Annotated in this window: 200 protein-coding genes, 2 tRNA genes and 2 pseudogenes (1 of these 204 cut by a window edge); 109 read left to right on the top strand and 95 right to left on the bottom strand. The window is 67.6% G+C overall.

What is annotated here, in order from left to right; all coding sequences use genetic code 11:
* Positions 1 to 941 precede the first annotated feature (941 nt).
* Positions 942 to 3,083, top strand: coding sequence for an MDR family MFS transporter (locus CAM01S_RS00005; protein WP_066514245.1), 2,142 nt, complete (start codon positions 942 to 944; stop codon positions 3,081 to 3,083).
* Positions 3,084 to 3,152: 69 nt separating this feature from the next.
* Entirely contained in the window at positions 3,153 to 3,746 is a 594-nt protein-coding gene (locus tag CAM01S_RS00010; protein WP_083527699.1) for a TetR/AcrR family transcriptional regulator, read from the top strand.
* 98 nt (positions 3,747 to 3,844) lie between these two features.
* Here the strand turns inward: CAM01S_RS00010 and CAM01S_RS00015 are convergent, their stop codons facing one another.
* The 3 genes from CAM01S_RS00015 to CAM01S_RS00025 form a co-directional block, all read right to left on the bottom strand.
* Positions 3,845 to 4,792: a nucleoside hydrolase gene (locus tag CAM01S_RS00015; protein WP_066514250.1), complete on the bottom strand. Its 948-nt coding sequence runs from the start codon at positions 4,790 to 4,792 to the stop codon at positions 3,845 to 3,847.
* Positions 4,793 to 4,811: 19 nt separating this feature from the next.
* A complete protein-coding gene (locus CAM01S_RS00020; protein ID WP_066514255.1) occupies positions 4,812 to 5,357 on the bottom strand; it encodes an LOG family protein in 546 nt (181 codons plus the stop codon).
* A 67-nt stretch (positions 5,358 to 5,424) separates the two neighbouring features.
* Entirely contained in the window at positions 5,425 to 5,691 is a 267-nt protein-coding gene (locus CAM01S_RS00025) for a glutaredoxin family protein (protein ID WP_066514258.1), read from the bottom strand.
* Between the two features lie 86 nt (positions 5,692 to 5,777).
* Here CAM01S_RS00025 and CAM01S_RS00030 point away from each other — a divergent pair, with 86 nt between their 5' ends.
* On the top strand, positions 5,778 to 7,334 hold the full coding sequence (locus CAM01S_RS00030; protein ID WP_083527574.1) for a carboxylesterase/lipase family protein: 1,557 nt from the start codon (positions 5,778 to 5,780) through the stop codon (positions 7,332 to 7,334).
* 90 nt (positions 7,335 to 7,424) lie between these two features.
* Complete coding sequence (locus tag CAM01S_RS00035; protein ID WP_157071318.1) at positions 7,425 to 8,633, top strand: PrsW family intramembrane metalloprotease; 1,209 nt, start codon at positions 7,425 to 7,427, stop codon at positions 8,631 to 8,633.
* Positions 8,634 to 8,667: 34 nt separating this feature from the next.
* Here CAM01S_RS00035 and CAM01S_RS00040 read toward each other — a convergent pair whose 3' ends face one another.
* The 4 genes from CAM01S_RS00040 to CAM01S_RS00055 all read right to left on the bottom strand — a co-directional run bounded on the left by CAM01S_RS00040 (position 8,668) and on the right by CAM01S_RS00055 (position 13,362).
* Entirely contained in the window at positions 8,668 to 9,654 is a 987-nt protein-coding gene (locus CAM01S_RS00040; RefSeq protein ID WP_066514266.1) for an NAD(P)H-quinone oxidoreductase, read from the bottom strand.
* A 34-nt stretch (positions 9,655 to 9,688) separates the two neighbouring features.
* A complete protein-coding gene (locus tag CAM01S_RS00045) occupies positions 9,689 to 10,561 on the bottom strand; it encodes an aldo/keto reductase (RefSeq protein ID WP_066516526.1) in 873 nt (290 codons plus the stop codon).
* A 120-nt stretch (positions 10,562 to 10,681) separates the two neighbouring features.
* On the bottom strand, positions 10,682 to 12,478 hold the full coding sequence (locus CAM01S_RS00050; protein ID WP_066514268.1) for a gamma-glutamyltransferase family protein: 1,797 nt from the start codon (positions 12,476 to 12,478) through the stop codon (positions 10,682 to 10,684).
* 2 nt (positions 12,479 to 12,480) lie between these two features.
* Complete coding sequence (locus CAM01S_RS00055) at positions 12,481 to 13,362, bottom strand: HpcH/HpaI aldolase/citrate lyase family protein (RefSeq protein WP_066514270.1); 882 nt, start codon at positions 13,360 to 13,362, stop codon at positions 12,481 to 12,483.
* Between the two features lie 87 nt (positions 13,363 to 13,449).
* Here CAM01S_RS00055 and CAM01S_RS00060 point away from each other — a divergent pair, with 87 nt between their 5' ends.
* Together CAM01S_RS00060 and CAM01S_RS00065 are read left to right on the top strand one after the other, a co-directional pair.
* Positions 13,450 to 17,289 carry an AAA family ATPase gene (locus CAM01S_RS00060; protein WP_066514279.1) on the top strand — a complete coding sequence of 1,280 codons (3,840 nt, stop codon included), beginning with the start codon at positions 13,450 to 13,452 and terminating at the stop codon, positions 17,287 to 17,289.
* Between the two features lie 373 nt (positions 17,290 to 17,662).
* Positions 17,663 to 18,232 carry a CDP-alcohol phosphatidyltransferase family protein gene (locus CAM01S_RS00065; RefSeq protein WP_066514284.1) on the top strand — a complete coding sequence of 190 codons (570 nt, stop codon included), beginning with the start codon at positions 17,663 to 17,665 and terminating at the stop codon, positions 18,230 to 18,232.
* 87 nt (positions 18,233 to 18,319) lie between these two features.
* Here CAM01S_RS00065 and mscL read toward each other — a convergent pair whose 3' ends face one another.
* The gene (gene mscL / locus CAM01S_RS00070; RefSeq protein ID WP_066514289.1) at positions 18,320 to 18,835 is read right to left on the bottom strand and encodes a large conductance mechanosensitive channel protein MscL; all 516 of its coding nucleotides are present in this window, start codon (positions 18,833 to 18,835) and stop codon (positions 18,320 to 18,322) included.
* Positions 18,836 to 19,027: 192 nt separating this feature from the next.
* On the opposite strand from mscL, the gene CAM01S_RS15220 reads away from it, so the two are divergent.
* Positions 19,028 to 19,210 (top strand): hypothetical protein, encoded by a 183-nt coding sequence (locus CAM01S_RS15220; RefSeq protein ID WP_066514291.1) that lies wholly within the window; start codon positions 19,028 to 19,030, stop codon positions 19,208 to 19,210.
* A 62-nt stretch (positions 19,211 to 19,272) separates the two neighbouring features.
* Here the strand turns inward: CAM01S_RS15220 and CAM01S_RS15225 are convergent.
* Both CAM01S_RS15225 and CAM01S_RS00080 read right to left on the bottom strand, forming a co-directional pair.
* Positions 19,273 to 19,365, bottom strand: a pseudogene (locus CAM01S_RS15225) (FmdB family zinc ribbon protein); the annotation flags it as partial.
* A 1-nt stretch (position 19,366) separates the two neighbouring features.
* The gene (locus tag CAM01S_RS00080) at positions 19,367 to 19,951 is read right to left on the bottom strand and encodes a 5-formyltetrahydrofolate cyclo-ligase (RefSeq protein WP_066514293.1); all 585 of its coding nucleotides are present in this window, start codon (positions 19,949 to 19,951) and stop codon (positions 19,367 to 19,369) included.
* A gap of 94 nt (positions 19,952 to 20,045) precedes the next feature.
* Here CAM01S_RS00080 and galU point away from each other — a divergent pair, with 94 nt between their 5' ends.
* From galU to CAM01S_RS00100, 4 genes are all read left to right on the top strand, one after another.
* On the top strand, positions 20,046 to 20,936 hold the full coding sequence (gene galU, locus CAM01S_RS00085) for a UTP--glucose-1-phosphate uridylyltransferase GalU (RefSeq protein ID WP_066514298.1): 891 nt from the start codon (positions 20,046 to 20,048) through the stop codon (positions 20,934 to 20,936).
* An 83-nt stretch (positions 20,937 to 21,019) separates the two neighbouring features.
* The gene (locus CAM01S_RS00090; RefSeq protein ID WP_066514305.1) at positions 21,020 to 21,679 is read left to right on the top strand and encodes a GNAT family N-acetyltransferase; all 660 of its coding nucleotides are present in this window, start codon (positions 21,020 to 21,022) and stop codon (positions 21,677 to 21,679) included.
* A gap of 85 nt (positions 21,680 to 21,764) precedes the next feature.
* Complete coding sequence (locus CAM01S_RS00095) at positions 21,765 to 22,928, top strand: hypothetical protein (RefSeq protein ID WP_066514307.1); 1,164 nt, start codon at positions 21,765 to 21,767, stop codon at positions 22,926 to 22,928.
* Positions 22,929 to 22,981: 53 nt separating this feature from the next.
* Positions 22,982 to 23,057 (top strand) — tRNA-Ala (locus tag CAM01S_RS00100).
* 262 nt (positions 23,058 to 23,319) lie between these two features.
* Here the strand turns inward: CAM01S_RS00100 and CAM01S_RS00105 are convergent.
* Both CAM01S_RS00105 and CAM01S_RS00110 read right to left on the bottom strand, forming a co-directional pair.
* Positions 23,320 to 23,796, bottom strand: coding sequence for a hypothetical protein (locus tag CAM01S_RS00105; RefSeq protein ID WP_066514309.1), 477 nt, complete (start codon positions 23,794 to 23,796; stop codon positions 23,320 to 23,322).
* 192 nt (positions 23,797 to 23,988) lie between these two features.
* The gene (locus CAM01S_RS00110; RefSeq protein ID WP_083527576.1) at positions 23,989 to 25,959 is read right to left on the bottom strand and encodes a glycosyltransferase family 39 protein; all 1,971 of its coding nucleotides are present in this window, start codon (positions 25,957 to 25,959) and stop codon (positions 23,989 to 23,991) included.
* A 287-nt stretch (positions 25,960 to 26,246) separates the two neighbouring features.
* On the opposite strand from CAM01S_RS00110, the gene CAM01S_RS00115 reads away from it, so the two are divergent.
* On the top strand, positions 26,247 to 26,675 hold the full coding sequence (locus CAM01S_RS00115; protein ID WP_066516528.1) for a VOC family protein: 429 nt from the start codon (positions 26,247 to 26,249) through the stop codon (positions 26,673 to 26,675).
* Here CAM01S_RS00115 and CAM01S_RS00120 read toward each other — a convergent pair.
* Both CAM01S_RS00120 and CAM01S_RS00125 read right to left on the bottom strand, forming a co-directional pair.
* On the bottom strand, positions 26,666 to 27,889 hold the full coding sequence (locus CAM01S_RS00120) for a mannosyltransferase family protein (RefSeq protein ID WP_245631483.1): 1,224 nt from the start codon (positions 27,887 to 27,889) through the stop codon (positions 26,666 to 26,668). The genes CAM01S_RS00115 and CAM01S_RS00120 overlap by 10 nt on opposite strands.
* A complete protein-coding gene (locus CAM01S_RS00125; protein WP_066514315.1) occupies positions 27,886 to 28,347 on the bottom strand; it encodes a MaoC/PaaZ C-terminal domain-containing protein in 462 nt (153 codons plus the stop codon). Before CAM01S_RS00125 ends, CAM01S_RS00120 begins: the two co-directional genes overlap by 4 nt.
* Before the next feature lie 434 nt (positions 28,348 to 28,781).
* Here CAM01S_RS00125 and CAM01S_RS00130 point away from each other — a divergent pair, with 434 nt between their 5' ends.
* The 5 genes from CAM01S_RS00130 to CAM01S_RS00150 all read left to right on the top strand — a co-directional run bounded on the left by CAM01S_RS00130 (position 28,782) and on the right by CAM01S_RS00150 (position 36,537).
* Entirely contained in the window at positions 28,782 to 30,164 is a 1,383-nt protein-coding gene (locus CAM01S_RS00130) for a glycosyltransferase (RefSeq protein ID WP_083527577.1), read from the top strand.
* Positions 30,161 to 32,266, top strand: coding sequence for a right-handed parallel beta-helix repeat-containing protein (locus CAM01S_RS00135; RefSeq protein WP_066514322.1), 2,106 nt, complete (start codon positions 30,161 to 30,163; stop codon positions 32,264 to 32,266). The genes CAM01S_RS00130 and CAM01S_RS00135 overlap by 4 nt, the downstream gene beginning before the upstream one ends.
* Positions 32,267 to 32,271: 5 nt before the next feature.
* The gene (locus CAM01S_RS00140) at positions 32,272 to 33,387 is read left to right on the top strand and encodes a right-handed parallel beta-helix repeat-containing protein (protein ID WP_157071319.1); all 1,116 of its coding nucleotides are present in this window, start codon (positions 32,272 to 32,274) and stop codon (positions 33,385 to 33,387) included.
* Positions 33,388 to 33,586: 199 nt separating this feature from the next.
* Positions 33,587 to 35,014 carry a UDP-glucose dehydrogenase family protein gene (locus CAM01S_RS00145; RefSeq protein ID WP_066514332.1) on the top strand — a complete coding sequence of 476 codons (1,428 nt, stop codon included), beginning with the start codon at positions 33,587 to 33,589 and terminating at the stop codon, positions 35,012 to 35,014.
* 131 nt (positions 35,015 to 35,145) lie between these two features.
* The gene (locus CAM01S_RS00150; RefSeq protein WP_066514334.1) at positions 35,146 to 36,537 is read left to right on the top strand and encodes a maltokinase N-terminal cap-like domain-containing protein; all 1,392 of its coding nucleotides are present in this window, start codon (positions 35,146 to 35,148) and stop codon (positions 36,535 to 36,537) included.
* Between the two features lie 209 nt (positions 36,538 to 36,746).
* Here the strand turns inward: CAM01S_RS00150 and CAM01S_RS00155 are convergent, their stop codons facing one another.
* Together CAM01S_RS00155 and CAM01S_RS00160 are read right to left on the bottom strand one after the other, a co-directional pair.
* A complete protein-coding gene (locus CAM01S_RS00155) occupies positions 36,747 to 37,295 on the bottom strand; it encodes a DUF2510 domain-containing protein (RefSeq protein ID WP_157071320.1) in 549 nt (182 codons plus the stop codon).
* A 156-nt stretch (positions 37,296 to 37,451) separates the two neighbouring features.
* On the bottom strand, positions 37,452 to 38,504 hold the full coding sequence (locus CAM01S_RS00160) for an LLM class flavin-dependent oxidoreductase (protein WP_066514339.1): 1,053 nt from the start codon (positions 38,502 to 38,504) through the stop codon (positions 37,452 to 37,454).
* 659 nt (positions 38,505 to 39,163) lie between these two features.
* Here CAM01S_RS00160 and CAM01S_RS00165 point away from each other — a divergent pair.
* A complete protein-coding gene (locus CAM01S_RS00165) occupies positions 39,164 to 39,529 on the top strand; it encodes a TraR/DksA family transcriptional regulator (protein WP_066514342.1) in 366 nt (121 codons plus the stop codon).
* An 86-nt stretch (positions 39,530 to 39,615) separates the two neighbouring features.
* Here the strand turns inward: CAM01S_RS00165 and CAM01S_RS00170 are convergent, their stop codons facing one another.
* Positions 39,616 to 40,965, bottom strand: a complete 1,350-nt coding sequence (locus tag CAM01S_RS00170) for an MFS transporter (protein ID WP_245631484.1) — start codon at positions 40,963 to 40,965, stop codon at positions 39,616 to 39,618.
* Positions 40,966 to 41,071: 106 nt separating this feature from the next.
* Between CAM01S_RS00170 and CAM01S_RS00175 the strand changes: the two genes are divergently transcribed.
* Together CAM01S_RS00175 and CAM01S_RS00180 are read left to right on the top strand one after the other, a co-directional pair.
* The gene (locus CAM01S_RS00175; RefSeq protein WP_066514347.1) at positions 41,072 to 41,449 is read left to right on the top strand and encodes an ArsR/SmtB family transcription factor; all 378 of its coding nucleotides are present in this window, start codon (positions 41,072 to 41,074) and stop codon (positions 41,447 to 41,449) included.
* Positions 41,446 to 43,116, top strand: a complete 1,671-nt coding sequence (locus CAM01S_RS00180) for a DUF7059 domain-containing protein (RefSeq protein WP_083527579.1) — start codon at positions 41,446 to 41,448, stop codon at positions 43,114 to 43,116. The genes CAM01S_RS00175 and CAM01S_RS00180 overlap by 4 nt, the downstream gene beginning before the upstream one ends.
* A 107-nt stretch (positions 43,117 to 43,223) precedes the next feature.
* Here CAM01S_RS00180 and CAM01S_RS00185 read toward each other — a convergent pair whose 3' ends face one another.
* Together CAM01S_RS00185 and CAM01S_RS00190 are read right to left on the bottom strand one after the other, a co-directional pair.
* Positions 43,224 to 44,084 (bottom strand): NAD-dependent epimerase/dehydratase family protein, encoded by an 861-nt coding sequence (locus tag CAM01S_RS00185; protein WP_066514349.1) that lies wholly within the window; start codon positions 44,082 to 44,084, stop codon positions 43,224 to 43,226.
* Between the two features lie 628 nt (positions 44,085 to 44,712).
* Positions 44,713 to 45,756: an LLM class flavin-dependent oxidoreductase gene (locus tag CAM01S_RS00190; protein WP_066514355.1), complete on the bottom strand. Its 1,044-nt coding sequence runs from the start codon at positions 45,754 to 45,756 to the stop codon at positions 44,713 to 44,715.
* A 113-nt stretch (positions 45,757 to 45,869) separates the two neighbouring features.
* Between CAM01S_RS00190 and CAM01S_RS00195 the strand changes: the two genes are divergently transcribed.
* Positions 45,870 to 48,458 (top strand): DEAD/DEAH box helicase, encoded by a 2,589-nt coding sequence (locus CAM01S_RS00195; RefSeq protein WP_066514359.1) that lies wholly within the window; start codon positions 45,870 to 45,872, stop codon positions 48,456 to 48,458.
* Here the strand turns inward: CAM01S_RS00195 and CAM01S_RS00200 are convergent.
* Entirely contained in the window at positions 48,455 to 48,976 is a 522-nt protein-coding gene (locus CAM01S_RS00200; protein WP_066514361.1) for a ribonuclease H family protein, read from the bottom strand. The two genes, CAM01S_RS00195 and CAM01S_RS00200, sit on opposite strands and share 4 nt — an antisense overlap.
* 214 nt (positions 48,977 to 49,190) lie before the next feature.
* Between CAM01S_RS00200 and CAM01S_RS00205 the strand changes: the two genes are divergently transcribed.
* Positions 49,191 to 49,511, top strand: a complete 321-nt coding sequence (locus CAM01S_RS00205; protein WP_066514367.1) for a hypothetical protein — start codon at positions 49,191 to 49,193, stop codon at positions 49,509 to 49,511.
* Positions 49,512 to 49,566: 55 nt separating this feature from the next.
* Here CAM01S_RS00205 and CAM01S_RS15010 read toward each other — a convergent pair whose 3' ends face one another.
* The 4 genes from CAM01S_RS15010 to CAM01S_RS00225 form a co-directional block, all read right to left on the bottom strand.
* Complete coding sequence (locus tag CAM01S_RS15010) at positions 49,567 to 49,815, bottom strand: PIN domain-containing protein (protein ID WP_066514371.1); 249 nt, start codon at positions 49,813 to 49,815, stop codon at positions 49,567 to 49,569.
* A 153-nt stretch (positions 49,816 to 49,968) separates the two neighbouring features.
* Positions 49,969 to 50,175, bottom strand: coding sequence for a hypothetical protein (locus tag CAM01S_RS00215; RefSeq protein WP_066514374.1), 207 nt, complete (start codon positions 50,173 to 50,175; stop codon positions 49,969 to 49,971).
* 163 nt (positions 50,176 to 50,338) lie between these two features.
* Positions 50,339 to 51,166, bottom strand: a complete 828-nt coding sequence (locus CAM01S_RS00220) for an aldo/keto reductase (protein ID WP_066514377.1) — start codon at positions 51,164 to 51,166, stop codon at positions 50,339 to 50,341.
* Between the two features lie 3 nt (positions 51,167 to 51,169).
* Positions 51,170 to 52,375 carry an MFS transporter gene (locus CAM01S_RS00225; RefSeq protein WP_066514380.1) on the bottom strand — a complete coding sequence of 402 codons (1,206 nt, stop codon included), beginning with the start codon at positions 52,373 to 52,375 and terminating at the stop codon, positions 51,170 to 51,172.
* A 397-nt stretch (positions 52,376 to 52,772) separates the two neighbouring features.
* On the opposite strand from CAM01S_RS00225, the gene nrdH reads away from it, so the two are divergent.
* The 4 genes from nrdH (at position 52,773) to nrdF (ending at position 57,127) form a co-directional block, all read left to right on the top strand.
* Positions 52,773 to 53,006: a glutaredoxin-like protein NrdH gene (gene nrdH, locus CAM01S_RS00230; RefSeq protein WP_066514387.1), complete on the top strand. Its 234-nt coding sequence runs from the start codon at positions 52,773 to 52,775 to the stop codon at positions 53,004 to 53,006.
* A 79-nt stretch (positions 53,007 to 53,085) separates the two neighbouring features.
* The gene (gene nrdI, locus CAM01S_RS00235; RefSeq protein WP_066514393.1) at positions 53,086 to 53,502 is read left to right on the top strand and encodes a class Ib ribonucleoside-diphosphate reductase assembly flavoprotein NrdI; all 417 of its coding nucleotides are present in this window, start codon (positions 53,086 to 53,088) and stop codon (positions 53,500 to 53,502) included.
* 17 nt (positions 53,503 to 53,519) lie between these two features.
* Positions 53,520 to 55,625: a class 1b ribonucleoside-diphosphate reductase subunit alpha gene (nrdE, locus tag CAM01S_RS00240; protein WP_066514396.1), complete on the top strand. Its 2,106-nt coding sequence runs from the start codon at positions 53,520 to 53,522 to the stop codon at positions 55,623 to 55,625.
* A 527-nt stretch (positions 55,626 to 56,152) separates the two neighbouring features.
* Positions 56,153 to 57,127 carry a class 1b ribonucleoside-diphosphate reductase subunit beta gene (nrdF, locus tag CAM01S_RS00245; RefSeq protein WP_066514401.1) on the top strand — a complete coding sequence of 325 codons (975 nt, stop codon included), beginning with the start codon at positions 56,153 to 56,155 and terminating at the stop codon, positions 57,125 to 57,127.
* Between the two features lie 110 nt (positions 57,128 to 57,237).
* On the opposite strand, the gene CAM01S_RS00250 is transcribed toward nrdF, so the two are convergent.
* A complete protein-coding gene (locus CAM01S_RS00250) occupies positions 57,238 to 57,420 on the bottom strand; it encodes a hypothetical protein (protein ID WP_157071321.1) in 183 nt (60 codons plus the stop codon).
* 115 nt (positions 57,421 to 57,535) lie between these two features.
* Positions 57,536 to 58,369 carry a helix-turn-helix transcriptional regulator gene (locus CAM01S_RS00255; protein ID WP_066514411.1) on the bottom strand — a complete coding sequence of 278 codons (834 nt, stop codon included), beginning with the start codon at positions 58,367 to 58,369 and terminating at the stop codon, positions 57,536 to 57,538.
* Between the two features lie 103 nt (positions 58,370 to 58,472).
* Here CAM01S_RS00255 and CAM01S_RS00260 point away from each other — a divergent pair, with 103 nt between their 5' ends.
* Together CAM01S_RS00260 and CAM01S_RS00265 are read left to right on the top strand one after the other, a co-directional pair.
* Positions 58,473 to 59,168 carry an SDR family NAD(P)-dependent oxidoreductase gene (locus tag CAM01S_RS00260; RefSeq protein WP_066514417.1) on the top strand — a complete coding sequence of 232 codons (696 nt, stop codon included), beginning with the start codon at positions 58,473 to 58,475 and terminating at the stop codon, positions 59,166 to 59,168.
* Between the two features lie 60 nt (positions 59,169 to 59,228).
* A complete protein-coding gene (locus CAM01S_RS00265) occupies positions 59,229 to 59,870 on the top strand; it encodes a TetR/AcrR family transcriptional regulator (RefSeq protein ID WP_066514420.1) in 642 nt (213 codons plus the stop codon).
* Between the two features lie 53 nt (positions 59,871 to 59,923).
* On the opposite strand, the gene CAM01S_RS00270 is transcribed toward CAM01S_RS00265, so the two are convergent.
* Positions 59,924 to 60,724, bottom strand: coding sequence for a sugar phosphate isomerase/epimerase family protein (locus CAM01S_RS00270; protein WP_066514422.1), 801 nt, complete (start codon positions 60,722 to 60,724; stop codon positions 59,924 to 59,926).
* A 142-nt stretch (positions 60,725 to 60,866) separates the two neighbouring features.
* Between CAM01S_RS00270 and CAM01S_RS00275 the strand changes: the two genes are divergently transcribed.
* Genes CAM01S_RS00275 through CAM01S_RS00285 form a run of 3 tightly spaced genes read left to right on the top strand, consistent with a single transcriptional unit; the run spans position 60,867 to position 62,909 of the window.
* Positions 60,867 to 61,220 carry an ArsR/SmtB family transcription factor gene (locus CAM01S_RS00275; protein ID WP_066514424.1) on the top strand — a complete coding sequence of 118 codons (354 nt, stop codon included), beginning with the start codon at positions 60,867 to 60,869 and terminating at the stop codon, positions 61,218 to 61,220.
* Positions 61,217 to 62,338 carry a cation diffusion facilitator family transporter gene (locus CAM01S_RS00280; RefSeq protein WP_083527581.1) on the top strand — a complete coding sequence of 374 codons (1,122 nt, stop codon included), beginning with the start codon at positions 61,217 to 61,219 and terminating at the stop codon, positions 62,336 to 62,338. The genes CAM01S_RS00275 and CAM01S_RS00280 overlap by 4 nt, the downstream gene beginning before the upstream one ends.
* Complete coding sequence (locus CAM01S_RS00285) at positions 62,328 to 62,909, top strand: cation efflux transmembrane domain-containing protein (protein ID WP_066514427.1); 582 nt, start codon at positions 62,328 to 62,330, stop codon at positions 62,907 to 62,909. Before CAM01S_RS00280 ends, CAM01S_RS00285 begins: the two co-directional genes overlap by 11 nt.
* 89 nt (positions 62,910 to 62,998) lie before the next feature.
* Here CAM01S_RS00285 and CAM01S_RS00290 read toward each other — a convergent pair whose 3' ends face one another.
* Together CAM01S_RS00290 and CAM01S_RS00295 are read right to left on the bottom strand one after the other, a co-directional pair.
* Positions 62,999 to 63,976 (bottom strand): AraC family transcriptional regulator, encoded by a 978-nt coding sequence (locus CAM01S_RS00290; RefSeq protein WP_157071322.1) that lies wholly within the window; start codon positions 63,974 to 63,976, stop codon positions 62,999 to 63,001.
* Between the two features lie 143 nt (positions 63,977 to 64,119).
* The gene (locus CAM01S_RS00295; RefSeq protein ID WP_066514440.1) at positions 64,120 to 65,223 is read right to left on the bottom strand and encodes a helix-turn-helix domain-containing protein; all 1,104 of its coding nucleotides are present in this window, start codon (positions 65,221 to 65,223) and stop codon (positions 64,120 to 64,122) included.
* A gap of 269 nt (positions 65,224 to 65,492) precedes the next feature.
* Here CAM01S_RS00295 and CAM01S_RS00300 point away from each other — a divergent pair, with 269 nt between their 5' ends.
* The 5 genes from CAM01S_RS00300 (at position 65,493) to CAM01S_RS00320 (ending at position 70,632) form a co-directional block, all read left to right on the top strand.
* Positions 65,493 to 66,191 carry a hypothetical protein gene (locus tag CAM01S_RS00300; protein ID WP_066514444.1) on the top strand — a complete coding sequence of 233 codons (699 nt, stop codon included), beginning with the start codon at positions 65,493 to 65,495 and terminating at the stop codon, positions 66,189 to 66,191.
* Between the two features lie 179 nt (positions 66,192 to 66,370).
* Positions 66,371 to 66,751 carry a phage holin family protein gene (locus CAM01S_RS00305; protein WP_066516536.1) on the top strand — a complete coding sequence of 127 codons (381 nt, stop codon included), beginning with the start codon at positions 66,371 to 66,373 and terminating at the stop codon, positions 66,749 to 66,751.
* The gene (locus CAM01S_RS00310) at positions 66,748 to 67,341 is read left to right on the top strand and encodes a DUF3618 domain-containing protein (protein ID WP_066514447.1); all 594 of its coding nucleotides are present in this window, start codon (positions 66,748 to 66,750) and stop codon (positions 67,339 to 67,341) included. Before CAM01S_RS00305 ends, CAM01S_RS00310 begins: the two co-directional genes overlap by 4 nt.
* Positions 67,342 to 67,593: 252 nt before the next feature.
* The gene (locus tag CAM01S_RS00315; RefSeq protein ID WP_245631485.1) at positions 67,594 to 69,549 is read left to right on the top strand and encodes a potassium transporter Kup; all 1,956 of its coding nucleotides are present in this window, start codon (positions 67,594 to 67,596) and stop codon (positions 69,547 to 69,549) included.
* A 48-nt stretch (positions 69,550 to 69,597) separates the two neighbouring features.
* The gene (locus CAM01S_RS00320; RefSeq protein WP_066516540.1) at positions 69,598 to 70,632 is read left to right on the top strand and encodes a squalene cyclase; all 1,035 of its coding nucleotides are present in this window, start codon (positions 69,598 to 69,600) and stop codon (positions 70,630 to 70,632) included.
* Here CAM01S_RS00320 and CAM01S_RS00325 read toward each other — a convergent pair.
* The 4 genes from CAM01S_RS00325 to CAM01S_RS00340 form a co-directional block, all read right to left on the bottom strand.
* Positions 70,593 to 71,546: a carbohydrate ABC transporter permease gene (locus CAM01S_RS00325; RefSeq protein WP_083527583.1), complete on the bottom strand. Its 954-nt coding sequence runs from the start codon at positions 71,544 to 71,546 to the stop codon at positions 70,593 to 70,595. The two genes, CAM01S_RS00320 and CAM01S_RS00325, sit on opposite strands and share 40 nt — an antisense overlap.
* Positions 71,547 to 71,567: 21 nt before the next feature.
* Positions 71,568 to 72,524, bottom strand: a complete 957-nt coding sequence (locus tag CAM01S_RS00330) for a carbohydrate ABC transporter permease (RefSeq protein ID WP_066516547.1) — start codon at positions 72,522 to 72,524, stop codon at positions 71,568 to 71,570.
* Positions 72,525 to 72,603: 79 nt separating this feature from the next.
* Positions 72,604 to 73,911: an extracellular solute-binding protein gene (locus tag CAM01S_RS00335; protein ID WP_157071323.1), complete on the bottom strand. Its 1,308-nt coding sequence runs from the start codon at positions 73,909 to 73,911 to the stop codon at positions 72,604 to 72,606.
* 3 nt (positions 73,912 to 73,914) lie between these two features.
* Positions 73,915 to 75,870 (bottom strand): glycoside hydrolase family 127 protein, encoded by a 1,956-nt coding sequence (locus tag CAM01S_RS00340; protein WP_157071324.1) that lies wholly within the window; start codon positions 75,868 to 75,870, stop codon positions 73,915 to 73,917.
* A 275-nt stretch (positions 75,871 to 76,145) separates the two neighbouring features.
* Between CAM01S_RS00340 and CAM01S_RS00345 the strand changes: the two genes are divergently transcribed.
* A complete protein-coding gene (locus tag CAM01S_RS00345; protein ID WP_066516559.1) occupies positions 76,146 to 77,153 on the top strand; it encodes a LacI family DNA-binding transcriptional regulator in 1,008 nt (335 codons plus the stop codon).
* Between the two features lie 3 nt (positions 77,154 to 77,156).
* Here the strand turns inward: CAM01S_RS00345 and CAM01S_RS00350 are convergent, their stop codons facing one another.
* Positions 77,157 to 77,732, bottom strand: coding sequence for a TetR family transcriptional regulator (locus tag CAM01S_RS00350; protein ID WP_066514457.1), 576 nt, complete (start codon positions 77,730 to 77,732; stop codon positions 77,157 to 77,159).
* Between the two features lie 43 nt (positions 77,733 to 77,775).
* Here CAM01S_RS00350 and CAM01S_RS00355 point away from each other — a divergent pair, with 43 nt between their 5' ends.
* On the top strand, positions 77,776 to 78,732 hold the full coding sequence (locus CAM01S_RS00355) for an SDR family oxidoreductase (protein WP_245631486.1): 957 nt from the start codon (positions 77,776 to 77,778) through the stop codon (positions 78,730 to 78,732).
* 145 nt (positions 78,733 to 78,877) lie between these two features.
* Here CAM01S_RS00355 and CAM01S_RS00360 read toward each other — a convergent pair whose 3' ends face one another.
* The 8 genes from CAM01S_RS00360 to CAM01S_RS00395 all read right to left on the bottom strand — a co-directional run bounded on the left by CAM01S_RS00360 (position 78,878) and on the right by CAM01S_RS00395 (position 90,176).
* Positions 78,878 to 80,176: an NAD(P)/FAD-dependent oxidoreductase gene (locus CAM01S_RS00360; RefSeq protein WP_066514471.1), complete on the bottom strand. Its 1,299-nt coding sequence runs from the start codon at positions 80,174 to 80,176 to the stop codon at positions 78,878 to 78,880.
* 56 nt (positions 80,177 to 80,232) lie between these two features.
* The gene (locus CAM01S_RS00365; protein WP_066516561.1) at positions 80,233 to 80,781 is read right to left on the bottom strand and encodes a dihydrofolate reductase family protein; all 549 of its coding nucleotides are present in this window, start codon (positions 80,779 to 80,781) and stop codon (positions 80,233 to 80,235) included.
* 10 nt (positions 80,782 to 80,791) lie between these two features.
* The gene (locus CAM01S_RS00370; protein WP_066514474.1) at positions 80,792 to 81,562 is read right to left on the bottom strand and encodes a class I SAM-dependent methyltransferase; all 771 of its coding nucleotides are present in this window, start codon (positions 81,560 to 81,562) and stop codon (positions 80,792 to 80,794) included.
* 43 nt (positions 81,563 to 81,605) lie between these two features.
* Positions 81,606 to 81,938, bottom strand: coding sequence for a hypothetical protein (locus tag CAM01S_RS00375; protein ID WP_066514480.1), 333 nt, complete (start codon positions 81,936 to 81,938; stop codon positions 81,606 to 81,608).
* A gap of 214 nt (positions 81,939 to 82,152) precedes the next feature.
* A complete protein-coding gene (hrpA, locus tag CAM01S_RS00380; protein WP_066514482.1) occupies positions 82,153 to 86,022 on the bottom strand; it encodes an ATP-dependent RNA helicase HrpA in 3,870 nt (1,289 codons plus the stop codon).
* A gap of 289 nt (positions 86,023 to 86,311) precedes the next feature.
* Positions 86,312 to 87,409: an NAD-dependent epimerase/dehydratase family protein gene (locus CAM01S_RS00385; protein ID WP_066514488.1), complete on the bottom strand. Its 1,098-nt coding sequence runs from the start codon at positions 87,407 to 87,409 to the stop codon at positions 86,312 to 86,314.
* A complete protein-coding gene (locus tag CAM01S_RS00390; protein ID WP_066514491.1) occupies positions 87,406 to 88,248 on the bottom strand; it encodes a sulfurtransferase in 843 nt (280 codons plus the stop codon). The genes CAM01S_RS00385 and CAM01S_RS00390 overlap by 4 nt, the downstream gene beginning before the upstream one ends.
* Before the next feature lie 122 nt (positions 88,249 to 88,370).
* On the bottom strand, positions 88,371 to 90,176 hold the full coding sequence (locus CAM01S_RS00395) for a pectate lyase-like domain-containing protein (protein ID WP_217999696.1): 1,806 nt from the start codon (positions 90,174 to 90,176) through the stop codon (positions 88,371 to 88,373).
* A 190-nt stretch (positions 90,177 to 90,366) separates the two neighbouring features.
* On the opposite strand from CAM01S_RS00395, the gene CAM01S_RS00400 reads away from it, so the two are divergent.
* On the top strand, positions 90,367 to 91,146 hold the full coding sequence (locus CAM01S_RS00400) for a thioredoxin-like domain-containing protein (RefSeq protein ID WP_169795793.1): 780 nt from the start codon (positions 90,367 to 90,369) through the stop codon (positions 91,144 to 91,146).
* A 71-nt stretch (positions 91,147 to 91,217) separates the two neighbouring features.
* Here the strand turns inward: CAM01S_RS00400 and CAM01S_RS00405 are convergent, their stop codons facing one another.
* Complete coding sequence (locus CAM01S_RS00405; protein WP_066516565.1) at positions 91,218 to 92,729, bottom strand: MFS transporter; 1,512 nt, start codon at positions 92,727 to 92,729, stop codon at positions 91,218 to 91,220.
* Between the two features lie 210 nt (positions 92,730 to 92,939).
* Between CAM01S_RS00405 and CAM01S_RS00410 the strand changes: the two genes are divergently transcribed.
* A complete protein-coding gene (locus tag CAM01S_RS00410) occupies positions 92,940 to 93,611 on the top strand; it encodes a TetR/AcrR family transcriptional regulator (RefSeq protein ID WP_066514496.1) in 672 nt (223 codons plus the stop codon).
* A gap of 73 nt (positions 93,612 to 93,684) precedes the next feature.
* On the opposite strand, the gene CAM01S_RS00415 is transcribed toward CAM01S_RS00410, so the two are convergent.
* Positions 93,685 to 95,325 (bottom strand): dolichyl-phosphate-mannose--protein mannosyltransferase, encoded by a 1,641-nt coding sequence (locus CAM01S_RS00415; protein ID WP_245631487.1) that lies wholly within the window; start codon positions 95,323 to 95,325, stop codon positions 93,685 to 93,687.
* Positions 95,326 to 95,409: 84 nt separating this feature from the next.
* On the opposite strand from CAM01S_RS00415, the gene rsmI reads away from it, so the two are divergent.
* The 7 genes from rsmI to CAM01S_RS00450 all read left to right on the top strand — a co-directional run bounded on the left by rsmI (position 95,410) and on the right by CAM01S_RS00450 (position 102,963).
* Entirely contained in the window at positions 95,410 to 96,228 is an 819-nt protein-coding gene (gene rsmI, locus CAM01S_RS00420) for a 16S rRNA (cytidine(1402)-2'-O)-methyltransferase (protein ID WP_066514500.1), read from the top strand.
* Between the two features lie 97 nt (positions 96,229 to 96,325).
* Positions 96,326 to 97,912: a methionine--tRNA ligase gene (gene metG / locus CAM01S_RS00425; protein WP_066514504.1), complete on the top strand. Its 1,587-nt coding sequence runs from the start codon at positions 96,326 to 96,328 to the stop codon at positions 97,910 to 97,912.
* Positions 97,909 to 98,847 carry a TatD family hydrolase gene (locus CAM01S_RS00430; protein WP_066514506.1) on the top strand — a complete coding sequence of 313 codons (939 nt, stop codon included), beginning with the start codon at positions 97,909 to 97,911 and terminating at the stop codon, positions 98,845 to 98,847. The genes metG and CAM01S_RS00430 overlap by 4 nt, the downstream gene beginning before the upstream one ends.
* Positions 98,848 to 98,858: 11 nt before the next feature.
* On the top strand, positions 98,859 to 99,761 hold the full coding sequence (gene rsmA / locus CAM01S_RS00435) for a 16S rRNA (adenine(1518)-N(6)/adenine(1519)-N(6))-dimethyltransferase RsmA (RefSeq protein WP_066516569.1): 903 nt from the start codon (positions 98,859 to 98,861) through the stop codon (positions 99,759 to 99,761).
* A gap of 43 nt (positions 99,762 to 99,804) precedes the next feature.
* Positions 99,805 to 100,839 (top strand): ATP-grasp domain-containing protein, encoded by a 1,035-nt coding sequence (locus CAM01S_RS00440; RefSeq protein ID WP_066514510.1) that lies wholly within the window; start codon positions 99,805 to 99,807, stop codon positions 100,837 to 100,839.
* Positions 100,840 to 100,880: 41 nt separating this feature from the next.
* Complete coding sequence (locus CAM01S_RS00445) at positions 100,881 to 101,900, top strand: LLM class flavin-dependent oxidoreductase (protein ID WP_066514513.1); 1,020 nt, start codon at positions 100,881 to 100,883, stop codon at positions 101,898 to 101,900.
* A 130-nt stretch (positions 101,901 to 102,030) separates the two neighbouring features.
* Positions 102,031 to 102,963 (top strand): 4-(cytidine 5'-diphospho)-2-C-methyl-D-erythritol kinase, encoded by a 933-nt coding sequence (locus tag CAM01S_RS00450; RefSeq protein ID WP_066514516.1) that lies wholly within the window; start codon positions 102,031 to 102,033, stop codon positions 102,961 to 102,963.
* Positions 102,964 to 103,055: 92 nt separating this feature from the next.
* Here the strand turns inward: CAM01S_RS00450 and CAM01S_RS00455 are convergent, their stop codons facing one another.
* Both CAM01S_RS00455 and CAM01S_RS00460 read right to left on the bottom strand, forming a co-directional pair.
* Positions 103,056 to 103,217, bottom strand: a complete 162-nt coding sequence (locus tag CAM01S_RS00455; protein ID WP_157071325.1) for a hypothetical protein — start codon at positions 103,215 to 103,217, stop codon at positions 103,056 to 103,058.
* Between the two features lie 97 nt (positions 103,218 to 103,314).
* Positions 103,315 to 105,036 carry a glycosyltransferase family 39 protein gene (locus CAM01S_RS00460; RefSeq protein ID WP_066514522.1) on the bottom strand — a complete coding sequence of 574 codons (1,722 nt, stop codon included), beginning with the start codon at positions 105,034 to 105,036 and terminating at the stop codon, positions 103,315 to 103,317.
* A 150-nt stretch (positions 105,037 to 105,186) separates the two neighbouring features.
* Here CAM01S_RS00460 and CAM01S_RS00465 point away from each other — a divergent pair, with 150 nt between their 5' ends.
* Positions 105,187 to 107,025 carry an ABC-F family ATP-binding cassette domain-containing protein gene (locus tag CAM01S_RS00465; protein ID WP_066514526.1) on the top strand — a complete coding sequence of 613 codons (1,839 nt, stop codon included), beginning with the start codon at positions 105,187 to 105,189 and terminating at the stop codon, positions 107,023 to 107,025.
* 23 nt (positions 107,026 to 107,048) lie between these two features.
* On the opposite strand, the gene CAM01S_RS00470 is transcribed toward CAM01S_RS00465, so the two are convergent.
* On the bottom strand, positions 107,049 to 107,603 hold the full coding sequence (locus tag CAM01S_RS00470) for a MarR family winged helix-turn-helix transcriptional regulator (protein ID WP_083527587.1): 555 nt from the start codon (positions 107,601 to 107,603) through the stop codon (positions 107,049 to 107,051).
* 36 nt (positions 107,604 to 107,639) lie between these two features.
* On the opposite strand from CAM01S_RS00470, the gene CAM01S_RS00475 reads away from it, so the two are divergent.
* Positions 107,640 to 107,711, top strand: a tRNA-Gln gene (locus CAM01S_RS00475).
* A 259-nt stretch (positions 107,712 to 107,970) separates the two neighbouring features.
* Positions 107,971 to 109,255 (top strand): annotated as a pseudogene (locus CAM01S_RS00485) (IS3 family transposase).
* A 30-nt stretch (positions 109,256 to 109,285) separates the two neighbouring features.
* On the opposite strand, the gene CAM01S_RS00490 reads toward CAM01S_RS00485, so the two are convergent.
* The 5 genes from CAM01S_RS00490 to CAM01S_RS00510 form a co-directional block, all read right to left on the bottom strand.
* Positions 109,286 to 110,290 (bottom strand): LacI family DNA-binding transcriptional regulator, encoded by a 1,005-nt coding sequence (locus tag CAM01S_RS00490; protein WP_066514536.1) that lies wholly within the window; start codon positions 110,288 to 110,290, stop codon positions 109,286 to 109,288.
* Positions 110,291 to 110,370: 80 nt separating this feature from the next.
* Positions 110,371 to 111,258, bottom strand: a complete 888-nt coding sequence (locus CAM01S_RS00495; protein ID WP_066514540.1) for a carbohydrate ABC transporter permease — start codon at positions 111,256 to 111,258, stop codon at positions 110,371 to 110,373.
* A gap of 1 nt (position 111,259) precedes the next feature.
* Positions 111,260 to 112,129, bottom strand: a complete 870-nt coding sequence (locus CAM01S_RS00500; protein ID WP_066514544.1) for a carbohydrate ABC transporter permease — start codon at positions 112,127 to 112,129, stop codon at positions 111,260 to 111,262.
* Complete coding sequence (locus tag CAM01S_RS00505) at positions 112,129 to 114,144, bottom strand: glycoside hydrolase family 127 protein (protein ID WP_066514546.1); 2,016 nt, start codon at positions 114,142 to 114,144, stop codon at positions 112,129 to 112,131. Before CAM01S_RS00505 ends, CAM01S_RS00500 begins: the two co-directional genes overlap by 1 nt.
* Before the next feature lie 3 nt (positions 114,145 to 114,147).
* The gene (locus CAM01S_RS00510; protein ID WP_169795794.1) at positions 114,148 to 115,440 is read right to left on the bottom strand and encodes an ABC transporter substrate-binding protein; all 1,293 of its coding nucleotides are present in this window, start codon (positions 115,438 to 115,440) and stop codon (positions 114,148 to 114,150) included.
* Between the two features lie 427 nt (positions 115,441 to 115,867).
* Between CAM01S_RS00510 and CAM01S_RS00515 the strand changes: the two genes are divergently transcribed.
* Together CAM01S_RS00515 and CAM01S_RS00520 are read left to right on the top strand one after the other, a co-directional pair.
* Positions 115,868 to 117,973, top strand: coding sequence for a glycoside hydrolase family 31 protein (locus CAM01S_RS00515; protein ID WP_245631488.1), 2,106 nt, complete (start codon positions 115,868 to 115,870; stop codon positions 117,971 to 117,973).
* 79 nt (positions 117,974 to 118,052) lie between these two features.
* Entirely contained in the window at positions 118,053 to 119,876 is a 1,824-nt protein-coding gene (locus tag CAM01S_RS00520; protein WP_157071326.1) for a hypothetical protein, read from the top strand.
* Positions 119,877 to 119,897: 21 nt separating this feature from the next.
* Here CAM01S_RS00520 and CAM01S_RS00525 read toward each other — a convergent pair whose 3' ends face one another.
* Together CAM01S_RS00525 and CAM01S_RS00530 are read right to left on the bottom strand one after the other, a co-directional pair.
* Complete coding sequence (locus CAM01S_RS00525; RefSeq protein ID WP_217999697.1) at positions 119,898 to 120,488, bottom strand: TetR/AcrR family transcriptional regulator; 591 nt, start codon at positions 120,486 to 120,488, stop codon at positions 119,898 to 119,900.
* 66 nt (positions 120,489 to 120,554) lie between these two features.
* Positions 120,555 to 121,484: an alpha/beta hydrolase family protein gene (locus CAM01S_RS00530; protein WP_066514560.1), complete on the bottom strand. Its 930-nt coding sequence runs from the start codon at positions 121,482 to 121,484 to the stop codon at positions 120,555 to 120,557.
* Positions 121,485 to 121,614: 130 nt separating this feature from the next.
* Between CAM01S_RS00530 and CAM01S_RS00535 the strand changes: the two genes are divergently transcribed.
* Positions 121,615 to 122,220 (top strand): TetR/AcrR family transcriptional regulator, encoded by a 606-nt coding sequence (locus tag CAM01S_RS00535; protein WP_245631489.1) that lies wholly within the window; start codon positions 121,615 to 121,617, stop codon positions 122,218 to 122,220.
* Positions 122,221 to 122,258: 38 nt separating this feature from the next.
* Here CAM01S_RS00535 and CAM01S_RS00540 read toward each other — a convergent pair whose 3' ends face one another.
* Positions 122,259 to 123,263, bottom strand: coding sequence for a GlxA family transcriptional regulator (locus CAM01S_RS00540; protein ID WP_245631490.1), 1,005 nt, complete (start codon positions 123,261 to 123,263; stop codon positions 122,259 to 122,261).
* A gap of 118 nt (positions 123,264 to 123,381) precedes the next feature.
* On the opposite strand from CAM01S_RS00540, the gene CAM01S_RS00545 reads away from it, so the two are divergent.
* Complete coding sequence (locus CAM01S_RS00545) at positions 123,382 to 124,569, top strand: MFS transporter (protein WP_066514563.1); 1,188 nt, start codon at positions 123,382 to 123,384, stop codon at positions 124,567 to 124,569.
* 46 nt (positions 124,570 to 124,615) lie between these two features.
* Here CAM01S_RS00545 and CAM01S_RS00550 read toward each other — a convergent pair whose 3' ends face one another.
* Together CAM01S_RS00550 and CAM01S_RS00555 are read right to left on the bottom strand one after the other, a co-directional pair.
* Entirely contained in the window at positions 124,616 to 125,791 is a 1,176-nt protein-coding gene (locus tag CAM01S_RS00550; protein ID WP_066514565.1) for an epoxide hydrolase family protein, read from the bottom strand.
* A 158-nt stretch (positions 125,792 to 125,949) separates the two neighbouring features.
* Positions 125,950 to 126,462 carry a hypothetical protein gene (locus CAM01S_RS00555; RefSeq protein WP_066514568.1) on the bottom strand — a complete coding sequence of 171 codons (513 nt, stop codon included), beginning with the start codon at positions 126,460 to 126,462 and terminating at the stop codon, positions 125,950 to 125,952.
* A gap of 133 nt (positions 126,463 to 126,595) precedes the next feature.
* Between CAM01S_RS00555 and CAM01S_RS00560 the strand changes: the two genes are divergently transcribed.
* Complete coding sequence (locus tag CAM01S_RS00560) at positions 126,596 to 127,375, top strand: helix-turn-helix transcriptional regulator (protein WP_066514573.1); 780 nt, start codon at positions 126,596 to 126,598, stop codon at positions 127,373 to 127,375.
* A gap of 40 nt (positions 127,376 to 127,415) precedes the next feature.
* Entirely contained in the window at positions 127,416 to 128,141 is a 726-nt protein-coding gene (locus tag CAM01S_RS00565) for a GNAT family N-acetyltransferase (RefSeq protein ID WP_306306274.1), read from the top strand.
* On the opposite strand, the gene CAM01S_RS00570 is transcribed toward CAM01S_RS00565, so the two are convergent.
* The gene (locus CAM01S_RS00570) at positions 128,142 to 128,390 is read right to left on the bottom strand and encodes a hypothetical protein (protein WP_066514575.1); all 249 of its coding nucleotides are present in this window, start codon (positions 128,388 to 128,390) and stop codon (positions 128,142 to 128,144) included.
* Between the two features lie 66 nt (positions 128,391 to 128,456).
* Here CAM01S_RS00570 and CAM01S_RS00575 point away from each other — a divergent pair, with 66 nt between their 5' ends.
* Complete coding sequence (locus CAM01S_RS00575; RefSeq protein ID WP_066514577.1) at positions 128,457 to 128,894, top strand: MarR family winged helix-turn-helix transcriptional regulator; 438 nt, start codon at positions 128,457 to 128,459, stop codon at positions 128,892 to 128,894.
* Positions 128,895 to 128,991: 97 nt separating this feature from the next.
* Positions 128,992 to 130,416, top strand: a complete 1,425-nt coding sequence (locus CAM01S_RS00580; RefSeq protein WP_066514582.1) for an MATE family efflux transporter — start codon at positions 128,992 to 128,994, stop codon at positions 130,414 to 130,416.
* Between the two features lie 169 nt (positions 130,417 to 130,585).
* On the opposite strand, the gene CAM01S_RS00585 is transcribed toward CAM01S_RS00580, so the two are convergent.
* Together CAM01S_RS00585 and CAM01S_RS00590 are read right to left on the bottom strand one after the other, a co-directional pair.
* Positions 130,586 to 130,957: an ArsR/SmtB family transcription factor gene (locus CAM01S_RS00585; RefSeq protein ID WP_066514585.1), complete on the bottom strand. Its 372-nt coding sequence runs from the start codon at positions 130,955 to 130,957 to the stop codon at positions 130,586 to 130,588.
* Positions 130,954 to 132,447 (bottom strand): permease, encoded by a 1,494-nt coding sequence (locus tag CAM01S_RS00590; RefSeq protein ID WP_066514589.1) that lies wholly within the window; start codon positions 132,445 to 132,447, stop codon positions 130,954 to 130,956. Before CAM01S_RS00590 ends, CAM01S_RS00585 begins: the two co-directional genes overlap by 4 nt.
* A 115-nt stretch (positions 132,448 to 132,562) precedes the next feature.
* On the opposite strand from CAM01S_RS00590, the gene CAM01S_RS00595 reads away from it, so the two are divergent.
* Entirely contained in the window at positions 132,563 to 132,916 is a 354-nt protein-coding gene (locus CAM01S_RS00595) for a YrhK family protein (protein ID WP_083527591.1), read from the top strand.
* A 118-nt stretch (positions 132,917 to 133,034) separates the two neighbouring features.
* On the opposite strand, the gene CAM01S_RS00600 is transcribed toward CAM01S_RS00595, so the two are convergent.
* The gene (locus CAM01S_RS00600) at positions 133,035 to 133,436 is read right to left on the bottom strand and encodes an ACT domain-containing protein (RefSeq protein ID WP_066514593.1); all 402 of its coding nucleotides are present in this window, start codon (positions 133,434 to 133,436) and stop codon (positions 133,035 to 133,037) included.
* Between the two features lie 310 nt (positions 133,437 to 133,746).
* Here CAM01S_RS00600 and CAM01S_RS00605 point away from each other — a divergent pair, with 310 nt between their 5' ends.
* Together CAM01S_RS00605 and CAM01S_RS00610 are read left to right on the top strand one after the other, a co-directional pair.
* Entirely contained in the window at positions 133,747 to 134,625 is an 879-nt protein-coding gene (locus CAM01S_RS00605) for a hypothetical protein (protein WP_066514600.1), read from the top strand.
* Positions 134,622 to 134,975, top strand: a complete 354-nt coding sequence (locus CAM01S_RS00610) for a GntR family transcriptional regulator (protein WP_066514604.1) — start codon at positions 134,622 to 134,624, stop codon at positions 134,973 to 134,975. The genes CAM01S_RS00605 and CAM01S_RS00610 overlap by 4 nt, the downstream gene beginning before the upstream one ends.
* A 42-nt stretch (positions 134,976 to 135,017) precedes the next feature.
* Here CAM01S_RS00610 and CAM01S_RS00615 read toward each other — a convergent pair whose 3' ends face one another.
* Positions 135,018 to 136,430: an MFS transporter gene (locus CAM01S_RS00615; RefSeq protein ID WP_157071327.1), complete on the bottom strand. Its 1,413-nt coding sequence runs from the start codon at positions 136,428 to 136,430 to the stop codon at positions 135,018 to 135,020.
* Between the two features lie 197 nt (positions 136,431 to 136,627).
* Positions 136,628 to 137,752, bottom strand: coding sequence for a LacI family DNA-binding transcriptional regulator (locus tag CAM01S_RS00620; RefSeq protein ID WP_245631491.1), 1,125 nt, complete (start codon positions 137,750 to 137,752; stop codon positions 136,628 to 136,630).
* A 153-nt stretch (positions 137,753 to 137,905) separates the two neighbouring features.
* Here CAM01S_RS00620 and CAM01S_RS00625 point away from each other — a divergent pair, with 153 nt between their 5' ends.
* Genes CAM01S_RS00625 through CAM01S_RS00645 form a run of 5 tightly spaced genes read left to right on the top strand, consistent with a single transcriptional unit; the run spans position 137,906 to position 143,194 of the window.
* A complete protein-coding gene (locus CAM01S_RS00625) occupies positions 137,906 to 139,258 on the top strand; it encodes an ABC transporter substrate-binding protein (protein ID WP_066514610.1) in 1,353 nt (450 codons plus the stop codon).
* A complete protein-coding gene (locus CAM01S_RS00630) occupies positions 139,255 to 140,211 on the top strand; it encodes a carbohydrate ABC transporter permease (RefSeq protein WP_066514613.1) in 957 nt (318 codons plus the stop codon). Before CAM01S_RS00625 ends, CAM01S_RS00630 begins: the two co-directional genes overlap by 4 nt.
* A gap of 1 nt (position 140,212) precedes the next feature.
* Positions 140,213 to 141,109, top strand: coding sequence for a carbohydrate ABC transporter permease (locus CAM01S_RS00635; protein ID WP_066514615.1), 897 nt, complete (start codon positions 140,213 to 140,215; stop codon positions 141,107 to 141,109).
* Positions 141,109 to 142,302, top strand: coding sequence for a Gfo/Idh/MocA family protein (locus CAM01S_RS00640; protein WP_066514618.1), 1,194 nt, complete (start codon positions 141,109 to 141,111; stop codon positions 142,300 to 142,302). Before CAM01S_RS00635 ends, CAM01S_RS00640 begins: the two co-directional genes overlap by 1 nt.
* Before the next feature lie 28 nt (positions 142,303 to 142,330).
* Positions 142,331 to 143,194: a sugar phosphate isomerase/epimerase family protein gene (locus CAM01S_RS00645; protein ID WP_066514619.1), complete on the top strand. Its 864-nt coding sequence runs from the start codon at positions 142,331 to 142,333 to the stop codon at positions 143,192 to 143,194.
* Positions 143,195 to 143,264: 70 nt separating this feature from the next.
* On the opposite strand, the gene CAM01S_RS00650 is transcribed toward CAM01S_RS00645, so the two are convergent.
* Positions 143,265 to 144,533, bottom strand: a complete 1,269-nt coding sequence (locus CAM01S_RS00650; protein ID WP_066514622.1) for an NRAMP family divalent metal transporter — start codon at positions 144,531 to 144,533, stop codon at positions 143,265 to 143,267.
* Positions 144,534 to 144,627: 94 nt separating this feature from the next.
* On the opposite strand from CAM01S_RS00650, the gene CAM01S_RS00655 reads away from it, so the two are divergent.
* Both CAM01S_RS00655 and CAM01S_RS00660 read left to right on the top strand, forming a co-directional pair.
* Positions 144,628 to 145,290: an SDR family NAD(P)-dependent oxidoreductase gene (locus CAM01S_RS00655; protein ID WP_066514625.1), complete on the top strand. Its 663-nt coding sequence runs from the start codon at positions 144,628 to 144,630 to the stop codon at positions 145,288 to 145,290.
* 109 nt (positions 145,291 to 145,399) lie between these two features.
* Entirely contained in the window at positions 145,400 to 146,851 is a 1,452-nt protein-coding gene (locus tag CAM01S_RS00660) for an ArnT family glycosyltransferase (RefSeq protein WP_066514631.1), read from the top strand.
* A 28-nt stretch (positions 146,852 to 146,879) separates the two neighbouring features.
* On the opposite strand, the gene CAM01S_RS00665 is transcribed toward CAM01S_RS00660, so the two are convergent.
* Complete coding sequence (locus tag CAM01S_RS00665; protein WP_157071328.1) at positions 146,880 to 148,187, bottom strand: hypothetical protein; 1,308 nt, start codon at positions 148,185 to 148,187, stop codon at positions 146,880 to 146,882.
* A 215-nt stretch (positions 148,188 to 148,402) separates the two neighbouring features.
* On the opposite strand from CAM01S_RS00665, the gene CAM01S_RS00670 reads away from it, so the two are divergent.
* Positions 148,403 to 150,166: a cell wall-binding repeat-containing protein gene (locus tag CAM01S_RS00670; protein ID WP_169795795.1), complete on the top strand. Its 1,764-nt coding sequence runs from the start codon at positions 148,403 to 148,405 to the stop codon at positions 150,164 to 150,166.
* Here CAM01S_RS00670 and CAM01S_RS00675 read toward each other — a convergent pair whose 3' ends face one another.
* Positions 150,167 to 152,548, bottom strand: coding sequence for a cell wall-binding repeat-containing protein (locus CAM01S_RS00675; protein WP_157071329.1), 2,382 nt, complete (start codon positions 152,546 to 152,548; stop codon positions 150,167 to 150,169).
* A gap of 232 nt (positions 152,549 to 152,780) precedes the next feature.
* On the opposite strand from CAM01S_RS00675, the gene CAM01S_RS00680 reads away from it, so the two are divergent.
* The 7 genes from CAM01S_RS00680 (at position 152,781) to manD (ending at position 161,353) form a co-directional block, all read left to right on the top strand.
* Entirely contained in the window at positions 152,781 to 153,620 is an 840-nt protein-coding gene (locus tag CAM01S_RS00680) for a sugar phosphate isomerase/epimerase family protein (RefSeq protein ID WP_066516582.1), read from the top strand.
* Complete coding sequence (locus CAM01S_RS00685; RefSeq protein WP_066514656.1) at positions 153,617 to 154,621, top strand: Gfo/Idh/MocA family protein; 1,005 nt, start codon at positions 153,617 to 153,619, stop codon at positions 154,619 to 154,621. The genes CAM01S_RS00680 and CAM01S_RS00685 overlap by 4 nt, the downstream gene beginning before the upstream one ends.
* Positions 154,622 to 154,761: 140 nt before the next feature.
* Positions 154,762 to 155,934 carry a Gfo/Idh/MocA family protein gene (locus CAM01S_RS00690; RefSeq protein WP_066514660.1) on the top strand — a complete coding sequence of 391 codons (1,173 nt, stop codon included), beginning with the start codon at positions 154,762 to 154,764 and terminating at the stop codon, positions 155,932 to 155,934.
* A 27-nt stretch (positions 155,935 to 155,961) separates the two neighbouring features.
* Entirely contained in the window at positions 155,962 to 157,026 is a 1,065-nt protein-coding gene (locus tag CAM01S_RS00695; protein ID WP_066514663.1) for a LacI family DNA-binding transcriptional regulator, read from the top strand.
* 112 nt (positions 157,027 to 157,138) lie between these two features.
* Positions 157,139 to 158,560, top strand: coding sequence for a glucuronate isomerase (uxaC, locus tag CAM01S_RS00700; RefSeq protein ID WP_066514669.1), 1,422 nt, complete (start codon positions 157,139 to 157,141; stop codon positions 158,558 to 158,560).
* Positions 158,557 to 159,987, top strand: a complete 1,431-nt coding sequence (locus CAM01S_RS00705) for a mannitol dehydrogenase family protein (RefSeq protein WP_083527593.1) — start codon at positions 158,557 to 158,559, stop codon at positions 159,985 to 159,987. Before uxaC ends, CAM01S_RS00705 begins: the two co-directional genes overlap by 4 nt.
* Positions 159,988 to 160,102: 115 nt before the next feature.
* Entirely contained in the window at positions 160,103 to 161,353 is a 1,251-nt protein-coding gene (gene manD, locus CAM01S_RS00710; RefSeq protein ID WP_066514672.1) for a D-mannonate dehydratase ManD, read from the top strand.
* On the opposite strand, the gene CAM01S_RS00715 is transcribed toward manD, so the two are convergent.
* From CAM01S_RS00715 to CAM01S_RS00745, 7 genes are all read right to left on the bottom strand, one after another.
* Positions 161,285 to 162,199, bottom strand: a complete 915-nt coding sequence (locus tag CAM01S_RS00715) for a LacI family DNA-binding transcriptional regulator (protein WP_066514681.1) — start codon at positions 162,197 to 162,199, stop codon at positions 161,285 to 161,287. The two genes, manD and CAM01S_RS00715, sit on opposite strands and share 69 nt — an antisense overlap.
* Positions 162,200 to 162,214: 15 nt before the next feature.
* Positions 162,215 to 164,767, bottom strand: coding sequence for a glycoside hydrolase family 2 protein (locus tag CAM01S_RS00720; protein ID WP_066514682.1), 2,553 nt, complete (start codon positions 164,765 to 164,767; stop codon positions 162,215 to 162,217).
* 60 nt (positions 164,768 to 164,827) lie between these two features.
* Positions 164,828 to 165,640: an ABC transporter ATP-binding protein gene (locus CAM01S_RS00725; RefSeq protein ID WP_066514685.1), complete on the bottom strand. Its 813-nt coding sequence runs from the start codon at positions 165,638 to 165,640 to the stop codon at positions 164,828 to 164,830.
* Positions 165,637 to 166,563, bottom strand: coding sequence for an ABC transporter ATP-binding protein (locus tag CAM01S_RS14880; protein ID WP_066514687.1), 927 nt, complete (start codon positions 166,561 to 166,563; stop codon positions 165,637 to 165,639). Before CAM01S_RS14880 ends, CAM01S_RS00725 begins: the two co-directional genes overlap by 4 nt.
* Entirely contained in the window at positions 166,560 to 167,537 is a 978-nt protein-coding gene (locus CAM01S_RS14885) for an ABC transporter permease (RefSeq protein WP_066514689.1), read from the bottom strand. Before CAM01S_RS14885 ends, CAM01S_RS14880 begins: the two co-directional genes overlap by 4 nt.
* A 20-nt stretch (positions 167,538 to 167,557) precedes the next feature.
* A complete protein-coding gene (locus CAM01S_RS00740) occupies positions 167,558 to 168,553 on the bottom strand; it encodes an ABC transporter permease (RefSeq protein ID WP_066514691.1) in 996 nt (331 codons plus the stop codon).
* A 105-nt stretch (positions 168,554 to 168,658) separates the two neighbouring features.
* Positions 168,659 to 170,368: an ABC transporter substrate-binding protein gene (locus tag CAM01S_RS00745; RefSeq protein WP_066514697.1), complete on the bottom strand. Its 1,710-nt coding sequence runs from the start codon at positions 170,366 to 170,368 to the stop codon at positions 168,659 to 168,661.
* Positions 170,369 to 170,601: 233 nt separating this feature from the next.
* Here CAM01S_RS00745 and CAM01S_RS00750 point away from each other — a divergent pair, with 233 nt between their 5' ends.
* The 10 genes from CAM01S_RS00750 (at position 170,602) to CAM01S_RS00800 (ending at position 182,997) form a co-directional block, all read left to right on the top strand.
* Positions 170,602 to 171,762, top strand: coding sequence for an ROK family transcriptional regulator (locus CAM01S_RS00750; protein WP_169795796.1), 1,161 nt, complete (start codon positions 170,602 to 170,604; stop codon positions 171,760 to 171,762).
* Positions 171,763 to 171,819: 57 nt separating this feature from the next.
* Positions 171,820 to 172,779: an AraC family transcriptional regulator gene (locus tag CAM01S_RS00755; RefSeq protein WP_066514703.1), complete on the top strand. Its 960-nt coding sequence runs from the start codon at positions 171,820 to 171,822 to the stop codon at positions 172,777 to 172,779.
* Positions 172,776 to 173,861 (top strand): CPBP family intramembrane glutamic endopeptidase, encoded by a 1,086-nt coding sequence (locus CAM01S_RS00760; RefSeq protein ID WP_066514710.1) that lies wholly within the window; start codon positions 172,776 to 172,778, stop codon positions 173,859 to 173,861. The genes CAM01S_RS00755 and CAM01S_RS00760 overlap by 4 nt, the downstream gene beginning before the upstream one ends.
* A 184-nt stretch (positions 173,862 to 174,045) precedes the next feature.
* Positions 174,046 to 175,020, top strand: coding sequence for an acetylxylan esterase (locus CAM01S_RS00765; RefSeq protein WP_066514712.1), 975 nt, complete (start codon positions 174,046 to 174,048; stop codon positions 175,018 to 175,020).
* Between the two features lie 1,050 nt (positions 175,021 to 176,070).
* Positions 176,071 to 177,252, top strand: a complete 1,182-nt coding sequence (locus tag CAM01S_RS00775) for an ROK family transcriptional regulator (RefSeq protein WP_066514724.1) — start codon at positions 176,071 to 176,073, stop codon at positions 177,250 to 177,252.
* A 115-nt stretch (positions 177,253 to 177,367) separates the two neighbouring features.
* The gene (locus tag CAM01S_RS00780) at positions 177,368 to 178,495 is read left to right on the top strand and encodes a sugar ABC transporter substrate-binding protein (protein WP_066514734.1); all 1,128 of its coding nucleotides are present in this window, start codon (positions 177,368 to 177,370) and stop codon (positions 178,493 to 178,495) included.
* Between the two features lie 81 nt (positions 178,496 to 178,576).
* Positions 178,577 to 179,428 (top strand): ATP-binding cassette domain-containing protein, encoded by an 852-nt coding sequence (locus CAM01S_RS00785; RefSeq protein ID WP_066514736.1) that lies wholly within the window; start codon positions 178,577 to 178,579, stop codon positions 179,426 to 179,428.
* Complete coding sequence (locus CAM01S_RS00790; protein WP_066514738.1) at positions 179,425 to 180,693, top strand: sugar ABC transporter permease; 1,269 nt, start codon at positions 179,425 to 179,427, stop codon at positions 180,691 to 180,693. Before CAM01S_RS00785 ends, CAM01S_RS00790 begins: the two co-directional genes overlap by 4 nt.
* A 265-nt stretch (positions 180,694 to 180,958) precedes the next feature.
* Entirely contained in the window at positions 180,959 to 181,645 is a 687-nt protein-coding gene (locus CAM01S_RS00795; RefSeq protein ID WP_066514752.1) for a response regulator transcription factor, read from the top strand.
* Positions 181,642 to 182,997, top strand: a complete 1,356-nt coding sequence (locus CAM01S_RS00800) for a sensor histidine kinase (protein WP_066514762.1) — start codon at positions 181,642 to 181,644, stop codon at positions 182,995 to 182,997. Before CAM01S_RS00795 ends, CAM01S_RS00800 begins: the two co-directional genes overlap by 4 nt.
* 88 nt (positions 182,998 to 183,085) lie before the next feature.
* Here the strand turns inward: CAM01S_RS00800 and CAM01S_RS00805 are convergent, their stop codons facing one another.
* The gene (locus CAM01S_RS00805; RefSeq protein WP_066514778.1) at positions 183,086 to 183,988 is read right to left on the bottom strand and encodes an MIP/aquaporin family protein; all 903 of its coding nucleotides are present in this window, start codon (positions 183,986 to 183,988) and stop codon (positions 183,086 to 183,088) included.
* Positions 183,989 to 184,024: 36 nt separating this feature from the next.
* Positions 184,025 to 184,543: a hemerythrin domain-containing protein gene (locus CAM01S_RS00810; RefSeq protein ID WP_066514785.1), complete on the bottom strand. Its 519-nt coding sequence runs from the start codon at positions 184,541 to 184,543 to the stop codon at positions 184,025 to 184,027.
* A 208-nt stretch (positions 184,544 to 184,751) separates the two neighbouring features.
* Here CAM01S_RS00810 and CAM01S_RS00815 point away from each other — a divergent pair, with 208 nt between their 5' ends.
* From CAM01S_RS00815 to CAM01S_RS00830, 4 genes are all read left to right on the top strand, one after another.
* Positions 184,752 to 185,189: a MarR family winged helix-turn-helix transcriptional regulator gene (locus CAM01S_RS00815; RefSeq protein ID WP_169795797.1), complete on the top strand. Its 438-nt coding sequence runs from the start codon at positions 184,752 to 184,754 to the stop codon at positions 185,187 to 185,189.
* A complete protein-coding gene (locus CAM01S_RS00820; protein WP_245631492.1) occupies positions 185,186 to 186,970 on the top strand; it encodes an MFS transporter in 1,785 nt (594 codons plus the stop codon). The genes CAM01S_RS00815 and CAM01S_RS00820 overlap by 4 nt, the downstream gene beginning before the upstream one ends.
* Complete coding sequence (locus tag CAM01S_RS00825) at positions 186,967 to 187,536, top strand: cysteine hydrolase family protein (protein ID WP_066514794.1); 570 nt, start codon at positions 186,967 to 186,969, stop codon at positions 187,534 to 187,536. Before CAM01S_RS00820 ends, CAM01S_RS00825 begins: the two co-directional genes overlap by 4 nt.
* An 80-nt stretch (positions 187,537 to 187,616) precedes the next feature.
* On the top strand, positions 187,617 to 188,345 hold the full coding sequence (locus tag CAM01S_RS00830; protein WP_066514803.1) for a hypothetical protein: 729 nt from the start codon (positions 187,617 to 187,619) through the stop codon (positions 188,343 to 188,345).
* Positions 188,346 to 188,360: 15 nt separating this feature from the next.
* On the opposite strand, the gene CAM01S_RS00835 is transcribed toward CAM01S_RS00830, so the two are convergent.
* Entirely contained in the window at positions 188,361 to 189,077 is a 717-nt protein-coding gene (locus tag CAM01S_RS00835) for a FadR/GntR family transcriptional regulator (protein WP_157071330.1), read from the bottom strand.
* A 26-nt stretch (positions 189,078 to 189,103) separates the two neighbouring features.
* Positions 189,104 to 189,823, bottom strand: a complete 720-nt coding sequence (locus CAM01S_RS00840) for an SDR family oxidoreductase (protein ID WP_066514816.1) — start codon at positions 189,821 to 189,823, stop codon at positions 189,104 to 189,106.
* Positions 189,824 to 189,859: 36 nt separating this feature from the next.
* Here CAM01S_RS00840 and CAM01S_RS00845 point away from each other — a divergent pair, with 36 nt between their 5' ends.
* Together CAM01S_RS00845 and CAM01S_RS00850 are read left to right on the top strand one after the other, a co-directional pair.
* A complete protein-coding gene (locus CAM01S_RS00845; RefSeq protein ID WP_066514823.1) occupies positions 189,860 to 190,639 on the top strand; it encodes an SDR family NAD(P)-dependent oxidoreductase in 780 nt (259 codons plus the stop codon).
* Positions 190,640 to 190,719: 80 nt separating this feature from the next.
* Positions 190,720 to 191,790, top strand: a complete 1,071-nt coding sequence (locus CAM01S_RS00850) for a YeiH family protein (RefSeq protein ID WP_066514827.1) — start codon at positions 190,720 to 190,722, stop codon at positions 191,788 to 191,790.
* Between the two features lie 45 nt (positions 191,791 to 191,835).
* Here the strand turns inward: CAM01S_RS00850 and CAM01S_RS00855 are convergent, their stop codons facing one another.
* From CAM01S_RS00855 to CAM01S_RS00880, 6 genes are all read right to left on the bottom strand, one after another.
* Complete coding sequence (locus CAM01S_RS00855; RefSeq protein ID WP_066514830.1) at positions 191,836 to 192,735, bottom strand: LysR family transcriptional regulator; 900 nt, start codon at positions 192,733 to 192,735, stop codon at positions 191,836 to 191,838.
* Between the two features lie 19 nt (positions 192,736 to 192,754).
* On the bottom strand, positions 192,755 to 193,345 hold the full coding sequence (locus CAM01S_RS14480) for a DUF5666 domain-containing protein (protein WP_066514834.1): 591 nt from the start codon (positions 193,343 to 193,345) through the stop codon (positions 192,755 to 192,757).
* Positions 193,346 to 193,393: 48 nt separating this feature from the next.
* On the bottom strand, positions 193,394 to 194,596 hold the full coding sequence (locus CAM01S_RS00865) for an ABC transporter permease (RefSeq protein WP_066514844.1): 1,203 nt from the start codon (positions 194,594 to 194,596) through the stop codon (positions 193,394 to 193,396).
* On the bottom strand, positions 194,583 to 195,341 hold the full coding sequence (locus tag CAM01S_RS00870; RefSeq protein WP_083527596.1) for an ABC transporter ATP-binding protein: 759 nt from the start codon (positions 195,339 to 195,341) through the stop codon (positions 194,583 to 194,585). Before CAM01S_RS00870 ends, CAM01S_RS00865 begins: the two co-directional genes overlap by 14 nt.
* Positions 195,338 to 196,789, bottom strand: coding sequence for an efflux RND transporter periplasmic adaptor subunit (locus tag CAM01S_RS00875; protein WP_066514846.1), 1,452 nt, complete (start codon positions 196,787 to 196,789; stop codon positions 195,338 to 195,340). The genes CAM01S_RS00870 and CAM01S_RS00875 overlap by 4 nt, the downstream gene beginning before the upstream one ends.
* Before the next feature lie 114 nt (positions 196,790 to 196,903).
* Entirely contained in the window at positions 196,904 to 197,521 is a 618-nt protein-coding gene (locus CAM01S_RS00880) for a L,D-transpeptidase (RefSeq protein ID WP_066514848.1), read from the bottom strand.
* A 229-nt stretch (positions 197,522 to 197,750) separates the two neighbouring features.
* On the opposite strand from CAM01S_RS00880, the gene CAM01S_RS00885 reads away from it, so the two are divergent.
* From CAM01S_RS00885 to CAM01S_RS00905, 5 genes are all read left to right on the top strand, one after another.
* A complete protein-coding gene (locus CAM01S_RS00885) occupies positions 197,751 to 198,782 on the top strand; it encodes an SDR family oxidoreductase (protein ID WP_245631493.1) in 1,032 nt (343 codons plus the stop codon).
* A gap of 26 nt (positions 198,783 to 198,808) precedes the next feature.
* Positions 198,809 to 199,576 carry an MIP/aquaporin family protein gene (locus CAM01S_RS00890; RefSeq protein ID WP_066514849.1) on the top strand — a complete coding sequence of 256 codons (768 nt, stop codon included), beginning with the start codon at positions 198,809 to 198,811 and terminating at the stop codon, positions 199,574 to 199,576.
* Between the two features lie 48 nt (positions 199,577 to 199,624).
* Positions 199,625 to 200,350: a phosphatase PAP2 family protein gene (locus CAM01S_RS00895; protein WP_157071331.1), complete on the top strand. Its 726-nt coding sequence runs from the start codon at positions 199,625 to 199,627 to the stop codon at positions 200,348 to 200,350.
* 151 nt (positions 200,351 to 200,501) lie between these two features.
* A complete protein-coding gene (locus CAM01S_RS00900; protein WP_066514853.1) occupies positions 200,502 to 202,334 on the top strand; it encodes a glycoside hydrolase family 15 protein in 1,833 nt (610 codons plus the stop codon).
* A gap of 2 nt (positions 202,335 to 202,336) precedes the next feature.
* Positions 202,337 to 202,813 (top strand): MarR family winged helix-turn-helix transcriptional regulator, encoded by a 477-nt coding sequence (locus CAM01S_RS00905; RefSeq protein WP_066514856.1) that lies wholly within the window; start codon positions 202,337 to 202,339, stop codon positions 202,811 to 202,813.
* Positions 202,814 to 202,840: 27 nt separating this feature from the next.
* Here the strand turns inward: CAM01S_RS00905 and CAM01S_RS00910 are convergent, their stop codons facing one another.
* The 4 genes from CAM01S_RS00910 to CAM01S_RS00925 form a co-directional block, all read right to left on the bottom strand.
* Positions 202,841 to 203,365 (bottom strand): GNAT family N-acetyltransferase, encoded by a 525-nt coding sequence (locus CAM01S_RS00910; protein WP_066514862.1) that lies wholly within the window; start codon positions 203,363 to 203,365, stop codon positions 202,841 to 202,843.
* A 121-nt stretch (positions 203,366 to 203,486) separates the two neighbouring features.
* On the bottom strand, positions 203,487 to 205,253 hold the full coding sequence (locus tag CAM01S_RS00915) for a phospholipase C (protein WP_174520396.1): 1,767 nt from the start codon (positions 205,251 to 205,253) through the stop codon (positions 203,487 to 203,489).
* A 94-nt stretch (positions 205,254 to 205,347) separates the two neighbouring features.
* Positions 205,348 to 207,036, bottom strand: coding sequence for a monocarboxylate uptake permease MctP (gene mctP, locus CAM01S_RS00920; RefSeq protein WP_066514866.1), 1,689 nt, complete (start codon positions 207,034 to 207,036; stop codon positions 205,348 to 205,350).
* Positions 207,033 to 207,374, bottom strand: coding sequence for a DUF3311 domain-containing protein (locus CAM01S_RS00925; RefSeq protein WP_083527602.1), 342 nt, complete (start codon positions 207,372 to 207,374; stop codon positions 207,033 to 207,035). Before CAM01S_RS00925 ends, mctP begins: the two co-directional genes overlap by 4 nt.
* 218 nt (positions 207,375 to 207,592) lie before the next feature.
* Here CAM01S_RS00925 and CAM01S_RS00930 point away from each other — a divergent pair, with 218 nt between their 5' ends.
* The 5 genes from CAM01S_RS00930 to CAM01S_RS00950 all read left to right on the top strand — a co-directional run bounded on the left by CAM01S_RS00930 (position 207,593) and on the right by CAM01S_RS00950 (position 211,436).
* Entirely contained in the window at positions 207,593 to 209,017 is a 1,425-nt protein-coding gene (locus CAM01S_RS00930; protein ID WP_083527708.1) for an MDR family MFS transporter, read from the top strand.
* Between the two features lie 192 nt (positions 209,018 to 209,209).
* A complete protein-coding gene (locus CAM01S_RS00935) occupies positions 209,210 to 210,493 on the top strand; it encodes an NRAMP family divalent metal transporter (RefSeq protein ID WP_066514873.1) in 1,284 nt (427 codons plus the stop codon).
* The gene (locus CAM01S_RS00940) at positions 210,480 to 210,929 is read left to right on the top strand and encodes a hypothetical protein (protein WP_157071332.1); all 450 of its coding nucleotides are present in this window, start codon (positions 210,480 to 210,482) and stop codon (positions 210,927 to 210,929) included. Before CAM01S_RS00935 ends, CAM01S_RS00940 begins: the two co-directional genes overlap by 14 nt.
* Positions 210,926 to 211,189 carry a PRC-barrel domain-containing protein gene (locus CAM01S_RS00945; RefSeq protein ID WP_066514880.1) on the top strand — a complete coding sequence of 88 codons (264 nt, stop codon included), beginning with the start codon at positions 210,926 to 210,928 and terminating at the stop codon, positions 211,187 to 211,189. Before CAM01S_RS00940 ends, CAM01S_RS00945 begins: the two co-directional genes overlap by 4 nt.
* A complete protein-coding gene (locus CAM01S_RS00950; RefSeq protein ID WP_066514881.1) occupies positions 211,182 to 211,436 on the top strand; it encodes a hypothetical protein in 255 nt (84 codons plus the stop codon). Before CAM01S_RS00945 ends, CAM01S_RS00950 begins: the two co-directional genes overlap by 8 nt.
* An 80-nt stretch (positions 211,437 to 211,516) precedes the next feature.
* Here CAM01S_RS00950 and CAM01S_RS00955 read toward each other — a convergent pair whose 3' ends face one another.
* The 3 genes from CAM01S_RS00955 to CAM01S_RS00965 are packed head-to-tail and all read right to left on the bottom strand — an operon-like array spanning position 211,517 to position 214,410.
* Positions 211,517 to 212,629 (bottom strand): ABC transporter substrate-binding protein, encoded by a 1,113-nt coding sequence (locus CAM01S_RS00955; RefSeq protein ID WP_217999698.1) that lies wholly within the window; start codon positions 212,627 to 212,629, stop codon positions 211,517 to 211,519.
* 33 nt (positions 212,630 to 212,662) lie between these two features.
* On the bottom strand, positions 212,663 to 213,535 hold the full coding sequence (locus tag CAM01S_RS00960; protein ID WP_066514884.1) for an ABC transporter permease: 873 nt from the start codon (positions 213,533 to 213,535) through the stop codon (positions 212,663 to 212,665).
* On the bottom strand, positions 213,532 to 214,410 hold the full coding sequence (locus CAM01S_RS00965) for an ABC transporter ATP-binding protein (protein WP_083527604.1): 879 nt from the start codon (positions 214,408 to 214,410) through the stop codon (positions 213,532 to 213,534). Before CAM01S_RS00965 ends, CAM01S_RS00960 begins: the two co-directional genes overlap by 4 nt.
* Before the next feature lie 152 nt (positions 214,411 to 214,562).
* On the opposite strand from CAM01S_RS00965, the gene CAM01S_RS00970 reads away from it, so the two are divergent.
* The 3 genes from CAM01S_RS00970 (at position 214,563) to CAM01S_RS14220 (ending at position 217,712) form a co-directional block, all read left to right on the top strand.
* Positions 214,563 to 216,194 carry a sensor histidine kinase gene (locus tag CAM01S_RS00970; protein ID WP_217999699.1) on the top strand — a complete coding sequence of 544 codons (1,632 nt, stop codon included), beginning with the start codon at positions 214,563 to 214,565 and terminating at the stop codon, positions 216,192 to 216,194.
* Entirely contained in the window at positions 216,191 to 216,874 is a 684-nt protein-coding gene (locus CAM01S_RS00975) for a response regulator (protein WP_217999700.1), read from the top strand. The genes CAM01S_RS00970 and CAM01S_RS00975 overlap by 4 nt, the downstream gene beginning before the upstream one ends.
* A gap of 82 nt (positions 216,875 to 216,956) precedes the next feature.
* On the top strand, positions 216,957 to 217,712 hold the full coding sequence (locus CAM01S_RS14220) for an FkbM family methyltransferase (protein ID WP_083527605.1): 756 nt from the start codon (positions 216,957 to 216,959) through the stop codon (positions 217,710 to 217,712).
* 17 nt (positions 217,713 to 217,729) lie between these two features.
* Here CAM01S_RS14220 and CAM01S_RS00980 read toward each other — a convergent pair whose 3' ends face one another.
* Together CAM01S_RS00980 and CAM01S_RS14225 are read right to left on the bottom strand one after the other, a co-directional pair.
* On the bottom strand, positions 217,730 to 219,007 hold the full coding sequence (locus CAM01S_RS00980) for a glycosyltransferase 87 family protein (protein ID WP_066514893.1): 1,278 nt from the start codon (positions 219,005 to 219,007) through the stop codon (positions 217,730 to 217,732).
* A gap of 111 nt (positions 219,008 to 219,118) precedes the next feature.
* Positions 219,119 to 220,873 carry an ArnT family glycosyltransferase gene (locus CAM01S_RS14225; protein WP_083527606.1) on the bottom strand — a complete coding sequence of 585 codons (1,755 nt, stop codon included), beginning with the start codon at positions 220,871 to 220,873 and terminating at the stop codon, positions 219,119 to 219,121.
* Positions 220,874 to 221,025: 152 nt separating this feature from the next.
* Here CAM01S_RS14225 and CAM01S_RS00995 point away from each other — a divergent pair, with 152 nt between their 5' ends.
* Together CAM01S_RS00995 and CAM01S_RS01000 are read left to right on the top strand one after the other, a co-directional pair.
* Complete coding sequence (locus CAM01S_RS00995; protein ID WP_066514903.1) at positions 221,026 to 221,991, top strand: NAD-dependent epimerase/dehydratase family protein; 966 nt, start codon at positions 221,026 to 221,028, stop codon at positions 221,989 to 221,991.
* Positions 221,988 to 224,033: a glycosyltransferase family 4 protein gene (locus tag CAM01S_RS01000; protein WP_066514906.1), complete on the top strand. Its 2,046-nt coding sequence runs from the start codon at positions 221,988 to 221,990 to the stop codon at positions 224,031 to 224,033. The genes CAM01S_RS00995 and CAM01S_RS01000 overlap by 4 nt, the downstream gene beginning before the upstream one ends.
* Positions 224,034 to 224,049: 16 nt before the next feature.
* On the opposite strand, the gene CAM01S_RS01005 is transcribed toward CAM01S_RS01000, so the two are convergent.
* The 3 genes from CAM01S_RS01005 to CAM01S_RS01015 all read right to left on the bottom strand — a co-directional run bounded on the left by CAM01S_RS01005 (position 224,050) and on the right by CAM01S_RS01015 (position 228,094).
* Entirely contained in the window at positions 224,050 to 225,333 is a 1,284-nt protein-coding gene (locus CAM01S_RS01005) for an ABC transporter ATP-binding protein (RefSeq protein WP_066514909.1), read from the bottom strand.
* A gap of 105 nt (positions 225,334 to 225,438) precedes the next feature.
* On the bottom strand, positions 225,439 to 226,980 hold the full coding sequence (gene arfA, locus CAM01S_RS01010; RefSeq protein WP_066514911.1) for an arabinosylfuranosidase ArfA: 1,542 nt from the start codon (positions 226,978 to 226,980) through the stop codon (positions 225,439 to 225,441).
* Between the two features lie 100 nt (positions 226,981 to 227,080).
* Positions 227,081 to 228,094, bottom strand: a complete 1,014-nt coding sequence (locus CAM01S_RS01015; protein WP_066514913.1) for a LacI family DNA-binding transcriptional regulator — start codon at positions 228,092 to 228,094, stop codon at positions 227,081 to 227,083.
* 304 nt (positions 228,095 to 228,398) lie between these two features.
* Between CAM01S_RS01015 and CAM01S_RS01020 the strand changes: the two genes are divergently transcribed.
* Positions 228,399 to 229,739 carry an extracellular solute-binding protein gene (locus CAM01S_RS01020; RefSeq protein WP_217999701.1) on the top strand — a complete coding sequence of 447 codons (1,341 nt, stop codon included), beginning with the start codon at positions 228,399 to 228,401 and terminating at the stop codon, positions 229,737 to 229,739.
* Between the two features lie 34 nt (positions 229,740 to 229,773).
* Positions 229,774 to 230,686, top strand: partial view of a carbohydrate ABC transporter permease gene (locus CAM01S_RS01025; RefSeq protein WP_245631494.1) — the 5' portion only. The gene runs 44 nt beyond the window's last position; the window shows 913 of its 957 coding nt (coding positions 1-913); it begins with the start codon at positions 229,774 to 229,776; its stop codon lies beyond the right edge, outside the window.

A 230,686-nucleotide genomic window follows, 5' to 3' on the forward strand; every position in this document is an offset into this window, starting at 1 on the left:
GGGGCCCGGGGCGGGGCCGGGGCGGGCCCGGGGCGGGGCCGGGGGTCGAGGCCGGGGCGGGGCTGGGACTGGACCGGGTCCAGGGCCGGGGCGGACGGGAGGCGCGGCGCCAGTCCGGTGTCGTGCCTCCCGTTCGTGTGCTGGTCCGTGCTGTGCCTCCGGCTCGTGTGCTGGTTCGTACCAATGCGGGGACGCGCCGCTAAGGTTCGCCCGGGTAGCAACTTCTTGCACGCGACGCGGCCCGCTGCTCAAGAACCTGAGTGGCGGTGGAAACTGAGCCGCGTGCCGGTGGGCTGCTGGTTCGGAGTGGAAGCGGCGACGCGCCGCTCAGGGCCGCCGGGCGCCGCTGGTTGTAGGGATGCGGCGACGCGCCGCTCAGGTTCGCCGGGGTGACAACTTCTTGCGTGGAACACGGTCCAGTGCGGAAGAAGCTGTGGGCCGGCGAAAACTGAGCTGCGCGTCGAGGCGACGGTGGTTCGGTGGGAAAGAGGCGACGCGCCGCTCCGGTTCGCCGGGGTGACAACTTCTTGCGTGCAACACGGTCCGCTGCGCAAGAAGCTGCTTTCCGGTGGAACGTGAGCCGCGTGTCGGCGTTGCGCCGCCCCCGCGCTGTGCTGCGCCGCGCTGAGCTGAGCTGAGCTGAGCTGAGCTGCGCTGCGTTGTGCCGCGCTGTGCCGGGCTGCGCCTCGGGGCGCCGATCAGCGCTCGCCACAGCTGTAGAAGCGTGGGGCGATACCCGCGGAGCCGGCGAGAGGGCCGGAGTGGTGCGCGTGTCAACAGCACGCAGCCGGAGGGCGGCTGCTTCAGAACCGGCAAGTTTGCACTGGCGGAATAAGTGCGAGCGATGTAAAGTTGCAGAGCCTGCAAGGTTGGATGCCCGGATCGGGCTCCCTTGCCAGCCACAAGCCCCACTGAACGAACCACACGTCACGAGGAATCGCATGTCAACAGCAACCGCACCCGTCGAGGTGCAGCGGCCTTCGGCGCCCGTCGCCGACGGCGGCCCGAGCAAGCCGGTGATGACGCACCGGCAGATCATGCTCGTCATCTACGGACTGATGGCGGGCATGTTCCTGTCATCACTCGACCAGACCATCGTCGGCACCGCCATCCGCACCATCGGCGACGATCTGCACGGTCTGAACCAGCAGGCCTGGGTCACCACGGCCTACCTGATCACCTCGACGATCGCGACGCCGATCTACGGCAAGCTCTCCGACCTGTTCGGCCGTCGCCCGCTGTACATCTTCGGCATCTCGGTGTTCATCGTCGGCTCGCTGATGTCGAGCTTCTCCACCTCGATGATCATGCTCGCCGGCTTCCGCGCGTTCCAGGGCATCGGTGCTGGCGCCCTGATGTCGCTGCCGCTCGCGATCATGGGCGACATCCTCGCTCCGCGTGAGCGGGCGAAGTACCAGGGGTACTTCCTCGCAACCTTCGGGATCTCATCGGTCGTCGGTCCCCTCGTCGGTGGTCTGTTCGCCGGCGCGAACCAGATTCTCTTCATCACCGGCTGGCGCTGGGTCTTCCTCGTCAACGTGCCGATCGGCATCATCGCGCTGCTCATGGTCATCGCCTTCCTGCACCTGCCGAAGTTCGGTGCAGCCCACGCACGCCCGCGCATCGACTGGTGGGGTGCCACCGCCGTCATCGTGACACTGGTCCCGCTGCTGCTCGTCGCCGAGCAGGGTCGCACCTGGGGTTGGGGCTCAGCGGCGTCGATCGCGAGCTACGCCGTCGGCGCTGCCGGACTCGTCGGGTTCATCATCATCGAGACGGTGATGAAGGACGACGCGATCATCCCGTTGAAGCTCTTCCGGTCCGGCACCTTCTCGATGGCGACCGTCCTCGGGTTCCTCGTCGGGTTCGCCATGTTCGGTGCGATGCTGACAATCCCGCTGTACCTGCAGATCGTCACCGGCCTGACCCCGACCGAGTCCGGGTTTGCGACACTGCCGATGATCGGCGGACTGATGATCGCCTCCATCGTGTCCGGCCAGATCGTCTCCCGCACGGGCAAGTACCGGATCTTCCCGATCACTGGTACCGCCTTCACGGCAGCCGGCTACGTCGTGCTGACCTTCATGACGGTCGACAAGCCGCTCTGGTTCATGATGATCGGCATGTTCGGGATCGGCCTCGGTCTTGGACAGCTCATGCAGAGCCTCGTGCTCGCTACGCAGGCAGCGGTCGCACCGAAGGACATGGGTGTCGCGACGAGCTCGTCGACCTTCTTCCGTCAGATCGGCGGAACGATGGGAACCGCGGTCCTGCTGTCCGTGCTGTTCTCGCTCATGCCGACGAACATCCTGCACGCCACCGCGAACCAGGCGAACCTCACGAACGCGCTCGACGCTGCGCTCAACCCGACCGTCGCCTCCGCTCCGCAGAATAGGGCGGTCATGAAGCAGCTGTGGTCGCCGGTGGTGGCGCCGCTCGAGCAGGGAATCCAGACCAAGCTCGACCAGGCGACTTCGCAGGTGACGTCCGGAGTGACCAGCGCCGTCACGAAGCAGGTCACCGCGGCAGTCGACGCGAAGGTGACGGCCGGACAGATCCCGGCTGCCGCAGCACCGTCGATCATCCAGCAGCAGGTCGCCGCCGCGACGCCGAACGCCACCGCGAGCGCGTTGCAGCAAGCAGCTGCTAAGGCGCACGCAACGGTTGCCAACGGCAAGCTGACGGTCGACTGGTCCAACACCTCGGAGCGCACCTACTGGGTGAAGCAGCTCGTGCCGACGGTGTCGAAGAAGGTCGCCGACCAGAAGGCGTCCGGAACCTCCAACACCAGCGACACGTCGTTCCTGAACGGCGCAGACGCGCGGCTCACCCGCCCGTTCATGGTCGGCTTCAACACGTCGGCGGTGAGCATCTACTGGGTCGGGCTCGGCGTGATCCTGCTCGCGTTCGTCCTCACCTGGTTCTTCAAGACGCCGCCGCTCCGTCGCCAGTCGGCGCTGCAAGAGCAGGCCGACCGCGCCGGAACCGCCGACGATCTGGAGGCCGAGGCTGTGTCCGCCGCAACCACCATGGGTTCGCCCACGGCGCCGGCCACCGGGTCGGTGGAGGTTCGGGGGGCCTGATCAATCGAGGGCGCGTCCGCCGCACGACGTGTGCCGGACGCGCCCTCGGCACAGGATCGCAACACGAGCATGACAACCACAACACCCGAAGACACCGCAAGCGCCGCCCACGATGGCGCGTCGCTCCGCGAACGCAAGAAGCAGCAGACGTGGCAGTCGATTCATCAGGCTGCCGTCGCGCTGGTCACTGAGCACGGCGTCGCCGGCGTCACGGTCGAAGCCATCTGCGCGGCCGCCGACGTCTCGCCGCGCACGTTCTTCAACTACTTCCCATCGAAGTCGGCAGCAGCGCTCGGACTCCCGGCGACGGTTCTGCCCGACACCTGCCTGGCGCAGTTCCGGTCCGCAGACGGCAACGTCGTCGACGACGTCTGCGATCTCCTCGCCTACAGCTTTCCGCTCCCGAACGACCGTGCGGCAGTCAAGGCGATGGTGCATGACCGCCCCGAGCTCGCCCCGGCGATGATGCAGTGGATGGGGGAGCTCCGGAGCGGACTCGTCGCCCTGGTCGCCGAGCGTGCTGGTGAAGAGCGGGCACGGCTCGCCGTTGCGCTGGTCTTTGCCGCGTTCGGCGAGATCATGCACAGCGGTGAGGACACGCGCAGTCGCGATGACATTGCGGCGGCGCTTCGCTCGACGGTCGCCGCGATTCGCGCCGTCTGACGCCCGGGCCGTCGCACCCGAGCGCTGGCGCTCGGTCCGCCGAGGGACACCCGAGCTGGCGCGCTGCCAGCCGGGGGCACTCCGGAGTTGCCGCGCGGTCAGTCGAGGGACAGCAGACGTTCCAAGAGGGTGGGGGCGAATGGCTCGTCAACCGCGAGCACCCATCGCGCTTCTCCCGAATACGCTTTCGGGTCCGGGTGGTAGCTGCCGCGGAGATCGGCGATCGTCTGACCCCGCCCCGGTCCGTCCGTCGTGTCGACCACAGTCCGCACCTGGAATGCCCGGGTGGCGATCGCCTCACCGGTGAGAATGCCGGCTGCCAGGGGATCGTGCAGCGCCGCCGATGGGCGCCCGAACGGGCCGGAGTAGAAGTCGAAATACTGCGCGAGGAGTTCCCCGAGGACCTGCGCGGGGCGACGGTCGGAGGCGAGCAGCGCCTCCAGATCGGCGGCTTCGAATCGCTGATGCATCGTCGCGTCGAGGGGGACCATCGTGAGATCCCATGCCGCGTCGAGGACACGCGCCGCCGCTTCGGGGTCTCCGAAGATGTTGGCTTCCGCCGCGGGCGTGATATTGCCGGGCGCGAGTGCAGCACCACCCATCACGACGACGTCGTGCACGAGGGAGGGCAGCGTCGGCTCCAGGTCGAGCGCGAGCGCGAGGTTCGTCAGCGGTCCGATCGCGAGAATGCGCACCTGACCCGGGTTCGACCGCGCAAGGGCGACGAGCTCTTCTGCCGCCGAGCCGCGAGCGGTCGTCGTGCCGGTGGTGTCGAGCGCGACGCCGCCGATGCCGTTGTCGCCATGGACGTGTGGGGCCCCGCCGTGAAACGGCCGGGACAGGAAGTCGTGCGCCCCGGTCGCGACCGGAATGTCCGGCCGGCCGAAGAGTCGCAGGAGGCCGCGCGCATTCACCGCTGCGGTTGCCGCATCGGTGTTCCCGCTGACGCTGCCGACGAGTGCGAGGTCGACGTCCGGGTGAGCAATCAGGTAGCCGAGGGCGAGCGCATCGTCGATTCCGGGGTCGCAGTCGAGGTAGAGCAACACCGGGACAGCGTATCGACGCTCAGAAGGCAGCGAAGAACGCCAGTACCTCGTCGAGTGTCGACGCGAAGCGCACGCGGTCGGCGACGTCCGGACGGAGGAATCCCTGCGCGACCATCGTCGTGACCATGTCGCGGAGGGGCGTCCAATAGCCGAGTTCGTCGAGGAAGGCGCACGGCTTGTCGTGGATCCCGAGTTGCGACCACGTCCACTGCTCCGCGATCTCCTCGAGCGTGCCGATGCCGCCGGGAAGGGCGATGAACGCATCCGCGAGGTCCGCCATCATCGCCTTCCGGCGATGCATGTCCGGAACGACATGGAACTCGGTGAGCCCGCGATGCTCGACCTCACGATCCGCGAGGGTTCGGGGCATGACCCCGACGACGCTGCCACCTGCTGCGAGGGCCGCGTCCGCAACCGCTCCCATGAGGCCGACGGTCCCGCCGCCGTAGACGACGCGAATGCCGCGCGACCCGAGTGCGGCTCCGAGGCGCCGCGCCGCATCGGCGTAGCGTGCGTCCGAACCATCGGAGGACCCGCAGAAGACCGCAACGCTCGTGACTCGCATGGAGTCCATCCTGGCGGAGGCGATCCGAGCCTCCGGTGAATGGTCGCGCCGAACCGGCGCGCGCCGATCAGACGAGGCCGGCGGACTCCAGCTCGCTCTGCAGCTCCGCGTCCGACGGTTCGACGAAATGCTTGCCGTTCGGCAGGACCACGACCGGGATGTTCTTGCGGCCCGAGATCGCTTCGGCTCGGGAGGCTGCGGTCGGCTCCGCCTCAACGTCGACGTAGTCGTAGGCCACGCCCAAGCTGTCGAGCAGCGCTTTCGAACGGCGGCAGTCGCGGCACCAGTCCGCGCCGAACATCGTGATCTGGTCGAAGGTCTCGTTGTCGCTCATGTCCGAATCGTACGTTGGCGTGGCCGCCGCTATTCCCGGGCGCCTGGGGGCTGTGGATGCGCGCACGACGGGCGTAGCGTCGAAGGGTGACCAGCACGCTTTCCGTGACCGATGCGCTCACCGTCACCACCGCCTCCGGATCGGTGCGCGGCGCGGTGCGAGCCGGGATCCGGCGCTGGATGGGGATCCCGTACGCCGCAGCGCCGGTGGGGCAGCTCCGGTGGCACGCGCCGCAGCCCGTCGAGCCATGGCGCGGCGTCCGCGCTGCGACTGAACCCGGCGCTGCATGCCCGCAGCAGCCGCATCCGTTCACCGGCGGAATCTCGACGCGCTTCGCCCAGTCGGAAGACTGCCTGACGCTGAACGTCTTCAGCCCGTTCGACGCAGACCGTCTGCCCGTGCTCGTATTCATTCACGGCGGCGCGTACCGCTCCGGCGCCTCCGGGATCCCGGAGTACGACGGCACCGCGCTCGCCCGGCGCGGTGTCGTGGTCGTCACGCTCTCGTACCGGCTCGGTGTCTTCGGATCGATGGATCTTCGCGCGCTGAACGGCGACGGGATCGCGTTCGACGCGAACTGCACGCTTCGCGACCAGGTGGCAGCGCTGCAGTGGGTCCGGGATGCGATTGCGGGCTTCGGCGGCGACCCGGGCAGGGTCACGATCGTTGGTGAATCCTCCGGGGGCAACGCGATCACGACACTGCTGGCGACGCCATCCGCACGGGGGCTGTTTCAGGCAGCGATCGCGCAGAGCCCGCATCCGCAGACTGCGCACCGCGCCGAGAAGAAGGCTCCGCACGCCGAGATGCTCGCCGAACGGCTCGGTGTCGACCGACGCCACGCGGCGCGGGAGATGCTTCGCGTTCCGGCGTCGCGCCTCCTGACGGTGGCGGCGGCGCTGGACCGGGACATCACGGCCGAGTCGCCCCTGGTCGCCGCGTTCTCGCCAACGATCGACGGCGACGTGCTGCCGGAGCACCCGCTCATCGCGCTCCGCAACGGACGGGCAGCGTCGGTTCCCCTCATCATCGGCACGAACCGCGACGAGTACTCACTGTTCGAACACGGTCGCGCGCCGGTCATCCCGAATACGGAGGCACGTGTCCGCCAGCTCGTCGAGGGCACCGACCCAGCAGCCTGGGCCCGCATCCGCGTGCTGTACGGCGAGCGCGCCGGCGGAGGAGCGGCCCGAGTGGCGGACGCTCGTCGCGCGTGGAGCATCGCGGGCGGCGACGGCGTGTTCCGTGTGCCGTCAATCGAGGTCGCGGACGCCCACGCCGAGGCCGGCAACCCGACGTGGATGTATCGGTACGACCATGCGTCGCCGACGCTGCGTCTCACCGGACTCGGAGCAGCGCACGGCACGGAGCTGCCGTACCTCTTCGGGACGTTCGGCACCCCGGTCGGCCGGCTCGTGGCCGGTGCTGACGCGGCGCGGGTTCGCCGTCGCATCGGCAACGTGCTGCAGGGCTCATGGACGGGATTCGTCCGCGACGGGGTTCCCGCGCACCGCGGATGGGAATGGCCGCGCTACGAGACCGACCGTCGGCGAACGCTCGCCATCGAGACCGTGAGTCGCGTCCTCGACGATCCGGATCGGGAGGCGCGGCTCGCCTGGTCGGGCGTCCTCTACGATTACTGACGTCCCGTTGAGCGTTTCCTTATGGAATCCTTGGCGATGTTCGGGTGCTTGCCCAGAACCGTCCGACGCTTCGGCGAGCACGATGGTTGCATGACTGCTGCGACTGCTGACCTCGTCGACGAGGACCGGCCCCTCGAGCACGCGCACCATCGCCACGGCTGGTGGTGGAAGACGCTGCTCGTCGGCTTGGCGCTCTGGATCGTGACGATCGTCGTCACCGTTCTGACGCTGAACACGAACCTCGTGCCGACGATCATCCTGATCGGCTCGTTCCTCGTCCCATTCACGGTGGTGCTGTTCGTCATCGAGCGTGTCACGGGCACGGTCAGCACGATGCAGCTCGTCGTCGCGTTCTTCGTCGGCGGCATCCTCGGCGTGCTCGGCGCGTCACTGCTCGAGTCGGACCTTCGTCCGAGCGCATTCGTCTACGTGCTCGTGGGATTCGTCGAGGAGTTCGTCAAGGGCGTCCTGCTGCTGATCGTCGGCTGGCGCGTCCGGCCGAAGAATGCGCGCCAAGGAGCCCTGCTGGGCGCGACGGTCGGCGCGGGCTTCGCTGCGTTCGAGTCAGCCGGCTACGCCTTCAACGCGGCGATCACGACCCGCGGGATCGATCTCTACTCGCTGCTGCAGACCGAGGTGATCCGGGCCGTCTTGGCGCCCGTGGGTCACGTGCTGTGGACGGCGATCCTCGGGGCGGTGCTCTTCGGGGTCGCATCGGGTAGCCGTCGCTTCCGGTTCTCCTGGATGCCCGTGATCGCCTATGTGGGCGTCGCACTGCTGCACGGGCTGTGGGATTCGACGAGCGGGATCGCGGCGGCGCTCGCGTTCATCTTCACCGGCACGACGCCCTTCGAGCTGGCGCATGGGCTCATCTCGCAGTCCGCGGCGGCAACCGTGAACTCCCTTGCGACCGCGCTCTATGTGATCGGCCTTGTGATCGTGTCGCTCATCGGCGTCGCGGTCCTGATCTGGGTCCTCGTGCACTACGCACGGAAGCGTCGACGACTGCAGGCCGCACAAGGAGCGCCATGGGCGGGTGCACCGCAGTGGGCGGGGCAGCAGCAGTATGGGCAGCAGCAGCAGTACGGGCAGCAGCCGCAGCAGTACGGGCAGCACCACGGCCAGCCGCAGCAGTACGGCCAGCACGAGTACGCCCAGCCGCAGCAGTACGACCAGCAGCAGCACGGCCACCACCAGCAGTATGGCCAGCACGGCTCAGCCCAGCAGCAGGCACAACCGGACCGCCCGCAGGAGCAGAACGGCTGGGACGGCACGCCGACGCCAGGCGCGGACCGATAATCGGCCCCCGGGCGTCGGCCTCCCAGCCTGCCCGTCAGGGCTGCAGCAGCACCTTGCCGATCGCCCCTCCGGCGGCGATGCGCCGATGCGCATCAGCAGCATCGGCGAGGGGCAGGACGCTGTCGATGACCGGCGAGACCTGACCAGCGGCCACCATCGGCCACACGTTGTAGCGGACCGCCTCGACGATCGCGGCCTTCTCCGCCGCTGGACGCGCGCGGAGCGTCGTCGCCGTGATGCTCGCCCGCTTGCGCATGAGGAGACCGAGTTCGAGCGGCGCATCAGGCACATCGCCCACCGACCCGAGCACAATCAGGTGCCCGTTCGGGGCGAGCGCTTCGATGTTCCGGTGGAGGTATGCGGGCCCGACGATGTCCATGACGACATCGACGCCGCGGCCGTCGGTGAGCTCCCGGACGCGCTCCACGAAGTCGTCCTGGCGGTGATTGATGACCGTCTCGGCACCGAAGCGGGCGGCGGCCTCCGCCTTCGCATCGCTCCCGACGGTCGCGATGACGTGTGCGCCGAGCGCGGTCGCCCACTGGACGGCGTGCGAACCCATGCCGCTCGTCCCGCCGTGCACGAGCAGCGTCTCGCCGGGCCGGAGTCGGGCGATCATGCCGACGTTGGAGAACACGGTGCAGGCTGCTTCGGGAAGGCCGGCCGCCTCGACCAGATCGACGCTGCCCGGTACGGGCAGCACCTGTGCGGCGGGTACGGCGACGCGCTCGGCGTATCCGCCGCCGGTGAGCAGCGCGCAGACCCGATCGCCGATCGCCCACCCGCTTCCGGCCAGTCCGGCGCCGATGCCGGCAACGGTCCCGGAGCATTCGAGGCCGAGAATCGGGCTCGCGCCCGGAGGCACGGGGTAGCGTCCGCGACGCTGCATCAGGTCTGCGTTGTTGACGCCGGCCGCCGCGACGTCGATCAGCAGCTCGCCGGGGCCCGGAACCGGGTCGGGGATATCGCTGATGACGAGGACGTCCTCGTCGCCGGGAGCGTCGAAGGTGATGGCACGCATGCACCGACGCTACGCCGCGACGGCCGACGGATGATTACTCCGCGTGCACCGCGTCGAGGCGCTCGATCTCCTCGGGACGCAGCTTGACGGTTGCGGCCGTCACCGAGTCGAGGATCGACTGCGGACGCGATGCGCCCGGGATCGGGATGACGACGTCGCTCTTCGCGAGCTCCCACGCGAGTGCGACGACCTGCGGCGAGACGCCGTGGTCGCGACCAACGCGCGCGAACTCCTCGAACGTGGAACCGAGATCAGCCGCCGAGGAGATGCCGCCGAGCGGGCTCCACGGCAGGAACGCGATGTTCATCTCGTCGCAGAGTACGAGCTCCTCTTCGCTCGAGCGGAACTTCGGCGAGAACTGGTTCTGCACGGACACCAGGCGCCCGCCGAGAATCTCGTTCGCCTCGCGGATCTGGTCCACGTTCGCGTTCGAGATGCCCGCCATCTTGATGACACCCTCGTCGAGCAGTTCGACGAGCGCGCCGATCGAGTCGGCGTAGGGGACCTTCGGGTCCGGGCGGTGGTACTGGTACAGGTCGATCGCGTCGACGCCGAGGCGCTTCGCGGACGCCTTCGCCGCCTCCTTCAGGTATGCCGGGTCGCCGTTCTGCGCCCACGGGCCGGGCTCCGGGCGCAGGTGACCGCCCTTGGTCGCGACGATCACGCCGGACGTGTCGCCCTTGTACTCGCGGATCGCCTTGGCGATGAGGAGTTCGTTGTGGCCGACCTCGTCGTGGGCGGCCAGATGGTATGCGTCGGCGGTGTCGATAAGGGTGACCCCGGCCTCCAGTGCGGCGTGGATGGTGGCGATCGACTGTCGCTCGTCCTTGCGACCTTCGATCGACATCGGCATGCCGCCGAGACCGATTGCACTGACCGACACGTCTCCGATGACTCGTTGCTTCATGGCACCAGCATGCTCCACCGCGCGAGTGAGCGCTCTCTCACGGCACCATGTTTCCATCGCGACGCGCGGCGCAGGCCGCAGCGCTGAGCGACACCCCGGCAGCAGGCGATTGGGAGCGGGTCAGCGCCCCGCGGCGTACCCCTGCGCGCCCCGCGAGTTCGCGGCCGCTCCCACCACGCCCGTCGCCGGATCACGGGTGACCGCCGAGAGGCGACCGAGCGTCCAACCGCCGGCGCGCGTGATCACGTGACCACGTGCCTCCAGAGCGGCGATCACGGCATCACCGAGCCGATCCTCGACGACCAGACCACCCGGCTCCCAGGTCCGGGGCCAGAACGACCCCGGGAACGAGGTCGTGTGCAGCGCCGGCGCGTCGATCGCCTCCTGCGGCGAGTAGCCGCCCACGATCGTGCGGAGCAGGTAGAGCAGCTGCCACTGATCCTGCTGATCGCCGCCGGGCGAGCCGAGCGCCGACACGGGCACACCGTCGCGCAGCACCAGCGTCGGCGTCAGCGTGGTGCGCGGCCGCTTGCCCGGCGTCAGCGTCGACGCCGTACCCGGCTCGAGCCAGGTCATCTGGAGGCGCGTACCAAGACAGAAGCCGAGCTCGGGGATCGTCGGCGACGACTGCAGCCAGCCGCCGGACGGCGTCGCGGCGATCATGTTGCCCCAGCGGTCCACGACGTCGATGTGGCAGGTGTCCCCGCGCGTCACACCGTCGCGGTTCACGGTCGGCTCACCGACGCCCACCGCCGGTTCCGCCGACGGCGGCGCGTACGAGGTACGGAGCGGCGGCAGCGCGGCCGGCCCGTCCCCGACGTGGCCCGGCCGGAACGCGTGCGAAGCCGCGTCGGCGATGAGCGCTCGCCGCGCGGCGATGTAGGCCGGATCGAGGAGCGCGTCGAGCGGCACCGCATGGTCGCCGAAATACGCCTCGCGGTCGGCGAGCGAGAGCTTCTGCGCCTCGGTGATGGTGTGCGCGCCGAGCTCCGTCGATGGATCGAGATGGTCGTCGTCGAAGCCGTCGAGGATCGCGAGCGACTCCAGAAGCGCCGGGCCCTGCCCCCACGCGCCGGTCTTCGCGATCACGTGTCCGCGGAACGTGATGGTGGCGGCCGCCTCGTACGTCGCGCGGAACGCCCGCATGTCCTCCGCGGTGATGACGCCCGCGTGGTCGGTGCCGGACGCGTGGCGATGCGGATCGCGGACGAACCGCTCGATGGCCTCGGCCACGAATCCGCCGGCCCATTCCTCGCGTGCCGCGTCGATCGCAGCGACCCGATCGTCGAGGCCGTCGCCGGCCGCGACAAGACGCTCCAGCACTGCGGCGTAGCGCTCGTTCTTGACGACCTCGCCGGCGACGGGAACCCGGCCCTCTGGGAGCCACCGCTCGCTCGATGACGGCCAGTGGTCGCGGAACAGCCGCTCGACCTGACCGATCGTCGCCGCGACGCGCGGGGCGATCGGGTGACCATCGCGGGCGAGGTCGATCGCGTACCGGAGCACGTCGGCGAGACGCCAGGTGCCGTGATCGCGGAGCAGGAGGAGCCAGGCGTCCACCGCGCCGGGCACGGCCGCTGCCAGCGCACCAGCGCCCGGGACGAGCTCGAGCCCTTCCGCCCGGTAATGCTCGACGGTCGCACCGGCCGGCGCTGGGCCCTGGCCCACGAGCACGGTCGGGGTCGGGTCGTCCGCGGTCGCGAACACCGCGGTCATGTCGCCGCCCGGACCGTTGAGGTGCGGTTCGACGACGTGGAGGGCGAACGCGCCGGCAACCGCGGCATCGAAGGCGTTGCCGCCGCGCTCGAGGACGGACTGCGCGGCCGCTGTCGCAAGCCAGTGCGTGCTGGCACTCATGCCGAACGTGCCGGCGAGGTCGGGGCGGGTGAGATCTGCGGGGGGTGGGGTGAACGTCATGATCAGCGCGGCGTCACACCGAAGGCCTCGGCGAGGCGCTGGATCTTCTGCGCCCGCCCGAGTCGCGGCAGGTCCGAGCCGTCGCGGATCACGCGGCCTCGGGCCTCGAAGTCGTCGAGGAAGTCCTGCGCCCAGGCGACATCCGTCGGGGTGGGGGAGATGACCTCGTTGATGACCGGCAGCTGCTCGACGTCCAGGCAGAGCTTGCCCGTCAGGCCGAGGGAGACGGCGACCTGCGACTGCTCGCGGAGGATCGGGTGCGACGTTCCCACGGTCGGGCCATCGATCGGACCCGGCAGCCGGCCGACGCGAGAAGCCACGACGAGTCGCGAGCGCGGATACGCCATGGCGAGCGTGTCCGCGCTGGTGCCGGTGTCGCGTCGGTAGTCGCCCGAGCCGAAGGCGAGCCGGAATGCGCCCTGTGCTTTCGCGATCGACGTCGCCTCTTCGACGCCGACCGCCGACTCGACGAGCGCGATGACGGGGGTGTGCCCGCCCAGCCGGTGCCAGGTGTCGGTGACCTGTGCTGCGGCCTCCGTCTTGGCGAGCATCACGCCCCGGAGGCCGGGGAGGCCACGGAGCTCCTCGACGTCGTCCGCCCAGAAGTCGGTCGTGACGTCGTTGATCCGCACCCACGCCTCACCGCCGCCGGCGAGCCACGCGGCGACATCCGTTCGTGCGGCGGGCTTCAGCTTCGGGTCGACCGCGTCCTCGATGTCGAGGATGACCTGGTCGGCACGCGACCGTGCGGCTCGATCGAAGCCGTCCGACGCCGTGCCGGAGACGAGGAGCCACGAGCGTGAGATCTCCGCCGGCACCTCCGGGCGCGTCCGTTTGGCGGGAACGGTGGACTCCGTCTGAGCGGTGCGGTCGTCGATGGCCATGCCTCGTTGGTATCACACCGACGGCCGATGTCCCGAAACAACGGGTCATTGCCGGTTTGGCTTTGTGAAGCCGCCTACAGTATCGGTGTGTGGCGCGCCGACAGGATCTCAGACCGCGGGGGCGACGGAAACGATGACGTCCCCTCGGGTGCTGTCGCGCGCGAGTCGAACGATGCAGCGACGGGGCCGGGGAACAACCCGGACGACGGCGACCTGACGCAGGCGTTCGCGCCGCTGCCGGAGCCGCAGGTCACCGCACCGCACCAGCTGAGCCTCGGAGACCCGCGGCTCGTCGCCGGTAACGCGGCGGAGCCGGTCTGGGAGAACTGGCGCGCGCAGCTCGCCGGGGTCGGGGGCACGAGCCCGCTGATCCACTTCAGCGATCACCCCGCGGCACGCATCGAGCTCTCGACCACCCACCCGGGCGGTCTGGCGCAGTTCATCACCGGCAAGACCACACTGCTGTCGAGCCTCATCCGCGATGATGTCGCGCTGCGCGCCGCCCGCGTCGCCGCCGGCAACGTCGAAGAGAAGGGAACGGAGCTCGCCACCGTCCGCGGCATCGACGCGGTCAAGCTCGGGATCGGCATCGCCGACTGGGCGCACGCCGACGTCACGTATCGCGGCCCGGTGCTGCTCCGACCACTCGCGATCCGGAGGCACGGCCGCGATTTCGAGGTCCGCCTCCTCGGGGAGCCGATCCTGAACCCGGGCCTGGCCGACGCACTGCGGCAGCAGTTCGGGATCACCCTCGACGCCCAGGCGTTCGTCGCACTCGCGCAGCAGGACGGCTCGTTCACGCCGAACCCGGTCATCGATCGTCTGCGCGGACTGACCGCACACCTGGAGCACTTCTCGGTTCACCCACGGCTCGTCGTCTCCACGTTCGCCGAGGTCGCCACCGCGATGGTGGACGACACGACGAGTCTCGCGCACCCGATCCTCGACGCGCTCGCCGGCAACCCGAGCGCCAAGTGGCAGGTCGAGCAGTCGTATCGGCCGGTCGAGCAGACGCCCTCCGACGAGCGCAGCCCCGATACGGACACGCTCCTCCTCGACGCGGACGATGAGCAGGAGAACGTGATCGCACAGATCACCGCCGGCAATTCGATCGTCGTGAAGACACTGCCGGGGACCGGCGGCACGCAGACCATCGTCAATGCGATCGGCGGACTCGTCGCCGCGAACAAGCGGGTGCTCGTCGTCAGTCCGCGTCGGGCAACGCTCCGCGGCATCGCCGCGCGGTTCGCCGACGTGCATCTTCCCGGCGTCGCCGTCACGCCGGCGTCCCTCCGACGGGACCTCATCCGCGCCATCACGCGGAACGAGAAAGCGACGAAACCGAGCCTCCGCGAAGTCGACGACGCACTCGTCCGGCTGCGCAAAGTCCTGCTCGACTACCGCGGCGCGCTCCGGCGCACGGACGGCGACTTCGGCGTCTCCGTCCTCGACTGCCTGATCGAACTGTCCCGGCTGTCGCTGCTCCCGACGCCGCCGTCGACGACGGCGCGCCTGTCGCGGCAGTCCGTGATGTCGATGGTCGACGGCCGCGCTCGCGTCGCCGAGACGATGGTGAGCGCCGCCAACCTCGGCGAGTTCAAGTACGGACCGGACGACTCGCCCTGGTACGGCGCGAAGTTCGCGTCGAGCAGCGCCGCCCAGCGCACCCACCAGATCGCGAAGGACCTGCACGCCCAGGCGCTGCCGACGCTGCTCGACCGTGCGAACGACCTCATCGGCTCGACCCGCATGCGCGCGTTCCAGACCATCAACGAGCTCGGTGTGTTCCTCCGCCTCCTCACCGAGATCCGGGACACGCTCGACCGGTTCCTGCCCGTCGTGTTTGACCGTTCCGTGTCGGAGCTCGTCGCAGCGACGGCCCCGCGCGGGGAGGGCGCGCCGATGTCGGCGACGAACCGCCGCCGACTCCGCAAGCTCGCGCGCGAGTACGTCCGGCCGGGCGTGCACGTGTCGGATCTGCACGAGGCGCTGACGCGGGTGCAGCAGCAGCGAACCGCGTGGCAGCAATACGTGTCGGCCGGCGTGCAGCCCGAGGTGCCGAGCGGCATCGGCGACGTGCAGGTGCTCTTCTCGAACGTGGTCGAGGACCTCCGCCGTCTCGACGAGCCGCTCGGACGCCACGGCAGCGCCGAACTCGCCAACCTGCCCGTCGCGGACCTCACAGCGTTCATCGCGTCCCTCGCCGCGGAGTCGGATGTCCTGCACAACCTGCAGGAGCGGACGGAACTGATGACGACCCTCCGGGATCTGCAGCTCGAGCCGCTCATCACGGATCTCGCGAACCGTCACGTCCCGGACACGCAGGTCGCCGCCGAGCTCGAGCTGGCGTGGTGGCAATCCGCGCTCGAGATCATGCTCGAGTCGGATCGTGCACTGCTCGGCGCGAACACCGACATGCTCGACCGCGTGGAGGCCGATTTCCGGCTCGTCGACGATGCCCATGCGGCCGGAGTGTCGCAGGGTCTCGCGTGGCAGCTTGCGGAGAACTGGAACGTCGGCCTCGTCGACTGGCCGGAAGAAGCCACTGGCCTGAAGACGCAGCTGAAAGACGGGGCGATCTCGTCCCGCCTGCTGCAGGATTCCGCGCCGCACCTCTCGCGATCGATCGCGCCGGTGTGGCTCGCCTCGCCGTATGAGATCGCCGATGTGACCGACACGATGCCGTTCGACACGGTGTTCCTCGTCGACGCCGGTGCGGTCACGATCGCGGAATCCGTCGGCGCGATCCGTCGGGCGCGGCAGACCGTCGTCTTCGGCGATCCGGTCACCCAGACGCCGTCGCCGTTCCGGATCGCCGTCGATCCGGCACACCGCTCGCTCGACGTCGATGAGCAGACCCTCGACGCGCTGCATGCCGATTCGGCGCTCGCCCGGCTCTCGACCCTGCTGCCGACGCTGTCGCTGACCCGCTCGTACCGCGCTGGCGGCGAGGACCTTGCCGAACTCGTCAATCGGCGCTTCTACGGCGGTCGGATCGAGTCGCTGCCGTGGGCCGGTTCGTTCCTCGGGCACGGATCGATCGCACTCGACTACGTCGCCGACGGCAAGGCAGTGCCCGACCCTGACTCCGGTGCGGTGGAGAGCGTCGACGCCGAGGTCGATCGCGTCGTGCGGCTCGTCCTGGAGCATGCGCGCACCCGGCCGACCGAATCGCTCATGGTGATCACGGCCTCCGCGAAGCACGCGGTCCGCGTGGAACAGGCCGTGCTGACCGCTGTGCAGGGGCGGAAGGACTTGACCGAGTTCGTCATCGGCGATCGAAACGAGCCGTTCATCGTCGCGACGCTCGAACAGTCGGTTGCGCAGTCCCGTGACCGGGTGATCTTCTCGATCGGCTACGGCCGCACCCCGCACGGTCGAGTCCTCCGCGACTTCGGTCCGCTCGGCAAGCCGGGCGGGGAGCGCCTGCTCGCGATCGCGATGACCCGCGCTCGTCGTTCGATGGTGATCGTCACGTGCTTCCAGCCCGCCGACATCGAAGCGGAACGGATGGGTCACGGCACGGTTGCGCTGGCGGAGATCCTCGCCGAGGTGCGCGCACGCACGGCGATGGAGTATCTGCCGGACGACAGCGACCCGCTGCTCGTCGACCTCGCTCGACGGCTCGAGATGCGCGGCATCCCGGTTGCGCTCGGGCACCGTGGCAAGCTCGGCCTCGTCGCGGCACACGGTGGCGTGTGCGTCACCATCGAGACGGACGCTTCCTTGACCAAGGGATCGCTCCGGGAATCGTTGCGCCTTCGGCCCGAAGTGCTTCGCCGACTCGGCTGGCATTACGTACGGGTGCACGCGTTCCAGCTGTTCGCCGACCCGGACCGGGTCGCGAACACGGTGGCGCAGGTGCTCGGCGTGGAGCGCGGGGCGACGCAGGAGATCTCGATCCCGCCGGTGCCCGCACGCCGCTGATGGTCGGGTTTGACTCATGACCGGTCGCCGCGCGCACCGGGATGCCGGACCGGTCACGCCGACCAGCGATCACCTGGTCGGGTCGTGGACACCCGAAGCGGACCCGCCCGAGCGGACGGCCGATGGCGACGGCGTGGATCCGGATGGCGCTGCTGGTTCGGAATCCGCGCCTCCGGGCCGATCCCGAACGGGAGGCGCGAATCGCCCCCGCCGGCGCGTCACCACCCAGCCCGCCCCCGGCACCGACCCACACCCCGAGCCCGAGGTCCGGCGGCACAGCGCGGGCGAGAACGACGAACGTCTGCGGCGTGATCGACCACCCCACTGGGGGTGATCGGAGGCGACACGGGGCGGCATCGCTAGGGTTGGCGGCATGAGCGAGCCCTGGCGGTGGCGGACCTGGCCGAACCTGATCACCCTGATCCGGTTCCTGCTGATCCCGACGTTCGTCGTGCTCGCGGTCACCGGCCATCACGGCTGGGCACTCATCACGCTGATCGTGCTCGGCGTCTCGGACTGGGCAGACGGCTTCCTCGCCCGCCGGTTCCATCAGGAGTCGCGGGTCGGCAAAGCGCTCGACCCGGTCGCCGACCGGCTGTCGATCATCGCGATCGTGCTCTCGCTCGTGTTGATCGGGCTGCTGCCGTGGATCGTGGTCGCGATCGTCGTCGTGGTGGATCTCGTCCTCGTGATCATGGCCGCCGCACTCTTCCACGGTGGCCCGGACCTCGACGTGTCCTGGGTGGGGAAGCTCCGCTCCGCGTTGCTCTTCGTCGGACTCCCGGTGCTGCTGTTCTCGGCGACCGCGATCGCGGAGCCACTGCCGTGGATTCGGTCGGTCGCGATCGTGCTCGTCTGGCTCGGAACGGTCGGGCACGTCATCGCCGGGGCGCAATACGCCGTCGGCATGGTGGAGAAGCGCCGGAGGGTGCGCGCCGCGTAGCAGTGACGACGGCGGTGACCGTGTGCGTGTCAGAGCGTCGTGGTCAGGGAAGCCGTGGTCTGGGGTGTCCCGTTCAGGGCATCCTGGTCACAGCTTCGTGGTGCCGGGGATACCCGGCCCTTCCGGTGCATCGGTCGGCGGCGCGGCGTGCGCGCCGGCCCCACTTGCGCGGGCTCCGACGGGTGCACCGTCTGCTTGCGCGCGGAGCAGGTCGCGGATCTCGATGAGCAACTCGACGTCGGTCGGAGGCACGTCCTTCGGCGGCTGCTCGTCGTCCTTCTTGATACGGGCGAAGCTCGCCTTGATCAGGTGGTTCACCGGAAGCACCAGTGCGAAGTACACGACCGCCGCGATGATGATGAAGTTGATCAGGGCGCCAAGAACGGCGCCGAACAGGAGCTTCGCCTGGCCGCCCGACGCGGTGGGGATCGCGACGATGAGCGACTTATTCAGCGCCGAGGCGTTGAAGATCGCGCCGATGAGCGGGTTGATGATGTTCGTCACGATCGCGGTCACGATGGCGGTGAACGCAGCTCCGATCACGACCGCGACCGCAAGGTCGATGACGTTCCCCCGGAGCAGGAATTCGCGGAACCCCTTCATGTGGATCCTTTCGAGCGAGCAGGACGAGCGGACCACCCAGGCTGCACTGCCCTGGACGCGATCACCATAGCCGGATTCCGCGCAGATGCGCGAGGTGCGCGCCGGTCGTGCGGAGGGAGCCGTCCGAATGACGGCGTTGGAGGCGGCTGGAACCGTTACGAGCCGGAGGAGCTTGACGAACCGGCCCCGCTGGTGGCCGGAGCGCTCGACGGCGCCGAACTCGCGCCTCCGGAGCTGGACGATCCAGACCCGCTCGTGCTGCTCGTGCTCGAGCCGTCCGACCCGGTGCCGCCGTTCGACGAGCCCGCGCCCCCGCTCGACGATCCGGACGCGCTGCCCGAGCTGCCGTTCGACGAGCGCGAGTCAGTGCGGTAAAAGCCGGATCCGTTGAAGGTGACGCCGACCGGGCTGAAGACCTTGCGGAGGGTGCCTCCACAGGTGGGGCATTCGGTCAGGGCTGCGTCGGTGAAGGACTGCTTGATGTCGAACGCGGTGCCGCACTCGGTGCAGCGATAGGAGTAGGTGGGCACGTCAGCTCCGGAACGTGAGAATGCGCGTGGGCGTGATGATGCCGTCGACGGGTTGGTCGTGGCGTTCGCGCGGAACCTCGTCGAGGTATTCCGCGTCGAAGATCACAGCATAAACGGGCGGACGCTTGGCCATTGATCCGAGCGTCTTGTCGTAGTAGCCGCGCCCCCAACCCATCCGGATGCCGTGCTGGTCGACCGCGGCGGCCGGGGTGAGGATGACGTCGACGTCGCCGAGGGCGAGTGGGGACAGGACCTCGCCGACGACCTCCGGCATGCCGGCGAGTCCTTGCCGTTCGGTCGCGCCGTCGCCCACGGCCCAGTCGAGCAGGCCGTCCTCACGTGTGATCGGCAGGAGTGTGCGGATCTTGTGCGCGAACGCCCAGTTGAGGAACGGCCGGACGTTCGGCTCGTCGTTCGACGACAGGTACGCGGACATCGAGCGGATGGCGCGCTCTTCGACGAATCGCTCGAGCGTGGCGGTGAGCTGCGCCGTCAGGGTCTCGCGCTCGGTCGACGTGTGATTCCGCCGCCGTTGTCGGAGTTCGGCGCGCAGGGCCCGCTTCGCGTTCCCGGGGTCGGGGATCATGCGTCGATCGTAGTGTGATGCGCGCCGCGGGTCGCTGCGCGCGGATCGGAGCGGCAGGGACTCGCGGAACAGCCGTTTCCGGTAGCGTCGCCGTATGGGTTTTCAGATTTCCAAAGCCGTGATCCCTGCGGCCGGCCTCGGCACTCGATTCCTGCCTGCGACGAAGGCGATGCCGAAGGAGATGCTCCCGGTCGTGGACAAGCCCGCCATCCAATACGTCGTGGAAGAAGCGGTCGACGCGGGCCTGCACGACGTGCTGATGATTACCGGGCGCAATAAGAATGCGCTTGAAAACCATTTCGACCACGTGTCCGAGCTCGAGGAGACCCTGCGCAAGAAGGGTGACCACGACAAGCTCAAGAAGGTCAACCAGTCGACGGACCTCGCCGACATGCACTACGTCCGTCAGGGCGATCCGCTGGGCCTCGGGCATGCGGTGCTCCGCGCGCGGATGCATGTTGGGCGTGAGCCGTTCGCGGTGCTCCTCGGTGACGACATCATCGATGCTCGCGACCCGCTGCTCAAGCGGATGATCGAGGTCCAGGGGGAGCGGAACGCCACGGTCGTCGCACTCCTCGAGGTTCCCGAGTCGCAGACCCACATGTATGGGATCGCGACCGTCGAGCCGACGGATGTCGAGGATGTCGTGAAGATCACGGGTCTCGTCGAGAAGCCCCCGGCGGGGGAAGCCCCGTCGAACCTCGCGATCATCGGCCGGTACGTGATCCGCCCCGAGGTGTTCGACGTGCTCGAGAAGCAGGAGCCCGGGAAGGGCGGCGAGATCCAGCTCACCGACGCGCTCATGAAGATGGCAGGCGCGGAAGAGTGGACCGGCGGGGTGTACGGCGTCGTGTTCCGTGGACGCCGCTACGACACCGGTGACAAACTCGACTACATCAAGGCGATCGTTCAGCTCGCCTCCGACCGCGACGATCTCGGGCCGGACCTCCGGGCCTGGCTGACCGAGTTCGTCGCGGACGAGTAACGCAGCACAAGATCTTCGGGGCGCACGGTCGGATCGCACCCCGATCGTCCGCCCTCCTCGTCAGGGCGCCTCCGGAGGTTCCCATGACAGTCGTCCCGACGCTGACGTATGGGCGGATCACGATCCGCCCATTGCGTCTGCGGGATGCGCGCGATCTCGACTTCGCGCTCACCTCGAACCGGGGATGGCTGCGCACATGGGAGGCAACGAGTCCGTCTGGTCATGCCTCCACCGACGTCCGGGGAAGCATTCGCGCGCTGCAGGCCAACGCGAGGTCCGGGCTCGGGCTGCCATTCGCCATGGAACTCGACGGCCGGTTCGTGGGCCAATTGAACGTCTCGGGCATCACCTATGGGTCGCTCGCGAGCGCATCGATCGGGTATTGGGTGGTGCAGAGCGCGGCCGGTAACAACGTCACTCCGACCGCCGTCGCGCTCGCGGTGGATTACTGCTTTCGAACCGTCGGTATCCACCGGATCGAGATTTGTATTCGCCCCGAGAACGCGCCGTCATTGCGAGTGGTCGAGAAACTCGGGTTCCGATACGAAGGATTGCGGCGCCGCTACATCCACATCAACGGGGACTGGCGCGACCACTTCTGTTTCGCGCTCGTCGCGGAAGAGGTCCGGGAGGGGGTTCTCGACCGCTGGGTGAAGGGCGCAGTGCCGCCCGGTGCCGGTTCCGTCCCGGAGTGGGCGCGGGCCGAGGCTGCGCAACGGATACTCCCGGGCCGCCCGGGCTGATCCTGGCCGGGAATCTTCCCGATCCGGGGGCAACACGCTCCCCGCAATCACCGTCTGTCACTCGCGTCGCCCATACCGTGTTCGCATGGGAATCGGGTCCTGGAGCGGCGGCATCGTTCTGCTGATCGCAGCCGTGCTCTGGGTGGTCTATCTGATGCCCGCGTGGCATGCGCGGCGGCAGTATCTCGCCACCGAACGCAATGCCATTCGCCTCCAGCAGACCCTTCGAATCCTCGCCGAGACCGCAGAGCTGCCGGACGAGGTCCGCGTCGAGCTGAACGCGAAATCGCTCGCCGAGGCTCGACGCGTCGCGGCCAGCGAAGAAGCCCGCCGCCGTGCGATCGTCCGCGCGCAAGAGGCCGCTCGTCAGCGCGAGATCACCCGCCGGTTGGCCGAGCAGGCGCCCGAGCTGGCTCGCGTCTCGGCGGCGCCCGCGCTGAGCACCATTCGGATGCGACGCTCGCGGCTCGGCGCGACCGGACTCGGTGTCATCGGTCTCACGCTCGCCATCGTCACCCTTGTCGCCGCTCCCGGGCTCTGGCTCCTCTGGGTAGCCGGACTGATCGCGCTCGCCGGCTCCACGGTGGTGCTCGCGCAGCTGAGCGCGGTCGCCCGGGCGCGCCGCGCTCGCCAGGTGACGGCGCTGACGGAGGCTCGACGTGCCTCCAGGCCGACGCCGCGCACTCGCGCAACCACCGCGACGGCCGACGACGCAACACGGACTGCGCCCGAGCGCACCGACGCGTCGGCGAGCCGCGCGTGGACCCCGACGCAGCTGCCGAAGCCGATCTACATGACCACACCCGATGTCGTCGCCGAGACCGAGTCGTCGGCGGTCCTTGCCGCACGTCTCCGTGAACGGGTCGCTGCAGCGGCCACGGAGGCTGCCGCTGCCGCGGACGCCGCTGCCGCCGCCGAGCGTGCCGAACGGGCCGCCATGGAGGCTGCAGCCGCGGACCCGACGCTGGCTCGCGTCGTCCGCATGCCAGCCCGCGAGAGCGAAGAGCCCGTCGTGAGTGCGGCGACCGCCGAGCGTGGCGACGTGCCCGGCGCTGGTGCACCGTCGGCGGGTGCTGCGCGGCTCGAGGAGCGGCTCGGCCTTCGCGCTGCCGCGGCGCCGGCGCGTCCCGACAGCACCCCTCTCGGCACCCCGAGCCCCTTCGCAGGCATGGGTGTGATCGACGAAGATGCCTACGAGCGCCCCGACCTGGATGCGGTTCTGCGGCGTCGCCGGCAGCGCGCCGTCTGACCTCCGCCGATTTCGTTCGCCCGGCACCGCGGTGCTAGGGTTGTCAGGCACTTGGGGCTATGGCGCAGTTGGTAGCGCGTCTCGTTCGCAATGAGAAGGTCAGGGGTTCGAATCCCCTTAGCTCCACCACACTCCCGGGTACAGACGCGATCTCGTCGTCAAACATGGGGATCGTTGACCCCGCTCGGTCCGTGTGCGTGTGCTGAGGTAGCCGTAGGCGGCCACGGATTCGCGACGCAATCAATGTCGCGTCGCGTGCAACGCCGAAAATTTGCGCAGCGTTGCAGGGTGACAGCGCCGGCCGCTTGTGCGAAAGAGACGGCCGAGGGCCAGTGCTGGCGTGCACCGATCCTCGGCCGTTTCGCGTCGTTGGGCTCAGACCTGCGAGGCGCTACCGGTTGTCCCAGCTGCTCTGGAACGAAGTTGAGCAGCGCGGGTCCGAGCCGGACTTGTCGAAGATGAACTGGATCTCGCCTCGCGAGGAGTTGCCCGCAGTCCAGAGGTCCAGGGTGTGCCAATTGCCGTCTTGAATCATCCGATCCGGTGACTTGGCGGAGTTTCCGCCGACGAAGAGGTTGATGTTGGCCTTATTGCCGCCCTGCTGCCCGTTGTGCTTTTGGATCCGGTATCGAAGAACGCTTCCGGTGGTCGTCGAACCGTCGGAGGCAGGTGATGACACGCGCAGTTCAGCGGTGCCCGTGAAGTTGCCCGCTGAGCAGGAGACGGTCCGGTCCACGTACCTGGGCGTGGCGCCCGCGGATGTCGTTGACGCGGCGGCGACCGTTCCTGCCCCGAGTACTCCCGCCACCAGTGGAACGAGGGCCGCCGTTGCGAGGGCTGCGCGTACGGCCTTCGGCTTCTGAACCATCAGAACTCCTATCGTATGTGAAATATCGCATACATGATCGCATAGGCGTGGTTGGGAGCAAAATCGGGTCGTCGGTGCACGACGTCTCGCGCTGTGGCGCGGCGGTTTTCGGCGTCCGTGGCGCCATTGCCGGGCCAACCCAACGGCCGCCGGTCTGGAGCGCGGCCGGCTGCTGATTGCGGACGGCCTCGCCTACTGGCAGTCGTACAGCCGGTCCGGCACGAGGTATGCCCCGCTGGCCGCGCCCGTCGATGCCGCGCCGCCGTACGTGCTCGCTGGCACGATCGTGCACGTGGCTCGCACCCACGACTGAATTGCCTTGAGGTTCGCGCTCGCGGTGCTGTTCTTCGATCCGGCACCGGTGAGGAGGACGAACCGGAGTTGATGATGCTGGACGAGGCTGACGATCTGCGCCTTCGTCGGCGACGGCACGCGAGAGGTGTAGCCGCCGATCGGCAGGACGCGCCGTCCGCCATGCATGATGAGCGGCGCCGCGCTGCGCCACGTGTCGGTGGCGAGCGCGCTCGCCATACCCACACTGTGCGCGGATGCGTACGCGAACATCGCCGCCTCCACCGCTGCGGTCCGCGGCCGTGCTCGGTTCGATGCGAGCCCCACGCCGTAGTACGTGTTGGCGGCCTGAATCTCTTCGGCAGCCTGCTTCGGCGCCGGACCCGCGTAGGCGTCGTTCGCCGACCCCGCGTACGCCGGGTCGATCGTGGAGGCCGACCACACCATGGGCGCTAGGAGCGCTCCCACAATCGCCGCGGTGGCAGCGGCTGCCGGCCACTGCCTCCAGTCGCGCAACGGGCGACGACTCGCGCGAGTCAGGAGCAGGATTCCCGCGCCGAACCCGAGCACCGCGACCGGCAGTACCAGCCAGCCGGCGAACGTTCCGTAGTGCGCGATGAGGAAGAGCATCCAGGCGGTCTGCACGATCACCGTGATCGGGAGCGCGAACCGCATCTTCGATGCCGGGTGCTGCGTGTACTGGTACAGGAGCACGACACCGATCGCGGTGAGCGACGCGAGCGGGAACGCCATGCTCGCCAGGTAGGCGGTGTGCGGCAGGCTCATCACACTGAGCACGGCGCCGAACACCACGAACATGGAGCAGCTGAGCAGGACGCCGATCCGCAGCCCCGCGTCATGGCCGAAGGTCGACCAGTGCCGCGCGAGCGCGATGATGCCGAGCACGAGTCCGGCTGCGGCGAGCGGGTAGAACCAGCCGATCTGTGTCGCGTACTGGGGCAGGAACAGCTTCAACGGTGTGTGGCCGATGATCCCGCCGACGAGACCGACGGTGGACGCTGGTCCGGTGGGGTCGCTGCGGAGCGCACCGGGCCACCAGTTCTGCAGGAACCGGTTCACGCCGTTGTATCCGAGGACCATCGTGAACATGCTGTCGTTCGTCGTCCCATCGACGAACGGCCGACGCCCGATCGGGAACCATTGGATGAGCGTCATCCACGAGAACGACGTCGCGATCACCACGATGGCGGCTCCGGCCAGCGCTACCAGCCGGCGACGCATTGACACGGAGGCGACCCACACGTACACGACGGCGAGTGGCGGCAGCAGCAGCCACGCTTGCAGCATCTTCGCCTGAAACCCGAGGCCCACGAACGCGGCCGACAGCAGCAGCGGCCAGATTCGTCCCGAGTCAATCGATCGCTGCCATGCCAGCACCGCAAGGACCGTGAACATGGTCAGCATGCCGTCTTCCATCGGGTGCGAGAACGTGGAGACGAGCAGCGGCGTCAGCGCCATCGAGAGCGCGGCGATCAGGCCGCCGACGTCGCCCATCCAACGGCGGACGATCACGAAGACGGCGACGATTGTCACGAGGCCTTCGAGCATCTGGGGGATCGCGAGCGCCCACGGCGAGAACCCGAACAGTCGTGCTGACACGGCCTGCGGGACGAGGAAGCCGGACAGCTTGTCGAGCGTGATCGTCGCCTGGGGGTCGAACGAGCCGAAGAACAGCGCGCGCCAACTCGTCGACATGCTTTTCACCGCGGTCGCGTAGAAGTCGGAGTAGCCGCTGCTCATGCTGACGAATGTGCAGAGGACCGCCCACGCGGCCAGAACGAGGACCAACGACCACAGCACCCACTGCGGGATATCCCGCAATCGGTCACGAATTGGTAAACGTTGGCGCATCGACGCTCATCTTGGCATCATCCGACCTCCCTGTGCTCAGCGGACGACGCGAACGGGGATGGGCGACTGCGACGACGCTCAGGCGCCGAGAGTCGGTGGCTCTCCGGGTGGAATGGTCGACGAGGGGGCGCGAACGTGCAATGCACCGTCCGGTGCTGGCCCGCCGACGCTGCGAGAACTGCGGAATCCGTGCGGAGCGCGTCCCCTCGTACCGCGCGACAATGGGCGGCGACGGCGTCGATCAGTCGCCCGAGCAGACGCATCGCACACGGCGGAAGGAGTCGACGATGTCGATCGCATTGACCCCCTATTTGGGGTTTCGAGACAACGCCCGTGAGGCGCTCGAGTTCTATCATTCGGTGCTCGGCGGCGAGCTCACCCTCACGACATTCGCCGACGGCGGCATGGAGGTCGGCGAGGGCGAGGGTGCGAAGATCATGCACGGGCAACTCACCGCGACGAACGGACTCATGCTGATGGGAGCCGACACCCCGAGCAGCATGCGGCTCGCCGACGAGAGCAACATCACCGTGTCGCTGAGCGGCGACGACGAAGCGACGCTCACCGGTTACTGGGAACGCCTCAGCGAGGGGGCGACCGTGCTCGACCCGCTGCGCCAGGCGCCCTGGGGCGATCAGTTCGGCATGCTCCGCGACCGGTTCGGCACCGCCTGGCTCGTCAACATCAGCGCCAACCGCGCCGACGATCAGGGATAGCCGAGGAACCAGAGCAGCACGATCGCAACCGGCTGCAGGACGAGCCCAACGGCGAGCCACAGCACGGCACGTCGTCGCGAGCCGACGAAGACGTCGGATCCGAGCGCCGGCGCCATGGGCATTAGCAGTCGCGGCAGACTCTGCTGCGGCAGGAACACGGCGACGAGGTACAGGCCGTAGGCGCACACGAATGCCCACGGGCCGAGGCCGATCCGCCGAACTTCGCGGCGGGCGAAGAACCAGCCCCCCGCCGCAAGGATCGCGAGCACGAGCGCGATCCCGCCCACTCCGAGCCACCGGCCGGCGAACAGGAACCATGGCGCGAACGGATGGAATGACACCCGTCCAACAAACCCCGTCCACCACGACAGTTCCGTGTCGAGGTACGCCGACGGCACTCCCGTGACGGCGCCTGCGATCAGTGGCCACGCCAGGCCGGCGGCCGCCACAACCAGCCCAGCGATGACGACCGCGACGCGGCGGTCCCAGCCGAACCTCGGGCCGCCGCGGGACGCGCGCACCCACCGCACCACCAGCTCGACCGCGAGGGCGACGGCGAGCGCAAGCACACCCGGTCGCGTGAACGCGGCGACCACCCCGAGGGCGGCGACAAGCCAGTACCGCTGTCGCGTCAGCGCCAGGAGCGCCGCGAACACGAGCAGCAGAAACATGCTCTCCGCATAGGACACCTGCAACAGGAACCCCATCGGACCGAACACGAACAGTGCGGTCGCTCGCCGCGCACGGGTGGAGCAACCCGTCGTCGCGACGAGGCGATACAGCATGATCGCGGCTCCGGCCCCGCAGAGCGTCGCGACGATGACACCGGCAAGCCAGAACGACGCGCCGGTCAGCATCACCGCTCGCACGACCGCCGGGAACACGGGGAGGAACGCCCACGGATTGGGGAGCACGGTTCCGGCTGCATCCCGTGGCAGTCGGGTCGGATACCCGTGTTCCGCGATCGTGCGATAGAACGACGCATCCCACGACCCGGAGAACGTCAGGAACGACGGATCACTTCGATGGCTTGCAAACGACCAGCCGGCGGCGGTGGCGATGCCGAACATCAGTGCGAGCAAGGTCGTGCTCACGATGCGGGACGCGACCCAGAGCGTCAGGGGAGCGGCCCAGCGGCTGTGACGGGCCTCCAGTGCGATCCGAACGAACCGGAGGCGCGCGGAGCGTCGACGAGATGGGGTTGCGGTGCTCACGGCTCCAGGATCGCGGCGTCGCGGGTCAGCACCATGAGGTCCATGCGGCCCTGCTGGACGACCTCGCCGCGCTGGTTGCGCAGGGTCACGAGGCGTTCGACGATGCCCGTGCGGCCGGAGCTGGTGCGCCGAGTGGACAGGATCTCGACGGTGCAGGTCACGGTGTCGCCGATGAACACGGGTGCGGTAAACCGCCACGCGTCGATGCCGAGAAGCGCGACCGCCGACCCCTCGAACACGCCGGTGCGTGCGATGAGTCCGAGGCAGAGCGACGCACCGAGCATGCCGTGCACGATGCGCTGACCAAAGCGAGTACCCCTCGCGAATTCCGCGTCGGTATGCACCTGGTTGTTGTCGTTGGTCCACGCCGCGAACGACATGACGTCCGCTTCGGTGATGGTGCGGCCAGGGGTGGTGAACACCTGCCCGGCGTCGAGATCCTCGAGGTAGTGCGGCACTCCGCAAGTCTCGCATGCGGTGCGGCCACGCTTGCGTGATCCCGCACGATGCACCGTGTCCCCCTTGTGGGTGACTTCTCAGGGTGATTACCGTCGCCCCATCGACATCGGTTGTTCCCTCGGGACGATTCGAAGTCGACGCACCGCAGCTCCTCCAGTACCCACTGCAGGTCGTTTCACCCCCGCGCCGCCTCGACGGCGCTGTACCCAACTCGGGCAGCATCCGCCTGCGCTCGCTGCCCGCGCACGTCCCGATGAACCCGCGTTCGGACGTGCTCCCTCGCAGTGCATCGCCCTGCCGTCGTGGCCGCACGCCTCCTCGGCTCCGCTCTGCCTGCACGCGTTCCCGCTCGTCAAGAACAGTCCCTGCTCGACAAGAACAGCCCCTGCTCGTCCAGCCCAACTGAGGACCCGAACTCATGTACCCACTGGAAATGCTTCCCGCGACCCTGGCGCACGCCGTACCCGCGGCGGTCGGCGCGCTGCAGCTCGCCGCCGCCCACGCGGCTCCGACCCACAACGCGCTCCAGACGATCTTCAACGAGGTCACCTCGCTCGGTCATCAGGCGCTCCGCTACCTGACGATCGGCCTCGCCGGCATCATCGTTTGGTCGCTGTGGCTCTACCGCGTGATCCTCTCGGCGATCGCCAAGCCCGTCGTCAACGACTTCCGCACGACCACATCGGTCGTCGTGCCCTCCTACCACGAGGATCCCGACATCCTGCTCCGCTGCCTCGAGAGCTGGCGGTCGCAGCATCCGGACGAGATCATCATCGTGCTCGACGTCGCGGACGTCGACGCCTACCAGCGCATCGTCGCGATCGGCGATCCGACCGTCAAGCCGGTGCTGTTCCACCACGTCGGCAAGCGGAGCGCCCTCGGACAGGGCATCCGCATGGCGCGCTACGACACCGTCGTGCTCGTCGACTCGGACACGTCGTGGGAGCCCGGCCTCCTCGAGGCGGTGCAGATGCCCTTCATCGACCCGGCGGTCGGCGGCGTCGGGACGCAGCAGAACGTCTATCAGCGCAACTCGAGCCTCTGGCGGATGATCGCCGACTGGCTGGTGAACCTCCGCTACTACAACTACGTCCCGGCCATGGGGCGTGCCGGTGCGGTGCCCTGCCTCTCCGGTCGGACCGCCGCGTACCGGCGTACCGCGATCCTGCCGGTGCTCGACAACCTCGAGAACGAGTTCTTCATGGGGCGCCGGTGCATCGCCGGCGATGACGGGAGGCTCACCTGGCTGGTCCTTGCCTCCGGCTTCAAGACCGTGCACCAGTCGAACGCGAAAGCGCTCTCGATGTTCCCCGCGAGCATGCGAGCGTTCTTCAAGCAGCGCCTCCGCTGGAGCCGCAACTCCTATCGGACCTATCTGACGGCGATCGCGAAGGGCTGGGTGTGGCGGGTGCCGTTCGTCACCAAGATCACCGTGCTCCAGATCATCCTCACGCCGCTCACCATGGGCATCACGATCTGGTACCTCGTGTTCAGCCGGCTCGAGATCAGCGTCGTCGGCGCCTGGTTCGTCCTCGCCTGGCTGCTCGTCGGTCGTATGATCCGCGGGCTCAGCGACCTGAAGCGCCACCCGCTCGACTTCTTCATCCTGCCGATCCTGGCCCTCGTCGTGATCGTGATCGCGCTGCCGATCAAGGTGTACGCGTTCCTCACGATGAACAAGCAGGGTTGGCTCACCCGGCACGCCGACCGCATCGGCGGTGACGGCCAGACCGCCAGCACCCTCCTTCCACCCGCGCCGCCGGCTCCCGTCCGCGAAGCGCCCATCCTCACCAACGACGAGGCGGTGACAGCATGACCACCACGACCCGAGCCTCCGGAGGAGGCGCCCGCCGCGCGACCCGTGTCCTCGCTGCGACGATCGCGATCGCCACGGCTGCAGCGCTCGCCGTGCTCATCCCGGCCAGCGCCCAGGCAGCGACCGCACCCACACCCGTCACCGGCACGAACGCGGCCGGCCAGCAGGTGATCACCGGGCGCCCCTACCCCGGCAGCCCGAACAAGGAGGCCAAGCTCGTCGACGCCGAGATGCAGCGCATGTACTCGATCCGCGCGATCAGCTCTGCGGCCAGGTGGAGCGGCGCGAACACGGCGGTGCCGTTCCGGTTGAAGATCGGCAACTCGTTCACGCTTGTGCTCGTCGCCCGCCAGGCGCCGTACACCGTGCAGGATCTGCTCTCGCTCGCGCCGTCGTCGTTCGTGCAGATGCCGGACCACTCCTATCTGCTGAGCGAGGACGTCTTCGTCGCGGCGGGCGCGACGCTGCAGCTGTCCAATCCGGACGGCATGCACATCCATCTGCAGAGCAACCCGTCGGGGTTCACGAGCATCGTGACTGAGCAGGGGAACCTGCAGGTCGTCGGGTCGGCGAAAGCGCCCGTCGTCCTCGACGCGTGGGATCCGCAGACCGGCAAGGTCGACACGGACACGAGTGACGGTCGCTCCTACGTCAGCGTCAACGGCGGCCTTGCCACGTTCAAGTACGCATCCTTCCGGAACCTCGGGTTCTGGAGCGGCGTGACCGGCGGCGTGACCCTGTCGCGCACGAAGATGTCCGCCGCGGACATGCTCGTCGCCCGCGGCAACAGTGCCGGCGCCGGCAAGACGCCGCTGCAGAACTTCGGCGCGACCCTCCTGCCGGCCGGGGTGCCGAACACTCCAGCGAACTCGTCGGTCGATCCGTCGAGCACCGGCGGCTACAGCTACGTGTCCGCACTCATCCAGCACTCGTCGTTCGTCGGGAACGCCTACGGGCTCTTCCTCACCGGAGCCGACGGCGTCACGATCTCGAACAGCTCGATCCGCGACTCGCTGATCGACGGGCTGGTCCTGCACCGCTACGTGACGAACAGCACGATCAGCAGCGTCACGTCCACCGGCAACGCCATCGACGGGGTCGACATGACCCGCGCCTCCACCGGCATCGTGTTCAACGAGGTCACCGCGAACGAGAACGGCCGGAACGGGATCACGATCAATGGCACGCCCCTCGCCAGCGGCCCGAACGCCACCGGAACCCCGGTCAACACCTACGGCAACAACACCGTCACCGACAGCACGGCCAACGACAACGCGCGCTACGGCATCGAGGTGATGGGTGGCCAGAACGTGCGCATCACCGGCAACGAGGTGCGCGGCGACCTGTCCGGCATCGTCGTGACCAACGCGGCGACGAACGTGACGATCCGCAACAACACCATCGACACGATGCAGAAGAACGGCATCTCGATGATCACGAACTCCACCGGGATCACCGTGGCGGACAACGTGATCACGAAGGCCCGGATCGGCGTGTACGGCCGCAATGCCTCCGCGACGATCGCGCGCAACAAGCTGAGCGGGATCTCGCTGCACGGCGTCGTCCTGCTCGGGACCGCGCAGGGCGCGCTCGTCGAGAACAACACGATCGCCGGACGAGGCCCGAGCGCGGTCGACATCGGCCGCGCACAGGGCGCCAAGCAGACCTTCAACACGGTCGACCAGTGGGTCTCCACGAAGCCGCTGCTCGTCACGATCCGGTCGATTTTCCAGCCGCTGACCGTGATGTGGCTGATCCTGCTGCTCGTTGTCCTCATCGCAGCCATCGGTGGGATCCGTCGCCGTCGCCGCGGTGCCGTCCGTGCCCACCCGTACGCGGCGCTCGCCCCGCTCTCCTCCTACACGAAGGGTGTGGTCGACCCCGAGACGCTCGGACTCCCCCCGGCGCCCTACCGGCTCGCGGAACGAGCGGCCGCGCAGGAGCCCGCGCCGACCGAGTCCGCGGTGGTACCAGCCGCCATGTCCGACGCTGCGGCGAACGGCTCGGAGCGCGACACCGAACGGGAGGCTGCCCAACCGTCGCCGGTAGGCCTCCGATTCGATGACGGGCCGGCCGGCGCGATCCCCGCGATGGGAGTGTGATCCGCATGGCTCACGCGATCAGCACCGTCCGCACGCCCCTCATCGCCGCGATCGCCGGGCTCGTGATCGGTGGACTCGTCGTCAGCTCCGTCTGGCTCGCCGTCGCCCTGCGCGGCCCGGGCGGCGGACACCACCCGGTCGCTGCACCGGTCGACCGACCGACAGCGACCGCGACGCCGAGTCCGAGCACGGCGGGCGGGGCGGCGCTCGCCGGCCCCACTCCGGCCGCATGCGCACACCCCACCGCCACGGTGACCACCGCGAAGGCGCTTGAGAAAGCCCTGGCTGCTGTGCACGCGGGCAGCGTGATCGCGATCGCTTCCGGAACATACAGCGGCAAGTTCGTCGGCTCGGGCAGTGGCACCGCTCAGAACCCCATTGCACTCTGCGGGGCGAGCGGCGTCGTCCTCGACGGCGGCGGCGTGCACTCCGGCTACGCCCTCCACATTCAGGACGGCTCGAACTGGGTCGTCTACGGCGTCCACGTGCAGAACGCGCAGAAGGGCATCGTCTTCGACACGGTCAGCCACTCCCTGATCGACAGCGTGACGGTCACCGACATCGGCGACGAGGGGATCCACCTCCGCAAAGGATCGACCTACGACACGATCAGCCACAGCTCGGTGAGCGGAACCGGCACCTACAAGCCGCAGTTCGGTGAGGGCATCTACGTCGGATCGTCGAAGAACAACTGGTGCTCCTTGACCAACTGTCAACCAGACCGGAGCGATCACAACCTGATCACCGGGAACACGATCTTCGACACCGGCGCCGAGAACATCGACATCAAGGAGGGCACCACCGCCGGAACGATCTCCGACAACTCCTTGAACGGCACCGGGATGCAGGGCAAGAACAGCGCGACCTCGTGGGTGAACGTCAAGGGGAACAACTGGACGATCACCGGAAACCACGGCGTGCACTCCATCAAGGACGGGTTCTCCACACACCAACTCCTGAACGGATGGGGCACCGACAACACGTTCTCGGACAACACCGTGCAACTCGACAACAGCACGGGCGTCGCGTTCGCGCTCAGGCCGGTCCTCGGCAACGTCGTCGACTGCAACAACACCGTGATCGGCTCGAACGAGCTGAGTACGACCAAGTGCACCGGCTGAGGCGTAGCGCTCCAGCCCGCACCCGCACCCCTTCACCCGTGCTGCTCCACTCCGAACCGCACCACTCGCACCGCTTCACCCCGCACCGCTTCACGCACTCCGCACCCGCACCGCTTCCAGACCGGTGACCGCCGCGAGCGAACCCGAACCGAACGCGACCGTCACCATTCCATACCGCTGACCCGAAAGCGAGACCACCATGTCCGACCAGATCCGCCCCGCGGCGGCGACCCTGCCGCCCATCGCCGAACACCCCCGCCTCACCGTCATCGGAACCGGCTATCTCGGCGCCACCCACGCCGTGTCGATGGCCGTCCTCGGGTACGAGGTCCTCGGCGTCGACGTCGATCCCGCCAAAATCGACGCGCTGCTCGCCGGCCGTGTTCCGTTTCATGAGCCGGGCCTCCCGGAAAAACTCGCGGAGGCGCTCGCGAGCGGCCGGCTCCACTTCACGACGAGCTTCGACGAGGCCGCGCGCTTCGGCGACGTCCATTTCATCTGCGTCGGAACACCCCAACAGCGGAACTCGAACGCGGCCGATCTGCGATTCGTCGACTCGGCCGTCACCGAACTCGCCCGTCGGATCGACCGCAAGGCACTGATCGTCGGCAAGTCGACGGTGCCGATCGGAACCGCGCAGCGGCTCACGACCCTCGTGCACGAGGTGTCCCCGGCAGGCGCGGACATCGAGCTGGCGTGGAACCCGGAGTTCCTGCGCGAAGGGTGGGCGGTTGAGGACACCCTGCACCCCGACCGGCTCGTCTTCGGCGTCGCCTCGGCATGGGCGGAGGCGCAGCTGCGCGCGGCGTTCCGGCCCATCCTCGACGACGGCACACCGCTTGTCGTCGTCGACCTGGCGACGGCGGAACTCGTCAAGGTCGCGGCGAACTCGTTCCTCGCGACGAAGATCTCGTTCATCAACGCGATGGCCGAGGTGTGCGAGGCGACCGGCGCGGACGTCAACCTGCTCGCGTCCGCGCTCGCATACGACTCGCGAATCGGGGGTCGGTTCCTGAAGCCCGGGCTCGGGTTCGGCGGCGGCTGCTTGCCGAAGGACATCCGCGCGTTCACCGCACGAGCGGAGGAGCTCGGTGTGGGGAACGCCGTGCAGTTCCTCCGCGAGGTCGACGGGATCAACCTGCGCCGACGCACCCGCACCGTGGATCTGGTGCGGGAGCTCGCCGGCGGAACGCTCGAGGGGAAGCGGATCGCCGCGCTCGGGGCGACGTTCAAGCCGAATTCAGACGACATCCGTGATGCACCTGCGCTCGACGTGGCGCACATGCTGCACGGAGAGGGGGCGATCGTGTCCGTCTACGATCCCGCGGGAATGGAGAATGCGCGGCGGGTGCGGCCTGACCTGCACTACGCGCCCTCCATCGCTGCGGCCGTGATGGACGCCGATGTCGTGGTGCTGCTCACCGAATGGCAGCAGTTCCGCGACGCAAACCCGCGCGATCTGGGAACGCTCGTCCGCGAGCGCAAGGTCGTCGACGGGCGTCACGCTCTCGACGCGGATCGCTACCGCGCCGCAGGCTGGGAGTACCGCGCACTGGGTCGCCCGACGCATTCGCGAACGGTCGAACTGTCCGTGGACGCGCGGGACGCTGCGCTGCAATCAGCCTGAACGACGTGACGTGCGGGGCTCCGATGATGGGTACGTCGGAGTCCCGCTCTCGTCGGTCGAGTGGTGGACTCGATCGCGTCCCCATTGTGCTCCTCAGGCCCTGACGGGACTCGCCGTGTACCGTCCGCAGCATGAGCGAGGCCGCCGTTCCCCACGACACCACTCCTGGCCGCGTCGGGCCGATCACCGATGCCACGGTCGCCGGATGGATGGCGCGGCAGCGCTGGTACGCCGCCAAGGGACTCGATCCGCAGCTGCGTCTCATCGCCCGCGTTGACGTGCCGCTCGGTGACGTGCTCATCAGCACCCGCTTCGTCATCGACGACGCGCCGTCCGAGCCCGTCCTCTACCAGGTGCCGCTCACGCAGCGGACCGCACCGATCCCCGGGCTCGAACATGCGCTCGTCGCCTCGGATGGGCGCCGCTGGCTGTATGACGGCCCGCACGACACCGCGTACGCGCGGTGGCTTCTCGACGCCATGAGCGAGGCAGCCGTCATCGATGGCTCCGACGCGGTGATCGCGGGTCGGAACCTCGTCGCCCCAGGCGAGTTGACCGATGCTCGCGTCCTGCGCGGCGAGCAGTCGAACACGTCCATCATCTGCGATGTGCAAGACGGCCCGGTTGACCAGGTCATCGTGAAGGTGTTCCGCGTGCTGCACCATGGCGACAACCCCGACGTCACCACCCAGGCGGCGCTCTCCACCGGAGGCTCGCGTCGCGTCCCTGCGTCGTTCGGCTCCCTGCGTGGCACGTGGCCGGACGTCGGGAGGCTCGAGGGCACCGCCCACGGACACCTCGCGTTCGCGCAGGAGTTCCTCCCCGGACTCGAGGACGCGTGGCGCGTCGCCCTCAGGGCGGCGAGCGAGGGGGTGTCGTTCGCGGACCGGGCGCGCGAGCTCGGACTCGCCGTCGCGGAGGTGCACCGCGTTCTGGCGGAGCAGCTGCCGACACGGCAGGCGAACGACGCGGTCATCGACGAGGTGGTCGCCTCGATGCGCACCCGTCTCGAGACGGCTGCGCGCGACGTTCCCGCAATCGCGCGGCATGCGGAAGCGATCCGTTCGATCCAGGAGCGGACACGTTCGCTCGTGTGGCCCGTGTTCCAGCGGATCCACGGTGACCTGCACCTGGGGCAGGCGCTCGACGCGCCCGGCCGCGGCTGGGTGCTGCTCGACTTCGAAGGAGAACCGCTTCGGCCGATGCCGGAACGCTCGCGGCCGGACGTCACGCTCCGCGATGTCGCGGGCATGCTCCGCTCGTTCGACTACGTCGCTGGTGCGCTGGCGCACGCCGACCCGCCGGTGCAGACGGGAAGCTGGGCGCACGATGCGCGTCACGCGTTCGTCGACGGCTACATCGAGGGCATCGGTGTCGATGTGCGCGCGCAGCGGGCGCTGCTCGACGCGTTCGAACTCGACAAGGCCGTCTACGAGGCGGTGTACGAATCGCGGAACCGGCCGGACTGGCTCGAGATCCCGGTCCGCGCGGTCGAGCGACTCGTCGCCCGCTCGGCGATGTAGGAACGCGCTCGGGGCAGCCTCCGCGATGAGGCGCGCCATCGGGCAGCCTCCGCGATGAGGCGCGCCGTCGGGCTAGCCCCGCGATGTGGGTACGCCCTCGGGTTAGCCCCGCGATGAGGTGCGCCGTCGGGCTCGCCCCGCGAGCGCAGAGCGCAGCAGCGCTCCCCGAACCGTCAGCGACGGCGCGTGAGGAGGGTGATCGACGCCCTCTACAGGGCGAGAAGCGGCGTGGTTCCGTGTACCGCGACGAGTGCCTCGGAGGCCGCGAGCACGAACGCCGACAGCGCCAGACTGCGAGAGACCATGCGCCAGCGACCGGTCGCGTGCGGGTAGATCAGGCCGATCACGGCGAGCACGGCCGCGCCACCGGCGACCGCTCCATACGGGTCGAATACGACCGCCGCGACCGCGAGCATCACCGCGCACCAGGAGAACACCGACAGTCGACGGGGAGGCGCGTCCCACGTCCGCCAATCACCGTTATTGCCGTTCGCCGACCAGTCATCGGCGGCTGCGATGGTGCCTGCGGCGCTCGCCCTTGCGCCGGTGGCCGAGACTCCGCGCCGGCCGGTGTCCGAAGCGGCGGATCCCGCGAACGTGACGGAGAAGGCGGGGGTGTGGTGGGCCTCCGTGACGGAGACGACGGTGTCGCGTGCCGGCGCCGCCTGCGTTGCCTCGCTCCAGGTGCGGCCGTCCCACCAGCGCAGACGGTCGGCGTTCTGCGGGTCGGGGAACCATCCCGCTTCCGGCAACGTCACGACGACTTCTCCCTGTGGGTGATGGTGCACATGGTGCTGAAGTGCACGATCGACCCTACGGGCGCTCGAGATGCTCTTCCAGCCCCAGGTCGAGTGTCAGCACTATGGGGGACCGGCGTGTCGGACGGTGGGGCGCGCGTGGGTGTGGTAATCGCGCTACTGAACCACGGCCTCCGGGTCGACGGAGCGAGCGGCGTCGATCTCGGCGAACACATCGCGAACGCCGGCCAGCAGGCGTGCGTTGAAGTCGACGCCGAGCTGGTTCGGCACCGTGACGAGGACGGTGTCCGCGGCGGCAGCCGCAGCATCCGCGCGGAGCTCCTCCACGAGGCGTTCGGGCTCGCCGATGTAGCTGCGCCCGAATCGTGCGAGCCCGCCGTCGAGGTAGCCGACCTGATCCTGCCCCTCCACCTGCGCGCGAACGCCGAAGTAGTGCCGCGACTCGTCATCGACGATCGGGATAATGCTGCGCGACACGGACACGCGGGGCGTCCGCTCCCAGCCCATCTCAGACCAGCGCTCGCGGAAGCGGCGGATCTGCTCCGCCTGCAGCTCGTCGAACGGAACGCCGGTGTCTTCGGTGAGCAGTGTCGACGACATCAGGTTCATGCCCTGCTCCGCCGTCCATTCGGCGGTCGCCCGTGTTCCGGCGCCCCACCAGATCCGGTCGGGCAGCGTCTCGCTCAGCGGGAAGATCGGGAGGCCGCCCTCCTGCCCGGTCATCTGCGGGTTCGCGTTCGCCATCGGTTCGCCGGCGATCGCCCGTCGGAAGATTGCGGTGTGCAGGCGCGCCATGTCGGCGTCGGTCTGATCGTCGGCCGGCACGTGCCCGAACGACTCGTAGCCGGCAAGTGCGGTCTCGGGCGACCCCCGGCTCACACCGAGCTGGAGGCGCCCACCGGCAATGAGGTCGGTCGCTGCCGCTTCCTCCGCCATATAGAGCGGATTCTCGTAGCGCATGTCGATGACGCCCGTGCCGATCTCGATCCGGCTCGTGCGAGCGGCGATGGCGGAGAGCAGTGGGAACGGCGCAGCCTGCTGCGGCGCGAAGTGGTGCACCCGGAAATAGGCGCCGCCGACGCCGATCTCTTCGGCGGCGACCGCGAGATCCACCGCCTGGAGGAGCGCGTCGCTCGCGGATCGGACGCGTGAACCCGGCACGTTCCGCCAGTGCCCGAAGGAGAGGAAGCCGATCGTCGTCATGATCATGCGAACGTATCGAAGCGGGCGGGCATTCCGTGCGGGCGGCGCGCAGATGGGACTTCGGGGCGCGGGGCGCGGTTTCTGCTGCGGCGCCGCTTCCGCTGCGGGCGCCGCTTCTGCTCCGGCGCGCGGCTCAGGTTCCGCCGGAGGTCAGGTTCTTGCTGTGCGGCGCGTGTTGTCGGCAGGAAGTTGTGGTGCCGGCGACTGTGCGCGGCGCGTCGCGCGGCCCAAGCTGCGCTGCCACGCGCCCCGCGCGCCGCGCACGGCGCACGGCGCGTCGCGGTGCGTACGCCCGGTCGCGGTCGCGGTCGCGGTCGCGCTGCGCGCGCGGCCCGCAGCCCCGCGTCGGCGCGCGGCTCAGGTTCCGCCGGGAGTCAGGTTCTTGCTGTGCGGCGCGTGTTGTCGGCAGGAAGTTGTGGTGCGGGCGACGGTGCGCGGCGCGTCGCGGGGTGTACGGCCCGTCGCGGCTGCGCTGCGCGCGCGGTTGCGCCCCGCCACGGCCCGGAGCCCCGGTGCGGCGCGCGGCTCAGGTCCCGCCGGGAGTCAGGTTCTTGCTGTGCGGGCGTGTTGTCGGCAGGAAGTTGTGGTGCGGGCGGCCGCGCACGGCGCGTCACTCGGCCCCACGCTGCCGCCGGAAACGCAGCGACGCGGCATACGGTTGCCCGATGACCAGCCAGGAGGCTCGCTCAGCGGACCCGTTCGACCCCCGTTCCGCTCTCGACGCGGAGCTCGCACGAACACGAACGCTGCTCGCGGAGGTCGAGCGCTCCATGCAGGACGTCAGCGATGCTCGCGATGGTGCGAACAGCGACGACGAGCACGATCCCGAGGGTGCGACGCTGGCGTGGGAGCGGGGAACGCTCGGTGCCATTCGCCGGGACGCGCTCGATCGGCTCGCACTCATCGCCGCGGCGCTGGAACGCCTCGACAAAGGAACCTATGGGCGGTGTGCGGTCGGCGGCGAGCCGATTCCCGAGGCGCGGCTCGAGGCCATCCCGTGGGCATCCTCCTGCGTCGCCCACGCGCGGTGACCACGCGTGCCCGACGCGGACCCGCCTCCAGTCCTGTCCAGCAACTCGGCTGGGCGGTGGAAGGTGCGGTGATTGGGCGTCGCGGCTCAGTCGACGACGTGGACGCTGCCGGTCGCGGTGCAGAGCACCGACGGTGCCGCGGCGGAACGCTCACGCTCCGCACGCTGGCGCTCGGCACGCTGCGAGCCCACGGACGGCTCCGCAGTCCCGCGCTCGCCACTCTCGCGGCGGGCGGCCGATTCCTCGACCGCCGCGGTGCGCGGGACCGACTGCAGGACGAGCGCGATCACCGCGGCGAGCACGACGAACGCGCCGTACCCGACGATGACGGGAACGAGACCGACGGACGGCTCCAGCATGCCGGCGACGACCGCGGGCAGACCGAAGGCGACGTAGCTCAGCGTGTACATGCTCGAGAGCAGGCCGGCTCGGTCGGTTGGTGACGCGGTCGCAACGAGGAGCCGCAGTGCCGCCTGGAACCCAGCTCCGAAGCCGACTCCGGCAACGGCGGTCCCGACGATGAATCCGGGGAGGATCGCGGTGACGGTGAATGCGACGGTGAGCACCGGGCCGGCGATGAGGGCGACGAGACCGATGAGGACGCCGACCCGCGCGTCGGAGCGCGCGATGACGAGACCGGTGGCGGCGCCGACCCCGGTGAAGAGCGCGATCAGTGCGCCAGCGGCGAAGTGGTCGGTGACGTGGAACACCGCGCCGAGCACGCTCGGGATGAGTGACAGGTAGAGGCCGCCGAGCGCCCAGCTTGCGACCAAGGCACCTGCGACATCGCGGAACAGCGTGCGGGATGCGCGTGGCACCGAGATCGTCGGCACGAGCGACCGGAGGGCGCCGGGACGGCGCTCGACCCGCTCCGGAATGGCGACGAGCGCGACGATCCCGAGCAGGAGGAGCGCCCCGTAGGCGATGTAGACGAGTTGCTCCGGCGCAGGCCCCCATTGCACGAGCGCGCCGCTCGACAGTGCACCCACCGCCAGGGCGATCGGAGGCACGGCGCCGTTCAGGACGCCGGCAAGCGCTGGTGCGCGCTCCAGCGAGTGGTCGAGCAGCGCCGCGCCGAGCGTGCCGATCACGACGCCGACGGCGAGACCCTGCACGATGCGCGCGATGATCAATGACGCGACACCGGTGGCGCCCGCGAACAGCACCATCGACACGAGGATCCCGGCGAGCCCGACAGCGAGCACCGGCTTCCGGCCGATGTAGTCGGACACCGATCCGGCGGTGAGCAGGCTGGCGAGGAGACCGCCGACGTAGATCGCGAACACGCCCGTCAAGAGGAGCGGCGTCAGGTGCCACTGCGCGGCGTATACGGGGTAGAGCGGCGAGGGGACGGCTGACGACGCCATCGAGATGAGGATCATGGCGGCGATGATCCAGAACGCTGCGACCGACCTGGCTGACTGTTGCATGATCATCCCTCCGCCTCCTGTACGACAATGTTCGTACTGGACTCCTTTGTACCGGACCTCGCTAGTTCGACGCAAGTCGTACTGATGAGCGAACAGTGATACCGTCCCGTGCATGCCCACAACGCCGCACGGGCTCGAACTGCTGCCGCAACCATCCGTCGACGAGCTCGAACTCCCCGTGATCTTCGATGCGCTCGCCGACCCGCTCAGACTTGCGATCCTCCATCGACTCCTCGTCGATGCTGCGGGAGCCGAGCAGTCCTGCACCTGGGTGGGGCTGAACCGACCGAAGTCCACCCAGACGCACCACTTCCGCGTCCTCCGCGAGGCCGGTCTCCTCGAGCAGCGCCTCGACGGGCTCGAGCGGCGCACCCGCGTGCGCGTCGAGGACATCGAGGCGAGGTTCCCCGGTCTCCTCGGGCTCGTCCTCGACTGGTCCGTCCCGACCGGCGTCCTGGTCGCCGAGCCGCCAGCGCCGGTGCAGGCGTGACCGCACCGCTTCCGCCGATCCGAAGCGGAGGCGCGTTCCTGGCTGCCCTTGCCGCCGACTTCGCTGCCGCGGAATTCACAGTGTCCGGGCTCGACGCCCTGTGGGGTGCTGTTGCCGCGGCCGCCCTTTTCCGCGGAGACCGGGTTCCTGCACGGCGCGCCCTCGATCAGGTGACGGGAAGCGGGACTCGCGCCGGGCGAGCGGCTGACGGGGCAGTGGACGAGCCTCCTGCCTGGCGAGCGGCCGATGGGGCGGAGGACGAGTCTCGCGCACGGCGTGCGACGCTGGCCCGGTGTTTCGTGCTCGGGCTGCCGGTCGAACGCGCAGCGCTCGCGCGTGCGATTCCGACCGCCGGTGTGGATGCCGCGATCGAGGCAGGTCTGCTTCGCACGCCCGACACGCAACTCGCCAATGACGATGACCGACTCGTGCCGCTCGTCGACCTGCGCCCCTACGACTTCGTCGACGACCTCGGTCCTGGCAGCTTCTGGATCCTCTCCGACCTCGGCGAACTCGCTGTCGGCGGGGCGCTCGGCGAGCAGCACGTGCTCGGCATCGGTGGCGCGTCCACCACGCTCGCGGGACTCATGCTGCCGACGCGGGTCCGCTCCGTGCTCGATCTCGGCACCGGTTGCGGAATCCAGGCGCTGCACGCTCGCCGCTTTGCGGAACGGGTGGTCGCAACGGACATCTCGGCGCGAGCGCTCGACATCGCGCGGTTCAACGCCGCCCTGAACGGTGTCGACGGGATCGAGTTCCGCTCCGGGTCGCTGTTCGAGCCGGTGGTTGGCGAGCGATTCGACCGTATCGTGTCGAATCCGCCGTTCGTGATCACGCCGCGACGCGCCGATGTGCCGGCGTACGAGTACCGCGACGGCGGCATGGTCGGCGACGCGCTCGTCGAGCGGGTGATCCGCGGCATTCCCGAGCACCTCGAGCCCGGTGGTACCGCCCAGCTCCTCGGCAATTGGGAGTACCGCGTCGGCGTCGACGGTCTCGCACGCGTCGAAGGCTGGGTCGTGGACTCGGATCTCGACGTCTGGGTGATCGAGCGTGAGCGCCAGGACCCGCCGACCTACGCCGAGACCTGGGTGCGCGACGGCGGCACGAGGCCGGGCACGCCCGAGTACGAACCCCTCGTCGACGCGTGGCTCGATGACTTCGCGACGCGATCCGTGACGGAGGTGGGGTTCGGGTACGTCGTGCTGCGGGCCTCCCACCCGGACGCGATCCCCGATCGCTCAGGAGGCGCGAGTCGCCTCCGCCGGTTCGAGCAGCGCCCCGACGCGCTCGGCTCCGTTCCCGTCGGCCTCGGCCCCGTGGTCGCACGTGTCCTCGACGCCGTCACTTGGCTGCGGAGCGTCGATGATGCGGCGCTCCTTCGCGCGCACCTCCGCGTCGCGGGGGATGTGACGGAGGAGCGGCATTACTGGCCCGGAAACGACGACCCGACCGTCATCACGCTCGTCCAGGGCGGCGGCTTCGGACGGCGCGTCGACGCCGGAACCGCGCTCGCCGCGTGCGTGGGCGCGTGCGACGGTGAGCTCTCCCTCGCCGCGATCATCGGGGCGATCGCGCAGCTCACCGCGGTCGACGAGGCCGCACTCGTGGCGGAACTCCTGCCACAAGTGCGGTCGCTCGTGACCGACGGGCTGTTGCTGTCCTGAATCGGGAGCGCTGCTCTCCTGAATCGGGACTGTTGCTCTCCTGAGGGCGGATCGCGATGAGCGGCCGTAGCGCCAGGAGTGATCAGCGACCGTAGCGCCAGGAGCGATCAGCGGCCGTCGCGCCAGGAGTACTGCGGGGCGTAGCCGAGGAGTTCCCGAGCCTTCTCGCTCGACAGCAGCGAGCTCACTCCATCGATCTCCGAGCGGCGCTCGATGTCGGGGATGTACCGTTCGACGAACTCGATGGTCGGCGCCTCCATCACCGTGTCGGGGCTCGCGATGATGAACGCCTCGAAGCCCGTGAGGTCGCTCTCGACGGCCTTCCGCACGGCCTGCGCGCCGTCCCGGGAGTCGATGTAGGACCACAGGTTGAACGACTTCTTCTCGGGGTCGCGGTCCCATGGGAACCCGTCGTAGTCGGCCACGTCCATGACGTTGGAGAACCGGAGGCCGATCATCTTCAGCGACGGATCCCACCGGGTGAAGTGGCGAGCCATCTCCTCTTCGACGGCTTTGCCGAGCGAGTACGACGACTGCGGGCGCACGGCGAACTCCTCGTCCACCGGGATGTATGGCGGATGGAACTCGCCCATGGGGATCCCGAGCAGGGTCTCGCTGGAGGCCCACACCACGTTCTTGATACCCGCCGCCCGCGCCGCATGGAACACGTTGATCGACGACGTCACGTTGTTCGTGATGAGCGCGACATCCGGCACCTGTCCGGGAGCGGGGACCGCCGCGAGATGCACCACGGCATCGACGTGGTCGTACCGGTCGTCGACGCCGATCAGGCAGTTGAGCACCTGGCCGTAGTCGGTCAGATCGGTGCGAATGAACACGGCTTCTGCGGGTGCGTCGGGCGAGGGCACACGGTCCAGGTTGACGACGTCGTACCCGTGTTCGACGAACTCCCGAACCACTGCGCGGCCCAACTTGCCGCTGCCCCCGGTCACTACGACTCGCGTCATTTGCATCCTCCTCGACGAACTGACGTGCGCGCTCACTCGAGGCGCACGGTTCCTATCCTGCCGCCGTCCGCGGCTCGATGCTCGGTTCTCGGACACTCGGCGAACAGCGCCCGTCATCGGATAGCGGCACGGGCGGTGCGTGGCTAGGCTCGGATCGCGCTGATCCGGCTGGTTACCGTGCGGCGCACGCATCGAACAAACGATTCCCGAAGCGCGCCACGGTCTCCTGATCCGGCCGGAGGTGCCTCGTAATCGGGTGCGTCCGGTGCGCCCCGTCGGCCTGTCCCGCTGGGGCGCACCCCCTTTCAACGGCCCGGGTGTGGCTGCGGCCGGCAACAGCTTCACTGGCCCGAGTCTGACCGCGGCCTGCACACCGAGCGATCTGTTCGTTGCCGGGGCGTTCCGAGGCATTCCGCCCGACGCGGGCAGCCGCCTGCGCACAGCGGACCGCCCTACGTCCGCATCTGCGCGCGGGGTGAGAGCATGATCTCGTCATCGGGTCGGAATCAGGGATCCGATGGCGTCGCTGGCGGGGGTCGGAGCGTGTCGGGCGCTTCGGCTCCCGCTCTGCGACTTCGCCTTCAACGCGATCGTTGGTGACCGTTGAGCGCCCCCGCGAGCACCCCCGTCAGTGCGCGGGCACCCACCCGAGTTGCGGCGCGATCTGCTCGGCGACGACGGTGAGGATTCTGCGGTGCGACGCCGCGTCGCCGTTCGCCGGCAGGGTGATGACGAGCGCGTCCGCGGCGGACACCGCCGGATCGGCGGCGAGTGCTTCGGCGATGGCGTCCGGTGCGCCGGAGAGGACCTTCTGGAAGCGGAACGGCGGCGTTCCGGACAGTGGACGACCCTCGTCGTCCATCCCGGCCGCGTAGGACGTCAGGAACTCCTCATGCGTCGCCCGATCGCGATCGTTGAGCAGGGGAACGACGATGCGACCGACCGCGACAACCGGACCCTGATGCTCGCCGGGCGCGGCGGTGGCGGTGCCGGGCCTCCAATGCTCGCGGTACGCCGCGATCTGCGCCGCCTGCGCGTCCGCGAACGGGGCGCCCGTGTCCTCCGTGTTCAGTGTCGACAGATGCAGCCGGAGTCCGCGCTCAGCGGTTCGCACGGCCGTCCCCATGCTGCCGCCGCCCCACCAGACCCGACCGAGAAGGCCCGGGCTCGCAGGTTGCAGTGTCAGGGCCGCGTCAGCCGGAATGCTCTCGTACCCGGAGCCGCTCGACCCGAGCTGTTCGCCGCGGAGCGCCCGCAGGAGCGATTCCGTGCGCACATCTGCTTCGTCGCGGAACGATCGCTCCACCGCGCCGAAGATCGGGTCGAGGATCGGGCCGTATCCCGGGATCCCCGAGGAGATGCCGAGCTCGACACGGCCGCCGCTCAGCAGGTCCACGGTGCTCGCATCCTCCGCGAGCCGGACCGGGTCCTCGTATCGCATACCGAGCACGGCGGTGCCGAAGTGAATTCGCTCGGTGCGCTGCGCGGCCGCCGCGAAGAACGTCATGGGGCTGGTCAGGAACGGCTCGAAATGGCGGCCCCGCACCCATCCCGTCCCGTATCCGAGATCCTCCGCGTGAGCGAACAGTCGCAACCCGTCCTCGAGGGCATCGGCAGCACCGGCCGGCCCGCCATGGTTGGGAACGAACGACAGGAACCCGAGCTCGCGCACGACGCAAGCCTACGCGCGGAGGTGAGTCGGGCCTCCCGATCGATGCGCCTGCCGCTCGCACCGGGCGGCACCTGTGCGGGAGGCTCGACACGGTCCGGGAGAATGGGGTCACCATGTCGGATTCCAGCGCGACCGCGTCCCTCCTGCCCGCGCTTCCGGAGGGCGACGGCGCCGCCGACCCTGATGCCGTGTATGGGGCGTTCGCCGACTGGGCCGCCTCGACGGGTCGCCCGCTGTATCCGGCGCAGGACGAAGCCGTCATCGAGTTCGTCTCCGGTGCGAATGTGATCCTCTCGACGCCGACGGGCACCGGCAAGTCGCTGGTCGCTGCGGCGGCGCACTTCGCGGGACTCGCCGAGGGGCGGCGCAGTTACTACACCGCACCGATCAAGGCCCTGGTGTCGGAGAAGTTCTTTCAGCTGGTGGACCTCTTCGGACCGGAGAACGTCGGCATGGTCACCGGTGACTCCAGCGTCAACGGGGACGCCCCGATCGTGTGCTGCACGGCGGAGATCCTCGCGAACCTCGCGCTCCGGGAGGGTGCGGACGCGGACGTCGACATCGTCATCATGGATGAGTTCCACTTCTACGGCGAGCCGGACCGCGGCTGGGCGTGGCAGGTGCCGCTCATCGTGCTCGAGCGGGCGCAGTTCCTGCTCATGTCCGCGACGCTCGGCGACGTCACGACGATCGCCGACGACCTGTCGCGTCGAACGGGCCGGGCGACCGCGCTCGTGACCGGTGTGTCCCGTCCGGTCCCGCTGTCCTACGAATACGTCGAGACGCCGGTGCAGGAGACCGTCGAACGGCTGCTGGAAGAGGGCAAGGCGCCCGTGTACATCGTGCATTTCGCACAGGCCGCAGCGCTCGAACGCGCGCAGTCGCTGACATCGGTGCGGGTCGCTTCCCGCGAGCGCCGGGACGAGATCGCGGGAGCCATCGGCGGCTTCCGCTTCAGCGCGGGGTTCGGACAGACCCTGTCGCGGCTGCTTCGCGCCGGTATCGGGGTGCACCACGCGGGCATGCTGCCGAAGTACCGTCGGCTCGTCGAACAGCTGGCGCAGCGCGGCCTGCTCCCCGTCATCTGCGGCACCGACACGCTCGGCGTCGGCATCAACGTTCCGATTCGGAGCGTGCTCCTCACGGGGCTCACGAAGTTCGACGGCACCCGCATGCGCCAGCTGAGCGCCCGCGAGTTTCACCAGATTGCGGGCCGCGCCGGCCGGGCCGGGTTCGACACCGAGGGCGACGTGCTCGCCGAAGCGCCCGAGCATGAGATCGAGAATGCGCGCGCGCTCGCGAAGGCCGGCGACGACGCGAAGAAGCGATCGAAGGTGAAGCGCAAGAAGGCGCCCGACGGCTTCGTGTCCTGGGGGCTTGGCTCGTTCGAGCGGCTGCAGGGCGCGGAGCCGGAGCCGCTGACGTCCCGCATGCGGATCACGCACGCGATGGTCCTCTCGGTGGTCGCCCGCGGCGGCGATGCGTTCAGCGCGGTGCGGTCGCTCGTGTTCGACAACCACGAACCGTGGTCGCGGCAGCTCACATTGGCGAAGCGCGCACTCGAGATCACTCGCACGCTCCTCACCGCAGGTGTGATCGAACGCATCCCCGGAGCGAACGGCGAGCCAGCCCGCTTGCGTGTCACCGTCGACCTGCAGCCGAACTTTGCGCTGAATCAACCGCTGTCGCCGTTCGCGCTCGCCGCGTTCGAGTTGCTCGATCCGGAGTCGCCGACGTTCGCGCTCGACATGGTGTCGATCGTCGAGTCGACGTTGGACGATCCGCGCGCGATCCTCGGCGCACAGCAGTTCAAGGAGCGCGGCGAAGCGGTCGCGCGCATGAAGCAGGAGGGGATCGAGTACGACGAGCGCATGGAGCTGCTCGAGGAGGTGACGCATCCGCGGCCCCTCGCCGAGCTGCTCGAGGCGGCGTACGAGGCGTACGCGGCGGAGCAGCCGTGGGTGCTCGATTTCGCACTGTCGCCGAAGGCGGTGGTGCGTGACATGTTCGAGCGGGCGCAGACCTTCGGCGACTTCGTCCGGTTCTATGGGCTGACTCGCTCGGAGGGGCTGGTCCTCCGATACCTGTCGGATGCGTATCGGGCGATGCGGCAGACGATTCCGTCGGAGATGCGCACGCCCGAACTCGACGACATCATCGAGTGGCTCGGCGAGCTGGTTCGGCAGGTCGACTCGTCCTTGGTTGACGAATGGGAGGCCCTGGTCAGCCCGCATCTCGTGCTCGATGCCCACGCGTCGGACGACGCCGAGGTCGCGGCACCTGCTCCGGCTCGCCTGACCGGGAACGTGCGTGCGTTCCGCGTGCTGGTTCGCAATGCGCTGTTTCGTCGGGTGCAGCTCGCGGCCCTGGACGATGTGGGGGCGCTCGGCGAGTTGGACGCGCAGCACGGCTTTGATCACCGGGCGTGGGACGCGATGCTCGAGGAGTACTACGCGGAGCATGATGCGATCGCGACCGATGCCGATGCACGGTCGATGCGGTTCGTGGTGCTCGACGAGCGGCCTGCGGCGGCGGATCGCGTGTGGCGGGTGCGGCAGATCTTCTCGGACCCGGAGGGGGATCACGACTTCGGGTTCAGCGCGGTGGTCGATCTCGATGCGTCCGACGAACTCGGGGAGGCTGTGGTCCGGGTGACCGAGATCGGCCGGTTCGACGGATGGACGGACGTCGAGGTCGACTAGAACAGGGTGGCCGGCGACACTGGCTCCGGGAGCGGCGACGGCTCGGTCACCGTGACACCGGGCCAGCCCGGGCCGTGCGGCACCGGCGTGCGTTGCTGGTAGGCGGTTGCCGCCGCGCGGGCGCGTGCGTCGGCGGCCTCGTTCATCTCGTGGCCGACGTGCCCACGGACCCATTCGAACGTCACGGTTCGCCCCTGCAGTTCGGCGTCGAGCTCCTTGATGATCTCGACGTTGAGGACGGGCTTCCCGTCCGCTTTCCGCCAGCCTTTCCGTTTCCAACCGGCGAGCCACGTGGTGCACGCATTGATCGCGTACTGGCTGTCGCACAGGATGTGGAGCGGCTCGCCGGTGTCTTTCGTCGCTCGGAGCAGCTGAAGAACTGCGGTCAGCTCGCCCTGGTTGTTCGTGGCACTCGGCCAGCCTCCAGCCGCCCAACGATCATCGTCGACGTACCAGGCCCAGCCGGCCGGCCCTGGGTTTCCAAGCGCGGATCCGTCAGCGGCGGCGGTGATCGTCACGGGGAACTCCTCGATGCGGTGGGCGGTGCGGGGTCAACGGTAGCTGACGGGGGAGGCCGAGCCGGGCCCCCCAAGCGTGTTCGGGGACGCAGCCGATCACCGCGCGGATGTGGGGGAGCACACATCGGGGGCGGTCTAGCGTCGGCGGCGCCTGATCGATCCGACTGATCCGGGCGCCTGATCGATCCGACTGATCCGACCGAGGAGAACCCCGATGGCAGACGACGACGCGCAGACCCACTACCGGGGGGTCGCGAAGATGGTGCACCACGTCGAGAACGATGAGCAGGTGCCCGACGGAGAGCGCCGCGCCGCGGACACCGCCTACACGCCGAGCAGCGAGCGCGAGACCGAGGTGCTGCAGGACCCGGAACGCGATTCCGAGGCGCTGCGCGCTGACGATGTCGACCCCGACCAAGTCAAGGTCGTGCCCGGCACCGGCGGCGTGGATGACGTCGGGGACGTGGATGTCGACCCGAAGGACCTTCACCTGCCATGGCAGGACGGCGCGGACGACGAGCCCGGCGCGGAGTGAGCCCCGGGCGGCCGGCTTCTGAGGGTCGCCGTGCGCGGCGCCTCGTCGGCCGAATTCAGGCGGCCGGAAGGTGCAGGTGCCGGAGCTCCGGGGTCACCTGCGCGATCGAGACGAAGTCGCGGTCCGCGCTCACCACGACGGAGCGGTTCGCGATCGCGTAGGCCGCGATCAAGATGTCGACGGGTCCCGCGTCTCTCAAATGGCCGCTGTTCCATAGCTGACTCTGTATCGCGAGCACCTCGTCGTTTCGTGGCATGCTCCGCAAGCTCGACGTGCGCGCGAATCTCGTGCTCGAGTCGATCATGGGCTTGAGCGTTCCGTGCAGAGTGGCAATATTCGAGGACCTGCGGAGGGCAGGTCACGATCACGTGGTGCGTTGTGATCTCTTCGAGTTGGCGGCGCACAGCATGCGATTGAAGCGCCCGCGCCCAGACGGAGTGGTCGACGAGAAATGCGGTCATGGCTGCGCGTACTCTGGCTCGTCCTGAATGTGTTGCAGGACGTCCAGCACGCGGCGGGCGGTCTCCGGTTGCTTCCGAATGGCAATCAGCGTGCGCAGCGCATATCGGAAGAGGTCGCCGTCGTCGGCAATGCGCGTGAGGTGCCGCGCCTCAGCCAACCGGTCGGATTCGACGTCAACCGTGACGGGGGTTATCGAAGTCATAGGGTTCCTTTCGCGCTGCCAGTATTTTATACTTCAGCAAGGTGAACCTAGGTCTCGTGACTCACGGTGGAGAACCAGACTCCGGCCAGCCTTGTGGTGAGCGCGACCCGGGCGCGTGTGACACGAACACCCCTACGGCCCCTGGCTCACCGCCCGCTCACGGCTAGTGCACCTGATCGGGGTGGGACCCCGTCCGCGTCCCGTTCTCGAGCGTGGCGATGGCCGCTCGGTCGTCCTCGTCGAGCTCGAAGCCTGCGATCGCGATGTTCGACGCAATCCGCTCCGGGGTCACTGACTTCGGGAGTGCCACGACACCTGCGTCGATGTTCCAGCGCACCAGTACCTGCGCGACGGACACACCATGCTTGCGGGCGATCACGCCGAGCGCGGGCTCGTCGATCAGGCGGCCGCGTCCGAGCGGCGACCAGGCTTCTGTGACGATGCCGTGCGCCGCGTGAAACTCCAGGAGATCGGCCTGCGGCAGCCACGGATGCCGCTCGACCTGATTGACGACGGGCACCGCACCGGTCTCGCCGATGATCCGTTCAAGGTGGGGGATCTGGAAGTTCGAAACGCCGACGCTGGTAGCGCGGCCGTCCGCCTGGAGCTCGACGAGTGCCCGCCACGTCTCGACATAGCGGTCGTTGGCCGCAGCGGGCCAGTGGATCAGGTACAGGTCGACCCGGTCGAGCCCAAGTCGTCCGAGCGATGCGTCGAACGCTCGCATGGTCTGCTCGCGCCCGTGGTTGGTGTTCCACACCTTCGTCGTGATGAACAGATCATCGCGAGCAATACCGGCGGCGCGGATCGCCCGACCCACACCGGCCTCGTTTCTGTACATCTCGGCCGTGTCGAGATGCCGGTATCCGGAGCGAAGGGCGGTCGCGACGGAGCGTTCGGCGTCCGCGTCGTCGACCTTGTACACGCCGAACCCGACTGCCGGGATACGAGCGCCGTCACGCAGGACGAACTCGGTCTGATCGGGACGCATCGCTCAGCTCGCGATCGTGACGGGCTCGGTGTCGGGTATCGGACTGGCGTCGCGGCCGCGCAGGTCGGGCAGCCATCGGCGCGCGAAGAGCGGCAGCACCGTGCCGAGCAGCACGGCGAAGGCGCCGACTCCGAGGCCGCCGACCCCGCCGTGTGCGTCGATGAGGAATCCGGCGGCAGCGGAGCCGAGTGCCGCTCCGATGAGCTGTCCGGTTCCCATCCAGCCGTACGCCTCCGCGGTGTCCGAGAACTTCACGGTCGCTGACACCGATCCGAACATGACTGCCAGCGCGGGCGCGATCCCAGCTCCAGCGATGAGCAGCGTGAGGCAGAGCCACCAGAACGACGTGCTGATCACCGATAGGCCCAGGCCGATGAACACGATGAGCATTCGTGTCCACAGGGTGCCCGGCGAGATCGGGCGGTGCCCGAAGGCGAGACCGCCCGCCAATGATCCGAGCGCGAAGACCGCGAGGACGATCCCGGCATTCGGACTGCCGTTGCCGAAGACGCTGGTGACACCGGCCTCCACTGCGGCGCAGCCGCTGATGAGCAGGAAGCCGGTCAGGGTGGCGACGATGACGGAAGGGCGTCGGAGCACCGTGCCGAACGCGCGCTTGGACCGCGGGATGCGCACCCGGCCGAGCTCGGGCGAGGCGATGAACCAGGTTCCGCCGATGAGCAGGAACGCGAGTGCGACGCAGATCGCTTGGACCGTCCCGATCTGCGTGGCGACGAAGGTGGTGATCACTGGCCCGACCACCCAGATGAGCTCCTGCGCAGACGCGTCGAGCGAGAACAGCGGTGTCAACTGGGTGGACGTGACCATCTTCGGATAGATGGTTCGCACGGCAGGCTGGACGGGAGGCACGGCGAGCCCGCCGACGAAGCCCACCGCCATGTAGAGCCAAACCGGCATGATGACGAACGCGATCACTGACATGCTCGCGAACGCCACGATGCTCGTGAGGATCAGGACCGGGCGCATGCCCCAGCTGCCCATCCATCGGCTCGTCAGCGGGCCGGCGATCGCCTGGCCGATGCTGGACGCGGCGAGAACGAGGCCGGCTGCACCATATGAGTGGGCGACGTGCTCGACGCGCAGCAGGTAGGCGAGCGAGAGCATGCCGAACGGGAACCGCGCGGTCAGCTGCGCCGCAATGACGCGGGCGACCCCGTGGGTCCGCAGCAGGCTTCCGTACGCGCTCACGCCTCCGAGTGTACGGACCGGACGGTGGTCGCCCCGGCCCAGGCGGCGCGCTGTGGACGGGACGTTGAGAAGCGGCGCGCGTGGTGCCTCCCGAACGGGGGAGGGGCACGATCTGCCCGTCGAAGCGACACGCCGAGCATGCGAATCCCACACCCTGTGGACGGGGATCTCCACCGGTGTGCAGAGATGTCGGTGGCGGCCTCGAGAATGGCGGAAAACCGGGCTTCGAGCACCGCATCGGGAATGCACAGGCTGTGCATTGCGTTGTGGAGAACTACAAGCGTGTAACACTTTCTCTTGTGGTCCGTCGCGGCGTCGGGCACAAGATGTAGTATCGACTCCACCGCAGCGGGGTCTGTGTCAGACCGGCTCCGGACCGTCTCGAATAGGGGAGAACATGGCCGTCACCGTTTACACCAAGCCGTCTTGCGTGCAGTGCACCGCGACGTATCGAGCGCTCGACAACAAGGGCATCGAATACGAAGTGCACGACGTCTCCACGGACGAGGCCGCGCTTGAGCACGTCAAGAGCCTCGGCTACCTGCAGGCCCCCGTCGTCGTGACCGACGACGACCACTGGTCGGGCTTCCGTCCGGACAAGATCGCCGCGCTCAGCGCCGAGCTCGCGTGATCTGGTCGGCCGCCTCGACGGGGAACCGAGGCGGCCGACACTCCCCACCGCTGTCGACGGTCTGACGGAGGAGAGCGCCATGAGCGAACTCATCTACTTCTCGAGCGTGTCGGAGAACACTGCTCGGTTCGTCGAGAAGCTCGGTCGACCGGCACAGCGAATCCCGCTCTATCCGAGCGAGGAGCAGCTGCATGCCGAACGGCCGTATGTCCTGGTCCTGCCGACCTACGGCGGCGGCAACGGCCATGGAGCCGTTCCCAAGCAGGTCATCAAATTCCTCAACGACGAACACAACCGCGCGCTCATCCGCGGCGTGATCGTCGGTGGCAACACCAACTTCGGCGAGGCCTACGGGCTCGCCGGCGACATCGTGGCCCAGAAGTGCCACGTGCCGGTTCTCTACCGTTTCGAACTCTTCGGAACGCCTGACGACGTGCAGGCGGTCAACTCAGGATTGGATGCATTTTGGACGCAGCAGTTGCAGACGTCGATCTGACGTCGCCGACGACGGGCATGGACTACCACGCCCTGAACGCGATGCTCAATCTGTACGACGCCGACGGCAAGATCCAGTTCGACAAAGACCGTGAGGCCGCGAAGCAGTACTTCCTGCAGCACGTCAACCAGAACACGGTCTTCTTCCACAACCTGCAGGAGCGGCTCGACTACCTGGTCGAGAACCACTACTACGAGCAAGCGGTCATCGACCAGTACTCGATCGAGTTCATCCAGAAGCTCAACGACCTCGCCTACTCCAAGAAGTTCCGGTTCCAGACCTTCCTCGGCGCGTTCAAGTACTACACGAGCTACACGCTGAAGACGTTCGACGGCAAGCGCTACCTCGAGCGCTTCGAGGACCGGGTCGTCATGACCGCGCTCGGGCTTGCGCAGGGCGACGAAGACCTCGCGATCAACCTGGTCGAGGAGATCATCGGCGGCCGCTTCCAGCCGGCCACGCCGACGTTCCTCAACACGGGCAAGGCGCAGCGCGGCGAGCTCGTCTCCTGCTTTCTGCTCCGCATCGAAGACAACATGGAGTCGATCTCGCGCGGCATCAACTCCTCGCTGCAGTTGTCGAAGCGCGGCGGCGGCGTCGCGCTCCTCCTGTCGAACATCCGCGAGTCCGGCGCGCCGATCAAGCAGATCGAGAACCAGTCGAGCGGCATCATCCCGGTGATGAAGCTCCTGGAAGACAGCTTCTCGTACGCGAACCAGCTCGGTGCGCGCCAGGGAGCCGGCGCGGTGTATCTGTCAGCGCACCACCCGGACATCATGCGGTTCCTCGACACGAAGCGTGAGAACGCCGACGAGAAGATCCGCATCAAGACGCTGTCGCTCGGTGTCGTCGTGCCGGACATCACGTTCGAACTCGCCAAGAACAACGAGGACATGTACCTGTTCTCGCCGTACGACGTGGAGCGCGTCTACGGTGTGCCGTTCGGCGACATCTCCATCTCCGAGAAGTACCGCGAGATGGTCGACGACTCGCGCATCAAGAAGACGAAGATCAAGGCGCGCGACTTCTTCCAGACGATCGCGGAGATCCAGTTCGAGTCCGGCTACCCGTACATCGTGTTCGAGGACACGGTGAACAAGGCGAACCCGATCAAGGGCCGCATCAACATGTCGAACCTGTGCTCGGAGATCCTGCAGGTCAACACCCCGACGACCTACAACGAGGACCTGTCGTACAACACGATCGGTAAGGACATCTCCTGCAACCTCGGGTCCCTGAACATCGCCCTCACGATGGACTCGCCCGACTTCGGCAAGACGATCGAGACCGCGATCCGTGGACTCACCGCGGTGTCGCAGATGTCGCACATCTCGTCGGTCCGCTCGATCGAGGACGGCAACGACAAGTCGCACGCGATCGGTCTCGGTCAGATGAACCTGCACGGGTATCTCGCCCGGGAGCGCGTGCACTACGGGTCGGACGAAGGCATCGACTTCACGAACATCTACTTCTACACGGTGCTGTACCACGCGCTCCGGGCCTCGAACCTCATTGCCATCGAGCAGGGTGAGACGTTCGACGGCTTCCGTGACTCGAAGTACGCCACGGGCGAGTTCTTCGACAAGTACACGGACCAGGAGTGGGCGCCGGCCACTGAGCGTGTCCGCGAGCTCTTCGCGACCGCGAACGTGGCGATCCCGACGCAGGAGGACTGGAAGGCACTCAAGGCCTCCGTCCAGGAGCACGGCATCTACAACCAGAACCTGCAGGCCGTCCCGCCGACCGGCTCGATCTCGTACATCAACCACTCGACCTCATCGATCCACCCGATCGCGTCGAAGATCGAGATCCGCAAGGAAGGCAAGCTCGGCCGCGTCTACTACCCGGCGCCGTTCATGACGAACGACAACCTCGAGTACTACGCGGACGCGTACGAGATCGGCCCGGAGAAGATCATCGACACCTACGCTGCCGCGACGCAGCACGTCGACCAGGGGCTGTCGCTGACACTGTTCTTCAAGGACACCGCGACCACGCGCGACATCAACAAGGCGCAGATCTACGCGTGGCGCAAGGGCATCAAGACGATCTACTACATCCGTCTCCGTCAGCTCGCGCTGGAGGGCACGGAGGTCGAAGGCTGCGTCTCCTGCATGCTCTGACGCCTTCGGTCGCTCATGCGAATGCCTTGACTGGAGAGCCGTGACAAGCCCGTCGCGAGCCTCCGGCCACACAAGTCCATACAGAGTTCAAGACCAGGTCTGTGAAGACCTGGTCTTGAACAAGCCCCTAGCAGGGACTCCAACTTGTCGGCTGGAGCGTCCACTGTACACGAGTCGAACCGTCCCACCCGGGGCGGGCTCTCGGGGCTGTGAGGCCTCGAGAGGAGGTGAATGACCGTGGCACGCACCGTGAACAGGAGCGCCTCAAGTGGGCGCTTCGTCTCTAACGCTGCTGCTGCGCGCTGGCCGTCAAAGACGACCACGGAGCGCGTCGGTAGCGGGACCGGAAACTCTCGCTCGGTGAACCGCTCCGCTTCGACGGGTCGCTTTGTGACCCAGCGAGCCGCTGACGGCAACCCCGGCGGCACCATCCAGCAGCGCGTCTGACGCTGCAGCTGGGCGAGCGGAACCCTCCGCTCGCCCAGCACCGCCACCATCACACGTAAAAGAACCACGAAGGACATGCGTTGGTCGACCATCTGAAGCTCATCGACTCGGTCCAGGCCATCAACTGGAACCGCATCCAGGATGAGAAAGACGTCGAGGTGTGGAACCGCCTCACCGGGAACTTCTGGCTGCCCGAAAAGGTGCCGCTGTCGAACGACGTGCAGTCGTGGAACACGCTGACGCCGGACGAGCAGAAGCTCACGATGCGCGTGTTCACCGGGCTGACGCTGCTCGACACGATCCAGGGCACCGTTGGCGCCGTTTCGCTGATCCCGGACGCGCTGACGCCGCATGAAGAGGCGGTGTACACGAACATCGCGTTCATGGAGTCGGTCCACGCGAAGTCGTACTCGTCGATCTTCTCGACGCTGGCGTCGACGCCGGAGATCGACGAGGCCTTCCGCTGGTCCGTGGAGAACGTGAACCTGCAGAAGAAGGCCGCGATCGTCATGGACTACTACCAGGGCGACGCGCCGCTGAAGCGGAAGGTCGCCTCGACCCTGCTCGAGTCGTTCCTGTTCTATTCGGGCTTCTACCTGCCGATGCACTGGTCATCGCGTGCGAAGCTCACGAACACGGCCGACCTGATCCGCCTGATCATCCGCGACGAGGCGGTGCACGGCTACTACATCGGGTACAAGTATCAGAAGGGTCTGGAACTCGTCACCGAAGCGGAGCGCCAGGAGCTCAAGGACTACACGTTCTCGCTGCTCTTCGAGCTGTACGACAACGAGGTGCAGTACACGCAGGACCTCTATGACGGCGTCGGGCTGACCGAGGACGTCAAGAAGTTCCTGCACTACAACGCGAACAAGGCCCTCATGAACCTCGGCTACGAGCCGATGTTCCCGAAGAACATCACCGACGTGAACCCGGCGATCCTGTCCGCCCTCTCGCCGAACGCGGATGAGAACCACGACTTCTTCTCGGGGTCCGGCTCGTCATACGTGATCGGGAAGGCCGTGAACACGGAGGACGAGGACTGGGACTTCTGAACCAGGTCTGAATTGAAGAACGCCCCGCTGGCTTCGGCTGGCGGGGCGTTCTTCGCGGGTGCAGCAGCGCTTCGCCGTCGGGACGCGTTTTGCGCAGGTTGCCGCTTGTGTCATCGCCGCCGCTGTCGCAGCGTGATCGCGATGCCGAGGTAGGCGCACGCGAGCAAAAGGCCAGACGACGACGCGATGATCGCCAGGACGTGGTGCGGGCCGTTGACGAGCAAAGCCCACAGGGCCGTCCCGCCGGTGATGAACAGAGCAGCGCCAACCACCGCTGCCGGAACGCTGAGCACGAGCCGCTGCGCCCGCAAGGCTGCGCTGACGGCGTTGGTGAACAGGAGAACGGTCCCTTCCTCGACTCATCCAAATGGGGAATGTAGAATACCACGACCATTGAGTCGCGCACGGTCACGCGAGTGCGGTCGAACCGACCGTCCTGAGCAGGTCCATCTTCGACGCGTCTTCGGTCCCGGGTTCGGCGGTCTGCGTCACGATGTGCACGCCTGACCCCTCGACGGTGAGGACGTCGCAGTCGACGGTGATCAGGCCGACGACGGGATGATCGATGATCTTGCGCTCCGTTCGGTGATGCGCGGCCTCCACCGCGGACCACCGTTTCGCGAACGCGGGACTCCGCTTGGTGAGATCGTGCACCAGCGCGGCGAGCTGCTCGTCCTTGGGGTACTGGATGGTCGCGGTCCGGACATCGGACACGATCGCCCGCTCGAACCGCTCGGTCTCTGCGGCGTCCGGTACGAGCCGCGAAATGCCGAGGACGAAATGGCGCCACAGGAGATTGCCGTCTCGCCCTGGCGGGAACGCATCGTGCAGGGACACGAACGCGTCATTCGCACTGAGCATCGACCAGTCGGCGGCGAACACGCCGATCGCGACATCAGGGAGTCGCGCGATGAGCCGCTGCACGCTCGCAGGCACCTGCGTGGGGACTTGCGTGGGCGATGGCACCGGCACCCCGGCCGCGATATGGAGCTGATCGCGTTCGTCGTCCGAGAGCTGCAGGGTCCGAGCGAGCGCTGTCACGACCTGCTGTGACGGACGTTCGGCGCGGCCTTGCTCGAGCCGGACGAGGTAGTCCACCGAGATGCCGGCGAGCATCGCCAGCTCTTCTCGTCGAATCCCAGCGGCCCGACGGCCCGGTCCGGCGGGGAGGCCCACCGCCGCCGGGTGGAGACGGTCGCGCCACGCACGGAGGAGCGTCGCGAGATCGCCGTGATGAACCATATGAGCATTCTCGCGCGCTCGGGGTCAGCCTTCCTGGTACTCGGAGTCCCATGGACAGTGGGAGCTGACCGTGGCGGCCCCGGTGGGGACGAGGGTGGTGGGCATGACAACAACTCTGATCACCGGCGGAAACAAGGGACTCGGCTACGAGGCGGCGCGGCGGCTGCGCGACCTCGGACATTCGATCGTGATCGGATCGCGCGATGCGTCGCGGGGTGCCGACGCAGCGAAGTCGCTCGAGGTCGACTGGGTGCAGTTGGACGTGACCTCCGATGCATCCGTCGCCGCCGCAGCCGACGCATTCCGCGATCGCTGGGGTGCGCTCGACGTGCTCGTGAACAACGCGGGCATCGCAGGACCGCGGGTGGACGTCGCGGATGTGGACGGGCCGATGTTCGCAGCGATCCTCGACACGAACAGCGTCAGTGTGGTGCGCATGACGCACGCGTTCCTGCCCTTGCTCCGCGAATCGGCGTCGCCCGTCATCGTGAACGTGGCGAGCGGCCTCGGCTCTTTCGCGATGCGTCACGACCCGAACGTGCTGGAGTCCAAGATTCCGACGCTCGCCTACAGTGCGAGCAAGGCCGCCATGACGATGCTCACCACGATCTACGCGCAGTTCCTGCCAGACCTTCGCATCAATGTGGTCGACCCGGGCTACACGGCCACTGATCTCAACGGGAACAGCGGACATCAGACGGTCGAGGAAGGGACCGACGCGATCGTCGCCATGGCCACGATCGGGAAGGACGGGCCGACGGGCGAGTTCCACAACCGCTTCGGGATCGTCGGCTGGTGAGCTGAGCGGGCGTGGGAGCGGGGGAGCCGCGCCGCCCGGCGTCCCTCTAGGCTCATCGACATGACAGCGGACGGCGAAGAGTGGAGCGCCGACCGGGAGCGGCGGCCCCGCGGCCCCTACGCCAAGAGCGCGGAGCGACGGCAGCAGATCATCGACAAGGCGATCGAGATCTTCGCCCGGGACGGGGTCGACGCCGGCTCGCTCCGTTCGGTTGCGGCCGCGATCGGTGTGTCGCACGCGGCACTGCGGCATTACTTCCCAACCCGGGAGGCGCTCCTCATCGCCGTCTACGAAGCCCACGAAGTACGCACCGATGAGACCATCGACGCGTGGTTGGGGGAGGATGACTCGCCGCTTCCTGCGATGCGAGCCAGCGCCTCCAGGAATAGGTCGGTGCCTGGCCTCGTGCAGCTTTATGCCTCGCTCACGGCGGCTGCCGTCCAAACCGGGAATCCCGGGACGCGAGCCTTCATCCGCGAGCGGTTCACGAGCCTCCGGAAGCAGATCGCCCAGCGCGTCGAGCGCGCCCAGGAGCACGATCACATGATCGGCGACGCCGATCCGGCCGAGGTCGCGTCGCTCATCATCGCGGCCGCGGACGGCCTGCAGATTCAGTGGCTCATCGACCCTGACTCGGTCGCAGTGGAACGCGGCCTGGCGCTGCTCGAGCGGCTCCTGGAATCGCCTCCCGACCGAGCGTGAGATGCGTGAGCGGGGTCGGACCGACCGGCCCGACCCCGCGCACCCAGCACGAACTACTTGTCGTTCTCGCGCAGCCAGGCGAGCGATTCCGCGATGCCTTCGAACACGTCGCCCTTGTACGCGTCGAACTCCACGACGCGGAGCGCCTGGGGTGCGGCTGCGAGGATCGCGGCCACGTCGACGTCGCCCTGGCCAGCGGGCGTCTGATTCTCGAACGCCGCCTTGAGTGCGTCGGGGACGACCAGAGCGCTCTCGCTCGACGGGAGGGCCGTGGCGATGTCACCGGTCACCCTTCCGTCCTTCACGTGGATCGCAACGACGCGGTCGCCGAGCGCGCGGAGCACGGCCGGCGCGTCTGCGCCCCCGACCGTCGCCCAGAAGGTGTCGACCTCGAGCACGACCTCAGGCGCGAGTCGCTCGACGAACAGGTCGTAGACCGGGCGCCCGTCGACCTTGTTCACGAACTCCCACTGGTGGTTGTGGTATCCGAACCGAAGGCCGTGGCCGGCTGCCTTCACGGTCAGCTCGTTGACTCGGTCAGCCAGCCATGCCGCGTCCGCAGCGGTCTGCCACCGGTCGGTCGGAATGAACGGGTCGATGACGGTCTGCATCCCGAGTTCCGTCGCCGCCGCGAAGATCGCGTCCGGATCGGTCGCGTCGATGACCGCCGCATGCCCGGATGGCGCAGCGACGCCGTTCTCCCGCAGCGCCTGTGCGAGTTCGGCGGTGTTCGTCTGGAACGCGTAGGGCTCCACGTTCTCGTAGCCGATCTCGCGCACCCGCGCGATCGTGCCGGCGACGTCGTCCGACATCGCATCGCGCACGGTATACAGCTGGACGGAGGGAGTGGTCATCGAAGCTCCTTTGGTTCTGGTGGCGTCACGCGGTCCTTGGCGCGCGGACGACCCAATCGGCACGACGCTACTCGATAAATCACCCACCGTGTGGTTTTCGTGACGGCGTGCGCTCGCGCGTCGGCGGAGTCATAATCTTCGTGTGGGCGAAGATACGCAGGTTTGTTCCCTCGGTCCGGATTCGGAGTACGTCGAGCTGGCGGTCGAGGTGTTCGCGATGCTTGCCGACCCGACCCGGGTTCGGATCATCCTCGCGCTGCGAAGCTCGGGGGAGATGTCCGTGAACCACCTCGCCGATGTCGTCGACAAGAGCCCGACGGCGGTCTCGCAGCACCTCGCGAAGCTGCGGCTCTCGCGCATGGTCCAGCCCCGCCGTGTCGGCACCACCGTCTTCTATCGCCTCACTGACGAGCACGCGTCGGAACTCGTCGCCCAGGCCGTCCTTCAGGCTGAGCACGTCATCGGGGCGACGCACCACCACCAGGAGTCCCATTGACCGAGCACGACGCAGCAGGGCACGCGGAGCACGGGCACGACCACCCGTACGACCACGACCACGACCACCCGCACGCGCACGACCACGGGCAGGGGTACGACCACGAGCACCCGCACCCGCACCCGCACCCGCACGACCACGGGCACAGCCACCCGCACGGGAGCGTCAAGGGGTTCCTGTACGACCTGTTCGTCCCGCACACGCACGACGCTGCAGATTCGATCGACGACGCGATGGAGGCGTCCGCCGCGGGAATTCGGGCCGTCAAGATCAGCATGATCGTGCTGCTTGCCACGACCATCCTGCAGTTCGCGCTCGTCCTCGTCACCGGCTCGGTCGCACTGCTCGCGGACACCATCCACAACTTCGCCGACGCGCTCACCGCGGTGCCGCTATGGATCGCGTTCGCGCTCGGGCGCCGAGCCGCCACGCGGCGCTACACCTACGGGTATGGCCGCGCGGAAGACCTCGCCGGCATGTTCATCGTCATCGTCGTCGCGCTGTCCGCCGTGGTTGCCGGCTGGGAGGCGGTCAGTCGCTTCGTCCATCCGCGCGCGATCGAGAATCCTTGGCTCTTGGTCCTCGCCGGTCTCATCGGCTTCGCGGGGAACGAGTTGGTCGCGATCTACCGGATCCGAGTGGGCCGCAAGGTCGGGTCGGCTGCGCTCGTGGCAGACGGGGTGCACGCGCGGCTCGACGGCTTCACGTCGCTGTCGGTCGTGCTCGGAGCTGTCGGGGTTCTCCTCGGATTCCCGCTCGCCGACCCCATCATCGGTCTCCTCATCGCCGTGTCGATCATGCTGTTGCTCTGGGGCACGGTGAAGTCGATCGGGGCGCGGCTGATGGACGCGGTCGAGCCGGACCTGGTCGATCGCGCGACCCACGTGCTTGAGCACGTGCCCGGCGTCGAGCGTGTCCAGGCAATCCGCCTGCGCTGGTCTGGTCATCGTCTGACGGGCTCGGCCGAGCTTGCGGTCTCCGCGCACCACCTGGACGAGGCGACCCGCATTGCCGCGACGGCGTCCGCTCGAGCTCGGGCCGCCCTCCGGACCGTGGACGAGTTCACGGTGACACCCGTGCCCGCAGCGATACCGGAGCATCATCATCATGACCACTGAGAGCGCTCACCGCGCACTTCGATTCGGGTTCCTCCTCGAATGGATCACGCTCGGCTGGAACGTCATCGGCGTCGTGATTCTCGCCGTCCTCGCGATCGCCTCCGCATCGACTGCGCTCGCCGGGTTCGGCCTTGATTCGCTCATCGAGATCGGTGCGAGCACGGTGGTGCTCTGGGAGCTCTCCGGAAGCGGTGAGGCGCGTCAGCGTCGCGCGCTGCGACTCATCGGCATCGCGTTCCTTGCCCTCGCGGCCTACCTGCTCGTGCAGTCAGCGGTCGCGCTGCTTACGGTCCACCGACCGGGCGGCAGCATCGGTGGGATCGCCTGGACGGCGGTCACCGCGATTGTGATGTTCACGCTTGCCGCCCTCAAGGGCCGTACCGGGCGCGCGCTCGGAAACCCGGTGCTGCAGACGGAAGGGCACGTGACCTTCATCGATGGGCTGCTCGCCGTCGCTGTCCTCGTCGGGGTCGTCCTCGACACGGCGTTCGGCTGGTGGTGGGCGGATCCGCTCGCAGGCCTCGTGATCGTGTACTACGCGATTCGGGAAGCGGCGGAGATCTTCCGGTAGGAACCGGGCGCGGCCGAGAAGCCGTGCGTCGGCGCGCCGCCTCGGCTCACGGCGCGGCGCCTGGGCTCACGGCGCGGCGCCGCCTCCGATCACCGACGCCGTCGGAGCGTCTCGCTCGGATACTCCCCGAATTGCCGCGCGTACGTGCCCGAGAAGCGGCCCATGTGGGTGAAGCCCCATGCCCGCGCGATCTCGCCGACGGACGTCAGCGCGGGTTCGCTCGCGAAGAGCGCTTCGCGTACCCGCTCGAGGCGGATCTGCTGCAGGTAGGTCATCGGGCTCATGTCGAGCGTGCGCTGGAACGCCTGCTGAACCGCACGAACGCTGAGCCCGACGGTTTCCGCGAGGATGCCGACCGTGATCGGCTCGTGGGCATGCTGGTGCAGGAACTCGACCATCGCGCGGACTTTGGCGTTCTTCGCCGAGAGCAGCACCGGCGGCAGGGAGTCGACGCGCGGCGGGTACATCGCGAGGAAGGCCTGTGCGACCTCGCGCTTGGCTTCGTGCCACAGGAGGGATTCACTGCCTGCGCTCTGCAACACTTTGGAGGCGCGTCCAACGGCCGACCGCCATGTCGCGATCGCCTCGGGGCCGGGCGTCGCAGTGTGGTCGAACGGCAGTGCTCGCTGCATGTCCCAGCGCTCGCCGGCGACCTCCATCACGAGGTCGCGATTCATGTGCACGATTCGCTGGTCCCAGTCGTGATACTCCATGTCGAACCGCCGTTCGACGGGAAACAGCCGCGGAATTCCGGGTGCCATTCGAAATTCGTCCCGACCGACATCGACGCGCGCGCCGCCCTTATCGATCCACTGCACCACGAATTCGCCTTCGACGGCCACATCGCCGCGCAGATATCCGCTCATTTGTGAGCGGCGAAAACTCACGTCCTCGTCGCCGAAACCGGCATATCGGAACCAGTAGTCGCCCTCGCTCGACGACGAGTACCACTCTTTGCCCGCGTAGAGTCCCGCGAGCGAACTGATCGCTGCGTCCGGATCGGTCCCGGAGACAGCGACACGAAGCAGGCGCGACGGAGTGGTCGACAGAGCCTCTCGATCGTTCATCACCACGTCCTCTCGGTCGTCCGCCCTCGTCCCCACGTGGACAACCAAGGCGACGCTACGCGGTCACCGACGCGAAAGGAGCCCAGTCGCCAGGAAACGCACTTTCTCGATCTGGGATCACAGGGCGTATTTCGAATATCTGGCTAGATGAACGTTGTTGAATCGGCAAGGATATTGTGCCTCTGCTGGGCCCGGAGCGTCTCGGATGGATGTTCTCCGAATGTTTCGAAATAGGCGCCGGAGAACCGACCCATGTGATTGAAACCCCAGGCGGATGCCGTGTCGCGCACGGAGGTCGTCGGCCCTGCCAGGCGGAGCGCCCATCGCACCTTTTGCAGCCGGATGGTCCGCAGGTAGGAGAGCGGCGTCGTCTGCTCGTGCGACAGGAACGTCTGTTGCAGCGTTCGAACCGAGATGCCCGCGACGGCGGCCACTTCGGCAACCGCGATGGAGCGCGTGCAGTTCAGGTGCAGGAAGACCTTCGCCCGGTCGAGGGGAGTTCCCACGACCTCTGCATCGGCGCTCGGTGTCCAGGCGAACGCATCGAGAATGCGGTCGGCGAGCGTTCGATCAAGCGCCTGACGGTCCAGCGGATCCGTAGTGGGGCTGCTCAGGCGTGGCGCGACGCCGGAGAGCGCACATCGCAGCGCCGTGAAGTGGTCGTCGCCGTTCGGTCCGAGGAAGGCGATGCCGGTCACCGGATGGCCGACGCGGCTTCCCGCCACCGCCTCCAGATAGTCCGCATTGACGTGGATAGCGTGTGTCAGACCCGGAGGGGCGAGCAGCTCGAACCCGATCGTCGAGGGGTACGCCGTGGGGATGCCCGGCAGCATGACGGTCGCTTCGTTGCATCCGGTGGACATGCGGACACCGCCCTCCGGCGACCATCCGAACATGTATTGACGACTCGGCGAGATGATTCCCGATCGAGCGGCGTTCACCTCGATCGTCCGAAGCGACAGCCGGTCGTCACCGACAATGCGAAAGCGGAATTCGAATGGCCGATCCTTCGCCGGTTCGAACCTGATGCGGCGCGCATGAAACTGATGCCGATAGGTGAGCTCGGCGATCTCGATATCCGAACTCTGCAGGGTCTCGGCGCGGACGTAGTCCTCGCGGACGCCGACAACCCGGTCGTGCGCGGGCTGTTCCTGATGCTGTGCTTGCGGGTCGAGAAGGGAAGCCCGCTCGGACGACCCCATGGGTTGGGTGCAGTCGTCCGCGTGGGCGCGCGGGAACGCGGTCATGGTGGTGCTCCTGATCACAATCCCGCAACGGATTCGCGCTGCCGGGATCGATCTCAGTATCTGGGCAGGGAAAACCCGATGTCCAACGCGACAGGCGTCGCCGGTCAGGAGTGCGCAGAGTGGATACCGGTTCGCTCCGAGCAGTGGAACGTCGCGCCCGCTTCGCTCAGCGGACCTTCCTGTGATGGGTCGACGACGCTCTCAGAGCACGGTTGACCCTCACCGACGGCAGGTGCGCTGTCGGTACTTCCGAGAAAGGGAGGACCACGATGACCGACTACCTACCGGGAAACGACTCGTTGCCATCCGAGACCCCACTCCATGACAGGACGGTTGCCCGCGAGGAGGGCTACGAGGTACAGCCCGGAGTTGCACTGCCATCATGGGCAGCGCCGACCCAAGACGAACGTGCCTCGGACGGCGAACGTGCTTCGGATGACGACGGGCCCAGCCGGAGCGATGCCGCGAAGGACGCGGCGCGCCACGTCGCCGGAGATGCCGGGGACGCCGGGCAGCGCGTCGGCGCCAGCGCGAAGGAACAGGCGTCGAACGTCGCGAGTCAGGCAACCGACCACGCCAAGCAGATGCTCGGCGAGGCCGGCGACGCACTGCGCGAGCAGGCGGGCGAGCAGCAGCAGCGCGCAGCGGGCGGCCTCCGGTCGATCAGCGAGCAGCTCCACCAGATGGCCGAGGGCGCATCGGAGCAAACGGTGGCGTCACGGATCGTCCGAGACCTCTCGAGCCGTACTGGATCTGCGGCTGCCTACCTCGAGGGGCGCGATCCCGGATCGCTGGTCAGCGAGGTCAAGGCGTTCGCGGCGCGCCGACCAGGAACCTTCATCGCGATCGCCGCGGGCGCGGGCATCCTCGCCGGGCGTCTCACAAAGGCCCTCACCAGCGAGGCGCGGCATGAACATCAGGACTCGGATGGCGACAGCTCCGAGATCGACAACGGAGGGCGACCATGAGCTTCACGACTCCCGGCTCCTTCGACGGCGCCTCCCCCGAGAGCCGTCCGGGCCTTGGTGAACCGCTGGGAGGCGCGTCACGCTACCCCCGCGCGACCGGCGGCGCTTCCGCCGGCGCCAGGGCTGGGTCGCTCGGCGACACGCCAGAGGAGCGCGCGGCGACGACACCGCTCGGCGAGTTGCTGACCGACGTCTCGCGGGACCTGTCGAATCTGTTTCGGCAAGAGGTCGCGCTCGCGAAGGCGGAACTCACCGAGTCCGCAAAGAAAGCAGGCAAGGGTGCTGGCATGTTCGGGGGCGCTGGAGTCACCGGCTACTTCGCACTGTTGTTCATCTCGATCGCTGCGTGGTGGGGACTCGGCTATCTCGTCGGCAACGCCTGGTCGGCGCTCATCATCGCCGTCATTTACGGCATCGTCGCGCTCATCCTCGTCAGGCGAGGCCGCGACGAACTCCGCGAGATGAAGGGCGCGCCGCGAACGGCGGAGACCCTGAAAGAGGTCCCGCCGACGCTCAAACCGCATACATCAACCACCTCGAGCCCCGGGAGGACCCGATGAGCACGCCCGACGAAATCCGCACCCAGATCGAACACACCCGCGGCGACCTTGGCGCTGATGTCGATGCACTCGCCGACAAAGTCAGCCCTTCCGCGATCGCGCATCGGCAATCCGAACGTGTGAAGAGTCGCCTGCAATCGGTTCGCGAATCGGTCATGGGCGCAGCGACCGACGTGCGTGACAACCTGCATTCGAACGCAACCAGCGCGTCAGACTCAGCCTCCGGCATGGCGGGGGCCGTGAGCGACACAGCGGGCCGCGCGGTCCAGAAGGCGAAGGGCAACGCGCTTGCCGTGGGGTTGATCGCGTTCGGGGCCGGCTGGCTCGCGTCCTCCCTGCTGCCCGCCTCCGAGAAGGAGGAACAGCTCGCCGCGGATTTGAAAGCGGAGGCCGCGCCCCTCGTCGATCAGGCGAAGGCCGCTGCCAAGAACGTCGGTCAGGACCTCGGCGAGAGCGCCAAAGGTCACGTCCAAGACCTCACTGCCACCGCGCAGGCTGCGTCGCAGGAGGTTGCATGTGATGCGCGCGACGCCGCCGCCGACGTTCGAGGAAGCGCGCTGACCGCGGCTGACGACGTGCGCAACACGTAAGCCCAAGCGCAGAGAGCACGCGTCGCGATGCGTGATCTCGCGGATCGCGGTGCGTGACCGTGAACGGCAGGAATGCGGGACTCGCATTCCTGCCGTTCGTGCACGAGTGGAGATCGGCACCTGCGCGTGCGGTGGGTGCGCCGGTTCTGTCATGCCGATCAGGTGTACGCAACGAGATGAGGCAGTTCGCGGAGAAAGTGGCAGGATGTTCCGCGGCCATCTCCCTGGATGGTGAAGGACGGAGTATCCAGCGTGACCGAAACGCAGACCCCGGCACCGGCCGCAACCGCGGCGGAGGCGCCCGAGGAGCACGAAGGACACGGCAACACCGGCGCAGCAGCGCTCGCGCTCGCCGCACTCGGTGTCGTATTCGGCGACATCGGAACGAGTCCGCTCTATGCACTCCGAACGGTGTTCACGATCGACAACGGCGTCGTCAAGAACACCCCGGAGGACGTGTATGGCGTCATCTCGGTCATGTTCTGGAGCGTCACGATCGTGGTTTCGATCAAATACGTGACGGTTCTCATGCGTGCCGACAACAACGGCGAGGGCGGCGTGATGGCGCTGGCCGCGCTCGCCCGACGGCTGTACTCGAAGCGGACCGGGAAAGCCGCGATCTTCCTGGTCATTGGAATCGTCGGTGTCTCGCTCTTCTACGGCGACTCGGTCATCACGCCGGCCATCAGTGTGCTCTCGGCGGTCGAGGGTCTTGGGACAGCGTTGCCGTCGATCGGCCACCTAGTCGTTCCGATCGCAGCGGTCATTCTGATCATGCTCTTTCTCGTCCAGCGGTTCGGGACCGGGAAGGTCGGCAATCTCTTCGGCCCGGTGATGCTCCTCTGGTTCGCCGTGCTCGCTGCAGCCGGAATCCCGTGGATCATTCGGCGTCCGGAGGTGCTGCAAGGCCTGTCTCCGACGTGGGCTGTCGCCTTCGTGATCTCGCATCCGGGAACCACGTTCGTTGCAATGGGGGCCGTTGTCCTCGTAATCACCGGTGCCGAAGCGCTCTACGCGGACATGGGCCATTTCGGCCGCACCGCGATCCGGCGCGCGTGGTTCTTCGTCGTCTTCCCGGGCCTCCTCATCAACTACCTCGGCCAGGCGGCCATCGTTCTCGAGCAGCCCAACGGCCGGTCCGACCCGTTCTTCCTCATGCTGCCGTCATGGGCGCAGTTGCCGATGGTCGTCCTCGCGACCGCCGCGACCGTCATCGCAAGTCAGGCGGTGATCTCCGGCGCGTTCTCGCTGACGCGACAGGCAGTGCAGCTCGGACTCCTCCCGCCGCTGACCGTCCACCAGACATCGAAGCGCGAGGGCGGGCAGATCTACCTGCCCGCCGTGAACCTCCTGCTGTTCATCGGCGTCATGGCGATCATGCTGGCGTTCCGATCGTCGGCAAGCCTCGCGACCGCATACGGCGTCTCGGTCACAGGAGCCCTGGTGACCGACAGCCTGCTCCTCCTGCTCGTCGTCAAGCCGCTCTGGGAGTGGCGGATGTGGAAGATCGTCCTCGCCGCGGTTGTGTTCGGCGGCCTCGAACTGGTCTTCCTCAGCGCGAACCTGTCGAAGATCATCCACGGCGGTTGGGTCCCGCTGCTCATCGCCCTCGCGGTGATCACCATGATGACGACATGGCGGCGCGGGCGCCAGCTCGTCACCGAAGAGCGGCAGGTCAAAGAAGGCTCCCTTCGCGACTTCATCGCGAAGGTCAACGCGAAGCAGGTGCCGCGGGTCGACGGCGTCGCCGTGTTCCCGCATCCGAACAAGGAGACCACGCCGCTGGCGCTGCGCGCGAACGTCGAGCACAACCGCGTGATGCACCACCGCGTGATCATCGTCTCCGTGGTCACCGGCAACGTCCCGCACGTGCCGGCCCGGAAGTCGTTCACCCGCGACGACCTGGGGTTCGCGGACGATGGTGTCGAGCACCTGACGGTCAAGTTCGGGTTCTCCGACGACCAGAACCTGCCGCAGGCGCTGCACGCCGCGTGCCGGATGGGGGTCATCGATGTCACGCCGGCCCAGCTGCGGGACGCCTCCTATTTCGTGTCTCGCGGATCGCTGCGATCGTCCACGAAGCCCGGGATGCTGCGCTGGCGCAAACGGCTCTTCATCGGCCTTGCCCACAATGCGGCTGACCCGAGCGAGCGGTTCGGGCTTCCGCGCCGGAACACGGTCACGATGGGCAGCGACATCGAGATCTGACCGGCGGCGGCGCCTGTCGTCTGGTCGCGGTAGCGTCCGGTCATGGTCATGACATCGAGGGCGGCGCTCGTCGACTGGCTCCGCACCGACGCTGACCCGGCGTTGCTCTGGCAGGTCGAGCGCGATCTCGAGCATCGCCCGGACGAGGTCTGGCAGCGGACACGCTCGCGGGTCGCGACCGAAGGGTTCGGTGCCCGCCTCCTCGCCCTGCAGGACCCGGACGGGCAGTGGGCGGGGGGCGCCTACTTCCCGCGGGAACCAGCTGAGTACCCCGACGCTCACGGCGACCCCACAGCGCCGCCCTCGCAGCCGTGGACGGCGACGACATGGTCGCTCAACGCGCTTCGGGAGTGGGGCATGCCTGCCGATTCCCTGACCGATACGGCGGCCCGCCTCGCAGCCAACAGCCGCTGGGAGTACGACGATCTGCCCTACTGGGGCGGGGAGGTCGACTGCTGCATCAACGCGTTCACCCTCGCCAACGGCGCGTGGCTCGGTGCGGATGTCAGCACCCTCGTGCACTGGATCTCGGACCATCGTCTCGCCGACGGTGGCTGGAACTGCGAGTGGGTCGAGGGGGCGACGGTGTCCTCGTTCCACTCCACGCTCAACGTCGTGCAGGGGATCCTGACCTACCAACAGCTGAGCGGTGACCATGCCCTCGATGCAGACCGCGCCGCCGGCGAGGAGTACCTGCTGGAACGCGGACTCATGCGGCGACGCACGACAGGGGCGCTCGTCGGGCCATGGGTGACCTGGTATGCCTACCCGTTCCGCTGGACGTACAGCGTGATTCGCGCGCTCGACCATTTCCGAGCGGCGGCGCTCGCCGACGGCACCGCACCAGACCCGCGCCTCCAGGAGGCCGTGGATACGCTCCGTGCGGCCCGTCGGCCGGACGGCACGTGGCTCCAAGAGCGCGTACTCCCGGGCGCGGTCTGGTTCGACGTCGACGTGGCCGAGGGGGAGCCCTCGCGGTGGCTCACGCTGATCGGCACGCGCGTGCTCGACTGGTGGGACGCCGAGCACGGCGCACCGATGGATCAGCCCTTGAGCGCGCCTGAGGACAATCCGGCGACGTAGAAACGCTGCAGGCCGACGTAGAGGGCGATGCAGGGGATCATGGCGATCACCGAACCCGCCACGAGCACGCCGTAGGACACCTGTCCGTACGTGCCCGTCTGCAGGTTGAGCAGCGCGACCGGCAGCGTGTACAGCGAGTCCTTCGTCAGGAACGTGAGTGCTCCGAGGAACTCCGTCCACGACGCGAGGAACGCGTAGAGGGCGGCTGTGGCCGCTCCTGGCATGAGCAGCGGTCGCAGCACCGACACGATGAGACGCGTGCGCGAAGCACCGTCCACGAACGCGGAATCCTCGAGGTCGGCCGGCACCGACTCGAAGGCGTTGCGCATGACGAACACGCCGAACGGCAGGTTCACCGTGACGTAGAAGAGGATCAGCCCGATGCGCGAGTTCGTCAGATGCATCGCATTCAGCTCCAGATAGAGCGGAGTCAGAATGGCTTGGAACGGCACCATCATCGTGATGAGGACGAGCCCGAACACCCAGTTGGCACCCCGGAACCGGAATCGGGCGAATCCGTAGCCCGCCAGCGTTGCGATGATCGCCGTGAGTATCGCCGTGCTGATCGAGACGGTCAGGGAGTTCACGAGGCCGGTGAGGATGTGTGACGACGGGCTGAAGATCTGCGCGAAGTTCTGCCAGCCGAGCCGGAAGAACGTCGACCAGTTCGGGGCGGCGGTGATCACAGCCTCCGGCTGGAACGCGCGCATGATCGACCAGAGAAGCGGTGCGCCGAACACCAGCGCCGAACCGACGCCGCCGATGACGTACAGCGTGCGCTTGACAGTGGTGTCGCGCGTATGAGTGACGCTGCCCTGCGCACGGCGGCGTCGAGGCGGCCGCACGACGCTCGGGTCGAGCGGCGACTGCTCCGGCGGCAGAGCGGTGGCGGTGTCAGGCGATGCGGTGGTCATGCTGGACTCCTTCGTCCCGTCTCAGTCGCGCTCGCGGAGCGCCCAGAACTGCACCGCGGTGACTGCGGCGACCACGATGACGAGGGCCACCGATTCTGCGGTCGCAGCGCCGAGCTGCAGATTGATGAACCCGCGGTCGTAGATGTAGTTCACGATCGTGGTGGTCTGCGTCCCCGGGCCGCCCTGCGTCAGGATGTAGAACTGGTTGAACGCGAGCAGCGATCCGATCACCGAGATGATCAGGCTCAGGGCAACGGTCGATCGGATCATCGGGAACGTGATGAGCCGCTCGGTCTGCCACCATGTGGCGCCCTCGAGTTGCGCCGCCTCGTAGACCTCATCCGGAATGCCCTGCATCGCGGACATGAGCAGCACCATCGTCAGGCCCGACACCGCCCACACGACGAACACGCAGATGAGCAGCGTGGCGAGCGGCGCGTTGACGAGCCATGCGGTCGATCCGTCGGTGATGTGCAGCAGCTTCAGCACCAGGTTCACGGCACCCGAGCCGGGTTGCGCCTCCAGCACGAGCATGAAGCTCAGCGTCGTGAGCCCGACGACGTACGGCAGGAAGAAGATCGTTCGCAGCAGCGTGGCGCCGCGCCGCTTGGCCCGCACGAGGACCGCGAGGAAGTACCCGAGCACGAGGATCGGGATCGTGACGATCGCTGTGTAGAGCAGCGTGTACCCGATCGCTCCGACGAACGCCGGGTCCTGGAAGAGCGACAGGTAGTTCTGCAACCCGATGAACCGATAGCCGCCGATCAGGGGCCAGTTCGTGAACGAGATGTAGAGCGCGAACAGCAGCGGGATGAGGACGAACACCGCGACGAAGAGGATCGCCGGCGTGACGAGTGCCAGCCCGGTCCGCGGCGGATGCGTCAGGGAGTTGCGGGAGCCGTTCGGCCCGCCTGCGCCGCCGCGGGCGCGTGCAGCGCGGGAAGCGGGGGCCGGCCGGCTCCCGGTGAGTGTCGACATGGCGAGCACCTCTCTGTGCGATCGCTTGCTTCGGTGGGAGCGCGTCAGGTGTCGAGCGCTCGGGTGGGGGGACGACGCGTCAGGACTGCGCCTCGTTGAGGATCCGGTCGTATTCGGGCTGCGCGGCGTTCATCGCCTGCGCCACGCCCGCTCCGTAGACCGCGGTGCGGAACATCGTGAAATACGGCGACGACGGCTGATTCACGAGCAGGTTGTACGCCAGTGTCTGCGGCGCATACCCCTTCGTGATGTTGTCGAGCGTCGCGCTCGCGAGCGGGAACTGCTTGCGATACGCCGGGGTCGCCGCGTCGCTCCTCGTCGGGAAATAGCCGCCGTTGGGCAGCAGCTCCTGCTGGGGGAGCGCGTTCGCGTACTTCATGAACTCCCATCCGCCGCTCGGGTTTCGCGCGCCGTTCGGGATGCACATGTTGTCGCCCCCGTCGAAGAACGATCTGCCGCTGGTCGGCCCCGGGATGAGCACGTTCTGCATCTTCGTGCGCATCCCGGGTGTCGCTGCGATCCACGTCGCCGAGTAGTTGCCCGGCATGATCCCGACGGTGCCCGCCCGGAAGTCCGCACCCCAGGTTGTTCCGGCGTCCGAGTACGAGGACCTGGCGATGAGGTTGTCCTTCCAGAGCTGCCGGTAGAACTCGAGCATCTGCTCGAGCGCCGTGTTGCCAGTGATGTGCCCGTGTTGCGCGCCCACCGGTCCCTGCATCATGTCGGTGCCGGTGGCCCACACGTGCGGCTGGGTGACGAACCCGAGGATGCCGGGGCTGTTCCCCGGGATCGTCCAGCAGTAGGTGTCGCCGCCGATCTTCCGGATCGCTCGGACGGCGTCGAGTAACGACGCGAAATCCTTCGTCGACTCCGCGACGTCGAGTCCGGCACGCTGAAACAGATCCGTGTTGACGTAGAGCATCGAGTTGTCCGCCAGGTACGGCAAGCCGTAGTAGCGACCCTTGTGCTGCAGCAGGTGGAGGTGCCCGGTCGACAACTTCGGGAAGTAGTCGAGGCCCGTCACGACGCTCGTCAGGTCGGCGAAGACATCGCGGAAGATGAACAGCATCGAGTTGATGTCGTCCATGTCGACGACGTCGGGCGGATCACCGCCGCGGATCGCCGTGGCCAGTTTGGTGACGTACTGCGCGTCCGGGATCGGCGTCAGGTTGACCTGGAGGTTCGGATGCGACTTGTTGAAGCTCGCCACCGTGGCGGTCAGGCCGGCCTGCGTCGCCGCGCGGCACCAGACCTGCACCGTGCCGGTCGCGGCGGCGCCGAACCCGGGCTGGTTGGACGAGATCCGGGGAAGCGCGCCCGCGCAGCCCGCGAGCGCCATGGCGAGACCGCCCGCCAAGCCGCCGGCGAGAAACGTTCGACGGTCCACGGGTCACCGCTCCACGGGGAGCCAGACGCGCATCGGTGCGACCCCCCGGTTCGCCCATGCGTAATACGGGATCGCTGTGACTGCGACCGGCTGGGAGGCTCGACGCGCGTCCGCCGCGACGGCGTGCGTTCCCGACGCTCCCGCCTCCACCCGGCGGTACGGCCACGACGCTTCCGCGTGGTCGCTCGGTGCCCGCCCCGCAAGGCGCAGCGCGACGATGCCGTCGAGGTCGTCGCGCGGCGCTTCGGCGATCGGCTGGTGGAGGTCGACGACGACGTCGTCGACGGTGAACCCCTGCTGGTCGTGCTGCTCGACGGCGTAGACGAGGGGGCCGCGTTCGATCGCAACCTGCCCGCGCGCGGCGTCGATGCGCTCGTCGGCCGCGAACACGTGCGGGGTCATGTCGAACGCGACCTCGACGCTGTCTCCCTCGGTCCACTCGCGGGAGATATCGATCGGCTCGCCGGGTTCGTTCGTGACCGCTTCGCCGTCGACGGTGGTGCGGTCCGACCAGGCCGGGACGCGGAGACGGAGTGTCCACGCGCCTCCCTGGAGGGCGGTGATGCGCGCCGTTCCGCGATGCGGCAGGTCGGTTTCGATTCGGACGCGACCGAAGTCGCCGGTCGCGTATTGGTGGATCTGGACGCCGTCGCCGGTCTCGGTGGCGATATAGCCGTCGAGGCTCGCGAAGGTCCGCATGATGTTCGGCGGGCAGCACGCGCAGTCGAACCAGCCGCGACGACCGTGGGCCGGGGACCGGTTCTCATCCGTGTGCGCGTGATCCCGGAGCTGGAGCGGGTTCACGTAGAAATACTCCGTCCCGGTGAGGCTGACGCCCGGGATGAACGCGTTGTAGAGGAGCCGTTCGATCGCGTCGGCGTACACCGGCTTCCCGGTGGCGAGGAGCAGTCGCCACGCCCACTGGATGCCGCCGATCGCCGCGCAGGTCTCCGCGTAGCCGCGGTCGGTCGGCAGTTCGTACGGGTCGCCGAACGCTTCCCAGTCCCAGCGGGCGCCGAGGCCGCCGGTGATGAACGCCTTCGATGCCATCATCGCGTGGAACTGCTGTTCGGAGGCGCTGAGGAGTTCGTCGTCGCCGGTTTCGATCGCGACGTCCACCGCTCCGGCGGCGAGGTAGACAGCGCGGACCGCATGGCCCTCGACCGTCGTCGCTTCGCGTACAGGCACTCGGTCGGAGAAGTAGGTGGGCTCCTTGCCGTGCCGCTCGATGATGCCGTGACCGCGTGCGTCCACGAACCAGTGGGCGAGGTCGAGATAGTCGCGGTTCCCGGTCTCCCGGTACAGCTCGACGAGTCCCATCTCGACCACCGGATGCCCGTCGATGTCCTGCACATGCAGCTCGCCCGGCCCGAAGGTGCGGACGAGATGATCGGCGTTTCGGATCGCGACCTCGAGGAGTCCGCGGTCGCCGGTTGCACGAGACTGCGCGACGGCGGCCTGCATGAGGTGCCCGGCGCAGTACATCTCGTGGCTCCAGGGCAGGTCGAAATACCGACCCTGCTCCGCGTGCCGGATCTGCTGCACGGAGTCGATGTAGCCATCGTCCTGCTGCGCTGCCGCAACGAGCGCGGTGACGTCGCGCTGCAGTGCGAGGAGGTCGTCGGCGGGCTCCCGACCGTATTCCCAGGCGACCGCTTCGAGCCACTTGTACACGTCGGAGTCCATGAAGATCGGACCGACCGCATCGCCCTGCTCGAGGCCCGCGGCGATCCGGAGGTTCCGGAAGTTGCCGGCCGCTTCGAGCTGGTCGTAGCCGGAGCGGATCGCGTCGCGACCGTTGCGGTCCTGCCGAACGGACCAGAAGCCGCCCGTGATACGCGGGACACCGGCCGGCAACGGTCGAAGCGTCACGTGCGCGGCTGCTGTGGGCCGCACCGGCTCGGCGGTGCGCGGTGTTGCGGTCGCGGTATCGATCGTGGGCGGACTCGTCGTCGTCATGCTGCCTCCATTGGCGTGCTCGATCGTGCGACGTCTTCCGGTCCCGGGGGTGCGCGCTTCGGTGCGGAGCAATTGGAGCGTCGCGCCTGATTCGGAAAAACGGAAAACGTATTCTGCCTGCACTCTACGACCGTGATCGCGTCGATGGCAAGAGCCGGATTGCGACGCCGTAGAATTCAGGCACCCCGCCCGAGGGTCGTGCGCACCGAGTGATGTGGGTTGCTCGCGTCGCAGACGGACTCGGTGCCGCGGAAATCCGAGGAAAGAGTGTTGCCGTGACCATTGAGCGCGCGAACCGGACGCCGGGTCCGGTGCGGATCACGGACGTCGCTGCGCTCGCCGGCGTCTCGATCGGCACCGCGTCGAAGGCGCTGAACGGCACAGGGCAGCTCCGCGACAGCACACGCCAGCGCGTGCAGGAAGCGGCCTCGAAGCTCGGGTTCGTGTTCGATGCGCGTGGTCGTTCGTTGTCGTCGGGTCGGTCGTTCACCGTTGCCGTCATCACCACAGACTCGTTCGGGCGCTTCAGCATTCCGGTCATGCTCGGTGCCGAGGACGTGATGAGCGCCGGGCAGATCGCCGTGCTCATGTGCGACACGCGCGATGACCCGGTGCGCGAGCAGCACTATCTGCGATCGCTCGCGGCACGGCGCGTTGACGGCATCATCGTCACGGGTCGGACTGCAGACCCGCGGCCGGCGGTCGCGACGGATATCCCGGTGGTCTACGTCTTCACGCCCTCGACCGATCCGAACGACATCTCGGTGACGCTCGACGACGCCGCAGGTGCCCGAGTGCTCGCGCAGCACCTCGTCGGCCTCGGGCGCCGGCGCGTCGCCTACGTGTCCGGCCCGTCGCATGCCGGTCCGGCGCGCCGACGTGCTGACGGTGCGGCCGAGGTCCTCGGCGAACGCCTGATCGGGCAGCCGCTCTTCGGCCACTGGACCGAGCAGTGGGGGCGACAGGCGGTCGACATCCTGCTCGCGCAGCACACCGACCTCGATGCCATCGCGTGCGCATCGGACCAGATCGCGCGCGGCGTGTGCGATCGGCTCCGCGAGCTCGGCCGCTCCGTCCCCGCCGATATCGCGGTCACCGGATTCGACGACTGGGATGTCGTCGCCCTCGCCTCCCGACCGCCGCTCACCACGGTGGATCTGCGCCTCGAGGAGCTCGGGCGCGTCGCCGGGCGGGCACTGCTCCAATTGATCGATGGCGCAGCCGCAGTGTCGACGGTGATCGAGCCCACGCTGGTGATTCGAGCCTCCACGGTGGGCGGGTAGCACCTACGACCGGGGCCCGAACACGTCGCCGAGTTCGCCGAGCAGTGCGTCGATGATGTCCGCGAGCGACTTCTCGTCATCGGTCGCGATCCACTGGCCGAACGCGACGTGGAAGACGGTGGTTGCCGTCTCCGCCGCGAGGCGGGCGCGGACGGGGGATACTCCGCGCTCTTCGAGCGCCGTTCCGAGTGCTGCGCTGAGGTTCCGCATCTTCGCGAGCTCCCGCTCGAGGAGTGCCGGATCCTGCGCGATGATGCCGCTCCGTGCCCGGGCGAATGCACGCCGCTCCTCCGGGAACCACCATTCTGTCGCGGCCCGAAGTGCGTGACGGAGCACGTCGGCGGTGGACGCGTCGGCGGGCGCGTCGCGAATGCCGTCGACGAACGCGGCCTCGAGCGTCTCCTGGCCGTGGAACAGCACCTCCCGCTTGTCGGGGAAGTATCGGAAGAACGTGCGCTCGGTCAGGCCCACCGATGCAGCGATCTCGGCGACGGTCACGCTCTCGAACCCGCGCTCCACGAACGCCTCGAGCGCCGCCGCCTGCAGACGCTCGCGCGACCCGGGAGCCCAGCGAACCATACGACCATCGTACTGATGACAGCGGCTGACATTGAGGTATACAGTGACGTCAGTCAATGACATCGATCGAACCGGTGCGACCGGTTCCACACATGGGAGGCGCGACATGCGCGTATTCATAACAGGTGCGTCCGGCTGGATCGGCTCGCACACCACGGACGAGCTGCTCGCGAACGGGCACACCGTTCTCGGGATGGCGCGATCGGAGGCATCGGAGGCGACCCTGCGTGCGAAGGGCGCGGAGGTCCTCCGAGGCGATCTCGATGACCTCGACGCGATTCGCCGCGGAGCAGCGCAGGCCGACGCGGTCGTGCACCTCGCAAACAAGCACGACTTCACGAACCAGGCCGCGACGAACGCTGCAGAACGTGCTGCGACCCAGACCATCGGCGATGCCCTCGTCGACACGAACAAGCCGTTCGTCGTCGCGTCGGGCACCGCGTTTCCGATGGGGGGAACACCGGTGACGGAAGACGTGCAGTCGCCGTTCGTCGGCCCCGACGCACCGCGCGGCGGGAGCGAACGCCTCGCGCTCGACTACGTTGACCGCGGCGTTCGGACGCTCGTCGCGCGCTTCGCGCCGACCGTGCACGGAACCGGTGACCACGGGTTCATCCGCTTCCTCGCCGACAGCGCTCGCAACGGTGGGGCGGCGCTGGTCGCCGGCGACGGGGCTGCGCGATGGAGTGCCGTGCATGTGACCGATGCCGCCCGCATGATTCGGCTCGGCATCGAGCAAGCGCCCGCGGGCACGATCATGCACGCGGTGGCGGAGGGAGAAGTCCGTACCGGAGACATCGCCGCCGCCATCGCCGACGGACTCGGTCTTGCGGTCGAGTCGGTCACGCCGCAGGAACTGCAGGAGCGTTACGGGTTCATCGGAGCGGTGTTCGGCATGGATCTGCCTGCGCGCAGCGATCGCACGCGGGAGCTGCTCGGGTGGGAACCCACGGGCCCGACGCTGCTCGACGACATCAGGAGCGGGTCCTACTTCTCCTGACCGGTCCGCGGCGGTGGGCTGATCCGCCGGCGTCCGTTCCGTGATCGGTGCAGTCGCCGGTTGCTCGGCAGTTCAGTGCCGTCGGGGTCCGCATTCAGGCAGGCAGGCAGGCGGGCGGGCAGGCAGGCGTGCTGCAGCGGGCGGCCTACTCCGCCTTCTGCAGCGCCCAGGGGTCCGGTTCGCGGTCGCCGTTCGGGCGCACCGGTCGGACGTCGCCCACGATGGGGATCGCGCGCTTCCGCAGCGCCCAGAGGTAGCGGACCGCGAAGTGCGTCAGCGTCGAGACCCGGTTGCCGTTGCCGAGCAGGCTGGCGATGTGGATGACCACCCACACGAGCCAGGCGAGCGGGCCGATCATCGTGATGCCACCGCGGAGCTGGGCGACGGCGGCGTTGGTCCCGATCGTCGCCATCGTTCCTTTGTCGAAGTAGTGGAATGCTTCGGTGGGCTTGCCGTGCAGCAGTCGAAGGATCTGCTCGCCGGCGTGCTTTCCGCCCTGGATCGCCGGCTGGGCGAGCTGGGGGAGCGGGTCGTCGCCGGCGGCGATGTCCCCGATCGCGAAGATGCGATCCTGCCCCTTGACGCGAAGGTCGTCGTTGATCTCGATGCGGCCGCCGTGGGTCTGCGGCATGCCCCAGTTCGAGACCTCTTTGTGGGCGGCGACACCGGTCGCCCAGATGACCTGCTCTGCGGGGATGAACTCGCCACTCGCGACGCGGACGCCGTTTTGCAGGACTTCCTCGACGCCGGAGTTCAAGCGGAGCTCGACGCCGCGCTTCCGGAGCATCTTCGCCGCGTACCGACGGAGGCGCGGCGCGAACGGCTTCAGCAGCTCGGCGCTTCGGTGCACGAGCGTGATCGTGATCTTCGACGGGTCGATCTCCGGGTACGCGTCCTTCAGCGCCTGGTCGCGGAGTTCGGCCAGCGCACCAGCCATCTCGACCCCGGTGGCCCCACCGCCGACGATGACCACGCGAATCTCATCCGGGCCCTGCTTCGCGGCCGCCTGCTCGAGCCGTGTGAACAGCTCGTCGCGGATCCGGAGCGCCTGCGAGCGCGAATACATCGAGTAGGCGTACTCGTACGCGCCGGGTGTGCCGAAGTAGCTCGTGTTCACACCGTTCGCGAGGATGAGGTAGTCGTACTGCAGGTTCTCGCCGTCACTCATGATGGCTGTGCGGTGCTCGGGGTCGATGCCGACGAGCAATCCGTGCCGGAAGTCCGCGTTGCGCTGCTTGGCACGGAGGCTTCGCAGGAAGTAGGTGACATCGCCCGCATTCAAGCCGCCCGTGGCCACCTGGTACATGAGCGGCTGGAACATGTTGTAGACGTGGCGGTCGATCAGCGTCACCCGCACTGGTGCGTCAGCGAGCGCCTTCATCGCAGCGATGCCGCCGAAGCCGCCTCCGACGATGACGACGTGCGGGGTCCGGTTCTGCGACATGCGGTGCTCCTGATCGGCGTGACGGTGTGCGGCCACCAGCGTACGCGGCTCAGGAACTATGCCGAATGCGGCCCGTATGTGCTGAGCACGTTGCCCTTGCTCGTCACGGTGCTTCGGACCAGCCGGAGGCGCGTCATCGGATCCGTCGGTTCGAACAGTCGGCGGCCCGGCCCGGCGATCACCGGATGGATCATGAGCTGGAGTTCGTCGAGCAGCCCCGCGAACACGAGCTGGCGCACGATCGAGATGCTCCCGCAGACGGCGATGTCCGCGCCGTCCCCCGCCTTCAGTTCGCGGACCGCCTCGATCAGCTCTCCGTCGAGCAGTCGACTGTTCTGCCAGGCGAGGTCGCCGTGCAGCGTGTTCGAGACCACGATCTTCTCGATCGGGTTGATGAACCCAGCGAACGGGTCGTCCGGGTGCGTCGGCCAGTGCCCGGCCCATTCGTCATACGACCGACGGCCGAGGATCACCGTGCTCGTGCGCCCCATGAAGGTACCCATCCCCTCGGCGAGCTCAGCGTCGAAGCTGTCGAGTTGGAATCGGGACGGATCCTCGACCACACCGTCGACGGAGGTGAACAGGCCCGCGGTGAGTGTGCGCATGGCCGTCACACTATTGAGACGGCGGCGGAACCGCTACGCGGTAGACGTGCGTTGTGTACGGAACCGGGATGCGGCCTCCGGACGTGTGCGGCACCTCGTCGTCGAGCAGACGGCCGACGCGCGCAAGCACTGCCTGCCGTTCGGCGTCCGGCATCGTGATGATGTAGCTCCGCGACTCGATCATCGCGAAGAACTCGTCTCGGGTCTGCTCGTTCACCCACGGAATCGCGCGGTGTTCGAGCGCGGATGGATCGAACGGAGCGCCGAGGGGCGGGTTCGTTGCGATCGCCGCATGCATTGCCGGTCCGTCGAGGATCGTGGAGAGGTGCGCGACCCAGGGCACCGATTCGTCGCGGACGTTCCAGACCAGTCCGAGCGTGCCGCCCGGTCGGAGCACACGCGCGACCTCGCGAGAGGCGGCCGGCACGTCCACCCAGTGCCAGGCCTGCGCGAACGTCACCGAATCGGCGGAGGCATCGGGCAGCGGGATGCGTTCCCCGGATCCGTCGAGTATCCGGATGCCGGGAACGCTCCGCGCCAGCTCGGCACGCATTCCCGGGTCTGGCTCGACGGCGGCCACCTCGTCCGCGAGCGGCAGGAGTGCGCGCGTGAACTTTCCCGTTCCGGCGCCGACGTCGACCACGCGTCGCGCATGGGGCGGCACGATCCAGCGCGACGCCGCGTCCGGGTATCCGGGACGACCGGCCTCGTACGTCGCAGCAACGGCACCGAACGAGTGTGCCTGGCGATCGCGGTCGTCGTTCCTGTTGGCACCGGACATCTGATCCCCCGCTCGTCGCGCCTCGCGCTTCGCGCCGACGGTATCAGCCGGCGTGCGCGTGCTCGGCGATGCTGCGCGCCTCCCGCTCGATCAGGGTGAAGGCGTCGATCGCCTCCTGCTCAGTCATGGCACGGGCTTCGAATCGGTCGCTGACGTTGAGGACGTGCAGTCGTGCGCGGGCGGCAGCCCGAGCGTCGGTCTCGGCAGCCCGATCGATAGCGTCTCCGGCGGCGAGGCGTGCGAGGACGGTTGCGCGGTTCCAACGGTGCGCGGCGATGATCATGTGAACGTCCTTGTTCGTGAGCAGAGCGACGTCCTGGGAAGGGAGCAGTCGCCCCATTGCGATGCTGAGCGGAGCCGCGCGGTGCTGCACCATTGCAGGTCCACGCAGGTCCAGCCCGAACCTAGTGTCGATAATTGCCGTGCTGCAACTGGGCTTCGCGAATCGACCCGAACTGGGGGCCTGCTGAGTGCGCCGTACCCCGGGTTCTGCGCTGCGTCCGTCGTACACCGGGCGCCGCGCTGCGTCCGTCCTACCGCGGGATCCGCGCTGCGTCCGCCGAGCAGGTGCGCCCGGAACGCGACGATGGTCAGCGGGTCGCGGCAAGCGCCTTCGTGATGCGCTGCAGCGAGACCGTCTCGGCGGTGCCGAGTTCCTGCGCGAACAGCGAGAGGCGGAACTCCTCGAGAAGCCACCGCGCGTGCACCAGTGCAGCGTCTGCGCCGGGCGCGGGCGGGAACGCGCCGCCCGCATCGAGGTACCGCGTCGTCGCGGTCTCGATCTCGAACATCCACTGCCGGTCGCGCCCAGGGTTCTGGGTCAGCTTCTGCACGCGGACCACGATGCCCTGCAGATACACCCGGATCCGCCGCAGTCGCTCGACGCCTCCCGCGAGGACGAACCCGGGGAACACCAGGCGCTCGATCTGTGTGCGCATGTCCGTCAGCGCGGGCAACAGCGACATGCTCGTCGCGCCCTTCAGCGCACGTTCCGCCTCGCGCTGCGCGGTCAGGACCGCGGCGACCTCGGAGACGGCGCGGAACATCGCGTCGACGACGCCGGCGGAGACCGCGTCTCGGACCTGGTCGAACGCGGCGCGCGTGAACACGAGCCCGTCGGGGTGCTTCGTTCGGATGCCCGCATCGACGACCGCCGCGAGCACGTCGTCGAACAGCGCCGCCGTCGACGGATAGGGACTCGCGGCGAGCGCCAGCTTCTCCTGTGCCGTCAGATGCTCCTGGATGTACGAGACGGGGGACGGGACCGCGCGCATGACGAGCCTCCGGACACCCGCGGGCATGGCGATCTCGCGGTCGCGTTCCGTCGCCAGCACGCGCACCGCGACGGTCGCGTTCGGGCCGGTTCCGGCTTCGACGAGCGCGGGGTACGCCCGGATGACGCTCCCCGCCTGCCGCGTGTCCAGCGTGGGCGGCAGGTCCTCATCGGGCCACGTGGTGAGTCCGGAGCGTTCGATGGGCGCAGCGGCCGGAGCTGAGCCTCTCGGTCGTGCACCGTCGCTGCCGGGAGGCGCACCTCGCCGTCCGCGCGCCGCCTGCGGTTGCCGACCACGCGCCTCCGTTGCCGCCGCCACCGACCGCTGCACGCGGTCGGAGAGCTGCTGCTGCAGCGCCGGAAGGTCCTTCCCTGCTTCGACGAGCCGGCCGCGTTCATCCACAACGGCGTACGTCGGCAGCAGATGCGCCGGAACGCGGTCGAGGTCGAAGTCCGCCTCGGTCACCGGCACGTACGTCAGCCGCTGAATCGTCGCCGCGAGGGTCTTCCGGAACGACTCGGTCGGCTCGGCGGGCGCGCTGTCAGGGAGTTCCGCGACGATCTTCTCGGCCCAGTCCGCTGCGGGCACGACGTTCTTGCGGATGTGCTTCGGCAGCGCCTTGATGAGCGCGGTGACCAGCTCTTTGCGGAGGCCCGGGACCTGCCAGTCGAACCCCTCGGGTCGGACGCGCGGCAGCAGCGCGAGCGGTACCTGCACGGACACGCCGTCGTCGTTCGCGCCCGGCTCGAAGCGATAGCGGAGGGCGAGCCGCTGGTCGCCCTGGTGCCACTCGGTGGGGTATTCGTCCTCGTCCTCGGCAGCGTCGGCGGCACCTGCGTCGAGCAGATCCTCCCGCCGCATGGTGAGCAGATCGGGGTGCTCTCGTCGCTCGCGGCGCCACCAGCCTTCGAACCCGCGCGTCGTCGCGACGTCGGCGGGGATCCGAGCGTCGTAGAACTCGACCACGCGCTCGTCATCGAAGAGGATGTCCCGGCGCCGGGTGCGCTCCTCGAGCTGCTCGAGCTCCTTGCGGAGCCGCCGGTTGGCGCGGTCGAACGCCTGCTGCGAATCCCACTCGCCGTCGACGAGCGCGTGCCGAATGAACAGTTCGCGGGCGTGTTCCGGGTCGACGCGCGCGTACTGCACGCGCCGCCGCTGCACGATCGGCACCCCGTACAGGGTCACCCGCTCGTATGCGACGGCCGCACCCTGCTTCTTCTCCCAGTGCGGCTCGCCGTACGTGCGCTTGAGGAGATCGCCCGCGAGGGGCTCGGCCCAGATCGGGTCGATCCTGCCGACGGTCCGCGCGAACAGACGGCTCGTCTCGACGAGCTCGGCCGCCATCACGGCGTCGGGCTGCTTCTTCGCGAGCACGCTGCCGGGGAAGATCACGAACCGCGTGTTCCGGGACCCGAGGTAGTCGCGTTTCTCCCGGTCGCGGAGGCCGATCTGGCTGAGCAGCCCCGCGAGCAGCGCGCGGTGCACGGCATCCGGATCGTCTTTGCGCTCCTTGCTCACATGGACGCCGACATCCCGGGAGGCTCGGGTCAGCTGGCGCACGAGATCCTGCCATTCGCGGACCCGCAGGTAATTGAGGAACTCGGCTCGGCACTCGCGCCGGAACGCGCTCGACGACAGCTCGCGCTGTCGCTCCTCGAGGTGGTTCCAGAGCGTCAGCAGCGTTAGGAAGTCGCTCGTCGGATCGGTGAACCGTGCGTGCAGCTGGTCCGCGTGAGCGCGCTTCGCGAGCGGGCGCTCGCGCGGGTCCTGGATGCTCAGCGCGGCGACGACGGCGACCACCTCACGGCCGACGCCTTGCCGACCCGCTTCGAGGACCATCCGGCCGAGGCGCGGGTCGATCGGGAGTCGGGTCAGTTGGCGGCCGGTCCGGGTGATGCGGCCCTCCCGGTCGACCGCCTGCAGCTCGCGCAGCAGGTCCAGGCCGTCCTTGATGCCGCGTGAGTCCGGCGGCTGCAAGAACGGAAACGACGCGATGTCGCCGAACCCGAGCGCGATCATCTGCAGGATCACGGCGGCAAGGTTCGTGCGCAGGATCTCGGGATCGGTGTACTCGGGGCGGCGTTCGAAGTCCTCCTCGGAGTACAGCCGGATCGCAATTCCGGGACTCGTGCGGCCGGAGCGTCCGGAGCGCTGGTTGGCGCTCGCCTGCGAGATCGCCTCGATCGGGAGGCGCTGCACCTTCGCCCGCGTCGAGTACCGCGAGATCCGTGCCGTGCCGGTATCGATCACGTACTTGATCCCGGGAACGGTCAGGCTCGTCTCCGCAACGTTCGTGGCGAGCACCACACGGCGCCGGACGCCTGGGATGTGCACGCGGTCGAACACCCGGTGCTGGTCCGCTGCGCTCAGACGGCCGTAGAGGGGAAGGACCTGCGTCGACGCGTCGCCGCGGCCCTCGATGGCATCTTGCGCGTCACGGATCTCGTTCTCGCCGGACAGGAACACCAGAACGTCCCCCGGGTCTTCGTGCGCCAGCTCGTCGAGCGCGTCCGTGATGCCCTGTAGATAGTCGCGGTCATCCTCGGCGTGGTCAGCATCTGCGTCCTCGTCCGCGTCGGGGTCCGACTCGGCAGTGAGCGGGCGGTAGCGGATCTCGACCGGATACGTGCGTCCGGAAACCTCCACGATTGGGGCGCCGCCGAAGTGGCGCGAGAACGACTCGGGATCGATCGTCGCGCTGGTGATGATGAGCTTGAGGTCCGGGCGGCGCGGCAGCAGCCGCTTCAGGTAGCCGAGCAGGAAATCGATGGTGAGGGACCGCTCGTGCGCCTCGTCGATGATGATCGTGTCGTAGCGGCGCAGGTCGCTGTCGCGGTGGATCTCGTTGAGCAGGATCCCGTCGGTCATTAGCTTGATCTGGGTGCGCTCCGACACGCGATCCGTGAACCGCACCTGGTAGCCGACGAGGTCGCCGAGCTCCGAGCCGAGCTCCTCAGAGATTCGCTCGGCAATGGTTCGGGCGGCCAGCCGCCGCGGCTGCGTGTGACCGATGCGCTCGCGACCGAGCTCGAGGCAGATCTTCGGGAGCTGCGTCGTCTTGCCCGAACCGGTGGCGCCCGCGACGATGACGACCTGGTTGTCGCGGATGGCAGCGGCGATGTCGTCGCGACGCTCCGAGACGGGGAGCTCGGGCGGGTACGAGATCGCGAGCGCGGAGTCCGACATGAGCGTTCCAGTTTACGACTCGTCAGTCCCGCCGCGTCAGCACGTCCAGAAACTCATGATTGACGAAGAGCACGTCACGTCCAACCTTGATGTCCCTCAGCAGCCCGGCGGCCACAAGAGTGTGCAGCCAGGTCGAGGCAACAGTTCCCCACAATGTGTTAAAAATCGGGCGAAAAACTAACACATTTCCGGCTTCTGTCGGTTCATTTGACACGAACCGGGAGTCACGGTGGGTGCCGCAAAGCCCTCTACCTGGGTGCCGTGCAGATTCGAGGGCGTGTTCTCACCGCTACGCGCTCTGCTGCAGCGCGAGCAGGGTGAGCGCAGCGTCCTCGGGCCCGTAGTCGAACAGTCGATCCCAGAACGGGTCCGACGCCCACGGCACATCGCGGCTCGCCGGCGTCGATCGCGCCGTTTCGACCAGCCAGTCGAGTTCGGGTCGAACGGCCTGCTCATACTGCGGCGGGTTCCAGCCGAGTGCTTCCGCAGCTGCGGTGTCGAGGATGAACGGGTGGGGCGCCGACCACGGGGTCAGGCCGAGGAATGCGGGCGCGGTCTCGTCGAGCAGGAACTCCTCGAACCGATGATCGAGATGCGCTGCGATGCTTCGGACGATGTCGCGCGCAGTCGGTGCTGAACGATCGGCGACGTTGAGGATGCGCCTGCCCGGCTGGTCGGCCACGATGCGCGCAAGGGAGGCGATGCCGGCCGCGGCGGTCGTATGGTCCTGACCACGGCCTCCGTCGGCGAGCGCGATCCGCTCCCGGCCATCGAGGACGCGGCGGACGACGAACCATTCACGCGGTCGGCCGATCCCGACGCCGTACACCTTCGAGGGCCGGAGCACGGTGGTCGGAAGGTCGCTGTCGAGCAGGAGCTCCTCTGCCGCCACTTTGTTCGCCGAGTACCCGTCGCGTCCGGTCGGATCGCCGTCACCGGCGTGGACGGTCGGCTGCAGCTCGGTGATCGGGCCGGCGAACACCGGCTTGTCGACGCTGTTCGCGTGTCGCCCCTGCTCGTCGATGTAGACCGCTTTCGACGAGATCATGACGAGCGAGCCGACATCGCCGGCGTACGGCAACAGCTGGGCGGCATCGCCACGTGTGGCGCAGACCGTGTCGACGACGAGGTCCGCGCCGGGGCGCAGCAGTTCGCGGAGCAGTGCGGTGTCGCGCCGGTCGCCGCCGACGAACGTGGCGCCTGCGCGTTCCAGCTCTGCGGACCCCAGGGAGGCGTGGCGCGCCACGATCTCGACCGTCCAGTCGTCGGAATCGCCGTCTGGGCTCCGGCTCCCGGCGGTCGACGCATCCACGGTGCCCAGGAGTTCCCGTGCCACGGCGGACCCGATGCCGCCTGTCCCGAAGATGACCGCGCGTCTGGTGCTCATTCGGCGTACCGCCACCACTCCGCGAGGGAACCGTCGTAGACGCGAACATGCTCGTGGCCGAGGACGGTGAGCGCCAGCGCGTTCGCGCATGCATTGCTGCCGACCCCGCAGTAGGTCACGATCTCGTCGGCGTCGAGGATGGGCCCGAACGTCTCTGAGAGCACGGCCGGCTTGTGGAACGCGTTCGTGTCCGCGTCGATGAGACGACGCGACGACACGATCTCGCTCCCGGGAATCAGCGGCGGGTGCTCCGAGCCGAGCTCGACCGCGTCGATCGAGCAGACGAGCGCTCCCGCCGCGGCTCCCGTCGCGATGCGCTCGACGTGCCCGCGGTCCGTCCACGACGGGCGCTCGATCGGCGGGGTGAAGGGATCCGCGGGGAGAGCAGGAGCCCCTCGCATTGCCCCCGCTCGGGTTGGGCGCCCTTCCGCCTGCCACTTGCGGAATCCGCCGTTGAGGACCGCGACCCGGTCGAACCCGAACGCGCGGAACAGCCACCACATGCGCGAGGACCATTGACTGATGTCGTCGTCGTAGAGGACGACGGTGGAGTCGCGGCCAATGCCGAGGTCGGCGATCGCCGCCGCGAATTGCGTAGCGTTCGGCCGTGTGAACGGTATCGGTGCGGTCGGGTCGCTGAACGCCGCTCGCACATCGGCGAAGACAGCGCCGCGGATGTGCCCGACGGTGTCGTATGCGGCGCGCACGGATGCCCAGCGGGTTGCCGTTCCCGTGCCGCTCGAGTGCACCGACGCATCGACCACGACGAGTTCATCGGACCCGAGGTGGTCGGCAAGCCACTGCGTCGACACGAGCGGCGAGGTCAGGACCGGGGGCATGCATCCACGCTAACGAGGACCTCCGACGCTCACCAGTGAGCCGCAATAGAGGGTCATGGGAACGACCTGGACTGGACACGACGGCGGCTCCTGGAACATCGTCCAGGAGCCGCCGGTCGGTGTCAGTGCGCGTTGACCACTTGGTTCGGGCCCGGGTTGGCGGCGTTCACCGCGCCTCCCGTGCTGTTGATGACCGAGTCGATTCCACCCGACCCGTTGAGGAACCGGGTGAGCAGGTCATGCATCGTGATGCCGGGGGTTCCCGGCGTCGCGAACGCCTCGGTCGCGTGGATGTCGATGTTCTGGTCGAAATAGCTGTAGCTGCCGAGCCCCGCCCCGTTGAAGGTGCGAACGCGCGGTCCGACCGCGAGCGCCGGGTATCCCTTGACCGACGAGGACAGGTTCCAGGCAGCCTGGCTCGGCACGTCGTACGGCATCTCGTTCTGGAAGAAGATGACCCGTCCGTTCTCGCCGTTCCACTGCACCTCCGTCTTCTGGAAGTGCTCCACGAACAGCCCGTAGGCGGTGACGTCGTCGCCGTTCACAGTGACACCGGTGTTCGCCGTGTTCTGCGTCCAGCCGACGCCGTTGCCGTGGTCCGCTCGCCATGCCCAGATGTCGTCGGCGATCACGTGGGATCCGTCGATGGTGAGCGCCGTGTCCGTGCTGCCCGCGGTGGCGCCGCCGACTCGGAAGAACGTGTCCGAGATCAGGGTCGGTTGCGTGTGCGGGTTGCCGCCCGGTCCGACGTGCAGGAGTGTGCGAGATCCGTGCGCTCCGGCGTCGAGGATGAGGCCGGTTACGGTGCTCCCTGGCGCGCCGTTCAGGTCGAGTGCGTCGTTCGACGCGGCGGGGACGAGCGTCGCGAAACCGAGCCCCATGACCACCGTGTTCGGGTGGACCACGCGAATCGGCTGCGAGTAGGAGTAGACGCCCGGGCTCAGCAGCAGGTTCTCGCCGTGGGCGAGGGCGACGTTGATCTGCTGGATCGGCGTCGACGGCGTGGCGACGAGGAATCGGTTCAGCGGGATCGCCGGGGAGGCTGCATCAGCGTTCCACGATTGGCCTGCGGTATTCGTCGCTGCGGTTGGCACCTGAACGGCGAAGGAGCCGTTCGCCTGGCGCACGAGGAACGGTGTCTCGCGCGTGACGGGGCTCGCCGGGACCGTCGTGTACGGCTGACCGCCGGTCTGGCCGAAGGTCTCCGCGGGTGCGCCGACGACGCCCGAGAACACCTGGTTCCACACGCCGTTCGACCAACCGTTGAGGTTCGAGTTGCGCACGACGAACTGCTGCTGCGAGCCGTTCACGATGCTCTTCGAGAAGGAGGAGTCCGCGATGAAGCCGCCGCTGGCGTACTGCGGGCCAGCCGTGCAGTAGTCCATGAGCGTCGTCGGACCGTTCACCTGCACTCGACGCATCGGCGCCGCTTGAGAGACGGCCCAGAACTCGGTGTTCGTCCGGCAGCCGCTGAGCCCGGTCGGGTTGATGGTCAGGTTGGACAGCGACCGCCAGAAGTTGTTCAACGCGATGCAGTTCTGGCCGCTGCTGTCGCACTGGTTGAACACGTCGATCTGACCGTTGACGACGACGTCACCCGGTTGCGATCCGAGTCCCGCGACCTGCTCGTAGTAGCCGACCTGCACGTCGAGCGGGTTCGCGGCGCTGCCGTACGTTCCCGGCGCGAACAACAGCGTGTAGCGCTGCGGTCCGAACTGGTTCGATACCTGCTGCGCGGAAACCGCGTCGAAGGCCGCCTGGATGTCCGCCTGCGGGGCGGACGGTGTGAAGAGCATGACGTTCGGCCCGAGCGCCGGAATCCCGAACTCCTGCAGTGCCGCAGCGACGGATGTGGGCGCGGCCGCGGCTGCGACCGTCGTCTGTCCCAATCCCGCTGCGATCATCGCGCCGCCGATTGCGAGTCCCATCGCAATTCTGCGCGCTCCCCTGAAACGCATTCGATGCATGACAACCAAACCTCTCTGTTTGGAATCGCTGAGAATCGCAGAGTAATCGGAGGCGACGCTCAGCGGGAGACCAGTGCGTTCTCCGGCGGACTCAGCAAGACTCGCGGAGCGCCCATTTCTGATCCTTCAACCTCCGGGAGGCCCGGTGCCCGTGACGCGGAGACGCCGACGGATCCTGCATGGCTGGCGGCTGACGGCCCTCGTGGCTGCGGTCGTGGTGGTCGTCGCCGGAGCAGTAGCGATTCCGCGCGTGGTGAGTGCTGCGTCGACCGCGGCGGGCCTCCGCAGCGAGGTTCTGCCCGCCCCGGTGCACGGCACGACCACGGTCGACGTCGCAGCGCGGCGCGTGCCCAACACGACCGGGGTCCCCGGGGTGCTCGCGTGGGATACGCAGGGGTGGCCGGGCAATGCATCCCATCCGGCTGGGTCGGTCGAGCACGTGCATGTGACGGGGCCTGTCCGATACGCGGTAATTCCGCCCATCGGCGGCCCGCACAACATCGTCTGGATGAACGCGGGCGTGTACACGCGCCCGGTGCCGACGGAGCGCGCCGTCCACAACCTCGAGCACGGCGCGGTCTGGATCACCTACCGACCGGACCTGCCGCAGGATCTGGTGACGAGCCTCCGGCGGTTCGTGGACCGGCAGACGATGATCCCGGAGCCGGGGCGTGTCGCCGGACAGGCCAATCGGTACATCGATCTCAGCCCGTGGGCATCCGATGCGTTGCCCGCACCGATCGTGATCAGTTCGTGGGGGTACCAGCTCCGGCTGCAGACCGTCGACACCGCGCGGCTGCAGGAGTTCGTCGACACGTTCCGGCATAGCCGCCGGTACTCGCCGGAGTTCCACGAACCGGTCGACGGCCAGCCGGTATCAGTTGGCGGTCGGCCGGCGTTCGATGGCAGCGCGAAGCCGAATCCGGCCTGATGAACGAGGTATCCGTCCCCGCGCGCTGATGGCGCGGAGACGGATACGCGACGGGTCCGCCAGTGGGGGCGTCAGTGCGCGGCCGCGGGAACGGCTCCAGTGGTGGTGGCACCGGCGGACCGCAGGCGCTCCTGACGGACCGAGTGCCGGTTGACGACGAGTGCGCCGGCCAGCGCGACGAGCACGAGCACGCCGGCCGAGATCGCGAACGCCACGTGGTAGCCGTCAAGCGTGGCCTGCGCGACCGCGAGCTTCGTCGGGGCGCCCGAGCCAAGGGAGTTCTTCACCGTGTCGGCGAAGATCGTCGACAGCAGTGCCGTCCCGATGGAGCCACCGATCTGCTGCATCGTGTTGACCGTGGCCGACGCGACGCCGGCGTCTTGGCGCGCGACACCGGTCGTCGCCGTGTTCATCGCCGACGAGAACACCATGCCCATGCCGAGGCCGATGACAATGAGCGCGGGGAGCACGACGCCGGCGTACGAGCTGTTGAGCTGGGTTCGGAGGAGCAGCAGGAGGCCCGCCGCGGCCGTGAAGCCACCGACCGTGATGAGGATCTTTGGACCGATTCGCGGCAGCAGGCGCCCCCCGATCTGCGTCGCAGACACCATGATCGACAACGGCATCGGCAGGAACGCCAGCCCCGTCGTGAGCGCGCTGAAGCCGAGCGTCTCCTCGAGGTAGTAGGTCAGGAACAGGAAGATCCCGAACATCCCGATGGCGACGAGCCCGATCGCGATGAGCGATCCGCCGCGGTCACGGTCGAGTACGACTCGCATCGGGAGGAGCGGGTGCGCGACCCGCGTTTCGATGATGACGAACGCGACGATCAACACGACGCCGGCAGCCAGGGTGACGATGGTCCACACGTCGGACCATCCGTTCGTCTCCGCGTTCGAGAAGCCGTAGACGATCCCAACAAGACCTGCGGTGATGGTGAGAACGCCGGCAATGTCGATGCGCGGGCGCTCGGCGCGAGGCGGCCGAACCATGAAGACGAGCGCGCCGATGATGCCGATGATCGCGAACACGATGTTGACGTAGAGGCACCACCGCCACGACGCGTACTGCGTCAGTACTCCGCCGAGCAGGAGGCCGATCGCAGCGCCGGAACCGGCGATGGAACCGAAGATGCCGAACGCCCGGCCGCGCTCCTTCGGGTCGCGGAAGGTTGTCGTGAGCATCCCGAGGGCCGATGGCGCGAGGATCGCGCCGAAGGCTCCCTGCAGCGCACGTGCCGCGACGAGCATGCCGAACGAGCCGGACACGCCGCCGAGCGCGGAGGCGCCGGCGAATCCGATCAGACCCACGATGAATGTGGTCTTCCGGCCGAAGAGGTCGCCGAGGCGGCCGCCGAGGAGCAGCAGAGAACCGAACGCCAGTGAGTAGGCGGTCACGATCCACTGGCGGTTGTCGGTGCTGAAGCCGAGGTCATGCTGCGCCGAGGGCAGCGCGATGTTGACGATGGTCGCGTCGAGCACGACCATGAGTTGCGCAAGGCCGATCACCGCCAGGACGAGCCAGCGGTGTTCCGTTCGCTCGGACCGGTTGCGTCGAGATTCGGGTGGATTGAGAGAAGTCATGGGGCCCTCTGCCTTCGCATAGCGGATGGAGGAGGCGCGCACCGTTGGGCGCCGATCGTGCGGTTCAGGTGGTGCTGGTGTCGTGCGACGCCGAACGGACTGTCAGCGTCATGCTCGAAGCGGATGCAACGTATCCGCTTCGAGTCAGTGTAGACCGAAACGGACGAAGTGCATCCGGTTATTCCGAGAATTGTGGATTACCGTTTGGGTGTGCTTCACGACAAGTCCCAGTGGGACGCCGATCAGGACGGTCGTCCCGAGCGAGCCGATGCTGCGCGGAATCGTGAACGCATCCTCGAGACGGCGAAGCGCCTGTTCGCCGAGCAGGGCATCGGCGTCACCCTCAACGACATCGCGAAGGCGGCCGGTGTCGGCGTGGGGACCGTGTATCGCAAATATCCGGACAAGGCAGCCCTCATCGAGGCGCTTGTCGCCGCCAAGTTCGCGGCGCTCACGGACATCGCCGATCGCGCCCTCGCGGAAACGGATCCGCGCACCGCGCTGCGCACGTACCTGCGCGGGGCGATCGCGCTTCGTGCGCGGGATCGGGCGATCGCCGATGTGATCGTCCGCGCTGCGAAGGGGACTCCCGCGGTGGTGCGTGAGCGGACACGACTCGACGCGGTCGTGACCGCGCTCGTGCAGCGCGCCTCCGATGCGGGCGTGATTCGCCCGGGGTTCGATGCCCGTGACCTCCCGATGCTCACCCTCATGGTCGGCGCCGTTGCCGATCGGGCGCGCGGCTGCGATGCCGCTATCTGGCCGCGCTACGCGGAACTCATCATCGACGCGGTCTGTCCCCCCGCGGATGCCAGAGCGATGGTCGGGGAGCCGCTCGACATGGCCGAGATGGAACGCCTGCTCGCCGACGCCAAGGCGTAGCGGTCGGCGCATTCCGCGCAGCCGTCACGTTCCGAGCGGTTGCGGGTTTCGCGCAGCCGGAGCGATCCGGCGCTTACAGCCAGGATCGGAACCAGTAGTGGGACGAGATGAACGCCCACGACTCCTGCATCCCGGTCCACATCGGATACCAGTACGCGGACGCGGCGGTGGCGACGAGCAGATACGCGCCAGCGCCGACGAGTCCCGCGGTTCGTCGTCGGCGGATCGCATCGCGGTGTCCGATGACGAGTCCGATCACTGCCGCCAGCGCCATCACCATGTACGGCTCGAAGGCGATCGTATAGAACTGGAACACGGTCCGCCCGATGTAGAGGAGCCACGGGAGATACCCCGCGGCGACGCCGAGCAGGATGAACCCGTATTCCCACCGGCGCCGCGTGACGAAGAGCACGAGCAGGACCACACACGCGAGGACCGCCGCGTACCAGATGAAGGGGTTCGCGATATCGGTGATCGCCGCGCCGCACCGCTCGCTCGTGCAGCCGCTCTGACCGAGGCTCGTGCCGACGTAGTACATGCTCGTCGGTCGCACCATGAGCATCCAGGTCAACGGGTTCGCCGCGTACGAGTGCGGGGTATGCAGACCGATGTTGAAGTCGTAGATCTGCACCTGGTAGTGCCACCAGTTCTGGAAGCTTGTCGGAACCCAGGCCAGCACGCCGTGCCAGCGGGTCCCGCCGCCGCTCTGGATCCAGGTGCGGTCGTATCCGCCGCTGGTGAGGAACCAGCCGGACCATGACACGAGGTACAGCACGAGCGTGATCGGAACCGTCAGGACGAACGAGATCGGTCCCTGACGCAGGATCGCGCTCGACAGCCAGAACTCGATGCCCGCTCGCCGCTGCGCCATCATGTCGGTGAGCACGCTGTACACCGCAAAGAACGCGACGAAGTACAGGCCCGTCCACTTCGTGCTCATTGCGAGGCCGCACGCCGCCCCCATCGCGAACAGCCATGGCCGGTTCCACATCCACGGGCCCCAGAGGGTGTCGCGACCCGATGACGCACGCTGCTCGATCCAGCGATCCAGTCGCCGTTCCATCCAGCGACGGTCGAGCAGGAGCGCGCCGAAGGCGAGCAGGGCAAAGAACCCGACAATGCCGTCGAGCAAGGACACTCGCGACATCACGATCGCCTGCCCGTCGATCGCCATGAGGAAGCCCGCCACTGTGCCGAGGAGCGTCGATCGCAGCAGCGACCGAGCGATCACCGCGACGAGGAACACGGTCGCGATGCCGATGAGCGCCACGCTGATGCGCCAGCCGACCGCATTCGTCGCACCGCCGAAGGCGAGCTCGCCGAGCCCGATGATGTATTTGCCGAGTGGGGGATGCGCGATGAACTCGGGTGCGTGCGAGTAGATGTTCACCGCCCCGGCGGCGAACTTCGCGTCGGTCGTGTTCGTCAGCTGCGTCGACGCCGGCCACGTGCCCTCGTAGCCGAGGTGAATCAGGCTCCAGGCGTCTTTGACGTAGTAGGTCTCGTCGAAGACAAGGGCGTGCGGACGACCCAGGTCCCACAGCCGAAGGAATGCGGCGAGGAGGGTCACTGCGAGCGGTCCCGTCCACCGCCAGACGCGCAAACGCCACCCCACGGACAGCACACGTCCCCACCATGCGTCGAGCCGCGTCCCGCGCGGCTCGACGAGATACGACGGAGCGGTCGGCTCGGGCTCGGCCAGTTCGGTCGTCACGCGAGCATCCTACGGACGACCGGAGGTCGGGCCGTGCGGACGCGGCCATGAATGTGGACAGGATCGAGCCAGGAGAATGGTGGTGTGATCATCCTCGCTGCGACCCCGATCGGCAACCTCGGCGACGCGTCGACGCGACTCATCGAGACGCTCCGGAATGCCGCAGTGATCGCTGCTGAGGACACGCGGACAACCATCCACCTGCTCCGCGCACTCGGCATCGAGGAGCGGCCGCGGCTGATCGCACTGCATGAGCACAACGAACGGGAGCGTGCGGGCGACATCGTCGAGCTCGCGCGCGATGACGATGTGGTCGTGCTGACTGACGCCGGCATGCCCGCCATCAGCGACCCAGGCTTTCCGCTCGTGCAGGCCGCAGCCGAGGCCGGGGTCACGGTGACCGTCGTACCCGGACCGTCCGCCGTGCTCACCGCACTGGCGCTCTCCGGCCTGCCGACCGATCGCTTCACGTTCGAGGGGTTCCCGTCTCGGAAGGGCGGCGATCGACGGCGAACGCTGGCGAGCCTCCAGACCGAACGGCGAACGATGGTGTTCTTCGAGTCGCCGCACCGGATCGCGCAGACGCTGGCGGACATGGCCGACGCGTTCGGTCCCGACCGAAGCGCCGCCGTGTGCCGAGAGCTCACGAAGCTGCACGAGGAAGTTCGGCGCGGGCCGCTCGGCGAACTCGCGGACTGGGCCGCGGAGGGCGTCCGCGGCGAGATCTGCGTCGTCGTCGGCGGCAGCCCGAGCGACGCTCCGCTCGACCTCGACGCGGGTGTTGCGCGCGTGCTCGAGCTCGTCGCGTCCGGTCTGCGGATGAAAGAGGCGGCAGCATCGGTTTCGGAGTCGACCGGCCTGTCCCGCCGAGCGCTCTACGAAGGCGCGCTCGCAGCCCGCTGAACCGGGTTGTCCACAGCCTGCGGCAACCGCCGAGTGCACGCACCGGGGAGGCGCTGCTGCCGTCATGCGTCGAAGCCCCGCCCGTAGGATGGTCGCCATGGCCGACGGCTCCTTCTCCATCACCACGCCGATCTTCTACGTGAACGACGTCCCGCACATCGGGCACGCCTACACGGAGGTCGCGGCGGACATGATGGCGCGCTGGCATCGTCAGCGCGGGGACGACACCTGGCTGCTGACCGGCACGGACGAGCACGGGCAGAAGATCCTCCGGACTGCTTCTGCGAACGATGTGTCGCCGCAGGAGTGGGCGGATCGGCTGGTGCGCGACGCGTGGAAGCCGCTCCTCGAGACCGTCGACATCGCCAACGACGACTTCATCCGCACCACCGACGAGCGGCATGTCGCCGGCGTCACCGCGTTCCTGCAGAAGCTGTACGACGACGGCTACATCTATGCCGGAGAGTTCGAGGGCTACTACTGCGTCGGGTGCGAGGAATACAAGCAGCCGAGCGACCTCGTTGCCGGCACCGGCCCCTACGAGGGGCAGCAGGTCTGCGCGATCCACTCGATCCCGGTCGAGGTCCTGTCCGAGCGCAACTACTTCTTCCGGATGTCCGATTTCGAGCAACGGCTGCTCGACCTCTACGAGTCACGCCCGGACTTCATTCAACCCGAGAGCGTCCGCAACGAGATCGTCCAGTTCGTCAAGCAAGGCCTTCGCGATCTCTCGATCTCGCGATCGAGCTTTGACTGGGGGATCCAGATCCCCTGGGACCCGAAGCACGTGCTCTACGTCTGGTTCGACGCGCTGCTCAACTACATCACCGCGCTCGGGTACGGCACCGCCGACGATGAAGCGTTCCGCCGGCTCTGGCCGAGCGTCCACATCGTCGGGAAAGACATCGCGCGCTTCCACGCCGTGATCTGGCCCGCGATGCTCATGGCTGCCGGGATCGACGTGCCCGAGCGGGTGTTCGGCCATGGCTGGTTGCTCGTCGGCGGCGAGAAGATGTCGAAGTCGAAGCTCACGGGCATCGCGCCGTCCGAGATCACCGACACGTTCGGCTCGGACGCCTTCCGCTACTACTTCCTGCGCGCCATCACGTTCGGCCAAGACGGCAACTTCTCGTGGGAGGACATCTCCGCGCGGTACCAGGCCGAACTCGCCAACGGCTTCGGGAACCTGGCCTCGCGCGTCATCGCGATGATCGGACGCTATTTCAACGGGGTCGTACCGGAACGTGTTGCGCTCGAACCCGCCGACTCGGCGATCGATGCGCTCGCCGTGTCGGTGACCGAACGCGCCGACGCGGCGGTCCGAGCGTTCGCTCCGCACGATGCGATCGCGACGATCTGGGAGCTGGTCGACGCGCTCAACGGGTACATCACGGACCAAGAGCCCTGGGCGCTCGCCAAGCAGGAGGGGCAGCGCGACCGCCTCGCGACCGTGCTGACAACCGCTCTGCGCGGCCTCGGGACCGTGAACGTCCTGCTGTCGCCGGTGATGCCGAAAGCCACAGCGAAACTCTGGGCGGCGATCGGTGACGGCGGTGGTGTGCACGAGCAGCGGATCGATCAGGCTCCCTCCTGGTCTGGTGCGGCGCAGGTCGTCCCGCTCGACGGCGGACTCTTCCCACGCATCGAGCAGGTCGAGGCCGCCGAGCAGCAGGTTCACGCGTGAGCGACCCAAATGCCCCGGACGAGTCGCACGTTCGAGCCCGGCGCGACCAGGGCGGTCAGCGGCGCGATCTGACGTACCCGCCGCTGCCGCAAGCACTCGTCGTCCCGGTCTACGACAACCACACCCACATGGAGATCGCAGACGGGGTGGGCGACGGCGGCGACGGGCCGCTCGACTACCGGGAGCACCTCGACCGCGCATCGAGCGTCGGCGTGCGGGGCGTGGTCCAGGTCGGTACCGACCTCGAGACCTCCCGCTGGTCGGCGGAGATCGCTGCTCGTGAGCCTCGCGTGCTCGCGGCCGTCGCGCTGCACCCGAACGAAGCGCCGGAGCTCGAGGAGCGCGGGTTGCTCGACGACCACCTCGCAGGGATCGCGGAACTCGCAGCCCTGCCGCGGGTGCGCGCCATCGGCGAGACCGGGCTCGACTACTTCCGAACCGAAGGGCCCGGTCGCGCCGCACAGATCCGCTCGTTCGAAGCGCATATCGCGATCGCAAAAACGCACGGTCTTGCGCTCACGATCCATGATCGAGACGCCCATGAGGACGTCATCGCCACGCTCGATCGCGTCGGCGCTCCCGAGAAGACCGTCTTTCACTGCTTCTCCGGCGACGCCGATCTCGCCAGGCTCTGCGCCGAACGGGGCTGGTACATGTCGTTCGCCGGCACGGTCACGTTCAAGAACGCGCAAAGCCTCCGCGACGCGCTCGAGGTCGCGCCCCGGCACTTGATTCTGATCGAGACCGACGCCCCCTTCCTCACGCCGACGCCTTATCGCGGTCGCCCGAACGCGCCCTACCTGATCCCCCTGACCCTCCGGTCGATGGCGGAGACGATCGGCACCGACCCCTCCATGCTCGCCGCCCAGATCTCGTCGAACACGGAGCTCGTCTACGGCCGCTGGGACGCCGACCCCGTGACCGTCACCGAGTGACCGCGGACGGCATGGTCGACAGCACACCGTCCGCGAACGGTCCCGAAGCGGTTTCCCGGCTCCTCGGTCCGGCGGAAATCCGCGACCTTGCCGATCAGCTCGACGTCACGCCGACGAAGAAGCTCGGCCAGAACTTCGTGCACGACGCGAACACGGTGCGCCGCATTGTCAGCCTCGCGGGCGTCCAAGCGGACAGCAGCGTCCTCGAAGTCGGCCCCGGCCTCGGCTCGCTGACGTTCGGCTTGACCGAAACCGGCGCCGACGTGACCGCCGTCGAGATCGACCGCAGGCTCGCCGACCAGTTGCCGGCCACGGCCGCGGCCCTGCAGCCGAACGCGCGGCTCCGAGTCGTGCACATGGACGCACTCCGGCTGCAGCCCGACGACCTCCCCGTCGCACCGACGCATCTCGTCGCGAACCTGCCCTACAACGTGTCCGTGCCGGTCCTCCTGCACCTTCTCGCGAGATTTCCGACGATCGCCCGCGCCCTCGTCATGGTGCAGGCCGAGGTCGGTCACCGGATCGCCGCGGCTCCCGGCTCCAAGGTGTACGGCGCACCGAGCGTGAAAGCCGCGTGGTACGGAGCGTGGCGCGTTGCCGGCCAGGTCAGTCGGCAGGTGTTCTGGCCTGTTCCCAACGTCGACAGCGTGCTGGTCGCATTCGAGCGCGGGACCGAACCGGGCGAGCCGGGGCTGCGAACCGCAATGTTCAGCCTGGTCGACGCCGCGTTCCAACAGCGACGCAAGATGCTGCGCCAGAGTCTTGCGGGCCTCCTGGGAGGCAGCGCGGCCGCAGCGTCGGTCCTCACGGAGGCTGGGATCGACCCGACCGCCCGCGGAGAGGCGCTCGACGTCCACGACTTCCTCCGAATCGCTCGAACGGCGCCCGCTCATACGTCGAACGCAACGGACTGACGCACGATTCGTCCGCGTCGGAGGCGCTGCCTAGGCTGACGACGTGACCGAACCCCGCGTCCACGTCATTCACGAGAATCCCGAGTGGTTTCCGCCACTCGCCGCTGCGTTCGCCGAAGAAGGCGTCCCCGTGGCCGAGATCCTCCTCACCGACGGGGCGATCGACCTCGACGCCGAACCCGAGCCCGGCGTCTACTGGTCGCGCCTCTCCGCATCCAGCCACACCCGCGACCACGCAGACGCGAAGGAATACGGGCGCGCGTTGCTCGGCTGGCTCGAGCGCGCAGGCCGCACCGTAGTCAACGGGAGCAGCGTGCTCGAGATCGAGGTCTCGAAGGTGCGGCAGCACGGACTGCTGCGCGCCGCGGGCTTCGACGTCCCTCGGACCGTCGCGGCCTTCGGACGGGCTGATCTCATCGCCGCCGCCGAACGATTCGTCGCCGCGACACCCGGCGCACCGTTCATCACCAAACACAACCAGGGCGGCAAAGGGCTCGGCGTTCGCCGCTTCGACGCCGTGGCCGAACTGCGCGAGTACGTCCAGAGCCCCGCGTTCGAAGCCCCGGTCGACGGGATCACGCTCATCCAGGAGCACCTGCGGTCCGCCGAGCCGTTCATCACCCGCGTCGAGTTCGTCGACGCGGCATTCGTCTACGCGGTCCGGGTCGACACGAGTGGCGGAAGCTTCGAACTCTGCCCGGCCGACGCCTGCGCGGTGCCCGACGCGACAGCCCGCGAGCAAGGCGGTGCCTTTGCGCCCGCAGCGTGCGACGTCCCCCTGGCCGGGCCGGCCGCCTCACCGTTCACGCTCCGCGATGACATCCAGGCATCGACGCCGATCGTGCAGCGACTCGAGCGGTTCCTCGCCGACGCTGGCATCCAGATCGCGGGCATCGAGTTCATGGAGACCGACGACGGCCGCACCGTCGTCTATGACATCAACACCAACACGAACTACAACCCCGACGTCGAGTCCGTCAGCCCGGTCTCGGGACCGCGAACGATCGCGGCGTATCTCGGACGCGTCCTCGCCACCGCGACGCCGGACTCGTCACCGCGGCAGACCGCTGACCGCTGACCGCTGACGGCAAACCCCGCGCCGACTACCCAAGGACCCTCGTGCGATTCGGATACTGGACTCCGCTCTTCGGCGGATGGCTGCGCAACGTCGACGACGAGCAGATGGACGTCAGCTGGGACTATGTGCTGACGCTCGCCCGGCGCGCCGAGGCGCTCGGCTTCGACCTGACGCTGGTGCCCGAGCTCAACCTCAACGACATCAAGGGCACCGCCCACCCGAGTCTTGAGGCCTGGGCGCTCGCGGCGGCGCTCGCCGCGACGACTGAGCGCCTCGAGATCATGGCGGCGATGCGGCCCGGCTACCACCTGCCCGCCGTCACGGCGAAGCAGGCAGCCACGATCGATGAGATCTCCGGCGGTCGATTCACCTTCAACGTTGTCAGCGCGTGGTGGGCGGAGGAGGCGCGGCAGTACGGAGGCATCTTTTCCGAGCACGACGACCGGTATCGCCGCACTGCGGAGTTCGTCGAGATCATGCAGGGCCTCTGGCGGCAGACGCCATTCTCCTTCCACGGCGAGTACTACGACATCGACAACGCGCACCTGGAACCGAAGCCGCGCGTCCTTCCGCGGATTTACGCGGGTGGCGAGTCCGAAGCCGGCAAGTCGAGCATCACGAACTACGCCGACGCATACGTGACGCACGGCGGTACGGTCCATGAGCTTCGAGCGAAGATCGCTGAGATGCGCGAACGCCGCGACGCTGCAGGCAAGCCGCCGTTCGAGGCGTTCGGAATGGCGGCATACGTCATCGTCCGCGACATCGAGTCGGAGGCGCGGGCCGAGTTGGCGCGCATCACCGACGTGCAGCACGGGTCGGCCTACGAGTCGTATCAGGACTTCATCTCGAAGTCGCAGCTCGAGCGGGTGCCGAGCCTGGAGGACTACTCGGTGTCGAACCGGGGCCTCCGTCCGGGACTCGTCGGAACGCCGGAGCAGGTCGCGGAGCGAATTCGCGCGTTCGAAGCCGTGGGCGTTGACACGTTGCTCTTGCAGTGCTCGCCGCAACTGGAGGAGATGGAGCGGTTCGGCAGCCAGGTCATACCACTGCTGCGATGACGACGTGGATCGGCTGCCGCTGCCGACGAGCCGCGGCGGGATCAGTGCCTGAGCCGCGTAGCCGCCGTCGAAAGGACATCGTCGCTGCCGCGTTTCGCGGACACCCCGACGGGTCGATAGGTTGGGTCGCATGAGCCCGCACGCTGCCCGCCGAAGTGTGCGATCCCGCGCTCCAGGCAAGATCAACGTGTTCTTGGCCGTTGGAGCGCTGCAGGACGACGGCTATCACGAGGTTGCGACGGCGTACCAGGCGGTCTCGCTCTACGAGGACGTCACCGCTGTCGAGGCGGACGATTTCGCGGTTGAGATCACTGGTCCGATCGACACGACCGGTGTGCCGGTCGACGGATCGAATCTTGCACTGCGCGCGGCACGGGCGGTCGCCGAACGCAGCGGATACCGCGGGGGCGTCCATCTGACCATCGAGAAGCGCGTGCCCGTTGCCGGCGGCATGGGCGGCGGTTCCGCCGACGCGGCAGCGACGCTCGTTGCCGTTGATGCGCTCTGGGGGACGGCGCTCGGGCGCGATGAGCTCCTCCGCATCGCTGCGGAACTCGGCGCCGACGTGCCGTTTGCGCTCGCCGGCGGCACCGCAGTCGGAACCGGGCGCGGTGACGAGCTCTCCGCGGCCCTCGCGAAGGGGGAGTTCCACTGGGTGCTCGCGCTCGCGGAGGACGGGTTGTCGACGCCCGCGGTGTACCGCGCGTTGGATGAGCACCGTGATCGGCACCGCGCTGACATCGGTCCGGTGCGGGCAACGCCCGTCGTGGACGCGAATGTGTTGCAGGCGCTGCGTGCCGGCGATGCCGAGTTGCTCGCCGAGTCCCTGCACAACGACCTGCAGGCTCCCGCGATGCGGCTCGCGCCGAAGCTCGCGGCGACGCTTGAGGCGGGTGAAGAGGCAGGTGCGCTCGCGGGGCTCGTGTCCGGATCAGGGCCGACCGTGGCATTCCTCGTCGCCGATATCGATGCCGCGCTCGAGGTGCAGATCGCGCTGTCCGCGTCGGGCGTCCGGGTCGCTCGCGCGACCGGTCCCGTGCACGGAGCCCGCTTGTTGCACTGAGCGCGGGCGTTGCGCTGAGCGCGCTACTGCGCTGCGGGCGTAGGGACGCGCTGCGTGCGCTTGATGCCCTGCGCTGCGGTGGCTGTTCGCCGTCAGTCGAGGGTGGCGGCGGGATCTTGGGAGAGGATTTCGCGTGCCCAGTCGACGCTGTCGCTGTCATGTCGCAGCGCGAGGTCGACCTGGGCTTGCTCGGCGTCGACCGCGTGCAGGCGGTCTGGTGGTCCTGCGGAGTGGCGCATGCGTTCGTTCGACACGACAGCCTCCCTGACGTCGCGAGTGCCGATCACCGGTGAGCGGTGACGGTCAGTCTGCTGCCGAGCGCTGTGGATCAGCAACAGGAATTCCGAATGTTCACCCTGTGGAGAGCCGACGGTACTCGACGACCTGCTCGTTGCCTGCGAACCATCGGCCAACGATCCCAAAGCCGTCATGGGTGAGCTCGTGGTCGGTTTGCGAGACGAGTGCGTCCCCGGATGCGCCGACGAACCATACGGTGCCGATCCGCTGGAGGCGGGACGGGAGGGTGGTCGCGAGCGATCCGTTCTTCGCCCAGAGTTGCCCGCGTTCTGCGCCGGTGCTCACCGTGAGGAGGTCGCGGAGTCCGGTGAATGCGTGCGGGTACGCGACGGCCAGTGCACTGCTGGTGGCGGAGGAGTGCCCGGCCAGTTGACCGTAGATTATGCCCTCGTTCGGATCGGGGTCGAGCCAGCGTTGGTGCTGAACGATCGCGGCTGCCGCTGCCCAGTCGGCGCCGTCTTTCGCGGTCGGAAGCCTGGCGAGCACTGTCGGGCCGATGCAGAGCACGAGGAGCGTGCCCAGAGTGACAGTGAAGGGCCTGCGGGCGATGACGCGGCGGAGACGGAGCAGCGGGGATCGGCCGGACGTCCGAACCAAGTCGGAACGGCCTGTTTCGGTGACCGTCCGCTCGCGTGCCGCGAGTTGGCGCAGGCCGAGCGCGATGAGTATTCCGACGAACGGCGCTGACAGCGTCGCGTACTTCGGCGTCCAGATGGCATGCCCCAGGGCGGTCGCAGTGACGAGCGCGAGCACAGGCAGCGCGCTCGCGGTGATGAGCAAGGGTCCAGGTGCGATGCGTGGGTGCGTGGTCCGTTCGGGTTGCGCCGCGCACGCATCGGCGTTCTCGGGGGCGGTCGCCGCGTGTCGAGCCCGGAGGGCCGCTCGGCTCCCGAGCGCGAGCAGCGGCCAGGCGAGGACCGCGATTACTGTCCAATCGCCAAACCACGCCGTTTGGAAAACTTGGATCAGCGTTTGCGCTGAGAATCCAGGGATCCATCCGATCTGACCGGATTGTCGCAGTGCCGTGACGGCAATGGGCGACGCGGCGGCGATGGCACAGCAGCTCGCCATGAACCAGGCCGCCAGAACACCGGCGTGCAGATCGTCGCGAACACGGCCCCTTCGCCGGGATGCCCATCGCTGCCAGACCAGGCCCGCGCCGTGGGCGAGCACGATCAGCCCGAGGAACAGATTCAGCGCGATGCTGAGCGCAGCGAGCAACGAGTACGCAGCCCACCATCCGGCGGCAGGTGCGCCGCGCCTCCCGACCGCAGCGGTGAGGACCAGGGTCAGCGCGACAGCCAGCACCGTGATGAGCGCGTAGGGGCGGCCTTCGCCGGCAGCCCACTGCGTCCGCGGCAGCGCGACGAAGATGACGCCCGCCAGCAGGCCCAGCTCGCGGTCGCCGATTCGACGGCCCAGCGCCACGACAAGCGCGGCCGACACGGCCACTGCGAGAGCGCTCGGTAACCGCAACGTGAATGGGCTGTATCCGACGGCGGCGAACCAGATGTGCATGCCGGCGTAATACAGGCCGTGCACCGCGTCCACGTGATGCAGTTCCGTCCAGAGCGCGCTCCAGGAGCGCGTGGCACTCGTGATCGTCGCGGCCTCGTCGTACCAGACCGAGGGGACCGTGATGCCGACAAGCCCGATAACCAGCCCGAGCACCCCGATGACCAGCTCGGGAAGCGCACGCGTCAGCCGCTGCGTCGTCCCCGTGACGCGAGCGGACGCGCGGGGGAGCGCGATCGCTTCGGTCCGGGGGATGCTCACGCCGTGACGCTATCCAGGCAAGACGAGCGCTCGGGGTGCCGCGACGATGGCTGTGCTGAGATTCTCCACACTCGCCTGCTGTGCAGACAGCCGTCCACAATCGGTCGGAAGGCGTCGCTCGCCCCGCGCGGTCCCGCCTACGCTGGTCGGATGGCACATCTTCTGGGCGCCGAGAACCTCCATCTCGAATACCCGACACGCGTCGTCTTCGACAGCGTGTCGCTCGGGATCGACGAGGGTGACCGGATCGGTGTCGTGGGCCGCAACGGAGACGGAAAGTCGACCCTCCTCGGGCTGCTCGCCGGGCGCGTCGAGCCGGACTCGGGGCGCGTGACCCGACGGCGCAACGTCACCGTCGGGTATCTCGATCAGCGCGATGATCTGCCAGCGGGTGCCCGCGTCGGCGCGGTCGTCGTGGGTGACCGCGCCGAACACGAGTGGGCTGGCGATGCTCGAATCCGAGACGTCATCGGCGGCCTCGTGCCCGACGTGGACTGGGAGGCATCCGTCGACGAGCTCTCCGGGGGGCAACGCCGTCGCGTGGCACTTGCGCGTCTGCTCGTCGGTGACTGGGATGTCCTGTTCCTCGATGAGCCGACAAACCATCTTGATGTAGAGGGCATCGCCTGGCTGGCTGAGCATGTGCGGGGGCGGTGGGCGGCGAACGCCGGCGGCCTCGTCGTCGTCACGCACGACCGATGGTTCCTTGACGCGGTTTCTACGTCCACGTGGGAAGTGCATGACGGTATCGTCGAGCCCTTCGAGGGCGGCTATGCCGCCTACATTCTGCAGCGCGTCGAGCGGGATCGTCAGGCCGCGGCGTCCGAGAGCCGGCGGCAGAACCTCGCCCGGAAGGAGCTCGCATGGCTCCGACGGGGTGCCCCCGCTCGCACAAGCAAGCCGAAGTTCCGGATCGATGCCGCCAATGCGCTGATCGCGGACGTCCCGCCGATCCGCGACACGGTGGCGCTGACCCAAATGGCGACGGCGCGGCTCGGCAAAGACGTCGTCGATCTGCTCGATGCCGGTGTGACGTACCCGGGCGACGTCGAGCCGACACTGACCGGAGTCGAATGGCGCATCGCTCCGGGTGAACGGACCGGCATTCTCGGTCCGAACGGTGCCGGGAAATCCACGCTGCTCGGGCTCGTATCTGGCCGCGTCCAGCCGACCGCCGGGCGCGTGAAAACCGGAAAGACCGTGCAGGTCGCGGTGCTCGACCAACAGCTGGCCGATTTGCAGCAGTTCGCCGACGACCGTGTTCGCGCGGTCATTGCGCGGAAGAAGACCTCATATGTGGCGGACGGCAAGGAACTCACCCCGTCGCAACTTCTCGAGCGGCTCGGGTTCACCTCCGCGCAACTGTCGACGCCCGTTCGTGACCTCTCGGGTGGTCAGAAGCGGCGTCTCCAGCTCATGCTCGTGCTCTTGGACGAGCCGAACGTGCTGATTCTCGACGAGCCGACAAACGATCTCGACACCGACATGCTCGCCGCGATGGAGGACCTGCTCGACTCGTGGCCCGGCACCCTGCTCGTCGTGTCGCACGACCGGTACCTGCTCGAGCGCGTGACCGACCAGCAGTACGCGGTTCTGGGCGGCCAGATGCGGCATCTCCCCGGTGGCGTGGACGAGTACATGCGCCTGCGGAGCGCTGGGAACGCCGGTCAGACCGGAGGCCCGAGCCAGCTGCAAGCGTCCGCCCCCGTTGCAGACGCGTCCGCACCCACTGCGGTCGCCGCTGCGCCGAAAGGTGCGACGGCGTTGAGCGGCGCCGATCGGCGCAACGCCGAGAAGGAGGTCGCCTCGCTCGACCGGAAGATCGCACGAGCGGGCGCTCAGCGACAGCAGATCCTCGATGCCTTCGCGTCGCATGATCAGTCGGACTTCACCGGGCTCGGAACGCTGCAGGAGCAGCTCGCCGCCGCAGAACGCGAGCTCGAAGCGCTCGAGGGTCGTTGGCTCGAGGTCGCCGAACTCCTCGAATAACGGGCCGCTCGAGCGTGGGCTCGTCAGTCGCCCAGGCTGACTGACAGTGAACGGAGGAGGTCTGCGAGCGTTCGACGCGCCTCCGGTTCGAGGTCGGCGAGCAGGGCGGCCTCGGCCTGGACGAGACCGGCGATGGCAGCATCGATCGAACGGCGCCCTGCGTCCGTGAGCGACACGATGATGCCGCGACCGTCACGAGGGTCAGTTCGACGGCTGACAAGGCCACGCCCCGCGAGCCGGTCCACACGGTTCGTCATCGTTCCGCTCGACACGAGGGTCTGCTGCAGCAGCGCCTTCGGGCTCAACTCGTAGGGGGCGCCTGCTCGGCGAAGCGCGGACAGGACATCGAACTCCCATGACTCCATGTCGCCCGCTGCGAACGCGGAGCGCCGCGCCAACTCCAGGTGCCGTGCGACGCGTCCGACGCGCGAGAGCACGTGAAGCGGCGCGAAGTCGAGATCCGGCCGCTCCCGCTGCCAGGCGGCGACGATCCGATCGACCTCGTCCTCAGCTCCGCCCGCAACCGTCACCCCTCCATCATGGCGGTCCCGCGCCGAACCCGGACGGTCCTCGGGCATGGGAAGATAGTTCGGCGTCGCGCCACCGCGACGCGTTCCGCCTTGGTGTAACGGCAGCACGACGGCCTTTGGAGCCGTGAGGACTAGGTTCGAATCCTGGAGGCGGAGCTTGGGGCCGTTCGGCCTTTCTCGAGATCTCATTCGGTCTCTTCGTCCGTGGCACGTTTCGAGGGCGTTCTGCGGCAGTCGTTGGCCGATTCGGTGTATGTGCGGTTCGGCTTTGGGCTCGCGGATAGTTCCGAGGGCCGCGTCGGGGAACGAAAAATGCCCCCTGGCCCGTGTGCGGGCAGGGGGCATCAGCTCCGGAGGCAGCGTGAACCGTCCCCGGTTTGATGCCGCATCCTTTTGAGTTGGAAGGATGGCAGTCATGCCGAAGAAGATCGATCCCGCGCTCCGGGAGCGAGCCGTCAGGCTCGTGCGTGAGCACCGGTCGGAGTACCCGTCACTGACGGCCGCGTCAGCGGCCGTGGCCCGACAGGTTGGGGTCGGTAACGAGACCGTGCGGCGGTGGGTACTGCAAGCCGGTATCGACGACGGCACCCGTGACGGGGTGACCTCAGTCGAGCATGCTGAGATCAAGCGGTTGAAGGCGGAGAACGCCCGGTTGCGGGAAGACGTCGCGATCCTTCGCGCGGCGACGACTTTCTTCGTGGGGGAACTCGACCCCCGCAATCGTTGATGCTGGGCTTCATCGACACGATGAGAGCTGAGGGGCACGCGGTCGAGTCGATCTGCCAGGCCCTGCGTGAGCAGGGCTGCCAGATCGCCGCGCGCACCTACCGGGCTTGGCGGCAGGGTCTCGTGTCGACCAGGACGGTCACCGACGCGCTCGTCGTGGACGCGGTTCGCGAGGCCGCCTGGACCACCGTCGAGATCGGCGGCCGTGAGCGTCGGGTGCTGACCCCGGAAGGGCTCTACGGGCGGCGGAAGATGACCGCGCTGATCCGCCGCACCACGCTTCCCGGCGCCTCGCGCGGCGCAATGGACCGGGCCATGCGGACGCTCGGACTGTCTAGTATCCGCCGCGACAAGGGCATCCGCACCACGATTCCCGCAAAGGACGGGATCCAGGCAGGGGACCTGCTGAACCGCGACTTCACGGCCCCCAGATCCGATCACACCTGGGTGATGGACTTCACCTACTGCCGCACCTGGGCCGGCTGGGTCTACGTCGCGTTCATCGTCGACGTCTACTCGCAACGCATCGTCGACTGGCATGCGCAGACCACCAAGCACGTTGAGCTCGTGATGATCCCGCTGCGGATAGCGCTCTGGGAACGCGGCCGTCAAGGCCACCCCATCCAACCGGACCAGCTGCGAGCACATTCGGACGCGGGGTCTCAATATGTCTCGCTTGCCTACACCGACAAGCTCTCGCTCGACGGCATCGCCCCGTCGATCGGCTCCGTGGGCGACGCGCTTGACAACGCTCTCATGGAGACGATCAACGGGCTCTACAAGGCCGAATGCATCCGCACGACCGTGTTCCATGACGGCCCCTATCGGACCCTCAGCGACGTCGAGTTCGCGACCGCCGGATGGGTCGACTGGTACAACACCCGTAGGCTTCACTCGAGCTCGGCTACGTTCCACCCGCCGAGTTCGAGCAAGCCCACTACGCGACCCTCAACCGAGAGCCGCAACCCGCATAGGGGCGGCCGAAAACCTGGGGCGCTTCATGCTCAGGTTGATTGCCGTGTGGCGATGAATGGTCTGACGTATTCGATGCGCGGCTCGAGGGGTTCTCCTCGGGCCGCGGCGAGAAGTCGTGAGGCGGCGAGTTCTCCGATTTTTCGGAGGTTGAGGTCAACGCTGGTCAGTGTGGGGCGGGACGCCTCGACCATGAGGTCCCAGTTATCGACGCCGAGCACGGCAATGTCGTCAGGGACTTGAATACCTCGCTCGCGGAGGTGGTCGAGTACGCCGCGGGCTACCTGATCGCTAACGCAGAAGATTCCGTCGAGCTTTCGCCCGCCTGCGAGCAAGCTGGCGGCGGCGGTGCGTCCCCAGTTCTCCGTCCACTGTCCGTGGATGACATCCATGCGTGCGTTAGCGGGGGCGTGGTCTGCCAGTGCCGCGTTTGCTCCAGCGACTCGTCGCGAACTGGTGAGACTGTCTTCTTGGCCTGCGATGACGGCAATCGCCGTTCTGCCGAGCGAGAGGAGATGTTGAACGCCAAGGTATCCCACGGCTTCGTCATCGGGGACGACGGAGTGGTCGGTTGGATCGTCCGATGCTCCGAGCGCATACACGACGGGCACTCCCGGAAATCGCCCGATCGATGGTCGAATCTCGCTGGTCGATCCGGTAACGAGGATGCCGTCGACGCCGCGTTTGAGCAGGCGTGCGACGTGGTAGTTCTCTCGAACCGTGTCGCCGCGGATAGCGCCGAGCATCAGGTCGACGTCTGAACTCGTCGCGACGTCTTCTACGCCTCCGAGCATCCCGACCATGAAGCGGCCGTATTCGTCGGTGCTGAGGACGCCGAAGGTGAGGTCTCGCTTGTCATACCTCGAGGCTGAGCTGTCGCGGCGACGGACGCTGACGCCGAGACTGCGGGCTGCCTCGAGAACCTTTTCGCGTGTTTGTTCGCGGATTTGGCCGGTGTCGTTGAGGACTTTCGAGACCGTTCCGGCGGACACGCCGGCGGCTCGAGCGATATCTGCGACGCGCACCGATTGAGCCATCCCTGAATGTTCCTCCTGCCGGTCTCATCCTGACAGGTCAGGCGTGGTCTTGGGTGTCGCTCCCGTTCAGTGCTCGGCTGCTATCTGGATGAACCGGCGATGAGCCCCTCCGCGTAGTAGCGCTGCAGGAGGAGGAACAGTGCCACCACCGGCAGTGCCGCGATGGTTGTTGCTCCGGTGACCAGCCCCGGGTCGACAACGCTGATGCCGAAGTTGCTGTGCGTCGAGAGCAGTGTCAATGCGATGGGGAGGGTGTAGGTCGATTGGTTGGACAAGAACGTGACGGAGGTGATGAGGTCGTTCCAGCCGGCCATGAATCCGAATAGTCCGACGGTGATGAACCCGGGCCACGACAGGGGGAGGATCACTCGGAGCATGACCTGCAGTTGGGAGCAGCCGTCCAAGCGGGCGGACTCTTCCAGCTCTACCGAGATCGTGGCGAACGCGTTCCGCATGACGAAGATCGAGAACGGAAGCTGATAGGTCGCAAGCACGAGGATGACGCCCGCAAGCGTGTTCAAGAGCCCCAGGTCTTTCAGGACCACGGAGAGTGGCGTCAGTAGACCTTGGATTGGAACGATGATCGGCGCGAGGACGACCAGGAAGACGAGATCGACCCATCGCGCCCGGACCCGGGCAAGCACATAGCCAGCGGTAACGGCTGCGAAGAGCGCGACCAGGGCGGTGACGATTCCAACGATCGCCGAGTTGACCGCGTAGTGGAGGATGTCGGCGGACGGGCTGAACAGGATGCTGTAGTTGCGCCACGTGAAATGGGTCAGTGATCCCAGCGTCAGCCCTTGGGCGTCAGCGTTGCGTCCTTGGAAGGAGCGGATGACGGTCGTGACGATGGGGCCGATGGCGACGATCGCCAGGATAGTGCCCACCATGACATAGCCGCCGCGGGAGAGTGCGGGCGTTTTGGGGGTTCGGCGAGGTCGGGTTTCCACGATTGTGCGGGAGGTCATGTCAGTCTTCTTTCCGTCCGAGGACCCGCAGCTGGACCGCCGTGATGAGCAGAATCACAAGCGACACGACGACGGAGATCGCGGCTCCGTAGCCGAGTCGGAATTGGATGAACGAGGTCGTGTAGGTGTAGAGCACGACCGTCGTTGTTCCGCCTCCCGGACCGCCTTTGGTGAGCGCGTAGAACTGGTCGAACGTGAGGATGGTGCCTCCGATGGAGAGGATCAGGCACAAGCCGATGGTCCGCCGGATCAGCGGTGTGATGATGCGTGTCTCAATCACGAACCAGGACGCGCCATCCATGCGTGAGGCCTCGATGACTTCCGGCGGCACCGCTTGCGCGGCTGCCATTAGCAGGATCATCGCCGTTCCCGCTGTCTTCCAGATTGTCAGGACGATCACTGCCCAGAACGCGTCGGTGGGGTGTGCGAACCAGGCGGTGTTCCCGCTCCCGAGGCCGGTCGCGGCGAGGAGCTTGTTGATGAGCCCGGTGCCGGGGGTGAGCAGTGTCGACGCCATGAACGACGCTGCCGTGAAGCCGATTACGACCGGAAGAAAGAACGAGGCGCGGAAGATCGAGGAGATCCGGTTCGATCGGCGCAGCATCATCGATAGGCCATAGGAAACGACGAACGAAATCGGGACCAGTACGATGGTGAACTTCAGCGTGAACCAGACTGCTTGGCCAAGGCCAGGGTCTGTGAACAGGGTTCGATAGTTCGCAAGTCCGATCCATTTCGGGACGCCCGTGAACAGCGGCCACTGCGTGAACGACATGTACACCAGCAGCACCATTGGGATGAAGAAGAACACCGCGACGAGGATCAGCGCGGGGCTGACCATGCTTACGGCGAACCAGTTGGCTCGGCGCATCAGCGGCGACGCTCCAGCCCGTCTGATCGGTGCGTCGGCACATGAACCCGCATCGTCGACGCTCCCCGGTTGGCCCACAAGTGGTACGGAATGAAGCGCAGCGTCGTTGTCCGAGTCGGAGCGGGCGGTGCAGGCAGCGCCCGGTATCCGACCTGCTCCCAGGACGATGGTGAGGCCACAAGCCCGTCCGTTGTCAACGCGACGTAGGGTTCTCCCGCGAGTGCGTCTGCGTGCGCTGTGGGCGTGATCGATGGGTCGACGCTAACCAGTTGCAGGTCAACGTCGGGTTCCTGGTCGACGCTCTCCAGGGCATACACCACGGGGCCCCGGCGAAGCGCGACCGTTCCGCGGAGCCCGTCGGCCGCGGGGTGCGGCTCGAGGAACACCGGCCGAAGCGGGAGCTCCAGGTCGACGGTGTCTCCCGGCTGCCACACGCGCTGCAGCCGCGCGTATCCGTGCTCGAGTGGGGCAGCACTCGCGGTGCCGTTGACGCGAATGTGCCACGTCTCAGCCCACGCCGGGATGCGCAGCGACAGTGTCCACGGACTCGACGGGGTCTCCTCGACGGTGATCCGGATCGCTCCATCGAGCGGGTAGGCAGTATCGACAGTGAGCCGAACCGACTCTGCGGACACGGTGTCGTCTATGGTCGCGGGCATATATTGATGCAGCTGAACGCCGGCGCTGTCGGTGGTGGCGATGTAGCCGGTGAGGCTCGCTACGGTTCGGAGGATGTTTGGCGGGCAGCATGCGCACTCGAACCAGGGAGGTCGAGTGCCCTCTGCTTCGGCCCGTGGGGACCGGCGGTGCGGGTCAGCTTCGGGCAGTGACCGTCGCCGTTGGATCGGGTTGTTGTAGAAGTAGGCAACCCGGTCCACACTCGTCGACGCGGCGAACAGGTTATAGAGCGTGTGTTCGATCGCGTCGGCGAAACGTCCCTCACCGCTTTCCAGCAGGAGCCGCCAGGACAGCATCAGATATCCAATCGACGCGCATGTTTCACCGTACGATCGGTCGGTTTGCAGTTCCCAGTCCTCCCCGAATGCTTCGCCATCAAATCGCGACCCGAGCGCGCCGGTGACGTACATCTTGCGACTGGTCATGGTTTCCCACTGGCGGGTGACCGCGGCGAGCAGTGGTTGGTCGTCGGTCTCGATCGCGACGTCAGCAGCGCCGCAGAGGAGGTAGACGCCGCGCACGGCGTGACCGACGGCCTCGTCTTGCTCGCGGACCGGGACGTCATCCTGCAGGTATGCCGAGCCGGCGAACCAGTTCGGAATCCGTCCGTGTCCGCGACCGTCAACGAATTGGCGTGCGAGCGTGAGGTACCGCTGTTCTCCGGTCTCTCGGGCGAGTTCGACGAGCGCCATCTCGATTTCCTCGTGCCCGTCGAGGTCTTGTCTGCGCCCTTCGCCGAAGGTGTCCCAGATCAGATCTGCCGCGCGGATGGCGACGGTCATGAGACGGGGGTCTGAGGATGTGCGGGTGAGGGCGATGGCTGCCTGGATGAGGTGTCCGATGCAGTACAACTCGTGGCTCTGTTCAAGCTCCGCCCAACGTGTACCGCTTCCCGCTTGGATCCAGGAGTTCAAGTAGCCGTCGTCTTCTTGAGCGGCCGAGATGATGCTGACGAGTTCATCGAGTTTGTCGTCGTGGCCGAAGGGAGCGGCATCGCCGGCGCGGAGCCACGCGAGCCCTTCGACTAGCTTGTAGAGGTCGGAGTCGGTGAACCATAGGCCGCGTCGTTCCAGGGTTGGGTCGGCATCTGGCGCGAGCCGTCGAAGATTGTCGATCGTGCCATCGTGCTCAAGCCAGTCGACCTGATGCCGGACCGATTCGTGCGCATTTGCGCGCTGCCACCGCTGCCACATCCCTCCGGTGACGTGCACGTTCGAAAGTGGCATCGGTCGGAGCGCGACGGTGGCTGCGGGGCTGGGATGGACGGGTCCGCGCGCGTGATGGGGCGGGGAGTGGTCGGCGAGCTGGTCGGTGGAGGTGGCGATTTCGTCCAGCATTCGTTAGGAGCCAATCTGGTTGTAGGCGGCGGAGATGAGCTTGTCGGCGGCTGTGGCGGCCTGCGGGAGGACCGTTGCTGGATTCGCGCCGTTGAAGATCACGTTCTGCGCTGCGGTGGTCCACGGCCCGTTCGGGTCGTTGATCACGGCGTTGTAGGCGATGCTCAGCGGAAGCCGGGCAGAGTTGAGTGCTTGCAGGGAGTGGGCGGGGTCCGACTTCAGGAGTGCTTTGGCCTGCGTCGTGTTCGGAGGCACTGTTCCATTGGCGAGGACCAGCTTCGCGGCGGTTTTGCTGCTCACGCTCCACTTCAGGAAGTCCCATGCGCTGCTCTGATGCTTCGAGCTTGCGACGATGCCGAGCCCGTCACCCCCAAGGAAGCCACTGAGCTTCCCGGACTGACCCGGAATCCCGGCAGCGTAACCCCACTGCTGCTTTTGCGCGTCGGCTCCGGAGATCGCCCATGTTCCCGTGAACGCAATACCGATTTTCCCGGTGTCGAGCATCTGCATGGTCTGACCGCCCGGGTCCTGGTTTGGCGCCTCCGTGGGTGGCATCACGCCGGACTTCCACATCTGCTGCAGCCAGAGCAGATCCTTTGACACCGCGGGCGACGACGCCCACGTTGCCTTCTGCTTCGAGCCAAGTGAACTGAGCAGCTGGCCGCCGTCGGCCCACATCATCGGGAAGCCGGTATATGCGCCACCGGCCGACCCGAGCGTGGAGAAGCCATAGGTCTTCGGGTCGAGCTTGTGAATTGCTTCCGCGTCGTGTTCGACCTCGGCGAGGTTGGCTGGCGCCTTGTCGGGGTTCAGCCCGGCAGCCTTGAACAGGCCTTTGTTCCAAATCATCTGCGACGAGCCGACGGCGATCGGAAGCGAATATTGCTTGCCACTGACCTGGCCCGCCTGCATCGCGGGCTTCATGAGTTCGCCATCGGATGCCAGGGCCGAGGTCTTGCTGCTCAGATCGGCCAGCAGCCCCTCGGTGCCAAGGAGGGGCGCATTGACAAGGTCGAAGGCGATGACGTCCGGGGCCGAGTTCGAGCGGACGGCGTTGCTGAGTTTCTGCAGGAACTGCGCGTCGGCGACGGGCGTGTACTGCACTTTCTCGCCAGGGTTCGCCTTCTCGTATGCCTGGATCAGCGGCTTCACTTCTGAAGCGCCGCTGCGACCCCAGACGGTGATCGTCCCGCCGCCTTTGGATGGGCCGGATGCTGCTGCCCCACCAGACGCACTGCAGCCCGCCAAGGCTGCGATCACGACCGGAAGCAGACCAATCGAAAGTGCTGCCTTCACTCGTTTGGACATCATTGTCTCCCTCTCCGGAAAGTTTTCCGGCAAATCTTTCTGATAGCGTGACGGTATCGTTCGGGATTCGGGCATGTCAAGCGCTGATTCTGCGTCTGCTCGTGCTCATTGGGTCAGCCGACGCATTGCGTCAGGACCCCGCAACGCCGCAGGTCAACGAGGTTCGGAAGGGGTTCAGCTGGTGGGTGCAGAGCCGGTAGAAGAGGGGGTGGTGCGCCCGTTCCCGGAAGGTAACCCGCGTGCGGCGGCGGGCTCGGTAGTGCGCGGTGAGCGGTGGCGGGTCACCGTTCTTGCCGACGGGCTCTTCCGAGTTGAATGGTCGAACGATGGTGGCTTCGAGGACCGAGCGTCCACGTTTGCGCTGACGCGTCATCTGCCCGTGCCACCGCACGCGGTGGTCCGGCGGGGTTTCGGCGTGGAAATCACCACGGCGCGCGCGACGCTGCGCTACGACGGCGCGCCGCTGTCTCCCGATGGGCTGGTCGTGCAGCTGCGGGATGGATCGGGTCACACCTGGCGGTTCGGCGACGAGTCCGGGAACCTCGGCGGGACCGGTCGGACCCTTGATGATGTTGACGGCCCGATGCCGTTGGAGTCCGGGATCCTCGCGCGGACGGGGGTTGCGATGCTGGACGATTCCGCGTCGTTCCTGTTCGATGCGGACGGGTGGATCGGGGAGCGTGCTCCGGGGCGTCGCGACGTCTACCTGTTCGCATACGGGCATGAGTTCGATGCGGCGTTGCACGCGTTCTACGCCGTCTCCGGAGCTCCCTCCGTCCTTCCGCGATGGGCGTTAGGGAACTGGTGGAGCCGCTACCATCCGTACACCGATGCGGCGTACCTGGAACTCATGGAGCGTTTCGAAGCCGAAGGTGTCCCGTTGGCGGTCGCCGTTCTCGACATGGACTGGCACAAGGTGAGTTCCGTTCCGGCGCAATACGGCAGCGGCTGGACGGGGTACTCATGGAATCGCGATCTGATATCGCGACCGGAGGCGTTCCTCAGGGCGTTGCACGAGCGAGGGTTGCACGTGACGCTGAACTTGCATCCGGCGGATGGTGTTCGCGCGTTTGAGGATCAGTATGCCGCGATGGCTTCGGCGCTTCGCCAGAGCCCGGAGGCCGAGGCGCCCATCGCGTTCGATCCGGTCGATCGCAGGTTCTTGGAGGCGTACTTCGCCGTGCTGCATCACCCCCTCGAAGCCCAGGGCGTGGACTTCTGGTGGATCGACTGGCAGCAGGGACAGTCCAGTCGAATTCCCGGGGTGGACCCGCTCTGGGTACTGAACCACTACCACTTCCTGGATTCGGCGAGGAAGGGCGGTCAAGGAATGACGTTCTCCAGGTATGCCGGTCCTGGCAGTCACCGTTACGCCGTCGGTTTCTCCGGCGACGCCGTGATCTCATGGGCATCCCTAGCATTTCAGCCCGAGTTCACTGCGACTGCGGCGAACATCGGCTACGGGTGGTGGAGCCATGACATCGGGGGACACATTCACGGCGTCCGCGACGACGATCTGGCGACACGGTGGGTGCAGTTCGGCGTGTTTTCGCCGATCATGCGTCTCCACTCCGCGAGCAACCCGTTCATCCGGAAAGAGCCTTGGATGTATCCGGATGAGGCCCGTTCCGCGATGGTTGCCGCACTTCGTTTCCGACACCGGATGATCCCGTATCTGCACACGATGAACCACCGGGCTGCCGCGGGAACGCCCCTCGTCCGTCCCATGTATCACCTCACGCCAGATCGTGCCGAGGCGTACGCCGTGCCGAACCAATACTCGTTCGGGTCCGAGCTTCTTGTGGCGCCGGTGGTTGAACCCCGTGACCCGGCCACGCTGCTTGGTGCTGCACGAGCGTGGCTTCCGCCCGGGGAATGGACGGACATCTTCACCGGCGTCACCTACGCCGGCGACCGAACGGTCACCTTCCACCGGACCCTGCACAGCATTCCCGTCCTGCTCCGGGCTGGTGGAATCGTGCCCTTGGACTCGTCGGACGCGCTGCAAGCCGGTTCGAACCCCACGAGCATCGAAGTCCTTGTCGCTCCCGGAGCCTCGGGATCATTCACCCTCATCGAGGACGGCGATGACCCCGACGCCACATGTCGCACGGAGCTCTCCTGGGATGACACCGCCGCCCGGTTCACCGTCGGGGCAGCCAACGGTGCCACGCACTCCCTTCCGGCGCAGCGCACATGGCGCATCACCTTCCTCGGCGCTCAGGAGCCCGCCCCACGTCGCACTGAGCTCGGCGCGGATCGATTCTCCGTCGACATCGTCGCGGCAACCGCGACCGGCGCGGCGGCGACGCTTCCACGTCGACCCGTTCGAAGCCGCGCTCACGCGCGAGAAATGCGGAGCCTCCTCCAACGAGCGCAGATCGCAAACGACATCAAAGCGTCGCTCTGGGCGGCTCTCTCCGACGCGGCGTCCTCGCTCGAGCAACGTCAGGCAATCGAACACGCGCAGCTGGCCCAGCCGCTCCACGATGCACTTCTCGAACTCATCGACAACGCCTAGAAAAACATTCCGGAAACTATTGCCAATTGCGGAAATTTGAGTAGCCTCGACCCTGTCAAGGACGACCTGGAGGCTTCCTATGCGGACTCAAACCAACGGCGGCAAAAGGCGGATTCCCGCCCTGATCGCGGCTCTGGCGTTGGTGATCGGGGCGATGTTCCTCGCCGCGCCAGCGCGAGCGAATGTCCCCGGCGGGAGCATGTACACGCGAAGTTCGTCGGACGAGTTCATGGCCTACTCGCGCGTCATTCGCCTCGCCCACGCCGGCGCCGCAAACGGGACCCTCCTCGGGACGTTCGAGCACGCCTCTGTTAGCGGACAACCGACCGACTTCGTCATCCGTAAGTCCACTGACGACGGAGCGACCTGGTCCACGCTGACGACGCTCTCGGACCCGCTCACGGGAACCGGTCATCCGTCGGATCAGATGTGGCAGCCGTTCCTGTTCGAGTTCCCGAAGCAGATGGGCGCGTATCCCGCGGGAACAATCCTGCTCGTGGGCAACATGTCGCCGAGCGCGGCGAACACGACCTCATTCGTGATCTGGCACAGCGAGGACGAGGGGGCGAGCTGGACCACCTCCGGTGTTGCTATGCAAACGGGGGGCGGCGGTGCCGGAGCGCCCTATGGAGGCTCAGGCATCTGGGAGCCTTTCGTTACCCTCGACGGGCAGGGCCGGCTTGCGATGTTCTTCTCGGACGAGCGCACCGAGCCCGCGCACGCCCAAGTCGTCGCTCACATTGTTTCCAATGACGGCGGAGACACGTGGAGCGCGAACCCTGACGGATCAACGAACTTTGCGCCGGGTGAGGTGATCGACGTGGAGAGCACAACGGCGAGCGACCGACCCGGGATGCCCACCGTCGCGACGCTGCCCGACGGCCGAATGGTGCTCGCGTATGAAATCTGCGGGAACGGCCGCAACTGCGAAGCGCACACGAAGACCTCAACCGATGGAGGCGCCACGTTCGGCTCCGGTCCTACCGATCTCGGCACCGAAGCAGTCACCGCGGACGGCCGCTACCTCGGCAGCAGCCCGTACATCGTCTGGACACCTGCCGGCGGACCGAATGGACAGCTGCTCTTGACCGGCATGCGGACCCGAATGGTCTCCGACAATTCGTTCACTCCGGAAGATCGTCAGGCGATCTTCGTGCGCGACCCGAACTCCACCGGACCGTGGAATTGGATGCCTGCACCGTTCCAACCGACGGTCGGTGCCGCGCAGAACTGCAGCACGAGCTACAGCCCAAATCTCCTGCTGAGCACCGACGGCTCCACCGTGCGCGAAACGACAGCCACATCGACCGGTTCTAACGGAACCGGCTGCGCGGAAGGCACGGCAACAGAGCCCGTCGGTCAATTCCCATGGAGCGCGAATCTCACCTCCGGGGATCCCGGCTGGATCCAATACGGAGGATGCTGGCAGGCCACCGGCGGGACGCTCTCGGACACCTGCGGCGGCGCGGCGGGTAACAAGGATCTCGCCGGGTCGACCGGATGGACGAACTACGTGCTCCACGGAGACGTTCGCATCGACTCCGGAAGCCAGGCAGGGTTCATAGTTCGCGCAAGCAACCCAGGCGTTGGCGCAGACGCTGGCAACGACTACTTCATCGGCGTCTCATCGGCATCGCTGTTTATCGGCCGGCAGGACGGCTCATGGCATCCGTTGACCTACACCGCGATCCCCGGCGGTCTCGATACAGGAACGTGGTATCACCTCGACATCACTGTTTCCGGCTGCTCGATCTCGATCGCCGGAGCCCCCGCCGCGGGAGGAACCTCGGTCGCGCTCGACTACACGGACACCGGCTGCGGACTGACCCAAGGCGCGATCGGAGTCCGCGATCAGAGTGGCTCCGGCAGCTGGCGGAACATCAGCGTGGCGGCGGCAAGCTGACACTGGGCCCGACTGCTCCGATCAGGCGACGAGTTCGGATACGCGATGCGCTGGAACTCCGAGCATCAGCAGGCTCGTCGTGACGGCTCCTGACGCGTCGGGCTCCCATGTGTCACGCCGTTCGTCTGCGAGCGCGAAGACGGTCGCGGAGCTGAGGCGAGCGAGCACGTCAGGGGGAAGATGCATTCCAAAGACGCCGTCTTCCTGCCCATGGCTGATTACGCCCGCGATCGCTTCATCGACGGAGTGCAGCACGGTGTGGATCTCGGCACCGTGGTTCCCGCGTCGGAGCGCGAGCAGCACACGATAGCGATGGGCGAGTGGCCAGAGTTCGGTGACGAATTGCGCCCAGACCTCATCCGCGGGGGAACTTGACCCACGTGAGCGCTGCAATAAGGTCGTCATCTCTGCCGCCGCCTGTGTTGCAAGCGCCCGTACGAGATCGCTCCGCGCCGGGAAATATCCGTAGAGCGTACGGCGCACGACACCCGCTGCAGCGGCGACGTCGCTCATGCTCGCATCCGGGGCGTGGCCGAGCAGCTCGCGAGCGGCGTCCAGGATGCGCAGGCGCGTGGCCTCCATCGCCTGGGCTCGGGAGCCGATCACTGCCACGGAAACATCGTTGCATACCTGCGTGCAGCGGCGCCGTGCGCTGCCCTGTGATGCTGCACGAGGGCCTCAGGAGATCGCCGGGCTCCCATCCTCGACCGGCTTCTCATCGACGCGGCCAACGGTCGGGTCGATCGCGGTCGGGTCGTTCAGGAGGGAGCCCCACGCCTCGGTATCAATGCCGAGTTCCTTCCGGAGGAACGCTGTCGAGGCGGTTCGGACGAGATCGACTCGTGCTGGGCTCTCGTCCGTGGTATCGGCCGCGCCGTAGCGATGGATCCCGCCGAGTGAGTGCTCGCCGCCGTGTACGGTCACCAGAGCGCGTGCACCCGGGCTGAGGCGGAAGACATCGGTGAACCAGTCCGGACCGCGGGTGGAGAGAGGGGACTGATCGTGGTCGCCCCACACGACCAGCGACGGCGTTCGCAGGTCTGAGAAGTCTGGACTCATGAACGGGAAGTTCTCCTGGGCGAACGGCGACAGGTCATCTCCGCCGGTACCGGTCGTGGCGAGAAGGACGCCAGCCGTGACGCGTCCGTCAAAGCGGGAAGGACCGGGCTTCCCGTCCTCGTCGATCACCCGAGCGCCGAGGAGCATCCCGACGGACTGGCCGCCCCACGAATGCCCCGCCACGGCGAGACGTCCGACGTCCGTGCGTTGCGCGAGGCCCGGGACCGCCTCGAGGAGTTCGGGGAGATTGTCAATGACCGTTTCAAGGTCGTCAACGCGTTGGCGCCAAATCGTGCGGTATCGCGGATCGGCCGGGCCGAGGCCAAGGCTGGCCGAGTCGAGAAACGTCGGTTGAACGACAACGAATCCACTTGCAGCCCAGTGATCAACGAGTGGGTCGTACGCGTCCAACGCCAGACCGAAGCCGTGGGCGAAGATGATCACCGGAAGGTTCGTTCCAGCAGTGGGAGCGGAGACGCGGGTTTGGAGGTCGGTGCCGCGAGGGGGCGTTGCGAGCGTGACCGGCTTGACGGCGATGATTTGCGACATTCACTGATTCCTTCCGAAGCGGGCTACAAAGCGGAGCGCCGCTCCAGAACTATACGGAGCGCTGCTCCACATAGCAAGCGTTGGGGGAGCGATGCTCCGAAGGTAAGGACCGTTCTGCGAGACTGGTGCCGTGACTGGGGCTGATGAGACCCGAGAGACCTCGAAGCGTCGCGACGCGATGCGGAGCGAGCGGGCGATCGTCGAAGCGGCTTCGCGGCTGTTCGCGGAGCGAGGCGTCGACGCAACCGTCCGCGAGGTCGCGGTCGCTGCCGGCGTCGGCATGGGAACGCTCTATCGACATTTCCCGAATCGCGCGGACCTCATGGTCGCCGTCTATCGGCAGCAGATCGAGGCGTGTGCGGAGGCTGGCCCGGCGCTCCTTGTTTCATCGCCGAGTCCGCTCCAGGCGGTGCACGAATGGGTGCAGCTCTTTGTGCGATTTCTGGCAACGAAACACGGTCTGGCGAATGTGTGGCAAGGCGACGTTGCAGGACTGTCCGCGCTGCATCGCGTCTTCATTGAGCGGCTCGTGCCCGTCCTGGCGGAGCTCCTCGACGCGGCGCGCCGATCGGGTGAGGTCGTCGCAGACATCAGCGCGTATGAGCTCATTCGAGCGGTGGGAGACCTCGTTGCCTGGGCGGGTCCGGACCCGGACTATGACGTTCGGCGCATCGTGTCGCTGGTGGTCGGCGGGCTGAGGCAGCCGCTCTTCGCGCTGCGGCCGCGGGAAGACTGAGGCGATGCCGGAGCGCGCTCCGGCCGGGTCCGCGTTGATCATTCGAGCTTGACGCGCCGGCTTGATTCTGATGGCGGACGAAGCGCGGCGGCGAACGTCATTCGGTAGTCGCTCGGAGTTGTTCCGAGTACTCGACGAAAGTGCAGGCGGAGATTGGCTGCTGATCCCAAACCGGCTCGCTCCGCGATCTGGTCGATCGGTAGCTGAGTGTCCTCGAGCAGCGTCCTGGCGGCGCTGAGCCTGGCCTGAAGAAGCCAGCGGTGCGGCGTTGTGCCGGTCTCCTGGACGAATCGTCGTTCGAAGGTCCGCTTCGACAGAGAGGCGCGGGCCGCCATCTGGGCGACCGTCACCTGCTCGTCGAGGTGGCGGTGCGCCCAGGCTCGAGTGTCGTCGAGAATGGGCTCGGTGGAGGCGGACGGGATGGCCTGAGCTGGGGGCGCGTATTGCGCTTGGCTGCCAGGGCGGCGTGGGGCCGTGACCAGACGCCGTGCGACCTCGTTCGCCGCTTTCGCTCCAAGGTCCTTCCGCACGATGTAGAGGCAGAGGTCAAGCCCTGCAGCGACGCCTGCGGAAGAGAGCACCGAGCCTTGGTCGACGAACAGGACGTTCGGATCGACCTGGATGTTGGGATATCGACGCGCCAGTTCCCCAGCCGCGTCCCAATGCGTCGTTGCACGCAGCCCGTCCAGGAGGCCAGCGTCGGCAAGTGCAAACGCCCCGTAACAGATGGACACCATTCGGCTGCCCCGTCGGTGCGCTTGGGCTAGCGCCGCGCGCACGGCGTCCGACAGTGGCCGGGTAGGCGGCGCATAGCCCGGAATGATCACGGTGTCTGCGGTCCGGAGAGCGTCTAGTCCTGCCGTCACAGCAATGCCGATCCCCGACCCCACCCGCACCACGCCGACGGACTCGCCACAAACGGTCAGCCGGTACGGCATGTCGGCGCGCTCGGCGAACACCTGCAATGGGATGCCCACATCGAGGGGCAGGGCGCCCTCGAGAACAAGGACAACGACCGAATGGGCCTCTCGGTTCCGCATCATGGCGAAATAGTTGCACATGTTGCCGTTTCCGCCACTGTCGTCCGAAGCGGAACCGCGTGACGGTAGGGGCGTGCTTTCAGTACCAGAGACACCTCTTGCTTCTCGGACCCTCGCCTTCGTGGCTTCCGCTGCCGGCTTCCTGACGACGATGGCGGCAGCTGGTGCGCCCAGCGTGCTGCTCGCGCGGTATCAGTCGTTCTGGCACTTCCGCGATAGCGCTCTCACTGTCGCGTTTGCGATCTACGCGCTCGTTCTCGTCGGTGCGCTCCTTGTTTTCGGGTCCGCGTCGGATCGCCTCGGCCGGCGACCTGTCGCGATTGGATCGTTGGCGCTTACCGCTGGAGCGATGGTCCTGTTCTTGACGGCGCACGGGGTCGGTTCACTCATCGTTGCCCGGGGTGTCCAAGGTGCAGCGACGGGGGCCGCCACAACGGTGTTCAGCGCCTCCGTTGTCGAGCTCGCTCCCGCGCGGCTTCGGCGCGTGGCCGAGGTGCTGGTGAGCATCACGACGGCAGGCGGTCTTGGGATTGGGATCGTCCTCGCCGGTGTGGCAGTGCGCTTCGCCGCACGGCCTTCGGTAGTCGTCTTCGGGTCGTCGTTGGTGGTTGTCGTCGTCGCCGCGGCTCTCCTTCTGGCTGCTCCCGAGACGGCGCGGGGGCGGGATGAAGTGCGTGTCAGGCAGAGCGGACCGCTCGGGATCCATGTCAGCGTCGGAGGAGCGCTCGCACGACTCATGCCAGGTGTGGCAGGGATTTGGATGTCAGCCGGACTTATCTTGGGTCTCGGGTCGTCACTCGTCAGCGCACGCCTTCACATCACCGATAGCGTCACCGGATCTTGGATCGTCGCTGCGCAGCCCCTGACAGCAACGATCTTCATGATTCTCATTGCTCCCCGCATTGCTGCGCGGCACGCTCTGCCCCTCGGACTCGTGGCGACCCTGATCGGCGTTTCAACCGAAGGTACGGCGTTCATCAGCGGCATTCCCACGCTCGTGATTGTGGGTGCCGTTATAACGGGCGTCGGGTTCGGCGCAGTCTTTTCCGGCGTCCTGCGCTACCTCCTGCCGGGCATCCGGGACGACGAGCGCGCCAGCTTCTTCGCGATCTTCTACCTTGTCGGGTACGTCGCGTATGGCGGATCCGTGATTGCGGCAGGATTCGTCGGTGACCTGATCGGCCTGGCCGCGTCGGCATCGCTATACGCCGCCGCCACGATCATCGTCGTTGCAATAGCTCTGCCGCTGAGCCGGACGCTGCAGGCACGATCTCCTCACCCCCGCGGGCGTGCGAGAGACTTCGACTGAGTTGGCCTGCGCGCACGTCTCGGGCGGCGGCCGACAGGCTGCGCATTCACACCTGGCCCTGACTTCGGAGGCTTCGAAGCCCGGTGCGGAGCTCGCTGACGAGAATCTCCGGCTGCTCGAGGGCGGCGAAGTGTCCGCCTGCGTCGGGCTCGTTGTAGTGGATGAGGTCGCGATACGTGTTCTCGACCCAGGACTGTGGCAGGCGGGGGATATCGCGGGGAAAGACGGTCACCGCGACCGGCAGCGTCAGCTTCGGGCCGGCCATCGTCGCCGAACGGTTCTCCCAGTAGATCCGCGCGGACGACGCAGCGGTGTTCGTGAACCAGTACAGCGAGATCGTGTCCAACATGCGGTCGACGCTGACTGCGTCTTCGGCGAGTCCGTGGTTGTCGGTCTTGGATTGGAACTTCTCATAGATCCATGCGGCTTGCCCGGCGGGGGAATCTGCCAGGGCGAATCCCACTGTCTCAGGTTTCGTCCCTTGGAGGTGATTCGAGCCTCCGAGTGTGCCGCCATAGCGGGCGAGGCCGTCCACTGCGCGCTGCTCCTCGGGGGAGAGGGCGGAGGGGATCTCGGCGGGGAACGCGTACGGCGTGCTCAAGTGGATGCCGAGGAGGCCGGCAGGCCGCATCGCGCCGAGCATGGTGGTGATGACAGCGCCCCAGTCGCCGCCGTGCGCGACCCAGCGTTCGTATCCGAGGCGCTGCATGAGTTCGACCCACGCGGAGGCGATGCGCGTCGCGTCCCAGCCGGTGTCGGTCGGCTTGCCCGAAAAGCCGAAGCCGGGGAGGGATGGGATGACGACGTCGAACGCGTCGGCCGCGTGGCCGCCGAAGGATGCCGGGTCGATGAGCGGACCGATCAGATCGAGGAAGTCGATGATGGAGCTCGGCCATCCGTGCGTGAGGATGAGGGGCATCGCGTTCGGATTGTTGGAACGCGCGTGGATGAAATGGATGTCCACACCGTCGATCTGCGTGCGGAACTGCGGGAATCCATTCAGTTCAGCCTCGAGCCGGCGCCAGTCGTACCGGTGGCGCCAGTGCTCAATGAGCGATTTCGCGTTCTCGAGCCGAACTCCCTGTGACCAGTCGGCCACAGTCTCCGGCGAAGGCCAACGCGTCTGCGCCAGCCTCCGGCGAAGGTCCTCGATCTCGCTGTCCTGCACGGAGGCCCGAAAGGGCGACACGAGGTCGCTTTCCGGGGCGAAAGGTCGGGTCATGGAGGCCTCCTGAGCCGATGCGTGGCGAAGCAATTTGCTGCACATTAGTGTGCAGCGTAACTGCATTGCACAGTGATGTGCAACGGGACAACATTGACTCGGTTCATCCGCAATGTCGATGGTGCGCCAGCGGCGCCCCCGCTGAGACGTTCGGCGCGTCAGCCAATCGCGGTCGGGAGCACGCGGCGGCCCGTCGCCAGCCCGCGGATGAAGAGGACGACTGCGCGGGCGAGGACTTGCCCGACGGCCATGAAGAGCAGTGCGTCCACCCAGGCAACCGCGTCGAGTCGATGTTGGATGCTGAACGTTGTGAGGCTGTGGGCGCCTCCGCTCGTATGCGCCCAGATCTGGAAGGCGAGGCGGGCGCCCATGCCGATGATCCAGATCAGCGCTGCCAGTGGACCGGCTTGCGCGAACGTCGTACCCGCTCGATGCCACACGCGTGTGCATGCTGCGGCCACGACACCAAGGGTGAGGCCGATGGTCGAGGTGAACGCGCACAACACGACTCCAGTCGCTGATGTCGGTAATGCGCTGAAGTAGTACCAGACGGCGAGTGCGACGATCGCGACCGGGAGAAGGAGGTGCACGACGCCAAGTTTCCGGGCGCGGAGTTGGAGGAGGACGAGTGCGAGGAGCACGAGATCTGTTGACCAGTCAGTGAATGTCATATCGGCCACGTTCGTCGTCGACAATCGGTCGGTCCTCGTCCGAGGGGTGGGATGCGAGGGACTTCCACCCACGGGTGGAGGCCCCTGAAGGGTGTCCACGAGCTGGAGGCGCGATGGCTGCGATCATGGACACATGCGTCGACCGGGGGTACAACTGCAGGTTGGACTCGCCGTGCTTGCGGTCGCCGCGACGCTCGCATTCGGTGGTTCCGGTCCGTTCGCGGGCCTCGTGGCCGGTGCATCGTGTGTGTCCGCGGTGTGCTGGGGCCTTCGCGCGTTCGTCGCGACGCGGATTCCGCGTCGGGTCGATGTGCTGCTCCTTGGAGTGGTGCTTCTCGGTTCGGCATTCGCTGCGATCCCAACGGCGGCGGTCGCGGCTCAGCCGATGGCGGGCAGTCTGTTCATCGTCGTCGGCGATGCGACCCTCCCGAGGTGGACCCGGTGGGTCTGGCCGACGCTCGCTGCCGTGGCCAGCGCCGCTGGAGGTCTTGTCGGAGGGTCGGTGCTCGCACTTGGCGTCGTGGCGGCTGTTCTGGTCCTCGCGGTTCTTGCCGGGTACTCGCGTCGTCGAGCAAATGTCGTACGCCGACGGGCGCTGGAACGCCTCCGTGAGCAGCATGCCGTCGAACTCGAGCAGGTCCGCGCGGGGCTCGCTCGGGTGCTCACGCCCGACCGCCTGAGAGAACGCTTCCCGAGCGTGACCCGGCGGGAAGCGGATGTGCTGGCGCTGATCGCCCGCGGACAGTCGAACGACGAGATCGCCCGGAACCTCTTCGTTTCCGTGCCCACCGTGAAATCGCACGTGAACGCGCTCTTTGCGAAACTCTCAGCGCGCGATCGCGCGCACGCAGTCGCGCTGGTCCTCGGTGCGGCAGACCCAGTGCGTGAAGCCGGCCAGCACTCTCCGGGTTGAATTCCCGTCGCGGGTTCATGACGGGGCGTCAAGCCGAATGATGCAGGCGTCCGGAATCGGAGTCGGGGGTCGATCGCGCTGTCGTTGCCGGTACGGTTCGAACGTGCAGCACGATGTTTCGCTCAGCGGCTTTGGTGTTCGGGTTGACCCGCTGGGCGAGAGCGATGCGGGAGCGCTGTGGCCGCTGACGGACCAGGAAATGTGGGCGGGCATGCCGGTGCCCTGGCCAGAGAGCGTCGACGCATTCGCTGCACACGTGTGCCATTTGACGCAGACGCCGGGACTGATGGCGTTCACAGTCCGGGACAGCGGGAGTTCAGCCGTGTTGGGTTCGACCGCGTTCTACGATTTCGTTCCAGCGCAGAGACGTGTCGAGGTCGGGTGGACTTGGTACGCGCGCGAGCTCTGGGGCGGACCGACGAACCCGGCAACGAAGTTGTTGCTGTTCACGTATGCCTTCGAGGAGCTGCAGCTGAACCGTGTTGCGCTGCGCTGTGATGTGCGCAACACCCGGAGCGCGGCAGCGATCCGACGACTCGGCGCGATTCCGGAAGGAGTCCTGCGATCCCACCGAGTCGCCGCCGACGGCATCGTGAGTGATACCGCCTACTTCGGTATCACAAAGGGAGAGTGGCCCGAAGTGAGACGTCGCCTTGAGGCACGGCTCGCGGGAGCTCAAGGTTGGGCTTCACGCATCGGGATTTCGCGGTCGATGAACGATCGGACGTGTGGATTGCCGCGAAGGAGACGTACGTCGGGGGGCTGATCAATTGCTGACCGCGGCGATGATGCTGAGGATGCGTTCGCCGAGGAAGCTGAAGGCGGCGGCTGCGATGAGCCAGAGCGGAAGCGCGAGCGAGATCCGGATGGTTGGTTGCTGTCCTGGGATGCGGCCGCTTTGGCGGGCGAGGACGAGTCCCGCGAGCAGCGCTGCGGCGATCGCCGACGCGACGGATACGACGGTGGCGAGCAGGAAGAGCAACAGCCCGAGCGGCGCTGCGGTCGTGTCGGGCACGGCGGTCTCAATGCTCTTTTCCTAATACCATTGGCAGTTAGACCTCGAATGGTTAGAGTTCTGATCATGCAAGCGCCGCAGTTCGACACCCCGCTTCAGCTGATGCGTTGGATCGGGTGGGCCCAGCGCAAGGCTGCCGACGAGTGGGTTCGTGAGCGCGAGCTCACGCACGAGCAGAGCTTCGTCCTCGGCTACCTGCAGCAGAACCCCGGCGCCATCCAGCGAGACATCGCCGCGATGACTCGGACCAGTGCCGCCAGTGTCTCGAGCCTGCTGCAGGGGCTCGAGAAGCGCGGCCTCGTCGAGCGCCGATCCGACGCTGACAATGCCCGGACCAAGCTCGTGTTCGCCACGCCCACCGGCATCGACCTGATCGCCGGGTTCGAGGACGCGATGACCGCCCTCGACGACACCCTGCTCGCGCCGCTCTCGCCGGACGAGCGCACGATGCTCCGCGACCTCCTACGGAAGGTGACCGCCGAGCTGCCGGAACCCACCCGGTAACCGCCTCGCGCCTCCCGGCCGTCAGCCGGAGGCGCCAGCCTGCCCACGCGACGGCCACCGCCGGACGCGCAATCGACCCTGCCCGGAAGGGACCATCATGACCACCGAGACCACCACCGCAGCGGCGACGAACCGCTGGTACCTGTCCGCCGCGCCGATCGCCAGGGCCCTCGTGCATCTCTGCGTGCCGATGGCCGCAGCCATGGTCGTCAGCGCCCTCTACAACGTCATCAACGCGGGCTTCATCGGCTCGCAGCATGACACGTCACTGCTCGCCGCGATCACGTTCGGCACGCCGTTGCTCGGGCTGATCATGGCGATCGGCGGCGTATTCGGCGTCGGTGGCAGCTCGCTGATGTCGCGGCTGCTCGGTGCGTCCGAGAACGACCCGGCGAAGGCCGGCGAGATCAAGCACGTCGCGTCGTTCGCCGTGTGGGGCTCGGTCATCACCGGCATCGTGCTCGGCGGCGCCGGACTGTTGCTGCTCGGGCCATTCGTCGGCGTGCTCGGCGCGGATGCGGCCGCTGTCCCCGCGACGAGCGCCTACGTCGCCGTGATGCTGGCCTTCGTCCCCGTGCTCGCGGCGGCGTTCTGTCTCGAGCAGATGGTCCGTGCCGAGGGGGCCGCGCGCCAGGCGATGGTTGGTCTGGTCCTGTCCACGATCGGGAACCTGGTCTTCGACGTGCTGTTCATCCTCGTCCTGCACTGGGGCGTCGCCGGTGCAGCGCTGGCGGTCGGCCTGGCCAACCTGGTCAGCATCGCCTACTGGGTGCGCTGGCTCGGCAAACACAGCGAGAACGTCTCCCTGTCCCTCCGCTGGTTCACGCTCCGGCCCGCCGTCCTGAAGCCGGTGTTCGGCATCGGCGTCAGCGAACTGCTGCAGGCCGGGTTCCTCATCGTCACGACCCTCGTGCTCAACAACCTCGCCGCGCAGTACGGCAACGACCCGCTCGCCGCGATGGGCGTCGCGGTCCGCATCGCCCAGGTGCCCGAGTTCCTGGTGATGGGCGTCACGATCGGGGTCCTGCCGCTGCTGGCCTACGCGTACGGCAATGGCGACCGCGCTCGTCTGAACTCGGCGATGCGTGCTTCGGCCGTCACCGTCGGCGCGATCGTGCTGCTCTTCTCCGGCACGGTGTTCGTCTTCCGCGAGCAGATCTTCACGGTGTTCTCGACGGACCACTCGGTGCTGGCGATCGGCCTGACGATCCTCGTCGCGCAGCTCGTCGCGACGATCGTGAATGGCTTCACCGGACTCTTCACGTCGCTGTTCCAGGCCGCCGGCCTCGCGACCCCGGCGATCGCGATGTCCATGGCGCAGGGCATCCTGTTCATCCCGATCGTGCTGCTCGGCAACCTGTGGTTCGGGCTCGCCGGGATCATCTGGGCGCTGACGATCACCGAGATCATGGTGTTCCTGGCAGGGCTGGTGATCTGGCTGGCATCCCGCAGCCGAATTCACCGCGGCCTCGCCGCCGGCTCCGAGGAACACGCTCAGGCGGCGGAAGCAACTCTTGCTTGAGAGCAGGCACTCCAGATCTGACCATCGCACCCTGCAGCAGCTGCACGAGCGCGACTACGGCAAGTCCAGCGTCTTCCCCGTCTCCAGCGGCAAGTGACACGAGCCCGCTCAAGCCCGAGGAACAAGCCCAGGGCGATCCACGGTCCGTCGCAAGCCAGACGGCGAAGGGTCATTTCCCTTCGCCGTCATTCGTGAGCCGCACGAGCTGACGGAGGCAGTGCTCCCGCAGCGGCGCCGGAAAATCGGCGGCGAGCCGGTTGAACACCACTCGCCCGACTTTCCGCGTTGTGACCAGGCCCGACGAACGGAGCAGGCGCAGCCCGTAGGACACGGCGTCCTCGGAGACGCCGAGGGCGAGCGCGAGGTCGCCGACGCACATCTCTTCGCTGACGTCCAGTGCGTACACGAGACGGAGGCGCACCGGATCCGCCAGCATGGAAAGCACGCTGGTCAGCCGAGCGACGTCGTCCGCGGTTGGCAGCCGACTGCGCGCGTGGGCAACGCGATCGGCGTCGATCGGGTGGCGGTGATCCGTGATCATGCCTGCGGCGCTTCGGCCGACGCGAACGCCTCTGGGTTGAGCGTGAATGCCTTCTGGCATCCCGCGGCGCAGAAGTAATAGGTCTGGCCGTGGTACTCCGCAGTGAACGGCGCGGTGTCGATATCGACCGTCATGCCGCAGATCGGATCGATCGCGGTTGCTGAGGCATCGGGCATGGCTGCTCCTTCTGTGAGAGGTGGTTGGCCGGTTGTCGACGGCAGGGAGGCGCGATTCGGCTCTGGCAGGTCGGCTGCACCGAAGCGAGCGGGGTCGCTATCGAAGCGTGCGGCGCAGTGGTCCGAGCAGAAGAAGGAGGTTTTCGTCTGATTGCGGCGGGTCGCAGGAGCGTATGCGCGCTCGACCTGCATGCCGCACACCGGGTCGCGAGCGTAGCGGCTCGTATCGACGCTTCGCGTCCGGTGGAGCCAGTACAGCGTGGCAAACACCGCAAGCGCGACGATGTTCAGCCAGGTCGTCGGACCCCAGCCGACCCCCGCAAGGGCGGTTGTCGACGCCGGGGCTGGGGGAGCGATCCGAACGGCCGCGAAGAGATACTCGACCACAAGCCCGGCGATACTCATCGACGCCCAGAAGGTGGCGAGGATCCGGATCGTGATCGCGGTGCCGTAGTACTTGCGGTAGATGAAGAGCAGCGGCAAGGTGATGAGGTCCGCGAAGACAAATGCCACCACGCCGCCGAAGCTGATCCCCCCGTGCCAGAGCGCGGCGGCCAGCGGCACGTTGCCGACCGAGCAGACAAAGCTGATCACGGCGATCAGCGGAGCCACGAGCACGTTTTCGACTGACGACCAGAACCCGTGGCCGGTGAAGAACACCGATTGCCAGACAGCGGCGGGAACCACCACCGCAAGGAGGCCTGCCACGAGGAACCCGATGACGAGTTCCTTTCGGAGCATGGTCAGGTCGCTGATCGTGTACGCAGCAGCGTCCGACCAACCTGATCGCGTTCGCCACGGGCGCGAGCCGCGCCGAGACGGGTCGGGGGCGGGGGAATCGTCCGCAGACGGGCCTCCCTGCAGTCGCTCGCGAACAGGAGTTGTCAGCGCGACGGGGACAACACGGGGAAGCGCAACGCTCAGAAGCGTGACCATGATGACGCCGCCGACGAACTCGGCAAGCGCGAACTGCCATCCGAGGAGCAGCCACAGCACGATTCCGAGCTCGATGACGAGATTGGTGCTCGCGACCATGAAGACCATCGCGCTCGTGAAGTCGGCAGACCGTGCGAACAAGGACTTCGCCAGCGCCGAGGCAGCATAGGAGCACGAGGAACTGATCGCGCCGAACACGGACGCCTTCGCGATCGTTGCCGGGCGGTGGTCGCCCAGTGCGCTCTGCATGCGATCTCGTGAGACGAAGGCCTGCACCATTCCGGACAGGGCAAACCCGAGCACGAGCGCCCAGAGGGTCGACCAAAACATGGAGAACGCTTCGCCGAGTCCCCGGCCGATCAGCAGGAAACCGTCCATACAGATGAACGTACACCCGTACGTCCATACGGATGTACCGGTTGCTGGGCTTCCTCTCGCCTGGGCTGATCACCGGGACCTCATAGCGCGGACAGCGACGGAGGTGTTGAAACGAATGGTGCGTCGACGCGCCCACTCGACGACGCGAGCCAACCCACGCCTCCGAAAGACGGTGATTCCGACGAAGTTCTTCGATCCTGCCCAAAGCCAGAAGAGCGATGACCATGCGCGCGTCTACGCGACGATCGAGATCATCTACACGGTCGTCGACTTCCTCGCTGCCGCGTTGTTCATCGTCGGCAGTATCTTCTTCTTCTCGTCATCGATGCAGACCGCCGCGCTCTGGTGCTTCCTCGTCGGGTCGGTCTGCTTCGCCTTGAAGCCCACGCTCCGCGTGATCCGGCAACTTCGCTACCTGCAACTCGACAAGATCCAAAAGCTTGCGACGATCGAGCATCAGCACGGATGAGCAGCCGCACCCCGATGCCGCGCCATCACCAATGGCGCCTGATGCATCCGGCGTGGCCCGCGGAGATGACCGGCGTGCCCGATCGCTGGCATCGGGACGCGCCTCTGCGCGACCGCCGTCACCCTCCAACCTCCGGACCAGACCCGCGAAGGGCGCGGAGCACGCGGACTGCGTGGCCCCGCTCGGACTCCGGGACGAGCAGGTGGTCGTGATGGAAGCCGGCCAGCACATTGCAACTGATCCCCTCGGCCGCGAGGGCGGTCGAGAACGCGGCGGTCAATCCGACCGCCTCCAGTGAGGACGTGACGGTCAGCGTCAGCCATGCGAACCGTGGCGCGTTGGCGAGCCCGTGCTCGTCCGCATTCCGCGCTGTGACGACCACGGTCAGCCCCTCTGCCTCACGAATCGTCGCATCCGCCAGCTCGACGATCGGCGAACGCGCATCGACCACCGCGAACACGTATGAGTCCTTGCGCACCTCGACATCGAGGTGCGCAAGCATCGCTGCGAGATCCGTCATTGGTGCGGGCATCAGATCCCGGAACCCGTTCTTGACCAGCTCTGGCGCGGTGTCCTGGACCGCTGGACAGTGGATGCGCGGCGGCGGCCATGGCGGTCGTGAGCGGGCATACCCGCATTCTCTCGCGCCGGACTCACGCATGCACTGCTGGCGGCTGGTCCAGAAGGTGAGCGCGCGTCCGCTTGCGATCGTCGATCCGCAGCGATCGCGTGGCAGCGGTAATGAAACGTCGACCTGTTGCGAATTGAGTGACATTGACGCAGACTTTGTCGCAACCACACGAACAAAAGGTCGCACAAACGGGGGACCGATGGTCACTGCACTCGACGGTGTCGCCGGGATCATCGAACCATCGACCTGGGTCACGATGTTCGTCGTCGTGGTTGTCGGCGGCGTGCTCGCGATCGCTGCGCCTCCCGTTCGACGCACTGCAACCGACCCGCTGGTGGCGTGGCGCCGCTCGCGGCTCCACGGCCTCGGCATCGGGGTGGTCATCGGGGCGCTGTTCGGCGGCGCGTTCGTCATGCTCACTGGGGCAGACCGCGGGTCGGCGGTTCCGGGGCTCGTGCTGCTGCCTGCCGCGGTCGGCGCGCTCGCTGGGTCGTCCGTGCCGGGCGTGCGCGCGAGTCTGCGTCGGAGCGTGCGCAGTTCGCGCCGCGTAGCGCATGTCATCGCCCCGGCACGCCCGGACGGAGGTCTCACGTGGTCGGCGCGAGCGGCCGTTGCAGTCGCCTCGGTCGCGGTGGCCGTGCAGTTTGCGATCGTGGCGCATGCGAGCGACCGTGCTTCGACGGCCGTCTACCCTGCAGTGGCCGCGTTCATCACGGTTCCGGCGCTCGTCATGCTCATCCTGAGCGAGATTGAAACGCGCGTCCTACGAGGGACACCAACCTCGGCCGGATCGGCGGAGCACCTCCGGTTCCAGGACCGCCAGAGGGCTCAAGCACACAGGGACGCGGCGGGAGGAGCGCTTGGACTCGGCGTGCTCGCATGCCTCATCGCCGTGCCGACGACTGTCAGCGCGCTCGCTCCGCATTCATTGCTGCTCGTGCTTGCCGCGCCCGCCGTTCAAGCGAGCATCGAGATCATCGCGGCGGCATGGATCGGGGCAGTCGCTGCAGCCTCGTTCTCTGAGCGCGCTGCCGCGCGGACCTGGTCTGTTCCTGACGCCCGCGACGGTGCATCGTGATCACCGTCGATCTCGCCGAGCCGGTTCCCCCGTACGAGCAGATTCGCGCCCAACTGGCGGCGCAGATCACCGGAGGTGCGCTGGCTGCAGGCACGCGCCTCCCGACCGTTCGGCGGCTGGCGGCTGACCTTGGTCTCGCGACCAACACGGTTGCACGTGCGTACAAAGCGCTCGAATTGGCGGGTCTCGTGACGACAGGGAGGCGCGCCGGCACAGTCGTCGCAGTCAACGGCGATACGGTTCGCCAGGAGGCGCACGCAGCGGCTCGCGCGTTCGCCGATCGGATGCGTGCGCTCGGAATCGATCGCACCGAGGCGCTGACGATGATCGATGCATCGTTCTCGTCCTGACCTACTGCCGGTCAGCCGAATCACGAACTCGCGGACGCGGCATCAGCGATGGCGCATCGTGGGCTGGCGCTGCCGCGCCAGGCGCACAACGCTTGCGATGACGGCGACCGTGCCGCCGAGGACCGCGATGAGCAGCACCCCGTTCGCGGCCTGCGCTTGCGCGGCGGTCGAGCTTGCGGAGGCGCCGGTGAGCGCGAGCGCCATGCTGACCGCCCCGGCACCGGCCGACTGTGAGAGCGTGCGGTTGATGTTGAGGGTCCCCGCCGCTGGGCCGGAGAGGTCGCCGGGCGCGCTCGCCATGATCTCCCGGTTGTTGGGGGACTGGAACACAGCGAAGCCGAAGCCCGTGAACGCTGCCGCCGCGAGAACGACGACGACGGCGGGATGCTGACCGAGGCGGGCGAGCCAGAGCAGACCGAGCGTGAAGAGCACGAGACCGCCGGTTGCGAGCACCGTCGGCGACCACGCGTCGGCGAGTCGTCCGGAGATCGGCGCGATCACGACGATGACGAGCGGCCAGGGCGTGAACAGCAGCGCGGACTGCAGCGGTGTCGCCCCGTATGCGGTCTGGAACAGGAAGGGCAGTGCGACGAACGCGACCCCCTGCCCGAAGAACGACCAGAATGCCGCCTGCAGGGCGAGCAGCATCGGCGTCGAGAACATGCGGAGCGGCAGGACCGGCTCTGCCGCACGGCGCTCGCGCGCGACGAACGCCCACCCGAGCAGCCCCGTGAGGAGTATGAGGCAGCCCCCGAGGGGAGCTGTTCGCGCGGCGGAGAGCTGATGGACACCGAGCAGAAAACTGGCGATGGCGGCGCCCGCCACGATCGCTCCTGGCACATCGAGGCGCACTCCCGGATTCGGCGTGTGTGGCATTCCGACGAGGACCAGAAGCGCGGATGCGACGCCGATCGGCACGTTGATCAGGAACAGCCACGGCCATCCCAGTTGACCGAGGATCAGGCCGCCGAGCGTCGGACCCGCGCACGTGCCGAGCGCGACGATCATCGCGTTCAGCCCGAGCACGAATCCGAGCCGCTGCGGAGGAAACAGCCGCCGGTAGCTCGGAATGACGACCGCGAACAGCAGCGACGACGAGGCGCCTTGGAAGACGCGGCTCAGGATGAGCACGTCGAGCGTCGGAGCCAGGGAGCAACACAGCGAGGCGATCGTGAAGAGCGGCATACCGATGAGGAACAGCTGTCGTCGTCCGACCCGCCGCGCGACGCTGATCGCCATCGGCAGCGAGCACGACAGCGCGAGCAGGAACGCCGTCGTCACCCAGACCGTGTCCGCGGCGTTCGCGTGCAACGCGCGGGTCAACGTCGGCAGCGCGACGTTCACGATCGATGAGTCGAGATTCGTCATGAACATCGACAGCAGCAACCCGAGGAGCGCGAGCATCCGGCGGGCGCCGCTGATCGCGAACACCGGCTCGTGCGCGTCGGAAGCCACGCTCCCGATATAAGCAGCTTGCGGAGCGCGACCCGGCGAATCTGCGCGAAAACGGCAACGCTCCTCCTGCTCGATTCGAACGGGAGGCGCGTCACCGGTCCGGCGCGCCCGCGCAGCATGTAGGCGTAGAAGCTGACAGCGTGATCGCGGCAGAACTCCAGTGTCCGGATCACGCTGAGACGCAGCCGGGAGGCCCCTTACCGCTGCGGCCTCGGTCCCGTCGACTCCCGCACGGTGAGGTGCGTCGCGAGCACGATCGAATGGCTGAGCGCCGAATCCTCCTGGTCGTCCGCCGGCGTGGCGGAGACACCAGTCTCGATGAGGTGAAGGAGCGCGCGGATCGCAACACGGCCGGCCTGCTCGATCGGCGAGGTGAGCGTCGTCAGCGACGGATGACAGAACGCCGCGCCGAAGATGTCGTCGCACCCGACGACGCTCATATCCTCGGGCACGCGCACGCCCCGTTCGCGGAACCGCTCGAGCATTCCGATCGCGAGGAGGTCGTTGAACGCGATGCAGGCCGTTGCCGTCGTGTTCAGTGCAGCGTCCGCCGCAGCGGCACCCGAGTCGACCGTCGGCACGTTGGGACCGATGCGCGTCAGGGTCAGGCCGAGCGCCTTCGATGCCGCGTGAAGCGCCCCGAAGCGACGCTTGTCCGACCATGAGCCGTCCGGGCCCGCCACGTAGAGGATGTCGCGGTGCCCGAGCGAGACGAGATGTTGGATCGCCTGCTCCATGCCGCCAGGCGTGTCGATGAGTACCGAGGGGACACCCTCGGGCTTCCGGTTGACCACGACGAGTGGGAGGCGGTGCGCGATCTCCGCCAACCGCTGATCGGAGAGGCGTGACGCGGAGATCACTGCCCCGTCGGCTCGGTCGGCGATCGCGTTCAATGCCTGGAGCTCCGAGCTCGCCGACTCCTCGGTGTCGACGAGCAGCTGCATCCACCCCGCGGCCGCCAACTGGTGCTGGGTGCCTCGGATGATCCCGAAGTAGAACGGGTTCGTCACGTCCGACACGAGCACCGCGACCGCGTGCTTGCGGTGCGCTTGCGGCTCCACATGCACTCGCTGGTATCCGAGCTCGGCGGCGGTCCTCTCGATATGAAGCCGCGTCGTCTGGTTCACTCGCCGCGGAAACGAGAACGCCCGCGAGACCGTCGACGGCGCAACGCCCGCTGCCCGTGCAACGTCTCGGATGGACACCCGTTTCGGCGGACCTTCGATGCTCGTCGTCGTCCCGCCTCCTTCAACGCGACCCTGCGCCTCGGTCCGGCGCACCATCGCGCCAGAGCCCCGACGGTAGTGAGCACGGCGCAGCAAGACAAAACTGTTGCCAAACGTTGTCGCGAATTTCGTCGGGGAAATAACGCTCCGGTCACGCTCGGTGGCAACAGAATGCAACAGCTTGCCGTGTTCGCAAAAGGCTCCCTACCGTTCGAGAACCAATCGAGTACTCAACGGAGAGGACCCATCATGCGCGGAAAACGTGCGGTCGCAGCACTCGCGGGCTTGGCGCTCGCGGGCCTGGCGCTGACGGCCTGCAGTTCGGGCAACAGCCCGGCTTCCAGTTCGACCGGCGGGGCTGTCGACGGCAAGGGGAAGACGATCACGATCTTCACCCTCGCCAACACGCAGTACCCGCAGCAGCAGAAGCAATTCGACGCTTCCGTCGCCGCTGCCTTCAAGAAGCAGACCGGCGCGACGCTCGTCTGGGACATGGGAGCCTCCGCGAACGACGAGCAGACGAAGATCCAGACGTCGGCAGTCTCGGGCCAGGGCCCGGACGTCTACGACATCGGAACGACCTTCACGCCGACCGCGTACTCCACCGGCGACTTCGTCAGCATGACGACCGCCGACTGGAACGCGGTCGGCGGGAAGAGCAAGTTCGTGCCGGCGTCCCTCGGTATCTCCGGCCCGAGCTCGAAGGACCAGATCGGGATCCCGTACGAGTCCCGTCCGTTCGTCATGGCATACAACACGAAGCTGTTCCAGCAGGCAGGGCTCACAAAGCCCGCCACCACATGGGACGGCTTGATCGCCCAGGCGAAGAAGCTCACCGGCAACGGCAACTACGGCATGGCCGTCGACTACAAAGACAGCTTCAGCCCGTGGAAGTACGTCTGGATGTACGACATGCAGATGGGCAACCCGCTCATCTCGGGCAAGAAAGCCACGCTCGACGACGCGAAGACGATGAAGGCCTACCAGGACTACTTCGGCCTCCTCACCAAGGACCACGTCGTCGACCCGGCATCCGTCGGATGGACCAGCGTGCAGGCGCTCGCCGCGTTCGCGCAGGGCAAGGCGGCGATGCTGAACTGGACGACCGCAACAGCCCAGAACACCCTGAACGCCTCGCCGATCAAGGGTGACTACAAGTTCGCCGTCATGCCCACGGTTCCGCCGGGATACTCCTCCCTGCCGAGCGGTGGGAACGCCGCCGCGAGCATCATCTCCGGTGACAACCTCGTCGTCGCCAAGTACTCGAAGAACCAGGCGCTCGACTTCGCGCTGGTGAAGTACCTGACGAGCGACAGCGTTCAGCAGGAGCTGTACTCGCAGTTCGGCAACCTGCCGGTCACGACGTCCGAGTCGAACAAGCTCGAGAAGAACCAGGCGTCGCTCGCACCGCTGCTCGAGGCCGGCGCGAAGTCCGTGACGACGCCGTTCTCCGGCGCGTGGGGCGCAACTGAGGTCGGCATGCTCAACGTCGTCACCCAGGCGATCCCGTCGCTCAACAACGGATCCGTCAGCGACAGCCAGCTGAAGGGGTGGCTGACCACGCTGCAGAACACCGCGAACCAGGCGCTCCAGTCGCAATGACGACCGAATCGACCGCCGCGAGCCGTTCGTCCGCCGTCCGGGCGAACGGTTCGCGGCCCGCCGGAAAGCGGCGCCCCGTCTCGAAGCGCGACCGGCCACTGTGGATGCTGATTCCCGGCGGCTTCCTGCTCGTGATCGTGATCGTGATCCCGCTGATCATCGCGATCTGGATGTCGCTGCTGAACCTCAGCCAGTACACGATCCGACAGTGGCTTGCCGCCCCGTTCGTGGCCGTCGAGAACTACGTCGTCGCGATCACGCAGACCGGCTTCTTCTCGTCCCTCGGCGTGAGCATCGGATTCTCGGTGATCGCGACGATCTGCAGCGTGCCGTTCGGCGTCGCCGCCGCGGTCGCCACCCACAACGCCTTCCGCGGCCGCGCCGTCGTGCGATCGCTGTTCCTCGTGCCCTACGTGATCCCGTCGTTCGTCGTCGCGACCATCTGGCGGACGATCATGCAGCCCGGCGGGGTGTGGACGGGCCTCCTGGCCGGATTCGGGGTGAAGTCGAGCCTGTGGCTGAACGGCCCCAACGCGTTCTGGACGCTCGTGATCGTCGAGATCTGGGCCTCCTGGCCGTTCATCTATTTGCTCACGCTCGCCGGACTCCAGACGATCGAAAGCCAGGTGTTCGAGGCGGCCGCGATCGACGGCGCCCGCTGGCGTCGGCAGATGTGGTCCGTCGTGTTCCCGAACATCCGCGGTCCGCTGGCGCTCGCCTGCGTGGTGTCGGTGCTGAACCACATCAACAACTTCACGCTGCCGTTCGTCTTGTTCGGCATACCTGCGCCGAACAACGTGCAGACGCTGCCGTTCCTGACCTACATCCAGAGCTTCACGATCTTCCGGTTCGGGCTCGGCGCGGCGACAGCGGTGCTCTCGCTCGTGCTGCTCGCCATTCCGCTGATCGTGTATCTCCGCATGGTTCGGCTCGACGTCGGCAAGGAGGGCTGACATGACAGCACCAGCTGCCCCGCTCACCGAGCGGCACCGCGCCACCGCCGGGATCGGCGTGCTCGTTCCCGTGTGGCTCCGCTCCGTTATCATCGTGGTGATCCTCATCATGATCGCGGTGCCCATGATGTTCGTCATCTTCGGGTCGGTGAACTCCGACCTCGGCGTCGCAAGCGGCGAGTACTTCCCGTCGTCGTTCACGCTCAGCAACTACGCGAAGATCTGGACCACCGTCGGCCTCGCACGCGGCATGGTGAACAGCATCGTGGTCGCCGGATCGACCGCGCTCGTCGCCACGGCGATCGCGACGATCTCGGCGTACGTGCTCGTGCGGTTCACGTTCCTCGGCCGGGTCACCGTGCTCCGCTCGATGCTCATCCTGCAGTCGATCCCCGGCACGCTCCTGCTGCTCCCGCTGTTCGTGGTGTTCTCGTCGTTCTCGACGTACATCGGGCTGCAGGTCATCGGAACGCGGTGGGGGCTCTTCGTCACCTACCTCACGTTCGCGCTGCCGTTCGCGACCTGGGTGATGGTGACCTACCTCCGCGGGCTCCCGCCGGAGCTCGAGGAAGCCGCCCGCATGGACGGGGCGTCGAACGTCCGGATCGTCGGGCAGGTCGTGCTGCCGCTGAGCTGGCCCGGAATCGTCGTCGCGGGAATCTTCTCGTTCCTGCTCGGCTGGAACGACGTGCTGTTCGCATCAGTGATGACGAATTCGAGCACGGAGACCGTCTCGATCGCGCTGAACATCTTCAGCGCCTCCCAGGCCGGCGGGTCCCTGCCGCTGTACGGGCAGCTGATGGCGGCATCGCTCATCTGCGCCGCGCCGGTCGTGATTCTCTATCTGCTGCTCCAGCGCTGGCTGGTCGGCGGCCTCACTACAGGAAGTGTCAAGTAATGACCAACGACCCACAACCGTTGTCTGCTGTCATCGTGGGGTGCGGGGTGATCGCCCACAATCATGTTCGCGCGATCGCTGCGCACGAGGGTGCGCGGGTGGTTGGTCTGGTCGATCCGGACCAGGCTGCCGCGGCGCGCATCGCGGACCTCGCGGACGAGGTCGGGATGCCGCGTCCGCGCTGCTTCGCGGACCTCGCGGACGCGCTGGCGGAGCTCTCGCCCGACATCGTCGTGATCGCCACGCCGAGCGGATTGCACGTCGCTCTCGCGGAGCAGGCGCTCGCGTCGGGGGCGAACGTGATCATCGAGAAGCCGCTGGATGTGTCGGTGCCGGTCGGTCGCCGGATGCGGGAGCTCGCCGCGGATGCGGAGCGGCGGGGGCTTGTGGTCTCGGTGATCAGTCAGCATCGGTTCGACCCGGCGTCGGTCGTGGTCGCGAATGCGCTCCGGGACGGCACGTTCGGCCGGTTGACCAGCGCGGTCGCGTCGGTGGCGTGGTGGCGCTCGCAGGAGTATTACGACTCGGGGCAGTGGCGGGGAACGTGGGAGCTGGATGGCGGCGGGTCGGTGATGAACCAGGGTGTGCACACCGTGGATCTGCTGGTCTGGTTCCTGGGTCGGCCGATCGCGGTGTATGCGCACACGGCTCGGCTTGCTCATGAGCGGATCGCGGTCGAGGATGTTGCGGTCGCGACGGTGCGGTTCGAGAGCGGGGCGCTTGCCGTGCTGCACGCCACGACGGCGGCGTATCCCGGGCTGACGGTGCGCGTGCAGGTGCATGGGTCGGAGGGGTCCGCGGTGATCGAGGATGACCAGTTGGCGTACTTCGCTGGTGTCGGTGCGCGTGGTGGGGACAACGCGGATCCGACGAGGTCCGCGGAGAACCATGCTGATGAGTTGGTGGAGCCGGCGCATCGGTACGGCAATCCGCGCGAGGCGGACGCGTTCGTGCAGGCGCATCGCCGTCAGTACGACGACATCATCGACGCGATCCGGACGGCGCGCGCGCCGGGCGTGACGGTCGACGCAGCGCTCCGGTCGTTGGCAGTCGTCCGCGCGCTCTACGTCTCCGCGACCGTGGGCCGCGAGGTCGCGATCGACGACGTCCTCAGCGGCGCCTACGACGACGTCCAGACCCGCACCGAATTCACCGAGCCTGCGGAGGCCGTCGCCACCGCGGGGAAGTATTGACCGGCAGACCACGAAGCGAGGCAATTCCGTGAAGTTCTCCGTATTCACTGCGTCCACTCCGGACTGGACCCCCGAGGAGGCAGCGACGACGCTTGCCGCCCAGGGCTGGGACGGTATCGAGTGGCGGATCACCGACCAGCAGCCTGCCGACGAGCCGGGCTTCTGGGCAGGCAACCGGGCCACCTGGCCGTTGACCGGTCTGGAGGATCGGATCCCCGAGATCGCGGCCGTCACCCGCGACGCCGGGCTCGCGTTCTCGGGCATCGGAGGGTACGCCCGCGTGAACGACTACGACAACGTCGAGCGCATGCTCGCCGCGACCGCGGCGCTCGGCGCCGAACGGGTCCGGGTGACGATGCTGCAACTCGGGACCGGTCCATACCGGGAGCTGTTCTCGGCCGCGCGCCGCGACCTGGAGTGGGTCGCCGACCGGGCCGCGCACCATGGGGTGCAGGCGCTCGTCGAGCTGCACCACCGGACGATCACCTCCTCGGCGTCGGCGGCGTTCCGACTCGTCGACGGGCTCGACCCGGACCATGTCGGCGTCATCCACGACTCCGGGAACCTGGCGATCGAGGGCCATGAGGATCACGTTGCCGCCTTCGAACTGCTCGGCGAATACCTCGCACACGTGCACGTGAAGAACGTCGCTTGGCGCCCGACTGGTGCGCGCCGTCCCGACGGATCCGCTGTGTGGGATGCGAAGTGGGAGCCGCTCCTCGAGGGGCAGGTCGACCTCGACGCCTACTTCGCCGCGCTGGCACGCGTGGGCTACGACCGGTGGGTCACGCTCGAGGACTTCTCGACCGCGGAGCCGTTGGCGGAGCGGACCGCGCACAACCTGGCGATCGTGCGGGCAGCGCACACCCGCGCGCTCGAGCAGGCCGCCTAGGAGCGCGAGCCGGTCGGCGTCGGGCCTGCGGTCGGGCGAGCGCCCAGGCCGAAGGCCCGACGCTGTGGCCTCAGTGCACCAGACCAAGCGCCGTCGGCACGGTGTACAGGCTGAATCCGATCACGATGATCGACAGGCCCGTGACACTCCACCGGTAGATGCCGCGCATGCGCATCGCGGGCGGGAGCGCGCGACGCTCGAGCAGCAGGAGCAGCCCGAGCACGATCGGCAGCAGCAGCGCGTTCATGACTTCGACGTCGACGGCGAGCTGGACAAGGTCGGCGCTCGCCAGGACGATCACCGCCCCGACGACGTGCGTCAGCGCGTAGACAAGGAAGAACGGGCGGTTCGACCGCGTGATCCCACCGTTCAGCGAGTGCTTCCAGCCGAGCACATCGGCGATGCCCCACGAACCGGCGAGTGAGACGACGATCGCAGCGACGAACGCGCCTCCCAGGATGGCGACGCCGATGAGCACGCGTGCGGATGCGTTCCCCAGGAACGGTGCGAGGGCTGTCGCGATCTGGCCGACGGTGCCGAGTCCCGTGCTCCCGCCGTGGCCGGTGCGCCAGATCGTTGCCGCGAGGGTGATGATGACGACGATCATCACGCCCTGGGTGAGGAGTGAGCCGAAGGCGGTGTCGCGGCGCTCGCGCCCGAGGTCGCGAATGGTGATGCCTTTGTCGATGACCGCGGTCTGCTGGTAGAAGATCATCCACGGCATGATCACCGCGCCCACGTTCGCAGCGAGCAAGTACAGGTACCCGTGGTTCGCGAGCGGGAGCGCGGCGAAATGCGCGCTGAGGTCGCTCCACCGTGGATGGGCGGCGATCATCGCAGGGATGAACGCGAGCTGGCCGAGGCCGACGATGATCCCGATGCGCTCGACGCGCCGGTAGCTTCCGAGCAAAGCGACGACAACGAGCACGAGCGTGACGATCGGCACTGTGATCCATCGCGAGACGCCGAACAGCTCGCCGACGCCCGCGATACCCGCAAACTCGGTGAGGAGCGCCCCCACCGCTGAGACCACGAGCGTACCAGCCGACACCCACGCCCACCGACCACCGAAGTGCTCTCGGATCAGCTGTCCGTGGCCCTTGCGGGTGACGACGCCCAGCCGGACGGTGATCTCCTGGACCATGAAGAGGATCGGAATGAGCACGAGCTGTGGGAGCACCATCGCGTATCCCCACTGCGCGCCGGACTGGGCTGCGGTGATGAGGCAGCCGGCGTCCGTGTCCGCGAGCATGACGATCAGGCCGGGACCCCATACGGCGAGCAGCGATCGGCGGGTCGGTGTGGGCGGTGCGGTCGTCCCGCGCTCGTTCAGCAACACGTTTCTAAGGTAAGGCAAGCCTTACCTATGTGACCACGGGAATTGCCACAGGACTAGCGTCGGGTGACGGAACGCCACCGAGGAGAGGACCCCAATGTCGACCATCGCCATCATCGGAGCCGGCAGCGGCGTCGGTCTTGCAACCGCTCGCCGATTCGGGCGCGAGGGGTTTGCCGTCGCACTCATCTCGCGGAACCAGGCCCGCCTCGATGCGCTTGCAGCCGAACTCCGCGCGGATGGCGTGGAGGCGCAGGGATTCGCGGCGAACGTGCGCGACGCAGCGTCGCTGACGGGCGCGCTCGAGACGGCAACGGAGCAGCTCGGGCTGATCGAGGTGCTGCAGTACAGCCCGCTCCCCGCCAAGGAGTACATGCGGCCGGTCCTCGAGACCGTCGCGGCCGACCTTGTCGGACCGATCGAGTTCTCCGTCTACGGAGCCGTCACCGCAGCGCGGCAGGTCATCCCGAGCATGCGCTCGCTCCGGCGCGGCACGATCCTGTTCGTCAACGGCGCGAGCGCCGTGCGACCGGGTGCACGCGTCACGGGCACCTCTGTCGCCTTCGCCGGAGAGTCCGCGTACGCGTCGCTGCTCCACGATGCCCTGGCCGACGAGAACATCCACGTCGGGCAGCTCATCATTCCGTTCGGTATCGACGATGGGCAGGAGTCGCACTCGGGCACGGCAATCGCCGAGCGGCTTTGGGCGATGCACGCGGAACGCGGGGAGTTCCGCGTCTACGCGGAACCGCTCGACTGAGTCGGAGCTCCCAGCCGGGAGCACCGCGCCGGGAGGGCTCGGACCGAAGCGGGCCGGTCCGGCCCACCTGACGAGCGGGGTATCAATTCGCTCGCATTAGGCTGGGGCCGTGCGCCGTCGAAGCAACCTCAACATGGCGCCCGGCATAGTAGCGCGATACGCCGCGCTCGTGGTCGTCTTCCTCTGGGGCATCTATCAAGCCTTCTGGAATCTCGCCGCCCGGGACATCGACGGTGACGAGCAGACCTACGTGCAGGCAGGCTGGCAGTACGTCCACGGCCAATTCGCGCTGAACCAGGAACACCCGCCGACTGCGAAGTATCTGTTCGGCCTCGCACAGCTCGTTGCCGGGCAGGGGGTGGTTGGCCCTCGAGCTGTCGTCGCCGCGCTCATCGTGCTCGGTGGAGCGGCCATCTTCTGGTGGCTTCGTCGCGAAGTCGGTTGGTGGGGTGCGCTGCTCGCGGCCGGTCTGTGGATGCTCCTGCCGCGTGGCGTGCCGGACAGTGACGGCCTCCGCATCGACCGCTCGGCGACCGTCGATCCAGTGATGGTGGTCTTTGCCATCGGCGCGTTCGCGACCGGCTGGCGCTGGATCCGAACGGAGCGCTGGTACTGGGCGGCCGCCTCCGGTGTGCTGATGGCGGCCTCGGTGACGTCGAAAGTGTCGACGCTCGTGCTGCTGCCCGCTTTCCTCCTGCTCCCGATCATGTTCCGCAAGTGGAGAGCGCTCGTGCGCGGCGGCGCGGTGTGGACCGCGACGTTCCTCGTGACCGCGATCCTCGTCTACGCGCCGCTCGGCCTGCATGCCGTGAAGTACATGTTCGCGTTTCAGTCGCGGCACAACCAGCTGGGGCACCTCACATCGGTCGCTGGAACGACGTACACGCATGCTCCCTGGTGGGCGAACCTCTGGTTCATGCTGCAGGGGATGGGGCTGCCCGTGATCCTCGTCCTCGCCGTGGGAGTTGGCGCGGCCATCGTCATTCGGCCGGACAGATTGGTTGTCTGGCTCGGTGTCGCGCTGCTGCTCCTGTTCGCGTTCTACCTCGGGTACGCCGACGTCGCGCTCGCGTACTACTACGACGCGTGGACCTGGCTCGTCTCGGTGATCGCCGGCGTCGGGTACGCGCGGCTCGCCGCGGTGCGCCCACGAGTGGTGAGCCTCTCGATCGTGGCGGCGGCTGTCGTGGTCGCGGTCGCCGCGAGTGCGGGCGTGTCGGGGACGGTCTGGCGGGCTCGGCCGACGGGGATCGCACGCGTTCCCGCGCTGCTCCAGCGGGAGGCGCCGCACGGCGGGGTCCCGCTGGTCGCCGGGATGAGTCCATCCGTCTACGCGCCGTATCTCGGCAATCGCGCGACGATGGGTGACTCGGCCGGCCCCTATTCGGTCATCATCGACGGCACCGACCCACGCTTCCCGCTCACGCCGCGCGAGCAAGCCGTGCTCCGCGTCGATCGGGCAGCGTTCCACCGATATCGTCTCGACGACGTCACCGTTTGGATCCCGGACCGCCTGATCGCATCGTCACCGTCCGGGCTGCAGGTCGCCGGCAGTCACTGACGCCGTTCGACCGTCCATGCGCCGTCGCTCAGCGCGACAGGTACGCGCAGGTGAGGTTCAGCGTCCAGCCGGGCGGGGCCTCGACCAACTGCGGGTCCGTTGTCTTGCCCGTGCCGCACTGCTGCTTGGCCGCGGCGACCTGGACGGCGAGCGGGGTCCCTTGCGACCGCTGCGACGGCGGAGTCCACCAGTTCACGACGAGCGGCAGCGCGACGACGACCGCGACGGCGACGGCGATGATGCGGGGAGCACGGAGCGAGCGTTGCAGCAGCGTATCGGCGATGAGGACGAGTGCGGCGAGGATGAAGCCGGAGCTGACGCTCGAATACCGCCACACACCGAACCCGGACACATCTTGGAAGGTGTGTTGCGCGAACTCGAATCCGGGTGCAGGACTGACGAGAATCGCTGCCGACCAGATGATGCCCGAACCGAGCGTCGTCGCGACAATCATCCACCGCTGCTTCGAGTTCGCCCAGATGGCCGCGACCACCGCGAGTCCGAGCATGACGACCGCCAGCACGATAAGCGGCAGCAGCGTGACATGCGTGATGACCTCGGCGATGAAATGCAGATGGAAGGTCCAGCTTGCCGCGAGCGGCACCGCGAGATACCCGACGACGACGTCCCACGGCGTGATGTGTGTGGGGCCGAAGTTGTATTGGACACGAGGGGTGCCGAGGTAAGTCGCCACCTCGATCGCGGCGCCGAGCAGTGCACCGGCGATCATCGGCCACTTCTTCGGGCGGCGCACGCCGAGCAGCAGGAGCGGCATGAACAGGATCGCCTGCGTCTCCGACAAGAGGATCAGCGCGGACAGTGCCGCCGCACCGATCGACGACCACCACTTCTTCGGGACGAAGATGAACAGCCACGGCGACAGCAGCAGCAGGTACGAGTGCAGGTTGTTCAGCGTGCCGAGCGACTCTTCCGGTGCCGTCGGAATGAGCGGCGGGATAGCGGCGAGCAGGATCCGCAGCACGGGGGATTGCAGCACGCCACGCGAGAGGATGAAGAGCAGCGCACTCACCGCGCCGACCGTCAGGCAAGCGAGCAGCGTCACGGTCTGGGCAAGGTAGGTCGGGCCGGCAACCGTGGTGGCGAGGCTCGCGAGCAGTCGCGGCAGCATCTGCTGGTAGCCGCCGATCGGGGTGAACAGGCTGGCCCAGAACCCTTGCACGTTCGCGTCGGACACGAAGTTGCGACCGTCCTCCGCCCACAGCACGTGCCGTGCGAGGGGCGTGACCCGGAGGTACGCGGCCGCCGTGCACGCGACGAACAGGATCGTGGCGATGAGTGCAGTCCGTGTCGACGGGGAGAGCGACCGCTTGTTCATGGGCTCCATCTTCTCCGATCCGGGGCGTCTTGCCGACCACCCCGCCGGGACGGACGACCGGATCCTGACTGATGATCAATCGGGTTCCCCCGGAGTGGGGTTCGATCTGCATGCGGTCGTTCTCTTATCGTTGCTCGTGGGCTGCAGGGAGCCCATCACTTTTCGGCGGACAGGGACGGAATCGACGCGTGCGTTTTTTACGAACAGGTGCGGCTTTGCTGACAGGCGTTGCGGCACTGATGCTGACGGCGGGGCTGACCACCCTTCCGGCGGCGGCCGCAGCACCGTCCGATCCGTCGTTGTCGGTGCAGGACGCGACCGGCAACCACGCGATGGGATCGTCGATCGCCGCACACGAGGGCGTCTCCACGAACGGTCCGATGTCGATGTCCGTTCGCCCCGACGTCAGTTCGAGCTCGATGGCTCCCGGGATGGATGTCAGCGCGTGGCAGCCGTCGCCGAACTGGTCGGCGGATTACGCGAATGGCGCCCGCTTTGCCTATATCAAGGCGACGGAGGGGACGAGCTACGTCAGTGGTTCATTCGCGGCGCAATACGCCAACTCGTACAACGCCGGCCTCATCCGCGGCGCGTATGTGTATGCGCAGCCGACGCAAGCGAGCGGCACCGCGACCGCGAATTACTTCTTCTCGCACGGTGGCGGCTGGAGTCCGGACGGCCGGACGCTCCCGCCGCTGCTTGATATCGAGTACGGCAGCTCCTCGCAGGGCACTTGCTACGGAATCAGCCAGACCGCGATGGTCGGGTGGATCTCGGACTTCGTCAACACCATGCACAACCTCACCGGCGTGTGGCCCGCGATCTACACCACGACCGACTGGTGGACCCAGTGCACGGGCAACAGCACCGGCTTCCCGCTCGATCCGTTCTTCGTCGCGCGATACACCTCCGCCTCCAGCCCGGGCACGCTGGGTGGCTCGTGGGCGACCTGGACGATGTGGCAGTGGGCCGACAGCGGCACCTTCGAGGGGGACCAGGACGTCTTCAACGGCGACCTGTCCGCGCTGCAGTCCTACGCGAACGGATCCGCGCCGGTCTCGAGTGCCCCGGTGACACGCGTTGCCGGGGACGATGCTCCTGGCACGAGCGCGGCCCTGTCCGCAGCGACGTTCCCGTCGGGCGTCAACACCGTGTTCATCGCGACCCGCGCGAACTTCCCGGACGCGCTCGCCGGTGCGGCCGCCGCAGGCAAGGCAGGCGGGCCCATCCTGCTCGTCGACCAGTCTCCGATCCAGTCATCGGTGACCACGGAGCTGACACGCCTCGCTCCGAAGCACATCGTCGTCCTCGGCGGACCGAACGCCGTGAGTGACACGATCGCGTCCCAGTTGCAGACGTTCACGCCGAATCCGGTCACCCGGGAATACGGGTCCGACCGCTACGACACGGCGGCGACCATCGCCGCGGACAACTGGGGCTCGTCGGCGCGAACCGTGTACTTGGCAACGGGATCGAACTACCCGGACGCGGTCGCCGCATCCTCCGTCGCGGCGGCGACCGCCGAGAGCGGCCCGGTGCTCCTCACCGATCCCAACACGCTCTCGGTGGCCACGCAGGCGGAGATTCAGAAGCTCAACCCGAGCAAGGTTGTGCTGCTCGGCGGCACCGCGGCGGTGAGCAGCGCAGTGCAGGCATCGGTGACCAGCACGCTGGGTGCGCTCGGCAACGGCGGCACCGTCGTTCGCATCGCCGGATCTGATCGCTTCGGCACCGCAGCCGACGTGGCGTCGAGCGTGTACTCGTCGGCGTCGACGGTGTATCTCGCGACGGGGGAGAACTTCCCCGATGCACTGTCCGGAGGCCCGGTGGCGGGATACAACGCCGCCCCCGTCCTCCTCGTCATGGGCGACTCGATTCCGGCAGCGACCCGCGCCGAGATCATCGCGCTGAAGCCGACGAAGATCGTCATCATCGGCGGGACGAGCGCCGTCGACAGCGCCGTGCAGGCGCTCCTGTAGCTACAGCGTCGCGACCGCGGAGTCGGCGACCGCGGCCGTGCCGCCGAGCACCACGACGTTCGTCGCGCCAAGCGCGGCGATCTCATCCTGCACGGCCGCGGGCGTCTGCGACGGCTGGACGAGAAGGACGGGAGCGCCGTTGCGCGCGGCGACAGGGGCTCCGGCGAGCGCATCCGGGAAGTTGGTGCCCGTCGCGACGTACACGGTCTGGGCCGCGCTGTAGCCGAGGGCCGCGAGTGCTGCCGAGGTCTCGTAGCGGCTCGAGCCCGAGACTCGTGTCACGCTGCCCCATTGACCCAGTTGGGAGGCGACGTCTGCGCTCACCGCATTCACGCCTCCGAGCACGAAGACGTGCAGAGCGACGCCCGAGACGCTTCGGAGCCGGTTCAGTTCGCTCTGAATCTCCGACGGAATGAACGTGCCGGGCACGAGCAGGACCGGTCCGCGGTGCGCTGCGGTCGCCGCGATCGCCGCGCCCGACAGCGCGTCCGGGAAGTTCAGCCCTGTCGCGATGTAGACGTTCGCTGCGCCGTTCGGGAACGTGTCGCTCGAGACGGTCGCGGAGGTCGCCCACCGGGTGTCACCAGCCTCCCGGAGCGTCGGGTGCACCGTATTGCTCGCGTATCCGGCGAGGGTGCTTTCCACACCGGTTGATATCACGTCGGTTCCGCCGAGAATCACGATCTGCTGCGGATGCAGCGTTGTCAGCTCGTTCTCGGTGGCGGTGGGGACGGAGTCCGCCAGCACGAGCAGCACCGGGGCGCCGTCGACCCCGGCCGCCGGTCCCCCGGAGAGTGCGTCGGGGAAGTTCGCTCTCGTTGCGACGTACACCTTCGACAGCCCAGGTGAGGAGTTTCCGAGCGATGCCGTCTGGGCGGCAGTGTCGAAAGCATCCGACCCGGCGATCCGCTGGACGCTCGTGATGCTCGGCTGCTCGAACGCCGTGATCCCGTGGGGGGAACCGAGGCCGGTCGGTCCGTCGTAGCCCGGCCCGGCGTTGCACTGCACGGCGACAGCACAGGTGCCGTTGCTTCCGGCCACGATGTCGTTCAAGCCGCTCGTGCGCTGATACGGCCACTGCACCGGGTATGCGCCGGCGGCCGGGCCCGGTGAGCCGGTGGTCGCGGCGGCCAGCGCGTACGTCGCCGCGATGATCGGCGACGACAGGCTCGTGCCGGAGAACTCGCCCCATCCGCTTCCCGTCGAGTCGGTGGCATAGACGAGGACGCCGTACGCAACCGCGGACACGTCGGCCGCGGAACGTGTTTGGCAGCCGGTGGCCGTCTGCCAGGCCGGAGCGGACTCGCTGCCGCATCCGGAGCCTCCGTTGGACCACGCCTGCTCCACCCACGTCGTCGGCGTGTTGGCGGTGAGGGTCGTCCCCCCGACCGCGGTCACGAACGGCGAGTCCGCCGGATATTGGGCTCCGTATCCGCTGTCGCCCGCTGAGGCGGTGATGGCGACGCCGGGGTGCTGGTAGTAGAGCTGGTCGGCCTCGTGGTCCATGGCGCTGCCCAGGTCCGACGTGCTGTAGGAGTTCGAGATGTACTTCGCGCCGAAGGCGACGGCCGCATTGACGCCTGCCCCGACGTCGTTGATGTCGTCGCTGTTCGCCTCGACGAGGAGGAGACGGCACTGGGGGCAGACTGCGCTGATCATCTCCAGATCCGCTTCCGACTCCTGGCTCCAGTGGGACGTGGAGTCTGTCGGCACGTTCGTGGTGTCCGTCGAGCCGGTCTGCGTAATGGTCGTCAGGCAGCCGCTCGCCACGGAGCAGGTGCCGAGCCCCCACTGCTGGCGATACGCGTTCACGTCGGCCTCGATGTTCGGATCCCGGTACGCGTCGATGGCGGCGACGATCGGTCCAGAGCCAGGAAGTGCCGATGAACTCGGCAGCGCGTAGGCGTTTCGGATGTCCTGCGCCGTCAGGCCTGTCGATCCGGTTGTAGTGCCGAGCGGTGCGAGCGGGGGAGTGGAGGCCGACGCAGCTGTGCCGGTGGTCGCGGTCGTATCGCCGCGTTCGAGATCGCAGGCGACATGTCCGGGCTGCGGCAGCGAGCAGACCCGGTCGCGGCGGTGCTGTGCAACGTCCTGGCGCGCGGCCGATCCTGTCGATGCGGTCGCCCCCGCCGTCTGCAACGACCGTGCCATGCGTGTCGGAGCTCCGACGCGCTGGGGCCCGGCATTCGTGCGGGCAGCAGCGTCGGAACCCGCCCCGGACGACGGGGACCCGGTCGCCGGTGCAGCAGTGCTCCCGGCCGCGCTCGAGGTGGCGCTGATGGTCCCCGGAGGCGCGGCGAGCGCCGGTCCTGCTGGTCCGGCCAGCAGTGTGGTGGCGGTTGCGAGCGCGAAGATGGCAGCGGCGATCGGCCGACGAGACACGTGTGTCCCCTTCCCTGTCGCGGTCAGGGTAGCAAGCGCCTCATGCGTCACATCATCCCCAGGGCGGGGTGCACCGGTCTTCGCGGCGTTCGGAAACCGGACGGATCGACCGAGAAACGTTGTGCAATCGGTTGCCAAGTCTCGGGGCAGCGGCTACCGTCGACAAGCGGACGGCGCAACCGCCTCCATCGCCGCCGACGAGCGGCGCCGCGAGCATCAACGAGGAGCTGGCATGCAAGCAACCGCATGGACCCTGTCCGGATTCGGTGACGAGATCGACCCGGACCCGAGAGTGCAGGTCGCCGTGCTGCAGGCGCTCGGCGCGAAGCACATCGAGGTACGGAGCGCCTGGGGCGTCAATGTCGTCGATCTCGACGACGACCAGCTCGAGCGACTCGCGGCACTGCTCCGCGAAACCGGAATGGGCGTCTCTGCGATCGCATCGCCGATCGGCAAGGTGGACATCGCGCTGGAGCCGGAGCACGAGGTCGAGCGCCTCCGCCGTGTCATCCGCGTCGCTCACGCCCTCGGCACCACGAACATTCGGATCTTCTCCTTCTACCGGGGTGAGGGCGTGCCGGTCGAAAGCATCCGCGACGATGTGATGACGCGCCTCCGGTTGCTCGCCGACCTCGCCGAGTCCGAGCAGGTCGTGCTGCTCCACGAGAACGAGAAGGACATCTTCGGCGACGTCCCATCCCGCGTGCTCGACATCGTCGAGACGGTCGGCTCACCGGCCCTTCGTCTCGCCTGGGACAACGCGAACTTCGTCCAGGTCGGGGTGCGGCCGTTCAGCGACGGCTGGGAGGCGCTTCGGCCCTACGTCGACTATCTCCAGGTCAAGGACGCGGTCGCGGCGGACGGCCATGTCGTCCCAGCGGGCCAGGGCGACGGTGAGTTGCGCGAGACGCTCACGGCGCTGCGCGATTCCGGCTACCAGGGGTTCGCGTCGCTCGAACCGCACCTCAGCGGCGCGTTCGCCCTCGGCGGCTTCTCGGGGCCGTCCGCATTCGGGGTTGCCGCTCGCGCGTTCGCCGCACTGCTCGCCGAGCTCGGCGTGGAGACTCGGTGACCCGCGCGGCCGTCATCGGCTGCGGAGACATCTCCGCACTCCACTTCGCCGCGATCGAGGCGATGCCCGACGTCGAACTCGTCGCCGTCTGCGACACCGATCCTGGGCGCCTGGAGGCGGCGACGGCAGCGCACGGCGTCGCTGGGTTCGATGACCACCAGCGCATGATCGAGGCGGAGCATCCCGACGTGGTGCACGTCACGACGCCGCACGCCGAGCACGCTGCGATCGCGATCGACGCGCTCCGGGCAGGCGTGGACGTCCTCCTCGAGAAACCGCTCGCGCACTCGCGAGGCGCAGGGGCGCGCGTGGTCGATGCAGCTGCCGAGTCGGGGGCTCGGCTCGGCGTGTGCTTCCAGAACCGGTACAACACCCCGGTCGTCGCAGCCAAGCAGTTGCTCGAGAGCGGTGCGCTCGGCCCGGTGCTCGGTGCGAACGCGACCGTCATGTGGCATCGCGATGCCGCGTATTACGCCGATCGACCATGGCGCGGACGGTGGCGCTCGGCCGGCGGGGGGCTCCTGATGAACCAGGCGATCCACACGGTCGACCTGCTGCAATGGCTCGTCGGCGACGTCGAGCGGGTGCGGGGCGGCGCCGCGACCCGGGTGCTCGGCGAGGTGATCGAGGTGGAGGACACCGCGGACATCGTGCTCGATCACGTCGGGGGCGCCCAGAGCACCTTCTTCGGCACCCTGAACAATCCCGTGAATGCCCCGGTCACCGTCGACGTTGTGACCGAAGGCGCTGTGCTGTCGCTCCGGGGCGCGCTCACCGTCACGTACACCGACGGCCGGGTCGAGACCGTCGAAGAGGACGCGTCCGCCTCCGGCCCGCGCGCGTACTGGGGGGCCTCGCACGAACGGCTGATTCGGGACTTCTACGGCGGAATCGGCAGCGGTGAGCCGTTCTGGATCGACGGGCGGGAGGCGCAGAAAACGCTCGACATCATCCAGACCGTCTACGACGCCTCCTTTCCGGCGCGACCGACGAACGACTGAGCGGGCGTACCGGGCGCGCGACCGATGGACGACTGATCGGGCGGACGACCGGCAGCTCAGCGCAATCGAGCGGAAGCCAGCGGCGGGAACGCAGATGCGGCCAGGCCACATCACATGAGATTTGAGAGAGGAACGAACACATGGCGGACGGCAAGCGCGTTCGGCTCGGCATCATCGGCTTCGGCGCCCAGGGCGGGATGTATGCCCGGCTCATCACCGACGGCCGCGTCCCGAACATGACGATCGGTGCGATCGTCGACATCGACCCGGCGAAGCGACAGCTTGCCGCCGAGCGGCATCCGGGCGTCGCGATCTTCGACGACTACCGATCGCTCCTCGGCGACGACGACGTCATCGATGCCGTCGTCACGACGGTTCCGCACTACCTTCACCCGGAGATCGGCATGGCCGCGATCCGCGCCGGAGTGCCGGTCCTCGTCGAGAAGCCGGCCGGTGTCTACACCCGGCAGGTGCGGGAACTGAACGAGGTCGCCGCGGAGCACCCGGACGTCGTCTTCGGAATCATGTTCAATCAGCGCAACAACCCGCTCTACCGTCGACTCAAGGAGATCGTCGATGCGGGTGAGATCGGCGCGATTCGGAGGACGAACTGGATCATCACGACCTGGTGGCGGCCGCAGGGCTACTACGACCAGAGCGCCTGGCGCGCGACGTGGGGTGGCGAGGGCGGCGGCGTCCTGGTGAATCAGGCGCCGCACCAGCTTGATCTGTGGCAGTGGATCTGCGGCGTTCCGCAGTCGGTGTTCGCGAAGGTGGCCTACGGGTTCCGCCGCAACATCGCTGTGGAGGACGAGGTCACGGCGCTCGTCGACTATGGCGACGGCGCGACGGGTGTGCTCGTCACCGCAACGCATGACGTGATCGGGACCGATCGACTCGAGATCCTTGGCGATCGCGGCAAGATCGTCGTCGAGAAGAGCGCCACCGCCACGGTGTATCGGCTTCGCCAGCCGGAGCGCGAGCTGAGTGATGGTCTCGCGCCGGCGGACGTCGCACGCCTGTTCCGCGGCGAGATCGACACCTCGGACTACTGGGACAGTGAGACGATCTCGTTCGAGTCGCAGTGGGGTGCGCAGCACGCGGGTGTGCTCGAGAATTTCGCTGCAGCCGTGCTCGACGGAACCCCGCTGCTCGCGCCGGGTTCGGACGGAATCAACGGGGTGCGGCTCGCGAACGCCATCCATCTGTCGAGCTGGCTCGGCCGGGAGGTTCCGCTCGACTTCGACGAGGACGAATATCTGGCCGAGTTGAACAAGCGGATCGCGGCCGAGGGTGTGTATCCCACGCGATAGCGTGTCCCCCGACGGCAAGGAGCGGGGATGACGGACTCCACGGGCGACGACGAATCACCCGCGGTGGGAGGGACGCGGCCTCGCGGAGCGCGGCCCACGATCTACGACATCGCGCAGCTCGCGGGAGTGAATCCGTCGACGGTCTCGCGCGCGCTCAGCAAGCCAGGGCGACTCAATCCGAAGACCGAGCAGCTGATCCGCGAGGCCGCGAAAGCGCTGAACTATCGGGTCAACCCGATGGCACGGGCGCTGCCGACTGGGCGCACGCATACGCTCGGCCTGATCGTCGCCGACATCACGAACCCGATGTTCTTCGACGTCGTGCGCGGAGCCGAGCGTGCGGCGGCGGCCGACGGCTACACGCTTGTGCTCGCGGAGTCGCAGGAGTCGGGTGCGCTCGAGGCGGAGACCGCCGACCGTGTCGCGCCCTCCGTCGACGGACTCATTCTCGTGACCACGCGTCTGACGGATGACGAGATCCGTGCGCTCGCCGAGCAGCATCCGCTCGTGGTGATCAACCGCCTCGTCGACGATGTCCCGTCGGTGATTCCCGAGGTCGCCCCCGGCATCGATGCGGCGCTCGATCATCTCGCGGCGGTCGGGCACACCTCGGTCGCGTTCCTCGCCGGGCCGGAGCGCTCCTGGATGAGTCGCGCGCGGTGGGACGAGATCATGGCCCGCGCGGTGGATCGCTCGCTCAACATCGTCGAGATCGCATCGTCGAGTCCGACGCTCGACGGCGGGATCGAAGCGTTCAACCGGGTCCGCGCCGCCGGGGTCACCGCTGTGGTCGCCTACAACGACCTCATGGGGATCGGCCTGCTGCGGGCGTCGCAACAGGCGGGGCTCAGCGTGCCGGGTGACCTCAGCATCGTCGGATTCGACGACATCTTCGGCTCGGACTTCACGTCGCCGCCGCTGTCGACCATTCGGACGCCGCTCAACCGTTTGGGGGAGCTCGCCGTACAGCGACTGCTCGCGCAACTCGGCACCGCCGCGGCGCCCGACGATGTCGGCGCGCTCGCGACGGAGTTCATACCGCGTGGCTCATCGGGCGCACCGCGGGGAGCCGGGAACGCCGCGCGCGCCTGACCGCGCGGCGGCCGCGCCCGCCTCCCACAACGTTCTCGGCGCATCATCCCGAGGCCGCGACCGTTTTGGCAATCGGTTGACAAGCTCTGTTGCCAGCGACTAGACAGGAGCGGTGCAAGCGCCTCTCGTACTGGACCCGGACCGCCTCTTCCCCGTGGATCCCGCGACGCGAACCGTCGCCCGCGAGCTGTACGAGTCGGTCCGAACACTGCCGATCATCTCCCCGCACGGCCACGTGGACCCGCGCATGCTGCTCGACGATCCGGCGTTCCCGAACCCGAGCGAACTGTTCATCCGCTACGACCACTACGTGACGCGCGTGCTCCACGCTGCCGGCGTCGACCTCACCGCACTCGGCGTGCCGACGCGCGACGGCTCCGAGACCGCGGCGGTGTCGCCCCGCACGGTCTGGCGGACCTTCTGCGAGCACTGGCCGCACTACGCGGGCACCGCGTCCGGATACTGGCTGCAAGACACCCTTGTCTCGCAGTTCGGGATCAGCGTCGAGCCGTCCGCGGAGAGCGCCGACACCATCTACGACGCCATTCAGCGGCGCCTCGACGACCCCGACTTCCGGCCCCGAGCGCTGCTCGACCGGTTCCGCATCGACTTCCTGGCGACGACCGACGACCCGCTCGACGACCTCGCCGCGCACCGTTCGCTCGCAGCGGACCCGAGCCTCCGGACGCGGGTCGCGCCGACGTTCCGCCCCGACCCCTACATCGACCCCAACAATCCCGGGTTCGCGAACGCCGTGCAGCGGATCGCCGAGTGGGGCGGGTTCGCAGCCGACGACTTCGGGTCATACCGCGACGCGCTCGCAGACCGCCGCCGATACTTCGTCGAGCACGGAGCCGTCTCCGCGGACCACGGCGTGCTGCAGCCGTTCACCGAGGACCTGCCGCCCGCGGAGGCCGAGGCGCTGTTCCGCCGCGTCGTCGCCGGCACCGCCGACGCCGAGGAGCGCACGCGCTTCGCCGCAGTGATGCTGTTCGAGATGGCCCGGATGAGCGTCGAGGACGGTCTCGTCATGACCGTGCACCCGGGCGTCGTCCGCAACCACCACGCGCCGACCTTCGACCGGTTCGGACCGGACATGGGCCACGACGTGCCCACGGCCACCCGCTACGTCGAGCCGTTGCGGCCGCTGCTCGACCGATTCGGAACCAACCCGGAGTTCCACCTCGTGCTCTTCACGGTGGATGAGACCACGTTCTCGCGGGAGATCGCCCCGCTCGCCGGCTTCTATCCGAGCGTGTACATCGGCGCGCCGTGGTGGTTCCTCGACGCTCCGGACGCGGTCCAGCGCTTCCGTGCCGCCGTCACCGAGACCGCCGGCTTCTACCGCGGGTCCGGGTTCATCGACGACACCCGCGCCTTCCTCTCCATCCCGGCGCGGCACGACATGTCCCGGCGCATCGACGCCGCCTATCTCGCGCGGCTCGTCGGCGAAGGACGCGTGTCCCGGTCGCTCGCCGAGCGGATCATCCGTGATCTCGTCGCGACCGTTCCGAAACAGGTGTTCAAGCTATGACCCAGGCCGAATCCGCCACCACCGTGGCGCCCCGACTGACCCGCGACCGGCTGGTGGCTGCGGGGCGGACCGGTGACGCGCCTCCCGTGCGGATCGTGCATATGGGCCTCGGTGCGTTCCACCGAGCGCACCAGGTCTGGTACACCGCAGCCGCAGCAGACGGTGACGCATGGGGCATCGCCGCGTTCACGGGACGCTCGCCCCGCACCGCCGACGAATTGCGGCCGCAGGGCGGGGTGTACACGCTCATTGAGCGTGGAGCGCACGGGGACACCGCCGGCATCCTCACAAATCTGGTGGAGGCGGCCGACGGCTCCGACGTGCGTCGCTTCGTGGAGCTGATCGCCTCGCCGGCGACGGTGATCGTCACGCTCACGATCACGGAAGCCGGCTATCGCCTGACGCACGACGCCGAGCCGGATCTCCGCGACCCGGTCGTCGCGCACGACGTCGAGTTGCTGCGCCGCATTGCGTCCGCTCCGGACAGCGATGACGGACCAGACGGCGAAGCGCCGACGAGCGCCCTCGCGAGGCTGCTGCTCGGGCTCGCCGCCCGCCGCGCCGCCGGGGCCGGACCGATCGCCCTGGTGTGCTGCGACAACCTGCCGGACAACCGCGCCATGCTCCGCTCGGGCATGACCGCGCTCGCGACGCTGATCGACGACGATCTCGCGGCGTGGATCGGGGAGACGGTGTCGTTCGTCGCAACCTCCGTCGACCGGATCACTCCGGGAACGACCGAAGCGGATCTCGCGGTCGCAACCGAACTCACCGGATTCGCGGACGCCGCGCCCGTCGTGACCGAGCCGTTCCATGACTGGATCCTGTGCGGAGCCTTCCCGGCGGGCCGTCCGCAGTGGGAGACCGCGGGCGCACGCTTCGTCGACGACATCGAACCGTTCGAGCGCCGCAAACTCTGGCTGCTCAACGCCGCGCACTCTTACCTCGCCTACGCTGGACCGCTCGTCGGCCACCAGACCGTCGCGGAGGCGATCGCCGACCCCGCACTGCGGGAGGGCGTGGAACGCCTGTGGGATGAGGCGGCAGCGCACCTTCCCGCAGCGCTCCTCGATCTCGATGCCTATCGCGCCGCGCTCCTCGATCGGTTCGGCAACGCCCGCATCGAGCACCGGCTGGCGCAGATCGCGATGGAGGGGGTCACGAAGCTCCGCGTCCGCATCGCACCCGTCGCGCTTGCCGAACGCGCCGCCGGCCGGGAGGCCCGTGGTTGCGCCGCCGTCATCGCCGCCTGGATCACGGCGACCCTCCGCGACGTCGGCGTCGACGCCCACGCCGATACCCTCCGCGAGATCGTGGGCAGTGGGGGCGATGACCAGATCGAACGGCTGATCGGGGTCGTGGACGCTCGCCTCGCGGCGGATGGAGCATTCGTCGACCTCGTCCGGGATGAGGTCGATGGGTCGTAGTCGGCCCGGCTGTTTCCATCCCAACCCACGCCCCTGGTCCGCGCAACAGCGGTCCTCTTGTCTCGCTTCTCGTCCCACCTCGCTTCTCGTCCCACCTCGCTTCAAAGGAGTAGCAATGCGCATCACCCAGGCGGAAGTGCTCGTCTCGAGCCCCGGCCGCAACTTCGTCACGCTGCGGATCACGACGGACGACGGGCTCACCGGTCTCGGCGACGCCACGCTGAACGGGCGTGAGCTGGCCGTCGCGGCCTACCTCTCCGAGCATGTCGTGCCGCTGCTCATCGGCCGCGATGCGCACCAGATCGAGGACACCTGGCAGTACCTGTACCGCGGGGCGTACTGGCGCCGCGGACCGGTCACGATGGCGTCGATTGCCGCCGTGGACACCGCTCTCTGGGACATCAAGGCGAAGGCCGCCGGGATGCCGCTGTACCAGCTGCTCGGCGGTCGGAGCCGCGAGGGGCTCCTCTGCTACGGGCACGCTTCCGGGGTGGACCTGCCGGAGCTGTTCGACTCGATCAACGAGCATCTCGAGGAGGGGTACCGCGCCATCCGTGTCCAGACGGGGATTCCGGGACTCCCGTCCGTCTACGGTGTCGCGTCGAGCAAGAACGCATCGGCGGGGTCGGACAGCGGCACGGACTCGCGGTACGACTACGAGCCGGCACGCCGGAACGCCGTGCCGGTCGAAGAGACCTGGGACACACGCGCGTACCTGCGCCACGCGCCGACCGTGTTCGAGGCGGTCCGCAACGAGTTCGGGCCGGAACTGCCGCTGTTGCACGACGCGCACCACCGGCTCACCCCGATCCAAGCTGCGAAGCTCGGCAAGTCGCTCGAGCCCTACGACCTGTTCTGGCTCGAGGACGTCACGCCTGCCGAGAACCAGGCCGTGCTCCGCCGTGTTCGCGAGCACACCACAACGCCGCTGGCTATCGGCGAGGTGTTCAACTCGATCTGGGACTACAAGCAGCTCTTCGAAGAGCAGCTCATCGACTACGTGCGCTCCCCAGTCACGCACGCGGGCGGCATCACGGCGCTCCGGCGGATCTTCGACTACGCGGCGGTCTACCAGATCAAGTCCGGCGTGCACGGGCCGACCGACGTCTCGCCCGTCGGACTCGCAGCTGCGGTCCACCTCGGCATCGCGATCCCGAACTTCGGGATCCAGGAGTACATGCAGCACAGTCCGGCCACCCTCGAGGTGTTCCGGACCGCGCACACATTCGAAGACGGTCTGCTGAAGCCCGGCGAAGCGCCTGGCCTCGGCGTCGAGTACGACGACGAGGTCGCGGGCTCATTCCCCTACGAGGCCGCCTACCTGCCCGTCAACCGTCTCCTCGACGGCAGCATGCACGACTGGTGATCCCGCGCTGGCCGGCCCGGTCGACCCGCGGACGACGAACACGGGAGGATCCGCGACGAGCGGTCCCGGATCCTCCCCGTCGAGAATAGCCAAGATGGCACGAGCGGCCTGCAGACCACGTCCGTGGATGTCGTGGCTCATCGCCGAGAGCGGCGGCGTGGCGAGGCGGCAATACTGCGAGTCGTCCCACGCGATCAAGGAAAGTTCCTCCGGAACGCTCACCCCGCGTGTGCGCGCCGCATCGAGCCCAGCGATCGCCATCGCATCGTTGTCGTAGATCACCGCCGTCGGCGACTCGGGACGGGCGAGCAGCGCTAGCGTAAGGTCTCGCCCGCGCTCCGCCGTGTAGTCGCCCTCTTCGATCATCGCGACGACACCGAATCGCTGCGCTGCGTCGAGCAGCCCTCGCGTTCGTTCCTGGGTGTGGACGAATGCCGCAGGCCCCGAAACACGGCCGATCCGTCGATGACCGAGCGCGACCAGCCGCTCGACCGCATCCACCATCGGCGTGTATCCGTCGGTGCGAATCGCGGGCATGGTCACATCGGGTCCGGGCTCGCCGAGGATGATGCCCGGCAGTCCGATCGCAGCGAGCATCGCGGGTCGCGGGTCGTTCGGCACGAGGTCGATCATCACGGAGGCGCGTACCGCGTTCGTCGCGACCCACCGCCGGTAGGTCTCCATTTCACGGTTCATCGAGTCGACGACTTGCAGCAACACCTGCATGCCGCGCTCAGCGAGCACCTCCTCGAGACCGGAGATGAGTTCGCTGTAGAACGCTTCGGCAGCGAGCTGGCGCGCCGACCGCCGGAGGACGAGCCCGATGGCGGTGGCGGTGTCGGTCATCACTGTCCGATCGGGTCAGGCGAAGGTTCGCGCGCGGAGCGCATTCGCGCTCTGCAGGACGGGCGGCACGGTGAGCATCGCCGGGTCCTCGATACCGTCGGATCGGACCGAGAACCGTGCCGACTGCCCGGCGAGCAGCGTGACGAGACCCTGGTCCACCGTCGCCGTCGGATCCACACGATCCACCTGGAGGAAGAGGTCGCGTGCGTAGGAACGCGCGGTCACGGTGACAGCGTAACCGTCCTCGGTGCGAACGACACTCGCCTCGATCGGGTCCGGGTCGAGCGCCTGGTCTGCGATCTCCGATGGATTCCAGATGGCGGGTGCCCAGGTGGCTGCGCCGTCGTCCGGCTCGGCGACGAGGATCTCGCGGGACGGGTCGATGAACCTGCTCAGGTGGTCCGGGATGATCAGGCTGGCGACGCCACGGGCGTCGACGGCGGCCCGCTCGGTGGAGACCGCCAATGCCGTGCCATCGACTCGCATACGCCGGAACGTGATCGTGCCGGACCAGGCTTCAGCGGTGTCATTCACGAGAACAAGGGCGAGCACGTCCAGTTCCGGCGCGACACCCTCGAACGCTGCTGCACGAGCTGCCTCAGATGATCGCGGCTGAATCGTCGCGAGGCGGGGTGCGTACGCCGTACGCATGGCATACCAGAGCGGCTTGCGGTGCTCGTCGAAATCGACGGCGGCCCACGAGACCACGGGCCAGTTGTCGTTGAGTTGCCACAGGATCGTGCCCGTGTTGTGCGGCGTCAGCGACCGAAAATGCTCCACGCCGAAACGGATCGCATGGGCCTGGTTCAGCTGGGTCGCCCAGTGCCAGTCGTCGATCGTCGTCGGCGCCGGCAGATGCCCCGTGAGCCCTCGGTCCAGCTTCTCGTTGCCCCGACTGGCCTTCTGATGAACGAGCATCTCGTGGCCGTACGGATCGAGTGGTTCGTCATGGACGACACGCGTCAGCGTCGACCATGCCGGCGGCCCTTGGAACCCGAACTCGGAGACGAACCGTGGCGCGTAGTCACGGTAGGCGCGATAGTCCTCTCGGTTCCACACGTCCCAGATGTGCATGGTGCCATTGCGCTCGTCGTTCGGGTGCAGATACTCACCGAAGCTGTAGGGCGAGGCTGGGGAGTACGCACGCGTCGGATCGAGTTCGGCCAGCAATGCCGGGAACAGCTGACGGTAGTAGCCGTCGCCCCACGTCCGTCCCGCCAAGAGCGCCGGCCATCCCCAGTCCGCGTATCCCCAGATGTTCTCGTTGTTGCCGTTCCACACGATGAGGGACGGGTGTGATGACAACCGCGTGATCTGTTCGCGCGCTTCGGCCTCGACCTCCGCCGCGAGGTGCGCTTCTTCCGAGTACGCGGCACACGCGAACAGGAAGTCCTGCCAGACGAGCAGGCCCAGCTCGTCTGCAAGCTCATAGAAGTCATCGGATTCGTAGATCCCGCCACCCCAGACCCGAATGAGGTTGACATGCGCGTCGGTCGCGTCTCGCAACCGTCGCGCGTAGCGGCCACGCGAGATCTCGGTCAGGAACGCGTGGTCGGGAATCCAGTTGACACCTCGGATCAGAATCGCCGCACCGTTCACATGGACGGCGAACGGCCGACCGGCGTCATCCGGTGCCGTGTCGATACGCACCGTTCGGAAGCCGACCCGACCCGACCAGCCGGGCGCAGCCTCCTGACCGTTGACGACGACAGAAGCCGCGACCTCGTACAGCGGCTGGTCGCCGTGGCCGATCGGCCACCACCGCGCAACGTCGGCGATACGGAGGGTTGCTTCCCCCTTCGTCATTGTGGCCGGAATCGAGGTGTGCACGGATTCGTTCGCTCCATTGCCGGAGGCGCGCACGGTGACCATGGCGTCGGTGGCCGTTGCAGCGCCGTCCCGTTCGATCTCGACGTGAGCGGTGAGTACACCCGTCCCGTTGTCGGCGACGTCGACGAGCGGGCGGACGGCTGCGACGCGCGCCCCCGACCACGAGTCGATTCCGATCGGCTGCCAGATGCCGACGCCGGCCACGTCGATACCCCAGTCCCACCCGAAGTGCGAGGCGGTCTTCCGGAGCTGGTTGTAGGGGTGATGGTTGACCCGGGGGAGGGCGCCGTACCGGTCGGCTCGAGCATTCACCGCGGGCACCGGGGCCGCGAACTCGACGACGAGGTGGTTCGCACCGTCGATGAGGAGATCGGCGACCGACCACCGGTACGACCGGTGCTGGTTCTCCGTTCGCGCGACCTCGGTGCCATTGAGCATCACCGTCGCGAGCGTGTCCAGCCCGAACGCGACGAGATCATGCCGGGTGCTCCCGTCATCGTGCCATTCGAACGTCGTCGCATACCGCCATGACGTGTCACCGATCCACTGCTGCGCGGCTTCGTTGTCTCCGTCGAAGGGGTCCGCGATGCACCCGGCGCGGAGGAGGTCGGTGTGGATGACACCCGGCACCTGCGCATCGATCGGAGCGTCGAGGAGACCGGACGGCACTGGTCCGTCGATCGGCTCGACCGTCCAGCCGTCGGCGATCGGCGTGAACGTGGGAGGGGTGAACGTCATGAGTGTCTTTCTGAGCGAAACGAATGAGCGACGGCGAAGCGCGCGGAGCAATGGCCCCGGTCAGACTCCGGCGATCTGCTTGAGGCGAAGTTCGGGGTTCGGGGCTGCCGCAGCCAGCTTCTTGGTGTACTCATGCTGCGGGTTGAGGATCACGTCGTCTGCGGGGCCTCGCTCGACGATCTCGCCCTTGTACATCACGAGGATCTCGTCGCTGAAGTGCCGCGCAGTCGCGAGGTCGTGCGTGATGTACAGCACGCCGAGGTTGTCCTCGCGCTGCAGCTCCGCAAGGAGGTTCAGGATCCCGAGCCTGATCGACACGTCGAGCATTGACACGGGCTCGTCCGCGATGAGCATGGTGGGTTCTGGGGCGAGCGCGCGAGCGATCGCGACGCGCTGTCGCTGCCCGCCCGACAGTTCGTGCGGATGCTTGGCAGCGATCTCTGCGGCCGGAGCGAGTCGAACGCGCTCGAGCAGCTGCCGGACTCCCGCCTCGATCTCCGCCGAGCCGCGCGCCCGACCATGCAGAGCGAGCGGGCGCGCAAGATGATGCGCAACGGAGTGGTACGGGTTCAGCGACGCGAACGGGTCCTGAAACACCATTTGCACGTTGTGCCGATAGTCGCGCAGACCCGCACCGTGACGCTTGACCGGTGCGCCGTCGAGCAGGATCTGGCCTGACGACGGACGCTCGAGTTGGAGCAACAGCTTGGCGATCGTCGACTTGCCGGAGCCCGACTGCCCGACAAGTGCGACCGTCTTTCCCGACTCCAGGGTGAAGTTCACGTCGTTGACGGCAAACAGCTTGCCCGACTGTCCGCGCTTGCCACGAATGTGGTAGGCCTTCGTCACGTTGCGGAACTCGAGCGTGCTCATGCGACAACCGCCCTCTCAGTGCTTTCGGCGAGACGATCGTCGGAGACTCCGGTTCGGATGAAGTCCCCTCGCTCGCCGGTCAACGACGGGAACGATGCGAGCAGGCGCTTCGTGTAGTCGTTCTGGGGATTCGTGTACAACTCGTACGCATCGTTCAATTCCACGATCTCGCCCGCCTTCATCACCGCGATGCGGTCGCTGATCTCGAGCAGGAGCGGGAGATCGTGCGTGATGAAGATCACCGCGAAGCCGAGTTCCGCACGCAGTCGGGTGATCTCGTCCAAGATCTCCCGCTGAACGACGACGTCGAGCGCGGTGGTCGGCTCGTCCATGATCATGACCTGGGGGTCGAGCGCCATCGCCATGGCGATCATGACGCGCTGACGCATTCCGCCGGACAGTTCATGTGGGAAGGACTTGAGCCGTGACCGGTCGACCCCCACGCGCTCGAGCAGGTCTCCACACCGCTGCACACGCTCACCCCGTGACATGTCCGGGCGGTGCGTGGTGAAGACGTCCTCGAGTTGAGCTTGAATGCTGATCACCGGATTGAGCGAGTTCATCGCGCCCTGGAAGACCATGGAGATCTTGTCCCAGCGGAACTGCCGGAGATCCTCGCCGGACAGGCTCGACATATCGACCGACCACCCCTCGCGGGAATGGAACTGCGCGCGACCGGTGGTGATCAGCGCCGGTGGCTTGAGCAGCCGGGTCACGCCGTACGCGAGCGTCGACTTCCCACATCCGGACTCACCCGCAAGACCGAGGATCTCGCCCCGGCCGAGGGTCAGGCTGACGTGCTTGACCGCGTGTGTGGTCACCTGACCGACGTAGTCGACGCTGAAGTCGTCGACGGTCACGACCGGGTCGGCCTCGTGCCGTTCAACTCGCCCTGACTCGCCAGATGGGATGGTGCCGCTCATTTCACGCCCTCCTCTTCGAGCTGTTTGATCTGCGCCGGGGTCAGGCCCCACTTCTTGCGCTGCGCCCGGGTCGAGTTCCGGAGCTTCGGGTTGATGATCTCGTCGATCGAGAAGTTGATGAGCGACAGCGCGCAGCCGAACAGCGCGATCATGAGGCCTGGTGGGACGAACCACCACCACGCCCCCTGCGTCAGCGCGAGGTCGTTGTACGCCTGGAACAGGATCGTGCCGAGGGTGAATGTGTTGCTCGCCCCGAGACCGAGGAACGACAGCCCGGCTTCGCCGAGGATCGCGAAGATGATCGCGAACACGAATTGGCTCGCCATCACCGGGATCAGGTTCGGCAGGATCTCGACCACGAGGATCCGCCACGCGCGCTCGCCCGAGACGCGAGATGCCGAGACGTAGTCGCGATTGCGGATGCTGAGCGTCACCGCGCGCAGGACGCGAGCCGATCCAGCCCAACTCGTGACCGCGAGGACGACCGCGATGAGGAAAATGCCGCGGTGCGCAACCGGCACGTAGTTGCCGATGACAATCGTGAGCGGAAGACCCGGGATCACGAGCACGACGTTCGTGAACAGCGCGATGGAGTCGTCCAGTGCGCCCCCGATGTACGCGGCGACGATGCCGAACAGCCCCGACAGGATGGTGGCGAGGATGCCGACCGCGAAGCCGATGATGAGCGAGCCTCGCGTGCCCCATGCGATCTGCGACCACACGTCCTGCCCGGTCTGCGTCGTCCCGAGGATGTGACCAGCGGTGCCAGGCGGAGCGAACGCGAGTGTGCTGATGGCGTTCGGGTCGCCGACGATGAATGGGCCGACGATCGCCCAGAGCACGATCACGCCGGCGAGTGTGAGCCCGACGATGAGCTTCGGTGAACGGCTCGGAAGGAGCGCGGCGATGCTCCGTCGCCGACCTGCGGGCGCGGCGACGGGAACCGGCTCGTCAATGGGAATGGTCGATGCCATGCGTGATCGTTCCTTTCCACTCACGCCCGCGCCCGCGTGCGCGGGTCGATGAGGCCGTAGAGCAGGTCGACGAGGAGGTTCGCGGCGAGTACGGACAGCGAGATGACGAGGAAGATGCCCTGCATGAGCGCGTAGTCGTCGTTCGAGACCGCGGTCCAGAGCAGCTGCCCGATGCCCGGATAGCTGAACACCTGCTCCGTCACGATTGATCCGGCCACGACGAAGCCGAGCGAGATCGCGAAGCCGGACAACGACGGAAGCACCGCGTTGCGGGCTGCATAGGTCATCCGCACACGTCGGGGCTTCAGTCCCTTCGCCTCGGCGGTCACGATGTAGTCCTCCGACAGCGTCGCGACCATCATGTTGCGCATCCCGAGCATCCAGCCCCCGATCGATGACAGAACGATGGTCAGTGCGGGGAGGAACCCGTAGTAGAGCACGCTTCCCAGGAACTGCAGACTGAATCCGGGAACGATGCCGGCGTTGACGTTGTAGCCGCCGGCGTATGGGAAGAGTGCGACGACGCGCGTCAGGACGAGGACCAGAATGAGCGCGAGCCAGAAGTACGGCACGGCCTGGAACATCGTCGTGACGGGGATGAGATTGTCGAGCCAGGAGCCTCGGCGCCACCCGGCGAACGTTCCGAGGCCGATGCCGAGCAGGAACGAGATGATCGTCGAGAGCCCGATGAGGGCGATCGTCCACGGCAACGCCTGGCCGATCACGGTGGTCACGCTCTCAGGGAAGTCGACCACCGATACCCCGAGATTGCCGTGCGCCAGGTTCGCCAGGTAGGCGCCGTACTGCTGCAGCCAGTTGCCGCTTCCGCCCTGACCGAGGGCGATCGCGAGGGCTTGCCGGGTCTGCGGCGTGACGGGCTGACCCGCCGCACCCATTTTGGCGATGAGGATATCGACCGGGTTGCCGGGCATCAGTCGAGGGATCAGGAAGTTCAGCGTCAGCGCGGCCCAGAGGGCGACGACATAGAAGCCGATCTTCTGCAGGTAGAACCGCATCGTTCTGCTTTCCGTGAGTCTTCAGTCGGGGGGTGGCGGGCCGGAGGGACGAGCCGGGAGGTGATGGCGGCCTCCCGGCTCGTCCTGCCCGCTAGTGACGCGCGGTCACTTGCTGACCGGGCGGATCGTCTTCAGGACGATGCCCGAGTCCCACGACTTCCACGGCTCGGGGAAGGCGTACAGGTCGCTCGCGCTCGGCCAGCCGGTCGCGTGCGTGTTGTTGAATTCCGTGAGCGCCTGGTTCACGTAGATCGGAATGATCGGCATGTCCTTCACGATCGCGCTCTGGATGGTGCCGTAGCCCTGCAGCATCGCTGCGGTGTCATTCGGGTTCGTCGAGGCCAGCTTCTTCAGCGTCGCGTCCACGGTGGGGTCCGAGAAGCGCGACGTGTTCGTCGCCGCGGACGCTCCGACCTTCGCCGTCGCCGCCGTGCTGAGGTAGTTGTTGTAGATGTAGTACGGCGATGCCGACGCGCCGGGGTTCACCGAGTTGAGCGACAGCTGGAACTTTCCGGTCGTCTCCGAGTTCGACCAAGCGTTCTGCGCGACCTGGTTCACCGTGAGGTTGATGCCGGCCTTCGCGAGCTGACCCTTCAGCAGCGTGCAGTCCGTGTCGTAGTCGGTCCAGCCGGACACCACGTTCACGGTCATGTCGAGCTCTTGGCCACCCTTGGAGAAGTAGCCGTTCGAGCCGAGTGTCCAACCAGCCGCTTGCAGCAGGCTCTTCGCCTTCGCGACGTCCGCCCCCGACGGCAGGGTGGCGTTCGCTTTGTCGGCGACCCACTTGCTATTCACAGCCGGGACGAGCAGTGACGGCGACCCCTGCTCGCCGAACCCGTTGAGAGCCTGCTTGTTCAACTGGGTGCGGTCCATCGCGTAGTAGATGGCCTGACGGACGGCCGGGTCCGTCTGTGGGCCGGTGCATCCCATGGACGCGTTCGAGCACGTGACGAGCGCCGTCGTGGAGTCAGCGGTGTTGACGTAGCTGAGGTTCGGGTGCTGCTTGACGATGTTCTTCAGCGTCGGGAGGTAGCCGCCCATCCAGTCGACCTGACCGGATTCAAGCGCGCTCGTTGCGGCATCCGCGTTTGCGAGGGAGATGTAGCGCACCGTCTCGATCTTGGGCGCGTCGGAGCCGGTTCCCCAGTAATGCGGGTTCTTCTGCAGCGTGTAGCTCTGCGGCGTGAACGTCTTCAGCATGTACGGCCCGGAGCCGACCGGATTAGTGTTCGTCGTCTTCAGCACGTCCGGGATCTTCGACCAGATCTTCTCGGGGACGATCGCGATGTTGCCGAGGATCTGCGGTTCGAGGGTGAACGACGTGCTCGGGAAGGTGAGGACGACGGTGTTGCCGCTCTGCTTCGTGGTCCACGTCGTACCGAGCGTGTTCAGTGCGGGTGTCGACTCATAGTGGTTGAGCGTCCACGCGACGTCGGCCGCAGTGAGTGCGGACCCGTCGCTCCACTTCGCGCCCTGTCGCACGTCCACGGTGAGCTGCGTGCCATCACTGTTCCAGGAGTACTTCGTCCCGAGCAGCGGAACCGGGGCCTGGGATCGCGACATGTTGTAGTAGAAGAGCGTTTCGTAGATCACGCCCTGCGTCGGCTGGAGCTCCGCGCCCGTGGTGAGCCACGGGTTGAAGTTCTCGGTGAAGTTGCCGACGGAGCCGTTGAACAGCGTCACCGTGCTCGAGGCGGCGCCGGAGCCGCCCGCCGTGGAACCGCTGCCCGAGCTGGAGCAGCCCGTGAGCGCGATCGCCACCGAGGCGGCGAGCGCAGCGGCGCCGAGCAGCAGCCGCTTCCGTTTGATTGTCATCGTTGACCCTTCGTGATGGTGGAGGCAGTGCTTGCTTCCCGTCGCCGTGCGATCGTCCTCGACGCGCCCGGTTCGACGTTGCTCCTTTCTAAGGCAGCTTTATAAAGTGTGTCAAGTAAGTAGGCGGGGCCGGTGCGTCACAATGGCGTAACGCAGGAGCGCGACAATGATCGGAGTACGCGATGGAGGCACGGGGTCGCGTTTCGTTGTCCTCCGGCACAACGCGGGGCTTGGTGCTGGATCTCATCCGCTCGAGCGGGCCGATCTCCCGCACCGACCTGGCCGCTCGCACGGGGTTGACCGCCGCCACCATGTCGAACGTGGCGAGACAGCTGCTCGAGGAGGGCTTGATCCGGGAGACCGGTCTGGGGCAGCCGAAGGGTGGTCGCCCCGTCGTGCTCCTCGAAGTCGACAACAGTGCGCGATTCGCGGTCGGCGTGCAGCTCGGAGGGGAGTCGGTCACGTACGTCGCCGTGAACCTTGCCGGAGACGTCGTCGGCCGGATCCGGTCCGCAGGGGCGGGCTCGAATGAGCCGGCGACGATGGTCTCGGGAATCGTCGCGCAGATTCACCGGATGCTCGTCGGGCTCGGCATCGACGAGGAGCGCGTGGTCGGTATCGGCATCGCGGCACCAGGGCCGTTGGACGTGAGCAGCGGAACCGTCCTCGGTCCACCGCACATGGCCGCATGGCACAACGTGCCGCTCCGCGACCTGATTTCGACCGCCACCGGATGGCCCGTCGCCTTCGACAACGACGCGACGGCGGCCGCACTTGGCGACTTCTGGAGTGGCGCGACCGAGGGGGCTCGCGCCCACGCGACGATCTACCTCGGCTTGGGCCTCGGCGCCGGGGTGCTCGTCGACGGCACCGTCTTCCGCGGCGCTAGCTCGAACACGGCGGAGATCGGTCACATCGTTGTCGCATCAGATGCAGCGGGGCGTCCGCTCATCGCGGAGGACGTGGCCGATCCGGGCGCTGTTGTCCGTGCTGCATGGGCGGAGCCGTCCGAGGCGCGTCGCCTCGGGCTTTCCGGCGACGACTTTGGACAGTTCATCGCGATCGCGAAGGCGGGCGCACGCGGAGACGCGTACGCAACGCGCCTGTTGGAAGCCTCCGCCCGATATTTGGGAATCGCCGTGACCTCCCTGGCGAACATGTTCGATCTCGACTCGGTGTCGCTCGCCGGTCCGGGGTTTGCGACCGCGGGGGCGACCTACCTGCGGGTGATCGACGCCATGGTCAACAGAGACTTCTTCGCGAAGTCCCAGCACGGGGTACGGGTTCGACTTTCACCCTCAATGCAGGACGCGGCGGCTGTCGGGGCTGCCGCGCTGGTGCTGCAGTCAGAGCTCGCGCCACGCACCATGGGCCTTGTGGGCCACTCGACCTAACGCCAGAAACCGTACGGCCGGTTGCACGAGGACCTCGTTCTAGTGGACGATCCAAGCATGGAGCGGACGGACGGCGTGTGGAACCGAGAACACGTCCTGATGCAGACCGTCCGTGACGCGGAGCGTTTCCTCATGCAGCGCCCGGGGATGCGATCTGTGGACGTGGGCACGAGCCACACGGCGTTCGAGTTCGAGCACACGCTCACCGGGTGTCGGATCCTGGCGCTGCAGTCGCTTCGGAGCACCGGCACGATCGCGGGTGTGTACGACTCCGGCGACGAGGTCGTCGTGGTGTGGTTGAAGAGCGGGCTCGGCACGCTGCGGGATCACCCCGTGCCGATCGGCCGACCGACCCTGTACCGGCGAGAGCCAGACCCCTTCCGCTGGGATGGTTTCGAGAAGGACGTGCTCCACATTTCGCGACGCGTCGTGGAGGAGGTCGCGGCGGAGCGCGGCGGCTGGGAGATCGGCCCGCTCGAGTTCGATCCGCTCTGGGTTCCTCAGGGCGCGCCGCTCGCGGCCTGGTGGGTGATGGTGCAACAGGTCGCCGACGCGATCCTCGCCGGGCCGTCGCAGGTCACGCCCGCTCGACAGCAGCAGCTCGCGCGGATCGCAGCAGGCGGCCTCCTCTTCGCGATCCCGCACTGGCCGGTCGGGCAGACGCAGGCGAGTCCGGCCCAGAGCAGGCTCGCGCGGGCCGAGGAGTATCTGCTCGAGCATGCGCGCGAGCGTGTGAGCGTGCCCGACGTCGCGGCCGCGGTCGGGCTCAGTGTCCGTGGGCTGCAGCAGGCGTTCCGGCGTGAGCACAGCATTTCTCCGTTGGTGTTCTTGCGCCGTGTGCGGCTCGGGATGGCGCGCGAGGAGCTGCTCGAAGGTGGCGACATCACCGTCGCCGACGTTGCAGCGCACAGTGGGTTCACGCACCTCGGACGCTTTGCATCGGCGTATCAGAGCGCGTTCGGCGAACTCCCGAGCGATACGCTCCGCGGTTCGGCTGGAGCGCAGGAACGACTGTGACCGATCTGGCGCCGATCGGAGGCAGCGGCTGGTCCGGAACGGCATCGCCCGGCGGTTCGCCGCCCGAGCCCGAACCGGCCCGAGCGCGCCGCCGCCGCTGGGCGGTACCGCGATCGCTGCTCGTCGGGACCGCGCCGATGGTGATCTTCGCAGTGGTCAGCATCATCCGCGCCCGCCCGAGCGACAAGTACCAGTCCGTTGGGACGACACTGCCGAGCGTTATTCACCAGCTGCTGATTCCTGAGCTGATCACGGCCGGTGGCATCGCCGTGATCGTGACCGGGCTCGGCTGGTGGCCGATCGTCTGGCGTGACGCTCGACGTGGCCGACCGACGTGGACGGTCCTCGCGCCTGCGCTCCTCGTCGCGGTCGCGGTGGCGCGCCTCCCGCTCGTCGACTGGCACGCCAGGTCCGCCCGGTACTACCTGCTGTTGGCGCTCGGAACGCTCCTCGTCGGCGTGTTCGAGGAGACGATGGCCCGCGGTGTCTTGCTCGCCGGGCTGCGCCGCCGCCTGCCTGAGGTGTGGGTGTGGGCGATATCGTGCGCCGCGTTCGGTCTGCTCCACTTCGTGAATGCGCTCGCGGGGCAGCCGCTCGGCACCACCGTCGTCCAGGTCATGTTCGCCGCCGCGTTCGGCTCCGGCTTGTACCTTGCTCGCCGTCTGTCGCGGTCGCTCCTGGCCCCGATCCTCATCCACGGATTCTGGGACTTCGGCGGGATCGCGTTGCTCGCCGGCCCCGACCCCATTCGGCCGAACAACGTTGTGCTCCTCGGGTTGCTCGGTCTCGCCTCGTTCGCGATCCTCATCCTCTGCATCGTCGCGGGTGCGATTCTTGCCGTCCGCGATGATCGGGACCGGAGGCGCGTCCAGCGTTGGCGTCCCGTCCCGCCGCTCGGAGACTTCGCCGCCGTCTTCGCTGCTCCTGGCGTTGGGGCTCCTGGCGTTGGGGCTCCTGGGGTTGTGACGTCTGGCGTTGTGGCGTCTGGCGTTGTGGCGTCTGGCGTTGGGGCTCCTGGTGTTGGGGCCCCCGGGTTCGTGCCGCCGGCCGCGTGGGATTCTGTCCCAGCCATGCGGCACTGATGCGCCTCCGGAAGGCGTGCCGACGACGCTGCATCGATGCGCCTCCGGAAGGCGTGGCGGCGACGGGGCACTGATGCGCCTCCGGAAGGCGTGCCGACGACGCTGCATCGATGCGCCTCCGGAAGCCATGGCGACGACGGGGCACTGATGCGCCTCCGGAGGGCGGCAGTGCCAGAGTGAACCTATGCCCTTCACCGACCTCAGCCTTGATCAACTCCGGAGCTTCGTTGCCCCCGTGCGTGAGCCGCAGGATTTCGACGCGTTCTGGACGCGGACCATCGAGAGCGCTCGCGCAGCGGCGACGGCGCCCGCGAATCGGGTTCCGGCCGCAACGCCGATCACCGAGCTCGTCGTCGAGGACCTCACCTTCCCTGGATTCGGCGGGGAGCCGGTCCGCGGGTGGGTGACGCGTCCCAAGGGTCGCGATGGACAGACGCTTCCCACGGTCGTCGAATTCAACGGGTACAACGGCGGCCGCGGCATCGTCGGCGAACGTGTTGGGTGGGCGCTCGCCGGGTACGTGCACGTGTTCATGGACACCCGCGGTCAGGGCTCCGGGTGGGGAACCGGGGGTGCGACGCCCGACCCCCACGGCTCGGAGGCGTCTGTGGCGGGATGGATGACGCGCGGGATCCTCGACCCGGAGCAGCACTACTACCGGCGTGTCTTCACTGACGCGGTCCGGCTCGTCGACGAGGTTCGGACCTGGGACTTCGTCGACAGAACCCGGATCGCCCTGACCGGCGGGAGCCAGGGTGGCGGCATCGCCCTCGCAGCGGCAGCACTGAGCGGACCGGTGTGGGCGGTGATGCCTGACGTGGCGTTCCTGTGTGCATGGGAGCATGGCGCGGGTATCGCGCTCTCCGACCCGTACCAGGAGCTCGTGCGGTACCTCGCCACCCATCGCGATCACGTCGAGACCGTGTGGAACACGGCGGCATACTTCGACGGAGTGAACTTCGCGAAGCGCATCGACGTCCCCGCGCTGTTCTCCGTCGCGCTCATGGACCAGATCGTTCCGCCGTCGACCACGTTCTCGGCGTTCAACAGCCTCGCTTCGACCGACGCGGAGATCGAGGTATACCCATACAACGGGCATGAGGGTGGGCAGACCTTCCAGTGGCTGCGGCAGACGGAGTTCCTCGCGGCGCGGCGCTGAGCGGAGTGCCTAGTGCGGCCGGCGCGGTCGACTCGGTCGTCGCGGGGCGCCGTCGGCGCGCCGTCGCACCCTGCCGCGGAGCGGCGACCGCCGCCACGCCGCGCGCGGTGCGCGGTAGAGCAGGAAGTTGCGCTCAACACGCGCCCAACCGCAGGAAGTTGATCTTCCGCGAGAACTGCGCGGCGCGCCACCGCCCCTACCCCTTCGGAGGGGGGCAATGCGGTGCGCCGTCGGCGCTCGTTCTTTTGGCGGGTGAGTGGTGCGCCGTTGGCGCGCCTCCTTGTTGCTGTTCGGCGGTGCGCCGTCGGGCGCGCCGCGGTTCAACGGCCGCTGACATGCCGTGTGCGGTGCGCGGGAGAGCAGGAGGTTGTGCTCAACACGCGCGCAATCGCAGGAAGTTGATGTCCCGCGAGAACTGAGCGGCGCGCCAGCGCCCCTACGCCTTCGGAGGGGGGCAATGCGGTGCGCCGTCGGCGCTCGTTCTCTTGACGGCTGAGTGGTGCGCCGATGGCGCGCCTCCTTGTTGCTGTTCGGCGGTGCGCCGCCGGGCGCGCCGCGGTTCACGGGCCGTCGACATGCCGTGTGCGGTGCGCGGGAGAGCAGGAAGTTGCGCTCAACACGCGCCCAACCGCAGGAACTTGACCTCCCGCGAGAACTGAGCGGCGTGTCCCGCGCGCAATCGCAGGAACTTGATCTCCCGCGAGAACTGAGCGGCGTGTCCCGCGCTCGCCCGCCCCGACACCGAGCGGCGATTCTCGTGCCGGCACCCGAGCGCGCAACGTCGCGCAACGAACAGGTCTCGGTATCGGCGCGCCGCTTGCGAAAGCGGCCCCATGGTGGTTCTATCGCCTGAACCTTCGCGAGCGGCTGTCGGGTTTGCACCCGCGGCCGACGCCAGCGGGACCGGCGCCGTCGGGACCGGGACCGGCGCCGTCGGGACCGGGACCGGGACCGGCGCCGTCGGGACCGGGACCGGCGCCACCGCCGGCACCCGATGCGATGCAATCCCGAAATAAATGGGACGCGAAGCACTGTGTACATTATGTTCTCGTGGCAGACCGACGACGGACTCCCGGGTCGCAGACTTCACTTCGTGAAGCCAACCGGGCTCGAATCGTCGACGCCGTCAAGAAGCATGGCGGGCTGACCCAGGTCGAACTCGCTGGGGCGACAGGACTGAGCCCGGCAACGGTCTCCAACATCGTCAAGGAGCTGTCCGGCTCCGGGGTCCTTCACACCGCGCCGAGCACCCGGAGCGGCCGACGAGCGATGCACGTCACGCTCGCGCACAAGCTCGGCTTGGTGGCGGGCGTCCACTTCGCGACGCGGCACATGCGCATCGCGCTCGCGGACGTCGCGGGGACCGTGGTCGCGGAGAATCACATGCCCCTCGCCAAGGACCATCGCGCGGACAACGAGCTCGACCGCGTCATGATGCTGCTCGCAGACATGCTCGATTCGGTCGACGCGAGCATGTCCGAGCTGCTCGGCCTCGGGATCGCCCTGCCAGCGCCTTTCGACCGGCGGAACGGGGTGATCGCGCGCCGGGGCATCATGCGGGGGTGGGACAACGTCGTCGTCGCTGATGTGATGGAGCGTCGGCTCGGCCGGCCGGTGTTCGTCGACAACGCCGCGAACCTCACGGCGCTGGCGGAGTTGCGGCTCGGCGCGGCGCGCGGTCGCGACGACGTGATCGTGCTCGAGATCGACGACGGCATCGGTGCGGGCGTGATCCTCGGCGGCCGGCTGCTTCGCGGTCACAGTGGCCTCGCGGGCGAGTTCGGGCACACGGTCGTGGTCGAGGACGGCCCGGTGTGCCGTTGCGGCAATCGCGGCTGTCTGGAGGCTGTGGCCGGCGGCCCGGCGATCCTCGACTCCCTCTCCGACGCCCGCGGGATCAACAAGCTCGGCGACGTCATCGTCGCGGCGATGGATGGTGATCCGGCCTGCATCCGGGCGATCGCCGATGCGGGTCGGATGATCGGCCTGGCGACGGCGAACGTCTGCAACCTGCTCGACCCGGAACGTATCGTCGTCGCGGGGGAGCTGTCGCGCGCGGGGGAGCTCCTGCTCGGCCCGCTCCGCCACGCCGTCGAGCGCTCCGTCGTGGTCGGCCGCGACGCCTGGCCGGACATCGTCCAGGGGCAGCTCGGTATCCGCGCAGCGACGCTCGGCGCAGTCGCGAACGCGGTCGACCTGATCCCGTTGCACCCCGAACTGGAAACCGCATGACGGACCGCAATGATTTCGTTATGAACGGCTTGCGTTCAAGAATTGACGACAAGAACTGAACCTGCGATAGTCATCGAGCCGCCAACGATGGCGGACGCTACCCGGAGGTTTTTCAATGAAGATTGCCACCCTGAAACGAGCGACCGTCGCTGCGGCCGCCGTTCTCATCACCGCAACCGCACTTGCCGGTTGCTCGAATGGCTCAGGATCGGCGACATCGTCGAAGAGCGGCTCGTCATCCGACGCGTCGAAGGCCAAGATCGGACTCCTGCTCCCCGACGCCGTGACCGCACGGTACGAGTCGGCTGACAAGCCGTTCTTCGAGGCCAAGGTCAAGTCCCTCTGCCCGAACTGCACGGTTCTGTACGCGAACGCCACCGGCGACGCGAGCAAGCAGCAGCAGCAGGCGGAGTCCATGCTCACGCAGGGCGTGAGCGTCCTCGTCCTCGACGCATTCGACGGCCAGGCCGCCGCGTCGATCGTGAGCGAGGCGAAGGCCAAGAACGTGCCGGTCATCGACTACGACCGTCTCGTCAACAGCCCCGACTCGGCGTACTACGTGTCCTTCGACAACCAGAAGGTCGGTCAGCTGCAGGCGACGGCACTCGTCGACCACCTCAAGAACGACCTCAAGGTTCCCGCGGGTAGCGGCATCCTCCAGGTCGACGGTTCACCGACGGACAACAACGCCACGCAGTTCAAGGCGGGTGCGGACAGCGTCCTGAAGACGAGCGGCTACAAGATCCTCGCCGAGTACCAGGTTCCCGGATGGGACCCGACGCAGGCGCAGAACTGGGTCGCCGGTCAGATCACCAAGTTCGGTAGCCAGATCAAGGCCATCTACGACGCGAACGACGGCACCGCCGGTGGTGCGATCGCCGCTGAAGAGGCCGCCGGCTTCGGTCCGGTCCCGATCACGGGTCAGGACGCCGAGCTCACCGGTATCCAGAACATCCTCGCCGGCAAGCAGTACATGACCGTCTACAAGGCGATCAAGCCGGAGGCCGACCAGGCCGCAACGCTCGCGATCGACCTCGCGAAGGGCAAGAAGGACACCGCTCCGACCACGGTGAAGACCGCGGGTGGCGCATCCGTCCCGTCGTTCCTGCTCCAGCCGGTCGCCGTGACCGCGAACAACATCGAGTCCACGGTGGTCAAGGACCAGTTCTACGGCGCCAACTCCGCCGCGCAGATCTGCACCGCGAACTTCGCGGCCGCCTGCGCCAAGTACGGCATCAAGTAGCACACCTCGCAACCGGTCCGGTCGGCCCAGCATCTTGGGCCGACCGGACCGGCTCGCGTCGTTCGAACCGAAGGAGAAACCGTGACTTTGGAAGCCGCCGATACGGCAACCCCGGTCCTCGACCGCGAACCCGTGCTGTCCCTCCAGGGCATCTCGAAGGGGTTTGGTGCGGTCCAAGCGCTCACCGACGTCAGCCTCGACGTCTACCCGGGTGAGGTCGTCGCACTCGTCGGCGACAACGGCGCGGGCAAGTCGACCCTCGTCAAGGTCCTCGCCGGTGTGCACCCGCACGACAGCGGGACGATCCAATTCGAAGGCCGGACGGTGCGCATCGAGTCGCCGACCGAGTCCCAGCAGCTCGGCATCGCGACCGTGTTCCAGGACCTCGCGCTCTGCGACAACCTGGATGTCGTATCGAACCTGTTCCTCGGTCGCGAGGTCGTCGCGGGCGGCGTGCTGAACGAGGAAGAGATGGAACAGCGGTCGTGGGAGCTCCTGCGCCAGCTGTCGGCTCGAATTCCCTCGGTCCGGATCGCCATCGCATCGCTGTCGGGTGGTCAGCGCCAGACCGTCGCGATCGCCCGATCGCTGATCGGCGAGCCCCGCATCGTGATCCTCGACGAGCCCACCGCCGCGCTCGGTGTCGCGCAGACGGCCGAGGTGCTCAACCTCATCGAGCGCCTCCGCGAACGCGGCCTCGGCGTGCTCCTCATCAGCCACAACATGGCGGACGTGCAGGCGGTCGCGGATCGCGTGGCGGTCCTCCGTCTCGGTCGCAACAACGGCATCTTCCGGGTGCGCGACGTCAGCTACGAGGAGATCATCGCCGCCATCACCGGCGCCACCGACAACGTCGTGACTCGGCGCGCATCGAACCAGGCGACGGCCGCCGCTGCCGGCGCCCCCGCTCAGGAGACGGAGAACGCGTCATGACCAGGACCGAACCTGAGACCCGCACGGACACGATGTCGGCCGCCGCGGTCGACCTGCAGGACGAGCGACTCATCCGCGCCGAGGGCATCGGCGGATCGATCGCCGCCTTCGGCCGCCGGGTCCGCTCCGGTGACCTCGGCTCGCTGCCGGTGATCATCGGTCTGGTGGTCATCTGGGCGATCTTCGAGATCCTCAACCCGGACTTCCTGTCGGCGGACAACCTCGTGAACCTGGCGCTGCAGTCCGCACCGGTCGGTGTGATCTCCATCGGCATCGTCCTCGTGCTGCTGCTCGGCGAGATCGACCTGTCGGTCGGTTCGGTGAGTGGTGTCGCGGCTGCGATCCTCGGCGTCGGCATCACGAACCTGCACTGGCCGGTCATTGTGGCGGTCGTCGTCGCAATCGCCGCCGGCGCCGCGATCGGCGCACTCTACGGTCTGCTCTTCACACGCTTCGGTGTGCCGAGCTTCGTGATCACGCTTGCGGGTCTCCTCGGATTCCTCGGCGTTCAGCTGTGGATCCTGGGCCCGCTCGGCTCGATCAACCTGAGCTTCAACAGCTGGATCGTGAAGTTCGCGAACACCTGGTTCCTTCCGCCGTGGGCGGTCTACACCCTGATCGTGGTCGCGGCGCTCGCGATCCTGTTCAGCGACCTGTCGAAGTCGCGCCGTCGTCGCGCGGCCGGCCTGTCGACCTCAGCGCTGTCGGTCACGCTGCTCAAGGTGGTCGTGCTCGCGGTGGTCCTCGGCGTCGTCGGGTGGTACCTGTCGACCGACCGCGGCACCGGTGTGATGTTCGTCTTCTTCGTCGCGCTGGTTGTGCTCATGCAGTTCATGCTGAAGCGCACCCGGTGGGGTCGCTCGATCTTCGCGGTCGGCGGCAGCGTCGAGGCGGCTCGACGGAGCGGTATCAACACCACGTTCGTGTACATGACGGTGTTCATGCTCACGTCGATGCTCGCGATCGTCGGCGGTCTCCTCGCCGCCGGCCGTCTGAGCGCGGCGAGCCAGAGCGCCGGCGCGGGTGACGTGAACCTCGACGCGATCGCGGCGGCCGTGATCGGTGGAACGAGCCTCTTCGGTGGCCGCGGTTCCGCGTGGTCGGCGCTGCTCGGCATCGTCGTGATCCAGTCCATTGCGAGCGGTCTGACGCTGCTCAACCTGAACGCGGACGTCCGGTACATCATCACCGGCGCCGTCCTGCTCGTCGCGGTGATCGTGGACTCGCTGTCCCGTCGCTCGCGTGCGAGCCACGGCCAGGCGTAGCCAGCAACAGTACGGCGGCGGTCGATTCGCCCTTCGGATTCCGGTCCGGAGGCGCGGCTCGGCCGCCGTCGTCGTGTCCGGGACCGGAGGTGCAGGTCGCCCGTCGTCGTCGTGTCCGGGTCCGGAGGCGCGGGTCGGCCGCCGTCGTCGTGTCCGGGTCCGGAGGCGCAGGTCGCCCGTCGCTGTCGTGTTCGGGGATTGTTCGGTGCGTCCGGCGCCCGGACGGGGAGGTGCGGCTGCCCGTGCTTCCCCGCATGATTACGGTATGGATACCGGCCGGGGCCTCGTGGTGGTCGCCGAGGACGAGCGGGCGATCGCGGACGTCGAACGGCTGTACCTGTCGGATACCGGCTTCGGCGTACACCTGGTGCGGGACGGCATCTCGGCGCTCGCGGACATCCGCCGGCTCCGACCGGTGGCTGCGGTGGTGGACATCGGGCTGCCGCAGCTCGACGGTATCGAGGTGGTGCGCACGCTTCGCGCGGAGAACGACTGGACGCCGATCGTGTTCGTCACCGCACGCGATGCGGAGGTGGACCGGATCCTCGGGATCGAGCTCGGCGCCGATGACTACCTGACCAAGCCGTTCTCGGGACGAGAGCTCGCGGCGCGGGTGAAAGGCTTGGTGCGCCGGGGTGCCGCAGCGCCGACCAGCCCTGTGCTCGCGGCCGGCGGCATCGAGATCGATCGGGTGCGCCGACGCGCGCTGCTCGACGGGCGGCCGGTGGACCTCACCGCAACGGAGTTCGCACTGCTCGCGTATCTCGTCGCCGAGCCGGGACGGGTGTTCGAGCGTGCGCAGCTGCTCAGCGCCGTGTGGGGACTTGCGGACTACTCGGGCACGCGAACCGTCGACGTTCACATCGCACAGTTGCGGGCGAAGCTCGGCGACGACGTCGGAATCCGGACGGTCCGCGGCGTCGGCTACGCCTTTGATCCGCAGGGCGCATGATGCCGCGGACCCTCGCGGGCCGCATCGTGGCAACGACAGTCGCGGTGGCGGTCATCGCGGTGCTCGCTGTCTCGGTGGTCGGATTCCAACTCATCCGGCAGCAGTCGATCGCGCAGTCGCGGTTTGCGCTCCGGACGGCCGCGCAAGCCGTCGCGATCGCGTCGGCCCCGAGCCGGTCGAGGCTGATCGCCCGCATCGAGCAGGAGAGCGGCGGTCGGCTCGAGATCGGCGTGCGCAGCGGAGCGGCAACCGGTGCCGGGGTCTCGGGAATCGCGATCGCGCTCCCGCCGCGCGCCCTCCGGCAGATCGCCGCGTCGAAGCGGCTCGACCTGCGGGTGCTGGACGGGTCGCGAACCCTTCTCATCGTCAGTGTGCCCGTCTCTGGGGGCGGAGCGGTCGTCGCGGTGGAAGACGTTTCGATCCTGCGCAGCGGACCGCTGCTGTGGCGCTTCCTGGTGGCCGCTGGCATCGGTCTCGTTGTCGCTGCCGGACTTGGCCTCCTCGTCGGCCGCCTGATCGCGAGGCCGCTTGCCGCGCTCGCCGAACGCGCCGGTCTCTTGGCGAGCGGCGCGCGCGGTGTGCTGGAAGACCGACCCGTGCCTCCCCATGCGGTGACGGAGGTCGCCGACATCCACGCGGCGCTCGCCGAACTCGACGCCGCGCTCGCCCAGGCGGAGGGCAGTCGCCGCGAGTTCCTGCTCTCCATCTCGCACGAGCTCCGCACACCGCTCGCCGCGATCCGCGGCTATGCCGACGCGCTCGCCGACGGCCTGATCGCGCCCTCCGACACGACGCGTGTGGGCGGGATCCTCAGCGCCGAGACGGAGCGTCTGGACGGGTTCGTGCGCGATCTCCTGGCCCTCGCCCGCCTCGAGGCCGACGACTTCGTGCTCAGTCCGGTCGTGTTCGATATCGCGTCGGTGCTCCGCGACACCGCGCGCGCGTGGGAGGCCCGTGCTCGCGCCGTCGGGGCGCTGGTCGACGTCCGCACGGATCCCGGAGGCGTCACGGTCCACTCCGATCCGCATCGGCTTCGGCAACTGCTCGATGGGCTTGTCGAGAACGCGCTCCGTGTCTCGCCGCAGGGTGGCACCGTGCGGCTTTCCGCTGTGGCGCAGCCGGAGGGGGCGGTCGTGCGCGTCGACGACGACGGTCCCGGCTTCGCGCCCGGTGATCTTCCTGCGGTATTCGTCCGAGGAGCCTTGCGAGACCGGTATGCGGGCGAGCGCCCAGTGGCAACCGGTCTCGGGTTGTCCATCGCGAAGCGCCTGGCCGAGCGTCTCGGCGCGGCGCTCACCGTCGACGAGACGACGCGCGGCGGCTCATTCGTGCTGACAGTGCCCTGGCGATGACTGAGCCCGGCGATGACGCGAGCGCGACGTCATTCGTGCTGACAGTGCCCTGGCGATAATTCGCCCCGGCGATGACGCGAGCGCGGCGTCATTCCTGCTGACGGTGCCCCCGCGACGAGCTGGCGGCGCCGTATGTGGGCGCGGCCTCCCGGTGGTCGGGATGATCGTCGCGGTCCGCGGCCGGCAGCGCGCTCGTCATCGTGGTCGGGTAGCGCTCGTCGTGGAACAGCTTCGTGGTGAGCACGTCGACGTCGCGGGTGAGCGCGAACACGCCGAGTGCGATGCCCGCTCCGAGCAGCGGTCCGACAACGTAGATCCAGTACGAGGCGAGTGCCGGGGCGATCAGCGCGGGGGCGAGGCTCCTGGCCGGATTCATGCTGGTGCCGGTGAACCGGGCGAACTGCCACACGAACACGGCGACGACGATCCAGACGATGAGGGGCGTCCAGCGGGCCGTCCTGCGCCCGCTGGTCATGAAGAGGATCGCGAGCAGCAAGACGGCAGACATCCCCGCTTCGAGCGCGACCGCCGCGAACCAGGGCACATGTGCGCCCGGCTGTGTGGCGCCGTCCGACACGGTGGTCGCCTGGTGCTGCCAGAGCAGCCGGAAGATGGCGGTACCGGCGATCGCACCCAGCACCTGTCCGGCGATGTAGCCGACGAGATCGTGCCAATGCACCTTGCGGAGCCCGAAGAACCCGAGCGTGACGATCGGATTCAGGTGCGCCCCGCTCCGCCGGCCGATCGGCGTCAACGCGATGCCGCTGCCGATCCCTCCGAAGAGTGTGCCCGTCAGCAGGAATCGAAGCGACGTCGGCCAGCCGGCGAGCGGGGAGGCGGATCCGAAGTCGAAGCACACCGCCGAGAGGCCGAGGAGCATCAGGATCCCCGTCCCCGCGAACTCGCACCACCATTCGGTCCAGTGCCACCCGGAGTGGGCGGCGCGCGGATGCCGAGGGGCGTTCGGATGGGCGAGTTGTCGAGCGCTCACGCATCCACCTCTAGCGAGTCGTGTTCGAGTGCTCGATCAGGAATCCTTGTGCTCCTGCACATATTCCTTCGGGTCTTCGTCGTGGGGCGTGATGCCGGAGGCGTGGTTCAGCTCGAACACCGTGAACTCGACGGCCATGCGGTGACGCTCTTCGAGGCTGATGTGTCGGCGGAAGTCGGCGAGTCCCTCGCGCTCCTCCTCGGCCATGTGGTCGCCGTTGGCCGTGTTCACCTCGAGCACCGCTTTGCGCCATTCCACCGACCCGACCTCGTGCTTGCTCACGTCGGCGATGGTGTCGCGGATCTCGTTGTGGTCGTGGATCGCGTCCTCGGTCTCGTCGGAGGGATCGCTCGGCTCGATGAGGTCCTTCTGCAACTGCAGCAGTCGCGGGTAGAAGAGCTTCTCCTCGGCCTTCGCGTGAGCCTCCAGCAGGATGTCGAGGCGACGCCACACTGCGCGCAGCGATTCGACGTCGCTGGAGTCGATCTCTTCGAGAATGGCGAACAGGCGGCGCTGCTCCTCGTGGTCATGGGCGATGACAGCAGTGATGTCCACTTGTGGTCCCTTCCAGTCGGCGCGGGCTTGGATGCCCGCCGCGCCAAGCTACCCACGGACACCTGGGAGATAGGACGATCAATACAACTATCCATCGAGCGTGCCCACCCAGTGGCTATTCCCCGCGCTCACCCAGCGACTATTCCCATGTCGCACGAATCATCAACGCAACTTGATCAATCTGGGTTGAATGAATATGCTCGTGACGATGGACGATGCAACCAGCCCGGAGCCGCTCGCCAGCGCGCTGCTCGGCACCCTTACGCAGCTCATCGCGACACTCCGGCAGCCGAGAGCGGCCAGCGGCCTCGGCGCCGCTGAGATAGCGGCGCTGATGCGCGTCAAGCGAGCGGGGGAGACCACCGCCGGCGCCCTCGCGAGACTCGAGGGCGTGTCGGCGCAAGCGATGAGCGTGACCGTGAACGGGCTCGTCGTACGCGGCCTGATCGACCGCGCGAAGGACCCCGACGACGGTCGCCGCGCATTGCTCCGGCTGACCGACGCCGGCCAGGCCGTCCTCGAACATCGCCGGGATCAGCGCTCCGCTGCGATCGTCGCGCAGCTCACCGATCAGTTCACGCCGGCCGAACGCGCGCTGCTCGCGGACGCAACCCCGCTCCTCCAGCGTCTGGCGGAAGCGCTGTGAGCGCACCGGGACCGACGGTGGGTGTGCGTGCAGCCTCCAGGACAACGCCGACCGACGGGCGGTATCGCTGGATCGCCCTGACGAACACCACCATGGCGGTCTTCATGTCGAGTCTCGACGGATCGATCGTCCTCATCTCGTTGCCCGCGATCTTCACGGGCATCAAGCTCGACCCGCTGGCGCCGGCCAACATCGTCTACCTGCTCTGGATGATCATGGGCTATCGACTCGTGCAGTCGGTGTTGGTCGTCGCGGTCGGCAAGTTCGGCGACATCTTCGGGCGGGTGCGGGTCTACAACCTGGGCTTCCTGGTGTTCACGGCCGCGAGCGTGCTGCTCTCGTTCGACCCGATGCACGGCGCGCGGGCCGCGATGTGGCTCATCGGATGGCGGCTGCTGCAGGCCTTCGGCGGATCCATGCTGACGGCGAACTCGGGCGCGATCCTCACCGACGCGTTCCCGCGTGAGCGGCGCGGGTTCGCGCTCGGTATCAATCAGGTGGCGGGCCTGGCGGGCATGTTCATCGGGCTCACGGCCGGTGGCGTCCTTGCCGCATGGGATTGGCGGAGCGTCTTCTGGGTGAACGTGCCGGTCGGCATCGTCGGAACCCTGTGGGCGTACTTCATGCTCCGCGACAACGGCGTGCGGCACCCGGCCCGCATCGACTGGTGGGGCAATGCGACGTTCGCCGCAGGGCTCTCCGCCGTCCTCATCGCGATCACGTTCGGGCTCCAGCCCTACGGCACGCACGCCATGGGCTGGACCGATCCGTGGGTCGACGGCGGACTGATCCTCGGTGTTTTCCTGCTCGCCGCGTTCGTCGTCATCGAGCGTCGCGTCGTGGACCCGATGTTCGAGCTTCGCCTGTTCACGATTCGGGCGTTCGCGTTCGGCAACGCCACGCGGTTCGCCGGCAGCCTTGCGCAGGGCGGCTTGCAGTTCGTCCTGGTGATCTGGTTGCAGGGCATCTGGTTGCCGCTGCACGGGTACTCCTACGCGTCGACGCCGCTGTGGGCCGGGATCCTCATGTTGCCGCTCACCTGCGGCTTTCTCGTCGCCGGGCCGATCTCGGGCGCGCTGTCCGACCGTCTCGGCGCGCGCGCCTTCGCCACGACCGGCATGCTGGTCTTCGGCCTGTCGTTCGTCGGCCTCATCCTGTTGCCCGTCGATTTCGTCTACTGGCAGTTCGCGGCCCTGCTCGCGCTGAACGGGATCGGCATGGGCATGTATTCAGCGCCGAACTCTGCGGCGATCATGAGTTCGGTCCCGGCGCGCTATCGCGGCGTCGCGAGCGGCATGCGGGCGACGTTCCAGAACTCCGGAAGCTCCCTGTCCATCGGCGTGTTCTTCTCCCTGATGATCGCCGGACTTGCCGGATCGTTGCCGCAGTCGCTCACGGCAGGGCTCGCCGCCCACGGCGTTCCGCACGACATCGCGGCGCAGATCGGTGCGCTGCCGCCGGTGTCGTCGCTCTTCGCCGCGATGCTCGGCGTGAACCCGATCCAGCACCTCCTGTCGCAGTTCCATGCGCTCGGCGCGCTTCCGACCGCCGCCCAGGAGGCGCTCACCGGCCATGCCTTCTTCCCGCACCTCATTGCGGGGCCGTTCCACGACGGCACCGTCGTGGTGTTCACGGTGTCTGCGGTGATCGCGGCGGTCGCAGCGGCCACCTCGGCACTCCGCGGCACCGGGGCGGCGCCGGTCGAGGGCACCGCGCCAACGACCGATATTGCGTTGTCCGATACCCCTCCCATCCCCGCTACCAGCAAGGAGCACGCATGACCATCGAACTCGACACCAAGCCCGCCCTCGTCGTCATCGATCTGCAAGCCGCCGTGGTGGCACTGCCGAGCGCCCATCCGATGGATCAGGTGATCGCGAACGCGGCGAGCCTCGCCGACGCGTTCCGCGCGAAGGGGCTGCCGGTCGTGCTCGTCAACGTCGACGGGCGGGCTCCCGGTCGGACCGAACGCAGTAAGGCGGCCGGTCAGGCTGCCCCGGCAGCGTTCCCCGCCGAGGCGACGGCGATCGTTCCCGAGCTCCACCCGCAGCCGACCGATCTCAGGGTCACGAAGCAGACGCTCGGTGCATTCCTGTCGACCAATCTGCACGAGCAGCTGCAGGCGCTCGGTGTCGATCAGATCCTGCTCGTCGGCGTGTCCACAACCTCTGGCGTGGAGTCGACCGCTCGATCGGCGTACGAGCTCGGCTACACCGTCGGGTTCGTCGTCGACGGCATGACGGACATGAGCATCGACGCGCACGATGCGTCTGTCTCCTACCAGTTCCCGAAGCTCGGCGAGATCGGGACGACCAACGAGGTGCTGGAGGCCCTGAACCAGCGGTGACCGCGGCGGCGCGGCTGATTGGAAGATCCTGACGCGGTGACTCCTAGAGTCCGGCGAGGACTCGACCCCGAAGGATCACTATGGCCAGCCGCGCCGCGACCCCAGCGACGACCCCGATCCGACGCGCCCTCGGCGTGCTCGGCAACGAGCGTCTCACCGCCACCGCAGGGCTCGTCGTGCTGCTGCTCTCGGCGGCCGAGCTCGTCACAGTCGTTGCGCTCGGCACGCTGCTGCCCGAGCACATCGTGATCGGCATGCTGCTGGCTGGCCCGATCGTGGTCAAGCTCGGCAGCACCGGGTGGCGGTTTCTCCGCTACTACACCCGGGCCGCACCGTACGTGCGGAAGGGTCCGCCCCTGCCGATCCTGCGGCTGCTTGCGCCGCTGCTCGCGATCTCGACGATTACGCTCATTGCGAGCGGAATCCTTCTCGCGCTCGTCGGCCCCGGCTCGGGCCTGCTCCTCGACGCCCACGTGCTCAGCTTCCTCATCTGGACGGTCTGCCTCGTCGTCCACGCGGTCGCCTACGCGCCCGCAGCGCTCGGCTGGTTCCGACGTGAGGTCGCAGCACGCCGCGGCGCACCGCAGGTGCCGGGTCGAGCCGGCCGTCTCGCGACGAACGTGATCGGCGTCGTCGCGGGCATCGTGGGCGCCGTGGTCGTCCTCCCGGCGAGTAGCGCCTGGAACGGGTGGGGCGGTGAGAGTGGAACGAAGTTCGTGATCCTCGCCGCAGTCGGCTCCGCCGTCGCGCTCGTGCTCGTCCGGTGGATCAACCGGACGACCTGGGGTCGCGGGAACCAACGCCCGTAGACGGCGCGCCGGGCGTCACGTTCTCGCGACGATCTCCCGCATAGTCGATCTCGCTCGATCCGCGTCGCCGGCCAGGACGGCATCGACGAGCCTGCGGTGGAGTGCCACGTCGTGCTGGGCGGGCGGAACGTTCGCTCGATCCTCGAGTGCTGCCTCCACAACGCGGTGCAGTCGGAAGAACATCGCGTTCCCCGAGAGGTGCAGAACCTGTGCATGCAGGTCGCGGTCCGCATCGACGAACGCCGTCGGCGCCGCCGCTGGACCGGCGCTCGATGCGGCACTCGGTGCGGCACTCGGTGTGCCGCCGGTCGCGCGATCGGCGAAGGGGGCGACGGTACCGGCTGCGGTGGTGAGGCGGTCGGCTGCGGTGTGCAGTGCCTCCAGAGCGTCAGGGGGGCACGCGCCGAGAGCGACACGATCCGCGGCGGCTGCGGCGGCCTCTGGTTCGATCGCCGCGCGAAGACCCCGCAGTTCGCGGAGCACTGCCATGCGTTCGGGGCCGGCGAGGCGCCATCGCACCACCTGCGGGTCCAGCATGTCCCACTCGCTCGCCGGGAGGACCTGCAGGCCGACGCGCCGACTCGCGCGGAGCATGCCGATCGCGACGAGCACGCGCGTCGCTTCGCGAACGATGCTTCGGGAGGCGCCCGTTCGGCGTTCGAAGCCCTCCACGGTGTCGACATGGCCCGGCGGGATCCGCCCGTCGGCGATCGCGCCGCCGATGTCGTCCATGACTCGGTGGAAGGTCGAGCGCGCGGTCACCGTTGCGCGACGGGGGAGATGACCAGTTCGTCGATGCGCACTCCGGGGCGTGCGGCGAGCACGAACATCGCGGCGTCTGCAATGTCGTCTGCCGTCAGCATCACCGCTCGAGCGGCAGCGTCCGGCACCTCCGGGCGCTGGTCGAGGAAGTCGGTCGCCACGTCGCCCGGGCAGAGATGCGTCGCGCGAACCCCGGACGGCGCCTCCTGCTGGTTCAGAGTGCGGACGATCGACGCGAGCGCGGTCTTGCTCGCCGAGTACGCGACGCCCGCATTCGGCTGGAACGACCATCCGGCATAGGAGGAGATGACGACCACCGTGCCGCCGCTGTCTCGGAGCGACGGGAGCGCCGCATCGACGATCGTCGCGACGGCGGTGAGGTTCGTGTCGACGATGGCCCGGAATGATGCCACCGTCTGATCGTCCCAGCGTCGCTTCGGCGCGTTCAGCCCGGCGGCGAGCACGAGCGCATCCAGGCGCCCGTATCGCTGACTGATCTCGCGGTGTGCCGCTGCGACCGCGGTGGCGTCGTTCACGTCGAGCGGGAGTGCATGCGCTCGGCCGCCTTGTCCGACGACGGCGTCCACGACCTGCTGCAGGGCCGCTGCGCGCCTGCCGCTGACGACAACGATCCACCCTGCAGCCGCGGCCGCGCGCGCGGTTGCCGCGCCCATGCCACTGCCACCGCCGGTGATCCACACGACGCGATCGTCCATGTCCTACCTCCGGACTGAATAGTATGCTTTTTCACTATGCAGATCGATCTCACCGATCGCGTCGTGGTCGTCACCGGGGCCGGCCGCGGCATCGGCAGTGTGCTCGCAGCCCGGTTCGCAGCGGACGGCGCACGAGTCGTCGCGCTGGACCTCGGGTTCGATGACGAGCCTCCGACATCGACCGATGTGTACCGGCTCGCCCGCGACGTCACCGACCCGCAATCCGTCGCCGCGGCCGTCGAGACCATCGTGTCCCGCTTCGGCACCATCGATGCGCTCGTCAACAACGCGGGCATCAACGTCGACGGACTGGTCGCGGAACTGACCTGGGACTCCTGGCGCCGATGCATGGACGTCAACGTCGGCGGTGTGTTCCTGATGAGCCAGGCTGTCGCACCGATCATGCGTGCAGCGCGTCGCGGTCGGATCATCAACGCGGCCTCCTTCGCCGCGATCATTCCGAGTGTGGGCAGTGCCGCCTACGCCGCTTCGAAGGCGGCCGTCGTCCAGTTCACCCGGGTGCTGGCATCCGAGCTCGGCCCGTGGGGCGTCACCGTCAACGCGTACGCGCCCGGCATGGTGCCGAGCGCCATGAACGGATTCGCGGAACGCCCCCTCGATGAGCAGGCGCAGCTCCTCGACACGCTGTCGATCCGCCGGTGGGAGACGCCCGACGACGTCGCCGATCTCGTGCTGTTCCTCGCCAGTGACCAGGCGCAGTACATCACCGGTGCCCTCATCGATGTGTCCGGCGGCAAGCTCGCGACGCAGATCCCCGCCCGCGCATACGGCGCTCCGGGAGCGCCGGCCCGGTAAGCCGGGCATCAACGTTCGGTTGTGCCCTCCCAACGATTCAGTGATTTCACTGTGTCCGCTCGGCGAGCACGCTGAGAGTCATGAGTTCCCCCGCGACCGCTGCGCACACCCGAACCCGACTCGGCTCGACACTTCCATCGAAGCTGCCGGGCCTCGCGTTGGCGCTCGCGATCGCGATCGTGGCGACCCTTGTCGGCCGCGTCGTCCCGGTCCTCGGTGGACCGGTTCCCGCGGTGCTGATCGGGGCGATCGTCGGAACGGTGATGCGTCGCTCCGCTGCGCAGACCTTCGACCGGGTCGGCCCGGGCGTGAAGTTCGCCTCGGGATTCGTGCTGCAGCTCGCGGTCGTGATCCTCGGCGCACAGCTCTCCCTCGGTCAGGTGCTGCGCATCGGCGGGCAGACGCTCCCCGTGATGCTGACGACCCTCACCGTGTGCCTCCTCGGCGCGTGGCTGCTCGGCAGGCTGCTCCGCGTCTCCGGGACGCTCCGAACGCTGATCGGCGTCGGGACGGGAATCTGCGGGGCGTCCGCGATCGCCGCGGTGACCCCGGTGATCGATGCGGCCGGGGCCGATGTCGCGTACGCCATGTCCACGATCTTCCTGTGCAACGTGGCGGCAGTGTTCGTCTTTCCCTTGCTCGGGCACGCGCTCGGACTGAGTCAGCACGCGTTCGGCATCTTCGCCGGTACCGCGGTCAACGACACCTCCTCCGTCGTCGCGACGGCGACCGTCTACGGTGCGCAGGCGACGAACACCGCGGTCGTCGTCAAGCTCGTGCGGACCCTCATGATCATCCCGATCGTCCTCGGTCTCGCCGGTCTGGAGGCACGTCACGCGACACGCACGACGGACCAGCCGCGCGCCTCCCGCCCACGCATCCGGCTGACGCGCCTTGTCCCGTGGTTCCTCGTCGGTTTCCTCGTCGTCGTGCTCGCGCGCACCGTCGGCGTCGTCCCGGCGGCCGCGGCTCCGTCGCTCGCGTTCATCGCCACGTTCTTCATCACGACGGCGCTCGCCGCGATCGGCCTGAGCACCGACGTTGCCGCGATTCGTCGCGCAGGCGTCCGTCCCCTCATCCTCGGCGTCAGCCTCTGGGCGATCGTCGCCGCGACGAGCCTCGGGGTGCAGGCGCTCCTCGGGACGCTCTGAGTCCGCGCGGAACTCGCCGTGTTCGGGCGGCCCCTCGGGCTTCGCTCAGCGGGGCGTCGTGCTCTGCGCCACGTCGAGCAGACGGTCGCTCGAACTGCCCTTCGCGAACGGCTGCCGCCAAACCGCGGTCAAGGGTCGCACGAGCCGCGCGTCGGTGATGGTCACGTGGACGAGCCGCCCGAGCGCGAGGTCGTCTCGCACAGCGAGGGCTGACAGCACGGCGGGAGCGACTCCGGCGATCGCGGCCGCCCGAACACCCGCTGATGTCGGAACCACGGCCTCGGGCGACGCGAGTGCGGTGTATCCGTGTTCGGCGCACAGTCGCTCGAACGACGAGCGGGTGCCGCTTCCGGACTCCCGCGTGACGAGCGGTGTGCGGGCGAGCTCACTCAGCGTGACCGAAGCGCGCTGCGCGATCGGATGCGCCGGACTCGCGACGAGGATGAGCTCGTCGCGTGCGATCGTGCGCCGATGCAGATCGTGCGGCACGTCGACGGTTTCGATGAACCCGAGGTCGATGTCCCCGTCACGGAGCCGATCGACCACTTCCTCGGAGTTCGCGACGGCCAGATCGATGTCCGCGTCGTGTTCGGCGGCGAGCCTGACGACCCAGGACGGCATCAGGTGCTCGGCGATGGTCAGGCTCGCCGCCACGCGAACGCGCGAATGCGGCCGTTCCGTCAGTGTGGAGAGGCGATCGCGAAACGTGTGGTCCGCGGTGAGGACCTCTGCCGCCCATTCCGCGATGAGGACACCCGCTTCCGTGGGCTGCATGCCCGTCGTCGAGCGGACGAACAGCGCTCGTTCCAGCTGCCCCTCCATCCGCTGGACGCGAGCCGAGACGGCCTGCGGCGAAATGTGGAGGCGCGCAGCCGTCGCAGCGGCGCTGCCCGTCTCGACCACGGTGACCAGGATGCGCATCGCGTCCAGGTCGAGTTCGGGCATGCTCGAACCCTAGATCACATCAGCCGTTCGGGTTCGCGGTGGCGGCGCCGCCCGGACGAAGCCCGCGGATACCCGCAGCACCCTCGGACACGATGCGCGCGGTGATGGAGCCGTTGCTGCCCGATTGTCCGACGACGGTGACCCGCTCGCCGGCCTGCAGCTTCGACGTCGAGCTCGGCACCGTCTTGGTGACCGTCGCACTCGACGGCACCGTCACGGTCACCTTCGTGCCCGACGCGGTCGTGATGGTGATCGTCGACCCGGACACCGAGTCGATCGTCCCCGCGGTGACCCCGCCGAAGCCGGCCGCCCCGCCGGCGCCCCCGGCCCCGCCTCCGCCGCCGGCGCCACCCGCTCCTCCTGCGACGCCTCCCTGGAAGCCGCCGAAGGCGCGACCGTTCGCGAACCCTCGCGCGTGCGTCGCGGTCGCTTTGCCGATGAGGATGCCGCCGAGCAGTCCGACGCCGAGTGCGACGAGCGCGATGAGCGCCGGGATGATCCACCGCAGTGGCGACTTCCGCGCCGGTGCGGGTGCTGGTGGGGGAACGTGCGCGGAGGGCTGCCAGTTCGGGTCGGCCGGGGGCTGGTTGTAGGGGAGTGAGTCGGACACGGTGATTCCTTTGCTGACGTGACGATCGGAGAGGGAGCGCTCGCGGTCTCAGACGACCCGGAGCGCCTGAATGGGCCGCATCCGTGCGGCGCGGGCCGCGGGATACACGCCGAAGAAGATGCCGATCGCGACGGACACGCCGAGCGCGAGCGGGATGCTCGAGAGCACGAGGACCGGTGTCGTGCCGTCGATCGGAAACTGCGCACCGATCACAGCTGCGACGACACCGAGCACCCCGCCTGCGAGCGTGAGCGTCGCAGCCTCGGCGAGGAACTGCCCGAGCACCGCACCGCGGGTTGCGCCGATCGCCTTTCGGATCCCGATCTCGCGGGTGCGCTCGGTGACGGTCACGAGCATGACGTTGGTGACCCCGATGCCCCCGACGAGGAGGCTGATCGCCGCGACCGCCGCGAGCAGCACGGTGAAGCTCTGCGCACTCGCAGCGCGCGTCTGCAGCAACGAGCTCGGGCTGTTCACGGTGAAGGGCTGATCCGCGGTGGTCGCACCGAGCAGCTGATTGAGCTCGATGGTCACCTCGCCCTCGGCGGCCGGAACCGCGGCAGCGGAGCGCGCGGCCACGAGGACTCCGGAGACCTGACCGTAGCCGGAGAAGTCGTCCTGCACGGCCGCAATCGGCGCGATCAGCTCACTGTTGGGGTCCTGGAACCCGATCGTCGACTGCTCGGCAAGCTCGCCGACGATGGTGAATGGGACTCCGCCGACGCTGATCTGCTGTCCGATCGGCGACGACCCGGGGAAGAGCTCCTGCGCCAGGGTCAGACCGACGACAGCGTCCCGCGCATTACTGGCCGGTAGGCCGCTCCCGCTGGCGACCTTCGCGGTGCTGACCGAGAAGTACGCGTTCGTCGTCCCGATCACTTGGATACCGGTCTCGGAGGCGCTTCCCGCCGCGATCGTCTCGCTCGCGGTGACCTCGGGCACCACCGATGCGACGTCGCCGAGGCCGGCGTGGGCCAGGGCGGTGGTGACCGGCACGGTCAATGGCCGTGTCGCGGAGGCCGTGGACGCCGACCCGAATCCGGTGCCTGCGGACTGCGGCCGCACGGTCAGCGTGTTCGTGCCGAGCGCGTCGATAGCGCTCGCGACCTGACGCGCTGAGCCGTTGCCGACGGCGAGGAGGAGGATCACGGCGGCCACGCCGATCATCACCCCGAGCAGCGTCAGCACGGACCGGAGCTTGTTCGTCGTGACGCCTTGGAGCGCGCTCGCGAGGACCTCAATGGGACGCATGGCGCGCCTCCATCGTGTCCGTGGTGATCTGTCCGTCGGCGATCGTGAGCACGCGACCCGCGCGAGCCGCGACGTCATCCTCATGCGTGATGACGACGATGGTGCGCCCCTCGTCGGCGAGCGAGTCGAGGAGGTCGAGCACCTCGCCCGTCGAGGTCGAGTCGAGGTTGCCGGTCGGCTCGTCGGCCAAGACCACGGTCGGTTCCATCACCAGCGCGCGGGCGATCGCGACCCGCTGCTGCTGACCGCCCGAGAGCGCTTGCGGCACATGGTCGGCGCGGTCGTGGAGACCGACGCGCGCCAGCGCGGCCAGCGCGCGCTCGATGCGCTCCGCGCGGGGCACCGCCGCGTACGCCATGGGCAGCGAGACGTTCGAGACCGCGGTCATCCGTTGAATCAGGTTGAACGACTGGAACACGAAGCCCAGGGATCGGTTCCGGATGCGCGCGAGGTCATCGTCGCCGAGGGCGCCGACGTCCGTTCCACCGAGGCGGTAGGTGCCGTGGGACGGGATGTCGAGGCAGCCGAGGATGTTCATGAGCGTCGACTTGCCCGAGCCCGACGGCCCCATCACCGCCACGTACTGGCCCGCCGGAACCTCGAGATCGATACCGCGCAGCGCGTGCACGGTGCCGTCACCCGAACCGTAGACCTGGTGCACACCGGTCAATTCGATCGCCGGCGCCTCGGACACTGACGCTGGCCTCGTGCCGAGGGCGGACGGTGATGCCGGGACGACGCTCATCCCGCGCTCCCTGTGCCGGAGCCGCCTGTTCCGCCTGTGCCGGAGCCGGAGCCGCCCGTCCCGCCACCGCGGCCGCCCCCGCCGCCGAAGCCGCCGCCGCCTCCGCCGAAGCCGCCGCCGCCTCCGCCGAAGCCGCCGCCCCGTCCGCCGAGGCCGGTTGTCCCGGTCGTCCCCGTGGTGGTGCTCGCGACGGTACCGAGCGAGATCGTCTGGCCGGCGCTCAGCGAACTGCCGCTGATCTGCGTTCCAGCGTCACCGGCGAGACCCACCGTCACCGCGACGTCTTTGATGGTGCCGCTTGCGTCGACGACCTCGACATAGCTGCTGCCGTTGCTGGTGTGGATCGCAGCGGCGGGAACGTACAGCGCGTTCGCCGAGGAGGTCTGGGTCACGACGGACACGTCCGCTGTCTCGCCGTAGCGAACTCCCGACGGCACGCTGTTCAGCGTCACCGTCACCGGGAAGTCCACGATGCCGTTCGACGATGTTCCCACCGGCGCGATCGCCGTCACCTTGGCGCTGGCGGTCTGGCCGGTCGCTGCCGGAAATGTCACGGTTGCGGCCTGCCCGACCGTCAGGGAGCCGACCTCGGATTCGGGGACTGACGTCGTGACCGTGTCCTGCGCGGTGTTCGCAATGGTCACCACCGCACTCGACCCACCGCTACTGGCACTTCCGGAGCCGCCGCTCGCCGAGCCGCTCCCGGAACCGCCGCTCGAGCCGGTGCCACTCGTGCTGACGGCGCTCGTGCCGACGCCGGACACGTTCTGACCGACACTCCCGCCGATCGCCACCACCTCACCCGCTGTCGGGGCGGTGAGCGTTGCGGCGGACACAGCGTCCTGCGCGTTCGCAACCGTGGTCTCGTCGCTCGTGACCTTCTGCTCGTCGGACAACACGGACGCTTGCGCTTGCGCGACGCTCTGCGCACTGCTCGCACCGGAGCCGCTGGTCCCTCCGGTGGTGCTGCTCGTCGTCGCAGTGCTGCCGGACTTGCCGCCACTGCTCGTCGACGCCGCGGTCGTCGGAGTCGACGCTGCCGCCGCACTCGCCTGCACGCTCGACAGGGCCGTCTCAGCATCGGCAAGCGCGGTCTGGTCCGCGGCGAGCGTCGCTTGCGCGTCGGTCAGGGTGCGCTGCAGGCTTGACGGGTCCAGCGTGGCGAGCGTGTTCCCCACCTGCACGGTCTGCCCGAGTTGCACGTTGAGGCTCGCGATGGTGCCTGCGACGGTGAACCCGACGGCCGTCTCGGACACGGGTTCCAGCGTGCCGGTCGCGCTGACCGACTTCGTCACAGTGCCCTGCTGGATCGTCCCAGTGAGCTGTGCCCCCTGTGCGGACGATCCCGAACCGACAGGAAGGACCAGCACCGCGGCAACGCCGCCGCCGATGAGGACGACCGCGGCACTCAGGCCGACGATGGCCCACGTCCGCTGCTTGTTGTTCATGCGTCGGAGCGTGTGGCCGTCCGCTCGCAGTCGCCTATGGCATTCCTAAGAATTAGCCGTATGCGGCTGAGGGTTCGTGGCGCATACCCCGCCCGCCGAAGGGGCCAGGAGTGACTATGCCTGAACGGTGACCAGTGTGCCGATCGGCGCCCAGTTGTAGAGGGCCGCCACAACGTCGAGCGGCGTGTGCACGCAGCCGTGCGAGCCCTGCGTGGTGTAGAGCGGGCTGCCGAGGGGGAACTTCTGCCACGGAGCGTCGTGGAAGCCGATGCCGCCGTCGAACGGCATCCAGTAGTGCACGGGGTCGTTCCACGGCCCCCGGATGTCACGCCCGGCGAGCACGACGTTCTGACTCTTGCCGGTGATGCGGGACGTCCCGATGGGGGTGGCGTAGTGCACGTTCGTCAGCGCCGAAGCTCCTGTTGTCACCGGTGCGTTCGTGAACAACGTCGGCCCGAAGCAGGCCCAGAGATGCTGTTGGCTGATGCTCACGTAGATGTGCTTCTCGCCAGCCGGCGTGGTCGCGCATTCCGCGGCGGCCGCGTCCACGGTCGGAGACGGTGTGGCAGTCGGCGTCGCCGACTCGGCCGGGGCGGAGAGCGCCGGCGTCGATGGTGCGCTGGGCGCAGCGGCCGCGGGAGACGCCTTCGGCGCCGCGACGGTGTGGGCCGGAGCGCTGGCACTGCACCCGGCAAGCGCGGCGAGCACCAGTGCGCCCGCCGCAACCAGCATCGTTCGTTTCCCAGTCGGACCCATTCGACCCATCGCTCGCTCCCCACGACTTCGGCAATCACACGATGTTCGGTGCCGCCTTGCCCAAGTCTATGGAGCACCTTCGAAAGGAACGGCCAAGAACCGCCCGCTCGCGCTCGGCGCACGAACCAGAACCAAGAACCGCCCGCTCGCGCTCGGCGCACGAACCTGAATCGGCGTTGAGACTTGCAGGCCTACAACCATGCATATGAGCAGTGCAACGCAGATGAAGCCAGGCGCCAGCAGAGGCGTCGCGGTCGTGACGGGCGGAACTGCCGGTCTCGGGCGCGCCATCGTTCGTGAACTCGCCGAGCGGGGGTGGGATGTCGCCGTGCTCGCTCGCGGCGAAGACGGACTCCGCGGGACCGTCCAGGACGTCGAGCGCATCGGGCGCCGCGGGCTCGGTGTCCCGACCGACGTCGCCGACAACGAGGCCGTCGAGGCGGCCGCCGACCGCGTGGAGCAGGAGCTCGGTCCAATCGTCCTCTGGGTGAACAACGCGATGGTCGGCGCGTTCAGCGAGTTCTTGAACACCGATCCCGACGACTTCCGACGGGCGGTCGACGTGACCTTCTTCGGCCAAGTGAACGGCACGCGAGCCGCCCTCAAGCGGATGAAGCCACGGAACCACGGGCACGTGATCCAGGTCGGTTCGGCACTCGGGTATCGCGGAATTCCGCTGCAGTCGGCGTACTGCGCGTCGAAGCACGCGATCGAGGGCTTCTCCGACTCCGTGCTCACTGAGCTGTTGCATGACAAGAGCGCGGTGAAGCTGTCCCGCGTCGAGATGCCGGCGCTGAACACGATCCAGTTCAACTGGGTGAAATCGAAGCTGCCGCACCACCCGCAGCCGGTCCCGCCGATCTACCAGCCGGAGGTCGGAGCCCGGGTCGTCGCGACCGTCGCGGAACACCCGCGCCGTCGGACATGGGTCGGCTCTTCGACGGTCATGACGATCGTCGGGACGCGTCTCCAAGGGCGCGTCGCCGACTGGTACCTCGCTCGAAGCGGGTACTCGGGGCAGCAAGCGCCCGACAAGCACCAGGCGATGCTGCCGAACAACCTGTACAAGCCGGTCCCCGGCGACCAGGGTGCGCACGGCATCTTCGACAACCGCGCGAAGGCGCATTCGGTGCAGACTTGGATCGTCTCGCATCGTCGGCTCGCCGCAGCGCTCGCGGCATCCGGCGCAGCGCTTGCAGCCTTCGCCACGGCGGGAGCTCGATCGGCACGCAACTGACCTGAGCGCGGAAGCGAGGTGCTCGCATGCAGGTCGAGCACCTCGCGCTCTCGGCGCACCAGCGCGCGGAGGTACGCGACTTCTGGAACCCGCAGCATGAGTTCCGGCGCCTCTTCGCGGAACTGCTCGGAACGTATCTCCTCGTCGTGACCGCCGTCGGTGCCGGTGCGGTCGACCATCGCGTGCACGGCGTCATCGGCGTCGGCGCGGAGGTCACAGCACCGGCGCTCATGGTCACCGCGATCATCCTGTCGATGGGCACCGTGTCGGGTGCTCACCTGAACCCAGCGGTGACGGTCGCGTTCGCGCTGCGCCGCGACTTTCCGTGGAGTCGCGTCCCCGGCTACGTCATCGCACAGTTCGTCGGCTCGATCCTTGCGTCCGTCACCGTCGGGCTCGTCGTCGGCCTCCAGGGAGGCCTTGGCGCGACTCGCCCGGGCCCGGGCTTCTCGTCCGTTCAGGCGCTCGCCGTGGAGGTCATCGTCACGTTCGGTCTCGTGAGCGTCGTTCTGGGTGCGGCGTCGGGCGCGCAGAACATCGGGCCGTTGGCCGCCGTCGCCGCCGGTTCGTACATCGCCCTGGCCGGGCTCTGGGGCGGCCCGGTCAGCGGTGCTTCGATGAATCCGGCGCGGAGCTTCGGTCCAGGGCTCCTCGGCGGTGATCTGCAGTTCTTCTGGGTCTACGCGGTCGGCCCGATGGCGGGTGCGATCCTCGCGGTCGGTGCGGCGAGGATCCTCCGCGGTCCGGGCGGAGCGGATGCGGCGGCGGAACGAGCCGCCGGCGGATCGCTCTGACCGCCGCGCCTCAGCCCTTTCTTGCCGCGATCAGAGCAGACTGCTCAGGTGACAGCAGAACCGATGCGCTCTCGATCCCGCCGTGCTGCGGTGTCCTCACCGATCCTGGAACGGTCGTCCGTTCCGCTGACCACGATCATCGTGGCGGTGGTCGTCGCGGTGGTGCTCACCGTCATCGGCTTCGTGCTTCGGGCGACGCAGCCGGATCAGGGGCTCGCCGAGGCGCTCAACTCGCTCCACACCGGCGGCACCGCGCTGCTGACGAACACGGTTTACCACGTGTTCAGTCCTGCCGAGGCGATCATCATCACGGTGATCATCACCGCGGTGATCTGGTGGCGGCAGCGCGACATCCGTCCGGCGGCGGCATTCGCCGGGCTCGTCGCGGTGACGTGGATCCCGTCGGACATCGTGAAGATCATCGTCGGCCGTCCGCGACCTGACGTCCACCTGCTGGCGCATGCCTATACGCCCTACCAGGTCGACGCGTCGTATCCCAGTGGGCACACCGTGTTCGTGACCGCCCTCGTGATTGCACTCGTCTACCTGTTCCGCCGGACCCGGTGGGAGCGCCTCACGATCGTGCTGGGCACGATCCTCGTCATCATCGTGCTCGTCTCGCTGACGATCGACGCCGTGCACTTCCCGACCGACGTCCTCGCGTCAGTGGTGTGGTCGCTTGGCGTCGCTCCGGCCGCCCGCGTGGTGTGGGTCGACTGGATCATGCCTCGCATTCCATTCCTGCGCCCGGAGCGGAAGCCAGTCGTGCGCTGACCCGGTCAACGAAGCGCTCTGATGCATTCTGAGCATGCGCGGTGACCCGCCGATTCTGAGCGCGCCGGCGCGCTGATCTGCCGATCCCTGTATTCACGCAACCGTTGCTCCGGTAGAACGAAAGGCAGCACCGGAACCGGAAAGGATCAGCATGCCCCAGGGAATTCAGGACTACGCGCTCATCGGGGACTGCCACACCGCAGCCCTCGTCGGGTCGCGGGGCAGCATCGATTGGCTCTGTCTCCCTCGGTTCGACGACGGTTCCGTCTTCGGGGCCCTGCTCGCCGACGAGGAGGCGGGACGCTGGCTGGTTCGCCCCACGCAGCACGACGCCACGCATCGTCGGCACTACATCCGCGACACGATGGTGCTCGTCACGATCTGGGAGACCGACACCGGCGCCGTCGAGGTCACCGACTTCATGCCGCTCGGCGACCATCGGGCCGACCTGGTGCGCCGGGTGCATGGCCTTCGAGGATCCGTGGAGATGCGGCAGGATCTCCGGCTCCGATTCGAATACGGCACGCAGGTGCCCTGGGTGCGGCAGGTCGGCACGGCGGATGCCCCCGCGCTCCTCGCGACCGCCGGGCCGAACTCCGTCGTCATCCGGGGGCCTGAACTCCACCCGCACTGGAACACCCACGAGAACACGTTCACCGTTGCGGCGGGCAAGACGGTCGATCTGACGATGACGTGGTTCCCCTCGCATCGGGATGTGCCGGACGCGGTCGAGATCGGCCCGTCGCTCGAACACACGAAGTCGTGGTGGCGAGAGTGGGTCGGCGGCCGGAACTTCGGCAACCGGTATCACGAGGAGGTCAAGCGGTCGCTGCTGCTGCTCCGTGCACTGACACACGAAGAGACCGGCGGCATCGTTGCGGCCGCGACCACGAGCCTCCCGGAGGAGTTCGGCGGTGTCCGCAACTGGGACTATCGGTATGTCTGGCTCCGTGACGCCTCACTGACGCTGACCGCGCTGATGGCGCACGGGTACGGCGAGGAGGCGCGGCGCTGGCGCCACTGGCTGCTGCGGGCGATCGCCGGCGACCCAAGCGAGACGCAGATCATGTACGGGATTGCGGGGGAGCGCTATCTGCCGGAGCGCGAGATCGAGTCGCTGCCGGGCTACCGCGGAGCCGCGCCGGTCCGGGTCGGCAACGAGGCGTACCTGCAATACCAGGGCGACGTGTTCGGCGAGGTGCTGTCGGCCCTTCACGATGCTCGTGAGCTCGGCGTGTCCGAGACGAAGGACTCCTGGGCACTGCAGCGGGCGCTCCTCGGTCACCTCGAAGAGACCTGGCAGCGGCCGGACAACGGCATCTGGGAGATCCGCGGCCCGCAGCGGCGATTCACGCAGTCCCGGGCGATGATCTGGGCTGCGTTCGATCGTGGTGTGCGCGCCGTCGAGGAACACGGCTTCGACGGACCCGTCGAGCGGTGGCGGACGCTCCGCGACCGGCTGCACGACGAGATCCACGAGCGCGGCTTCGATACCGACCGGGGCAGCTTCGTGCAGTACTACGGCTCCGACCAGGTCGACGCGTCGCTGCTGGTGCTGGCGCAGATCGGGTTCATCGCCCCGGACGACCCGCGGATGCTCGGCACCGTCGCAGCGATCGAGGAGGATCTGCTCGACGACAGCACCTCGCTCGTGCTTCGCTACCGCAGCGAGAGCGGCGTCGATGGCCTTCCCGGCGGCGAGAACCCGTTCCTCGCGTGTGCGTTCTGGCTCGTCGAGCAGTACGCGATGTCGGGCCGGATCGACGATGCCGAGCGACACATGGACCAACTGCTCGGCTACTGCAACGACGTGGGCATGCTCTCCGAGGAGATTCAGGCATCGACCGGGCGCCACGCCGGAAACACACCCCAGGCGTTCTCGCACCTTGCGCTCGTGAACGCGGCAGACGCGATCAACGTCGCCCGGAGCGGATCGTCGCAGCCGCGCAGCCGGACGCGCGTCAAGGAGCGGGGGAAGCACTGACCATGGCGACGCATCATGACGGTGGTGTCGATAGCGGTCTCGAGGAGGTGGTGGGCGCCTCCAGAGGGTTGCTCGGCGTGGTCGCGCGGTCGCTCGCGCCGGCGCTCGAGGACGTCACCGTTCCACAGCTCCGGCTCATCGTGCTCGCTGCGACACTCGGACCCACGCGGTCTCGCGACCTCGCAGAGCGGCTCGGCGTGTCCACGTCGACGTTCACGCGAAACGTCGACCGCCTCGAGGCGGGCGGCTGGGTGCACCGCCGAATCAACGAGGAGAGCAAGCGCGAAGTGTTCGTCGAGGCCACCCGCCAAGGCCGTGAGCTCGTCGACGATGTCACCGCCCGTCGCCGCGCGGAGCTGAAGACGCTGCTCGACAGCATGCCGCCCGAGGATCGGGAGGCCGCGGTACTCGGGGCGTCGGCGATGCGCCGGGCACTCGATGAGCCGCTGCCGGAAGAATTGTCGCGCTTCGGGGGCTGAGCGGTGCTGGCCCGGGCCTGCGCTCGATCAGCCGGCGACGAGCGACTTCGCGAACGCGTGGACGCCGCGGTGGTCGCCCGCTGGCGGATCGACCCGTTCGTAGCCCGTGGCGTCGTAGAGCGCGACCGCTTCGGGCTGGCGTGGACCGGTCGTGAGAAACACGCGGGTGTAGCCGAGGTCGGCCGCCGCGCGTTCGAGGGCGTCGAGCACCGTTCTACTGAGCCCCTGTCGCCGGTGGCCCGGATGCGTCCAGATGCGTTTGAACTCCGCCGTGTTCTGGTCGAGACGCATGAACGCGCCTCCCGCCACGACGACGGACTCGCGGAGCAGCACGAGGAACACGCCATCGGGTGGAACGAACCGTTCCGCCGGATACCGTGTGATCTCCGCTGACGCCGGTTCTGTGGCGATATCGCCGTACCGGAGGTCGTACTCCCGTTCGAGATCGTCAAGGACGACCGCCGCAAGGTCGCTCCGCGGATCGACGACGCGCACCTCGATCGCCGCGTCGATGGTTCGTTCCGATCTCGTCGGGTTCTGCGGTGCGCTCACGGGAGTCGATCGTACGGCGCGACGGCGAGCGCGAAGGACGGCGCGACGCGGATGATGCGGCACGAACACCAGAGGCGGGACGACCGGCTTGCGCCGGCGCCCCGCCCCGTGGTGCCGCAGGTCAGCGGATCGGTTCGCCCGTGGACGAGTCGAGGAACAGCCTCCGGTCAGTGGGGTGGCTGAAGTCGAACATGTTCGTCAACGTGCCGCTGATCGCGTCGGCGGACCCGTTGCCGATGCGCTCACCGCCGAGCCAGTTGTCCTCGACGAACTTCACGACCGACGTCTGCGACGTGAAGGTGTTGTCGACGAAGTTCGAGCGGCTGTATGGCGAGATCACGAGCAGCGGGAGGCGCGGGCCGACGCCGCACCGCGCCTCCTGTGGCTGACCGGTGTCACCGGTCGGCACCTTCGCCGTGCTGGAGCCGCAGGTGCCCGTGCCGGTGAGAGCGTCGAGCGCGGTCTGCGACTGCGTGAGGATCGGTCCGACCTGGTGGTCGTACCAGCCGTCGCTGTCGTCGTACGCGACGACGACCGCGGTGCTCGACCAGCTGGGCAGCTTCTCGAGCTGGTTCACCGTGTTGGTGATGAACGTCTGCTCGTCGAGCGGGTCCGAATACCCCGCGTGCCCATCCTGGTAGGCCGGCGCCTTCAGGTAGGAGACGGACGGCAGGTTGTTGTTGTCGGCTGCCGCCCAGAAGTCCTTCAGGTCGTACTGGTGGTTCGCCTGGTCCTGGTGGCCGATGGCTGCGATCGACGTCGGTGGCAGGTGCGTCGGGTTCGCCGTGGATGCGTAGTACTGGAACGGCTCGTGGTGCGGGCTGTAGTCCTTGATCGACGAGCCGAGGATGTTCTGGTGTGTTCCCGTGCAGACCGACGACAGGTCATCGGTCGACGGCTTGCCGGGCACGTAGTTCGGGCTCGCGAAGCCGCCCTGGAACCAACCCCAGGTCAGGTTCTTCGCCGAGAGCAGATCGCCGATGTTCTTGCCACCCATGGCGATGGTCTTCGCCGCGGTGTTTCCGTCCTGCGTCGTCGAGCAGACGTCGTAGTACGGGTCAGCGTCGCTGTACATGGTTCCGGCGCCGGGAGCTGTCGATGCACCGACAGTGGAGGGCGTGCCACCCGCGGGAGCAGCGCACGGTGCCGCGTTGACGACCGCGCTGGCCGGACCGCACTGCGCGCCGTACGTGTTGCCGGCGGTGACGCTGATTGCGCCGGGGGAGGACGGCCCGAAGGTGGTGCCGTACGAGTTGTCGCTCATCGCGAAGTGCTGGGCGTAGTTCCACATGCCCGTCACCGTGTTGCCGTCGTAGTAGTCCATGACGGCATAGTTCGGTGCGGTGCCCGTCGCCGGTGCCGGGTTCTTCTCGGCGGCGAGGCACTGCGCGAGCGTCAGGCTGTGTCCGGTGTTCTGCACGAACTGGTCCATCGCGCCGCCGTCGAATGCCTTCTGCTCGTCCGTGTAGCCGTGGTCTTGGTCGCACGTCGCGGCCTGTGCGCGGCTGAGGCGCTGCGGATTCGAGAGGTTCGGGTTCGCCGTGAGCAGACCGTCGTTGAGCCCGTTCACACTCGGCGTGCCGGGCCGGGCATGGAACGCGGGCTCGCCCGCCGGGTTCGCCGCGTTGGGATAGGTGCCGAAGTAGTGGTCGAACGACACGTTCTCCTGGAACAGCACGACGAGGTGCTTGATCGGCGTCGCGGTCGTCGCCGCTGCGCCGCCTTCGGAGCCGTGATCGTGGCCGGGACCGTGATCGTCGCCCTGATGCGCCGACGCCGGCTGGTGTGCGGGATCCGCGTATCCCGCGGTCGGGGCGCTGAGCGCCACGATGGCGGCCGCCGCGAGCGCGATGCCCGCCTGTCGGCTTCCTCGGATGTGCATGGACATGTCCCTCCTCATTGCCTGAGCAGGGATACCTTGGCGGACCCTCGTGTCCGCCTATGAAACGTCAGGGAAACGATCGGCGACCCCTGAACGGGTGTCAGGCGGCGAGGTCGGCGGCGGGCTCGGGCGACGCGGTGACACGCGGGTCGTGCTCATCAGCGCCGTAGTCGGAGGCCGTGGTCGCGTCGCGCCCGTCGGGCACCTTCACGGCGCGGAAGATGACCGTGAGCACCACGCTGACGACACCGTTGATCACGAAGGCGCTGATCGCGATGTACACGGGCACCGAGGTGAACGGGAACGGTGCGATCGAGCCACCGAAGTGCGCGTGGGTGGCGGGGTTGACGACGTTGTATGCGGCGACCGTGCCGTACAGGATGCCGGCAGCCCATCCGATGAAGAGCGCCCAGCGGTGGAACCAGCGCGTGTACAGGCCGGCCACGATCGCGGGGAACGTCTGCAGGATCCACACGCCGCCGAGCAGCTGCATGTTGATCGCGGCGGACTGATCCATGACGATCACGAACAGCAGTGCGCCGAGTTTCACGATGAGGGAGACGAGCTTCGAGACGCGGAGCTCCTCGCCCGGCGTCGCGCCAGGCTTGAACAGATCCCGGTAGATGTTGCGCGTGAACAGGTTCGAGGCGGCGATCGACATGATCGCGGCCGGCACGAGCGCTCCGACGGCGATCGCTGCCAGCGCGATGCCCGCGAACCAGCCGGGGAAGTTCTCGAGGAACAGCTGCGGCACGACGAGCTGGGGGTTGATCTTGCCGTCGAGCCCGATCGGCTTCGTACCGGCCGCGATGGCGACGTAGCCGAGGAGCGCGAGGAATCCGAGCATGAGCGAGTAGATCGGCAGGACGACCGCGTTCCGGCGGATCGTGTTCCGGCTCCTCGTGGCAAGGACGCCGGTGATCGAGTGCGGGTACATGAACAGCGCCATCGCCGAGCCGAGGGCGAGCGTCCAGTACGCGTTGAAGCTCGTCGCCCCGGGGATCACCGAGCCGACCGCTTTGCCGGTGGTCGGGCTGATCGCCGTCATCTTCGCGCTGGCCGCGCCGAAGATCTTCGTGAACCCGCCGACGTGCGCGGGCAGGTAAATGATCGCGACGACGATCGCGATGTAGATCAGGAGGTCTTTGACCACGGCTATCACGGCTGGAGCGCGAAGGCCCGCGGTGTAGGTGTAGGCGGCGAGCACGGCGAAGGCGATGATGAGCGGAAGGTCGCGGGTGAACGCGTTCGAGCCGCCGCCGACACCGAGCACCGACAGCACGGCCTTGATGCCGACGAGTTGCAGGGCGATGTACGGCATGGTCGCGACGATGCCGGTCACTGCGATGGCGGTGGACAGCAGTTTGCTGCCGTATCGGCCTCCGACGAAGTCCGCCGGTGTCACGTATCCGTGTCGGTGCGAGACGGACCAGAGTCGCGCCATGAGCACGAACACGATCGGATAGAGCACGACCGTGTAGGGGACCGCGAAGAAGCCGGACACGGCGCCGGTGCTCCACATCGCGGCGGGCACCGCGATGAACGTGTACGCGGTGTAGAGGTCGCCGCCGAGCAGGAACCAGGTGATCCAGCTGCCGAATCCTCGGCTGCCGAGCCCCCACTGGTCGAGGGTTCGCATGCCGCGTTCATGCCGGTCCTGGCGCCAGCGTGCCGCGTAGAAGCCGAGCACGGCAACGCCGACGAAGATCACGATGAGGACGATCAGTGCGACCGGGCTCTGGGGGCGTGACGCGCTCATCGTCGCCGCGGCGGTCGTGGCGGGCGTCATGGCTGGTCGTCCGGGTTCAGGGGTGCGCCGGTGAGGGGGTCATCGCCGGTGCGCGGCCGGGAGGCTCCCCGAACCTCCGCGCGTCGCCGCCGGTCCTCTTGGGCGATGAGGGCGTAGCAGACCCAGAGGATCACCGCGTCGCCGAAGACCCAGAGCATTTGGTACCAGTAGAAGAACGGGATCCCGAACAGCGCTGGGGCCGCGTGTGCGTATGTGGGCACGAGGAGCGGCACGATGATGCCGAGCGCGATGAGCACGCCGGAGACCACGTACGGAGTTGGCCGAGCAGGGCCGCGCGTGGGACGCGAGGGTCGGGTGGGGGCGGGGGAGACCGACATCGATACCTCTTTCGAACTGCGTTGTTCGCCTGATCCGAGCCAGGCATCAACTGTGTTGAGCCGGGCTCACCAGAAACGTACTCCGATGTGCGCGCGCTGATAAATTCCTTTGCGTTTCTCGGAATACGGATGCGTTCGCTCCGGTTGGGTGCCTCGTGGCTCAACGAATCGATGGCGTGGGGTTCCGCTCTGAACGCGGCCCGATCCTCCTGTCTCTCATGCTCGCGACCGCGCTGGTCGCGCTCGACTCGACGATCATCGCGACGGCGTCCTCGTCGATCGCGAAGGACCTCGGCCACTTCCAGCAGCTGCCGTGGCTCTTCTCCGTCTACCTGCTCGCGCAGGCGGTGTCGGTACCCATCTATGGGCGGCTCGCCGACGTGCTCGGGCGGAAGCGCCTCCTGGTCATCGGGATCGCGCTGTTCCTGGCCGGGTCGATCCTGTGCGGTGCGGCCTGGTCGATGCCGGTCCTGATCGTGGGTCGCGTCATCCAGGGCCTGGGAGCGGGCGCCGTGATGCCGATCTCGATGACGATCACCAGCGACATCTACACGCTGGAGGAACGTGCCAAGACCCAGGGCTATCTTGCGTCGGTCTGGGGCATCGCCTCGGTCGTCGGACCGACGCTCGGCGGTGTGTTCAGTCAGCTCGGCGAGTGGCGCTGGATCTTTTGGATCAACATTCCGCTGGCGCTCGTCGCGGGCTTCATGCTGATCCGCTCGTACCACGAGCGACGGAACGAGACCACGGTGCGTGAGCGCATCGACTACCTCGGTGCCGCGCTCCTCGCCGGCGGCACCACAGCGCTGCTCCTCGGTCTGCTCGAGGGCGGCACGACGTGGGCGTGGGCGTCGGGCAGCTCGATCGCCGTGTTCGCTGCGGCGGCATTGCTCCTCATCGCGTTCGTCGTCGTGGAGCTCCGTGTCGAGCATCCGATCTTCTCGCTTGCGCTGCTTCGCCGTCGCGTGGTCGCTGCGTCCACGATCGCGTCGCTCATCGTCGGTGTCATCGTCCTCGGCCTCTCCACCTACGTGCCGATCTATGCGCAGGACGTGCTCGGCACCTCTGCGCTGATCGCCGGGTTCGCGCTCGCCGCGCTGACCCTCGGCTGGCCGCTGTCGGCGTCGCAGGCCGGCCGCCTGTATCTGGCGCGAGGATTCCGGGCGACGTCGATGATCGGCGCGGGTCTCGTGCTCGTCGGCGCGATCCTCGCCGTGACCCTGGGCGCGCACTCCGCGATCTGGTTCGTCGCGATCTGCTGCTTCGTCGTTGGATGCGGCATGGGGCTCACCGCTGTGCCGACGCTCATCGCCGCGCAGACGTCCGCGGCAGCGACCGAGCGCGGCGCTGTGACCGGAACGAACATGTTCGCGCGTTCGATGGGCTCCGCCGTCGGCGTCGCGATCTTCGGCGCCGTGGTGAACAGCCACGTCACCCTGAGCGCAGCGGGCGTCCCTGAGGGCCCTGGTTTGATGACCGCAATGCACCTGGTGTTCCTGTCGATCCTGATCATCGGTGTTGCACTGTTCGTCGCCGTCACGTTCATGCCCGCGCACCGCCGGGCGAATGGGAACGGAGACTCGAGCGCCGGCGCGGTCGAAGCGGAGCCCGCGTCGATGACCGCGGCCGTCGAGATGCTGTAGTCGCCACCCTGGACGTTCCGCAAGGTCGCCCCTGAGACCGTGGATCCCGTCGACGCCGGGGCGCCACGGCGCTGAGCGCCGCAGCGGCTCGCGCTGAGCGCGCCGCCGCACGCACTCCGCCACCGCCCTGCGCGTCCCGCCCCGGTGCTGACTGCTCGGCGCCTGGGCGCGATGAGCCAGGAGGAGGTGTGCGTGACGGTGCAACGTGCGGAGCAGTGGCGCGGGCGCGCGACGCCCCGCCAGCGCTCGAAGGGCATTGCGGCACTGGCGCTCGGCGTCCTCGCCGGTATCGGCGGCTTCCTCGACACCGGGGGCGTCATCACCGCGGTCGGCGCTGGAGCGCGATTCCAATACGCGCTGACCTGGACGGTCGTGTTCGGGCTCATCGGATTCGCGGTGTTCGCGGAGATCTCGGGGCGCGTCGCCGTGGCGTCCGGCCAGCCGACCTATGAGGTGATTCGAACGCGCCTCGGACCGCGGCTCGGCGCGATCCCGCTGATCGCGAATGTGATCGTCCACGTTCTCGTGCTCGCCGTTGACCTGGTCGGGATCGCGCTCGCGTTACAGCTGCTGACCGGCGTGGGCTACCTGGTGTGGGTGCCGGTCGGCGCGATCGGGCTCGCGCTCGCGCTGTGGATCTTCAACTTCAGCCGGGTGGACACCGCGGCCGCGCTCGCCGGACTGACCATGCTCGTGATGGTCGCGGCGATCGTCGCACTCGGACCGCGCTGGGGTGACATCGGGCTGTCGCTCGTGCATCCGACGGTCGGCGGCCACTACTCCAGCGCCGACTACTTCTTCGGCGTGGCCTCGCTGATCGGGTCGTTCATGACGCCCTACCAGTTCGACTTCTACTCGGCGGGTGCGGTCGAGGAGGGGTGGACCGGCGAGGACCTCAAACGGAACCGCGTGGTCGCCGTCGTCGGCACCACGTTCGGCGCCGTGCTGACACTGGCGGTGATGGACGCCGGCGGCAAGGCGCTCTACCCGTACCGGCACTCGGTCGATTCGATTCGCGCCGCCGGGCAGCCGGCGACCTCCGCCTTCGGGCACGTCGGGTTCATCATCTTCGTGATCGGCGTGCTCGCCGTGTCGGTCGCAGCATGTGTCGAGCTCTGCCTCTCGGGCGGCTACGGGGTGGCGCAGTACTTCGGCTGGGACTGGGGCAAGAGCGGCCCGGCGCGGGAGGCGCCGATGTTCAACATCGTGTTCCTCGGCATGATTGTCGTCGCCGCGATCATCGACCTGACGGGCGTGAACCCGATGCAGTTCACCGTCATCACGATGGCCTTGAGTGCCGCGGCACTGCCGTTCTCGTTCATCCCGCTTCTGCTCGTCGCCAACGACCCGCAGTTCATGGGGCGACTCCGCAATCCGCGTCCGGTGAACATCGTGGCGGGCGTCGTGCTCGGCGTCCTCGTGCTCATCACGCTCGCGACCTTCCCGTTGTTGGTGATCACCGGTGGAAACTTCTAAGGGGACCGGCGCCGGTGAGGAGGTCGCGCCTCCCACCCGGCCGGAGGAACAGCGTCGGCTCGCGCTGCGGCAGGTCATGGACCACGCGCTGCTCGATCGCAACGGGCAGCGGACCGGACGCGTGGACGATGTGCGGATCCGCTTGGTGGCGAGCAGCGCACCGGACCAGGCGCCACGGCTCGTGCTCGATGCGATCGTGACGGGCCCGTTGGCGCGCCGTGCTCCCGCTCCGTTCCGTGCGATCGCGCGTCTGCTCTATCGGTGGGTCGGCGTGCGCCGTCCGGAGCCTGCCGCCGTGCCGTGGTCGGAGGTCTCCGCGATCGACGCGCTCGTGCACCTGCATGTTGACCGCGAGGACGACGGATTCCGGCTCGTCGACAAAGCCGCTCTGCGCTTCATCTCACACATCCCCGGTTCGGCGCGGAGGCAGGAATGAGCGACCAGCACCTCGCATTCAGCGAGCTCCGTGGATGCGTCGTCGAGGACTCGGACGGCCGGCGGCTCGGTCGGCTGTTCGACGTGGTCTTCGAGCCGGATGGCGATGACATGGTCGCCACCGGGCTGGTCCTGGCGCGGAGCCGACTCGGGCTGCTCGGCAGGCGCCTCCGAGTCCGGGAGATCGGAGAGATCGTGGACGCGAGCCGTATCCGACGTATCGAGCCTGGCCGGATCGCTCTGGAGGCGCGCCATGACTGATCAGATCATCGGCTGGTGCGTCACCGTGCTCGTCGTCGGCCTTGTCGTGAGTTTCATCATCGCGTTGGTCGCTGTCGCCCGGCTCCCTGACGAGCGACCCGAGGTGGTGACGTACGACCGGCTCGGCGGTGTGATCGGCGCGTTCGAGAATCCGGGTCCGAGCGTCGGCCCTGGCCGCGGCGGCGACCCGATCGAGGCGCGACAGCAGCGGCACGAGCAGGAGCGCGGAGCAGACCCCTCGTCGTGACGAGGGGTCTGCTCCGCACACGGAGCGGCGGGGCCGCGAGCACAATGCCCGCGACCCCGCCGCTTTCCGCAAGACGGTTGTCAGCCGTTGGCGCCTGCGGGCGTCGTCGTCGGCGTGATGCCGAGTTGCTTCAGCGCGTTGTCGACGTAGGTGTTCGTGAAGGTGTCCGAGTAGGAGATCTTCGAGGTGTCCACGCCGATGGTCTTCTCCATGGCGAAGATGACTTTCGGGCCCCCGGCGGGCATGATGCCGTCCGGCAGGAACTGGCCCTTGTCGGTCGTCAGCCCGGCGATGTACTGCGCCTTCGTGATCGTGGCGTTCGACACGAAGCTCTGGGGGAGCTTGTTCGCGATGTCAGCCGCCGTGTGCGTGTGGATCCAGTGCATCGTCGCCGTCAGCGCGGTGACGACGCGCTGCACAGCATCCTTGTGGGTCTTCACCCAGTCGGCCCGGGCGAGCAGGCCCGCTGCGGGCCATGCTCCGCCGAGCGCCTTCTGCGCACCGGCGGTGGTCGCGAGGTCCACAGCCGTGGTGGCGAGACCCTTCGACTCGAGCGCGCCGACGGTCGGCTGCGTCGTCATCACGCAGTCGGCGGAGCCGCGCTGGATCGCCGCGATCGCCGTGGATCCGGCGCCGACCGCGATGGTGTGGTAGTCGGTTTTGCTGATGCCGTGCTGGCTCGCGAGGAACTGCGTCAGCTCGTCCGTGCCGGAGCCGAGGTCGGTGACGCCGATCGTCTTGCCCTTGAAGTCGGCGGCTGACTTGACGCCGCTCTTCGGGCTGCACATGATCCGCTCGCCGGGCGCCCCGGACAGCTGAATCAGGTTGATGACATCCTTGCCCTTCGACTGGAAGTCGACGGTGTGGATGTACCAGGCGCCGGCGAAGTCGACCTGGCCGGATGCCATCGCGTCTTCCGCGCCGACACCACCCTGCTGCTCGGTCGACAGCTCGACATTGACGCCGTACTTCTTGTAGAAGCCGAGGCTCTGCGCGAGCTGGTACGGCAGGTAGATCTGCTTGTCGATACCGCCGACCATCATCTTGACGGTCGGCATGGGGCCGGAGTTGCTGCTCGAGCCACTGCTGCTCGATGCGCCGCCGGACGCCGAACTGGTGGTACTGCAACCGGTGATCGCCAGCGTCATTGCCGCGACGGCCGCTGCGGCAGCGACGATGCTGCGCTTGTTCATGCGGGTGTTCCTTTCCATTGGTGGAGGGTCGTGTCAGAGCGCGTTCGCGGATTCGGCCCGCGACGGGGGCCGCCAGCGCAGTACCGCGCGCTCAAGGAGTGTGATGAGCCATTCGGCGACGAGGGTGACGACCGCCATGATCACCATCGCGGCGAACACGGTGTCGGGATCGAAGTTGCCCTGAGCCTGCGAGATGATCAGGCCGATGCCGCGTTGCGCGCCGAGCACTTCGGCGACGAGCGCGCCGATGATCGCGAATCCGAACGCGGTGTGCAGGCTCGCGATGATCCAGGTCATCGCCGAGGGGATGGTGACGTGGCGTGCGACCTGCATGGGGGATGCCCCGAGGACGCGCACGTTCGAGATGAGGTTCGGCTCGACCTCGCGCACGCCCTGGAAAGCGTTGAAGAACACGGCGAAGAACACGAGGACCGCTGCGAGCAGCACCTTCGGGAAGATCCCGAGCCCGAACGCGACGATGAAGATCGACCCGAGGACGATACGGGGAATCGAGTTCAGGATCTTGATGTACGGGCCGAACACGTTGGCCAGGAACTGATTCGTGCCGAGGAGGATCCCGGCGACCATTCCGGCGATCGTGCCGGCGAGGAAGCCGAGGACAGCCTCCTGGACGGTCACCCAGATGTTCGCCCAGATCGTGCCGAACGCGGTGCCCTGCGTGAAGAGCTTGACGAGACTGTCGATGATGCCGGACGGCTGACCGAAGAAGAACTTGTCGACCCATCCCAAGGACGTGAACAGCTGCCAGCCGCCGAAGATCACGATGAACACGACGATGCGCCCGATCCAAACGTTCCGCACCGTGCGTGCGCGCGCTCGCTTCGCGTGCAGTGAGAGGTCGACGTCGTGGTCGTCGACGAGAGCGGGTACTGCTGTCGCGGTCATGCTGCTGCCTCCGCCGAGCGCTTGTACGCACGGGTGACTTCGTCGCGAAGCGAATCCCAGATGCGGCTCTGAATGGCCTGGAATCGCTCCTGATGGCGGATCTCCTGCACGTCGCCGCGGGGGCGGGGCAGGTCGACGTCGAAGATGTTCTTCACGGTGCCGGGGCTCGACGTCATGATGACGACCCGATCAGCCAGCGCGACCGCTTCGTCGAGATCATGGGTGATGAACAGGACGGAGGGGCGCGATTCCTCCCACAGGTTCAGCAGCTCCGTCTGCATGATCGCCTTGGTCTGCACGTCGAGCGCGCCGAACGGCTCGTCCATCAGCAGGATGCGGGGCTTGTTGATGAGCGCCGCCGCCATCGCGACGCGCTTCCGCATGCCTCCTGAGAGTTGATGCGGGTAGCGGTCGCCGAAGCCGGTGAGCCCGACGCGGCGAAGCCAGTCGTTCGCAAGCGCTGCGGCCTCCTTCTTCGGTGTGCCGAGAAGGACTGGACCGGTCATCACGTTCTGGAGCACGGTCTTCCATGGGAAGAGCGAGTCCGCCTGGAACATGTAGCTGACGCCGGCGGTGATGCCGTCGACGATGTGGCCGCCGACCTGCACGCTGCCGCCGCTTGGCTTGTCGAGTCCGGAGACCTGCGCGAGGGTTGTCGACTTTCCGCAGCCCGTGGGGCCGACGATCGCACAGAACTGACCCGGCTCGACGGTGAGCGTGACATCGCGGATTGCGGTGAATGACTCGCCCTTCGGCGTCAAGAACCGCTTCGTCAGGCCGACGATCTCGATCCGCGCTGCATCCGCGGCGGCGGCCGTGGTGCGGGATGCGTTCACCCCCGTTGCCGGTGTCGGAGCGACGTTGCTTCCAATCATGATGCGGTGACCTCTCTGTCATGCAGGATGTGAGCACGATCGTGGAGCACGACGGATGGGCCTGTCGCGCTTCTGCGCCATGCGCAGCGTTCTGCCGCTTTCGACCGGTTCTGCGCGTTTTGCGCGGTCGTGCCCGTGACACAATCGCCTGGATGCGACGACGGATCCGGAAGATCTCCACCCAGATATTCCTGGCCCAGTTGGCGATTCTCACCGTGGCGACGGGCATCGGGTTCGGGCTGCTGGCGGTGAGCATCCGCCATAACCTGGACGAGGAGTATCAGTCGCGCGCTGCCGCAATCGCGAACGCCGTCGCCGAGGTTCCGACGATCCGTCGATGCATGGCCACCTCGTCGGCCGCCTGCGCTTCGACGCTGCAGGAGCTCACGCTGAGCACCGCGAAGCGTGCGGGTGCCACCTACATCGTGCTGATCGATACGCACCGGATTCGGCACACGCACCCGGACCCGGCGCTTATCGGGCAGAAAGTCGAGGAGCCGCTCGTCGCGAGGGACGGGAAGGTGCATCTCGACGTGAACGACGGCTCCACTGGACCGAGTGCGAACGCGCGCGTTCCCCTCTATGGCTTGTCGGGCGCGTTCGAAGGGGAGGTCTCGGTCGGCATTCCGGAGGCGTCCGTCACTTCGGAGCTTGCGAAGCAGCTGCCGTCGTACGCGATCTGGTTCGCGGTGATGTTCGGCGTCGGGACCGGAGCGTCGTTCTTGTTCGCGTCGATCCTGAAGCGCCGAACGTTCGGACTGGAGATCGACGAACTGGCGCAGTTGCTGCAGGAGCGCGAGGCCACGCTGCACGGGATTCGGGAGGGCGTGGTCGCCGTGGACCCGAACGGCGTCTTCAGCGTCGTCAACGGCGAGGCGCGCCGGCTTCTCGGACTGCCGGAGGAGTGCGTCGGCAGACGGGTGATCGATGTGGTTCCCCCGGGTCGGGTGCGCGATGTCCTCATCGACCCGACACCGCTGAAGGACTGGATCCTGATCACGTCCGACTACTGGCTCGTGGTGAATCGGCGCTCGGCGCGCCTCCAAAACCGGCCACACGGGATCGTCATCACAGTGCAGGATCGGACTGCCCTCGAGGGTCTGACGCGCGAGCTCGATGGTGCGCGGAGCTTCACCGACTCGCTTCGGGCGCAGCAGCATGAGTTCTCGAACCGCTTGCATGCGATCGCTGGCCTCCTCGAACTGGGGCGAGCCTCCGACGCGCTGGAATACCTCAACGAGATCCGGGGGTCGGATGCGAATCTGGACCAGAGCCTCCGGCTCCGGATCGCATGCCCACCGATCGTCGGGCTGATGCTGGGGAAGGCCGCCGAGGCTGCCGAGCGCGGCATCGAGCTCGTCATCGATCCAGCGACCCGGCTCGGACCCGCGCCGGATCGCGTGCAGACGCTCATCACGGTGCTCGGAAATCTCGTCGACAACGCGTTCGACGCGCTCGCAGGCGTGGCGTCGCCACGGCGCGTGACCGTGCGGATCGTCGAGTCGACAGCGGCCACCGAGATCGTCGTCAGCGACAACGGCCCGGGGATCGCCGCCGGGATCTCCGAGCAGATCTTCACGCGGGGGTTCACCACGAAGCGGGGCACGCTTGTACGGCAGACCGGCCTCGGCCTGTCGCTCGTGCACGACGCGGTCGCACGAGCGGGAGGCTCCATCACGGTCTCGCAGGGCCCGGGCGCCACGTTCACGGTCACCGTCCCGAGCAGCACCACCCTTGACGCACGGTCGGACGCGTCACCGTCGACGGCGGGAGCGAGTACGTGAGCGCGGAGCTGACCGTGATGGTCGTGGACGACGACTTCCGGGTCGCTGCCGTGCACGAGGGTTTCGTCGGTCGCGTGGACGGCTGCCGGTTCGTCGGCACAGCGCACACCGCTGCCGACGCGGTTGCCCGCGCGCGTGCGCTCCGGCCCGACCTCATTCTGCTTGACGTCTACCTGCCGGATGGGGACGGCTTCGGTGTGATTCGCGAGCTTCGAGAAGAGCCGTGGGCGCCGATGTTCTTCGTCATCTCGGCGGCTGGGGATGCGGACGCCGTGCAGCAGGCCGTGCGGCTCGGTGCGGCGCAATACCTCGTGAAGCCATTCGGGTTCGACGCGTTCGCCGAGCGTCTGGCCGCCATCCGTGACCTCCGCGTCAAGATGTCGGCATGGCCGGAGGAGCCGACTCAGGGCGACATCGACGGACTCTTCGGGATGCTCCGCAGCAGCCCGAACCCGGTGGCGGAGCTCGGTCGGCTCTCACCGACGCTGGAAGCGATCTACAGCGCGATGGTCGACTCGGCCAGTCCGCTCTCGGCCGTGGAAGTGGCGCAGCGGGTCGGTATCAGCCGCGCAACCGCGCAGCGGTACCTCACGCAGCTCGAACGGAGCAATCTCGTGCGGCTCGAACTCCGCTATGGTGCGACGGGCCGGCCGGAGCATCAGTACCTGCTGCGGCGGTAGGGCTGATGAGCGATCGTGACGCATCGTGATGCCGCTCTTCAGTCTTGCCTGATAGCACTATCGTGGGGGCGAGAGGGGCACCATGAACGCGAGCGACGAACTTGATCGACTGTGGGCAATGCCACACGGCCAGCCGACTTCGACAGAGCTTCTTGGGTGGGAGATGCGGATAGCTGACGGACCCTCGTTCGTGTCGCAATATCGTGAAATCTTCGTATCCGAGGCCTACAGCTTTCCGTCTTCCTCCGATTCCCCCACCATCGTGGATGGTGGCGCAAACGTCGGCATGGCATCTTTATGGTGGCTCGCCCGCTGGCCTAACGCTCGAATCGTCGCTTTCGAGCCTGACCCCTCGATTTTCTCGATCCTCGGATTCAACCTGCGTCATCACCCGTCCGATCGCGTCGAACTGAGGCGCGCGGCTCTGAGCACGGAGCGACTAGGTGGGCGATTCGTGCCGGACGGTGCGGATGGTGGGCGTCTCACAGCCTCGTCCGTGAACCGGGGGTCAGCGGAACTCAGTGTTCCGACGCAATCCTTGCAAGAACTCCTGAGAAATCTGGAGCATGTCGATCTCCTCAAGCTTGATATTGAAGGTGCCGAGACTGACGTGCTGCAAGAGTCCGCATCGGAGCTGGCTCGTGTGGAACGACTTTTCGTTGAATATCATTCGTTTGCTGGCGTCCCTCAGCAACTGCCTGATCTGATAGGCCTCCTTCGCGATAACGGTCTCAGGATCTATATCGAGTCACCGATGGCATCGATTCGGCCGTTCGAGACCGTCCCGAAATCGGAATCGGCGGACCTGCAACTGAATATCTGGGCCTATCGTGAATAGGCTTCACTCGTGAGCGACTAGAGCAGCGTTGAATCACTGATTGGTTCGGTCGCCCGCCGGTCCACGATTCGGGTCCGGTGAAGGAGTTGACTCTTCCAGAGCGGCAAAGTCTCCAAAGTTATCTGTCGCGCAGCTTCGACGAGCGCGGCCACCAACACGACGTTTCGAGCGACCAGGAAATACGCCGCTTGACTGCCATTGGATATCAGGCCTCCCCATACGCCGAGCAGCGCCGTCGTGAGTGCGACGGAGGCAACCAAAAATAGGACCGATAGTCGTAACGCGCTCGTGCGTTTCGTCATGACAACCGCAGCGACCCCGAGGAGCCAGATGAAGTATTGCGGGCTGAGTACGGGGCTGAGCACGACGAAGGCGAGGACTGCGACGTACGTAAGCTCTATTCCGAGCTGAACCCTTTGACGATCGGCAAGACTCGATCTGATGATAACCAACCAGGCCGCAGCGATGGCAACGGCAATCGCGATCATCAGGATATGGAGAACGACGGCGAGAGCGTCTGCCTTCTCACTTGTGAGCTCGAGGCTGCCGTTCCTGGGAGCCCAGACGACGGGTTTCCCCGCGACCGCCTGCAGCACGTACCAGGGAGTTGCTCCTACGGCCTCGATTTCCAAGCCTCTGCCGCTTTGATTGGAGACGAACGACAATGCGTGCCCGAAGAGGATCTCGACGACAATCAGTGAAGCGCAGCACACGAACGCGGCGGCAGCCGTGCCCCAGGCGATGCTGCGGCGTCGAGTGAGGCTGAAGATCGCCACGACGGGCCAAACCTTGATTGCGGCTCCGATACCTACCGCGACTCCAACCCAGCCGCCGTGCCGCCGTGACTTGGCGAGGACTAATGCAGCCACTGCGGCCGCGGTGGGGACCACGTCAAACCGAAGCAGCGGCAACGTGAGCAGGAGCGGAAATCCAGCGATCCACACCCAGATGCCCAGCCCGGGTTGTTTCAACTCGGCGACAAGCAACAGGATAAAAATGAGGGCGTCGCACATGGCGAACAAGAGCAGGTAGACCACAGAGTGCGGCACGGGAAACGCGCCGGGTAGCAAGAAGACGAAGACCGCTCCCGGCGGGTACTGCCAGGCAGAGCCGCTCGGAAGCACGTGTTGCGAGTTGAGCAGGTTCGTCCACGAGCCGAAAAGATTCACATCCTGAAAATCGACATGCGTGCCTTGTTGGATGTTGAGCTGCAAGTAGACCCACGCTCGAGTGGCGAGCCAGACGACGGCAAGCACGCTGGAGCGACGGAGGTGGCCCAGGCGATTTTGAATCATTACTTTCGAAGCATACTGCAGCGGCTGTTTCGGGCGAATTCTCGCTGCTCCTTGGTGTCGAACTGCCGAACTAGCGGTCGCACTAGAGTGTCCTGCTTGTCGACGGAGCGGTTACGAACACGCTCGGTTGCTCAGACGCCAAATGACAACCGTTCGTCCGTCCGGACCCGATACCTGAGCGAGGTACCTGAACCCGAGCGATTGCGCTGCGCGTATGAGATTGGCGGTGTTCGGGAGGGGGGTGAACTCGTTCGTCGAACCCTCTGACGTCAACAGCTCGCAGGAGCCCGCCGCGTCTCCGCGCGTGAGCCAGTGCTTGTATGAGGCTTCCGACGGCCCCTCGAGGAGCGGGTCTATCTGCGCCAACGGGCTGCCGTAATGGAGGCGCTTCTCGAGCGCCACTTGTACGGTGTTGACGTTGACGAAGTAGTCCCGGAATCCGAATGCCGCGCGGACAGGGCCCGGCTCCTTCTGCAGTATCGTGGCGATCTCGTTCGTCTCGTTCAGCCACGCCAATCCGGACCCGGCCGGGTCGCGCAAGTCCTGATTGTGCGGGTAGGCAGGATTGCCTTGCACCCCTCCGGTGAGCACAACGGGCTCTATCGCAGGCAGAGCGAGGGTGGTTGTCGTAGAAAGCGGTGCGCCGGCGACGAAGGCGGGCATGATCAAAAGAAGTGCGACGCCCAAAACCGTCGCGGACCCCACGCCGCCGATAGTTCGGATAGCAGTGGCCGCGCGGGAGCTGGCCTCCGATCGCGCAACTCGAACAAACGACACCCAACCGGCCACGCCAAGAGCGAGCGCCGCCGGTTCCAGTGGAAGAGCGAATCCAAGGCCAGCATTCGGACTGCTCGCAAGCGCTGCGGAGCCGCCTAGAACGAGCGCAATTGCTGGAAAGTGTGCGGATTCAAGAAGAGTCAATACTCTCGAACGTTCAAAGCGACGTAGAGGTGTCAGCCAAACAATTGTGCCGGCGATGAGGCCGAGCGCGACGAACAGCAATAGAGGTGCGTGAAAGTCGCTCGCATAATCATTAATCCAGGAGACGGCAGATAATCCAGAACGCTTATATTCGCCGCTTTGCTTCCCGTAACCGAAGTTGAATAAATATTCGAAGACCATTGTGCCACTGCCGGCGAGCCATATTGCAGCAACAACGAGGGCGGTTACGCCTCCGATCACGAGGTTCCGTAAGCGTTGTCGACGTTGGTCTCTGCCAAGAGTCGCCTGGATTGCAAACGCGATGGCAAGAAACGGCACGAACGAGACCGTCATGGTCCGGGTGAGTGGCATGAGCCCGAGGAGAATGCCCGTCGCGACCGACCAGCCAATCGAGCGTCCCTGCCTGCTGCGTGCGATCGTAATCAATGTGAGCGTCGTAACAGTTGCGGCAGGCGCGGCGAAAATGAACGTTCTCGAAAGCTCGATGAAGCCCGGGGAGACGGCCAAAAGGGCCGCCGCGAACAGCCCGGCCGCGGTGGAGGTGATTCGACGTGAATAAAAGAAAAGCGCGATGATGAGGATTGCCGAAGAGCCAAGAATGACTCCGAATGCGCCGATGAAGTTCGTGCCGGTCACAATGAAACTCAACGATGCGAGTGCGGTCACGACCGGGCTTTGAATGCTTGGCGCAAGGACGGCCTGAACCCAACCGGACAGACCGTCGCGCATCAACGAGTAATAGTCGTTCAGTGCGAGTCCGAAATAGCCCCACTCATCGATGTTCCGCGGTTGGCCGACCCGGTGGTCGAGGAGCCATACGGCATTGAGTGCAACCCAAGCAAGGACGCCGAGCGCGAGGACGCCGTAGACGACGAGTTCGGCGCGTCTCGGGCGTGAGGTGGCGAGAGTCGGCGATTGTGACATATGTTGTGTTCGATCGGCGTCTGTTCCTAGTTCTTGCACAGGTGACCGTCCGATCGATGCGTCTGGTTGATTGAGGGGGTTACGCGGTGGTTGATGGACTCGGGGTAGGAGTGGCTCCCGCGGTCTCGGCACCGCACGCGCTTCCGAGACCGATGGATCACGGGGCTCCCGGTTCTGCGCTTGTCCTCGGCGGTGCCGGCTTCATCGGGTCTGCCGTTGTCCGTGACCTCGTCGCAAGCCGATGGAAGGTTACCGTGCTCTCGCGGACCGTCGCGCCGGAGGCCGAGTGGCTAGACAGCGTGCGCTTCGTCCACGGCGATGCCTCGGACGCATCTGCCTACCCGACTTTGCTCGACGGGATCACGCACGTGGTCTTCGCGCTGACCGGTCTCCTCCCGCAACAGTCGAACAGTGCGCCACTCGCCGACGTTGCTCATTCCTTGACCCCGCTGCTGCACCTGCTCGACGAACTGCGGAGTCGACCAACAATCCGCCTCGTGTTCTTGTCTTCTGGTGGAACCGTCTACGGCAACCCGCGCACACTGCCGGTGCTTGAGGACCACCCGACCAACCCGCTCTCGTCCTACGGCATTCTCAAACTCACCGCCGAGAAGTACATCGGCATGTACACCGAACTGTACGGCGTGGACGCGCGGGTCCTGCGAATCGCGAACGCCTACGGCCCGAGTCAACGAACAGGGCGTGGTCAGGGCGTTATCGGGGAGTTCGCTCGAGCCGTGGCGAACGGCGAGCCGCTCACCATATTCGGCGACGGTCTGTCAGTGCGCGACTACATCTACATCGACGATGTCGCTCGCGCGGTGACGTCGGCGATGCGGACCGGCGGCCCCCAGATCATGAATGTCGGCACCGGGGTCGGTACCTCCCTCTTGCAATTGCACCAACTGTTCGAAGATGTACTCGGTCGGTCGCTCGAGCTCCGTGCGCTGCCATCGCGCGGATTCGACGTTGCGTCGATCGTGCTCGACAGCGCAGCGTTGCATGCCTTGACAGGCCAACCGCCGACCGACCTGCGAACGGGTTTGACATGGACCCTTCGCGCACAAGCGCGAGCTGCGCAGGACTCGGCCGCGGCCGTCGAGATCGCTGCCGGATGACGCTCGAACGGTTGGGGTCGGGCCTGCGGCGCGCGCTCCGCGGCGGTCTCGCGGCACTATCGACGAGAACCACCGAATCCGCGGTACACGTCGGGATTCTCGACATGTCCGAGGAGATCGAGAGCATTCAGTTCACCGGCTGGGCTGAGAACCACAGTTCGGCCGTCGAGACAATCGTTCTGCGGGCCGAGGGCAAGCCGATCGCCGTCGCGGAGACCGGTCTGAGCACACCCAGCGTCGCTGCGAGTTCTGGGCTCACAACGCGCTCGGACTCGGGATGGAAGGCGCGGGTTCCGCGCTCGGTTCTCGGACCCGGGACGCATTCGATTTCGGTGCAGGCGGTTCTGCCCGGACGAGGCGTCGAAACAGTAGGCCCGGTTGAGGTCGAGATCGTTTCCGGCCCCTCGTTGGGGTTCATCGATCTTCCGCGGAACGGTGAGACGGTCGCCGGCAGTGTTGTGACCGTGCGCGGTTGGTTCCGCGCGACGAAAGGCTTCGATCGCGTCGACCTTTATCTCGGCGACGCGTTCGCCGGTCGGGCCCGCATTCTCGCGAATCCACGTCCCGATCTCGCGGAGGTTATTCCTGACGTCGATGCGGGCATCTGTGGCTTTGAGGCATGGCTCGACGCGAAGGACTTGGACGGCGAGCTTGTGGTGCGGGCCGAGGCGGTCGGTCCCGGTATCAGGGTGCGATTCGCAGAGACTCGATTCACGTTGGAGGCTGCACCCACCAGGGACGAACTTGAGCCGGGGGAACTGGAGCGTATCGACGTCCTCGCACACCGTGCTGTGGCTGCGTTCGGCCGCGCGGCGTCGCCAATCGAGCATTCGGAGCGTGAGGTCCTCGTCACGACGCATCATCTCGGAATCGGCGGCGGCCAACTGTGGCTGCACGAATTGATGCTCCGGATGTTGGAGCAGCCCGGCATCCGCTTCCGTGTGTTGAGCTCGGATGATGGGTCGCTCCGGGACGAGTTGGAAGCGCTGGGCGTGGAAGTCCAGGTCGTCGGGTATCCACCCACTTCCGGTTCTCAATATGAGCAATGGCTCCGGGGCATCGCGGGCGTGCTGGCTGACCGCCCGGTCGACATCGTCCTCTCGAACACGGCAGGTTCATTCTGGGGTGTCGACGCTGCCGACCGACTAGGCGTCCCGTCTGTCTGGGCCATCCATGAGAGCTTTTCGCCCGAACTCTTCATGGAAGTTGGTCTCGCGCCAAGGACCGATGCGCATGTGCGATCGCGATTCATGCACGCATTCGAGACTGCATCCGCAGTGGTCTTCGAAGCGGATTCGACGCTCGAGCTTTTCGATGAAGTGGTACGGCCGGGGCACGGCGTGCGCGTGGACTACGGTGTGGATCTCGCGGCTGTGGAGACAGCGAGATCATCCGCAGATGCCGAGCGGGCTCGTCGTACGGCTCGTATCTCGCCGAAGTCCTCCGTCCTGCTGTGCGTCGGCACGTACGAAGCGAGGAAAGCCCAGGCCCTCCTCACGGTTGCCTTCTCGCGGCTTGCGCCGGACTATCCGAACGCTGTTCTCGCCTTGGTCGGATACAACGGGACACCGTATGCGGAAGAAGTCGTCGAGCTTGTGCGCCAATTAGACGTGCAAGAGAGCGTTGTATGCGTTCCGACGACCCCCGATATCTACGACTGGTACGCCTTAGCTGACGCATTCGTCCTCGCTTCGGACGTTGAGTCACTGCCCCGCTCGATGATCGAAGCGATGGCATTCGGCCTTCCGATCATCGGGACCGATGTGTTCGGCGTCGGGGAACTCGTCCACGATCGCGAGACCGGCATGTTGTTCGCGCCCTCGTCGCTCGCAGACGCAGAGCGGGCTTTGCGGCGGTTCCTCGACCTGGGGGCGGTCGAACGGCAGGAGATGGGCGACCGAGCGCAGGCCGTGGCTGAACTGACCCGCTCCTCGAAGGGCTATGCCACGACGTTCCGCGCGTTGATCGATGCACTCGTTGATGACCCGACGGTCGTCCCGTCCGACATCGTCGTGGACGGTGGAGTGCGAGCGCTTCTCTGATCTGCGGGCGAGACCGTCACTCGGAAGTCTCGGCGAAGGCGGGCACGCTCAGTTCGGAGTCGGGCTCGCCGAGCAGCGTCGCGGTCGCAGCAAAGCGGTGCGAGCCGAGGTACCGCCACTCATCCTCGAGAGCGAAGGTCGCTGCGTCGCGCTGAATGGCAAGGTGCTCGCCGCGCTCATCCGACAGGAATGCGTGGACGAAGTGCTTCCCGTTCCCGAGAACGACCTTCGGAACGATGAATTGCACAGTCGCCGTGGTATCGAGCGGTGGGAGGGTGCTCCCGAGCCGGAGAGTGTCTGTGCCGTAGACGAGGTTTCCGACAGAATTTTCGATCAGAAACCCGCAGTTCCAGCGGTCGAGCCGAGTTTCGTTGGCGACCGAGACCGTAACCTCAATGGTCGCCCCCGGAGCGAGCAGGCCTGTGATCGGGGCGCCGCCGGACGTGAGACTTACTGCAGTCACCTCGCCCGGCGTTGGATTCTCTTCGGGAGCGGCGGCCTCAGCTTCAGCGACTCGGCGACCCTCCAAGATGTCCCGGAAGTTTTGCACGGCATCACGTGCGCTGCCGTAGAACTTGACTTCGCCGTCGCTCAACACCAGCGCCGTGTCACAGAGATCTTGGACCTGCCCAAGAGCATGCGAGACAAGAATGATCGTTCGTCCCTGCTGCTGGAATTCTCGGATCTTGTCGAGGCATTTCTTCTGGAACTGCTCGTCACCGACCGCGAGAACCTCGTCGACGAGCAAGATGTCTGGGTCGGTGTTGATTGCAACCGCGAAGGCAAGCCGCACGTACATCCCTGAGGAATAGAACTTGACCTGCGTGTCGATGAAGTCGCCGATACCGGAGAACTGCAGAATCGCGTCGAATCGTCGCTCGACTTCTTCCCGGGGAATCCCGAGGACCGCCGCGTTGAGGAAGACGTTCTCGCGCCCCGTCAGATCCGGGTGCATGCCAGCGCCGAGTTCGATGAGCGCGGCGAGACGCCCTCTCCGCCGCACGGTGCCCGTCGTCGGCTCGAGGATGCCGCCAAGGATCTTGAGCAGCGTCGACTTGCCCGAGCCATTCGGCCCGAGGAGGCCCACAGTTGAACCAGCGGATATGTCAATACTGACGCCGCGCAGGGCCCAGAAGTCTTCGCTATGGCGTCGGCCAGCGCGCCCCAGTGTGACGACGCGTTCCTTGAGCGAGTTGTCCTTCCGGATCGTGAAGCGCTTCTCGACGTCGCGCACACTCACAACGACCGGGGCGGTTCCGTCTGAGTCCAACGCCGGTTGTCCCTCGCTCTGCCCCTGCACATCAGCGACCGTAACACGTGCAATGTCGCCGATTGTTCGCTCCTGAGAACGACGACGGCCCCCGCGCATTCCGCGCGAGGGCCGCCACCGTGAGTGCGCCGGAGCCTAGGCCTCGGTCACCTCGAGCTCCACGGCTGCCCAGGAGAGCGCGGGCATGGTGACGCGGACGAGGCCGTCCTGTACGGCGACCCGGTCGAGCTTGGTTGGCGCGACGGCGTTCTGATCCTGCTCGGTGTTGACCGAGTTCCGGTTGCCGCCCTCGGGGATCGTGAGGACCTCGGCTCGCGAGATCGACTTCGCGGTGAAGCCGTTTAGTGTGACGGTGACATCTGCGTCGTCGTCCAGCCCGCGGTTGGCGAGGAACACGGCGACGCGGCCCCGCTCGGCGTCGTACGTGACCGACGCGTCCACGACATCGGCGTCGCCGTACTGCGCGGACTCGAACCGGTCGCCGGTCGTCGCGGTGCGCAGGATCTGGCCCTTCGCCAGCTCGGCGACACGGGCGAACGGCCAGTAGATCGTCTGCCGCCACGCTGGCCCGTTCTCCTCGGCTCGGATCGGCGCAATGACGTTGACGAGCTGTGCCTGATTCGCGATCGTGACGCGGTCACCGTGACGAAGCAGCGAGTTGAGATAGGTGCCGACGACGATCGCGTCGGTCACGTTGTACGTGTCCTCGATGAGTCGAGGGTGCTCCCGCCACTGCGCCTTCTGCTCGATGACGTGCAGCTGGTCGTCGGCGTCGCCGCGCTGCTGGTACCAGACGTTCCACTCGTCGAACGACAGGTTGACCTGCTTCGACGACGACTTCTTCGCCTTGACGGCGTCGACCGTGGCAATGACGGACTCGATGAAGTAGTCCATGTCGTTCGCGCTCGCGAGGAACGACCGGACATCGCCGTCGTGCTCCTGGTAGTAGGCGTGCAGCGAGATGTAGTCGACGACGTCATACGCGTGCGAGAGCACGGTGTACTCCCACTGACCGAACGTCGGCATGTGCGCGTTCGAGGAGCCGACCGCGATGAGCTCGATCGACGGATCCACGAGACGCATGGCCTTGCCGGCCTCCTGGGCGAGACGGCCGTATTCCTCGGCGGTCTTGTGGCCGATCTGCCACTCGCCGTCGAGTTCGTTGCCGAGATTCCAGACCTTGATGCCGAACGGATCCTTCGCGCCATTCGCGATCCGCTTATCCGACCAGGCCGTGCCGCCCGGGTGGTTCGCGTATTCGACGATCGCGCGAGCCTCCTCGACGCCCGCGGTGCCGAGGTTGATCGCCTCCTGCATCTCCACGCCGGCCTCGTTCGCCCAACCGGCGAACTCGTGCAGGCCGAACGCGTTCGTCTCGATGGTGTGCCAAGCGCCGTCGATACGACGGGGGCGCTGATCCACCGGGCCGATGCCGTCCTCCCAGCGGTAGCCGGAGACGAAGTTGCCGCCCGGATAGCGGACGATGCTCACGCCCATCTCACGTGTGAGGTCGAGCACATCCCGTCGATAGCCGTGCTCGTCCGCCTGGGGGTGGCCGGGCTCGTAGATGCCGGTGTAGACGCACCGGCCCATGTGCTCGACGAACGATCCGAACAGGCGCCGGGGGACCGGCCCGATCGTGAACTCGCGGTCGACGGTAATCCGAGCGGTGGGCATGAAAGCACTCCTTCGTGTCGAGACAGGCGAGCGCATTCTTACATCGTTGTAACGGACCGTGCAACCAGCGGCTTCGCTGAACGGCTCGGGCGCATGCGGGTCAAGTCCGATCGGCAACGCTCTCGCGCTCGATGATCGTGTGCGGAATCACCGCGACGGTGGGAGGCGCGTCCCGCGTCTCGATACGCCGCTCCAGTGCGGTGAGTGCCGCGTCAGCGACCGCCCACTTGTCGAACCGGACCGTCGTGAGTGCTGGCACGGTGTACGCGGCTTCGGCAATGTCGTCGAAACCGACGACCGACATGTCCTCGGGAATGCGGATGCCGTGCGCGACGAGCGTGTGGATGACGCCGATCGCCATCGTGTCCGTGAAACAGAAGACGGCGTCGGGAACCTCCCGGGCCTCCGAGAGGAACCGGTCGAACTCGACGGCGGCGCACTCGGCGGTCCAGCGCCGGCAGATCACCCGCAGCGCGGGGTCGGGGGCGATGCCCGCGGCCGCGAGCGCCTGCTGGTAACCGTCCTCGCGCAGGAAGCTGGTCGCCGACTGGAACGCGTCGCTCGAGGCGCCGACGATCGCGATGCGTCGGTGGCCCCGCTTGAGGAGGTACGCGGTCATGTCGCGCGCAGCGCTGAGGCTGTCGACGTGGACCTGGTCGATGCCGGAGGGCTCGACCTCGCCGATGACGACCGTCGGAGGCAGTTCCACGTCTTCGGCGACGGCGCTGCCAAGCAGCATGGTCGGGTTCAGCACCAGCCCGTCGACGAGGTGCGTGCGCGCGCGCGAGACGAGCTCCCGCTCCCGAAGCGGGTCGTTGCCGCTCTGCTCGAGCTGCACCGCCCAGCCGCGCTCATGCGCGAGCTCGACGAACCAGCGAGCGAGCTCCGCCGAGTAGGGCGTGCTGAGGTCCGGCAACGCGAGCGCGATGTTGCCGGAGCGGCCGTTGCGGAGGCCCCGCGCAGACATGTTCGGCACATAGTCGAGCTCCGCAAGAGCCGCTTCGACCCGCTGTCGCGTTTCGGGGCGGACCGGGATGACGCCGTTGATCACGTTCGAGACGGTCTTCGGCGAGACCCCGGCGAGGGTCGCGACGTCCCGGACCGTTGCGCGCATGCAGGTGAGCCTAATGCCCGCCCTTCGCGGTGATGCCGTCGACTCGTCCCGACGCGGAGGCCGACTGCAGGCCGACTGCAGGCCGCTCCGCTCCCGGCCTTCCCGCCTCCGGCGCACGGCCCGTCCGCTTCGCGCACCACGGCGACACGCCTGCGACTCGGGGGTGTTGCGGACCGATTCCAACGATGTAAGGTCTCGCTCAACGAGGACCGACCTGCCAGTCAGAGGGTCCTTCCGGGTGCGATACCCGGGCACCACCAGCGGCGCCGCGACGATGCGCGCCGAACCGACGAGGAGGTCGAGGATGGCGACGGGACCACGAGTGACACGACGCGGACTGCTCACCGCGGGCTTGGCGGGGCTGGCATTGCCGGCCCTCGCCGGCTGTTCGAGCACGATCGGGGCAGGGCTGGTGGGAGCGCCGCTCAACCCCAGCACGCTGATCTACTGGAACCTGTTCGGCGGCGGCGACGGCACGCGCATGCAGGCCATGGAGGCCGGGTACCAAAAGACCCACGGCGGCCCATCCTCGCTGCAGTCGACGACGTTCGCCTGGGGCAACCCGTACTACTCGAAGCTCACCCTGGCCACCGTCGGCAACAAGCCGCCGGACGTCGCGATCGCCCACCTCACGCGCGCGAAGCCCCTCGCCGACGGCAACATCGTCGAAGAGATCACCGACGCCGATCTCGCATCCGTCGGACTGAGCGCATCGGACTTCAACCCGAAAGCCTGGGCGCAGCAGCGGACCAACGGCAAGAACATCGCGATCCCGCTCGACACGCACCCGGTCGTCATGTTCTACAACAGCGACGTCTGTCAGAAGGCCGGGCTGCTCGACTCGAACGGCAAGCTCAAGCCCATCACCGGGATGGCGGAATTCGAGGCGGCACTGAAGGCGGTCAGCAAAGTCACCGGCGGCGTCGCGATGACGAGCGCGAACGTCAGCGAGACCGCAACCCCATGGCGGCTGTTCTGGACGCTGTACAACCAGCACAACAACGCCTCGCCGTTCCTGTCCGACAACGGGTCGAGGCTCACCGTCGACGAGAGCATCGCGAACGACGTTCTCACGACGATGCAGCGCTGGGTGACGAACGGTTGGCTCAACTCGGGCCTGAACTACGCCGACGCCGAGGCGCAGATGTTCGTCGGCAAAGCCGGCTTCTACATCGAGGGCGAGTGGGAGCTCACCACAGCTGAGGGCATCAAGGGCCTGAAGTTCGGCATGGTGCCGATCCCCACCCTGTTCGACAAGCCCGCCGCCCAAGCGGACTCGCACACGTTCGTCCTGCCGCGGAAGAACCGCACGCCGGAGGAGCGCAAGCAGGCCATGGGCTTCATCAAGTCGATGCTCGACCAGAGCATGACCTGGGCCGCCGGCGGACACATCCCCGCCTACCTGCCGATCGAGCAGAGCGCGGCCTACAAGAAGCTGGAGCCGCAGGCCGACTACGCGGAGGCCGCGAAAGTCGCCGTCTACGACGATCCTGCCTGGTACGGGGGGTCCGGTTCGACCTTCGAGAACATCGTGGGCGCGCAGATCGCGCTCGTCCAGCAGAAGTCGCTCTCACCGCAGGGCGCGATGCAGGCCATCAAGAGTCAGCTCTCCATCTACCTGAACACCCCGAGTCCGCTCGCGTAGCGGGCAGCCGACACGATCCCGGAGGTACAACGACGTGACCGCCGCACCACTGCCAGCGCCCGCGCTGCGCCGCAATGCCCGAGCGCCGAAGCGCTCGCTCCACCTCTCGCCGATGAGCCGAGGTGACGCCCGATCCGGATGGATGTTCTTGGCGCCGTTCGGCGTGTTCTATCTGCTCTTCCTGATCGGTCCGACGATCTTCATGATCGTCACGAGCTTCTTCAACGCGTCGACCGTGCGAACCGGCCTCGGCACGTTCGCGGGATTCGCGAACTATGCGGAGATGCTGTCCCGGCCGGACTTTTGGAGCGCCATGTGGCACACGCTCCAGTTCACGATCTACACGACCCCGCCGCTCGTGATCCTCGCGTTCGTCTTCGCGGTGCTCACGAACCGTGTTCGGCACGGACAGTGGTTCTATCGGCTCGCGTTCTTCTTGCCGTTCATTCTGCCGTCGGCGACGATCTCCCTGATCTGGGTGTTCATCTTCACGCCGCAGACCGGGCTCTGGTCGCTCGTCGAGAGCTGGATCGGGATGACGCCCGGCGCCGGGATCCTCGCGAGTCCGAAGACGGCGATGATCGGTATCGCCATCGCAACGCTCTGGTGGACCCTCGGATTCAACTACGTCCTCTATCTCGCCGGCTTGCAGGAGATTCCTCGAGAGCTCTATGAGGCCGCCGCGGTCGACGGTGCCACCGCCTGGAATCAGATCCGCTACATCACCCTGCCGATGCTCAGCCGCACGACGACGCTCGTGATCCTGCTGCAGATCATCGCGAGCTTGAAGATCTTCGACCAGGTGTACCTGATGACGAACGGAGGCCCGGGTATCTCCACGCAGGTCATGCTCGGCCTGGTCACGAGCACCGGCTTCACCGACAACCGACTCGGGGCCGCGAGCGCGGCCTCCGTGCTCCTCTTCATTGTGATCATCATCATCGCGG

The organism is Curtobacterium ammoniigenes NBRC 101786 (genome assembly GCF_001571045.1).
Lineage (GTDB): Bacteria > Actinomycetota > Actinomycetes > Actinomycetales > Microbacteriaceae > Curtobacterium > Curtobacterium ammoniigenes.

Bases quoted from the DNA above. Each gene is read 5' to 3' on its own strand.
- CAM01S_RS00605 (WP_066514600.1), top strand. From the start codon at position 133,747: ATGGTCACTGCACTCGACGGTGTCGCCGGGATCATCGAACCATCGACC.
- CAM01S_RS00450 (WP_066514516.1), top strand. From the start codon at position 102,031: ATGAGCCCGCACGCTGCCCGCCGAAGTGTGCGATCCCGCGCTCCAGGC.
- CAM01S_RS00585 (WP_066514585.1), bottom strand. From the start codon at position 130,957: ATGATCACGGATCACCGCCACCCGATCGACGCCGATCGCGTTGCCCAC.
- CAM01S_RS00655 (WP_066514625.1), top strand. From the start codon at position 144,628: ATGTCGACCATCGCCATCATCGGAGCCGGCAGCGGCGTCGGTCTTGCA.
- CAM01S_RS00575 (WP_066514577.1), top strand. From the start codon at position 128,457: ATGCAAGCGCCGCAGTTCGACACCCCGCTTCAGCTGATGCGTTGGATC.
- CAM01S_RS00370 (WP_066514474.1), bottom strand. From the start codon at position 81,562: ATGTCCGGTGCCAACAGGAACGACGACCGCGATCGCCAGGCACACTCG.
- CAM01S_RS00875 (WP_066514846.1), bottom strand. From the start codon at position 196,789: ATGAACAACAAGCAGCGGACGTGGGCCATCGTCGGCCTGAGTGCCGCG.
- CAM01S_RS00835 (WP_157071330.1), bottom strand. From the start codon at position 189,077: ATGGACGACATCGGCGGCGCGATCGCCGACGGGCGGATCCCGCCGGGC.
- CAM01S_RS01020 (WP_217999701.1), top strand. From the start codon at position 228,399: ATGGCGACGGGACCACGAGTGACACGACGCGGACTGCTCACCGCGGGC.
- CAM01S_RS00905 (WP_066514856.1), top strand. From the start codon at position 202,337: ATGGCGACGCATCATGACGGTGGTGTCGATAGCGGTCTCGAGGAGGTG.
- CAM01S_RS00580 (WP_066514582.1), top strand. From the start codon at position 128,992: ATGACCACCGAGACCACCACCGCAGCGGCGACGAACCGCTGGTACCTG.
- CAM01S_RS00310 (WP_066514447.1), top strand. From the start codon at position 66,748: ATGAGCACGCCCGACGAAATCCGCACCCAGATCGAACACACCCGCGGC.
- galU (WP_066514298.1), top strand. From the start codon at position 20,046: ATGGGTTTTCAGATTTCCAAAGCCGTGATCCCTGCGGCCGGCCTCGGC.
- CAM01S_RS00695 (WP_066514663.1), top strand. From the start codon at position 155,962: ATGACGGACTCCACGGGCGACGACGAATCACCCGCGGTGGGAGGGACG.
- CAM01S_RS00170 (WP_245631484.1), bottom strand. From the start codon at position 40,965: ATGATCATGCAACAGTCAGCCAGGTCGGTCGCAGCGTTCTGGATCATC.
- CAM01S_RS00845 (WP_066514823.1), top strand. From the start codon at position 189,860: ATGCAGATCGATCTCACCGATCGCGTCGTGGTCGTCACCGGGGCCGGC.
- CAM01S_RS00745 (WP_066514697.1), bottom strand. From the start codon at position 170,368: ATGACAATCAAACGGAAGCGGCTGCTGCTCGGCGCCGCTGCGCTCGCC.
- CAM01S_RS00490 (WP_066514536.1), bottom strand. From the start codon at position 110,290: ATGGCTCAATCGGTGCGCGTCGCAGATATCGCTCGAGCCGCCGGCGTG.
- CAM01S_RS00360 (WP_066514471.1), bottom strand. From the start codon at position 80,176: ATGTCGCAGAACCGGACCCCGCACGTCGTCATCGTCGGAGGCGGCTTC.
- CAM01S_RS00045 (WP_066516526.1), bottom strand. From the start codon at position 10,561: ATGAAGCAACGAGTCATCGGAGACGTGTCGGTCAGTGCAATCGGTCTC.
- CAM01S_RS00635 (WP_066514615.1), top strand. From the start codon at position 140,213: ATGACAGCACCAGCTGCCCCGCTCACCGAGCGGCACCGCGCCACCGCC.
- CAM01S_RS00110 (WP_083527576.1), bottom strand. From the start codon at position 25,959: ATGCGCCAACGTTTACCAATTCGTGACCGATTGCGGGATATCCCGCAG.
- CAM01S_RS00090 (WP_066514305.1), top strand. From the start codon at position 21,020: ATGACAGTCGTCCCGACGCTGACGTATGGGCGGATCACGATCCGCCCA.
- CAM01S_RS00850 (WP_066514827.1), top strand. From the start codon at position 190,720: ATGAGTTCCCCCGCGACCGCTGCGCACACCCGAACCCGACTCGGCTCG.
- CAM01S_RS00495 (WP_066514540.1), bottom strand. From the start codon at position 111,258: ATGACCTCCCGCACAATCGTGGAAACCCGACCTCGCCGAACCCCCAAA.
- CAM01S_RS00955 (WP_217999698.1), bottom strand. From the start codon at position 212,629: ATGAACAAGCGCAGCATCGTCGCTGCCGCAGCGGCCGTCGCGGCAATG.
- CAM01S_RS00640 (WP_066514618.1), top strand. From the start codon at position 141,109: ATGACCAACGACCCACAACCGTTGTCTGCTGTCATCGTGGGGTGCGGG.
- CAM01S_RS00870 (WP_083527596.1), bottom strand. From the start codon at position 195,341: ATGAGCGTCGTCCCGGCATCACCGTCCGCCCTCGGCACGAGGCCAGCG.
- CAM01S_RS00840 (WP_066514816.1), bottom strand. From the start codon at position 189,823: ATGGACGATCGCGTCGTGTGGATCACCGGCGGTGGCAGTGGCATGGGC.
- CAM01S_RS00035 (WP_157071318.1), top strand. From the start codon at position 7,425: ATGACTGCTGCGACTGCTGACCTCGTCGACGAGGACCGGCCCCTCGAG.
- CAM01S_RS00970 (WP_217999699.1), top strand. From the start codon at position 214,563: ATGCGACGACGGATCCGGAAGATCTCCACCCAGATATTCCTGGCCCAG.
- CAM01S_RS00540 (WP_245631490.1), bottom strand. From the start codon at position 123,263: ATGATGCGGAACCGAGAGGCCCATTCGGTCGTTGTCCTTGTTCTCGAG.
- CAM01S_RS14880 (WP_066514687.1), bottom strand. From the start codon at position 166,563: ATGAGCGGCACCATCCCATCTGGCGAGTCAGGGCGAGTTGAACGGCAC.
- CAM01S_RS00690 (WP_066514660.1), top strand. From the start codon at position 154,762: ATGGCGGACGGCAAGCGCGTTCGGCTCGGCATCATCGGCTTCGGCGCC.
- CAM01S_RS00855 (WP_066514830.1), bottom strand. From the start codon at position 192,735: ATGCCCGAACTCGACCTGGACGCGATGCGCATCCTGGTCACCGTGGTC.
- CAM01S_RS00500 (WP_066514544.1), bottom strand. From the start codon at position 112,129: ATGCGCCGAGCCAACTGGTTCGCCGTAAGCATGGTCAGCCCCGCGCTG.
- CAM01S_RS00595 (WP_083527591.1), top strand. From the start codon at position 132,563: ATGGTGCGTCGACGCGCCCACTCGACGACGCGAGCCAACCCACGCCTC.
- CAM01S_RS00530 (WP_066514560.1), bottom strand. From the start codon at position 121,484: ATGTCGCAAATCATCGCCGTCAAGCCGGTCACGCTCGCAACGCCCCCT.
- CAM01S_RS00565 (WP_306306274.1), top strand. From the start codon at position 127,416: ATGCAGGCGTCCGGAATCGGAGTCGGGGGTCGATCGCGCTGTCGTTGC.
- CAM01S_RS00925 (WP_083527602.1), bottom strand. From the start codon at position 207,374: ATGTCGGTCTCCCCCGCCCCCACCCGACCCTCGCGTCCCACGCGCGGC.
- CAM01S_RS00590 (WP_066514589.1), bottom strand. From the start codon at position 132,447: ATGGACGGTTTCCTGCTGATCGGCCGGGGACTCGGCGAAGCGTTCTCC.
- CAM01S_RS00135 (WP_066514322.1), top strand. From the start codon at position 30,161: ATGACCACCACGACCCGAGCCTCCGGAGGAGGCGCCCGCCGCGCGACC.
- CAM01S_RS00270 (WP_066514422.1), bottom strand. From the start codon at position 60,724: ATGACCACTCCCTCCGTCCAGCTGTATACCGTGCGCGATGCGATGTCG.
- CAM01S_RS00665 (WP_157071328.1), bottom strand. From the start codon at position 148,187: ATGAACAAGCGGTCGCTCTCCCCGTCGACACGGACTGCACTCATCGCC.
- CAM01S_RS00130 (WP_083527577.1), top strand. From the start codon at position 28,782: ATGCTTCCCGCGACCCTGGCGCACGCCGTACCCGCGGCGGTCGGCGCG.
- CAM01S_RS00205 (WP_066514367.1), top strand. From the start codon at position 49,191: ATGGCAGACGACGACGCGCAGACCCACTACCGGGGGGTCGCGAAGATG.
- mctP (WP_066514866.1), bottom strand. From the start codon at position 207,036: ATGACGCCCGCCACGACCGCCGCGGCGACGATGAGCGCGTCACGCCCC.
- CAM01S_RS00825 (WP_066514794.1), top strand. From the start codon at position 186,967: ATGACCATCGAACTCGACACCAAGCCCGCCCTCGTCGTCATCGATCTG.
- CAM01S_RS00950 (WP_066514881.1), top strand. From the start codon at position 211,182: ATGACTGATCAGATCATCGGCTGGTGCGTCACCGTGCTCGTCGTCGGC.
- CAM01S_RS00150 (WP_066514334.1), top strand. From the start codon at position 35,146: ATGAGCGAGGCCGCCGTTCCCCACGACACCACTCCTGGCCGCGTCGGG.
- CAM01S_RS00375 (WP_066514480.1), bottom strand. From the start codon at position 81,938: ATGGTGCAGCACCGCGCGGCTCCGCTCAGCATCGCAATGGGGCGACTG.
- hrpA (WP_066514482.1), bottom strand. From the start codon at position 86,022: ATGTCGGACTCCGCGCTCGCGATCTCGTACCCGCCCGAGCTCCCCGTC.
- CAM01S_RS00215 (WP_066514374.1), bottom strand. From the start codon at position 50,175: ATGACTTCGATAACCCCCGTCACGGTTGACGTCGAATCCGACCGGTTG.
- CAM01S_RS00040 (WP_066514266.1), bottom strand. From the start codon at position 9,654: ATGCGTGCCATCACCTTCGACGCTCCCGGCGACGAGGACGTCCTCGTC.
- CAM01S_RS00720 (WP_066514682.1), bottom strand. From the start codon at position 164,767: ATGACGTTCACCCCTCCCACGTTCACGCCGATCGCCGACGGCTGGACG.
- arfA (WP_066514911.1), bottom strand. From the start codon at position 226,980: ATGCCCACCGCTCGGATTACCGTCGACCGCGAGTTCACGATCGGGCCG.
- CAM01S_RS00260 (WP_066514417.1), top strand. From the start codon at position 58,473: ATGACAACAACTCTGATCACCGGCGGAAACAAGGGACTCGGCTACGAG.
- CAM01S_RS00320 (WP_066516540.1), top strand. From the start codon at position 69,598: ATGACATCGAGGGCGGCGCTCGTCGACTGGCTCCGCACCGACGCTGAC.
- CAM01S_RS00050 (WP_066514268.1), bottom strand. From the start codon at position 12,478: ATGACGTTCACCCCACCCCCCGCAGATCTCACCCGCCCCGACCTCGCC.
- CAM01S_RS00865 (WP_066514844.1), bottom strand. From the start codon at position 194,596: ATGCGTCCCATTGAGGTCCTCGCGAGCGCGCTCCAAGGCGTCACGACG.
- CAM01S_RS00300 (WP_066514444.1), top strand. From the start codon at position 65,493: ATGACCGACTACCTACCGGGAAACGACTCGTTGCCATCCGAGACCCCA.
- CAM01S_RS00625 (WP_066514610.1), top strand. From the start codon at position 137,906: ATGCGCGGAAAACGTGCGGTCGCAGCACTCGCGGGCTTGGCGCTCGCG.
- CAM01S_RS00915 (WP_174520396.1), bottom strand. From the start codon at position 205,253: ATGTCCATGCACATCCGAGGAAGCCGACAGGCGGGCATCGCGCTCGCG.
- CAM01S_RS00465 (WP_066514526.1), top strand. From the start codon at position 105,187: ATGGCACATCTTCTGGGCGCCGAGAACCTCCATCTCGAATACCCGACA.
- CAM01S_RS00025 (WP_066514258.1), bottom strand. From the start codon at position 5,691: ATGAGCGACAACGAGACCTTCGACCAGATCACGATGTTCGGCGCGGAC.
- CAM01S_RS00365 (WP_066516561.1), bottom strand. From the start codon at position 80,781: ATGCGCACACTCACCGCGGGCCTGTTCACCTCCGTCGACGGTGTGGTC.
- CAM01S_RS00520 (WP_157071326.1), top strand. From the start codon at position 118,053: ATGCGGACTCAAACCAACGGCGGCAAAAGGCGGATTCCCGCCCTGATC.
- CAM01S_RS00790 (WP_066514738.1), top strand. From the start codon at position 179,425: ATGACCAGGACCGAACCTGAGACCCGCACGGACACGATGTCGGCCGCC.
- CAM01S_RS00055 (WP_066514270.1), bottom strand. From the start codon at position 13,362: ATGGCCATCGACGACCGCACCGCTCAGACGGAGTCCACCGTTCCCGCC.
- CAM01S_RS00350 (WP_066514457.1), bottom strand. From the start codon at position 77,732: ATGGTTCGCTGGGCTCCCGGGTCGCGCGAGCGTCTGCAGGCGGCGGCG.
- CAM01S_RS00165 (WP_066514342.1), top strand. From the start codon at position 39,164: ATGACCAGCCAGGAGGCTCGCTCAGCGGACCCGTTCGACCCCCGTTCC.
- CAM01S_RS00980 (WP_066514893.1), bottom strand. From the start codon at position 219,007: ATGATTCAAAATCGCCTGGGCCACCTCCGTCGCTCCAGCGTGCTTGCC.
- CAM01S_RS00395 (WP_217999696.1), bottom strand. From the start codon at position 90,176: ATGGGACTCGCAATCGGCGGCGCGATGATCGCAGCGGGATTGGGACAG.
- CAM01S_RS00385 (WP_066514488.1), bottom strand. From the start codon at position 87,409: ATGAGCACCAGACGCGCGGTCATCTTCGGGACAGGCGGCATCGGGTCC.
- nrdE (WP_066514396.1), top strand. From the start codon at position 53,520: ATGGACTACCACGCCCTGAACGCGATGCTCAATCTGTACGACGCCGAC.
- CAM01S_RS00505 (WP_066514546.1), bottom strand. From the start codon at position 114,144: ATGCTGGACGAAATCGCCACCTCCACCGACCAGCTCGCCGACCACTCC.
- CAM01S_RS00740 (WP_066514691.1), bottom strand. From the start codon at position 168,553: ATGCGGTTCTACCTGCAGAAGATCGGCTTCTATGTCGTCGCCCTCTGG.
- CAM01S_RS00390 (WP_066514491.1), bottom strand. From the start codon at position 88,248: ATGCCCCCGGTCCTGACCTCGCCGCTCGTGTCGACGCAGTGGCTTGCC.
- CAM01S_RS00815 (WP_169795797.1), top strand. From the start codon at position 184,752: ATGGACGATGCAACCAGCCCGGAGCCGCTCGCCAGCGCGCTGCTCGGC.
- CAM01S_RS01015 (WP_066514913.1), bottom strand. From the start codon at position 228,094: ATGCGCGCAACGGTCCGGGACGTCGCGACCCTCGCCGGGGTCTCGCCG.
- CAM01S_RS00080 (WP_066514293.1), bottom strand. From the start codon at position 19,951: ATGATCCCCGACCCCGGGAACGCGAAGCGGGCCCTGCGCGCCGAACTC.
- CAM01S_RS00140 (WP_157071319.1), top strand. From the start codon at position 32,272: ATGGCTCACGCGATCAGCACCGTCCGCACGCCCCTCATCGCCGCGATC.
- rsmA (WP_066516569.1), top strand. From the start codon at position 98,859: ATGGTCGACAGCACACCGTCCGCGAACGGTCCCGAAGCGGTTTCCCGG.
- CAM01S_RS00005 (WP_066514245.1), top strand. From the start codon at position 942: ATGTCAACAGCAACCGCACCCGTCGAGGTGCAGCGGCCTTCGGCGCCC.
- CAM01S_RS00600 (WP_066514593.1), bottom strand. From the start codon at position 133,436: ATGACGGATCTCGCAGCGATGCTTGCGCACCTCGATGTCGAGGTGCGC.
- CAM01S_RS00780 (WP_066514734.1), top strand. From the start codon at position 177,368: ATGAAGATTGCCACCCTGAAACGAGCGACCGTCGCTGCGGCCGCCGTT.
- CAM01S_RS00295 (WP_066514440.1), bottom strand. From the start codon at position 65,223: ATGACCGCGTTCCCGCGCGCCCACGCGGACGACTGCACCCAACCCATG.
- CAM01S_RS00325 (WP_083527583.1), bottom strand. From the start codon at position 71,546: ATGACCACCGCATCGCCTGACACCGCCACCGCTCTGCCGCCGGAGCAG.
- CAM01S_RS00105 (WP_066514309.1), bottom strand. From the start codon at position 23,796: ATGGTTCAGAAGCCGAAGGCCGTACGCGCAGCCCTCGCAACGGCGGCC.
- CAM01S_RS00220 (WP_066514377.1), bottom strand. From the start codon at position 51,166: ATGCGTCCCGATCAGACCGAGTTCGTCCTGCGTGACGGCGCTCGTATC.
- CAM01S_RS01000 (WP_066514906.1), top strand. From the start codon at position 221,988: ATGACGCTCGAACGGTTGGGGTCGGGCCTGCGGCGCGCGCTCCGCGGC.
- CAM01S_RS00160 (WP_066514339.1), bottom strand. From the start codon at position 38,504: ATGATCATGACGACGATCGGCTTCCTCTCCTTCGGGCACTGGCGGAAC.
- CAM01S_RS14225 (WP_083527606.1), bottom strand. From the start codon at position 220,873: ATGTCACAATCGCCGACTCTCGCCACCTCACGCCCGAGACGCGCCGAA.
- CAM01S_RS00885 (WP_245631493.1), top strand. From the start codon at position 197,751: ATGAGCAGTGCAACGCAGATGAAGCCAGGCGCCAGCAGAGGCGTCGCG.
- CAM01S_RS00405 (WP_066516565.1), bottom strand. From the start codon at position 92,729: ATGACTTCTCTCAATCCACCCGAATCTCGACGCAACCGGTCCGAGCGA.
- CAM01S_RS00010 (WP_083527699.1), top strand. From the start codon at position 3,153: ATGACAACCACAACACCCGAAGACACCGCAAGCGCCGCCCACGATGGC.
- manD (WP_066514672.1), top strand. From the start codon at position 160,103: ATGCGCATCACCCAGGCGGAAGTGCTCGTCTCGAGCCCCGGCCGCAAC.
- CAM01S_RS00830 (WP_066514803.1), top strand. From the start codon at position 187,617: ATGGCCAGCCGCGCCGCGACCCCAGCGACGACCCCGATCCGACGCGCC.
- CAM01S_RS00900 (WP_066514853.1), top strand. From the start codon at position 200,502: ATGCCCCAGGGAATTCAGGACTACGCGCTCATCGGGGACTGCCACACC.
- nrdI (WP_066514393.1), top strand. From the start codon at position 53,086: ATGAGCGAACTCATCTACTTCTCGAGCGTGTCGGAGAACACTGCTCGG.
- CAM01S_RS00195 (WP_066514359.1), top strand. From the start codon at position 45,870: ATGTCGGATTCCAGCGCGACCGCGTCCCTCCTGCCCGCGCTTCCGGAG.
- CAM01S_RS15010 (WP_066514371.1), bottom strand. From the start codon at position 49,815: ATGATCGACTCGAGCACGAGATTCGCGCGCACGTCGAGCTTGCGGAGC.
- CAM01S_RS00255 (WP_066514411.1), bottom strand. From the start codon at position 58,369: ATGGTTCATCACGGCGATCTCGCGACGCTCCTCCGTGCGTGGCGCGAC.
- mscL (WP_066514289.1), bottom strand. From the start codon at position 18,835: ATGAAGGGGTTCCGCGAATTCCTGCTCCGGGGGAACGTCATCGACCTT.
- CAM01S_RS00795 (WP_066514752.1), top strand. From the start codon at position 180,959: ATGGATACCGGCCGGGGCCTCGTGGTGGTCGCCGAGGACGAGCGGGCG.
- CAM01S_RS00185 (WP_066514349.1), bottom strand. From the start codon at position 44,084: ATGACGCGAGTCGTAGTGACCGGGGGCAGCGGCAAGTTGGGCCGCGCA.
- CAM01S_RS00470 (WP_083527587.1), bottom strand. From the start codon at position 107,603: ATGCCCGAGGACCGTCCGGGTTCGGCGCGGGACCGCCATGATGGAGGG.
- CAM01S_RS00330 (WP_066516547.1), bottom strand. From the start codon at position 72,524: ATGTCGACACTCACCGGGAGCCGGCCGGCCCCCGCTTCCCGCGCTGCA.
- CAM01S_RS00020 (WP_066514255.1), bottom strand. From the start codon at position 5,357: ATGCGAGTCACGAGCGTTGCGGTCTTCTGCGGGTCCTCCGATGGTTCG.
- CAM01S_RS00340 (WP_157071324.1), bottom strand. From the start codon at position 75,870: ATGACGACGACGAGTCCGCCCACGATCGATACCGCGACCGCAACACCG.
- CAM01S_RS00800 (WP_066514762.1), top strand. From the start codon at position 181,642: ATGATGCCGCGGACCCTCGCGGGCCGCATCGTGGCAACGACAGTCGCG.
- CAM01S_RS00960 (WP_066514884.1), bottom strand. From the start codon at position 213,535: ATGACCGCGACAGCAGTACCCGCTCTCGTCGACGACCACGACGTCGAC.
- CAM01S_RS00630 (WP_066514613.1), top strand. From the start codon at position 139,255: ATGACGACCGAATCGACCGCCGCGAGCCGTTCGTCCGCCGTCCGGGCG.
- CAM01S_RS00945 (WP_066514880.1), top strand. From the start codon at position 210,926: ATGAGCGACCAGCACCTCGCATTCAGCGAGCTCCGTGGATGCGTCGTC.
- CAM01S_RS00290 (WP_157071322.1), bottom strand. From the start codon at position 63,976: ATGAACGATCGAGAGGCTCTGTCGACCACTCCGTCGCGCCTGCTTCGT.
- CAM01S_RS00965 (WP_083527604.1), bottom strand. From the start codon at position 214,410: ATGATTGGAAGCAACGTCGCTCCGACACCGGCAACGGGGGTGAACGCA.
- CAM01S_RS00725 (WP_066514685.1), bottom strand. From the start codon at position 165,640: ATGAGCACGCTCGAGTTCCGCAACGTGACGAAGGCCTACCACATTCGT.
- CAM01S_RS00680 (WP_066516582.1), top strand. From the start codon at position 152,781: ATGCAAGCAACCGCATGGACCCTGTCCGGATTCGGTGACGAGATCGAC.
- CAM01S_RS00890 (WP_066514849.1), top strand. From the start codon at position 198,809: ATGCAGGTCGAGCACCTCGCGCTCTCGGCGCACCAGCGCGCGGAGGTA.
- CAM01S_RS00065 (WP_066514284.1), top strand. From the start codon at position 17,663: ATGAGCGAGCCCTGGCGGTGGCGGACCTGGCCGAACCTGATCACCCTG.
- CAM01S_RS00115 (WP_066516528.1), top strand. From the start codon at position 26,247: ATGTCGATCGCATTGACCCCCTATTTGGGGTTTCGAGACAACGCCCGT.
- nrdH (WP_066514387.1), top strand. From the start codon at position 52,773: ATGGCCGTCACCGTTTACACCAAGCCGTCTTGCGTGCAGTGCACCGCG.
- CAM01S_RS00550 (WP_066514565.1), bottom strand. From the start codon at position 125,791: ATGACCCGACCTTTCGCCCCGGAAAGCGACCTCGTGTCGCCCTTTCGG.
- CAM01S_RS14220 (WP_083527605.1), top strand. From the start codon at position 216,957: ATGAACGCGAGCGACGAACTTGATCGACTGTGGGCAATGCCACACGGC.
- CAM01S_RS00265 (WP_066514420.1), top strand. From the start codon at position 59,229: ATGACAGCGGACGGCGAAGAGTGGAGCGCCGACCGGGAGCGGCGGCCC.
- CAM01S_RS00145 (WP_066514332.1), top strand. From the start codon at position 33,587: ATGTCCGACCAGATCCGCCCCGCGGCGGCGACCCTGCCGCCCATCGCC.
- CAM01S_RS00175 (WP_066514347.1), top strand. From the start codon at position 41,072: ATGCCCACAACGCCGCACGGGCTCGAACTGCTGCCGCAACCATCCGTC.
- CAM01S_RS00555 (WP_066514568.1), bottom strand. From the start codon at position 126,462: ATGACATTCACTGACTGGTCAACAGATCTCGTGCTCCTCGCACTCGTC.
- CAM01S_RS00285 (WP_066514427.1), top strand. From the start codon at position 62,328: ATGACCACTGAGAGCGCTCACCGCGCACTTCGATTCGGGTTCCTCCTC.
- CAM01S_RS00765 (WP_066514712.1), top strand. From the start codon at position 174,046: ATGCCCTTCACCGACCTCAGCCTTGATCAACTCCGGAGCTTCGTTGCC.
- metG (WP_066514504.1), top strand. From the start codon at position 96,326: ATGGCCGACGGCTCCTTCTCCATCACCACGCCGATCTTCTACGTGAAC.
- CAM01S_RS00930 (WP_083527708.1), top strand. From the start codon at position 207,593: ATGCTCGCGACCGCGCTGGTCGCGCTCGACTCGACGATCATCGCGACG.
- CAM01S_RS00880 (WP_066514848.1), bottom strand. From the start codon at position 197,521: ATGCTGGTTGCGGCGGGCGCACTGGTGCTCGCCGCGCTTGCCGGGTGC.
- CAM01S_RS00095 (WP_066514307.1), top strand. From the start codon at position 21,765: ATGGGAATCGGGTCCTGGAGCGGCGGCATCGTTCTGCTGATCGCAGCC.
- CAM01S_RS14885 (WP_066514689.1), bottom strand. From the start codon at position 167,537: ATGGCATCGACCATTCCCATTGACGAGCCGGTTCCCGTCGCCGCGCCC.
- CAM01S_RS00705 (WP_083527593.1), top strand. From the start codon at position 158,557: ATGACCCAGGCCGAATCCGCCACCACCGTGGCGCCCCGACTGACCCGC.
- CAM01S_RS00755 (WP_066514703.1), top strand. From the start codon at position 171,820: ATGGAGCGGACGGACGGCGTGTGGAACCGAGAACACGTCCTGATGCAG.
- CAM01S_RS00995 (WP_066514903.1), top strand. From the start codon at position 221,026: ATGGATCACGGGGCTCCCGGTTCTGCGCTTGTCCTCGGCGGTGCCGGC.
- CAM01S_RS00715 (WP_066514681.1), bottom strand. From the start codon at position 162,199: ATGACCGACACCGCCACCGCCATCGGGCTCGTCCTCCGGCGGTCGGCG.
- CAM01S_RS00560 (WP_066514573.1), top strand. From the start codon at position 126,596: ATGCGTCGACCGGGGGTACAACTGCAGGTTGGACTCGCCGTGCTTGCG.